Source organism: Nocardia mexicana NBRC 108244 (assembly GCF_001613165.1).
Classification (GTDB): Bacteria; Actinomycetota; Actinomycetes; order Mycobacteriales; family Mycobacteriaceae; genus Nocardia; species Nocardia mexicana.
In genome coordinates this window covers 1-226580 of the sequence record NZ_BDBV01000021.1, presented here as the reverse complement: position 1 = coordinate 226580, position 226580 = coordinate 1, and the positions used below count along the sequence as shown (strand labels likewise).

The 226580-nt window shown below is 66.9% G+C and carries 210 protein-coding genes, 3 tRNA genes, 2 pseudogenes and 1 riboswitch; of the genes and pseudogenes, 105 read left to right on the top strand and 110 right to left on the bottom strand.

The annotated features are described in order from the left end of the window. The 5 genes and pseudogenes from NM1_RS08525 to NM1_RS44780 all read left to right on the top strand — a co-directional run. A partial coding sequence (locus tag NM1_RS08525; RefSeq protein ID WP_157123873.1) for an iron chelate uptake ABC transporter family permease subunit occupies positions 1–173 on the top strand: 173 nt, incomplete at its 5' end. A gap of 64 nt (positions 174–237) precedes the next feature. Next, on the top strand, positions 238–1092 hold the full coding sequence (locus tag NM1_RS08520) for a thioesterase family protein (RefSeq protein ID WP_246010794.1): 855 nt from the start codon (positions 238–240) through the stop codon (positions 1090–1092). Positions 1093–1729: 637 nt separating this feature from the next. Then, complete coding sequence (locus NM1_RS08515) at positions 1730–2611, top strand: hypothetical protein (protein ID WP_068016179.1); 882 nt, start codon at positions 1730–1732, stop codon at positions 2609–2611. A 176-nt stretch (positions 2612–2787) separates the two neighbouring features. Next, positions 2788–3726, top strand: a complete 939-nt coding sequence (locus tag NM1_RS08510; protein ID WP_169814219.1) for a M14 family zinc carboxypeptidase — start codon at positions 2788–2790, stop codon at positions 3724–3726. Positions 3727–3780: 54 nt separating this feature from the next. After that, a pseudogene (locus tag NM1_RS44780) lies at positions 3781–4536 on the top strand (cutinase family protein); the annotation flags it as partial. A gap of 1096 nt (positions 4537–5632) precedes the next feature. Here the strand turns inward: NM1_RS44780 and NM1_RS08500 are convergent. From NM1_RS08500 to NM1_RS08490, 3 genes are all read right to left on the bottom strand, one after another. Next, the gene (locus tag NM1_RS08500) at positions 5633–6388 is read right to left on the bottom strand and encodes a hypothetical protein (RefSeq protein WP_068016170.1); all 756 of its coding nucleotides are present in this window, start codon (positions 6386–6388) and stop codon (positions 5633–5635) included. Positions 6389–6474: 86 nt separating this feature from the next. Continuing rightward, positions 6475–7209, bottom strand: coding sequence for a hypothetical protein (locus NM1_RS08495; protein ID WP_147288835.1), 735 nt, complete (start codon positions 7207–7209; stop codon positions 6475–6477). Positions 7210–7319: 110 nt separating this feature from the next. Then, complete coding sequence (locus NM1_RS08490) at positions 7320–10172, bottom strand: FAD-binding and (Fe-S)-binding domain-containing protein (protein ID WP_373864031.1); 2853 nt, start codon at positions 10170–10172, stop codon at positions 7320–7322. 154 nt (positions 10173–10326) lie between these two features. Between NM1_RS08490 and NM1_RS08485 the strand changes: the two genes are divergently transcribed. Beyond that, entirely contained in the window at positions 10327–10692 is a 366-nt protein-coding gene (locus NM1_RS08485) for a VOC family protein (protein WP_068016161.1), read from the top strand. Positions 10693–10711: 19 nt separating this feature from the next. On the opposite strand, the gene NM1_RS08480 is transcribed toward NM1_RS08485, so the two are convergent. Then, positions 10712–12310, bottom strand: coding sequence for a serine/threonine-protein kinase (locus NM1_RS08480; RefSeq protein ID WP_068016158.1), 1599 nt, complete (start codon positions 12308–12310; stop codon positions 10712–10714). Between the two features lie 110 nt (positions 12311–12420). Between NM1_RS08480 and NM1_RS08475 the strand changes: the two genes are divergently transcribed. The 3 genes from NM1_RS08475 (at position 12421) to NM1_RS08465 (ending at position 19621) form a co-directional block, all read left to right on the top strand. Further along, positions 12421–12954, top strand: a complete 534-nt coding sequence (locus tag NM1_RS08475) for a hypothetical protein (RefSeq protein ID WP_068016155.1) — start codon at positions 12421–12423, stop codon at positions 12952–12954. Next, complete coding sequence (locus tag NM1_RS08470) at positions 12917–18247, top strand: tetratricopeptide repeat protein (protein WP_068016152.1); 5331 nt, start codon at positions 12917–12919, stop codon at positions 18245–18247. The genes NM1_RS08475 and NM1_RS08470 overlap by 38 nt, the downstream gene beginning before the upstream one ends. 396 nt (positions 18248–18643) lie before the next feature. Next, on the top strand, positions 18644–19621 hold the full coding sequence (locus tag NM1_RS08465; RefSeq protein ID WP_068016149.1) for a universal stress protein: 978 nt from the start codon (positions 18644–18646) through the stop codon (positions 19619–19621). Positions 19622–19734: 113 nt separating this feature from the next. On the opposite strand, the gene NM1_RS08460 is transcribed toward NM1_RS08465, so the two are convergent. Then, positions 19735–21015 (bottom strand): erythromycin esterase family protein, encoded by a 1281-nt coding sequence (locus tag NM1_RS08460; protein WP_068016146.1) that lies wholly within the window; start codon positions 21013–21015, stop codon positions 19735–19737. A gap of 90 nt (positions 21016–21105) precedes the next feature. Next, positions 21106–22734 (bottom strand): ABC-F family ATP-binding cassette domain-containing protein, encoded by a 1629-nt coding sequence (locus tag NM1_RS08455; RefSeq protein WP_174556851.1) that lies wholly within the window; start codon positions 22732–22734, stop codon positions 21106–21108. A 313-nt stretch (positions 22735–23047) separates the two neighbouring features. On the opposite strand from NM1_RS08455, the gene NM1_RS08450 reads away from it, so the two are divergent. Together NM1_RS08450 and NM1_RS08445 are read left to right on the top strand one after the other, a co-directional pair. Then, the gene (locus NM1_RS08450) at positions 23048–23713 is read left to right on the top strand and encodes a TetR/AcrR family transcriptional regulator (RefSeq protein WP_068016140.1); all 666 of its coding nucleotides are present in this window, start codon (positions 23048–23050) and stop codon (positions 23711–23713) included. A 249-nt stretch (positions 23714–23962) separates the two neighbouring features. Then, entirely contained in the window at positions 23963–24496 is a 534-nt protein-coding gene (locus NM1_RS08445) for a ribonuclease FAU-1 family protein (protein WP_068016137.1), read from the top strand. An 11-nt stretch (positions 24497–24507) separates the two neighbouring features. Here NM1_RS08445 and NM1_RS08440 read toward each other — a convergent pair whose 3' ends face one another. From NM1_RS08440 to NM1_RS08405, 6 genes are all read right to left on the bottom strand, one after another. Further along, the gene (locus tag NM1_RS08440; protein ID WP_157123871.1) at positions 24508–25623 is read right to left on the bottom strand and encodes a hypothetical protein; all 1116 of its coding nucleotides are present in this window, start codon (positions 25621–25623) and stop codon (positions 24508–24510) included. Then, positions 25620–27854, bottom strand: a complete 2235-nt coding sequence (locus NM1_RS08435) for a hypothetical protein (RefSeq protein ID WP_157123870.1) — start codon at positions 27852–27854, stop codon at positions 25620–25622. The genes NM1_RS08440 and NM1_RS08435 overlap by 4 nt, the downstream gene beginning before the upstream one ends. After that, complete coding sequence (locus NM1_RS08425; protein ID WP_147288838.1) at positions 27851–28576, bottom strand: hypothetical protein; 726 nt, start codon at positions 28574–28576, stop codon at positions 27851–27853. Before NM1_RS08425 ends, NM1_RS08435 begins: the two co-directional genes overlap by 4 nt. 33 nt (positions 28577–28609) lie before the next feature. Next, positions 28610–29308: a Crp/Fnr family transcriptional regulator gene (locus tag NM1_RS08415; protein ID WP_068016118.1), complete on the bottom strand. Its 699-nt coding sequence runs from the start codon at positions 29306–29308 to the stop codon at positions 28610–28612. 350 nt (positions 29309–29658) lie between these two features. Beyond that, positions 29659–30153 (bottom strand): Pycsar system effector family protein, encoded by a 495-nt coding sequence (locus tag NM1_RS08410; protein ID WP_068016116.1) that lies wholly within the window; start codon positions 30151–30153, stop codon positions 29659–29661. A gap of 181 nt (positions 30154–30334) precedes the next feature. Further along, positions 30335–31729, bottom strand: coding sequence for an MATE family efflux transporter (locus NM1_RS08405; RefSeq protein ID WP_169814218.1), 1395 nt, complete (start codon positions 31727–31729; stop codon positions 30335–30337). 225 nt (positions 31730–31954) lie between these two features. Between NM1_RS08405 and NM1_RS08400 the strand changes: the two genes are divergently transcribed. The 3 genes from NM1_RS08400 to NM1_RS08390 all read left to right on the top strand — a co-directional run bounded on the left by NM1_RS08400 (position 31955) and on the right by NM1_RS08390 (position 34005). Next, entirely contained in the window at positions 31955–32422 is a 468-nt protein-coding gene (locus NM1_RS08400) for an NUDIX hydrolase (RefSeq protein WP_068016109.1), read from the top strand. A gap of 446 nt (positions 32423–32868) precedes the next feature. Next, positions 32869–33195 (top strand): hypothetical protein, encoded by a 327-nt coding sequence (locus NM1_RS08395; RefSeq protein WP_147288839.1) that lies wholly within the window; start codon positions 32869–32871, stop codon positions 33193–33195. 273 nt (positions 33196–33468) lie between these two features. Next, positions 33469–34005 (top strand): GNAT family N-acetyltransferase, encoded by a 537-nt coding sequence (locus tag NM1_RS08390; RefSeq protein WP_068016103.1) that lies wholly within the window; start codon positions 33469–33471, stop codon positions 34003–34005. A gap of 135 nt (positions 34006–34140) precedes the next feature. Here the strand turns inward: NM1_RS08390 and NM1_RS08385 are convergent. The 4 genes from NM1_RS08385 to NM1_RS08370 form a co-directional block, all read right to left on the bottom strand. Further along, positions 34141–34212, bottom strand: a tRNA-Val gene (locus NM1_RS08385). 64 nt (positions 34213–34276) lie between these two features. Beyond that, positions 34277–34741, bottom strand: coding sequence for a peroxiredoxin (locus NM1_RS08380; RefSeq protein ID WP_068016100.1), 465 nt, complete (start codon positions 34739–34741; stop codon positions 34277–34279). Between the two features lie 112 nt (positions 34742–34853). After that, positions 34854–35276, bottom strand: a complete 423-nt coding sequence (locus NM1_RS08375; protein WP_084519289.1) for a DUF3052 domain-containing protein — start codon at positions 35274–35276, stop codon at positions 34854–34856. Between the two features lie 194 nt (positions 35277–35470). Further along, positions 35471–35920, bottom strand: a complete 450-nt coding sequence (locus NM1_RS08370) for an Rv2240c family protein (RefSeq protein ID WP_246010795.1) — start codon at positions 35918–35920, stop codon at positions 35471–35473. Between the two features lie 448 nt (positions 35921–36368). Between NM1_RS08370 and aceE the strand changes: the two genes are divergently transcribed. From aceE to dctA, 8 genes are all read left to right on the top strand, one after another. After that, positions 36369–39242: a pyruvate dehydrogenase (acetyl-transferring), homodimeric type gene (aceE, locus tag NM1_RS08365; protein WP_174556853.1), complete on the top strand. Its 2874-nt coding sequence runs from the start codon at positions 36369–36371 to the stop codon at positions 39240–39242. A 196-nt stretch (positions 39243–39438) separates the two neighbouring features. Then, positions 39439–40767: a PucR family transcriptional regulator gene (locus tag NM1_RS08360; RefSeq protein ID WP_068016085.1), complete on the top strand. Its 1329-nt coding sequence runs from the start codon at positions 39439–39441 to the stop codon at positions 40765–40767. A gap of 127 nt (positions 40768–40894) precedes the next feature. After that, positions 40895–41809, top strand: a complete 915-nt coding sequence (locus NM1_RS08355) for an ACP S-malonyltransferase (RefSeq protein WP_084519277.1) — start codon at positions 40895–40897, stop codon at positions 41807–41809. A gap of 131 nt (positions 41810–41940) precedes the next feature. Next, entirely contained in the window at positions 41941–42243 is a 303-nt protein-coding gene (acpM, locus tag NM1_RS08350; protein WP_068016080.1) for a meromycolate extension acyl carrier protein AcpM, read from the top strand. 13 nt (positions 42244–42256) lie between these two features. Beyond that, positions 42257–43507 (top strand): KasA/KasB family beta-ketoacyl-ACP synthase, encoded by a 1251-nt coding sequence (locus NM1_RS08345; protein ID WP_068016076.1) that lies wholly within the window; start codon positions 42257–42259, stop codon positions 43505–43507. 126 nt (positions 43508–43633) lie between these two features. Continuing rightward, a complete protein-coding gene (locus NM1_RS08340; protein ID WP_068016074.1) occupies positions 43634–45064 on the top strand; it encodes an acyl-CoA carboxylase subunit beta in 1431 nt (476 codons plus the stop codon). Between the two features lie 198 nt (positions 45065–45262). Beyond that, positions 45263–45505 carry a hypothetical protein gene (locus NM1_RS08335; RefSeq protein WP_068016071.1) on the top strand — a complete coding sequence of 81 codons (243 nt, stop codon included), beginning with the start codon at positions 45263–45265 and terminating at the stop codon, positions 45503–45505. A 173-nt stretch (positions 45506–45678) separates the two neighbouring features. Then, positions 45679–47031 (top strand): C4-dicarboxylate transporter DctA, encoded by a 1353-nt coding sequence (dctA, locus tag NM1_RS08330; RefSeq protein ID WP_084519276.1) that lies wholly within the window; start codon positions 45679–45681, stop codon positions 47029–47031. A 298-nt stretch (positions 47032–47329) separates the two neighbouring features. Here dctA and NM1_RS08325 read toward each other — a convergent pair whose 3' ends face one another. From NM1_RS08325 to NM1_RS08315, 3 genes are all read right to left on the bottom strand, one after another. Next, positions 47330–48346: a GAF domain-containing protein gene (locus tag NM1_RS08325; protein ID WP_147288840.1), complete on the bottom strand. Its 1017-nt coding sequence runs from the start codon at positions 48344–48346 to the stop codon at positions 47330–47332. A 161-nt stretch (positions 48347–48507) separates the two neighbouring features. Beyond that, on the bottom strand, positions 48508–49041 hold the full coding sequence (locus NM1_RS08320; protein WP_068016066.1) for a DUF3145 domain-containing protein: 534 nt from the start codon (positions 49039–49041) through the stop codon (positions 48508–48510). A gap of 94 nt (positions 49042–49135) precedes the next feature. Further along, the gene (locus tag NM1_RS08315; protein WP_068016064.1) at positions 49136–49969 is read right to left on the bottom strand and encodes a serine hydrolase domain-containing protein; all 834 of its coding nucleotides are present in this window, start codon (positions 49967–49969) and stop codon (positions 49136–49138) included. Positions 49970–50220: 251 nt separating this feature from the next. Between NM1_RS08315 and NM1_RS08310 the strand changes: the two genes are divergently transcribed. Beyond that, complete coding sequence (locus NM1_RS08310; RefSeq protein ID WP_068016252.1) at positions 50221–51411, top strand: serine hydrolase domain-containing protein; 1191 nt, start codon at positions 50221–50223, stop codon at positions 51409–51411. A 112-nt stretch (positions 51412–51523) separates the two neighbouring features. On the opposite strand, the gene NM1_RS08305 is transcribed toward NM1_RS08310, so the two are convergent. Beyond that, positions 51524–52102 carry a DinB family protein gene (locus NM1_RS08305; protein WP_068016061.1) on the bottom strand — a complete coding sequence of 193 codons (579 nt, stop codon included), beginning with the start codon at positions 52100–52102 and terminating at the stop codon, positions 51524–51526. Positions 52103–52283: 181 nt separating this feature from the next. Further along, a complete protein-coding gene (locus tag NM1_RS08300; RefSeq protein ID WP_068016058.1) occupies positions 52284–53339 on the bottom strand; it encodes a phosphotransferase family protein in 1056 nt (351 codons plus the stop codon). A 158-nt stretch (positions 53340–53497) separates the two neighbouring features. Between NM1_RS08300 and pabB the strand changes: the two genes are divergently transcribed. From pabB to NM1_RS08285, 3 genes are all read left to right on the top strand, one after another. After that, complete coding sequence (pabB, locus tag NM1_RS08295) at positions 53498–55696, top strand: aminodeoxychorismate synthase component I (RefSeq protein WP_068016250.1); 2199 nt, start codon at positions 53498–53500, stop codon at positions 55694–55696. Positions 55697–55768: 72 nt separating this feature from the next. Continuing rightward, positions 55769–57415 (top strand): HNH endonuclease, encoded by a 1647-nt coding sequence (locus NM1_RS08290; RefSeq protein WP_068016056.1) that lies wholly within the window; start codon positions 55769–55771, stop codon positions 57413–57415. Positions 57416–57564: 149 nt separating this feature from the next. Further along, complete coding sequence (locus tag NM1_RS08285) at positions 57565–58350, top strand: SDR family oxidoreductase (protein ID WP_068016053.1); 786 nt, start codon at positions 57565–57567, stop codon at positions 58348–58350. A 234-nt stretch (positions 58351–58584) separates the two neighbouring features. On the opposite strand, the gene NM1_RS08280 is transcribed toward NM1_RS08285, so the two are convergent. From NM1_RS08280 to NM1_RS08265, 4 genes are all read right to left on the bottom strand, one after another. Beyond that, entirely contained in the window at positions 58585–59415 is an 831-nt protein-coding gene (locus NM1_RS08280) for an alpha/beta fold hydrolase (protein WP_068016051.1), read from the bottom strand. A 239-nt stretch (positions 59416–59654) separates the two neighbouring features. Beyond that, positions 59655–60689 (bottom strand): NAD-dependent epimerase/dehydratase family protein, encoded by a 1035-nt coding sequence (locus tag NM1_RS08275; protein ID WP_068016048.1) that lies wholly within the window; start codon positions 60687–60689, stop codon positions 59655–59657. A 30-nt stretch (positions 60690–60719) separates the two neighbouring features. Further along, positions 60720–61013, bottom strand: coding sequence for a hypothetical protein (locus NM1_RS08270; RefSeq protein WP_068016046.1), 294 nt, complete (start codon positions 61011–61013; stop codon positions 60720–60722). Further along, the gene (locus NM1_RS08265) at positions 61010–62689 is read right to left on the bottom strand and encodes a fatty acid CoA ligase family protein (protein ID WP_068016043.1); all 1680 of its coding nucleotides are present in this window, start codon (positions 62687–62689) and stop codon (positions 61010–61012) included. Before NM1_RS08265 ends, NM1_RS08270 begins: the two co-directional genes overlap by 4 nt. 487 nt (positions 62690–63176) lie before the next feature. Here NM1_RS08265 and NM1_RS08260 point away from each other — a divergent pair, with 487 nt between their 5' ends. From NM1_RS08260 to NM1_RS08235, 6 genes are all read left to right on the top strand, one after another. Further along, the gene (locus tag NM1_RS08260; protein ID WP_068016040.1) at positions 63177–64223 is read left to right on the top strand and encodes a 3-oxoacyl-ACP synthase III family protein; all 1047 of its coding nucleotides are present in this window, start codon (positions 63177–63179) and stop codon (positions 64221–64223) included. 4 nt (positions 64224–64227) lie between these two features. Continuing rightward, positions 64228–65169, top strand: a complete 942-nt coding sequence (locus NM1_RS08255; RefSeq protein ID WP_068016038.1) for a beta-ketoacyl-[acyl-carrier-protein] synthase family protein — start codon at positions 64228–64230, stop codon at positions 65167–65169. Between the two features lie 196 nt (positions 65170–65365). Then, complete coding sequence (locus NM1_RS08250; protein WP_068016035.1) at positions 65366–67489, top strand: helix-turn-helix transcriptional regulator; 2124 nt, start codon at positions 65366–65368, stop codon at positions 67487–67489. Between the two features lie 120 nt (positions 67490–67609). Next, entirely contained in the window at positions 67610–68041 is a 432-nt protein-coding gene (locus NM1_RS08245) for a VOC family protein (RefSeq protein WP_068016032.1), read from the top strand. 362 nt (positions 68042–68403) lie between these two features. Then, positions 68404–70263: an SIR2 family protein gene (locus tag NM1_RS08240; protein ID WP_169814217.1), complete on the top strand. Its 1860-nt coding sequence runs from the start codon at positions 68404–68406 to the stop codon at positions 70261–70263. Between the two features lie 523 nt (positions 70264–70786). Next, positions 70787–71281, top strand: a complete 495-nt coding sequence (locus NM1_RS08235; RefSeq protein ID WP_068016025.1) for a DUF4231 domain-containing protein — start codon at positions 70787–70789, stop codon at positions 71279–71281. A 271-nt stretch (positions 71282–71552) separates the two neighbouring features. Here the strand turns inward: NM1_RS08235 and NM1_RS42080 are convergent, their stop codons facing one another. The 7 genes from NM1_RS42080 to NM1_RS42065 form a co-directional block, all read right to left on the bottom strand. Then, positions 71553–71735 (bottom strand): hypothetical protein, encoded by a 183-nt coding sequence (locus NM1_RS42080; RefSeq protein WP_147288841.1) that lies wholly within the window; start codon positions 71733–71735, stop codon positions 71553–71555. Between the two features lie 407 nt (positions 71736–72142). Continuing rightward, on the bottom strand, positions 72143–72556 hold the full coding sequence (locus NM1_RS42075) for a hypothetical protein (RefSeq protein WP_147288842.1): 414 nt from the start codon (positions 72554–72556) through the stop codon (positions 72143–72145). Between the two features lie 48 nt (positions 72557–72604). Further along, positions 72605–73027: a DUF3024 domain-containing protein gene (locus NM1_RS44605; RefSeq protein ID WP_084519272.1), complete on the bottom strand. Its 423-nt coding sequence runs from the start codon at positions 73025–73027 to the stop codon at positions 72605–72607. Between the two features lie 74 nt (positions 73028–73101). Next, positions 73102–73515, bottom strand: a complete 414-nt coding sequence (locus NM1_RS44600; protein WP_373864030.1) for a transposase — start codon at positions 73513–73515, stop codon at positions 73102–73104. Then, positions 73449–73889 carry a hypothetical protein gene (locus NM1_RS42070; protein WP_147288843.1) on the bottom strand — a complete coding sequence of 147 codons (441 nt, stop codon included), beginning with the start codon at positions 73887–73889 and terminating at the stop codon, positions 73449–73451. Before NM1_RS42070 ends, NM1_RS44600 begins: the two co-directional genes overlap by 67 nt. Positions 73890–73968: 79 nt before the next feature. Then, entirely contained in the window at positions 73969–74328 is a 360-nt protein-coding gene (locus NM1_RS08225; RefSeq protein ID WP_068016018.1) for a hypothetical protein, read from the bottom strand. A gap of 161 nt (positions 74329–74489) precedes the next feature. Then, on the bottom strand, positions 74490–74987 hold the full coding sequence (locus tag NM1_RS42065; RefSeq protein ID WP_147288844.1) for a hypothetical protein: 498 nt from the start codon (positions 74985–74987) through the stop codon (positions 74490–74492). 381 nt (positions 74988–75368) lie between these two features. On the opposite strand from NM1_RS42065, the gene NM1_RS42060 reads away from it, so the two are divergent. After that, complete coding sequence (locus NM1_RS42060) at positions 75369–75536, top strand: hypothetical protein (RefSeq protein ID WP_157123869.1); 168 nt, start codon at positions 75369–75371, stop codon at positions 75534–75536. 1043 nt (positions 75537–76579) lie between these two features. On the opposite strand, the gene NM1_RS08220 is transcribed toward NM1_RS42060, so the two are convergent. From NM1_RS08220 to NM1_RS08210, 3 genes are all read right to left on the bottom strand, one after another. After that, the gene (locus NM1_RS08220; RefSeq protein ID WP_068016015.1) at positions 76580–77044 is read right to left on the bottom strand and encodes an NUDIX hydrolase; all 465 of its coding nucleotides are present in this window, start codon (positions 77042–77044) and stop codon (positions 76580–76582) included. Then, the gene (locus NM1_RS08215; RefSeq protein ID WP_169814216.1) at positions 77041–78777 is read right to left on the bottom strand and encodes a ribonucleotide reductase barrel domain-containing protein; all 1737 of its coding nucleotides are present in this window, start codon (positions 78775–78777) and stop codon (positions 77041–77043) included. Before NM1_RS08215 ends, NM1_RS08220 begins: the two co-directional genes overlap by 4 nt. Positions 78778–78896: 119 nt before the next feature. After that, positions 78897–79172, bottom strand: a complete 276-nt coding sequence (locus NM1_RS08210) for a hypothetical protein (RefSeq protein WP_068016009.1) — start codon at positions 79170–79172, stop codon at positions 78897–78899. A gap of 383 nt (positions 79173–79555) precedes the next feature. Here NM1_RS08210 and NM1_RS43835 point away from each other — a divergent pair, with 383 nt between their 5' ends. Genes NM1_RS43835 through NM1_RS08195 form a run of 3 tightly spaced genes read left to right on the top strand, consistent with a single transcriptional unit; the run spans position 79556 to position 81110 of the window. Beyond that, positions 79556–79738, top strand: a complete 183-nt coding sequence (locus tag NM1_RS43835; protein WP_246010796.1) for a hypothetical protein — start codon at positions 79556–79558, stop codon at positions 79736–79738. Beyond that, positions 79735–80274 carry a DUF6879 family protein gene (locus NM1_RS08200; protein ID WP_068016003.1) on the top strand — a complete coding sequence of 180 codons (540 nt, stop codon included), beginning with the start codon at positions 79735–79737 and terminating at the stop codon, positions 80272–80274. Before NM1_RS43835 ends, NM1_RS08200 begins: the two co-directional genes overlap by 4 nt. Then, positions 80271–81110, top strand: a complete 840-nt coding sequence (locus NM1_RS08195) for a helix-turn-helix domain-containing protein (protein ID WP_068016000.1) — start codon at positions 80271–80273, stop codon at positions 81108–81110. Before NM1_RS08200 ends, NM1_RS08195 begins: the two co-directional genes overlap by 4 nt. A gap of 36 nt (positions 81111–81146) precedes the next feature. Here the strand turns inward: NM1_RS08195 and NM1_RS08190 are convergent, their stop codons facing one another. Then, on the bottom strand, positions 81147–82385 hold the full coding sequence (locus NM1_RS08190; RefSeq protein ID WP_068015997.1) for a helix-turn-helix domain-containing protein: 1239 nt from the start codon (positions 82383–82385) through the stop codon (positions 81147–81149). Between the two features lie 530 nt (positions 82386–82915). On the opposite strand from NM1_RS08190, the gene NM1_RS42055 reads away from it, so the two are divergent. From NM1_RS42055 to NM1_RS08155, 6 genes are all read left to right on the top strand, one after another. Continuing rightward, the gene (locus NM1_RS42055) at positions 82916–83584 is read left to right on the top strand and encodes a DUF4254 domain-containing protein (RefSeq protein ID WP_147288845.1); all 669 of its coding nucleotides are present in this window, start codon (positions 82916–82918) and stop codon (positions 83582–83584) included. A 6-nt stretch (positions 83585–83590) separates the two neighbouring features. Continuing rightward, positions 83591–83800 carry a hypothetical protein gene (locus NM1_RS08180; RefSeq protein ID WP_068015991.1) on the top strand — a complete coding sequence of 70 codons (210 nt, stop codon included), beginning with the start codon at positions 83591–83593 and terminating at the stop codon, positions 83798–83800. An 85-nt stretch (positions 83801–83885) separates the two neighbouring features. Continuing rightward, positions 83886–84503 carry a hypothetical protein gene (locus tag NM1_RS08175; protein ID WP_068015988.1) on the top strand — a complete coding sequence of 206 codons (618 nt, stop codon included), beginning with the start codon at positions 83886–83888 and terminating at the stop codon, positions 84501–84503. A 922-nt stretch (positions 84504–85425) separates the two neighbouring features. Next, positions 85426–86643, top strand: a complete 1218-nt coding sequence (locus tag NM1_RS40935; RefSeq protein ID WP_084519269.1) for a DUF4062 domain-containing protein — start codon at positions 85426–85428, stop codon at positions 86641–86643. A 66-nt stretch (positions 86644–86709) separates the two neighbouring features. Next, the gene (locus NM1_RS08160; protein WP_068015981.1) at positions 86710–87564 is read left to right on the top strand and encodes an inositol monophosphatase family protein; all 855 of its coding nucleotides are present in this window, start codon (positions 86710–86712) and stop codon (positions 87562–87564) included. A 19-nt stretch (positions 87565–87583) separates the two neighbouring features. After that, positions 87584–88246, top strand: coding sequence for a YdcF family protein (locus NM1_RS08155; protein ID WP_068015976.1), 663 nt, complete (start codon positions 87584–87586; stop codon positions 88244–88246). Between the two features lie 30 nt (positions 88247–88276). Here NM1_RS08155 and NM1_RS40930 read toward each other — a convergent pair whose 3' ends face one another. Beyond that, positions 88277–90928, bottom strand: coding sequence for an NB-ARC domain-containing protein (locus NM1_RS40930; RefSeq protein WP_147288846.1), 2652 nt, complete (start codon positions 90926–90928; stop codon positions 88277–88279). A 94-nt stretch (positions 90929–91022) separates the two neighbouring features. Beyond that, on the bottom strand, positions 91023–91844 hold the full coding sequence (locus tag NM1_RS42050) for a hypothetical protein (protein ID WP_147288847.1): 822 nt from the start codon (positions 91842–91844) through the stop codon (positions 91023–91025). A 271-nt stretch (positions 91845–92115) separates the two neighbouring features. Between NM1_RS42050 and NM1_RS08140 the strand changes: the two genes are divergently transcribed. From NM1_RS08140 to NM1_RS44595, 16 genes and pseudogenes are all read left to right on the top strand, one after another. Then, on the top strand, positions 92116–92337 hold the full coding sequence (locus tag NM1_RS08140; protein WP_068015968.1) for a hypothetical protein: 222 nt from the start codon (positions 92116–92118) through the stop codon (positions 92335–92337). Positions 92338–92428: 91 nt separating this feature from the next. Beyond that, on the top strand, positions 92429–93199 hold the full coding sequence (locus tag NM1_RS08135) for a hypothetical protein (protein ID WP_114699424.1): 771 nt from the start codon (positions 92429–92431) through the stop codon (positions 93197–93199). A gap of 56 nt (positions 93200–93255) precedes the next feature. Further along, positions 93256–93525, top strand: a complete 270-nt coding sequence (locus NM1_RS08130; RefSeq protein WP_068015964.1) for a hypothetical protein — start codon at positions 93256–93258, stop codon at positions 93523–93525. A gap of 101 nt (positions 93526–93626) precedes the next feature. Then, positions 93627–94676, top strand: a complete 1050-nt coding sequence (locus tag NM1_RS08125) for an OmpA family protein (RefSeq protein WP_169814215.1) — start codon at positions 93627–93629, stop codon at positions 94674–94676. A 177-nt stretch (positions 94677–94853) separates the two neighbouring features. Further along, positions 94854–96215 carry a hypothetical protein gene (locus NM1_RS08120; protein WP_068015959.1) on the top strand — a complete coding sequence of 454 codons (1362 nt, stop codon included), beginning with the start codon at positions 94854–94856 and terminating at the stop codon, positions 96213–96215. 143 nt (positions 96216–96358) lie between these two features. Next, positions 96359–96622, top strand: coding sequence for a hypothetical protein (locus NM1_RS42045; protein WP_147288848.1), 264 nt, complete (start codon positions 96359–96361; stop codon positions 96620–96622). Continuing rightward, positions 96619–96816: a hypothetical protein gene (locus tag NM1_RS08115; RefSeq protein ID WP_068016247.1), complete on the top strand. Its 198-nt coding sequence runs from the start codon at positions 96619–96621 to the stop codon at positions 96814–96816. Before NM1_RS42045 ends, NM1_RS08115 begins: the two co-directional genes overlap by 4 nt. Before the next feature lie 211 nt (positions 96817–97027). Next, a complete protein-coding gene (locus tag NM1_RS42040; RefSeq protein ID WP_147288849.1) occupies positions 97028–97300 on the top strand; it encodes a hypothetical protein in 273 nt (90 codons plus the stop codon). Continuing rightward, a complete protein-coding gene (locus tag NM1_RS40925) occupies positions 97290–99557 on the top strand; it encodes a type IV secretory system conjugative DNA transfer family protein (protein WP_174556850.1) in 2268 nt (755 codons plus the stop codon). Before NM1_RS42040 ends, NM1_RS40925 begins: the two co-directional genes overlap by 11 nt. 242 nt (positions 99558–99799) lie before the next feature. Further along, positions 99800–100561: a replication-relaxation family protein gene (locus tag NM1_RS08100; RefSeq protein WP_084519265.1), complete on the top strand. Its 762-nt coding sequence runs from the start codon at positions 99800–99802 to the stop codon at positions 100559–100561. After that, on the top strand, positions 100558–101130 hold the full coding sequence (locus tag NM1_RS08095; protein ID WP_068015950.1) for an MT-A70 family methyltransferase: 573 nt from the start codon (positions 100558–100560) through the stop codon (positions 101128–101130). Before NM1_RS08100 ends, NM1_RS08095 begins: the two co-directional genes overlap by 4 nt. Positions 101131–101264: 134 nt before the next feature. Then, complete coding sequence (locus NM1_RS40920; protein ID WP_084519264.1) at positions 101265–101627, top strand: hypothetical protein; 363 nt, start codon at positions 101265–101267, stop codon at positions 101625–101627. Between the two features lie 297 nt (positions 101628–101924). Then, positions 101925–102371 carry a helix-turn-helix domain-containing protein gene (locus NM1_RS40915; RefSeq protein ID WP_084519263.1) on the top strand — a complete coding sequence of 149 codons (447 nt, stop codon included), beginning with the start codon at positions 101925–101927 and terminating at the stop codon, positions 102369–102371. After that, a complete protein-coding gene (locus tag NM1_RS08090) occupies positions 102337–103044 on the top strand; it encodes an ImmA/IrrE family metallo-endopeptidase (protein ID WP_147288850.1) in 708 nt (235 codons plus the stop codon). Before NM1_RS40915 ends, NM1_RS08090 begins: the two co-directional genes overlap by 35 nt. Continuing rightward, positions 103041–103562 (top strand): recombinase family protein, encoded by a 522-nt coding sequence (locus NM1_RS08085; RefSeq protein ID WP_068015944.1) that lies wholly within the window; start codon positions 103041–103043, stop codon positions 103560–103562. The genes NM1_RS08090 and NM1_RS08085 overlap by 4 nt, the downstream gene beginning before the upstream one ends. Then, a pseudogene (locus NM1_RS44595) lies at positions 103559–104650 on the top strand (recombinase family protein); the annotation flags it as partial. The gene NM1_RS08085 and the pseudogene NM1_RS44595, both read left to right, overlap by 4 nt. A gap of 24 nt (positions 104651–104674) precedes the next feature. Here the strand turns inward: NM1_RS44595 and NM1_RS43825 are convergent. Together NM1_RS43825 and NM1_RS08070 are read right to left on the bottom strand one after the other, a co-directional pair. After that, on the bottom strand, positions 104675–104950 hold the full coding sequence (locus NM1_RS43825; protein ID WP_068015938.1) for a hypothetical protein: 276 nt from the start codon (positions 104948–104950) through the stop codon (positions 104675–104677). 436 nt (positions 104951–105386) lie between these two features. After that, a tRNA-Ile gene (locus NM1_RS08070) sits at positions 105387–105463 on the bottom strand. Between the two features lie 115 nt (positions 105464–105578). Here NM1_RS08070 and NM1_RS08065 point away from each other — a divergent pair. Next, complete coding sequence (locus tag NM1_RS08065; protein ID WP_068015934.1) at positions 105579–106007, top strand: nitroreductase family deazaflavin-dependent oxidoreductase; 429 nt, start codon at positions 105579–105581, stop codon at positions 106005–106007. A 46-nt stretch (positions 106008–106053) separates the two neighbouring features. Here NM1_RS08065 and NM1_RS08060 read toward each other — a convergent pair whose 3' ends face one another. Next, positions 106054–107049 carry a zinc-binding dehydrogenase gene (locus NM1_RS08060; protein WP_068015931.1) on the bottom strand — a complete coding sequence of 332 codons (996 nt, stop codon included), beginning with the start codon at positions 107047–107049 and terminating at the stop codon, positions 106054–106056. Between the two features lie 265 nt (positions 107050–107314). On the opposite strand from NM1_RS08060, the gene NM1_RS08055 reads away from it, so the two are divergent. Beyond that, positions 107315–108337, top strand: coding sequence for a TerC/Alx family metal homeostasis membrane protein (locus NM1_RS08055; RefSeq protein WP_068015930.1), 1023 nt, complete (start codon positions 107315–107317; stop codon positions 108335–108337). 1 nt (position 108338) lies between these two features. Here NM1_RS08055 and NM1_RS42025 read toward each other — a convergent pair whose 3' ends face one another. Next, positions 108339–108500 carry a hypothetical protein gene (locus NM1_RS42025; RefSeq protein WP_157123868.1) on the bottom strand — a complete coding sequence of 54 codons (162 nt, stop codon included), beginning with the start codon at positions 108498–108500 and terminating at the stop codon, positions 108339–108341. Between the two features lie 134 nt (positions 108501–108634). On the opposite strand from NM1_RS42025, the gene NM1_RS08050 reads away from it, so the two are divergent. Further along, on the top strand, positions 108635–109096 hold the full coding sequence (locus NM1_RS08050) for a UCP032817 domain-containing protein (protein ID WP_068015927.1): 462 nt from the start codon (positions 108635–108637) through the stop codon (positions 109094–109096). Between the two features lie 7 nt (positions 109097–109103). Here the strand turns inward: NM1_RS08050 and NM1_RS42960 are convergent, their stop codons facing one another. The 6 genes from NM1_RS42960 to NM1_RS08025 form a co-directional block, all read right to left on the bottom strand. Beyond that, the gene (locus tag NM1_RS42960) at positions 109104–109406 is read right to left on the bottom strand and encodes a hypothetical protein (RefSeq protein ID WP_169814213.1); all 303 of its coding nucleotides are present in this window, start codon (positions 109404–109406) and stop codon (positions 109104–109106) included. A 96-nt stretch (positions 109407–109502) separates the two neighbouring features. Further along, complete coding sequence (locus NM1_RS08045) at positions 109503–111266, bottom strand: SDR family oxidoreductase (protein ID WP_084519286.1); 1764 nt, start codon at positions 111264–111266, stop codon at positions 109503–109505. Positions 111267–111323: 57 nt separating this feature from the next. Then, positions 111324–112433, bottom strand: coding sequence for a PDR/VanB family oxidoreductase (locus NM1_RS08040; protein WP_068015922.1), 1110 nt, complete (start codon positions 112431–112433; stop codon positions 111324–111326). After that, entirely contained in the window at positions 112430–113335 is a 906-nt protein-coding gene (locus NM1_RS08035) for a metal-dependent hydrolase (protein WP_068015920.1), read from the bottom strand. Before NM1_RS08035 ends, NM1_RS08040 begins: the two co-directional genes overlap by 4 nt. 137 nt (positions 113336–113472) lie before the next feature. Beyond that, positions 113473–113913: a hypothetical protein gene (locus NM1_RS08030; RefSeq protein ID WP_147288851.1), complete on the bottom strand. Its 441-nt coding sequence runs from the start codon at positions 113911–113913 to the stop codon at positions 113473–113475. Between the two features lie 402 nt (positions 113914–114315). Then, positions 114316–114636, bottom strand: a complete 321-nt coding sequence (locus NM1_RS08025) for a winged helix-turn-helix transcriptional regulator (protein ID WP_068015912.1) — start codon at positions 114634–114636, stop codon at positions 114316–114318. A gap of 52 nt (positions 114637–114688) precedes the next feature. Here NM1_RS08025 and NM1_RS08020 point away from each other — a divergent pair, with 52 nt between their 5' ends. Continuing rightward, positions 114689–115426, top strand: a complete 738-nt coding sequence (locus NM1_RS08020; protein WP_373864029.1) for an SDR family oxidoreductase — start codon at positions 114689–114691, stop codon at positions 115424–115426. Between the two features lie 7 nt (positions 115427–115433). On the opposite strand, the gene NM1_RS08015 is transcribed toward NM1_RS08020, so the two are convergent. Beyond that, on the bottom strand, positions 115434–116213 hold the full coding sequence (locus NM1_RS08015; RefSeq protein WP_068016240.1) for an enoyl-CoA hydratase-related protein: 780 nt from the start codon (positions 116211–116213) through the stop codon (positions 115434–115436). 186 nt (positions 116214–116399) lie between these two features. On the opposite strand from NM1_RS08015, the gene NM1_RS08010 reads away from it, so the two are divergent. Next, a complete protein-coding gene (locus tag NM1_RS08010) occupies positions 116400–117536 on the top strand; it encodes a cytochrome P450 family protein (RefSeq protein WP_068015884.1) in 1137 nt (378 codons plus the stop codon). Positions 117537–117691: 155 nt separating this feature from the next. Next, positions 117692–118633, top strand: coding sequence for an LLM class flavin-dependent oxidoreductase (locus NM1_RS08005; protein ID WP_211339324.1), 942 nt, complete (start codon positions 117692–117694; stop codon positions 118631–118633). A 98-nt stretch (positions 118634–118731) separates the two neighbouring features. Here NM1_RS08005 and NM1_RS08000 read toward each other — a convergent pair whose 3' ends face one another. Next, complete coding sequence (locus tag NM1_RS08000; RefSeq protein WP_068015883.1) at positions 118732–120273, bottom strand: cytochrome P450; 1542 nt, start codon at positions 120271–120273, stop codon at positions 118732–118734. Between the two features lie 258 nt (positions 120274–120531). Between NM1_RS08000 and NM1_RS07995 the strand changes: the two genes are divergently transcribed. Continuing rightward, complete coding sequence (locus NM1_RS07995; protein WP_068015880.1) at positions 120532–120774, top strand: hypothetical protein; 243 nt, start codon at positions 120532–120534, stop codon at positions 120772–120774. Between the two features lie 4 nt (positions 120775–120778). On the opposite strand, the gene NM1_RS07990 is transcribed toward NM1_RS07995, so the two are convergent. The 4 genes from NM1_RS07990 to NM1_RS07975 form a co-directional block, all read right to left on the bottom strand. Beyond that, positions 120779–122212 (bottom strand): NCS2 family permease, encoded by a 1434-nt coding sequence (locus NM1_RS07990; protein ID WP_068015877.1) that lies wholly within the window; start codon positions 122210–122212, stop codon positions 120779–120781. Between the two features lie 419 nt (positions 122213–122631). Then, positions 122632–123981 (bottom strand): 8-oxoguanine deaminase, encoded by a 1350-nt coding sequence (locus NM1_RS07985; protein WP_068015872.1) that lies wholly within the window; start codon positions 123979–123981, stop codon positions 122632–122634. After that, positions 123978–124229: a 2Fe-2S iron-sulfur cluster-binding protein gene (locus NM1_RS07980; RefSeq protein ID WP_246010797.1), complete on the bottom strand. Its 252-nt coding sequence runs from the start codon at positions 124227–124229 to the stop codon at positions 123978–123980. The genes NM1_RS07985 and NM1_RS07980 overlap by 4 nt, the downstream gene beginning before the upstream one ends. Beyond that, positions 124220–125098 carry an FAD binding domain-containing protein gene (locus tag NM1_RS07975; protein WP_068015869.1) on the bottom strand — a complete coding sequence of 293 codons (879 nt, stop codon included), beginning with the start codon at positions 125096–125098 and terminating at the stop codon, positions 124220–124222. Before NM1_RS07975 ends, NM1_RS07980 begins: the two co-directional genes overlap by 10 nt. A gap of 296 nt (positions 125099–125394) precedes the next feature. Here NM1_RS07975 and NM1_RS07970 point away from each other — a divergent pair, with 296 nt between their 5' ends. Then, on the top strand, positions 125395–126894 hold the full coding sequence (locus NM1_RS07970) for a PucR family transcriptional regulator (RefSeq protein ID WP_068015866.1): 1500 nt from the start codon (positions 125395–125397) through the stop codon (positions 126892–126894). 326 nt (positions 126895–127220) lie between these two features. Further along, positions 127221–129650, top strand: coding sequence for a hypothetical protein (locus NM1_RS07965; RefSeq protein ID WP_147288852.1), 2430 nt, complete (start codon positions 127221–127223; stop codon positions 129648–129650). Between the two features lie 38 nt (positions 129651–129688). Here the strand turns inward: NM1_RS07965 and NM1_RS07960 are convergent, their stop codons facing one another. Further along, positions 129689–129901 (bottom strand): hypothetical protein, encoded by a 213-nt coding sequence (locus NM1_RS07960; RefSeq protein ID WP_068015860.1) that lies wholly within the window; start codon positions 129899–129901, stop codon positions 129689–129691. 371 nt (positions 129902–130272) lie between these two features. Beyond that, positions 130273–131289: an Lrp/AsnC family transcriptional regulator gene (locus NM1_RS42020; protein WP_068015853.1), complete on the bottom strand. Its 1017-nt coding sequence runs from the start codon at positions 131287–131289 to the stop codon at positions 130273–130275. Positions 131290–131392: 103 nt separating this feature from the next. On the opposite strand from NM1_RS42020, the gene NM1_RS07950 reads away from it, so the two are divergent. The 3 genes from NM1_RS07950 to NM1_RS07940 all read left to right on the top strand — a co-directional run bounded on the left by NM1_RS07950 (position 131393) and on the right by NM1_RS07940 (position 135313). Further along, positions 131393–132901 (top strand): MFS transporter, encoded by a 1509-nt coding sequence (locus NM1_RS07950; RefSeq protein WP_068015851.1) that lies wholly within the window; start codon positions 131393–131395, stop codon positions 132899–132901. A gap of 156 nt (positions 132902–133057) precedes the next feature. After that, the gene (locus tag NM1_RS07945) at positions 133058–134242 is read left to right on the top strand and encodes a PucR family transcriptional regulator (RefSeq protein WP_068015849.1); all 1185 of its coding nucleotides are present in this window, start codon (positions 133058–133060) and stop codon (positions 134240–134242) included. A gap of 177 nt (positions 134243–134419) precedes the next feature. Beyond that, positions 134420–135313: an alpha/beta fold hydrolase gene (locus tag NM1_RS07940; protein WP_068015848.1), complete on the top strand. Its 894-nt coding sequence runs from the start codon at positions 134420–134422 to the stop codon at positions 135311–135313. Positions 135314–135460: 147 nt separating this feature from the next. Here the strand turns inward: NM1_RS07940 and NM1_RS07935 are convergent, their stop codons facing one another. Both NM1_RS07935 and NM1_RS07930 read right to left on the bottom strand, forming a co-directional pair. Further along, positions 135461–136228 (bottom strand): SDR family oxidoreductase, encoded by a 768-nt coding sequence (locus NM1_RS07935; protein WP_068015841.1) that lies wholly within the window; start codon positions 136226–136228, stop codon positions 135461–135463. A gap of 236 nt (positions 136229–136464) precedes the next feature. Beyond that, positions 136465–138528: a CocE/NonD family hydrolase gene (locus tag NM1_RS07930; protein ID WP_068015838.1), complete on the bottom strand. Its 2064-nt coding sequence runs from the start codon at positions 138526–138528 to the stop codon at positions 136465–136467. Between the two features lie 158 nt (positions 138529–138686). Between NM1_RS07930 and NM1_RS07925 the strand changes: the two genes are divergently transcribed. Next, positions 138687–139352 (top strand): TetR/AcrR family transcriptional regulator, encoded by a 666-nt coding sequence (locus tag NM1_RS07925; protein WP_068015836.1) that lies wholly within the window; start codon positions 138687–138689, stop codon positions 139350–139352. 16 nt (positions 139353–139368) lie between these two features. Here NM1_RS07925 and NM1_RS07920 read toward each other — a convergent pair whose 3' ends face one another. Continuing rightward, a complete protein-coding gene (locus NM1_RS07920; protein ID WP_068015833.1) occupies positions 139369–140316 on the bottom strand; it encodes an alpha/beta hydrolase in 948 nt (315 codons plus the stop codon). 82 nt (positions 140317–140398) lie between these two features. Next, entirely contained in the window at positions 140399–140887 is a 489-nt protein-coding gene (locus NM1_RS07915; protein WP_068015830.1) for an FBP domain-containing protein, read from the bottom strand. 252 nt (positions 140888–141139) lie between these two features. Here NM1_RS07915 and lpdA point away from each other — a divergent pair, with 252 nt between their 5' ends. The 8 genes from lpdA (at position 141140) to NM1_RS07875 (ending at position 151538) form a co-directional block, all read left to right on the top strand. Further along, positions 141140–142588: a dihydrolipoyl dehydrogenase gene (lpdA, locus tag NM1_RS07910; protein ID WP_068015826.1), complete on the top strand. Its 1449-nt coding sequence runs from the start codon at positions 141140–141142 to the stop codon at positions 142586–142588. A 13-nt stretch (positions 142589–142601) separates the two neighbouring features. After that, positions 142602–143705, top strand: a complete 1104-nt coding sequence (gene pdhA, locus NM1_RS07905; RefSeq protein WP_084519258.1) for a pyruvate dehydrogenase (acetyl-transferring) E1 component subunit alpha — start codon at positions 142602–142604, stop codon at positions 143703–143705. Between the two features lie 23 nt (positions 143706–143728). Further along, positions 143729–144739: an alpha-ketoacid dehydrogenase subunit beta gene (locus NM1_RS07900; protein WP_211339325.1), complete on the top strand. Its 1011-nt coding sequence runs from the start codon at positions 143729–143731 to the stop codon at positions 144737–144739. Next, a complete protein-coding gene (locus tag NM1_RS44430; protein ID WP_281278059.1) occupies positions 144732–146300 on the top strand; it encodes a dihydrolipoamide acetyltransferase family protein in 1569 nt (522 codons plus the stop codon). Before NM1_RS07900 ends, NM1_RS44430 begins: the two co-directional genes overlap by 8 nt. Before the next feature lie 585 nt (positions 146301–146885). Continuing rightward, a riboswitch (FMN riboswitch) is annotated at positions 146886–147014 on the top strand. Positions 147015–147140: 126 nt separating this feature from the next. Beyond that, positions 147141–147659 (top strand): nicotinamide mononucleotide transporter family protein, encoded by a 519-nt coding sequence (locus NM1_RS07890; protein WP_211339326.1) that lies wholly within the window; start codon positions 147141–147143, stop codon positions 147657–147659. A 248-nt stretch (positions 147660–147907) separates the two neighbouring features. Beyond that, on the top strand, positions 147908–149350 hold the full coding sequence (locus NM1_RS07885) for a GntP family permease (RefSeq protein WP_068015818.1): 1443 nt from the start codon (positions 147908–147910) through the stop codon (positions 149348–149350). A gap of 11 nt (positions 149351–149361) precedes the next feature. Further along, entirely contained in the window at positions 149362–150603 is a 1242-nt protein-coding gene (locus NM1_RS07880; RefSeq protein WP_068015811.1) for a CaiB/BaiF CoA transferase family protein, read from the top strand. Further along, positions 150600–151538 (top strand): hydroxymethylglutaryl-CoA lyase, encoded by a 939-nt coding sequence (locus NM1_RS07875; RefSeq protein WP_068015809.1) that lies wholly within the window; start codon positions 150600–150602, stop codon positions 151536–151538. The genes NM1_RS07880 and NM1_RS07875 overlap by 4 nt, the downstream gene beginning before the upstream one ends. 82 nt (positions 151539–151620) lie before the next feature. Here the strand turns inward: NM1_RS07875 and NM1_RS07870 are convergent, their stop codons facing one another. The 3 genes from NM1_RS07870 to car (NM1_RS07860) form a co-directional block, all read right to left on the bottom strand. Then, on the bottom strand, positions 151621–152406 hold the full coding sequence (locus NM1_RS07870; protein ID WP_068015807.1) for an IclR family transcriptional regulator: 786 nt from the start codon (positions 152404–152406) through the stop codon (positions 151621–151623). Positions 152407–152475: 69 nt separating this feature from the next. Beyond that, positions 152476–155970, bottom strand: a complete 3495-nt coding sequence (gene car, locus NM1_RS07865) for a carboxylic acid reductase (RefSeq protein WP_068015804.1) — start codon at positions 155968–155970, stop codon at positions 152476–152478. A gap of 415 nt (positions 155971–156385) precedes the next feature. Continuing rightward, positions 156386–159880, bottom strand: a complete 3495-nt coding sequence (gene car / locus NM1_RS07860; protein ID WP_068016232.1) for a carboxylic acid reductase — start codon at positions 159878–159880, stop codon at positions 156386–156388. 310 nt (positions 159881–160190) lie between these two features. Between car (NM1_RS07860) and NM1_RS07855 the strand changes: the two genes are divergently transcribed. The 5 genes from NM1_RS07855 (at position 160191) to NM1_RS07835 (ending at position 164375) form a co-directional block, all read left to right on the top strand. After that, positions 160191–160751: a DJ-1/PfpI family protein gene (locus NM1_RS07855; protein ID WP_068016229.1), complete on the top strand. Its 561-nt coding sequence runs from the start codon at positions 160191–160193 to the stop codon at positions 160749–160751. Between the two features lie 246 nt (positions 160752–160997). After that, a complete protein-coding gene (locus NM1_RS07850; protein WP_068015801.1) occupies positions 160998–162080 on the top strand; it encodes an S-(hydroxymethyl)mycothiol dehydrogenase in 1083 nt (360 codons plus the stop codon). Then, complete coding sequence (locus NM1_RS07845; protein WP_068015798.1) at positions 162077–162697, top strand: MBL fold metallo-hydrolase; 621 nt, start codon at positions 162077–162079, stop codon at positions 162695–162697. Before NM1_RS07850 ends, NM1_RS07845 begins: the two co-directional genes overlap by 4 nt. Before the next feature lie 264 nt (positions 162698–162961). Next, on the top strand, positions 162962–163816 hold the full coding sequence (locus NM1_RS07840) for a lysophospholipid acyltransferase family protein (RefSeq protein WP_068015795.1): 855 nt from the start codon (positions 162962–162964) through the stop codon (positions 163814–163816). Between the two features lie 160 nt (positions 163817–163976). After that, positions 163977–164375, top strand: coding sequence for a hypothetical protein (locus NM1_RS07835; protein ID WP_068015793.1), 399 nt, complete (start codon positions 163977–163979; stop codon positions 164373–164375). A 23-nt stretch (positions 164376–164398) separates the two neighbouring features. Here the strand turns inward: NM1_RS07835 and NM1_RS07830 are convergent, their stop codons facing one another. From NM1_RS07830 to NM1_RS07820, 3 genes are all read right to left on the bottom strand, one after another. Continuing rightward, positions 164399–165595, bottom strand: a complete 1197-nt coding sequence (locus tag NM1_RS07830) for a hypothetical protein (protein ID WP_147288854.1) — start codon at positions 165593–165595, stop codon at positions 164399–164401. 222 nt (positions 165596–165817) lie between these two features. Further along, positions 165818–166591: a cyclase family protein gene (locus NM1_RS07825; RefSeq protein WP_068016228.1), complete on the bottom strand. Its 774-nt coding sequence runs from the start codon at positions 166589–166591 to the stop codon at positions 165818–165820. Between the two features lie 125 nt (positions 166592–166716). Further along, on the bottom strand, positions 166717–167358 hold the full coding sequence (locus NM1_RS07820) for a TetR/AcrR family transcriptional regulator (RefSeq protein WP_068015786.1): 642 nt from the start codon (positions 167356–167358) through the stop codon (positions 166717–166719). Between the two features lie 123 nt (positions 167359–167481). On the opposite strand from NM1_RS07820, the gene NM1_RS07815 reads away from it, so the two are divergent. Next, positions 167482–168324 (top strand): SDR family NAD(P)-dependent oxidoreductase, encoded by an 843-nt coding sequence (locus NM1_RS07815; protein ID WP_068015784.1) that lies wholly within the window; start codon positions 167482–167484, stop codon positions 168322–168324. A gap of 266 nt (positions 168325–168590) precedes the next feature. Here the strand turns inward: NM1_RS07815 and NM1_RS07810 are convergent, their stop codons facing one another. After that, positions 168591–169136 carry a DUF8020 domain-containing protein gene (locus NM1_RS07810; RefSeq protein WP_068016223.1) on the bottom strand — a complete coding sequence of 182 codons (546 nt, stop codon included), beginning with the start codon at positions 169134–169136 and terminating at the stop codon, positions 168591–168593. Between the two features lie 267 nt (positions 169137–169403). On the opposite strand from NM1_RS07810, the gene NM1_RS07805 reads away from it, so the two are divergent. Together NM1_RS07805 and NM1_RS07800 are read left to right on the top strand one after the other, a co-directional pair. Continuing rightward, on the top strand, positions 169404–169835 hold the full coding sequence (locus NM1_RS07805; RefSeq protein ID WP_068015781.1) for an AbfB domain-containing protein: 432 nt from the start codon (positions 169404–169406) through the stop codon (positions 169833–169835). A 65-nt stretch (positions 169836–169900) separates the two neighbouring features. Next, the gene (locus NM1_RS07800; protein ID WP_068015778.1) at positions 169901–171583 is read left to right on the top strand and encodes an ABC-F family ATP-binding cassette domain-containing protein; all 1683 of its coding nucleotides are present in this window, start codon (positions 169901–169903) and stop codon (positions 171581–171583) included. Positions 171584–171877: 294 nt separating this feature from the next. Here NM1_RS07800 and NM1_RS07795 read toward each other — a convergent pair whose 3' ends face one another. Further along, complete coding sequence (locus NM1_RS07795) at positions 171878–173536, bottom strand: cutinase family protein (RefSeq protein ID WP_068015775.1); 1659 nt, start codon at positions 173534–173536, stop codon at positions 171878–171880. A 190-nt stretch (positions 173537–173726) separates the two neighbouring features. Here NM1_RS07795 and NM1_RS07790 point away from each other — a divergent pair, with 190 nt between their 5' ends. The 3 genes from NM1_RS07790 to NM1_RS42015 all read left to right on the top strand — a co-directional run bounded on the left by NM1_RS07790 (position 173727) and on the right by NM1_RS42015 (position 175896). Further along, the gene (locus NM1_RS07790; RefSeq protein ID WP_068015772.1) at positions 173727–174890 is read left to right on the top strand and encodes a DUF5925 domain-containing protein; all 1164 of its coding nucleotides are present in this window, start codon (positions 173727–173729) and stop codon (positions 174888–174890) included. A gap of 179 nt (positions 174891–175069) precedes the next feature. Next, a complete protein-coding gene (locus tag NM1_RS07785) occupies positions 175070–175462 on the top strand; it encodes a hemophore-related protein (protein ID WP_068015769.1) in 393 nt (130 codons plus the stop codon). 107 nt (positions 175463–175569) lie between these two features. Further along, positions 175570–175896, top strand: coding sequence for a hypothetical protein (locus NM1_RS42015; protein ID WP_147288855.1), 327 nt, complete (start codon positions 175570–175572; stop codon positions 175894–175896). Positions 175897–175968: 72 nt separating this feature from the next. Here NM1_RS42015 and NM1_RS07775 read toward each other — a convergent pair whose 3' ends face one another. From NM1_RS07775 to NM1_RS07765, 3 genes are all read right to left on the bottom strand, one after another. Next, on the bottom strand, positions 175969–177120 hold the full coding sequence (locus tag NM1_RS07775) for a sensor histidine kinase (protein ID WP_255286177.1): 1152 nt from the start codon (positions 177118–177120) through the stop codon (positions 175969–175971). A gap of 62 nt (positions 177121–177182) precedes the next feature. Beyond that, positions 177183–177839, bottom strand: a complete 657-nt coding sequence (locus NM1_RS43525) for a response regulator transcription factor (RefSeq protein ID WP_068016217.1) — start codon at positions 177837–177839, stop codon at positions 177183–177185. Between the two features lie 157 nt (positions 177840–177996). Beyond that, complete coding sequence (locus tag NM1_RS07765) at positions 177997–178335, bottom strand: hypothetical protein (protein WP_068015763.1); 339 nt, start codon at positions 178333–178335, stop codon at positions 177997–177999. A gap of 555 nt (positions 178336–178890) precedes the next feature. On the opposite strand from NM1_RS07765, the gene NM1_RS07760 reads away from it, so the two are divergent. Further along, positions 178891–178963 (top strand) — tRNA-Asn (locus tag NM1_RS07760). 95 nt (positions 178964–179058) lie between these two features. Beyond that, complete coding sequence (locus NM1_RS42010) at positions 179059–179229, top strand: maleylpyruvate isomerase mycothiol-dependent enzyme family protein (RefSeq protein ID WP_157123867.1); 171 nt, start codon at positions 179059–179061, stop codon at positions 179227–179229. 236 nt (positions 179230–179465) lie between these two features. On the opposite strand, the gene NM1_RS07755 is transcribed toward NM1_RS42010, so the two are convergent. From NM1_RS07755 to NM1_RS07725, 7 genes are read right to left on the bottom strand one after another with little or no spacing between them, the layout of a single operon-like run. Further along, positions 179466–181070: a flavin-containing monooxygenase gene (locus NM1_RS07755; RefSeq protein ID WP_068015760.1), complete on the bottom strand. Its 1605-nt coding sequence runs from the start codon at positions 181068–181070 to the stop codon at positions 179466–179468. Further along, positions 181067–181702, bottom strand: a complete 636-nt coding sequence (locus NM1_RS07750; RefSeq protein WP_068015758.1) for an SRPBCC family protein — start codon at positions 181700–181702, stop codon at positions 181067–181069. Before NM1_RS07750 ends, NM1_RS07755 begins: the two co-directional genes overlap by 4 nt. Before the next feature lie 56 nt (positions 181703–181758). Further along, positions 181759–183354, bottom strand: a complete 1596-nt coding sequence (locus NM1_RS07745) for a flavin-containing monooxygenase (RefSeq protein WP_068016215.1) — start codon at positions 183352–183354, stop codon at positions 181759–181761. Positions 183355–183380: 26 nt separating this feature from the next. Next, positions 183381–184463 (bottom strand): alpha/beta hydrolase, encoded by a 1083-nt coding sequence (locus NM1_RS07740; RefSeq protein WP_084519256.1) that lies wholly within the window; start codon positions 184461–184463, stop codon positions 183381–183383. After that, on the bottom strand, positions 184460–186004 hold the full coding sequence (locus NM1_RS07735) for a flavin-containing monooxygenase (RefSeq protein ID WP_068015755.1): 1545 nt from the start codon (positions 186002–186004) through the stop codon (positions 184460–184462). The genes NM1_RS07740 and NM1_RS07735 overlap by 4 nt, the downstream gene beginning before the upstream one ends. A gap of 7 nt (positions 186005–186011) precedes the next feature. Then, positions 186012–186872 carry an SDR family NAD(P)-dependent oxidoreductase gene (locus NM1_RS07730; RefSeq protein ID WP_068015752.1) on the bottom strand — a complete coding sequence of 287 codons (861 nt, stop codon included), beginning with the start codon at positions 186870–186872 and terminating at the stop codon, positions 186012–186014. Further along, on the bottom strand, positions 186869–187726 hold the full coding sequence (locus NM1_RS07725; RefSeq protein ID WP_068016209.1) for an SDR family NAD(P)-dependent oxidoreductase: 858 nt from the start codon (positions 187724–187726) through the stop codon (positions 186869–186871). The genes NM1_RS07730 and NM1_RS07725 overlap by 4 nt, the downstream gene beginning before the upstream one ends. A 219-nt stretch (positions 187727–187945) precedes the next feature. Between NM1_RS07725 and NM1_RS07720 the strand changes: the two genes are divergently transcribed. Both NM1_RS07720 and NM1_RS07715 read left to right on the top strand, forming a co-directional pair. Then, the gene (locus NM1_RS07720) at positions 187946–188617 is read left to right on the top strand and encodes a TetR/AcrR family transcriptional regulator (protein WP_068015749.1); all 672 of its coding nucleotides are present in this window, start codon (positions 187946–187948) and stop codon (positions 188615–188617) included. A 49-nt stretch (positions 188618–188666) separates the two neighbouring features. Next, positions 188667–190061 carry an ABC1 kinase family protein gene (locus NM1_RS07715; protein ID WP_068015738.1) on the top strand — a complete coding sequence of 465 codons (1395 nt, stop codon included), beginning with the start codon at positions 188667–188669 and terminating at the stop codon, positions 190059–190061. A 140-nt stretch (positions 190062–190201) separates the two neighbouring features. On the opposite strand, the gene NM1_RS07710 is transcribed toward NM1_RS07715, so the two are convergent. The 5 genes from NM1_RS07710 to NM1_RS07690 all read right to left on the bottom strand — a co-directional run bounded on the left by NM1_RS07710 (position 190202) and on the right by NM1_RS07690 (position 192924). Continuing rightward, a complete protein-coding gene (locus NM1_RS07710; RefSeq protein ID WP_068015735.1) occupies positions 190202–191128 on the bottom strand; it encodes a LysR family transcriptional regulator in 927 nt (308 codons plus the stop codon). 340 nt (positions 191129–191468) lie between these two features. Next, complete coding sequence (locus NM1_RS07705) at positions 191469–191792, bottom strand: hypothetical protein (RefSeq protein WP_068015732.1); 324 nt, start codon at positions 191790–191792, stop codon at positions 191469–191471. A 12-nt stretch (positions 191793–191804) separates the two neighbouring features. Next, positions 191805–192197, bottom strand: a complete 393-nt coding sequence (locus NM1_RS07700; RefSeq protein ID WP_068015728.1) for a hypothetical protein — start codon at positions 192195–192197, stop codon at positions 191805–191807. Beyond that, positions 192198–192398, bottom strand: a complete 201-nt coding sequence (locus NM1_RS07695; protein ID WP_068015724.1) for a hypothetical protein — start codon at positions 192396–192398, stop codon at positions 192198–192200. It lies immediately after the preceding gene. Between the two features lie 25 nt (positions 192399–192423). Further along, positions 192424–192924, bottom strand: coding sequence for an HAD domain-containing protein (locus NM1_RS07690; RefSeq protein ID WP_068015721.1), 501 nt, complete (start codon positions 192922–192924; stop codon positions 192424–192426). Between the two features lie 183 nt (positions 192925–193107). Here NM1_RS07690 and NM1_RS07685 point away from each other — a divergent pair, with 183 nt between their 5' ends. After that, complete coding sequence (locus tag NM1_RS07685; RefSeq protein ID WP_068015718.1) at positions 193108–194082, top strand: Rieske 2Fe-2S domain-containing protein; 975 nt, start codon at positions 193108–193110, stop codon at positions 194080–194082. A gap of 22 nt (positions 194083–194104) precedes the next feature. After that, positions 194105–195193, top strand: a complete 1089-nt coding sequence (locus tag NM1_RS07680; protein WP_068015715.1) for an NAD(P)H-dependent amine dehydrogenase family protein — start codon at positions 194105–194107, stop codon at positions 195191–195193. Here the strand turns inward: NM1_RS07680 and NM1_RS07675 are convergent, their stop codons facing one another. From NM1_RS07675 to NM1_RS07630, 10 genes are all read right to left on the bottom strand, one after another. Further along, a complete protein-coding gene (locus NM1_RS07675; RefSeq protein WP_068015700.1) occupies positions 195194–195787 on the bottom strand; it encodes a hypothetical protein in 594 nt (197 codons plus the stop codon). Between the two features lie 25 nt (positions 195788–195812). Further along, the gene (locus NM1_RS07670; RefSeq protein WP_246010798.1) at positions 195813–196751 is read right to left on the bottom strand and encodes an MlaD family protein; all 939 of its coding nucleotides are present in this window, start codon (positions 196749–196751) and stop codon (positions 195813–195815) included. 14 nt (positions 196752–196765) lie between these two features. Next, positions 196766–197857, bottom strand: coding sequence for an MlaD family protein (locus NM1_RS07665; protein WP_246010799.1), 1092 nt, complete (start codon positions 197855–197857; stop codon positions 196766–196768). After that, the gene (locus NM1_RS07660) at positions 197854–198951 is read right to left on the bottom strand and encodes an MlaD family protein (protein ID WP_084519254.1); all 1098 of its coding nucleotides are present in this window, start codon (positions 198949–198951) and stop codon (positions 197854–197856) included. Before NM1_RS07660 ends, NM1_RS07665 begins: the two co-directional genes overlap by 4 nt. Beyond that, positions 198945–199985, bottom strand: coding sequence for an MlaD family protein (locus NM1_RS07655; RefSeq protein WP_246010800.1), 1041 nt, complete (start codon positions 199983–199985; stop codon positions 198945–198947). The genes NM1_RS07660 and NM1_RS07655 overlap by 7 nt, the downstream gene beginning before the upstream one ends. Then, positions 199973–200977 carry an MlaD family protein gene (locus NM1_RS07650; protein ID WP_068015693.1) on the bottom strand — a complete coding sequence of 335 codons (1005 nt, stop codon included), beginning with the start codon at positions 200975–200977 and terminating at the stop codon, positions 199973–199975. Before NM1_RS07650 ends, NM1_RS07655 begins: the two co-directional genes overlap by 13 nt. Next, on the bottom strand, positions 200977–202035 hold the full coding sequence (locus tag NM1_RS07645) for an MlaD family protein (protein ID WP_147288856.1): 1059 nt from the start codon (positions 202033–202035) through the stop codon (positions 200977–200979). Before NM1_RS07645 ends, NM1_RS07650 begins: the two co-directional genes overlap by 1 nt. A gap of 4 nt (positions 202036–202039) precedes the next feature. Next, positions 202040–202903: an ABC transporter permease gene (locus NM1_RS07640; protein ID WP_068015682.1), complete on the bottom strand. Its 864-nt coding sequence runs from the start codon at positions 202901–202903 to the stop codon at positions 202040–202042. After that, positions 202903–203805, bottom strand: a complete 903-nt coding sequence (locus NM1_RS07635) for an ABC transporter permease (RefSeq protein WP_084519252.1) — start codon at positions 203803–203805, stop codon at positions 202903–202905. Before NM1_RS07635 ends, NM1_RS07640 begins: the two co-directional genes overlap by 1 nt. A 221-nt stretch (positions 203806–204026) precedes the next feature. Next, positions 204027–204935: an EamA family transporter gene (locus NM1_RS07630; RefSeq protein ID WP_068015679.1), complete on the bottom strand. Its 909-nt coding sequence runs from the start codon at positions 204933–204935 to the stop codon at positions 204027–204029. Between the two features lie 26 nt (positions 204936–204961). On the opposite strand from NM1_RS07630, the gene NM1_RS07625 reads away from it, so the two are divergent. Then, positions 204962–205513, top strand: coding sequence for a CGNR zinc finger domain-containing protein (locus tag NM1_RS07625; RefSeq protein ID WP_068015676.1), 552 nt, complete (start codon positions 204962–204964; stop codon positions 205511–205513). On the opposite strand, the gene NM1_RS07620 is transcribed toward NM1_RS07625, so the two are convergent. Beyond that, positions 205510–206370 (bottom strand): helix-turn-helix transcriptional regulator, encoded by an 861-nt coding sequence (locus tag NM1_RS07620; RefSeq protein ID WP_068015673.1) that lies wholly within the window; start codon positions 206368–206370, stop codon positions 205510–205512. The two genes, NM1_RS07625 and NM1_RS07620, sit on opposite strands and share 4 nt — an antisense overlap. Positions 206371–206471: 101 nt before the next feature. Here NM1_RS07620 and NM1_RS07615 point away from each other — a divergent pair, with 101 nt between their 5' ends. Together NM1_RS07615 and NM1_RS07610 are read left to right on the top strand one after the other, a co-directional pair. Beyond that, positions 206472–206930 (top strand): nuclear transport factor 2 family protein, encoded by a 459-nt coding sequence (locus NM1_RS07615; RefSeq protein WP_068015670.1) that lies wholly within the window; start codon positions 206472–206474, stop codon positions 206928–206930. Then, positions 206927–207829 carry an NAD(P)H-binding protein gene (locus NM1_RS07610; protein WP_068015668.1) on the top strand — a complete coding sequence of 301 codons (903 nt, stop codon included), beginning with the start codon at positions 206927–206929 and terminating at the stop codon, positions 207827–207829. Before NM1_RS07615 ends, NM1_RS07610 begins: the two co-directional genes overlap by 4 nt. 43 nt (positions 207830–207872) lie before the next feature. Here the strand turns inward: NM1_RS07610 and NM1_RS07605 are convergent, their stop codons facing one another. Continuing rightward, positions 207873–208955, bottom strand: coding sequence for an FAD-dependent oxidoreductase (locus tag NM1_RS07605; protein ID WP_068015666.1), 1083 nt, complete (start codon positions 208953–208955; stop codon positions 207873–207875). A 156-nt stretch (positions 208956–209111) separates the two neighbouring features. Between NM1_RS07605 and NM1_RS07600 the strand changes: the two genes are divergently transcribed. After that, positions 209112–209795, top strand: a complete 684-nt coding sequence (locus tag NM1_RS07600; protein WP_068016195.1) for a GAP family protein — start codon at positions 209112–209114, stop codon at positions 209793–209795. Here the strand turns inward: NM1_RS07600 and NM1_RS42005 are convergent, their stop codons facing one another. From NM1_RS42005 to NM1_RS07565, 8 genes are all read right to left on the bottom strand, one after another. Continuing rightward, positions 209796–210164: a hypothetical protein gene (locus tag NM1_RS42005; protein ID WP_147288857.1), complete on the bottom strand. Its 369-nt coding sequence runs from the start codon at positions 210162–210164 to the stop codon at positions 209796–209798. A 97-nt stretch (positions 210165–210261) separates the two neighbouring features. Next, positions 210262–210870: a hypothetical protein gene (locus NM1_RS43520; RefSeq protein WP_211339327.1), complete on the bottom strand. Its 609-nt coding sequence runs from the start codon at positions 210868–210870 to the stop codon at positions 210262–210264. A 15-nt stretch (positions 210871–210885) separates the two neighbouring features. Further along, positions 210886–211245: a hypothetical protein gene (locus NM1_RS43515; protein ID WP_211339328.1), complete on the bottom strand. Its 360-nt coding sequence runs from the start codon at positions 211243–211245 to the stop codon at positions 210886–210888. Positions 211246–211393: 148 nt separating this feature from the next. Further along, positions 211394–212122, bottom strand: coding sequence for a phosphotransferase (locus tag NM1_RS07585; RefSeq protein ID WP_068015664.1), 729 nt, complete (start codon positions 212120–212122; stop codon positions 211394–211396). Positions 212123–212137: 15 nt separating this feature from the next. Continuing rightward, positions 212138–212593 carry an SRPBCC family protein gene (locus NM1_RS07580; RefSeq protein WP_068015661.1) on the bottom strand — a complete coding sequence of 152 codons (456 nt, stop codon included), beginning with the start codon at positions 212591–212593 and terminating at the stop codon, positions 212138–212140. Positions 212594–212647: 54 nt separating this feature from the next. Then, positions 212648–213556: an alpha/beta hydrolase gene (locus tag NM1_RS07575; RefSeq protein ID WP_068016189.1), complete on the bottom strand. Its 909-nt coding sequence runs from the start codon at positions 213554–213556 to the stop codon at positions 212648–212650. Positions 213557–213793: 237 nt separating this feature from the next. Next, the gene (locus NM1_RS07570) at positions 213794–214681 is read right to left on the bottom strand and encodes an RNA polymerase sigma-70 factor (protein ID WP_068015658.1); all 888 of its coding nucleotides are present in this window, start codon (positions 214679–214681) and stop codon (positions 213794–213796) included. Positions 214682–214689: 8 nt separating this feature from the next. Next, a complete protein-coding gene (locus tag NM1_RS07565) occupies positions 214690–215268 on the bottom strand; it encodes a TetR/AcrR family transcriptional regulator (protein WP_068015654.1) in 579 nt (192 codons plus the stop codon). Positions 215269–215302: 34 nt separating this feature from the next. Here NM1_RS07565 and NM1_RS07560 point away from each other — a divergent pair, with 34 nt between their 5' ends. Then, positions 215303–216277 carry a DMT family transporter gene (locus NM1_RS07560; RefSeq protein WP_084519251.1) on the top strand — a complete coding sequence of 325 codons (975 nt, stop codon included), beginning with the start codon at positions 215303–215305 and terminating at the stop codon, positions 216275–216277. Here NM1_RS07560 and NM1_RS07555 read toward each other — a convergent pair. Then, positions 216196–217410, bottom strand: a complete 1215-nt coding sequence (locus NM1_RS07555; RefSeq protein ID WP_068015646.1) for a Cmx/CmrA family chloramphenicol efflux MFS transporter — start codon at positions 217408–217410, stop codon at positions 216196–216198. The two genes, NM1_RS07560 and NM1_RS07555, sit on opposite strands and share 82 nt — an antisense overlap. 333 nt (positions 217411–217743) lie before the next feature. Continuing rightward, positions 217744–219291, bottom strand: coding sequence for an acyl-CoA carboxylase subunit beta (locus NM1_RS07550; RefSeq protein ID WP_068015643.1), 1548 nt, complete (start codon positions 219289–219291; stop codon positions 217744–217746). A 106-nt stretch (positions 219292–219397) separates the two neighbouring features. On the opposite strand from NM1_RS07550, the gene NM1_RS07545 reads away from it, so the two are divergent. Continuing rightward, positions 219398–221089 carry a hypothetical protein gene (locus NM1_RS07545; RefSeq protein WP_147288858.1) on the top strand — a complete coding sequence of 564 codons (1692 nt, stop codon included), beginning with the start codon at positions 219398–219400 and terminating at the stop codon, positions 221087–221089. Positions 221090–221097: 8 nt separating this feature from the next. Here NM1_RS07545 and NM1_RS07540 read toward each other — a convergent pair whose 3' ends face one another. Further along, positions 221098–221682 carry a hypothetical protein gene (locus NM1_RS07540; protein ID WP_068015632.1) on the bottom strand — a complete coding sequence of 195 codons (585 nt, stop codon included), beginning with the start codon at positions 221680–221682 and terminating at the stop codon, positions 221098–221100. Between the two features lie 144 nt (positions 221683–221826). Here NM1_RS07540 and NM1_RS07535 point away from each other — a divergent pair, with 144 nt between their 5' ends. Then, a complete protein-coding gene (locus tag NM1_RS07535; protein WP_068016186.1) occupies positions 221827–223011 on the top strand; it encodes a sensor histidine kinase in 1185 nt (394 codons plus the stop codon). Next, positions 223008–223652, top strand: a complete 645-nt coding sequence (locus NM1_RS07530) for a response regulator (protein ID WP_068015630.1) — start codon at positions 223008–223010, stop codon at positions 223650–223652. Before NM1_RS07535 ends, NM1_RS07530 begins: the two co-directional genes overlap by 4 nt. A gap of 180 nt (positions 223653–223832) precedes the next feature. On the opposite strand, the gene NM1_RS07525 is transcribed toward NM1_RS07530, so the two are convergent. The 3 genes from NM1_RS07525 to NM1_RS07515 all read right to left on the bottom strand — a co-directional run bounded on the left by NM1_RS07525 (position 223833) and on the right by NM1_RS07515 (position 225705). Continuing rightward, positions 223833–224894 carry an ADP-ribosylglycohydrolase family protein gene (locus NM1_RS07525; RefSeq protein WP_068015628.1) on the bottom strand — a complete coding sequence of 354 codons (1062 nt, stop codon included), beginning with the start codon at positions 224892–224894 and terminating at the stop codon, positions 223833–223835. A gap of 67 nt (positions 224895–224961) precedes the next feature. Continuing rightward, positions 224962–225108, bottom strand: a complete 147-nt coding sequence (locus tag NM1_RS07520; protein WP_068015626.1) for a DUF1059 domain-containing protein — start codon at positions 225106–225108, stop codon at positions 224962–224964. Positions 225109–225150: 42 nt separating this feature from the next. Continuing rightward, positions 225151–225705, bottom strand: a complete 555-nt coding sequence (locus tag NM1_RS07515) for a GNAT family N-acetyltransferase (protein WP_246010801.1) — start codon at positions 225703–225705, stop codon at positions 225151–225153. A 60-nt stretch (positions 225706–225765) separates the two neighbouring features. Here NM1_RS07515 and NM1_RS07510 point away from each other — a divergent pair, with 60 nt between their 5' ends. Further along, a complete protein-coding gene (locus tag NM1_RS07510; RefSeq protein WP_068015625.1) occupies positions 225766–226140 on the top strand; it encodes a hypothetical protein in 375 nt (124 codons plus the stop codon). Positions 226141–226145: 5 nt separating this feature from the next. Here NM1_RS07510 and NM1_RS07505 read toward each other — a convergent pair whose 3' ends face one another. Continuing rightward, a complete protein-coding gene (locus NM1_RS07505) occupies positions 226146–226433 on the bottom strand; it encodes a hypothetical protein (RefSeq protein WP_068015624.1) in 288 nt (95 codons plus the stop codon). Positions 226434–226580 lie beyond the last annotated feature (147 nt).

Sequence of the window (226580 nt, the reverse complement as noted above, 5' to 3'; positions counted from 1 at the left end):
GCACGGCCCGGCTCGTCCCGATCGCCGCGCTGCTGGGCGCCACCCTCGTCGTCGCCGCCGACGCCGTCGGCCGCGCGCTGCTCGCCCCGGTCGAAATTCCCGCGGGCATCGTCACCGCCCTGCTCGGCGCCCCCTACCTCGTAATTCTGCTGCGGCACACCGCAACCGACTGATCGAGGCCCACTGCCGGCCCGGCGATTCGACGCTCGAGCGGTAACGGACGGGTAGGTTGGCCCCGTGAGCCGAGCACGGGAGATAGACCGAACCGATCAGGCGCAGCCGGGCGGTCGCCCGGCGATCCAGCCCTATTTCCGATCGGTCGAATCGACCGACGACGGCTTCGAACGCTATTCGGCGACCGAATCGGCGGTGAGCGTATGGGCGCCCACCATGCAGCACGGCGCGCCACCGTCGGCGCTGCTGGCCCGCGCGATCGAACGATGCGATCCGCGCGACGGCGCCCGGGTGGCGCGGCTGACGACGGAGATCCTGGGCCCGATTCCGGTGGCCGAGATCGACGTCCGGGCCTGGATCGAACGTCCCGGCAGGCGCATCGAACTCGTCGCCGCCGAACTGGTGGCCCGGCAGGCCGACGGCACTCGCCGCACGGTCGCCAGCGCCCGCGCCTGGCGCATCACGACCTCGGACACGGCCGCGGTCGCCCAGTCCGCCGAGCCCCCGCTACCGCCAGTGCCCGAGGCAGGCGCGGACTCGGAGATACCGGCGGGCTGGGATGTCGGATACGCCAAGACGATCGACCTCCGAGTCATCGGCGGCGCCGGGCGGCGGGTGTGGGTGCGTCCGCGCACCGTGGTGGTCGACGACGAGCCGATGAGCCCGCTGGTACGCACGCTGTCCGTCGCGGATATCGCCAACGGCGTGGGGGCGCAACTCGATCCGGCGGAATGGTCCTTCCTCAATACCGACCTCACCGTCGACCTTTTCCGCCTCCCGGAAGGCGAATGGATCGGCCTGGACGCGCAAACATCCCTCGGCCCCGACGGAATCGGTCTCTGCTCCACCGTCCTGCACGACGAACGGGGCGCACTGGGCCGTGCACTGCAAACCCTGGAAGTGCGCGCCCGCACCTGACCGCTCTCGGCCTGTCAGCCCAGAAGCCCCAGGGTGATGACTTGGAGAAGGTTTTCCACCACGGCCAATGTGCCGTGGACTACATCGAAGAGACCACTCAACATTCGCTGCTCCCAGTTATGTTCCGCGGGCGGATTCGAATCTTTCAGACGAGCGTGAAATGATCGCGGCGACGGTAGCAAGATCCTGTGACACAAGGCAAATCACACGGTCGCAAACCAAATTGCACCCGCTGCAAGTACTGTGCGGCCGTCGATTCGAACGTGCCTCGAAACAAATAATATTCGAGACCAATCCGGAAAGCCGTTCTGCTTCGAAGTCGAAGTGACGCTCCATGTAGAGCGTGCTGCCGTACGCGGCGTCCATTGTCGACGGAATCCCGCCGTCGACCTCCTGATGAAGTCGCCTGTGCCGCCCGGCATTTCCGAAATATGAAGCACAGGCGTACGGGAAATGGTTGAACGACCGCACAAACCAAACGAACGAAAGGTAAATCGAAATGGGTCTGCTCTCCACTGTCATCGACGGAGTCTCCACCCTGCTGAGCGGCGGAGTCGTCGGTTTGGTCGGCGCACTGGCCGACGTCATCGGCTCGCTGCTCTGAGTCCGGTTCGACTACCAGAGATCTGGAGGAAAAGTGCACTTTTCACGATCCGTACTCGCCGTCGGCGCCGGTATCGCGGCGCTGTCGGCCTCGCTCGCGGTGGCGTCACCCGCGAATGCGGCCGCACCCGTCGATACCGCTGCCGTGCAGCAGGTTTCGGCGGCGAAGCAGCAGGGCCAGGTTCACCAGGGCCGGTTCCTCGCCCAGGTCATCAATGACGACAGCGCCGTCTCGGGGGCCGACACGGCTATCGCCGAGTCGGTGAAGCTCGGCGCGGAGCTGGTCGGCGAGGTCGCCGACGCGATCGCCGGTCACCAGGGCGCAGGCCTCGACGGCTATGTGCGCGACGAGAACTCGGGGAATTCGGGGAACTCGGGTAGCTCCGGAAGCTCCGGCGGACAGGGGGGCGACAGCAAGCGCGGTAAGTACACCCAGGAAGAAGACGGCGGCGAAGAAGAAGAGGGCGGCGGGGGCGACTCTGCCAACGACGTCTACCGCAACGACGACGTCAAGGGCCGCACTGATCGGCACCACCGTATCTTGCCCAACGACATCCAGAACGGCGACGACGCGTCCTACAACGATGTCCATCACGGCGACGACGCCTCCTACAACAACATTCAGGACGAGGAGAGCGACGAGGACAGCGAGAACGGCGACGCGTCCTACAACAACGACGTCCAGCAGAGCGACGACGTCAACGGAGACAGCGCCTACAGCGACGACGCCAACGGCGACAGCGCCTACAGCGACAGCGCCTACAGCGACGACGTCAACGGGGACGAGGTCTACAGCGACAACGCCAACGGCGACGACGTCCAGTACGACGGCGCTGCCAATGCCGACCAGTCGTCGAAGGACGTCTGCGGCTTCATCAGCTCCACCGGCCACAAGATGTTCTTCTCCTGCGGCTGACCTGATCGCCGCACGCTGAATCACCGCGGCGGCGGGCACGGCAGTCGTTTGTCGGACACCGTGCCCGCCGCCGTTTCTCGCCACCCCGTTCCGAAACGGTCCGAAAAGTGGAGTCGATGACCATGTCGTTCAGACGTTTCATCCGTTGCATGGCCTGCGTCCTGCCCTGCGCGGCAATGAGTTTGATCCCCGGAGAGAGCACGGCATCGGCCGACGCCTACGACAGCGCCTACCATTCCTACTCCGACACCGCGGCACGGCTGGTGTCCTACGTCGCCCGCGATCCCGGCCTGGTCCATCTCCGTTCCATCGGCCACAGCGTGCAGGGCCGCCCGCTTCCGGCACTGACGATCGGTGACGCTTCCGGCCCCGCGGCCCGGCTGCTGATCACCTGCGGTCAGCATGGCAGGGAATGGATTTCGATCGCGGTCTGCATGGGGGTGGCGGACCGGTTCATCGACGGATATTCCAGCGACCCCGCGCTCCGCAGGCTGATCGACAAGCATCCGATCGACATCGTCCCGATCGTCAATCCGGACGGCTACGAATACACCCGCACCGACGACCGGATGTGGCGCAAGAACCGTGCCGACGCCCGCGGCCCGCTCCCCTGGTGCAGCGGCGTCGATCTGAACCGCAACTACGACTACCGCTGGGACGGGGCCGGAGCCAGCGACGACCAGTGCGACGAGAACTACGCCGGTCCCGCGGCGTTCTCCGAACCCGAGACCCGCGCGGTCCGTGAGTTCGTCGAACCGCGAAAGTACGCCGCGGCCATAGACTTTCACTCCCACCACCAAACCGTCACCTACTCCGACGGTCCGCAGCCACCGTCCGCGCCGAGTCGACGCCGGTTGGCCGAGGCCGCCGACCGCGTCGGAGACGCGATGTCCGAACCCTATGGCACCCACTGGGAAACCGGCACGACGAGAGAGGTCCTCTACCGGGCGGAGGGCGACATGACGAGCTGGCTGTACGGCGTCCACGGAATCCTCGCCCTCACGGTCGAATTGCGCGATACCGGAAAGTACGGCTTCGAGCTCCCACCCGAGCAGATCCGGCCCTCCATCGAGGAGGCCTGCCACGGCACCGCCGCGCTACTAGCGGACCTGTAGGTCACCGCTCGTCAGCACAGCGAATCGGCCCGTAACCAGTCGAAGGTGGGGAAGATGGCCCGAATTCCGTTCTCCCGGAGAACCGTTCGCATGATCGGCGTGGCCACCGCCGCGCTGGGAACCGCGATGGCGCTCGGCTGGCAGAGCGCCGTGTCCTCCGCCGCACCCGCAACGGCGGACTCCGACTGCCCGGCCCTGTACGCCCTCGGCGTCCAGGGCACCGGGCAGTCCTCACCCGACGCGGCACCGACCGACGACACCGGCATGCTCTCGAACATCTTCGCCCCGATGCTCGCCGCCGAGCCCTACCGCACCGAACGCGCCTACGTGCCCTATGACGCCGGGTTCGGCGGCGCCGTACCCGGCGGAAACGTCAGCTACATGGAATCGGTCCTCGGCGGGCTGGAGCGGCTGCGGTCCATGGCGGAGTCCGTCGCCGACCGCTGCCCGCGCACCCGCCTCGCCCTTGCCGGGTATTCCCAAGGCGCACATATTGTTTCGATCTTCGCCCAGGAGATCGGTGCGGGACGGTCGCCGATCCCCGCCGATCGGGTCGCGGCGGTCGCGCTGATGGGTGATCCCACCCGGCTGCCCGACGCCCCGTTGTTTCCCGGTGTTCCGGACCAGATCTCGCCGGAGCCGCCGCCGGGAACGATCGCGGACGGTCTCGCCCATCTGATCGGAGAGCAGCCACAGACCACGGGGGGCGGCATCGGTCCCGTGCGCGACCTCGCCTCCGATTTCGGCGCGCTCACCGGGCGGGTGGCGTCGTTCTGTATTCCCGGCGACCTCACCTGCGATGCCCCCACCGCGTCGCCGGTCCTGCACATGCTCGTCAATATCGCCGGTCAGGCCCTGCTGCCACCCGACGATCCGATGGCCGCGCTGTCCTCGATCGCCGACGCGCTCGGCCGGACCGTCCGCGAGGCGGCGACCGACGTTGTGCAGCACGACATTCAGGGCCTCTCCCCCGGCACCCTGGCATGGAATCAGGGCAAGACGCTCAGCGAGCGGCTGGCCGAGGCATCCGACCCGCGCGCGCTGCTGGACCCGTACACCGGGCAGCCCTCGCTGATCATCGTCGCCACGATCGCGGTCAACGCCCTCACCAGCATTCTCGGCACCGTGCTCGGATACCGGGACGTCGGCGACATCATGGCCATGGCGGACCGTGATCCGCTCGGCGCACTCGCGCTCCTGGCGCGCAAGGTGTTCACGACCGTGCCGACCCGCACGCCCGCCCCGAAGGTCCGCCAGCTCGTCGGCCAGGCCTTCGACGCCCTCTCCCGCTTGATCACGGACAACACGGAACTCGCGTCCCCCGAGACCTGGGTCAAATATCGCGACACCGTGGTGCAGCACGGTGCCTACGCCGCCGCGGCGATCACCGCGGGCCGGACGCCGACCGGGTTCATCGCCGACTGGTTCATCGCACTCGCCCGCATCCGCCAGGCGCCGGTGGCGAAACTTCCTGTGCCTCCGGACCTCCGCGTCGTCGCACCGGCCCCGCCGCAGGCCCCGCCACCACCCGTGAGTCGGCCACCGCAAGAACCCGCCGCCCCGCGGCCGCTCGCCGATCCGCCGCCCACCACGGGAGCACCCGCGCGCACCGAGGCACCTGCCGTGCCACCCGAACCCGTTGCGGCCCTGGAGGAACGAACTCGCGTGAGCCGCAACCTCACCTGGATGCTGCTGCTGTCCGAGGGCGCATGCCTGCTCTACGGCGGCCGCCGCACCCTACTCCTCGACATCCCCACCACCGAGTACCTGCGCGCAGCGATCCACTACACCGCAAGAGGCACGGCACCCAACTCGGCCGGCATGCGGGTCTTCGACTCGACAACATCCGGTTGATCGACCTCGTACACCACGGACCCAGGATCATGACCGCGATACGGCGGAGGCGCTACGGCCTTCGTAGGCCGTCCAGGGCTCTGCGGGCTTGGTTTTCAGCGATTGTGCCGAGTTCGTCGCGGTTCAGCGGGGGTTCGCCCGCGGCGCGCAGGACGGCGACCTCCACTCGTACCGAGGCGTTGCTGTCCTGCGCGCCCACGATGTAGGTCATGGCGTTGCCGGTGTCCGTGGTCGATGTGTGCCAGTACGCCTGGCTTCCTATTCCTGTGACCTCGCCCGAGGCCCGCCCCGCTCTGGTGGTGGCCGTGTCGGTCTGCCGCCAGCGGTCGTAGGCGTGGGTTCCGGCGGCGCCGGTGATCTCGGCTTGGAGGCCGATGCCGGCTTCGTCGACGGTGGTGTCGCCGGCGACGGTCGACGGGCTGTTGAAGCGGATGGCGCAGTACAGGTTCCCGCCGTCGGAGGTGTTCGGCGGGGACTCCCGATGCACGGGAGCCTCCCTCGGCGTGGACGACCATCTGTGCAGCGGAGTCGGATCGACAAGGTCGCACGCGTTCGCGATCCCGCTCGTCGAATAGTTGCCCGGCGCCGGTGCCGGGCGGGAGGTCGTCGTGGTCGCGGCGGCGGGCGAGGTACCGAATGTGGCCGGGGCAGTGGCGGATTCACCGTCTCCGTTGCTGACGAGGACACCGATCACCACCCCCAGGCCCAGCACCACCACCGACCCGAGCACACCGGCGACGATCAGGCCCGTCCTGCCGCCGGTCGGCCGTGGAGACGGCGGCAGGTACCCGCCCTGGAAATCGGCCATACCTGCAAACCCCTCCGGTTCCGCGACGGGCTCCCCCGTCGACCTCCACTCCGATGCGATCGTATGCCGGTCACCGCCCGCCGTCGCTACTTCGCCCGCAGGCCCTCCAGGATCCTGCGGACCTGGGATCGGGCGATGAAATCGAGTTCGTCCCGCTGTACGACCGGGGAACCCTTCTCGCGAGTGAGGGAGATCTGCACTCGCACAGAGACATTGCCGTCCTGCACGCAGACGGCGTGCGCCATGTTCGCGACGAGATCCCCGGTGATCTCGGAGTACCAGTAGGCCTGGTTGCCGAGTCCGCGGATCTCGCCCGACGCCGACCCGGGTTCGGGAGTGAGGACGTCGGCGTGTTTCCAGTGATCGTAGAAGGGCGGCGCCGCGCCATCGGTGAACTGCGCCTCGGCCCGCATTCCGGCCTTGTTCATCGGAAACTCGCCGCCGGTCGCGCTGGTGTACCCGACATCGCATTTCAGGCCACCGCTCCCGTACACGGACGGACGCGATTCCTCATGCTCGGCAGGGCCTTTCGGCGTGGGCGACCATTTGGTCAGGGGCGTGGGGTCAACAAGGTCGCAGGCATTGGTGACCGCCTTCATCGAATACGCGTCCGCCTCCGGCCGGGCGGTACCAGCGCTACCGGAGGATTCGTCGTCGCGACCGCCGACCACGATGCCGATCACCACCCCCAGCCCCAGCAGCACCACCAGCCCGAGCACACCGGCGATAATCGGTCCCGTCCTGCGGCCGCCCGTCGACGGCGGCGGAAACTGCGGCCCGAACCCCGGCCGCTCACCAGGCCCGCGCTGGGAATCTGTCATCCCCGTAACCCCTTCTCCCCAACGGGCTCCCCCGCCGAACCGTCAACTCCGGTCCGATCGTATTCCCATCGCGTCCTCACACGCGCGGCAACTCACGCGACCACGCGCTCTCAGTCCCGCTCCCCGAGCTTTCCGGCGAGCAGTTCGGCCAGGTGGGCGCCGCGCAGGTGGGCCAGGTGTTCGATCTGGGTGCGGCAGGAGAAGCCGTCGGCGAGGATCACCGTGTCCGAAGCCGCGGCACGCAGCGCGGGCAGCAGCTGGGTTTCCGCGACGGCGACCGACACGTCGTAATGTCCCCGCTCGGCACCGAAATTGCCTGCCAGACCGCAACATCCGCCCACCGCGGTGACCTCCGCGCCCGCACGCTCCAGCAGCCGGCGATCGGTGTCCCAGCCGAGCACCGCATGGTGGTGACAATGCGGCTGGGCCAGCACCCGCACGCCGGACAGATCGGGAAGCCGGTAGTCCTCGTCGCCGGTCAGCAGCTCCGACAGCGTGCGCACCGCCGCCGAAACCGCTTGCGCCTGTTCGGTTCCCACCAACTCGACGAGGTCGGAACGAAGCACCGCGGTGCACGACGGCTCGATCCCCAGCACCGTCATCCCCTGCTCGACATAAGGATGCAGAGCGGCCACCGTCTGTTCCAGCCGCCGGCGCGCGCCGTCGAGCTGGCCGGTGGAAATCCACGTCAGCCCGCAGCAGACGCCGCGCTCCGGTACGTGCACGCGATAGCCCGCCGCACGCAGGACCTCCAGCAGCGCCGTCGCGACCGCCGGAGTGAAGCTGTCGGTGAAGGTGTCGACGAACAGCACGACGTCCTTGGTCCCGGTCCCCGTCTCCCGCTGCGCGGCACGCCACGCCTTGCGGTCGGCGGACGCACCGATCGCCGGGATATCGCGGCGCGCGTCGATGCCCGCCACCCAGGCGACCATCGGATGAGTAGCGCGAATCCTGCTGAGCCGGTTGGCAATGCGAGGCATGCGGCGCGCCAGACGCAACCACAGCGGCAACCGCCCCAGCGAATAGTGCGACCGCGGCCGGACCTTGCCCCGGTACCGCCGATGCAGCACCTCGGCCTTGTAGGTCGCCATATCCACACCGGTCGGGCAATCGGATTTACAGCCCTTGCAACTCAGGCAAAGATCAAGGGCCTCATGCACTTCCGGCGCGGACAGGCCCGCCGCACCGAGATGCCCGGTCACCGCGTCCTGCAGTACCCTCGCGCGCCCCCGCGTCGAATCCTTCTCCGCACCGGTGGCCTGGAACGACGGGCAGATCACCGTGGCCGACGGGTTGGGAGCGACGCACCGGCCCACACCGGTACACCGATGCACCGCCCCGAACAAGCCGTCGGCGTCGTGCGGGTAGCTGAACGCCAGCGGTTGCGGCACCGAAGGCGCCGGCACATAACGGATGTCGGCGGACGCGGGCAACGGGTCGACGATGATGCCCGGGTTCAGCAGATTCCCCGGATCGAAGTGATGCTTGACCCGCCCGAACAGCTCGAGCGCCGCGGGCGAATACATATGCGACAGCAGCGCACTGCGGGCACGGCCGTCGCCGTGCTCCCCCGACATCGAACCACCGTAGGTGCCAACCAGTTTCGCGGCCTCGTCGAGAAAATGCTCGAACCTGTCGCGACCCCGCGCGTCGTCGAGATCGAAATCGATCCGCACATGCACGCACCCGTCACCGAAATGCCCGTACGGCACCCCCGTCAGCCCGTACCCGGTCAGCAGCTCCTCGAACTGTGCCAGATACTCCGCCAGATGCTCCGGCGGCACCGCCGCATCCTCCCAGCCCGCATGTGCCGGACGACCACTCGGCGTCCGCGCCACCAGACCCGAGCCGTCCTCACGGATCTTCCACAACGCCGCGGCCTCCGCCGCCGACCCGACCAGCCGCCAGTCCAGCGCCCCGCTCGCCGAGGCGACCGCGGAGACCATAGCCTCCAGCTCGGCCCGGTTCTCCCCGGCGAACTCGACGAACAACCACCCTGCGCCCCGGGGCATCTCGGGCACCGCCCCCGGCCGCACCGCACGAACGACGTCGGTGATCCGGCTGTCGAGCCCCTCGCAGGCGATGGGAGAGAACGGAAGAATGGCGGGCACGGCCGCCGCGGCGGCGACCATGTTCTCGAAGCCGAGCACCCCCATCACGCGGTACGGCGGATCCGCGACCAGCGTGACGTCCGCCTCGAGCACGACGCCGAGGGTGCCCTCCGACCCGACGAACAGCTTCGTCACATCGAAGCCGTTCTCGGGCAGCAGCGGATCGAGCGCATAGCCGGAAACCTGACGCCCGAACCGCCCGAACTCGGACCTGATCGTGGCCAGCGATCCACCCACCATGGTCCGCAACGACTCCAGCACCGGCGCGGACGCGGCATCGGGACCGGCGAGACTGCCCAGCCGCAGATGCTCCCCCGCCACGGTGACCACATGCAGCCCGCGCACGTTATCGCTGGTCCGCCCGTACCCCAGCGCCCGCGACCCGCACGCGTTGTTGCCGATCATCCCGCCGATCGTGCACCGCGAATGCGACGAGGGATCCGGGCCGAACCGCAAGCCGTGCGGCGCGGCACGGCGCTGCAGGGTGGCGTGCGCGACACCGGGTTGCACACGCGCCGAACGACTTTCGGCATCCACAGCCAGCACCGAATCCAAATACCTGCTGTGATCGACCACGATCCCGGTCCCGATCGCATTACCCGCGATCGACGTCCCCGCCCCCCGACTCGTGATCGGCACCCCGTTCGCCGCACAGGCGGCCACCACCGCCTCGACATCCTCCCCCCGCCGCGGAAACACCACCGCCCCCGGCGACACCCGATAAACCGACGCGTCCGAGGAGTACAGCGACCGGGTCAGCGCACTGTCGTCGACCTCGATCCCGAGATCGCCCAGCGCGGCGACGACCCCGGCCACGGCATCAGCACTCGGGCGGGGGCGAGACACATCCACGGCAACTCCTCACGGTGTCGGTGCGAACCTCGATCAATCCTCCGGGCCCACCCCGACTGTATCGGTCGCCCCCAACCGCCGGCACCGGCATCGAACAGCCGAGAATCGGGTCCAAATAGTACGCTCGTCCTGCAAGAGTCTTCGAGGAGTTCACGTGATTCACCACGTCCAAATCGCCTGCCCGCCCGGCGCCGAGGATCGCATGCGAGCGTTCTACAGCGGGGTTCTCGGCTGGCCGGAACTTCCCAAACCACCCCTGCTTGCTGCCCGCGGCGGCTGTTGGTTCACCGTGCCGGGCGTGGGCGGGCCGGACGGTGAACTCCACATAGGAGTGGAAGATCCCTTCCGTCCTGCCCGGAAGGCCCACCCCGCCTTTGTTGTCGATATCGACACCGTCGAGGCGGCCGTCAGAGCCGCAGGGCACGAGATTCGCTGGGCCGATCCGGCCGAGATTCCCGGCCGCCGCCGCTTCCACACCGCCGACCCGGTTGGCAACCGCCTCGAGTTCCTCGCGGGCTGATGATCGTGGCCTATCACCCCTACAGCGGTACGTCGCTCCAGACGTCGACCAGCTGGTCGCGGGAGTCGGCGTCCATTTCGATGAGGACCACGTAGCGGCCGAACTTCGGTTCGGAGCTGAAGCCGCCCCAGAAGTACTTGGTACCGGGAGCGCCGAAGTCGCTGTCGGGGCTGCAGCGGTACGGGAGGAAGGAGGTGAATCCGCGGCGGGTGATCTTCCCCTCGTTCCAGTTCACGCCGGGCGGGCGCGAGCCGAGGTAGTCCACGGCCGCGGCGGCGTCGCCGAGGTCGTAGATCGATAGCGTGAAATCGGCTGCGGCACAGGTGATACCGCTCTTCTCGGGCCCTTGGCCGGGCCCGGTGGTCGTGCCCGTGCACCCCGCTCCGCGCCAGTCCGCGCGGTTGACCGGGTCGGTGAACACCTTGGGGAATGCCTGGATGATCGCCTGCTCGCCGTCGCTCCAGCCGCCCGGATGCCGTTTCTCGGCTGCGGGGGCGGACTTGCCGCCGGTCCCCGCGTCCGGCCCGGCGCTGTCGGCGACCGACTTGGTATCCGGGCTCCGCATCGCATAGGTCACCCCGGCACCGGCCACGACAACGGCTACGGCCGCCGCCACCGCGAGGGCAGCGCGCCTGCCGCGCCGTTCCGGCTTCATCGGTGCGATCTGCGGCTGCGCCGAGTATGGCGTAAGCGACTGCGCCGGATACGGCATCGGGTACCCCGGCCTCGGCGAGCCATCCGGGTACACAACGGTTTCCGACGACGGCGGCATCGCGGCGGGCCGCCCGGACAGCGCGACCCACACCGCCGCCGCGAATTCACCGCAGCTGCCGAAGCGCTGCCCTCGATCCTTGGCCATGCCCCGCGCGAGAACTGCATCCAGACCGATCGGCAGATCCGGCCGCAGCGGGCTCAGCGGCGGCACCGGGGCGGAAAGATGCTGCGCCACCACCTGTCCCGGATTGTCCGCCGGGAACGGCGCCCGCCCGGTCAGCAGCGAGAACAGCGTGCAGGCCAGCGAATACTGGTCCGCCCGGTGGTCCAGCTGCTCCCCGGAGAGCTGTTCGGGCGCCGCGAATGCCAGTGTCGCGGTGAACGTTCCGGTCGCGGTGATCTTGGTGGCCGCATCCAGCCGGGCGATCCCGAAGTCGGTGAGGACGGCGCGCTCCGCCCGGCCCGCGTCGGCCGCGGCCAGCAGGATGTTCGCCGGTTTGATGTCGCGATGCAGCACCCCGTGCGCGTGCGCGTAGTCCAGCGCGGACGCGGTATCGGCGATGATCCGGGCCGCCCGATCCCCGCTCAGCTGCCGCGGATCCAGCCGCCCCGTGTCACCGCCCTGGATGTACTGCATGGCGACCCACAGGCAGCCGTCGTGCGTACCGCGGTCGTAGATACCGACGATGTTCGGATGTTCCAGTCGCGCAACGACACCGGCTTCCCGTTCGAACCGCTTGCGCAGCTCCGGGTCACCGGACACCGTGCGGTTCAACACCTTCAGCGCGACCGACCTCGGCAGCCGCGGATGCCGAGCCAGGTAGACCGTCCCCATGCCGCCCTGTCCGAGGACCCCGTCGACGATGTAGTCCGCGAACGTCGCACCGATTTCGGGATGAACCACGATCTCCCTCGTACTGCAGCGGAATTGAACCCCGACAGCATAGCGAGAGGATCCAGCGACCCCGGAAGTATCTGCATCCGCGGGTTTTTCGATCGGCTAGCATCGAAGGGATGGATGCACTGTCGCTTGCCGCGCTCGGTTCGGTCGCACTGACCGAGGGAATCAAGTTTCTCTACGACCAGGCGGGCGAGCTTCTCAAGTGGCGTCGTGAGCGGACAGAATCCGCAGGTGGCGAGGACACACCGCCCGTCGTCGCCCAGCCGGAGCAACTGCCCGCTCCGGATTCGGCGCAGGTCGAGCGGTTCGAAACCGAAATGCGTGGACTGCGAACCGATCTGCACGAGTACGTCTCCGGCGTCGATCCGATCGATCCGTCGGACGAGCACCTCCTCCGCCTGGCCGACGCACTGCGCCGGGTCCTCGAATCGGTCTACGGGATCCCGGTGTCGTTCACCGGTGAGTCGTCCGCGGCCCCCGTCGTGCGGGGAAGCATCGATGCCGATCAGGTTGCCGGATACGTGGCCGCGGTCCGTGCCGATCGAGCGGAGGGCAGCATCGAAGGTCACACGCGAGTGCACGAAGTGACCGCGGGAGGGGAAGCCATTGGTGTGGATCTCGGAGGAGACCGCGGACGGGGCCGCTGACCGCCGGACACATCCTTTCGCGGAGCTGATCCGGGACCAGATGGGTCCCGACTTCGTCGTACGAGAATGGTTGCAGGACAAAGTCGACGCGGCGACCGAAGCCCACGGTTATGTACTCGTCACCGGCGAACCGGGCGCGGGTAAGACCAGTCTGCTGGCGGGCATGGCACACCGGCGCCCCGATCTGCTCTGCTATTTCGTCCGCCGTGACAGCCGCGACGCGTTGGTCGGCGGGGATATCCAATCGTTCCTCCTGTCGGTCGGTCATCAGCTCGCCCGGCGGCGGCCCGAGCTGTTTCGCCCTGATCGGCTCGCGATCGTCGTCCGGCAGCACATCGATAAGGTCGCGCAGGGCGGTCGGGCGGTCGGTATCAGGATCGACGACCTGACCACGTCCCCGTTCCATCGCACGGCGGTCCTCGAGCTCGAACAGCGAGTCGCCGAGGTGTCGGGCACCGCGACAGCGATCGAGATCGGATACGCGGGCCTCGAACCTCGGCTGCTGGAACCGGACAATCTGGCGCATCTGGCTCTCCTAGGTCCGGCCGAGTCGCTGCTGGCGGAGGACCCCTCGGCGCGAATCGTCATTCTGCTCGACGCACTCGACGAGTTGACCGGTGAGCACGGGATTTCGAGCCTGCTGCGCTGGCTGGCGGACGGCGCCGAGTTGCCCGCGAACGTGCGCATCGTGATTACCTCGCGACCGCATCCGCAACTGGAAATGCTGCGGTCCGCCCGTGCGGGCCGACTCGCCGAAATAGCGATCGATCCGGATGCCGGACCCGTGCTCGAAGACCTGAGTACCTATGCGCGGCTGACCCTCGGAGCCGAACCCGTTGCGGAAGCCGCCCGTTCGGCGGGCCTGTTCCTGGATCAGTTCCAGCGCGACGTCGTACGAATGGCGGCGGGGAACTTTCTGTACCTTGCGACCTACGCACGGGCGCTGCACGATGCGGTTGCCGAAGGAACCGCAGCAGACGCGGAATTGTTTGCCCTGGACCGGATTCCCTCCGGACTGGAGGGCTTGTACACCTACTTCGTCGACCGAATACAGGCCGCGATATCCCAATTGGGCATGCTCGACGTGGCGGACCCGCTCGGCCCCGGCGATACCCTGACGCCCGCGTGGGAAGGTGTGGGGCAGCCGATCCTCGGAGTCCTCGCCGTCGCCGAGGAGGCGCTGACCGTCGATGAACTCGTTCGGCTCGCCGGGATTCGCGTGTGGCCCCGCTCCGTTCGCAATGTTCTTGCCAGACTGCGCTGGTTGCTCGACCAGCGTGGCGACCGGATCACCTTTTATCACGCGTCGATCGGTGAATTTCTCACCGGCGAGTCACTGCGGCTGGCACGGCCGGATCGGGCGGTGGACGCGCGAGAATGGCACGAGCGGATCGTCCGGCATTACCGTGGCGCCGCCGCATCCTGGGAAGACCTCGAGTGGGAAACCGTCGACCGCTACGGCCTCGCCCACCTGGGGCGCCATCTGCTCGACAGTCGGGAAGTCGTCGCCGACGAGGCAACGGATCTGGTCGGCCCGGGTTTGCGCCGGGCTTGTCGCACAATGTTCGGAAGTGATCGCCGCTTTCTCGTATTGATCGACCTGATCGTCACCCGACTGCTCGAGAATCCCTCGCCGGCAACGCATCTGCCGAAAATCGTGCATCTCGGCGTGGCACGCCGCCAACTGCTGCGGTCGGGACACAGCATCAGCCCGGCCGTAGTCGGATTGATGGCCAGGATGGGGCGTACCGCCGAGGCGGTGGAGCATGTGGCCGCGTTGGCGCCGTCCCTCCACCAGTTCGAGGCGATGCGGGAGATCGTGCGGCACGCACCGGTCGACTCCGTGACCGCCGACCTGCGGGACATGCTGGTGGAATGCGCGCTGACCGTCCCCGACGAGGAGATCCTGCCGCAGCGCGCGGGCAGGTATCCGCCGATGGAGTATCCGGTGCGCTCGGCCGCCCTCGACATCGCCGCGCACGATCTGGCGCGTGCGCTGCGTCTGTGGGAGCGGGTGCCGGAAGAGGAGGCGTCCTTTTCGGGCCGTGATGATTCCGCGGATCCGGTGTATCGCGTCGCGGCGGCAGCGAGCGATATCCCACAGGCACGATCGCTCATCGAGTCCATCCGCTTCGGCCGGGCCCGCGATTACCTGGATCTCGCCGACCGGTCGTCGGCTGAGCAAATTCCGGACCTGCTGCGGGCGGCCGAGCAGACATTGGCCGACACCACACCCGACGATCGGCTGCGCTGCCACGCTCGGCTCGCGCGGGCCTGGGCGACGGTGCCGGAGCCCGACCGGGCCGCAGCTCACCTGGAACGCCTCCGCGCCCACGAAGTCGACGATCCGGTGGCATCGGCACGCGGTCTGACCGATGCCGCAATGGAATTGGTGGAGTACGAGCCGGAAACGGCCCGGGCTCTGCTGGTCCGGCTGTCGAATATCGATATCGATGGCCGCAACGCCCCCGACATGGTGCGCGCCGCACGACTATGGGTGTTACTCGGGTCTCCGGATACAGCTGTGGAACTGCTGGGCCGCTGGTCCCAGTGGGACTTCCGCGGGGCGGTGTCCGCGCTGGCCGAAATCGATCGATCGGCAGCATTCCGAATGATCACCGATAAGCGCAGGAAGATCGAACCGGACCGACCGGAAGTGGGGTTCATCGATCGACGACACGAGGACAGCGTCCTCAGCCAATTGGCTGAGGCACTAGCCGGATTGGACGTGCTGCAGGCGGAGGAAGTCGCCAAGGAGGTTACCAATACCACCTGGTCACCGCTTTCCAGCGACCGGTACACCGAACTCGCATCGGTCGGCCACCGCTGTCTCGATGCCGACGATCCGGAGCGGGCGAGGGCGCTGCTCGACGAATGCCTCAGGTTCGCCGAGCGGGCCCCTGCACTCGTCGATCCCGCGCCGATCGGACCCTTCCGTAAGAGCCGCGCCACCACGCCGAACAGGATGGACGAGATCAACGGCGTGATGTTCGTGGCGGACTGGGCCGGAGAATGGCGGCGGCGGCTCGAGACGCGTTTCTTCTACCGCCCGGAGGATTGGATCCGCGCCGCGACGCCGTGGGCCGGGGCGGTGGCGAGTCCGCACAGTTGGGCGCGTACGGTCCGCATTCTCACCGAATGGGTCGCTCCGCATGATCTGCCCCGCGCGGTCCGGTCCGTCGAGGCGATCGTGGACGGTCCGGAGCGGACAGTGGGCTATGCCGGTCTGTTTCGGAACGCGGCCGGCCTCCGCGAGGACGCGTCCGCCCATCGGCTCTGGACTCGGTTCACTGCCGCTCTCGCCGAAATGGATTGCTACGAGTGGACTTACGAGGCAGCGGCTGAAGACCTCGATCCGACTCCACTGGCCTATCTGCGCCCGGACCACTACGCACGGTTCGAGGCCGCGGTACAGCTCGTGCCCAACAAATTCGACTTCGGTCACCAACTACTGCGGCCGACCCCAGCCCTGCACGAAGCGGCCGTACTGACGTTCTGTCACTTCGGATCCCTCCACTGCCTGCAGAGTGCCATCACAGGGCAGCCGCCGGATCGAATGCTCGAAGGGCTGCATGTGTCGGCGCTGGCCGAGCGTCCGGATCCCGAGCAGCCCAGGGGTCCGCTCTACGACATCACCTATGCGATGGCAGCCGTCTGCGAGAGCATGATCGATGGTCGCACGGGGCGTCGATGGACCTCCCGCCCGCCACAGCAGATCGAAGACCCGCTCTACGCTGCCCTCGCAGATCTGAGGCTGTCTTCCGACCGCCGGTCCGCTCGCCGAGCCTTCGCCGACAGCATGCGGTCACTGATGACTCCGAACCGACTGCCCGCCGTAGCCGGCCTGCTCGCCCACCTCGTGGAGATGCCCGGCGCCGAACGGCTCCTGATCCGTGATTTGAGCACGGAAGTGGTCGCACGGGCCGGAGATCAGTTGCCGGGCAACCGGATCGCCGCCTTGCTTCCGTTCGCGGAATCGGAGCGGCTTGCCGATCTCGCCGAGCCGGTCGAGTTGTCGACGCTAGCCCTCCGGTCCAAGGTCTACTCGGGCCTGCGGGGTCCTTGCGTGGATGCGCTCGCACGACTCTTCCCGGTACTGCTCGCACGAGCGCCCGCCGTGGCATTGCGGCAGCTCTACGATGCTCTTCCCGACGACTGGGCACTCGCGATGGCGCAGCTCGAGTCCGGAGCCAGACCGCTTGTCGACATTCTCGGCCCCGACGCCGTCGCTGTTCTGCATGCCGCGATCCAGCGCGGCGAATCGGTTGTTCGTGGCGCTGGTCAGCCACTCTCGCTGGTGGACGGCGTGGACTTCACCGCTGTGCAAACCCAGGCCACGTTCATCCAACCCGGGGCTTCGGGGCCGAATGCTGAGGATTCCGACCAGGAATCGAATGCCTCCCGGACGAGCCGGACCGACAGCGACGCCGAAGCGGCATACCTGCTGGCCCGGACGGCGCACGAGAACGGCGACCTGGCTGAAGCCGAGCATTGGTACCACGAAGCCGCGACGGCCGGAGACATTCGGGCCTCGAACAACCTGGCCGTGCTGTTGCACGAGCGCGGCGACCGAAGCGGCGCCGAGCACTGGTATCGCCGAGCCGCCGCAGCGGGCGACGATCACGCGATGTACAACCTCGGGCGGCTGCTCGACCAGAACTCGGAACGCGCCGAAGCCGAACGCTGGTTTCAGGCGGCCGCCGAGGCCGGACACATCCCCGCTATGAACAACTTCGGAAGGATTCTGGAAATCCGCGGCGATCTCACCGGCGCCGAAACGTGGTACGACAGGGGTGCTACCGCTGGGGATCCCACAGCCATGAACAATCTGGCGTGGATGCGTGCCGGCCGCGGTGACCTCGAGGCGGCCGAACGGTGGTACACCAGGGCGGCAGACTGCGGCGACACCGTCGCGATGAGCAATCTGGTGCGCATATGCACCGACCGCGGTGATCTCGAAGCGGCCGAACGATGGGCCCGCCGAGCCGCCGCGACAGGCGAGCCCGCCGCCATGACCAACCTGGCGACAGTCCTTACACTGCGCGGCGACTCCGACGGAGCCGAAGAGTGGAACGTCAAGGCGGCCGACGCCGGCGACGCCGGCGCGATGAGCAATCTGGCGCGCAGCTGTCTGCACCGCGGCGACCTCGACGCAGCCGAACAATGGTGCGAAAAAGCAGTGGCAGCGGGCGACACCGAAGCGGCGGATGCCCTCTTGTGGCTGCGGCAGTTCCGCGCCGGCCGATCACACCGGCCCCGACGACGTTCTTGGCGCCGCCGGTCTCGCGAGTGAGGCGACGGCGACGATTCGCGTCGGAGGGATGCGAGGCGTCCGCGCGGGTGTTGTTCTCTGCGTTGGCTACATCGGGCGACGTGCGGATCGATGGAACCAGGGCCGTGGCGTAAATCACGATCTTGGGGGGCTTTAATGCATGGCGGGAGGTTTGCCGCGAGGTTAGCGTGGGTACCGCGAGCGCAAACCTAGATCATCGCCTCCGCTGCACGCAGGGGCATGCGGTCGACGCCAGGCAGGTCGAAACACTCGATTCGGCATGCCGATTCGTCAAACCATCGGATATGCGCGAGCTGCCCAACATCATGCGGTGCGCCGACGGCTTCCCCGGCGGCGTCCTCGCATGGCCCGAAGTAGCACCGTTCGAAGATCGATCCGAAGCGAGGTGGAGTAGTGATGGACCGGCACAACGATCGCCCGATCGTCGTCGGAGTCGACGACAGCCCGTCCGCGATACCCGCCGCGCGCTGGGCCGCGGACCTCGCCGCGCGCGAGCAGGTTTCGCTCCTGCTGGTCAGCACCATTCCGGCCCCCGACTATCCGGTGGCGGCCGGAGGCCGGGCGGAACGAGATCTGCTGCGGACGTTTTCGTCGGTGGCACGGCGGCGGGCCGAGCGGGTAGCCGATATCGTCCAGCGCGATCAGCCGAGCCTGCCGATCCGACAGCTGCCGAGGGTCGGCGACCCGGTCCGCGAACTCGTCGCCACCAGTGCCGATGCCCGCATGGTCGTGGTGGCCGGTCCGGACACCCGTCGACTGCCGACCCTGTTGACCGGATCGATCGCCGAGCGTGTCGCCGAAAAGTCGCACTGCCCCGTCGCCGTGTGGCACGGCCGCCTCGACGATCCCCTGTCGGACCGGCGCCCGGTGCTGGTGGATCTCGGCGCCTCGGCCGGTACGGGCCCGATCGGCAACGCCTTCGAACTGGCCGAACTGCTCGACGTCGACGTGATCGCCATGCGCAGCGCGACACCCCCTCGGCGGGAATCCGCGCGCCTGTCACCGCAGCAGCGCAACGCGGTCCGCACCGAGCAACTCGTCGCGGGATGGCAGCGGCAGTATCCGAATGTGCGCGTCACGAACGTCATCGAGCCGGATACGTCGGCCCGGACGCGGGCCGCACGGGCCGGCAACGCGCAGATGGTGGTGTCGGGAGACCGCGGCGGCAACCGTCTGAGCGGCATGCTGTCACGGTCGGTGAGCCAGAACCTGATGTATCGCGCCCCGTGCCCGATGATCGTCTGCGACAGTCACGAGCTGATCCAGCCACCGAGCGTCCGCCGGGTCGGCGAATCAGCCAGGGACAGTGGCAGATCGGCGAAGCGAGCGCGCCGCACCGACGCCGAGCTGACGACGACGGGCCCGATCGGCTGATCCCCGCGACCGTGGACGGTGGCGAGAGACCGTGAGTGACTCCAGCGCCACGGCACAACCCCTGGATGCGCTAGCTCCGTGCCCTTTCGGGATGCCGGAGGGTGCGAGAGTGCTCACGGCCGCCGGACGTCGTTCGCCACCGTGGAGGTCGCGGTGCTGAGCATGGCGTCGAACGCGTCGAGGACGGGGACGTGCAGGTAGGCGCTCTGTAGCCGGGTTCGGTCGGGACCACCGGTGACCTCGCGGGGTGCACCGCGAAGGTCGACGAGACCGGGGGCGACGTCGGCATCGGTGCATGCGGCCTCGATACTTCCCGGCTCGGGTGGCCGCAGTGGCGTCGGTTCGACGGTGAAGCCGAAGGTCGCGTTTTCGTCCGGCACCATATCCGCGGTGTGTCCCGCGGTGGCGGTGAGGCCGAGGGCGAAGTAGTCGTCGCCCAGGGCGCGGCGCAGGTAGTGCCCCATGGGGAAGCCGGTCAGATGCCCGTCGAAGGAGACCGGCTCCTTCTGGATGTGCGCATTGTGGGCGGCCAGCACGATCCGAGTGCCGGGTTCGGAGCGTTGCAGGCGCCACAGGATCGAGTCGGCCATATAGCTGTCGCGGGCGGAAGTGTCTGCGGCGAGACCGGTTCCGGCGAAGAGGTCCGCCATGGCGCGGAAGCCGTAGTCGGCGGCACCGGCGGCCTCGAGGTGACGGCGGGCGATGTCGTAGGCGCGCCGATCACTACGCGACACGTACAGCGATTCGACGGCGCGGAAGCGAATGAGCAAGCGCGCCAGTATCGCGCTGAGCGCGTCCTGATCGGCGGCCGGGAGGCGGGTCCACCCCGGCGCGGCCGACGCCGCGGAGGCACCGGCGAACGAGGCGGCGATCCCCATCGCCGTCTCGACCGCCGGCAGCGTCTCCGGATCGACCTCGCGCAGGTATTCGGCGACCGGGGTCAGCGCGGGGAGCAGGGAACCGCCGGCGGCCGGAATGTCGATACCGGCGAAGCGCACCGGCGTCGCGGCCGTGGCGTTGTGTCGGCGGATCCAGCGCAGCGGCTCATCGACTCCCACCGGGATCGTCCCGGCCAGGTGGGCCGTCAGCTCGTCCTCGGTGCCCGCGCCCTGCGCCCAGGCGTCGAGGGAGAAGCCCTCGCTGAAGCCGTATTCGAAGGCCAGGACGGTGAAGCCGCAGCGTTCGACCAGGAAGCGCAGGATGCGGCCGCGCATCTGCTGGAACTCGGTGATGAAGTGGGAGCTCTCGCCGATCGCGACGACTCGGGCGTCGCCGATGATCTCGCGCAGGGGCTCCAGGTCGTTGAGCGGTGCGCCGGGGTCGAGGTGGGTCAGCGATACGGCATGACTGCGGAGCCAGTCGGTGAGCGGGTCGGGAGGGGGTGATTCAGGCATACGGTCACTCGATTCTGGGATGGTACCGACGGGCGACGGGGCCGACGGTGTCGTGATAGAAGGCTGTTCAGGCATGCGAAATCTGTTCTGTCAGTGCGTGATCGACGGTTGCAATCGAAATCGGGCCGAGACCGGTACACCCAGGTCGAGCCGGGCGCCACGCCAGCGGTCTCGGAGCCGCCGATCGTGACTGACCACGACCAGAGCACCCCGATAAGCGGCCAGGGCGGTCTCCAACTCCTCGACGAGTCCGGGCGAGAGGTGGTTGGTGGGTTCGTCCAGGAGCAGCAGCTCCGACGGCGTACTGACCAGCCGCGCCAGTTCGAGCCGCTGCCGCTGTCCGGTGGACAGATCCTCCACCCGGGTGCCGAGCTGCGCGCGCGTGAACAGCCCCAGCGACATCAGGCGTTCGATGCCATCGCCGGGACGGCCTCGGGCGAAGGCGGCCGCCAGCGTCTGCCCGGGTACCGCGGGGCGCGGTTCCTGGGCGAGGTAGCCGACCCGGCCGCGCCGCGAAAGCGTGCCGCCGTCGGGCGCGAGCTCGCCCGCCACCACCCGCAGCAGCGTGGACTTGCCCGCACCGTTCGGGCCGGTGATCAGCAACCGCTCCCCCGCAGCCACCCGCACACTCGTGGGCGCGAGCCTGCCCTCGACCGCGATACCGGTGGCCTCGAGGATGACGCCGTGCACACGCCCCGCGGCGGGAACCGTGTTGAAGTGCAACGGTTTCGGTGGTGGTGGCACCGGATCGGCCAGCAGCCGCCGCAATCGTTCCTCGGCATTGCGGACCCGGCCCGCCAGCGACTGCTGCACGCGGCCGCCGGCCCGGTCGTAGGCCATCTTGTTGTTGTCCTTCATCGCACGACCCGGTGCGACTCGCCGGGCCGTGGTCGCGATGGTCTCCCGCAACCGGTCGGTCTCCTCCTGCCAGCGCAGATGGGCCTGGGCCCAGTTCTCCCGCGCGGCCCGGCGTTCGGCGAGGAAGCCACGGTATCCGTTGCCGTGCCGCACCACGCACCGCCGATCCGAGTCCACCTCCAGCAGGGTCGTCGCGACCCGGTCGAGAAAGGTGCGGTCGTGGGAGACCGCGACCGTCGTGCCGCGACGGGTCCGCAGATGATCCTCCAGCCAGGTCAGCGCGTCATCATCGAGGTGATTGGTCGGCTCGTCCAGCAGCAGCACCTCGGGCGCCGCGGCGAGCAGCGCGGCCAGCCGCAGGCGGACCTGCTCGCCGCCGGACAGCCCGCCGACCGCACGCCCGCGCGGAACCACGCCCAGCCCGAGGCCGTGCAGGGCCCGCTCCACCCGCGCGTCGGCATCGTACCCGCCGCGCAGTTCGAAAACCGTTGCCAGCTCGGCATATTCGTCCAGGCCGGACTCGTCGCCGGTGGACATCTCCTGTTCCAGACGACGCATCCGGGCTTCGATCCGGCGCAGCTCGTGCAGCGACCGGTCGATGACCTGCTGGACGCTCAGGTGCGCGGGCAGCCGCTCGTCCTGAGCGAGATACCCGACGCCACCCTCGGCCTGCACGACGATCTCGCCCTCGTCGGGCCGCTCGCGTCCGGCGAACAGGCGCAGCAGCGTGCTCTTGCCGGACCCGTTCTCGCCGATGATCCCGGTGCGCTCACCCGCGCCGAGCGAACAGGTGACCGCGTCGAGAACCGCCCGGCCGTCGAAGGACTTGCTGACCGCGAGCGCGGTGATCTGAGTGGGCACGAACAACCTCCGAAGCATTCGAGGACGACACGGTCAGGGGCGACCGCTGAGCCTGGTGAACACTTCGAATGAGCATTGGCGACCTCACTAGTGCGACGAATGTTGCATTAGGATGATGCCAGATGATGTCCTGCCGATCAACCCGGGAACGACAATGAGCCCCGACGCCGAGAAGACAATGAGTCCTGACATCGAGAGTCCCGACACCCAGAGCCCTGCCGCCGCTAGACCTGACACCAAGAGCCCTGCCGCCACGAGCCCTCACACCAAGAGCCCTACCGCCACAAGTCCTCACACCGAGAGCCCCGCCGCCGTGAGCCCTGACACCGAGAGTTCTGCCGCCACGAGCTCTCCCTCCGAAAACCCCACCCCGCCGCAACCACGCCCGGGGGGCCGGACCGCCCGCATCCGCGACCAAGTCCTCGCCGCGGTCCACGCCGAACTGACCGAAAACGGCTACGACGCACTCACTGTCGACACTGTCGCGGCACGCGCGGGCGTACACCGCACCACCGTCTACCGCCGCTGGCGCGATGTCGGCGGCCTGATCGCCGACGTCTTCGCCGCGGCCCGAGACCTGGACTGGCACCCGGCTGACACCGGCTCCCTCCGCGGCGACCTCGCCCTGCTGAATCAGGAGATCCAGGACTCCTTCTCCGACGAATCATCGATCGCGACGGCGCTGATCGCGGTGTCCTTCCGCTCCGAGGACGCCGCCCAGGCACTGCGCCAACTCTGGGAGGACCGCTACACACAGTCCGAGATCGTCGTGACCCGCGCGATCGAGCGCGGCGAGATCCCACCCGAAACCGACGCGCGCGCAGTACTTATCGCCGCCACGGCACCGCTGTACCACCAACTGGTCCTGTTACGCACACCACCCGACTCCGGCCTCCCAGAGCGCGCGGCGGCCGCGGCGGCGGTGGCAGCAGCGGGTGGGGTGTTCGAATCGGCTGCGGGGGAAGGTAATACGACATAGTCACCTGGACCAGGCACATTCGATTCGAGTGGCCAGCCGAGACACAGCACCGTCCGATCGTGGTGAGAATCCGATGTCGTGGATGCCACAGATCCCCTCAGCCACCGAACGTCTACGCGTGGCACATCGAAGCCACGAGACCGACATCAATCGCTTGGCTCGAGCATTGCGCACCGCCGACGGAACCGTCGCCTCGGCTGCAGGGTAAGCCATCTCGCTACCCCAGTGAGAGCAGCTAACGTGATTCGTATGACTCGCTTCGTTGTGGGTTCGACTGTCCAGCGGCGAGAGGTACTGCACGGCGACGTATGGATGACGATGCCGGTTCAGGTCATCGCGGACGACGAGGTACTGGCCGTGTGGATCGTGGACGGCACGCCTTTCACCTTTCCACCACATCCGTTCGGTCCGCACCCGTGGTCCGACCGTGACCGATGGTCCGGCAGCAGCGTACTGCAGCCGTACCGGCCGACAGACGCATATTCCGTCTGGGCATTCTTCCACCATGGCCGCTTCGACCACTGGTACATCAACTTCGAAAGGCCTTACAGCCGCGGCGAAAACTACTTCGACACCGACGACCACGGTCTCGACATCGTCGTCGGAGACGGAACCTGGACGTGGAAAGACCGTGACGACGTAGCGAACCAGGTTGCCGGCGGCCGCATCACACAGGCAGAAGCCGACAGCGTGTGGCGGGAGGCTGATCGCGTCGCTTCCGCATTGAACCGCGGCGACTGCTGGTGGACTCCACGTTGGCAGGACTGGAAGCCCGAGCAGTAGCCGTCGCAAGGCTACGCGTATTCCTCATCCTCCTCTTCGTCCTCGTCCACTTCTTCGTCCTCATCCGACTCGTCGACCACATCTGCGTCCTCGATCCCGGCCATCGATGACCCGGTCAGTTCCTGGACCGGCTCGGCTTTCGCGGACACCACTGCCGCTGGCCGCTGTTTCCAGTGATCCGCGACGACTTTGGTCGCCCGTGCCATGATGTCGTGCGCGTCCTTCCGATTGACCAGACGCTGCTCCAGCAGTGCGTTCAGCATGTCCCGCGCAGTCTCGAAATCAAGTTGCTTCTGGTTCATCATGATCTGAATGACGTCGTTCACGTCATCCCTATTGGACGCCAAACGCAGCGCCAGCACGCCGAGTTCACCGGCTCGCAGCGTGTCCGCGTAGAAGTCCATCCGTTGCCGCTCCAGGCTGAACCGGTGGCGCTCCTCGAGCTCTGTGATCTCCTGCCCGAACGTAACGCTCTGCATCAGCACCGCATGTTCCGTCTCGTTCTCGTCCCGCTTCAGCTCGGCGTCGTGCATTTGGGCCCGGTGCTCCGCGTCGCGCCGTTCCACGTTTCGGAGATCGAGAGTGCGCTGCATGATGTGGCTTTCGGTTTCCAACTCCGGCGTGAGCCCCACCTGACAGCTCAGCAGGGTTATGCCGCACTGCATATCGACCGAACGACCGGCGAAATAGGCGTTGATGGACTGCTCGGCGGCGGCGAAGCAGTCGAACGCGAATTGTCGGCTCATCGAACGAAGTTGATGCTTGAGGTACGGCAGGTAGATCTGCTGACCATTGCTCACCCCATCTTGCACAGCCTGCACCGGATCGCCTATCCGCCATGACAGGTCGGCGGCGCACAGGAACTTGAAAACACCTTCCGCAGTGGGTAGCTCAAACCTCAGTGCGGCGTGGTGCACCGAAACATCCACCCAGAACACTCCGGTGGGCGGGCTGTGGAACCACTCGGACGCGGTCGGCCTCCGACGCACAAGCATCAGCTGACCACTACTGTCCAGGGACACCACGGCGGTGTGCCCACCCGGCGTCGGACGGGACTTGAGCCAGGATGCGCGTGTCGTGGTCTCCTCGTAGCGGATCAACGGTTTGGGATCCTCTGTTGTTTTCACGGCGATTCGTCCTCGGTGTCCTCAGAATCGAGCATTGTCAGCAGCTCCTTCACCGCATGCTCCGGTCCCTTGCGCTCCGCGGCCCAGTCCCGCAGGTACCGACGCAGGATCTCGGTGTCCTGAATGGCTTGGCCGAGATCGCTCAACAGCCTCCCCAGCGGTCCGCGCAGCTGGCGATCCTTCTCAGAAATCCGGACCCATCGTCGGATCTCCCGGTAGGCGGCGGGCAGGTAGTACGGTGCTTCCATCAGGCGTGCAAAGAGCGTGATGAGGTCGGGGCGGTGGTCAGCCGACTCATCGGCAAGCCAGATCATCACGGGCCAGGGCAGCGCTCCCCGAGGAGTATCGACCTCCAAGTCGAAGCTGAACCACAGCACGCACGAGAAGCCGGAACCTCGTAAGTTGAGCTCTTGCGATTCGGTCCATTGCAGCAACTCCGTAAGCACTCGGCCAGTCAGCTCGGTGACCTTGAAGAGCTGTAACATGCTGTAGCACACCGCATCCTGGATTTCCCACTGACCGCTGCGAGCGGCGCGACGCAGCATCTTGATGGCGCGATCCGGCATGGTCTGTCCGATTGTGCTGCCCAAGGCCGCGGCAGCAGTCACTCGCCGAGCCAACGGCTGATCCTTCCGAGACCAAGCCGTGAGCATCCGGGTGACCATCGGCGCAAGCTCCGGGTGCAGACTGGGGAACTGCAGCGCGCCGATAGCGGCGAGCCGATCGTGCCGGCGGCCACTGTCCGCCCAAGGTTCGATCACCAGCTGTCTCGCATGCTCGAACTCGAAGGTGGCCAGCAGGCCCACCGCGACCCCGACGTGCGTGCATACCCAGAGGTCGGGATCGTTGCCGAGCTCTCGCAACCATTCCCGGACCAGCTCGTGTGCGTCGTGATACTCCTGCCACACATGCTCGAGAATTCGACGGGGATACCGGTCGTCGACGAATCTCGCGGCCTGGACCCGGATCCGGCCGAACTCGGTGTCCTCGGTGGATTGGTACAATTCCGCCTGGACTTTGCGGAGCATCTCCGTGCTCCGCACACCGAACACCGGCCGCGCGGGTGTGTCCTCGTCATCGTCGTCTGATGCTTCTTCCTCGGCAATCCGCAGGGCCAGCATCCGGCTGGCGCGGGACACGATGTGTAGCGGCATCCTGTTGAACACCGCCAGAGCAATGGCGAAAGCTCGCGCCTCCGTGTCCAATTCATCGTCGAACCACTGCCGGAAACGGCTGTCGGCCGACGCTGAATGCCTGTTGACGACGTTGGCGATATCCAGTCGGCCAGCCACCACGTCGGCCAGTTCTGCGGCCAGTAGGGCGAGGTCCCGGGCCGGCAGCCGATCCTGTGCTGCGTAGGCCAGCAGAGGCGCCACCTCGGTGCGCTCGAGCAGCTCCTCGGCCTGCTCGTAGGGCAGGTGCACCAGCAGGTGTCTGCGCACCAGGTCTTTAGCGTCAGCTGGTTCGCCACCCTCGAGCAAAAATGGGTCTGCGTCGGCCGACAGCTCGGCCGTGCCGTCCAGCACGACGATCATTCGGCAGCTGTGTTCGGTCAACGTCCGGCTCAGTTCCTCGAGATGAAACAGATAGAGGGCCCTCGCCTGTTCGAACCCGAGCGACTCGAGCAGATATCCGGTTTTCGGAGTGAACTCGATCTCCAGCGATCGCAGCCGGACGTCCGGATTGAGTTTGTGCACGCCGGCCGCGCACTCCTCTGTCAGCGCACGGAGGGCCGCAGCCGTTCGTCCCCAACCGCGCGGGGCGCGCAGCAGTAGCAGTGGTTGCGCGCCGAGTCGGTGCCGCACCTCCTCGAATCGCGGCGGGGGCACGAAGGTGTTCTCGAGATGTTCGAGCAGTTTGGATGACACGGGTCCACTGGGCACGAGGCCCGAACCGGACGAGCTACGGTGCTGGTCACGGCCTACCAAAGTGCCGACCGACGCATCGCCGAGGATCACGGTATGTGCGCTGACCGACAGCCCTTGGAGGGAGGTGAGCGCATCGGACAAGGCATCGGCGGCCGTACGCGACTGGCGTCGGCGGGCCGGGTCCGCGGCGCGTTCGCGGGGGTCGTTGCTCTCGGTGGTGGGGTCGGCAGTGGGATCAGTAGCAACAGGGTCAGCAGCGGCGGGGTCAGCAGCAACAGGGTCAGCAGCGACGGGCTCGGCAACAACAGGTTCGCGCGAATCCGGGCCGTCCGGTGACGGCTCCTCGGGCTTCGACTCACTCATGCCGACCCGCCGAAATAGTCTCGCCCGACAATCCTGTGGGCTCGTACATCCCTCCCGACGACAATGTTGGCGGTGATGGCGTCGGACCCGATTACTCCCGCTTCAGGTTCGCCCCGATCGGCCCCCGCCGGCGCGGCTGCGCTACTCGGAAGCGGTGGGACCGAATAACCCGGTACGCGAATCCAGCCCGATATATTGCCCTCTTTGGTGCTGATTACCGCGTTTCGATACTCTGCGGAGGTCACCGTCGCGCGATAGTTATGGCGCACCACACCCTGGTACACGACATCCGAGACGACCACGACGCCGTGAGCTCGCGAAGCGTGCTTCAGGGTGTCTTTGACCACCCTTGCGCCGTTCATCCGGAACGTCGTGGTCAGCGCATCGCTCATCCAGCCGTGCTCGTCCATGTGCACGTAGCCCTCGTGGACCGCGATACGCACCCGCAACCAGTCCGGCGGATCGACTGTGTTGTTGTGCATCCGCACCCCGCCGAGAAGCCCCCCGACAAGCTGATCGAGGACATCCAGCACGGAAAGATCACATACGAGCATGACTCCGTCACCCCGATCCTCCTTTGCCACAACGCCTTCCACGCACGTGCTCGCTTCGTCCAATATTCGGTACAGTGTCGAGCGCATCGTTTCGAGCTCGATATTGCCTAGGTCACCTGAATTTTCGACATCCACAACGAGAAAGGACCGGTGCGTGGGCTCGTTCATTGTTCCTCCGTGACGCAGCGCGTTGCATCCTGTCTACAGTGGGCCGTCGGGTGCGTCTGCGTCCAAGTACACACTCGGAAGATGCTCGGCAATTTCCGCCAGTAGGTCGGGCCGCAGGAGTTCCACACGACGCCGCGCGGTCCGCACGGCGCCGAGGTCCCGCAGCCGTTTCAGCGCTTTGGCCACCGCTTCTCGGGATGCCCCGGCCGCATGAGCCAGTTCCACCTGCGACAGTGGCAAGGCGATGACCACCCGGTCAGCATCGGCTTGCCCGTAGCGTCCGGCGTAGTCGAGCAGCAGGCGCGCGATGCGCTCGCCCACCGTGTACGCGCCGTATTCCAGTCGCTGAATGTCGGCTTCTCGCAGACGGCTCACTACTAGCCGCAACATAGCGAATGCGGCCTTACCGTCGTTGATCAGCAACGCGCGGAACGTTTTTCCCGATACAACGATCGCGGTGACGTGCGACAGCGCCGTGACAGTCGCGGACCGCGTCCTGCCGTCGATCGCAGAGAACTCCCCCAGGAGATCTCCGGGCCCCCGGATAGCCAGCAGGACCTGTTTGCCACTCGACGCCGACGAGGTCACCTTCACCCGTCCGGATTCGATGACAACTACATGGTCGGACGGTTCACCCTCGTGCACGACCACAGATCCGGCACACCATTGTCGCCGTGCGCCGCCGGCAAGCAGAACTGTCCGGCTGAGCTGCGATGCCTCGTCGAGCTCCAACGTCTATCCCCCTGCATGCTGCGTTGAGTTATGGCGAACGTTCCCAGTGCCTATGGCAGAAGCGAAGTCGTCGAACTCACCGCCTATGATCGCGACTCACGCCTGGCCGCAGCAACTTTCACACACAGAATAGATAGGCACCCGGACTTCCGCTCTCACTTCCGCCGACGTTGGAAGACTTCCCCCCAATCATGATCGAAGCCGGTTTCAGCCATTTGATCTGTGACCCCTACATCACCCACGACGACAGGCTCCGTCACTTGATCATTGGCATACTCGCCCTCGGATTCCGGTGTGAAGCGGGAAGATACAGCAATTGCACAGCCCTGCCAGAACACCGCAGGAGACGATCACACCACTGTCCTGCCGAGCAACAGCGCGGTGAACCAGACCAGAAACACCACTAAGGTGATCGCGCTCCAGCGCAACGCCAAACCGAACCGCCGGTACTTGTGCTGCGCAATCTCAGCGAGCACAGCGGCCTGCCTCCACGCGTGATCGGCGAGCACCGGCACAGCGGGGCGCGCACTCAACTCGGCAGGGAAGGTCGGGAAACAGAACCAGTTTCCGGCGCCGGCACCTCGTAGACTGGGTCGCAACGTGACGGCGAGGTAGCCCATACACACAATCAGAAGCATCTCGAGCACGGTTGCCATCGAGCTCATCACCACGTTCATCGGTCTGCGACCGGCGGTCACCAACCCCATCAGAGCGAACCCGTTTGCCGTCAGTAACAGCCCGAGCTTGGTGTCGGCCGCAACGATAACGCGGCTGAACTCGGAAATGGTGCGAAGTGCCGAGTCCAGGTCATCGGCAGGGCCAAGCTGTTTCGTGCGAATCATCATGCAACCAGCTGACCACCGCCCGGAAAGGACCTCGATGTACTACGACACACAACAAGCCGGCCGGTTCCGCCGGCTAACACAACGCCCCCCAGCTTCTGGCGGTTGTGTTGCCCCCGTCTCGTCGTACGGGAAGGGCCGGGCGGCCGTCTTGACGATCGAGAGAACCATCGCGCCAGACGAATCACCGAGTGGCGCTGAGGATCTCGCAGCACAGGAGCGCGGTCAACGTGATTCGTCTGCCATTCTTGGCCGCAGTGAGCGTTCTGGTGATCAGAATGTGGGTCCAGAACAGCGACGGCAGGTGTGCCGAAGCCAGGTGGCCGCGGTACGGGCGACCCATCCCGCCACGATGCCCCAGTACACGCCGACGAGCCCCCCAATCGGCGACCGCAGTGAACGCCCAGACGGCAGGCAGGGTGACGGCGGTGACCGAGAACAGCGAGGCATACATGACGCCTTTGGTGTCGCCCGCGGCGCGCAACTCCGCGGCGTAGACGGTGCCGATCGCCATGATCGGGGCGAGCAGCGGCAGTGCCCACGCCACCGAGCGCGCTGCCGCGGTCACTGCCGGATCGCCGCTGAACAGTCCGAACATCAGCGGCGACGCCGCTGCCAGGCACAAGGACATCGTGCACGACGTGACGAGGACGAGTACCGTACCGGCGCGGACAACAGCGCGGTACCCGGTGGGATCGGCGGCGCCGAGGCGTTGGCCGGCCAGCACCGAGATCGCCGTTCCGATGCCGAACACGAACATCCACACCAGCGAGATCGCCGTCCCCATCGCCCGATGCGCGGCCAGGTTCACCGCCCCCGCACCGGCCACCACGGCCGCGACCACCGCGTCGCCGCCATAGCTGACCATCCCGAATACCACGTCCGGCACCGCCAGCCTCCTCCAGGCGCGTAGTCCCTTCCGGTCGGGAGCCAAGAGTGGTCTGCGGATCTCTGCGACCGACCGCGTCGCGGCGATCAGCGTGGCAGTACCAGCGGCTAGCGCGAGCGTCGAACCCAGCGCGGACCCGACCGGCCCGAGGTCCGCCGGGAAGATCAGGATCGCCGACAGAATCAGGTTCACCACAGCCACCTCCACCGCGTTTCGGGCCCCGGCACGGGTGTCCCCAGTCCCGGCGAGCGCACCGCGCAGGTGCGCTGTCACAGCGTTGAACGGCAACCCGCACAACAGAATCCACAGCATGACCGTGGCCTCACCACGGTCGAGACCGGCCGCGGCGGTGTACACGACAACCGCCGGTGCCGCCGCCGCGGCCACCAGCGCAACCGCTGCGCCGATCAACGCGGAACTGAGCAGTCCGGCCCGCAGCAACGCACCGATCGCCTCGGTGTCCCCGGCTCCGTACCAGCGAGCCACAAGGAGTTGGGTGGCTGATCCGAAGGGCACCACCAGCGCGGTGCAGAAAATCCACAGCGGCATCACCAACGCAGCGGCTCCGAGCGCCTCAGTGCCGTAGTGTCCGAGCAGAGCGGTATCGGTCACTCCGAGCACCACCGTCGTGGCCGAGGTCAATACCACCGGCACCGCGAGTTCCGCCACCTGGCGCATCCCACTCGCCAAGCCGATTTCCACTGCCGCGCTGCTGGTTTGACGTACTGGATTATGCGGCCCCATGGACAGACCCTAGTGAGACCCCATCGGCAACTCCCCCACCGGATGCACTCGGCGAATCCGCACACTTCGGGAGGAGTCCGTACCGAACTCGATGATGTGCCCCACAGTGGTGCCCGAACTCGCGACTATGAGCATCGCGGTAGCCCTGAAACCTGAACGAGAGGCCGACGTATGGGCAGGATCGAATACTACTACGACCCACAGGCGCCGAAGCCGAATTCCCTTGTGGTGGCCTGCAATCTGCTGGTGACCGATGAACACGGATCGATCCTCCTGCAGCGCCGCCGCGACACCGGTCAATGGGCGCTGCCCGGCGGCGCGATGGACCTGGGTGAGACACCCGCCGAGTGCGCCATCCGCGAATGCGCCGAGGAGACCGGCATTACGGCCGAGATCACGGGATTCCTTGGGGTGTACAGCAATCCGAACCACATCGTCGTCTACACCGACGGCGAAGTGCGCCAGCAGTACGAGAACACCTATATCGGACGGCCGGTGTCCGGCGAGCCGACGATCAACGACGAGGCCGATGGAGTCACCTTTGTAGCACCGAAAGATCTGGACGACTACGACATTCACGCGAGCATGCGTCAACAGATCGGGGACTTCCTGTCCGGGAACTACCCCTATCTCGGCTGAACTGCCAGCGCCCGCTCGAGGCGGGCCGCAGTCGCCATGATCTCGGGCTCGGCTCGACGCTCACGATAACAGTTCTTCGATCGTGGACCCCATAGGTAACGGACAGACGTAGGCACGGACTACCGGGCGCAGGGGCGAGTGTGATAAGGATTTGTGAACAATCCTAGGTGTCGCCAACAGTGAGAATAGTCGTCCGGATGTGATTGCTTAGAGGGTTCGGGAGCCGCTTCTGATGTTCGGCCGAGTTCGGCGGTGACAGAAGACAATCAGGGCGTTTGTGGTCACGGTGGTGGACATTTACAGGATGCCCGGCCGGACAAAGTTCGAGACGGCAAGTACCCCTTGGCGGTATAAAGGCATTTTCGAAAGTGCCTGCGCCCCAACGCAGCTCATGAAACGGGTTAAGTGCGGTTGACAAGGGCATCGGCAAACATCAGGATGCTGCCGTGCAAAAAGAAAATTTCGTATGGAAACCTTTCGTTTCGAAGATTGTGGCCGTTGCGGCCTTCGCGGCGGCCGGGCTCGGCGTCGCGACCGGCACCGCGTCGGGAAAAGAAGGCGTAGACGATTGCATCTCCTACTCATACGAGGACGGCATCGCACATACCAAGGTCTATTACCACAATCGCTGCAATACGACGCAGCCCGTCACGATCTATCCGGCGGAGAACGGGTGCGGAAACTGGTCGACCAACCTCGCCCCCGACGAGAAGGGTAACCACGAGTCCGAATTCAACTGCGGAGTGTCGGGCGTGAGCAACGTAGCCGGCTGACCGCGCACAATCCATCACCTCGGCCACCCGGGCCGCCTGCGCTTGCCGCAATCGGACTCCGACAGTCCCTCGGAATTCTCCAGCGTTTGGCACGCGACGGTTCGGGCGGCCTCCGCACAGGCTCCGAAACACATTCCACGACAGGACATTTCGCTAGCACGAGACCGGACGTCCGCAGTACGATCCTACGAACCGGAACAAGAGCAGAGCACCGTCAGCCACCTGAATGGAACTCGGTTGCACCGTCCCGCTGTCACGCGTTGAGTCGAGGTCATGACGATGCTGACAGTGCCACTACTGGAGGGCGAGCAAGTTCGGTTGCGTCCCTTCGCCGACACCGACGCGAACAGCGTCGTCGAGGCGGGACTGGACCCGACGATTCCACAGAACACCACCGTGGTCGCACACGGCGACCACAACGATGCCCTCGCCTTCATCCAGCGCCAGCATCAACGAGCAATCACCGGCGAGGGATGGTCGTTCGCAATCACCAACCCGGAAACCGACACCGCCGTGGGGCATATCGGACTGTGGCGACGAAACATCGACCACGGCAGAGCCTCGATCGGATACTGGATCCTCCAATGCCACCGACGCCACGGATACGCCACCCGAGCACTGTGCGCACTCAGCTCATGGGCGGCGACGCACGACGACATCTCACGGCTCGAACTGTTCGTAGAGCCTATGAACGAGGGATCGTGGCGAGCGGCCGAATCAGCCGGATATCAACGAGAAGGCCTGCTGCGGCGATGGCAGAAGGTTGATGGTCAGCCCCGCGACATGTACATCTACGCACGCCTGCCCTGATCCAGCGAGAGCAGCCGGATCCCTCGGCCCGGCTTGTGCTGCCCGTTGGCACACTGTGGGCACACCGGCCCCCGAATCGTTCCCCCAGACAGTCATCCCGATTCGAAAAGGCACCTCTGACCTGCAGAAACAAAGTGGGCGCAGAGGGGTTCGAACCCCCGACCGCTGGTGTGTAAAACCAGTGCTCTACCACTGAGCTATACGCCCGAGCCCACCGCGGAAACCCGGGAGGGCACAGATGCTGCGGCGCCGGGGTGGCGGGCGCAGCGATCTACGAATCTAATGCAGCGAGCGCTTTCTCCCAAGCTGCCTGGTCACGGGGCTCGCCGGGGCCGTTCATTTCCGCGAAGCGGATGATGCCGTCCTTGTCGACGACAAAGGTGCCGCGGTTGGGGAAGCCGGATTTGTCGTTGAAGACGCCGTAGGACTGGGCTACGGCGCCGTGCGGCCAGAAGTCCGACAGCAGGGGGAAGGTGTAGCCCTGCTCCGCCGCCCAGATCTTGTGCGTGGGCGGCGGACCGACCGAGATCGCGAGGATCTCGGCGTTGTCATTCTGGAATTTGGGCAGCTCGTCACGCACCTTGCACAGTTCGCCCTGGCAGATGCCGGTGAACGCCAGCGGATAGAACACGATCAGGACGTTCTTGTGCCCGCGGTAGTCCGCCAGGCACACGTCCTGGTTGTTCTGGTCCTTCAGCGTGAAATCCGGTGCGACCGTGCCCTCTTCGAGCGGCATGCGCTGTCCTCCTGTGATCGATGGCCGCGCGCGAGCACGACTGCCACAGCAGACAGCACAGCTCGCGAGCGGCACGGTCCCACTCGGGTCACAACCCTAGTCGAGCGATCGGTCAGCGCTGTTTCGAGGGCGTCTTGGGCTGCATGAGCTTGGTCCCGGTCCACACCCCCAGGCTGACCGGCGTGGTGGACGTCAGACCCGCGGTCGGCGCCGACTCGGCGATCTCGCTCGGGTCCACGTGGCCGGGCCGGCCCGTCTTGGGGGTGAGCACCCAGATGACACCGTCGTCGGACAGCGGGCCGATCGCATCCATCAGCTCGTCGGCCAGGTCGCCGTCCCCGTCCCGCCACCACAGCACGACGGCGTCGACCACCTCATCGGTGTCCTCATCGACCATCTCGGAGCCGATTACCTCCTCGATGTCCGACCGCAGGCCGTCGTCGGTGTCCTCATCCCAGCCCAGCTCTTGAACCACCATTCCGTGTGAAATGCCAAGCTTCTGAGCGTTGTTCTGCGCGTCCGCCGCGGCGACCACGGTGGTGTCCTCCTCAACTGCCGACAATAGATAGTTGCAAGCGAACATGGTTATCGGCCGCAGCGCAAGCCGATCCGCCCATTTGGTCTCCGAAATGTCGCGTAAACAGGCGCCACCCGGAGGCCCGGAGCTGCGGCGAATCCCGGTCGACGGCATGTCGAAGACCGGACGGGACATCCGGGAGCGCCGCGGCCTCAGCGCGCCGGGCAGGCATCGCGCACCGCGGCGAACGCGTCGTTGACCTTCTTGCTGGCGTCGTTGAGCGGTCCGACGGGCGCGGTGTAGGTCATCTTTCGGGCCTCACCCGCCAGCTCCCGCGCCGCCACCGCGTAGGCGGTGAACTTCTGCGCCAGGTCGGCCGGTAGCGCCGTGCCCGACGACTGCATCCGGGTCTCCACGGAGTGTGCGGCGTCCTCCCAGGTCTGCGCGGAGGTGTCGCGCTTGGCGTCCTGGTCCGGTGCGTTGGCGTCGTGGGCGTCGACGAACTCGTTGTACTTGGTCGTCGCCGCTCCGGCCATATCGCGGAACGGGCTGCAGTTCTCGCTGACGGCCTTCGCCTCCGACGCGGCCTTCTGCGAGGAGGTCGCCGCCGCCGAGGACGACGCCATCTCGGTCCGGAACGCGGATGCGTCCGCCTGATTCACGGTCGCGGTACCGTGGATTGAGCTGGAGCATCCGGCCACCACTAGTCCCGTGCCGACCGCCACGGTCGCGCACGCCAATCCGAACCCACGTGGGTTCAGCAGTTTCATCGTCCTCCCCGCTTCTCGATCCCTCGGCGGTGGTTCATCTGGGGCGTACGCGGTGCCCGGCGGGGCCGGCACAGACATCGCGGTCGCCTGGAGAACGGTACTGGATTTCCGGCTGACATGATGACCTGGGACGCATCATCGACAAGGATGTGAGATGCGCCCCACGTGAGCGAGCGCAGCGAGCGAACCATCAACGCTGCGCGCCTCGCGTGCGGTGTCACCGAGCGCCAGCGAGGTGACACCGAACGCGTGACGGGATAGCCGCCATCCGCGGCTACCCGGGGTTAGAGCCATCCGCTTGTCCACCCCTGTACGAGGAGCTTTGATTTTGACAGATCTGATGCACCCGATGTCATCGAGTTCCAACGCCAACAGCGCCCCCACCGGCGCGGAGTCGGCAAGCACACGACCGGCCGGGGCTCGTGTGCGCGTGATCCGCGAGGGGGTGGCGTCCTACCTACCGGATATCGATCCGGAGGAGACCAGCGAGTGGCTGGAGTCCTTCGACGAGATGCTCGACCGCGAGGGTCCGGGCCGCGCGCGCTACCTGATGCTGCGCCTGCTCGAGCGCGCCGGTGAGCGCCACGTCGCGATCCCGTCGCTGACCTCGACCGACTACGTGAACACGATCCCCACCGAGAACGAGCCCTGGTTCCCCGGCGACGAAGAGGTCGAGCGCCGCTTCCGCGCCTGGATCCGCTGGAACGCCGCGGTCATGGTGCACCGCGCCCAGCGGCCGGGTATCGGTGTGGGCGGCCACATTTCGACCTACGCGTCCTCCGCGGCGATGTACGAGGTCGGCTTCAACCACTTCTTCCGCGGCAAGGACCACTCCGGCGGCGGCGACCAGATCTTCATCCAGGGTCACGCCTCCCCCGGCATCTACGCCCGCGCGTACCTCGAGGGCCGCCTCGGCGAGGATCAGCTCGACGGGTTCCGCCAGGAGTACAGCCACGGCGGCCCGGGGCACGGGCTGTCGTCGTACCCGCACCCGCGCCTGATGCCCGACTTCTGGGAATTCCCCACGGTCTCCATGGGTCTGGGCCCGATGAACGCCATCTACCAGGCCCGGTTCAACCACTACCTGCACGACCGCGGCATCAAGGACACCTCCGATCAGCACGTGTGGGCGTTCCTCGGCGACGGCGAGATGGACGAGCCCGAATCGCGCGGCCTGATCCAGGTGGCGGCCAACGAGGGCCTGGACAACCTGACCTTCGTCATCAACTGCAACCTGCAGCGTCTCGACGGCCCGGTGCGCGGCAACGGCAAGATCATCCAGGAGCTGGAGTCGTTCTTCCGCGGCGCGGGCTGGAACGTCATCAAGGTCATCTGGGGTCGCGAGTGGGACACGCTGCTGAGCGCGGACCGCGACGGCGCCCTGGTGAACCTGATGAACTCCACCCCCGACGGCGATTACCAGACCTACAAGGCCAACGACGGCGCCTACGTCCGCGAGCACTTCTTCGGCCGCGACCCGCGCACCAAGGAACTGGTGAAAGGCCTGTCGGACCAGCAGATCTGGAACCTCAAGCGCGGCGGCCACGACTACCGCAAGATCTACGCGGCCTACGCGGCGGCGCTGGCGCACCAGGGCCAGCCGACGGTGATCCTGGCCAAGACCATCAAGGGCTACGGCCTGGGCAAGCACTTCGAGGCCCGCAACGCCACGCACCAGATGAAGAAGATGACGCTGGACGACCTGAAGGCGTTCCGCGACGTGCAGCGCATCCCGATCACCGACGAGCAGCTCGAGGCCGACCCCTACCTGCCGCCCTACTACCATCCCGGCAAGGAGGATCCGGCCATCCAGTACATGCTGGACCGCCGCCGCACCCTGGGCGGTTTCGTGCCCGAGCGGCGCGCGGCGGCAAAGCCTCTGCAACTGCCCGGCGACGAGGCCTACCGCTCGGTCCGCAAGGGCTCGGGCAAGCAGAACGTCGCGACCACGATGGCGTTCGTGCGGCTGATGAAGGAGCTGTTGCGCGACAAGGAGATCGGTAAGCGGATCGTCCCGATCATCCCCGACGAGGCCCGCACCTTCGGCATGGACTCGTGGTTCCCTTCGTTGAAGATCTACAACCGCAACGGCCAGTTGTACACATCGGTCGACGCGGAATTGATGCTTGCCTACAAAGAAAGTCAAGTGGGGCAGATCCTGCACGAGGGCATCAACGAGGCCGGATCGACCGCCTCGTTCACCGCGGCGGGCACCGCCTACGCCACGCACGGCGAGCCGATGATCCCGCTGTACATCTTCTACTCGATGTTCGGCTTCCAGCGGACGGGCGACGGACTGTGGGCCGCGGCGGATCAGCTGACGCGCGGATTCGTCCTCGGAGCAACCGCTGGGCGAACCACGCTGACCGGTGAGGGCCTGCAGCACAACGACGGTCACTCGCTGCTGCTGGCGTCGACTAATCCGGCTGCGGTCGCCTATGACCCGGCGTTCTCGTTCGAGATCGCCCACATCGTGCGCGACGGCCTGCGTCGGATGTACGGCGGCGGGCAGCCGGAGCCCGGGGCGCTGCCCGGCACCCACCCGCACAAGGACGACGACGCGTTCGGCGGCGAGAACGTCTTCTACTACATCACCATGTACAACGAGCCCTACCCGCAGCCGGCCGAGCCGGACGACCTCGATATCGAGGGCCTGCTGAAGGGCATCTACCTGTACAAGCGCGGCGGCGCGGGCGATGTCCGGGCCCAGATCCTGGTGTCGGGCGTGACCGTGCCCGACGGCCTGCGGGCGCAGGAACTGCTCGCCTCGGAGTGGGGTGTGCAGGCCGATGTGTGGTCGGTGACCTCCTACAGCGAGCTGCGAAAAGAGGCCGTGGCCAAGGAGATCGCCGCGCTGCGCCATACGGGCACCGATCCCGGCGTTCCCTATGTGACGCAGGTGCTGTCGCAGGCGGAGGGCCCGTTCGTCGCCGCCTCGGACTGGATGCGCTCGGTCCAGGACCAGATCCGCAAGTGGGTCCCGGGCGACTACGTCACCCTCGGCACCGACGGCTTCGGCTTCTCCGATACCCGTCCCGCCGCGCGCCGGGTGTTCAACGTCGACGCCCAGTCGATCGTGGTCGCGGCCCTGCAGGCGCTGGCCCGCGCGGGAAAGATCGACGCCGCCAAGGTCACCGAGGCCGCGTCGCGCTACCGCATCGACGACGTGAACGCCGCCGAGGTGTCGACGAGCACCGAGGAACAACTGGCGTGAGCCGCTTCCCGTCGTCCCGGCATCGGTCCCCGGGTCCGGGGCGACGGGCGCTCGCGGACACTCCGGGACGGTGAGCTGTCACGGACGCGCCAGCACAACAGAATCACCAGGTCAGGCCGCGCCGCGAACCCCTCGACGGCACACCGACGGGACCAGGGGATGCGGGGCCGACGCCCCCGCAGGAGAGTATTGAGCAGTGGATCGTAAACCGCCGCGGCCGCGCCGGGTCTCCGACACCTCGTCCGAGCATGAGGTATACCTCCCGACCGGCGCGCTCTCGCCGTACCAGCAGACCCGCGACCCGCTCCCGGACACCCTGCTCAAGCGGGTGAAGCAGTTCTCCGGACGGCTGTCGACCGAGGCGATCGCGTCGATGGAGGACCGGCTGCCGTTCTTCGGCGACCTGGACGCCGCGCAGCGGGCCGGTGTCCAGATGCTGGTGCAGACCGCCGTGGTGAATTTCCTGGAGTGGCTGCAGGATCCGGAGAGCGATATCCGATTCAGCCTCGACGCCTTCCAGGTCATCCCGCAGGATCTCGCCAGGCGGCTGACGCTGCGCCAGACCGTCGACATGGTCCGGGTGGCCATGGAGTTCTTCGAGCAGTGGCTGCCCGCGCTGGCCCGCAACGACCGGCAGCTGGTCGCGCTGACCGAGGCGGTGCTGCGCTACGGCCGCGAGCTCGGTTTCGCGGCCGCCTCGGTGTACGCCAGCGCCGCCGAATCGCGCGGCGCCTGGGACACGAGGCTGGAGGCCCTGGTCGTCGACGCCGTTGTGCGCGGCGACACCGGCCCCGAAATGCTCTCCCGGGCGGCCACATTGAACTGGGACGCCACCGCTCCGGCGACGGTGCTGGTGGGCACGCCACCCAAGGACCAGGTCGCGGTGGTGGGATCGGTGCACACCCTCGCCGCCCGGCACGGCCATGCGGCGTTGGCGGTTGTACAGGGCTCGCGGTTGGTGATGGTGGTCAGCGGGCACCTGGGCGATACCGCCTACCCGTCGCCGCTGCTGGCCGACCTGCTCGCCGAGGCCTTCTCCGACGGTCCGGTGGTGATCGGGCCGACCACCCGCACGCTGTCGGCCGCGCACGTCAGCGCGATCGAGGCGATGGCCGGCATGGAGGCGGTGGTGGGCTGGCGCGGGGCGCCGCGGCCGGTGCACGCGTCCGAACTTCTGCCCGAACGGGCCCTGCTCGGCGATCGAGCTGCGGTCGACGCTCTCAACGAGTATCTTGTGCTACCGTTGGCCGCCGCCGGGTCGGCCTTGGCCGACACCCTGGATGCCTATCTGGATTGCGGTGGAGCCGTCGAGACCTGCGCCCGCCAGCTGTTCGTTCATCCAAATACGGTGCGCTATCGGCTGAAGCGGATCGCCGACATCACGGGCCGGGATCCGATGAATCCCCGTGATGCCTACGTGCTCCGGATTGCCGCCACAGTAGGTCGTCTGACACGAACTCGTAACGAATCGCCAACTTCCGCCCCAGAGGCCTCCCCCGCCACCTTTTACGAAGATGGGATGTAACGGCTCCGGCGAATCGGTCGATCCCGACATCCCACGTGCCGTTTTGTGGGGTCCACACAAAAGCTGCCGACAAGCTTCATTCGCGTCGACATCTCCGCGGAGGGCTCACACGGTGTTTTGTAGAGACGTGATCGCGTTGTACGCCCCTGGACAGGGCTCTCAGACACCCGGCATGCTCGCGCCTTGGCTCGATCTTCCCGGCGCGCGTGACCGTCTCGAACTGTGGTCCAAGGCCTCCGGCCTGGATCTGGTGCAGCTGGGCACCACCGCTACGGCGGACGACATCAAGGACACGGCGGTGACCCAGCCGCTCGTTGTCGCCGCGGCGCTGCTCGCGTTCGCGGAAATCTCGGAGAACACGGTTCCGGCGGACACCATCGTCGCCGGACATTCGGTCGGCGAGTTCGCCGCCGCGGCCGTCGCGGGGGTCATCTCCCCCGACGAGGCCGTGACACTGGCCGCCATCCGCGGTGCGGAGATGGCCAAGGCGTGCGCGCTGGAACCGACCGGCATGTCCGCAGTGCTCGGCGGTGACGAGGCCGCCGTGCTCGACCGCCTCGCCGAACTCGACCTGATTCCGGCCAACCGCAATGCGGCCGGGCAGATCGTGGCGGCGGGCCGGCTGGACGCACTGGCGGAACTGGCGGCGAACCCGCCGGAGAAGGCGCGCATCCGCGCGCTGCCCGTCGCCGGGGCCTTCCATACCGCGTTCATGGCACCGGCCCAGGACGCTGTGACGGAGGCCATTGCGCAGATAACTGTGAGCGAGCCGACCCGGACCCTACTGTCGAACTACGACGGTAAGCCGGTCACCTCGGGCAAAGACGCCATCGAGAAGCTCGCGGCACAGGTGACCCGGCCCGTCCGGTGGGATCTGTGCACCGAAACCGTCCGCGCGGCAGGGGTTTCCGGAGTGGCCGAGCTGCCACCCGCCGGGACCCTGGTCGGCATCGCCAAGCGGGAGCTCAAGGGCACCCCGAATCTGGCGCTGAAGACCCCCGAGGACATCCCCGCGTTGGCCGATCTGCTGGCTAACGGATAGCTTTCCACGCGGCACGCAACGACGCAGGCCGTGACGAGGCGGAAGAAACGATCATTCGCCTCGTTCCGAAGAAGAACACAGACCGAAGAAACACTCGAAACCCTAGAGAGTAACAAGAAGGGAGCCACGAAGTGGCCGCTCTGACCCAGGAACAGATCGTCGAAGAGCTCGGCAAGATCATCGAAGAGGTGACCGGCATCGAGCCCTCCGAGGTGACCATCGAGAAGTCCTTCGTCGACGACCTGGACATCGACTCGCTGTCGATGGTCGAGATCGCCGTGCAGACCGAGGACAAGTACGGCGTGAAGATCCCGGACGAGGATCTGGCGAGCCTGAAGACCGTCGGCGACGCCGTCGGTTACATCCAGAAGCTCGAGGCCGAGAACGCCGAGGCGGCCGAGGAGCTCAAGGCCAAGTTCGGCCAGGGCGAGTAAAGGGCCCGATACCGTGACCACTCCTTCCACCTTGAACGGGAACTTTCCCAACGTCGTCGTAACGAGCCTGGCGGCGACCACGTCGATCGCGGGCGACGTCGATGCGACGTGGAAGGGACTCCTCAACGGCGAGAGCGGTATCGACGTTCTCGAGGATTCCTTCGTCGAGGAATACGACCTTCCGGTCCGCATCGGCGGACATCTGAAGGTGCGTCCGGAGACCCTGCTCAGCCGGGTCGAATGCCGTCGCATGGCGTACGTGGAGCAGCTCGCGACCGTCCTCGGTCGCGAGGTGTGGCGCAACGCCGGATCTCCCGAGGTCGACCCCGAGCGGCTCGGTGTGGCGATCGGCACCGGCCTCGGTGGCGGCGACGCGCTCATCGACTCGGTCGACAAGCTGAAGAACGGCGGCTATCGCAAGATTTCGCCGCTGGCAGTTCAGATGGTCATGCCGAACGGGCCGTCCGCCGTGGTGGGTCTGGAATTGCAGGCCCGGGCGGGAGTGGTCACGCCGGTATCGGCGTGTTCGTCGGGATCGGAGGCCATCGCGAACGCGTGGCGGATGATCGTGATGGGCGACGCCGACATGGTCGTCACCGGTGGCGTCGAGGGTTATATCGACGCCGTGCCGATCGCCGCGTTCTCGATGATGCGCGCGATGAGCACCCGCAACGACGATCCGAAGGGCGCCTCGCGTCCCTTCGACTCCGCTCGCGACGGCTTCGTCTTCGGCGAGGCCGGTGCACTCATGGTCGTCGAGACCGAGGAGCACGCCAAGGCGCGCGGGGCCACCATCCACGCCCGCCTGATGGGCGCGGGTATCACCTCGGACGGCTTCCATCTGGTCGCCCCCGCCCCCGACGGCAAGGGTGCTGCCCGGGCCATGACGCGGGCCATGCAGACCGCCGGTCTGACCAAGCAGGACGTCACGCACGTCAACGCGCACGCGACCGCGACGCCGATCGGTGACACCGCCGAGGCGAACGCGATCAACCTGGCCGTCGGCAGCCACGCCTCGGTCTATGCGCCCAAATCCGCCCTGGGCCATTCGATCGGCGCCGTCGGCGCCCTCGAGTCGGTGCTCACCGTGCTCAGCATCCGCGACGGCATCGTGCCGCCCACGCTGAACCTCGAAAACCAGGACCCGGAGATCGACCTCGATGTCGTGCGCGGCGAGGCCCGCCGCCAGGAGATCGAGTACGCGATCAACAACTCGTTCGGTTTCGGTGGGCACAATGTCGCGCTCGCCTTCGGCCGGTACTGACACTCTCGGACCGGTTCTCTACACAGCGATCCCGGTGGGGCTTTCGGCAATCCGCGAAAGCCCCACCGGGACAACGACTTCTGTAGCCGCGTCAGCGACTCCACACCCCCTCGAGGAGAGAACGCGATGACCACCATGGCCCCCGCCCAGGCGGACGCCACGACCGATCCCCGTGATCCGCTGGGTCGGTTGCAGCGCTTCTTCGATCCAGGAACCGTGCTCCCGCTGCACCCCCGCGACAAGTCCGGTGTGCTGGCCGCCATCGGCGAGGTCGACGGTGTGCGCACCGTCGCGTACTGCTCGGACGCCACCGTGATGGGCGGCGCCATGGGCGTCGAGGGCTGCAGGCACATCGTCGACGCCATCGATACCGCCATCGACTCCAAGATCCCCGTCGTCGGCATCTGGCACTCCGGCGGCGCCCGCCTGGCCGAGGGTGTCGAGGCGCTGCACGCGGTCGGCCTGGTCTTCGAGGCCATGGTTCGCGCGTCGGGCCTGATCCCCCAGATTTCCGTGGTGGTCGGCTTCGCCGCCGGCGGCGCCGCGTACGGTCCCGCCCTCACCGATATCGTCATCATGGCGCCGGAGGGCCGCGTCTTCGTCACCGGCCCCGACGTGGTGCGCTCGGTGACCGGCGAGAACGTCGACATGGCCACCCTGGGCGGCCCGGAGACGCACGGCAAGAAGTCCGGTGTGTGCCACGTCGTCGCGAACGACGAGGACGACGCGATGAACCGCGGCCGCAAGCTGGTGTCGATGTTCGCCGAGCAGGGCGAATTCGACATGCTCGCCGCCGCGCACGGCGATGTCGACCTCAAGGCCATGCTGCCGGAGTCGGCCAAGCGCGCCTACGACGTGAAGCCGGTCATCCACGAGCTGCTCGACAACGTCGACGGCGAATCCTCCTTCGAGGAGCTGCAGGGCGGCTACGCGCGCAGCATCGTCACCGGACTGGGCCGCCTGGCCGGGCGCACGGTCGGCGTGCTGGCGAACAACCCGCTGCGCATGGGCGGCTGCCTCACCTCCGAAAGTGCCGAGAAGGCAGCGCGTTTCGTGCGGCTGTGCAACTCCTTCGGCATTCCGATCGTGGTCGTCACCGACGTGCCCGGCTACCTGCCCGGTGTCGGCATGGAGTGGGAGGGCGTGGTGCGCCGCGGCGCCAAGCTGCTGCACGCCTTCGCCGAGGCCCGGGTTCCGCGCGTCACGCTGGTGACCCGCAAGATCTACGGCGGCGCCTATATCGCCATGAACGCCCGCTCGCTGGGCGCGACCGCGGTGTACGCGTGGCCGGAGGCCGAGGTCGCCGTCATGGGCGCCAAGGCCGCCGTCGGCATCCTGCACAAGAAGGCCATCGCCAAGGCTCCGGAGGAGGAGCGCGAGGCGCTGCTCGAGCGGCTGACCGCCGAGCACGAGGCCATCGCGGGCGGCGTCGGCCGCGCGCTGGCGATCGGCGTCGTCGACGAGGTCATCGACCCCGCCAAGACCCGCTCCACCATCGCCGCGGCGCTCGCCTCGGCACCGGCGCGGGCCAGCCACAACAAGAACATCCCGCTGTAATCTGTCGTGCTGTGGGGGCGGGCGGTCCGATCGGGCAGCCCGCCCCTCTTCATGTCCGACTCCTCTTGTCCTGCTGGCACTTCCGGCCTGTGGACAGATTGCACGCTGTGGACAACTCCCGTTTGCAGGGACCTCGTTGGTCACCTTCGCCGCGTAGGCTGCCTGTCATCGCACGCTACGGCACACGAGGGGGATTTCATGTCATCGCTGGAGCAACAACTCGCCGCCACCCGGGCCGAACTCGCCGCCACGCAGCGGGAACTCACGCAGACCCGGGACGATGTGCAGCGCATCCTCGACGACTACGTGCTCATGCAGTACGAGCAGATCGACATGCGGCACGAGGTCATCGAGCTGCGGTACCTCGTGGACGAGAAGCTGAAGGTGATGGCGGAGGAACTGCGCCTGCTGCGCGACGGGGAGAGCCCGCCCGAGACGTGATGCGCGACGGGCCGACGGGTGATCGCGGTTCCGAGACCGCCCGTCGGCCGTCCCCTGCCACGGCCTTTCCAGCGTACCGGCGAGGCACCGCGGACTTCATATATGAAATAGGTAGCCTGCCGGTAACTTGCGCGATACGCGGGCGGTACAGGTAGCGCATAGTTTTGCCCGCCATGACGGTGGTGACCGATGCTCCCGAGGTCTCGGGGGACGATGAGGACGGTGCGCGACCGCCCCGCTCGCGGTGGTACAGCTCGCTTTTCGTGCAGCTGCTCGTGGCGATCGTGGCCGGGATCGTGGTGGGCTGGCTGTGGCCGGGGGTGGGCGCGGACCTGAAACCGCTCGCCGACGGGTTCATCAAGCTGATCAAGATGGTGATCGCGCCGATCGTGTTCTGCACGGTGGTGCTGGGCATCGCGCACGTCGGCGATATGAGGTCGGTGGGGCGGATCGGGGTCAAGGCGCTGATCTACTTCGAGGCCGTCACCACGTTCGCGCTGCTGTTCGGGCTGCTGGTCGGCAACCTGGTCAAGCCCGGCAGCGGGTTCGACATCGACGCGCAGACGCTGGCCACGGGCGCGGATCAGCTGGCGAAGAAGACCGGTGACGGCGAACTGCCGCATACCGTCGAGTTCCTGCTGAATATCATTCCGGCGTCGGTGATCTCGGCGTTCGCGGAGAATCAGCTGCTGCAGGTGCTGTTCTTCGCGGTGCTGTTCGGGCTCGCGCTGGCGAAGTTCCGGGAGCGGGTCCCGACGATGATTCCGCAGGCCATCGATCAGATCGGGCAGATCTTCTTCGTCATCATCGGGTGGATCATGCGGCTGGCGCCGCTGGGCGCGTTCGGGGCGATGGCCTACATCATCGGGCAGTACGGGCTGTCGTCGCTGGGCAGCTACGGCAAGCTGATCGCGTGCTGCTATCTCGCCGCGGTGCTGTTCCTGCTGGTGCTGGCGGCGATCGTGCGGGTGTTCGCGGGCGTGAATCCGTGGAAGCTGCTGCGCTACATCAAGGACGAGCTGTTCCTGGCGCTGGGCACCGCCTCCACCGAAGTGGTGCTGCCGCGCATCATGACCAAGCTGACCGACGCCGGATGTTCGCGGGCGTGCACGGGCCTGGTGATTCCGACCGGATATTCGTTCAACCTCGACGGCGCCACCCTGTACCTGTCGATCTGCGTACTCTTCCTGGCACAGGCGCTGGGCGTGGACCTCAGTGTGGGAGAACAGATTACGGCGCTGCTGGTGCTCATGCTCACCTCCAAGGGCATGGCGGGCGTGCCGGGTTCGTCCTTCCTGGCGCTGTCGGCCACCATCTCCGCCATCGGCCACGGATCCATACCCGTCGCGGCCGTCGCGGTGCTGCTCGGCGCGGACCGCATCATGGATTCGATGCGGGTATCGGTCAACCTGCTCGGCAATTGCGTCGCGACCCTGGTCGTCGCGAATTGGGAAGGACAGCTGGACAAGTCGCGGATGCACAGGGTGCTGGATGGGGACGTCCCGGCCAAGAGCATGCCGGGATGACAATGGGGGGTGAGCCGACGCCGGGATGACAATGGGGGGGTGAGCCGACGCCGGGATGACAATGGGGGTGAGCCGACGCCGGGATGACAATGGGGGTGAGCCGACGCCGGGGTGACAATGGGGTGAGCCGACGCCGGGATCGTAAGGGGCGGACGACGCCGGGATGAGCCGGTGACAATCGGCCGATATCTTGCAGGCAGCCGGGATCGGCACGCTGCCACTGCATCCTCCTGCGGCACACCACCATTCGGTATTTCCGGCGCGCTTTTGGCCGGAATCGAACAGGAGCGTGCCGAGATTACGGAGCGAACGGCTCGGTCGGGTCGGGGTCGTCGGATGTCCCGGTGATGGTGAGTTCGATGAGCATGAGGGCGGGTGTGCCCGGGGCGGGGAGTACGGTGCAGCGGGCGTCGACGACCGTCCAGCCGCCGCCGATGCGGCGCAGTCGGACCTCGCCGATGCGGGCGTGCATCGCTCCCGCGCGCACCATGTCGCCGACCGTCGAGAAGATGCGGACCACGTCGTCCGGGTGCGGGGTGTCGCGGTCGTCGACCGTGCCCTTCCATTGAATCCCGGGCACCGGGTCGGTGACCCAGCGGATCAACCGGACGTCGCGGACGTCGGCGAGGACGAGGTGGCCCCGCCCGGACCGCTGCTGTCCGAGCGCCGACAGTGTGGCTCCGTCCAGCGAGATCGGTTCGGGCACAAGGTGATCGGTGAGATCGTGCAGCAGCCCCCGCCACTCCTGCCGGTCCGCACCGCTGCGCAGGGCCAGGCGGTAGCGCCGCGGGTGCCCCTCGACGCGAGCGGTGAGATCGCCTGCCCACCGCTGATGTTCGCTCGGATCCAAGGTGCGTAGGAGCAGATCCATCGAGCCGTCGAATCGTTCGACGTACCGAAACGCTTCGGGGACAGTCCAATTCGCGCGGTCCGCCGGAACCGTCCAGCCCGCGGCCTGATCGCCGAGCTGGATCGCTCGCGTATCCGCCGAATATCCGAATGCGGCAACGGAATACGGCGCGGGCAGGGCAGCACCCGCCGGCGTGGTGCGGACCTGCACGGCGTGCGCCCGCGTGTCCGGGCCTACTACCGGCGTAGCGGACACCGTCATCGTCCGGCGGTCGCCCGGCAATCGTGAGGGCACCTCGGCCTCGACCGCCTCCGCGCGCTCGAACGCCGCGACCACGATCCGCAGCGTCTCCGGCGACAGCACGCGCAGCACCGACCGCCACTGCGCCGGCCGGCCGTCGACGGCCAGCGCGGTCCAGGTCTCTCGCTCCCCCAGCGTCTCGATGAGAACCCGCTCCCCGTACACCCCCGCTCCCTCCGCTCCGTGCTGCCACGACTGTGCCACATGACACGACAGCGACTCCGAACCGGTCGGCCCTCGGGCCCCCAGAACCCCCTCCGACCTGCTGCAAGCGAGCCCGAACCGACGTCCGCACCGGACACGGTCGAGCCTGACAGACCGATACTTCAGCCCACGTCGCGGCGCAGCCAGGTCACCTCGGCGCCCTCGCCACCCCAGCGAAAGGGCTCGAGGTCGTCGTCCCACGGGGTACCCAGCGCGCGGTCGATCTCGGCGGTCAGTTCGGCGGGGGTGTGGCGGCCACGTTCGCGCGCGGCCCGCACAATTTCCCGTAGTCGCATTTCCCCCACCATTACGTCGCCGTTGGCACTCGTGGCGCCGCGCCACAACCCCAGACCGGGGGAGAAACTATAGCGTTCACCGTCCACCCCTTCGCTGGGATCCTCGGTGACTTCGAATCGCAACATCGGCCACGCGCGCAATGCCGTGGCAATCCGGGATCCGGTGCCGACCGGGCCGACCCAGTCCGTGGTCGCACGCAGTTGCCCGGGCGCCGCGGGCTGCGATGTCCAGCGCAATTTCGCCGGAGACTTCAGCGTCGAGGAGAGCGACCACTCGATGTGCGGGCACAGCGCGGCAGGCGACGAATGGATGTATACGACACCCGCCGTCACGTCCGCGAACTGATTCGATCCGCGCACCAGTACACCTCCAGCTTCGACGTAGGACGTCTTCCCCAACATCCCGTCGAGCCGGCGTTGCCCGAGTTTACTGGAGTGCCCGAAGTTACGGGTGTTACTTCGCTGCCGTGTCGTGCGATCCGTTGATCTCCGCGATCACCGCATCGCTGAACGTCGGCCATACCGCACGAGCCCAGTCGCCGAAATTCTCGTCGCTCAGCGCCACGCACGCCACTCGGAGCTCCGGATCCACCCACAGGAAGGTGCCCGACTGACCGAAGTGGCCGTAGCTGCGCGGCGAGTTCGCGCCACCCGTCCAATGCGGAATTTTATGGTCCCGGATCTCGAATCCCAGACCCCAATCGTTGGGGCGCTGCGAGCCATAACCGGGCAGCACACCGTTGCGACCGGGAAATTGCACCTCGGTGGCGGCGGCGAGGGTTTGCCCGGAAAGCAGCGACGGGTTCAGCAACTCTCCGGCGAAACGCAGCATGTCGTTCAGCGAGGACCGCGCCCCGTGTCCGGGCGAACCCGTCAGGACCGAGGATTTCATTTCGAGAGGTTCGAATACTGCCTCGTGCAGATAATCGGCGAAGGCGAATCCGGTCTGCTCGGCGACGAACTGTGCCAGCACCTCGAATCCCGAGCTGGAGTAGATGCGCCGCTCCCCCGGCTCGGCCATGATCACGTTGGTGTCGAAGGCCAGACCGGAGGTGTGCGCCAACAGGTGCCGCACCGTGGATCCGGGCGGCCCGGCGGGCTGATCCAGCTCGAACGCGCCCTCCTCCACGGCCACCAGGACGGCATACGCCACAAGCGGTTTCGTCACGGAGGCGAGCGCGAACACCCGTTCGCCGTCGCCCTCGCTCCCCACCACGCCCCGCGCGGCGACAACTCCCGCGGCAGCATGCCGAACCGGCCACTCCCGAATCTGCTCCAGCGCTCGCACGCGACGAGCCTACGACTCGGCGCCCGGCGCACCCAACCGGCCCCACCGTCGAATCGACACCGCCGCACCCCGGTCCCGCGCCCGAGGGACGGGCCCGGACATTGCCGCACTTCCCACCGATTCCCGCATCGGCCGCGGGGCATGCAGGGAGTGCGTGAACACGCACGGGGTGCGGCGGTTCGAGGTGCACCGGGCGAGAGCGGGTGACGGGGGGCGGGGCGCACATTCGCACCGATACGATCGGGGGCATCATGAGTGCAGCACCCACGGTCCATGGCGAGGTGGACGCAGGCTTCGGGCCGGTCGCCGATGCCTTCCGGCGCAACTTCACCCGGCACGGCGAAATCGGGGCGGCGGTCGCGGTGTATGCCGGGGATCGTCCCGTCGTGGATCTGTGGGCCGGGCACCGGGATCGGCGGCGGACCCTGCCGTGGGAGCGGGACACCATCGTGCCGGTGTTCTCCTCGACGAAAGGCATGGCGGCCTTCGTGGTCGCCGCCGCGGTCTCGCGCGGGGTGCTCGACTACGAGCGTCCGGTGGCGCAGTACTGGCCCGAATTCGGCACGCGCGGTAAGGAATCGGTGACCGTGCGGCAGCTGATCGACCATCAGGCCGGGCTACCCGTGCTCGACCGGGTGGTGCGGCTGAGCGATATGGCCGATCCGGACCACCTCTCCGCCATTCTCGCGGCGCAGCAGCCGATGTGGCGGCCCGGAACCCGGCACGGCTACCACCCGCTCACCGCCGGGCTGTACCAGGGCGAGCTGATCCGCCGGGTCGATCCGCGGCACCGCTCGCTCGGCCGGATCTTCGCCGAAGAGTTCGCCGCGCCATTGGGTTTGGACTTCTTCATCGGCCTGCCCGGCGAGGAGCCGATCGACCGCGTCGCCACCCTGTCGGACACCGCGGGCCTGGATATCCTGCGTTACGAGCGAGATGTGCCGCTGCGCATCGGAATTCAGCTGTATGCCAAGCGCGGGCTGACCTACGAGGCACTCAGCAGTCCGCGTGTCGGCGCGCCCGCCAAGGCCGCCCGGCGCGAGTATCTCGGGGTCGAGAGCCCGGGTGGCGGCGGTGTCGGGACCGCGCGATCGCTGGCCCGGGTGTACGGCGCCGCCGCCGCGGGCACCGGCGAGCTGCCCGTCGACGGAGCGGTGCTGGACCGGCTCGCCACCCCCGATACCGCCGACGACGTGCCCGCCGACGATCTCGTCCTGCTCACCCGCAGCCGCTACCACCTCGGATTCCGGAAGTCCTGCGGCGCTTTCCGTTTCGGCTCCGACCGCCGCGCCTACGGCACCACCGGTTACGGCGGTTCGTTCGGATTCGCCGATCCCGCAACCGGTCTCGGCTTCGGCTACGTCATGAACCGCCTCGGTGTCGCCGTCCTCGACGACGCCCGCGCCCGCAACCTCCGCCAAGCCCTGCTGCGCTGCCTCTGATCCCACGGCTCCGCAGCATTCGCCGCACCCCTTGCCCGCTCACGCACCCCCTGCAGGGGCGTGTACGGGGTGCGGGAACACGCAGGGGGTGCGACAAGGATGTCCGGGGCGGTCAGGCGTGGACGTCGTGCAGGTGGTGGACGAGGTCGTGGGCGAAGTAGACCGACATGGAGTCGACGGTGAATTCGGAGCCGTTGCTGCGGCGGGCTGCGCGGGTCCGTTCCGCGGCGGGCACGGATTCGAAAGCGCCGGAGACGTTTTCGGCGGCGGCACGCAGGTCACCGGCGACGACGGCCGGATTCTGCTCACCGTAGCGGGCCGCCTCGGCCGTGGCGTCCTGGTCCCAGTTCGCGAACATCGGCAGGCCGCTGCCGAGGGTGACGGTGGTGTCGTACGCCGGGATCACCGGGCCCGGCGCGGCGTCCGCACCGGCGAGGGTGATGTCGAGGCGGTGCGCGAAGATCCGGCACACGTCGCGCACATGCGCCGCGTATTCCAGTGGCGACCACGTCGAATCGTCCGGGCGCACCGCCGCATCCGGGCGCCCCAACACCGTGGTGAAGCGGGCGGCGGCATCGCGCACCAGCCCCGGGACCTCCTCGAAGGCGGTCGCGGGCCCGTCGAACCCGCACTCCGGGCACGTCTTCTCCAGGACCCAGGTCCAGTCCTTGTCATCGGGAACGATCGGCATGCCGCCCAACCTAATGTGGCTGTAAATCATTCGCCATAAAAATACTGCCAATTGTCGGAGAGAAACGGCCGCGTAGGCAGGTGACCTCGCACGCGGAGGAACCCGGCCTCAGCGGTCACGATTCGGTCCGACGCGGCAATTACCGCCGCGAACCTGCGCTTCGTGTCCGCGCGGGCCGGACTCACTCCATCAGCCCCCGCGCCATATCGAACAGCTCGAGGGTGATGGCGTGCAGGAAGTCGCCGACCTGCTTGGGCGCCTTGCCCGCGAACGCACGGGCGTGTGTGCCCTCCAGGACGATGCCCAGCTTGAAGCAGGCCAGCACCGTGTACCAGGTGACGCTGCTCAGGTCCCGATCGGAGAACTTCCCGTAGTGCGCGACCATCTCCTGCGGCGTCGGCAGGCCGCCGACCTCGCCCAACTTGCCGACCAGCGCGCCCTTCGTGGTGCCCGGCTCGGGGCGGGTCGCGATCTGCCAGCCCAGATCCAGCAGCGGATCGCCGATGGTCGACATCTCCCAGTCGACCATCGCCGCCACCTGCGGGCCGTCGAAGGAGAACATCATGTTCGCCAGGTGGCAGTCGCCGTGCAGGATGCCCGGCCGCCAGTCGGTGGGGCGATTGCGGTCGAGCCAGTCGCCGACCTGCTCGACGCCCGGGATCTCCGGCCCGGGGTAGCCCGCGTTGGCGCCGTAGGATTCGAGTTCGCCCAGCCAGCGCGGCACCTGCCGCTCCAGGAAACCCTCCGGCTTGCCGTAGTCCGCCAGGCCCAGCGCCCGGTAGTCGAGCGAGCCCAGCCGCGCGATGGCCTCCACCGCCGACAGACCCATCTGCCGCCGGATCTCCGAATCGCCCGCGTGCAGGGGCGGCAGCTCGTTCTGCGGATTGAAGCCGGTGATCGGCTCCATCAGGTAGAAGACCGCGCCGAGCACGGACTCGTCGGGACAGGCGGCGATCACCTCGGGTGCGCGCACGCCGGTGCCAGACAGCGCGCCGAGCAGCCGGGCCTCGCGGCGGATCACCTCGTTGCTCTTGGCGCGCAGGTGTTTCGGGCCGCGGCGCAGCACGTAGTCGCGGCCGCCGCGGGTGAATCGCAGCATGATGTTCTGGGTGCCGCCGCCCAGCGGCGCGACCTCCTCGAAGTCGCCCCGGGGTAGGCCCTGCTCATCCATCCACTGCCCGACGATCGCGAAATCGACGACATCACGATCCACTTCGGCTGGTTGCACCACAGACATGTCCCACATTGTGCACCAGTCGCCTCCGACAACTGCGGGCATATGCCATCAATACGGTGTGCGGGTCGTTCGCCCGGACCCGATACGGTGAGATCATGAGCACGACCCGCTCCCCCACCGGCGGGAGCCTGCGCGAGACCGGTGATCGTCCCGGGCCGATCCGCACGCTGCTCGTCGACAACTACGACTCGTTCACCTACAACCTCTTCCAGCTGATCGCCGAGGTGAACGGGACCGAGCCGGTCGTGGTCCGCAACGACGAGGTGAACGTTCCGGCGCTGCGGCATTTCGACAATATCGTCGTCTCCCCCGGCCCCGGACGGCCGGACGTGCCACGGGATTTCGGTATCTCCCGGCAGTTGATCGAGGGGGCGGACCTGCCGCTGCTCGGGGTGTGCCTGGGGCATCAGGGCATCGTGCTGGCCGCGGGCGGGACGATCACCGCCGCGCCCACACCCCGGCACGGCTACCCCGACCGGATCGGCCACGACGGGCGCGACCTGTTCGCCGGGCTGCCCCGGGAGTTCACCGCGGTCCGCTATCACTCGCTGTGCGCGGCCAAGCCGTTGCCCGATGCCTTGGAGATCACCGCGACCGCGCCCGACGGGGTGGTGATGGGGGTGCGGCACCGGGACCGGCCGCAGTGGGGCGTGCAGTTCCATCCGGAGTCGATCTCCAGCGAGCAGGGCGCGGCGATCCTGCGTAATTTCGCGCGTCTGACCAGGGAGTACACAGTCCGCCGCGGGTCCGGGGCGCCCGCTGTCTGCTCCACACCACCGCGTAACCCCCCAACGGCCCGAACCGTCGAAGCACCTCCCGGGTCGAGCATTCGGTCCGACTTCGCCGGTCATGAGCGGCGGGCGGCGGAACACTCTCGGGCGATGCCGCCGGAGCACTCCGATCTCGATCCGATCGAGCTGACCGTGCTGCACGCGGTCGTGGAGCGGGCGGTGGATACCGAGGCCGCGTTTCTGCGGTTGTACGAGGGATCCGAGCACGCGTTCTGGCTGGACAGCGCGCACGTGGAGCCGGGGTTGGACCGATTCTCCTATCTGGGCAATGCGTCGGGACCGCTGGCGGAGGTGGTGCGGTATCGGGTGGGCGACGGGTTCGTCCGCGTCGAATCGCGCAGCGGCAGTGACACTTCCCCGGGAACCGTGCTCGAGTACCTGTCCCGGCAGCTGCGTCGTCGGCGGCTCCGATTACCCGATGTCCCTTTCGATTTCGCCGGTGGGTACGTCGGATATCTGGGCTACGAGGTCAAGGCGGACTGCGGTGCCGCCCCCGGGCACCGGGCGGCCACGCCGGACGCGCAGTGGGTGTTCGCCGACCGCCTCATCGTCGTCGACCACGTCGCAGAACGGACCCATCTCCTCGCCCTCACCGACACGGAAAACCGTGCGGCGGGGCAGGATTGGCTCGATCGCACCCGCAGGCTCGTGGCCACCCTGCCCGACTGGGCGAACCCGGAACCGATGGACCTGCCCGCGGACGAGCAGACCGTGGCCGCCGGACTCACCCGGGGCCGCGACCGCTACCTGGCCGATATCGCCGAGATCGGGGCGCAACTGCGCGCGGGGGAAACCTACGAGGTCAACCTCACCGACAATGTCGTGGTCGGCGACGACGGCGACGGGCTGACGGTGTATCGCACACTGCGCCGGAGCAATCCGGCTCCCTACGCCGCATTCCTGCGGCTCGGCGACGTCGAGATCGCGTGTTCGTCACCGGAGCGATTCCTGAAGGTGAATCGCACCCGGATGGTGGAGAGCAAGCCGATCAAGGGCACCGCGCCCCGCGGCGGCACCCCCGCCGCCGACGAAAACCTGCGCCGCGCACTGGAACTGGATCCCAAGACGCGCGCCGAGAACCTGATGATCGTGGACCTGCTGCGCAACGATCTGGGCCGGGTCTGTGAGATCGGCAGCGTCCATGTACCGAAACTGATGGCCGCCGAGAGCTATACGACGATGCATCAGCTGGTGTCGACGGTGCGCGGACGACTGCGCCCCGAGATCGACGTGATCGACTGCCTGCGTGCGTGTTTCCCCGGCGGCTCGATGACCGGCGCGCCCAAGCTGCGCACCATGGAGATCATCGACTCCCTGGAAACCGAAGCGCGCGGGGTGTATTCGGGCACCATCGGCTTCCTCGGTCTGGGCGGCACCGCCGACCTGAACATCGTCATTCGCACCGCGGTCCGGCACGGCGGCCGCTGGCAGACCGGCGCCGGCGGCGCGATCGTGCTCGACTCCGACGCCGAAGAGGAATACCACGAGATGGTGCTCAAGGCGGCGGCGTCTCTGCGCGCGGTCACCGAGGTCGCCCGGTCGAATTCGGCGGTCGCGCAGGCATAGCAGCGCTCGGGCGGCGTCGACGCCGCAGGTCGAGCGTTCGTGTCGGCGTCGACTGGCATAGTTCCGGTCACCATGAATCGCACCGAAACGGGTCTCACACCGGTACCGAACGCCCTGTTGAGCGTGCTGCTGTCCTGGCGGTCGACGCAGGTGGTGGACGTGCACGCCCTGCTCCTGTCCGAGGACGGCCGGGTCCGGTCGGCCCGGGACGCGGTGTTCTTCAACGCGCCCCGGCATCCGTCGCAGGCGGTGACCCTGGATCAGGAGCCGCTGCCGGGCACGGCGCGGCTGTCGGTCTCGCTGCCGCGGACCGAGCCGGAGATTGCCCGCATCCTGGTGACCGGATCCGTCGAGGACGGCGACCTGGCCCGGATCCCGGGATTGGCGTTGAGCGTCGACGATGCCGAAGGGCTGGTGGCACGCACCGACGTGGCGGGCGCAGCTCCGGTATCCGCGAGCCCCGGGCCGTTCCGGGCGATGGTGTTCGGGGAATTCCGCCGCGGGGACGACCGCTGGTGGTTCCGGCCGGGCGGCACCGCGCGGCCCGGGCTGGCCGAGCTGTTCGCCGATTTCGGCGTGCCGGTCGACGGCGCGGACCGTCGGATTTCCCTGCGCCGCACCACCATCGACGACCGCATCGGCGATATTCCGGCCGCACCACCGGATCCCGACCGCGCGGACTGGCACCCGGACCGCACGGACCCGACGGTGCTGCGCTGGTGGGACGGCATCGCCTGGACCGACACGACCATGCCGGTGGTGCCGCCGGATTCGCGGATCTGCGTCCGGTGCGGCCGCCGCCGCGGCTGGCGGGTGCTGGGCACGCCCACGCCCTGCCGGACCTGTACCGCGGAGATCGAGGAGTACCTGACCGGTTGGCGCGCCCGCGCCTGGCGAGTGCTGACCGGCGACGGCCCACACGGGCACGCCTGGGACGAGCTGTGGACCGCCCTGCGCTTCCGCCGCATCGACGCCGACACCGGCCGTGCCGCACTCCGCTCGCCCGGGCTGGCCTACCTGGAACGGCTGGCCGCCTTCGCCGACGGCGAGATCGGTCCCGACGACCTGGACGACTTCGAAACGACAGCGCAGGCCCTGGCACTCGCCGGCCCGCTGGTCGAGGATCTGCGCCGCCGCCTGCAGCGCGCGCGGACCCTGTCGCGGCTGCGCGCCGGGGATCTGCCGTCCGTACACATCGCCGACCTGCACCTGGATCCCGAGGAACGGGTACACGTGGACATCCCGGCCACCCGCGTGCGCCAACTGGCCCGCGGTCCGAAGGCCACCGCCGGGCGGCTGATCTGCTCGAACAAGAAACTCCGCTTCGTCGGCCCCGAGGCGGGCATCGAATTGCCATGGTCGCGCGTCGTTTCCGTGACCGCCGCCGACGGTGTGGTCGCCGTCGCGGCGACCTCGGCGCGCGGCGGGGCCGAATTCGAAGTCACCGACCCGGATTTCGTCGCCGCCGCATTGGAAGGCGCCCTGCGCGTGGCCAAACGGCTGGCGCTCGCACCCGGCCGACGCGACCGCCGCTCCATCCCGCCGGAGATGAAGGCCGAGGTGTGGCAGCGCGACGGCGGCACCTGCGCCGACTGCGGCGCCACCCACTACCTGGAGTTCGACCACATCATCCCGCTCAGTCGCGGCGGCGCCACCAGCCCCGCCAACCTGCAGATACTCTGCCGCGCCTGCAATCGAGGGAAGGGCGCCCGCATCTGAGCCGGTATCGGCGCGCCGAGCCGGCGAGACTCCGCTCGGTGACGTCGCTCACCGTTCCGGCCGCCGCCGTCACGTAGTTCGGGGCCGCCTCGTCCAGGTGTCGAGGGCCCGTCGGCGAAGTCATGGGCCGAGACGAGAGGAGGCGCATCATGCTGGTCGCGGTGTTGGGAGGTACCGGAATGCTCGGGGCGCCGGTGGTACGGGAGCTACTGGCCCGCGGGCACGACGTCCGGATGCTCAGCCGCAGCGCGCCGGGGCAGGTGCCCGACGGCGCCGAGCACCGGCCGGTGGACGTCACCACCGGCCGCGGACTCGACGCGGCGCTGGCGGGAGTGGATACCGTCGTCGATGCGGTGAGCACACAGCGGCGTGCCAACGAAGTGCTGGTCGAAGGCGTGCAGCGGGTGCTCGACGCCGAGCAACGGGCCGGGGTCGGACATCACGTCGAGATCTCCATCGTCGGCTGCGATCGGGTCGGGACGGCGTATTTCCGGGCCAAGGTCGCGCAGGAGCGCCTCGTCACCGCGGGCCCGGTGCCGTGGACCCTGTTGCGGGCCACGCAATTCCACGAATTCGTCGACGACGCGCTCGCCTCGGCGGCGCGCTACCGGATCGCCCCGCATTCGACGGCGAGGGTGCAGCCGGTGGATGTGGACGCGGTCGCGGTCCGCCTGGCCGATGCGGTCGACGCGGGGCCGTCGGGCCGCCTGCCCGATCTCGGTGGCCCGACCGTGTACACCCTGACCGAGGCGTCGACGCTGCGCCGAACTCGAATCCGGCGGGCGCTGTTGCCCATTCGCGTTCCCACTCTCGGTCGCACCGCCCGCGCGCTGCGCGACGGCGCCCTCTGCGTGGGGCCGGGCGGTGAGACCGCATCGTTCGATTACGCCGCCTGGCTCGAGCGCCGAACGGTCTCGGGGCCGACGGCCGGTTGATCGGCTGCCCGCCGCACGCCGCTGTGCGCCCGAACCGCCGACGCGTGCGCCGTTGCACGTGCCTTCCGTCGCGGGATCTCGATGTCGGCTCCCGGCGCCGAGATCCTGCCTCTCAGCATCGCGCCCGCCATCGAACTCCACTATCGGGATTGACCCCTATTCGCCCCTGAAACTTCGCACACCGGCACGGAGAAGTGAGCCGCCAGGTATTCACACCGCCGTGCCCGGCGGCAGTCAGCTCGCGAGCGCAGGGGTGGATGCGGTTCGGATTGTGGCGGTGACCGTTTCGGGCGATTCCAGCATGACCAGGTGGCCGCCGCCCGGCACGGTCACGGCCTCGACCGGATTGAGGGTGGCGTTGAGGCGGGCCCCGGCGGCCGCCGACAGGATGCGATTCTTCTCGCCCCAGATCGTCGTGATCGGGGGGAACGTCGGCCCGGGACGGAAGCGGTCCAGTTCGGCCAGGCGCGGCAGATCGCGGGCGATGGCGGCGGCGGGCAGCAGGCGGCGCGGCTCGGTCCAGCGTTTCCGCAGGCCGGCGATGGACTCCGAGCCCTCTCGGCGGCCCAGCGGCCCCAACTGCTCGCGCACCAGCCAGGCCGCGGCCAACCCGGGCAGCCGGGTGGCGCCCGCCAGCGTGTCCAGCGGCAGATGCCGCGCGAGGCGGGCGGTCCGGCCGGTGGAGGTGGGGCGCAGCGTGGCGGCCGTCAGCGGGCTGCTGAGCACCAGCGCACGCACCCGCTGCGGGTTGCGGCGGGCGTACAGCAGCGAGAGCGCGCTGCCGAAACAGTGCCCGACCAGCGTGACATCGTGCAGGCCGTGGGCCGCCACGAACTCCGAGACCAGGCGCAGATAGTTGTCGACCGTATATCCGGAATCGGGCAGGCCGGAGTCGCCGTAGCCCATCAGGTCCAGCGCGTAGACACGATGAGTGCGATGCAACGCCCGGAACTGCGGCGCCCAGATGGTGCGGTCACCGCCGATATTGTGCAGGAACAAGATCGGATCACCCGATCCGGCGTGGTCGTACGCGATCGGCACGCCGTGAAAATCGAACACCGGCATCGGGCGCTCTCCTCATTGAGTAGCGATGCTGCTTCTCCGGCCGCGAGGACCGTCGACATCGACATACCCCGAGCACGGTACTGCCACCCATACTAACCGGTACCGTGCGTCACACAAGGAGGGCGTAAGCCCCCGATTCGAGGGGGGCGAGGAAGTTCCGCGGGGTCAGCGCGGTTCCCCGCCAAAAGCATGCGGGGGATGGCGGAGGGGAGATGACCGCGCCTGGGCGGCGGGCAGGTTCATCCGACTACGCCACTCGTCGTATCGCCGCTACGCATCCATTCCTGCAGGCGGCGCATCCCCGTATCCCGGTCGATGACCGGCTCGTAGCCGAAATCCCTTGCGGCCGCACTGGTGTCGTAGGTTCCGGTGCGGGTCATCACCGCCACCGTGTAGCGCGAGAGCGGCGGCGACCAGCGGGCGGCCACGAACGGTATGCGCCGCAGCATTTCGATCACCGCGACGATCAGGTGCACCAGCCGCGGATTCAGCTGCCGCGACGGCGGCCGGTAGCCGAGTTCGGTGGTGACCTGCGCGAGGAATTCCCATACGTTCGTGCGTTCGGCATCGGCGATGAAATACGGCTTGCCGCCTACGTTTTCCGAGGCCGCGGCCTTCACGCACGCGTCGACGATGTTCTCCACATGACAGAGCGAGGCATACACGTCGCGGCCGAACGACAGATCCGGCAGCGACCCCGCCGCGGCGCGGTCGAGCAGCCGAACGATCGGCCCGGACCGGTCACCCGCACCCCAGATCGCCCGCGGCCGCAGCGCGCAGGTGGTGAATCCGGGCGCGTTCGCGGCCAGCACCAGCCGTTCGGCCGCCGCCTTCGTCTCGCAGTAGTGGTTGAGGTAGCGGCGCGGATACGGCACCGACTCGTCGACCTCGATCTGGTCGCCGCCGTCGCGGTCCATCAGCGCGCTCGGGCTGGAGACGAAGACGAACCGCGAGGCCCCGCCGCCGCGCGCCGCGCTCAGCAGCCGCTCGGTCGCGCGAACGTTCTCCGCCCAGAATTGGTCCCGGGTGCCGCGCTCATCGACCCGCGCGGCGCCGTGGAATACGACGTCCACTCCGGACGCCGCCCGATCCAGCGACGCCGCATCCGCCAGGTCCCCGGTAACGATCTCGACCTGGTCCACCGCCTCGCCGAGATCGCGCAGATTGCTGGTGGGCCGCACCAGGATCGCCACCTCGTACTCCCCGTCGCGCACCAGCCTCCGCACCAGCGCACCACCCAGGAATCCGGACGCTCCGGTCACCAATGCCTTCATCGCACCTCCTGAAATCCGTTCGGCTCCGGGTCATCTCGGCGCTGTGGAGCGCGCACCGGACCCCGGCTGAGTCCGCCACCAGGTCAACCCGAAAATCTGCGTCATGGCCACCGTTTCGGCGCGCGGGCGGCTCGCGAGTTCGTCGGCGGCGAGTGCGATCGGGATCTGCGCCGCATGCCCGACGGTGCTCAGCAGCATGTCGGCCCACCACAGCGCACGCAGCGCCCGGCTCGCGGGAGCACGCCCGGTCAGCGCGACCACCAACCCCACCAGCAGATACAGCCATCCGAGAATCGGGACGGCCCGCAGCACAGCAACTTTCATGCCTTCGCTCGCTTCCGCAATTGCCGCCCGGCCCAGACCGCCAGCTTCTCGCGGCCGATCTTCGCGTTGTGCCGGATATCGACCGGGAAACCCGGATGGAAAAGGAACTCGCCGACCGGCGCGGCCACATCGAATTCGGCACGGCGGGAACGCAGTTCGTCCTCGACGCGGTCGCGGTCGGCGCCCGGCTCGAGCTCGACGCACAGCACCGGGCGCTGTGCGCCCCGCTGGCCCACGCCGACCAGCGCCGTGCGCGCCACCCCCGCAACGGTGTTGAACACCTGCTCGATCTGCACGGTGAACAGCGGACCGTCGGCGGTGACCAGGCGCTGACTCTTGCGCCCGCAGAACCAGATCCGATCCTGCTCGTCGATCCAGGCCAGGTCGCCGGTGCGGTGCCAGACCACGTCGCCGTCGACGATCTTGCCTGCCGCGTTGGCCGATTCGGGCCAGAAGTAGCGGGTGCTCACGTTCGGCCCGGACACCACCAGCTCGCCGATGCCGCGGGAGACGGCCAGATCAGGCTCGCGGGCAACGACATCCGACCAGGCGGGCAGCGGGTCGTCGGTGATCGCGACGATGCGGGCCCGCACGTCCAGGGCCGGTCGGCCCACGCAGACCCCGGCGCCGCGATGTGCCCGCTCGACCAGACCGCCGAGCAGTTCCCGTGATTCGACGGTCGACATCGGCAGCGCCTCGGTCGCGCCGTAACCGGCGTAGACGCGCGCCTGCTCCGGCAGTACCCGCCGCAACCCGGCGATGCACCAATCCGGCACCGGCGCACCGCCGGAATAGATGCTCTGCAGGGTCGGCAACTCCACCGCCCCCGCCTCGACATGGCGCAGCAACGGAATCAGCACGGCCGGCGAGGCGAACATGGTGCGTACCCCGAACCGATTCACCGCATCCACCACGTGCGCCGGGTCCGTGGACCCCACCTGCGAGGGAATCAGCGGCGGCAGCACGCAGCGGGACCCGAGCAGCAGCTCGAGGATCCCCGCGACCGGTGCGGTGATCAGGGACGTGCCCGGCGCGATCCGTTCGCGCGCGGCGTCGACCTGGTCGATCATGGCGCTGATGTTCCCGTGGGTGAGCACGACCGCCTTCGCGGGACCGGTGCTGCCGGTCGTGTAGGCGATCAGCAGCGGATCGGTGTCCGGGGCCGGTTCCCGATGCGGCACCGCCGCAGCGGGTTTGCGGCCCCAGTCCGCCAGCGACGGCCCGCACCAGAACCAGCGGTTGCCGACGGTCACCGCGACCCGCACCTTGCGGAAGTAGGCGCGAAAGATTATCCGCACCGCCTGTGCCTCCGGCACGCCCACGAAGGCCTCGGCATCGGCGGCCTGCAGACAGCGCAGCATCTTGCGCAGGCCCATTCCGGGATCGATCACCACCGGCACCGCGCCGATCTTGAACAGTCCGTACAGCACGGCATACAGCTCGGGCCCCGGAGTGACCAGCACGATGGTGCGCGTGCCGTGCCCCACCCCCGCGGCGGCGAACCGCTCGGCGATCACGTCGGACCAGTCGTCGAGCTCGGCGTAGGTCAGCTGCCGATATTCCGGCAGGCCCGCGGCGGTGCGCCCGTCGGGATAGATCACCGCCTCCCGATCCGGGTGTGCGGCAACGACTTCGCGGAACCGGTCCAGTGCCCGCCAATAGATCGCGGTGGTCACTCCGACACCTCGTTCCGGGCGCGTTTCACGCGTGTGGGAATGGTGAATACGTAATGCGGCACGCTGGCCCCCTGAAATTGTCGCGGAATGCGAGAAACGGTACCGGTGAGGCTACCGCACAGCGCATCGGCCCGCTACCGCAGACGGTATCCAAAACCGTTGGGGAACAGTAAATTACGTGTGTCTCCCGGTACCGAAACATGTTCGCCGCAACCCCTATAAACCCCTATTCGTAAACCTTCACTCATAACTCGACAGTCGCAGGTCACCCAGCCTTTCGGGACGGCAGGACGTGAAAACAGGCTGTTACAGGCGTGATTCGAGGCCTCGCCGACCCACCGGCGACCGGCTACCGCCTGGTAGCCTCGGCAACGGCATCGGCGCTACTGGACAACGACGGCGCGGTATCGGAAATTCTCCCCCGCATACCTTCAGCCGCACCAGAATTCGACCGCATTCGCGAAAACAATCCTGAGAGTAGGGGGCCATGCGTACTCGTTTCGAATCGCTGGGCGCATACACACCCAGCACCGTGCGCTCCACCGAAGATGTGATCTCCAGTCTGTCCGTGCCCAGATCGCTGGACCTGGAGCGCATCACCGGCATCAAGAATCGCCACGTACACAATTCCGACCCGGACGACTACGAATCGTCGTTCGCGATGGCATTGCATGCGATCGACGATTGCCTGGAGCACTCCGACTACAGCGCCGACGAGATCGACGTCGTGATCTCGGTGTCGATCACCCGCTTCCGCGAACCCGATATCCATTGCTTCGCACCGGCTTTCGCGCTCATGCTGCGCAACGCGATCGGCGCCACCAAGGCACTGCACTTCGACCTCTCGAACGCCTGCGCCGGCATGATCACCGGCGTGCTGGTGCTCGACCGGATGATCAAGGCCGGTGTCGTGCGCAACGGCCTGGTCGTCAGCGGCGAGCAGATCACCCCCATCGCCGACACCGCCGCCCGCGAGATCAGCCAGCCCTACGATCCCCAGTTCGCCGCGCTGACCGTCGGCGACGCGGCGGTGGCGGTGGTGGTGGACGACCGCGGCGACGACAACGACGAAATCCACTACGTCGAGCTGAATACCGCGGCCTACGGCGCCGAATTCTGCATCGGCATGCCCAGCGACAAGACCACCGGCATCGCCATGTACACCGACAACCGCCAGCTCGCCAGCGAGCACCGCTACCAGCAGGCGCTCGATCGCATGTCGGATTTCATGAAGGAGACCGGGCGGACCTGGGAGAGCGAGAAGTACGACTACTGGATCCATCACCAGTTCAGCGGTCCGGCGATCGAGTACATCAGCCAGCTCGCCGAACAGCACTTCGGAACCCCGATGCCGCAGGCGCTCAACGTGCTGGAGGAGTACGGCAACACCGCCTCCACCTCGCACTTCCTCGTCCTGCACGAACACCTTGCCCAGCAACGGATTCCGCGCGGATCCAAGGTGCTGCTGGTGCCGGAGGCGTCGGGCATCGTGTCCGGTCATCTCGCCGCCACCATCTCCCGCTTGGAGGCCTGAATTCATGAGTACCGCAATTGTTTCCGCGGCCGTATGCACCGACGTCGATACGGGAAGTTACTTCCAGCTGGCCACCCGCGCCGGGCGCGCCTGCATGGAACGGGCAGGCGTCTCCCCCGATCGCATCGGCGTGGTGATCAACGCCGGCGTCTTCCGCGACAGCAATATCTCCGAGCCCGCCGTCGCCGCGCTGATTCAACAGCGGCTGGGGATCGGGCTGGAGTACCGGACCGGGCGGGTTCCCGCCTTCTCGTTCGATCTCCTGCACGGCGCCACCGGCGTCATCCACGCCCTGACGGTCGCGCACTGCTTCCTCGCCCCCGGCGAGCTGGAATACGCGCTGATCGTGGCCGGTGACACCCACCCGTCGACCGAGCGGGTCGTCGAGGGTTTCCCCTACGCCGCGGGCGGGGCCGCCGTACTCCTGCGTTCTTCTTCCGGTGCGGGCGGATTCGGGCAATTGCACGCCACGCAGACGACCGGCGCGGCCGAACCGACCGCTTGGGTGGATTTGGGCGCCGCGGGCACCGCCGGCCGCTCGGCGCTGTCGGTGCGGACCGGCGCGGGCGATCCGCTGGCATACGCCGTCGATGTCGTGCAGGACTGCCTGGCCGCCGAGGGCCTGGACCGCGGCGACTTCGGCACCGGCAGCGTCGTCCTGCTGGCGCCCGCCCCGGAGCCGGGCTTCCGCGAGCAACTGGCGTATCGGCTGGGTGTGCCCTCGATATCGGTGGCCGGAATCGATCCCGCGATCGGCGATCCCTACACCGCGGCGCCGGTGCACGCCTACCTGAACGCCGCGGACGCGGGCCTGCTCGACGCCGCGCGGGCGGTGCTGTTCCTGGCCGCGGACGACAGTTCCGCGGCCTGCCTGGCGTATCGACCGCAACCGCTGGAACCGGCCGGCAGCGCCGTCGCGCTGCATGCCAAACACATTGACGTGTAGCATAATTCACGCGGCAGGCCGCCGCCGGCAGGTAGTAGTGGGAAGCGCCCCGGCGGCCGCCGAGAACCGTGCACCGGCTGAATCCGGATGTCACCGACATCCACCGCCGCAACGATGCCGCTCCCCAGTACCATTGCGCCCACACCGGGCCGCACTCCCTTCAGTCGGGCACTCCGATCGATGAAGGGACTGGAGTATGCAGTGGTCGGTCGCTCGGGACCGCACCCGGACATCGATCGTCGCCGGTACGCGCGAGCAGGTCTCCGCGCGACCACGACGAACGGACGGGGATCAGACACTCACCACGCTGTTGCGCGGCGGCGATCCGGAGCGGCTGCGGGTGGCCTCCGCGATGGCGGTGCTGGGCGGCGTGGCCAGCGTGCCGCTCGCGGCCGCTCTGGTGGATACCGATCAGGAACGAATTCGCCGCGTGGTGGCGGATTTCACCGAGGTGGGATGGGCGGCGCAGGAGCGCTTCGCCCATCCGGCGATCGCGGCGCGCATCCTGCGCGACGTGCCCGTCGAGCAGCGCCGCGAACTACACGGCCGAGCCGCGGAGCTGTTGCACCGCAACGGTTTTCCGTGCTCGGTCGTGGCCGCGCAGCTGGTGGCCGCCGGTGACGCTCGCACCTCGTGGGCCGCGCAGGTGCTGGTGGCCGCCGCCGACCAGGCCTTGGCCGACGACGAGATCGACTGTGCCGCACAGCGGCTCGAGCTGGCCTACCGCGCCAGTCGGCGCGCGGGCGGGCGCGCGGCCATCGCCGCCCGGCTGGTCTCGGTCGAGTGGCGACTCAACCCGTCCACGCGGACACGCAATTTCGGCCGGCTGAAGGCGGCGCTGTATACCGGCCGCGTTCCCTACGCCGAACTACCGACGGCGGTACTGCACATGCTGTGGCACGGCTATGTGCAGCACGCCGACCACGCACTGGCCCGGCTGGAACGCGGTCCGGCGGGGACCCTCACCTTCAGCCCGCGCGTCGACTTCCTGTGTGCCTGGCTGCGATACACCCATCCGATGCATCTGGAGCGGCACCGGCGGCTGTTCGCCGACCGGGCCCGGATCGGGGCGGCCGGCGCCGTGGACCGGGAGTCGCCGTACCGGCAGGCCGCCGACCTGCTCTCCGCTCTGACCGTGCAGCAGCCCCCTGCCGATATCGCGACGGTGGCGCAGCGCATCCTGGCGTGTCACCGGCTCGGGCCGAACACCGTCGAGGCACTGGTGGCCGCCGTCGACTGCCTCATCCACACCGATCGCCTCGATACCGCCGACGCGTGGTGTACCTCGCTGCTGGCCGAGGCAGAAGCCCGGCATGCGCCGACCTGGCGGTCCATCTTCGCCGCCCTGCGCGCCGAAACCCTGCTGCGCCGCGGCAATCTGACCGCAGCCGCCGAAAATGCCACGCTGGCTTTGAATCTCGTGCCCGCCGAGCATCTGGGGGTGTGGGCCGGCCGGCCGATCGCGGTGCTGGTGCGCGCGCTGACCGCACAGGGCAAACACACCGAGGCCGCGGCCCAGCTGCGCCGCCCGGTGCCGCGGTCGCTGTTCGAATCGCGTTTCGCCCTGCCCTATCTGCACGCCTACGGGCACCACTGCCTGGCGGTCGGACAGGCCGAACAGGGCCTGCGGCACTTCCGGCAGTGCGGCGCGCTGATGCGGCAGTGGAATCTGGACTTCGCGTGGCTGGTGCCGTGGCGCAACGATATGGCCGCCGCCCATCTGTGTCTCGGCGACCAGCGCAAGGCGCAGGCGTTCGCCACCATGCACCTCGAGCTCATCGGCGGGCCGGACCGGCACCGCAGCGCCGGTATATCGCTGCGGGTGCTGGCGGCGACGGGCGATGCGCACCGGCGGGTACCGCTGCTGCGCCGCGCCGTCGCGGTGGCCCGGGCGGGCGCCGACGAGCTCGAATTGGCCACGGCCCTCACCGATCTGGGCCGCGCGCACCGCTCGATCGGCGATGCCGACAAGGCCCGGCCGCTGCTGCGCGAGGCGGTCCGGCTGGCCGAATCGTGCGGTTCCGGGGTGCTGGTGCGGCGGTTGCGCGGGGACCGCACCCCGCCCGCACCCGTGGCACCGCCGCCGGTGCGCGTCGCCCCCAGCCGCGTCGACGCGCTGAGCCCGGCCGAGCGGCGGGTGGCCGACCTGGCGGCGCTGGGCAAGCGCAACCGCGAGATCGCCGACACCCTCGACATCACCACCAGCACGGTCGAGCAGCACCTGACCAAGGTGTACCGCAAGCTCTCGGTCGCACGCCGCGGCGAACTGCGGTTCGTGCTGGCGGCCCGGGGACCGGCGGCCGAATCCGCCGCCGGATAACGGCCGCCGATGCCGCCGGGAGTGTGATCCTCGGCGGCAACCGGTCTCGCTCCTTGACCTCGAGCCGACTCGAGGTTTCAGAATGCGGTCGTCAGAGGAATTCGAAGGAGGAGAACGCAAATGCCGAAGCTCGACCGCATCATCGAGTCCGCGCTGTACGTCGAGGACCTCGACCGCGCACGAAAGTTCTACGGCGACGTCCTGCAGCTCGAGCCCATGCTCGACTCCGACGTCCTGTGTGCCTACGACGTAGGCGGCGACAACGTCCTGCTCCTGTTCCAGCGCGGCGGATCGCTGGAGAAGAAGGTGCTGCCCGGCGGCCCCGGCCTGCCGAGCGGCGAAATCCCGCCGCACGACGGCAGCGGCCGCCTACACGTCTGCTTCGCGGTCACCGAGGATCAACTCGCCGAATGGGAAACCCACCTGGGCGAATACGGCATCCCGCTAGAGGGCCGCACCGGCTGGGCCCGCGGCGGCCGCAGCATCTACTTCCGCGACCCCGACGGCCACCTCCTCGAACTCATGACCCCGGGCAACTGGCCTACCTACTGACCGACGACTCACTGAGCGATCACCGCCCGAAGCGCGGACCGAGGACCCCCGCGGGATCATCGGTCCGGCGCTCGGCGCGGTCACGACAACTTCAAGATCCGAATTCGCCGCGAGTCGCGCGAGTACGAGACGGTCGAACCCGAAAACTCTCCTGTTCTTACAGCGCTTCGGTCGCGCCCGCCAGGACAAATTTCTCTGCCCGGCAGATTTCGTTCATATTTTTCATACGGTAGTTCCACCACCGCTCGGACGAGAAGAATGAGAAATCCGTATGCGGGCGGATGCTCGATCAGGTTGATCTTGGTGAGGCCCGTTGGGAGGGGATCCTACCTGCGTACCCCCGTAATGGTTCGCGAGAAGTAATGACCGACGAAGAAATCAAGTTCACTAACAATCTCATATCATTTTCACGCCAGCCTGAGCTGCGGCGGCTGGTCGAAAGGATTCGCGAGCCATCGTGCCGGGTGACACTGATCTGCGGAGCGGGCGTCACCGCCGATGCCGGCCTCCCGACGTGGCACAGCCTGATACGGAACCTGGCAGAGCTGATAAGGCTGAACGAGTCGGAGGGGATTCGTGCGGCCATCCTGGCAGACGAAGCATCGCTCACGCGAAAAGCGGATCTCATCCTGGCGCTGCTGCCGAATTATCACAGCTCCGATGACGCCATAGCCGATGCGCTCTACAGCTCGCGCGAAAAGAACGACTATTTCGGTGGACAACTCGCCACGTCGATTGCGATGCTGTCGAAAGCGCTGGGAAGTCGATGCCGAATCATCACAACCAATTATGACGATCAAATCGAAGAATCATTGCGAGAAATCGGTGAGACACGAACAATAATGGTGAAGGGACTACCCCAGGAGCTTACCGGGATCGATCCGAACGGCAACAAGATCGCAGATCGACGCGAGGTACAGAGGCAGACGGCCGCTTGGCTGGAGAACAATTCCACGACCTGGCTCGATAGCTTGTTCAGCGTATCGGAAAACACCGTGCTACATCTGCACGGGTACATTTCACATAAACAGGAGAGATCCGCGCCGGGGCCCAGCAGGATCGGTCCGATCCTCCTCCGGGAGTCGGATTATCTCGAGTACGGGCAACAGGTCCAGGTATTGATCGAACAAGCCATAAGCACCGACAATTCGATCACGGTGTTCATAGGAACCAGCATGACCGATCCCAGCATCGTCGGCCCCCTCGCCAGCACCGCCGATAATCGCCGCGGCAGGGACATCTTCTGCCTGTTACCGTCCGACGGAACCGAGTCACCGGAGTACGATCAGGGAATTCCGGGACAAACCGCCTTCTCATATCGTCAAGGTCAGAAAACCTACCTCGATGAGCAACTGGGTGTTTCCGCGATCCTGCTCAAGAGTTACGCTCAGGTCTCACAGGTCGTGATGGAACTGTGCGCAGCCATAGACGATAGCGCGGCCTACCTCGCTGATGATCCGGAAAGTTCGATCAGATACGGGTTCAGATTTCGCCGCATACTCGAATCCGTCCATTCGATCGTGGGAACCAGACTCGGATCCATCGCACCGTCCGACGCCGACTCGCGCGCCCTGAGCGATGCCCTGGACGAGACGCTGTGTGCGACGGACGGCCCCTTGAAGTACGTGGGAAGTATCGTGAAGGGATATACCGCCACCGAGCTCGGCACATACAACCTCGATCCGGAACGGATGAAGCAGGAGAGATTCGGCCTGTTCCTCTGGTTGCGCCAGTTCATACCGGATGTCGGATCCACGGCAGAATTTACCATCTTCCTCGTCGGTTCGTCTGCGTACGCACATCGAGACGGCGCCAATTTGAGCGGAAGGGTCGGGTGGGTGCTTCCGAAGTCGATATTTTCGGCGGCACGGTCGGTGTTTCTCGGTCAAACAGTCTTCGACTATCTGGACTTCGAACAGCACGACGACGCGAGACGACCATGGCGGACATTCATTGCCGTCCCACTGGAATGCAGCGAATCGGACCTTGATATCGGAGGAAAATCAGCCTACAGGGTACTGGTGGGAAGTGCTGTTCTCCACAGTACCCTGCGGGTGGTCGACCGCGACGCCCTCCGCAGAGGTGCCGAGGAGACATTCGATCCTCGTGAGATATCGCAACTGTCACTCCTGAAACGCAGCCAGCGTATACGTCTTGCTCAGCTCACCGCCGCGGCCGGAATCAACGCGATACAAATCTTGCAGAGCAGGACCGGCCGGTAGGGTCAGCACCCTCCCGCAGACTGTTTGGTCGACTGATATGTTGCGGGAGGTACCGTGGCGGGCTCGGGAATCAGATTCCCGAGCTCCTCGCGTGAGACGAAAGCGTTGTTGAAGGCGGCTACGATCTTCGTGGCTACGCGGTAGCGCCGCGCCGTTGCTGATTCCTCGCTGCTGGTCATCGCGCTACTTCCCTCTGCATCGTCGAAGGCAGAAGACCCAGGACAGTGGACCCCGATCGCGGGGACGTTCGGCCATGGTGCCACAACACACCCCGCGAAGCATGAATTTGATGATTCGATCTCATAAACAACCAGTAACGATAAACCGGAACGTCCGTCCTACATCTGCGATGATGGCACTATCATCCCGCTCGATCTGCCGTGCCGGGCCCTACTCCGGCGTAATGTTGGAAGATGTCCATATTTTCCGGTCGGATGTCATGTTGCCTGTAACAATCCCCCGAGCCGACCCGATACCGAGGAAACCGTATAGCACTTACCAGTTCTGAATGTGAAGATCATCCGTGTCCGAACCGAATACTCAGGACGAACTCGCCAGGCTGCGTCAATGGCTTGACGAGCAGTTGAACACCCAGTTCAAACGCCACAACGACTGGCGGCAACGCGACAAAGTCAAATCGTTCGCTCTGCATATCGCTACTGCCGTGCTCTCGGCAGTCGTCACGGTCCTCATCGGCCTGCAGGTCTCCGATTGGGCCCGCCCTGTCCTGTCCAACGTGGCCCTCGGCGTCGGCGCGGTCGTCACAGTGCTCGCCGGGACGGAAACCTACTTCAATCACCGGGATCTGTGGATCCTCCGCGTTCAGACGCTAGTCAGGATCGAGGAGCTCAAACGGCAGTTCGACTATCACTCCCTGAAGTCGGTACTCACCGTCGATGAGCTCGACCGGTATGCGGAGCAATTGGATCAGATTCTGAAGCGGGACCACTCGGCATGGATTCAAATGCGCACGGTCAATCACTCCGAGCACGCGCCGCCCGCACCGGCCGAGAATTGACCTCGTATCGCCACAACCCCACGTGACAGCCCGCGCGATCTGCGGGAGTTGGTGGGCCGCGCTCCACTACTCAAAAGACGCCGTACAGGGGCGACTCCTCGCCGAACTGGTCAAATTTGTCCGATCGTTGGCGAAACGCCAGGTCAAACGCTCTGAGCCACGACCCAAGATCCACAAGCTAGAGCAACGGTTGGCACCCGAAGTAGGTGAGGAGCTGGCTACGGCCTACCGAGCTGGCGCATCGACAGCAGACTTACGGCGCCGGTTCGGCCTAAGCCAACCCAGCGTCCTGAAGCTTCTTGCCGGGCATGGGGTGGAAACCCGTCACCAAAGATTCGCCGAGGAGGACGCCCTCAGCGCCGTGGCCCTGTACCAAGAAGGCCAGACCATGATGCAGCTGGCCGAAAAGTTCGGCGTGAACATCAAGACCATCCGGCGAGCACTTGTCAGACACGGCGTCACGATCAGGCCGAAGCGGCACCAGGAGCCGAGAGAGGGAGCCTAAGCCTGGGAGTTGTACGGGTCCGGGTGACGGTCGCTCAACCCCTCCTCCCCATCAATCACCTCATCCAGCCACTCGACAAGGTGCCGCGCCTCCGGCGTGCCCACAAGCCCCTCGCGCAATCTCTCAAAGAAGCCCGAACGCCGGTAGCCTCAACACGGCTCGGATCAATAGGCTCATCGTCCGAGGCGTGGAGCAGCCGGGCGACTATATCCTTCGGACAGTGATTCAGAAAGAAGTCCTTGAGCGCTACTCGCATCTCGGGGCTTAGTGCTGACTTATTGTCAGTATCGTCAATAGCGCCAAACTGTGGCTTTAGGTAGGTACCGAGGAGATCGAACCTATGACTGTTCGTAGCCCTACGACCGCCGTCCATGAGCAGGCTTCAAACCCGTTCCTGTATGCGAGGCTAGCTGCCCAATCCAACCATGGTGCCGGGATAGTTCGTCATCAACAGCCTTGTCGTGAGCTGTTCGTTCTTCGGCCACTGCATCGAGGACTTCATGTATGCCGTCTTCCACAGCGGCTTCTAGGCGGTCAAAGCGCCGGTCCATATCGGCGGCGTCAGCCTTTTTCGCTAGCTCAGCCTCGATTGTGTCCATGCGACCGTTCATAGCGTCGAAGCGGCGATCCATATCGGCGGCATCCGCCTTCTTGGCTAGTTCCGTCTTGATAGTGCTCAATTCACCCTTGACCGTGGCCAACTCACCATGCACCGTAGAGAACCCCTCGTGCATCATCTTTAGTAGCGTATTGTATTGTTCATCATTCATAGTTTAGTTCTTAGTATAATGGAATTGACGTATCTTGACAACGATCTATCAAAAAAAGCACCCGAAAGGATCTCGCTCCACTACCGCCAAGAGAGACACAATAGTGCCAGTTCGTGGAATACCAGAATTATCGTCATAGGTACGTGGATAATATCGCCACCGCCCCGGCCGTCGACTGGGCCAGTAGAGGGACCACGCATCCTCTGCATTTACCGTTGGATCAAAGCGAAGCTGCGCAATACGAGTCGTCGACCAGCTATACGGATTAAGCCGCGGTATGGTCGGGCGACATTCACAGATGGTGACATATCGCCCACGGCGAGATGCAGTAAGCCGCAACTCTTGTTCGTACTGCTCCGGCACCGCCTGAATACACCAGCGCTCAATTGCTTCGAGGTCGGAGGGCGGAATCGGGCCATGTCGCCGAGCACCATGGTAGGGAACTAAGTCAAAATTGAGTGTATGAATCATACGCTTTCTATAATACCTCCAGAACACTTCGATCGACAAGCATTACCGAACCGTCTGTCGAGCGCGTCAACAGCTCACGTTTCGCCTGGCTTTCGTTTTCTCGGCGCCTCAGCAATGACCTGATCGAGCCACCCAACGAGATGGGCGGCATTCGGGTCGTCTTGCAACGCACTGCGCATACGGCCGAAAAAGCCGCTCTTGTAGTAGTAGGGCCACATTTGGTAGACATCACCATAGCGCACCGGAATTTCTGACCAGGGTACGTCGTGCGTTTGTTTGTACCGTATGCCATCAAAGAGACGCCGCTTCCTGGCAAGCTCAGAATCTCGCAGGGGGCGAGCACCACGACGGAGGTTCCGTTTTGGAATCGCTGCCGCCAGCAGCTGCCACTCCTCGTCGCTAAGATCGCTGGCGGCCGGCCCTACGACCGCCGTCCATGAGCAGGCTTCAAACCCGTTCCTGTATGTGAGGCAATCTGCCCAATCCAACCATGATGTCTGGATAGTTCGTCATCAACCGCTTTGTCGTGAGCTGTTCGTTCTTCGGCCACTGCATCGAGGACTTCTTGAAGGCCGTCTTCTACCGCGGTTGCTAGGCGATCCAACGCTGCAGCATCAGCCTTTTTAGCCAGCTCAGCCTCGATTGTGTCCATGCGACTGTTCATGGCCTCAAAGCGGCGATCCATATCGGCAGCATCAGCCTTTTTAGCCAGCTCAGCCTCAATTGCATCCAAGCGCTGATTCACTTCAGCAGCATCAGCCTTCTTGGCTAGTTCCGTCTTGATGGTGGCCAACTCACCATGCACCGTAGAGAACCCCTCGTGCATCATCTTCAATAGTGTATTGTATTGTTCATCATTCATAGTTCAGTTCTTAGTATAAATAAATTCACGCATAATAACAAGCTCGAAAGCCCTGGGAGCAGAGCAAGCCCCGCTATATTCATTCTGCAACCCTCCGCTTCTTAACCGGCACACTCTCCCGTTTTATCCGCTCCAGGATCCTTAGTACCACCTCGGCCGAGCAGTTGTCCGTTTCCGCGTAGGCGATGAGGGCGTCAGTAATGTCAGCTTCAGGCGAGTAGAACCCCACCGTCCAGCCGGTCTGTTCGCTCCGCTGTTCAAATAGCGGGCCATCTTTGTCCGCGATCAGCACCCCATAGTCATAGACCGGCTTGATAGAGATAACGAAGCACCCGCTGCCGATGTCCCTCAGTGCGGGTTCGTATCCATGGTCCGCAAGAAGCTCTAGTACATCCCCATACTGCTGTTCGGCCGTGGTTGCGTAATTTGTAGTTTTCATATTCGGTTCTCCTCTTTACATGACTGTTCTAACTCCCTTCGCGAGGAACATCAATAGATTTAGGGAAGAATAGCAATGTATTATCGTCGTCAACAATAGGGCGAGCCATTGACAAGGGCTCCTCTTGTTCTCTGTAGCCGGTCCCACCACATGGTCCGGGATCAATCCTGCGAACTCACCTTCGCTTCACGCTGCCTCAACTCTTGGTGCCGTTCAACTCGATATCTGGTGAACTGTGGCATCGAAGGCGGATCTTGGTTGCGGTTTTCCGGTCGAAGTGCGAGCTTAGATATCCAATACCGATACTGCCAACCACCGCCGACAATATTGGTGTGCGCAATCTTCTCCAGATCGGCGTAGGTGAATCTCTTTTCGCCAGCAAGATATTCATCGATCAACGACATGTACATGTCACTTCCGACCTGGTGTGTCAACCATAGCCAGCGGGCAAGTAGCAGATCGCGGTTCCTATCGATTAGTTCATCAATTATCTCGTGCTCCACTTTGACATGGTTAGCCCGATCGATCGCCCACCGAAGCACGTCCTGACGGTGGCTTCGCAGCCTGCCTACCCGACGAGACTCTGCAACTGCGAAAGCGAACCCCGCGATACCAACGAGCGTTCCGATGATGCCTGACACGGCAAGAAATATGCTCACGGCGTCTTCCTTCTAGGATGAATCTTTGGTGAGAGGCGACTCGTGCAGCGCGCTGGCGTTTCGAATGGACGCTATGTCCGAGTTCACGGCATCAAGCGATACCAAATCGGTAGCGAGGGGCCTAGGGCCTTTAGACCCCTGACTTCCCAGAATTTGTAACAGCCCGCAACCAGGCCATCCAGAAACCATTCCGCCCCGATTGAAAATCTTACAGTTGCGTTCACTAAGAAACGACAAGCACTGCGGATGACAAGGCCAGCACCTATCCGCGGTCCGGAAAATCGCCAGATTTCCTGGCGACTCACTTAACCTTTGGGCAAACCTCACTGGGATCCACTTGCTCGCTCTACCATGACCATGTCTCCGAACCGAGGTGGTGTCATGACGGACTACACGCAGAAGGCCGCAGAAGCGGTTGCTGGCGAGGTACGCAAGCAGAATGAGGACCTCAAGAAGGGCGAAGAGCAGCGTCAGCGCGTTCTCAAGCAGGAAGCCCAGGATGCCTTGAACGCGCAGCTTCGGCAAGTCAAGGATACGAACCAGAAATAGCGAGATGCTCGTTACCTTCTATGTCGGGGGCGAAGGGCAGCAGTAACACACAGGAGAAACAATGGCATGGGGTATATCAGCTTCGGAATATGACTGCGAACCTGCCGGAACAGATGAGACGAAAACTCGGCACCCGGTAGTTGTTCGACCAACTCAATTAATCCGTTGCTACCCGTCGCGATTATTGCGGTCACGGCTTGAGCGAGGACCGGGGATCGTTCTGAAACGCCTCTGCTTAGTGACGCCTAGAAAGTAAGAAGGTGGTGGCGGACTGCTATGCGCCATGCCCCGTTCGGCTTCGCGAGCCATTATCTCGCCAATCCGTTCCCGCAGTTGTCTGTCCGCATCCTCGGATGTTGCAGCCACCTCGGGGTCTCCTCCCTGGCCTTCAGGTAGATCGCCAGCGGAGCTGCGCCCCCCGGACGACTCGCTGTAGCCGTCATGTTCCATCATCGCCCCGACCCCAACAGAGTAGAACCGCCCCGCAGTAAGCACAAGGTGTCTTTGTACCCTATCTTTCGGGGGTTTATTAACCAGTCAGTAGCAAATCTTGATTGTTCTGTCATTTGTATCAATCTCCGAGGTAATTATAAAGATCAAATAACAGGCGGTCAAGATAATTTCGGCCGTCTACCTGGTGTTTTGCTTCTGACGGGATCGGATCGTTACCTACTGCGCGACATTCGTTCATGAGCTTCTTGGCCTCCTGTATTGTGAACGAAACCTGATTGTAAGGAGTTCAACATGCCCAACATTGTGAATATGGACAGAAACCGAGCAGTAGGTCCTTACCTCAAGGCGGATCCTAACCCATTAGCGCCACAAAGTATTCCCGTACGGAGTAACCGCACGGTGATTGCCCAGTAACGGATTCGTTGTAGGCCAGCTCATGGATGGGCCACAGAGCGACCCACGACGCTTTCTGATGGTGAGGGCGCTGCAGCGACGAGCTGGTTCGTTCTTGCAGCGGCGAGATGCTCCGCAGAGTTAGCGGGCGGCTTGCGACCGCGCGGAACCCTGCTCGGTATGCCCTCATCGCCGCACTACAGCGGCGTCAGCCCCCGGCTCCTTTTCACCACCGCCCCGATCTCCGCCGCCCACCGCACCGCGGCCGGGATGGTGTCGATCTTCGGCTTGAACGCCTCCAGCTGGTCGACGGGCACCCAGGCGTAGTCCGCATACTCATCGTTCAGCTCGATCTCTCCACCCTCGTACTCGGCGTAGAAGTGCGGCAGGATCATGCTGTTGCCGTCCTTCTTCTTGAACAGGACGTTGTACGACACATCTTCGGCAATAGAAATCCTGGCAGCCTTGCCGATCTCCTCTTCCTTCTCACGCCGGATGGCGTCGAGGATGCTGCCGTCGGTAGTTTCCATCTTGCCGCCGATGAGGGAATAGACGCCGTCGTAGTCGGCTTCGCCTTTGCGTCGGGCCAGCAGAACGCTATTCACGGCCGGGTCAATGACGACCAGCTTCTGGCAGTACTGAAAATGAGTGGCGTCGCTCATACTTCTCCTTGGGTGGCTAGTTGGCTTAGTTTCTTGGGTTGCAGCTTACGGCTGCCATCGACATACACGGTGACGCCGCTCATCCCCGCTTTGTATCCCGCACAGTAGACGTCGCGGACTTCGTCAGCCGTGGAGCCCGCAGGGAGGTTGATCGTCTTGGAAATAGCTTCATCGGTGTAGCGCTGCAACGCCGCCGCCATACCAATATGACCCGCCGGACAGATATCCGAGGCAGACGCCAGAACCTCCCTGACCGCTGGCGAATGGGTTGACGGGTCGTCGTAGATCGACTCCTGGTGCTTGTCGTGAACGACAGCTTCCAACGCCGCCAGCACATCATCGTTCGCCGAGAAGGTATCGAAGTGCGGCTCAATGCCCGTCGAGGCGTCAATGACCAGCGCACTCCGGCCGGTGGGAGGCAGGGCAATGGTCGACACGTTGCGTAGCATCCCGGTGGCTGCGATGTGCCGGGACAGCCTGCGCCACTCCCCAGCCGACACCGTGCCAGAGTCCAGGTGGCCGTAGAGCCGCTCAATGTGGCCCGGTGCCTCCCGGTGGCGGTTACCGATGACGGTGGTACACATGGCGCCGAACGGCCCGCGCTGCTCGGCCAGCCGCACCGACTCCTCCTTGGACGCAAAGTTAATGAGTGACAAGGCATCCGCCATCAGCGTGCGGGCCGCTTCTGAATCGTAGGGAAGCCCAACCACACTCAGCGCATCGGCCAGCCCGCAGATCCCAATGCCGATCTTGCGCTTCTGCCCCGAGACGTGCCGGGCCCGCGGGCCGCTGAGCTTCTGTTGGCTGATCTGAAGGCTGTTGTCCAGGGCGCGGGTCAGCAGCTGCGTCGTCTGCGCCAGCCGTGCACTCCGGATCGCCGGCCGCCCCGCGGCGTCGGTGGATACGAACTGCCGTAGGTTGAGGTAGCCAAATTGGCACGTTTCGCCCGCGATGAGCCCAACCTCGGCACATGGGGCAGTCGTGGTGTAGGCCCCCAACCCAGGCAGTGGATTACGCGCGTTCATCCGGTCGAGGAACACGATGCCGGGGTCAGCGCAGGCAGCAGCAGCGCCGCAGAGCGTTTCGAAGAGGTGGCGGGCATCAGCCTGGCGGCCGTCCCAGAGTTCGATCGACCCGCCACGTTCCATCGCTTCCATGAAGCCGCGGTCCAGGTCGACCGAGATATTGAACTTCCAATCTGTTTCGTCCGACGAGGCATCCGCCTTGGCGGTGATGAACTCGTAGACCTTCGGGTGGCGCACGCTCAGAACGGCCATGTTGCCGACTGGCCGATCCTCCTGACCGTTGTTGGCGCTCTCCACCGCGACGCTATTGAGGAAGCGCAGCGTGGCGACCGGATCACTGGTCGCATCGAGATTGAAGCCGGTGCCCATGCCTTGCTCGTGCAGCCGGACTATCTCGTCCTTCAGCCGATGCGAGCTGACCGGATCGAAGTCGATGGTCGGCATGGTGCAGGCGGTGAGTGGCCGGTCATGGTAGCGCCCCGCGTTGGTCATGACCGGTGTACTCATGACGATCTTCCGTCCCGCCAGCGCCGTTTCAAATGCCTCGGCGAACTGCACGCCTGCGCTGTGACCAGAAAAATCAACCTCCTGACGGGCGAGTACCCTCGTCACCCGCTTCACCATCGCTGTGGGTGTTTCATCGACACCAATAATTCTGCCAAGACGTAGGACATGCTCAGCCCGCGCGGACGGGATAAATTGCGGCATAACAAAACTCATTCCTGATGAGACAAGCGAATCTGCGGCTACGCCAGAACAACGCAGCCTGAAGCGGCCCGGGACGAATCGCCCAGGCACCCGCGAATTTGTTGAATAGGTGAGGTATTTCAGTCGCAGGCAGCGCCGGTCGGCATCGTTGCCTGCCAGCGCTGGAGCCCGGTGGCACCGGCGAACTCTTCGACGCTGCTCACCACGCGGTCCTCAACGAGGTCGACGCCGAAGGCATCGGTGGCGACATCGGTAACGGCCGCGATCATCTCCCTGGCGGTTGACGCGATGGCCCGCTTGTCATCGACCGGCGTCCATCGCCCTACGGCCGGCACTTCGATCAGCCACCAGCTGCTGCAGCAATGAACGCGGACGAGATACTGGCTCAGCGACATTCGGTCCCCTCGCTCCCGTTGGTGGGGCAGCTCGGCACCAGGGAGAAACAAACCAATTGCGCTGTCCCGAGCAGGTTTTCCTCTGGTGCCGAGCGCCTGCCATCGACGCTAGAAGCGGAGCTCAGCGCACCGCCAGGCTTTTGCTTGGATTTGCTTCGGGCATGCCTGGACCGTTGACCGACCATCTCGTGACAAGCCACGATGATGGAGTTCGAGCAAATCCACGCACCACAAGACCTAGGACGGTCGTCATGCGTTTACGATGCCTCGGTGTTGGTAGTCAAAACGGCACGTGCCCAACACTTTTCGCCTCCGATCATGGAACGTACGTCATCCAGGGATGGCGGGTCGGCCCGAACGGCTCCGTCATCGAGATACCCCACATGCTGCTGGGCTTCCTCGAACCCGGGACCTGCCTCGGTACCACGCTGACCGATACCGGCCGCGGTACCTTCACGCTCAGCGGTACCCCCGTCACCGATCTGGAAGCACTGCAGCAGATGAACCTGCCCGACCACGAAACCGCCATCGAGGTGGCGATGGGAAAGGAAATCCGGCCCGTATGAAGCTGATCCAGGGCGAGGAATTTGTCGACCTCTTCCGCGGTGGTGAGTGGAAGCGGGCCTTTCACCTGGAAACTCAGGACGAGTATCTCGTGGCCGACGAGCACGAGCCGTTTCGCAAGTTTCTGGCTGGAGAGCCCGACGACTATGAATGGTGCCGTTCCTGGGATGACCTGATCCGCGATGTAACCGGCAGCGGCAAGCAGGTACACCGGGTGCGGCTGGTCAGTATTCCGCATGTCGACTACACCCGGTTCGGCCTGACCATCGCCCCCTTAAACATCGAGGCGGGCGAAGAGATCAAGTGGCTCCCGCGGCCCCTGATCGATCCGGCCGAGCTGACGCAGGATGACTACTGGTTGTTCGATGACGACCTGGTCGTCTTCGTCACCTTCCGGAGTGATGGTGACTTCGGCGGATTCGCCGTTACCGACGATCCAGTGATCGCGGCTCACTGCACCGCCATTCGAGACAAGGTGTGGGGCCTCGGCATCCCGCACGCTGACTACGTGGGAAGCGACTACGCTGCTGCCAAGTGACCAGCTCCAGCGTTCGTGATGCCAGAGAGGCGTTAGGCGGTCGCCTACGTGACATCCGCAAAGACGCGGGCCTCTCTGGCGTCCAGCTGGCCGAGCTGGCGGGGTGGCACTCCTCGAAAGTATCGAAGATCGAGAGCGGCAAGCAGATGCCGGCCGAAGCCGACATTCGCATCTGGTGCCGCCACTGCAAAGCCAAGGGGCAGGTACCCGACCTCATCGCCACGCTGCGCAACGTCGAAGCCGCCTACGTCGAGTGGAAACGAATCGCCGGTATCCGGCGCAAGCAGCAACAACTCCACACCCTGGAAGAGGACACCCGGCTCACTCGCTGGTTCGAGCCGGTCATCATGCCAGGGCTCCTCCAGACCCAGGACTACATGTGGGCCATGCTCAGCAAGGTGTCAGCCTTCTACGGCCACGATGAACCAGTCGATGACGGCATCGCCGCCCGACTGGAACGTCAGCAGGTGCTCCACCACGGTAACCACCGCTTCAATTTCGTTCTGGCCGAACAGGTTTTGTACACCACCGTCGGCTCGGACGACGTCATGATTGGCCAGCTCGACCACCTGCTCAGCACCATGCGGCTGCCGAATGTGGTGGTGAGTGTCATCCCGCAAATGTCGGACTACCAGGTGCCCACCACCAATTTCGCCATCTTCGACCGCAAGGTCGCCTTTGTGGAAACCATCTCGGCGGAGCTGACGATCACCCAGCCGAGGGAACTCACCCTCTACGAGCAGGTGTTCCAAACGCTATTGGACCAAGCCGTCGTCGGTGAAGCGGCTCGAGTATTGATCGGGAAAGCGATGGGCCAGCGACAGCCACGGCCGTAGGGGACCGTGACCGTCGCCCTCGGTAATCTTCGACCGTTAGTGGCTGGCCACCAGCTCCAGAAACTCCCGCACCTCCGGCACCACTGCATGCGGCCGAGCCGTGGTGGCGATGGAATCCAGCTTCCGGCGCAGTCGGGATGAGGCTACCGACTGGATGGCGGCGTAGTTGTCGGTCAGCAGCGCGCATGCGCGAGCCGGATCGCCAGCGTCGAGGTGGTTCTGTGCTCGGTAGAGCTGCCAGGCGGCTTGTTCTCGTGGCCACTCTCCGGCAGTGTCATGGGCCGCTTGAAGATACGCCTCGGCCTGCGCATTCATGCCTGCACCGAGATACGAGATACCCATTAGCGCGTTGAACTCGGCTTCCGGCAGCCACACCCAGTCAGGATCGCGGCCACGGCCAGATTCGTAAGCACGGTGAGCGCGGGCCATTGCTCGTTCCATCGCCGCTCGATCGGTTGGCCCCTGGGCTTGAGCCTCGCGCAGCGCGGCCAGTGCGCGAACCTTCGGCCCGCCTTGCCCTCTCGCTGCAGATTGGGCGGCCTGGGCAAGATTGGCGGCCTTCTGTGGGCGAAGCTGTGAGCCTTCGGTGCCCTGCGGAAGTCCGACGGTGGCGAGGTCCATAATGCTCGCGTTCATCAGGGCGTGCGCAGCGGCGATACCGTCACCGCTCTCGTTAGCGGTCTGCACTGCCTCCGCGTACAAGCTGCGGGCAGCCTGCCGCTTGTTGGCATCGAAGTGTACCCACCCCGCCGCGGTCATCATCTCAGCGGCGGCGCTTGTGAGGGTCTGCGCGGTCGCTTCGGTGTAAGTGCCGCTGTCGAGCAGCTGCTTCACGTAGCGGACTTCGTTGGCGGCGAGGCGACACAACCGGTCGCCACCGACGAGCAGATCGAGTTCGTGGATCTGACCGACGCTAGCGTTGACCTCGGCGACCTCGGTGGCTCCGACGTGGATGCTTCCGGTTGATGATGCTGCGGCAGCTTGCCCTGCGGCTCCGGCCGTCACGGCCGTTCCGGCACCGAGAACGCTGGCCCGTAGGAAATTGCGACGATTCACGTCCGCCTCCTCGTCCGACTCCACCACCAGTATGGCAAGCGGAACGTGAAGTGCCTTGGCGATGCGACGCAGCACCCGCACATCATGGATAGCCGCGGCGTCGTGTTCCAGTTGCGAAATGACCGGTTGGGTGTAGCCGAGGATGACTCCCAATTCGGCCTGCGTCATGCCGAGCGATTTGCGAATCCGGCGAATGACCTCGCCGGTTGTCATGTGCATGCGGTTGTCCCTGCTTCCATATGAACGTGCATCTGCAAGATCGGCCAAACGCTCGGGACACGTTGCCAGGCAGGGGCTTTCGCCCCCGTGAACGCAGTTTATACGGTTTTCCGTATATTTCAGGGGTTTTGGCTATTTTGGCCGGTAGCGGCCCAAATTGGGGCCTTACGGTCGGCGTGTGCCCCGGTACCGGGGGCGCGCCTTAACCCCTCAGAAGGCGTACCGGTTCGGGTGAGACAAGGGTCGGTAGCAGATGGCCCCGGTACCGGAGCACCTCGTGATGTGCCATGTCCCAAGAAACCGGAGACCTTGTCATGCATTCCCTTGCCATTCACCAGCTGGACGCGCTGAATATCCAGCGCACTCACCAGGCGCCGAAAGTACCTTTCACCGTCGCTGAATCTCACACGATCATGCAATTCCACGTTGCGTGCAGGGCGAAGCACTGCCCACGAAAAGCAGCCGCACTGCAAGTGCTGGCCGACACTGGCCGCGTGAAGCCCTCCACCACCAAGCCGCGGTGATCCGGAATGACTACACAGCCCAACCACGGCGCGCCGGAAGATCGGCCGTCCAGCGCAAGCGACACCACGAGTGGTTCAGATGCGGACCCAAATTCTGTTGCGGCAGAACCAATCCCAGAATGGGCGCCGCTGGAACCATTGCCTTCCAGCGAGATGTTCCTGGCGGTCTTCTCCGGCGCCCAACCAGTGACAGCCGGAGACATCCTGCATCCGGCGTACGACTTGGTGGAATGCCAACGGGAGTACCGGCTTGCCCTCGGTGTTATGGCTGGTGCGGAGGCATCGGCGGCAGACCTGAAAGCGGCCGTAGCAATGCTCGTGACCGCGGTGGCGGACATCGAGGTACTGGTCACGATCATCGACGATGCCGTAGCCGAACGGCTGAAACTGCACCGCACCGGGTCCGACAAGGTCGTCCAGGTGATCGAGGCAGACACGGCAGCGCTGTCGGAAAGCGTCCAGCCCGATCGGCTGGCGCCCGTACCCCTGCATACCGAAAGCATCGGTGAGATTGCCGCCCGCATGGCGGATTTGTGGGAGCGGGCCGTCGCCAAGGGCAGCGAACCGACCTGTACACCGCAGCTAGAGACGCAGCAGCTGGTCGAGCTGTGCGCCGGGTACGACTGCCTGGCTGCAGAGATCGAATCCGGCCGCCGCTTGCTTCCCGGGATGTGATCCCCCATGCGGCCCACCAGCCCACCCCGGCGCATCAGCCACATCCACATCGAATCCGGTGCTCTGAAGCTGGACTACCAGGCGTCGGCGGAACAAGCCCAAAACGTTGCCGACGAACTGGCGGGGACGTTCGCCGACATGGAGCTGCGCGTCACGGTGGACGACGAGGTGCATGCCGATCTGCCGCCGCTGCCCTGCAGCGAGTTGTGGGACTGAGGCTGTGTGCCGGGTCCGCGCTGTTCGCTCTAATCCGTTTCCTCCCAACACTTTTCGAGCTGAAGAACTGAAAGGTCCATCACCTATGCCTGACAGCCATCCTGCCCCGCCCACCAACCGACCGGCGTACCACATCTTCTACGGCGCCGATCCGGAGCGGCCCTTTGCCTTCACCGTGCCGCCAGTGGAAGCGACGCCGGATCAGCCGCTGCCGGACAGCGGACCGTTCCTGCGGGTCTGCGCTGGCGTCGAGGAGCCGGGCACGGTCATGCTCCGCACAGCACGGGAGCTGGTAGGCATCTGGCGACATGTCCATGATGAGCGGCCCAAAGACACCGCCAAGATCAATGAGCAGCTCAATTTGTATGTGTGGTTCCTCGACCGCGAGGCAGGCGGGCACACCAAAGACGTTGTGTACCAAGCAGATGCACCGCTGAGTCCATCGACGTACGGCCAGTGGGTGTCGTGGTTGGTATGGAAGTACCTGCTGTATGCCCTGCGGCAGAACGACGCCGAGCATCATGAACGTGATGCCGCCGAACTGGGCTGGTGCATCGAGTCGTTCAACGAGTTGGTAACAGCGGTGCGGGAGGGGCGGCTGCGCCTCCCCGAGGAACAGGGGCCGGAGGGGGATGGGACGGAGTTCCCGCCACGGCGGGTGTGGCCGGACACTGGGGCTCGGTCGAGCGGGACCGACCAATGACCTCCCCAGAACCCACACACTTCCGGAACTTCGTCCAGGCAGACGGCAAACTAGCCGAATTCATGTGCCAAGTGCACCTAATGGATCTCACTATCCCGCGAGCACGGGAACTGCGGTATATCCATCGCTTTCATCATCCAGACGAGTGCATAGTGCACCTGGAGGCGGCGTACCTGCTGCTGCTCCAGGATGACGATGGGTGGGGCAGCTTGTCCGTTCCCGAGGGCGATGGCTGAACCGAAGTGGATTCATCGTCAACGCTCATCTTCATCCTGTGGCCCGCTTCGGTGTTCTTTACGGCCGTGCTGAGCTTTCGGGTTGGGATGTGGTGGAAGGGAATCCAACAGCCGGGGCGGCATGAGTTCGTGCCGGGGCGCACAGCAGGCACGCGGCGTCACAGTGACGGTACGGATCGCTATGTGGAGGTGGCTGAGTACCAAGAGGCTGACCTGGAGGACAGGCTCCGTGCGGTAGACGAGGCGGATACAGCGCCGATGGAGGGACCGCCGGCCGGAGGCCAGGCTGGGAGATGGGACAGCGAGGATGCGGACACGGAGGTTTTGCCAAGGGTGCAGGATATACGGCCACCGATGCGGGCTACGCCGATACGCATACCGCCTTGGATGAGGGAGGGGCGGCATCGTGGTCGGCGGGGGTAGGGGCTGCTCCAATGTTGGTGGCCAGTACCGAAGCGGATAGCTTCGAGAGCGGTAACTCACTACATGCGACGTCGGTTTCCGATGCGCTCAACGAGGCCCGAGCACACATTGCCGGGGGCATCGCTCTGGACACCCGTCCATTTGGGGCAAGCCACTGCGCCCCCCGCGTCGTTCGATTGTCGCGCGTGTTGTTTCTGCTCGCAGTAGGCTGGTCCTAGTCTTGATCTGAGCCAGTGGCTACCATTGCGAGATAGCGGGTAAGAATGGACCGAATCTATACGGCATTTGTGTCTTCGACATACAGGGATCTGATCGAGGAACGCAAGCTACTTCAGCAAAACTGCCTGCACGTGCGAACAATGCCGCTAGGAATGGAGTACTTTCCATCGACGGGCGTCGGGCAATGGGAAGCCATCATTGACTGCATCAAGGCCGCCGATTTTTCAATATTCATACTCGCGGGACGGTACGGGTCGATCGACCCTAGGACCGGAATTTCATGGACGCATAGGGAATATAGAGAATCCAGAAAGCTCGGAAAGCCGAGCATCGTGCTCATGCACCGAAATATCGACTCATTGCCTCGAGGCAAAGTGGAAACAAACTCAGCCAGCCACAAGAAGCTAATGACATTCCGTAAAGAAGTAATGACTGACCATGAATGCAGGACATGGGAGACCGAATCCGAATTGGTGTCCGGACTCCTCGCATCGATTGATCACATGAAAGAGAACCACTCGATCACTGGATGGGTGCACGCCACTCCTGATCCTGTAGTAACTGATGAAAGCACGTTCAACCGGACCGTACTGCTCATGGATACAACGCACAGATATGAGCGCTCCAACACAGCACCAGATCACCTCAACCTGTACTATTCAACCCGCAGAGCGATACGATGCAATCTCCCACAAGGAGTTTCGACGGTACCGCTAGCATGGTCACGGGCGAGCGACAAGCTCATGCCATTCGATCCAGGGAACCCACCAACCCTGCAGCTCGACGCTGGAACTCGCACCGGACCGGGCACTGTCGTTCTGCGACCAGCACGAAAGAACACGGGCGCCACCTATACAGCCGATATCGCCTTCGATCCGCCACTCCGCCAGCACGAGGAAGCCGACTTTTCAGTGACAGGAAATTTTCCAAATTACAGATTTGGATCTGCCAGCAGGCTGCAGCAGGCGACGGAGGGCACGCCACTAGGTACCCGTTCGTTCGATTTCTATTCCTTCCAGATCTCCTATCCGACTCGCGAGTTTCGAGTCACGGTGAATATCCCAACGAACCTCGGCATTACCGCGTTGGGGCCGCGGCACGGTTATCATGGACAAATGGACCTCCCTCAATCAGTTTCACAAGACGACGAGTACAAGATGGAGGAGGTCGATATTGATGGAATACCGCATTATTCCATGCAACTACGAGTAACAGATCCAAATTATCGACGGCGATATCGACTTGCATGGCAGCTACCATAGCAACCAAGCATGACAGCTCCTGCCTCTTGCCAAATTCCATGAATAGATGCCCGAGGAGGACTACCCGTGGACCGCTTTTGGACAGACCTGGCTGATACCATCGTGCCGTCACTGTTGGGCTTAAGAAGTCAGATCAGCTCCTTGTCAATCGACACAAAGCCCGATAGCACATTGCTAACCGAAGCAGATATCGAGGTACAGAACCTCATCGTTCGGCATATTCGTGCGCTGGATCCGAACGCCTACATCATCGCCGAGGAAGATGCGGAGGAAGCGACGCCGCTACTCCGTCCTGGCGAATCAGTCCCGTCGGACGTCTGGATTGTCGATCCAATCGACGGCACCGCCCAGTTCGTGAAACCTGACGAAGTGGACTTCTGTAGCGTTGTTGCGTTGTATCGGGATGGGCAGCCGGTATCAGCGCTGGTGGTGGCACCGGAGTTGGGCCACGGTCGTCAGCCAGTTGTCATGTTCGGCTCAATCGAGGAGGGCCTGCTCACGGTAAATGGCGAGCCCGTGGCACTGGATACACCTCAACCGATCCGCCACGCCGCCTCGACAACCCGCTCGGGCGGTGAGTTGCCCAGTGACATTGAAACTGCTTTGGCCACAAAGGGATTCGCCATCAAGCACCGGACAACCTCACAGACTCTCGATATGGTTAGGACTGTGATCGATCTCGGTGGCGTATCACCCGTGGCCTCGCCCTTTGATCTGTTTCACCGCCGAGAGCAGAAACTTTGGGACGGTGCGGCCGGGATGTGCCTGGCGACGATCGCGGATCTCAGCATCAGCGATGAAGACCGCCACCCGATTCTGCCGCTGGATAGTTCGTTCCTGAGTTCGGCTGAGCCAGTGTTGAAGTCATCGCTCGTCGGGAACCCCGCTGTAATCGGCGAGCTGCTGCCCTACTCGACGTAACGCAATCCGAAAGGTACCTATGAACGACCGCCTTACCGCTGACGACTACCAGCAGTTGGCCACGATCATGGCTGGACCACACGGTGCGCCGGTAACCGCCGGCCGTCCAGCCGATGTGTTGATCGTCTTCTCGTGCGCGAATGCCACTGTCGGCCGCACCGCCGCTCGCCTTCATCAAGACGGCTTGGTCAAGCACGTCATCTTCTCTGGCGGGGTGGGCAAGGATTCGGGTGGGCTGGCGGACCTTGGCATCGCTGAGGCTCAGTTCCTGGCCTCAGTCGCCATCGCCGAAGGGCTTCCGCCCGAAGCAATCACGCTGGAACTCCAAGCCCGCAACGGGCGCGAGAACGCCGCATTCTCACTTCAACTGGCAGCCGATCTGGACCTGCTTACTGCGGATTGCCATATCGCCAGCCTGGCACCGGCCGTTCGCAGTCGGCGCCTGTACGAGGAGCTGCGGTATCAGGCGGGAAGCAGCTACCCGAATGTAAGATCTACTTCCGGCTTCTCAAGCGGCACTGTCGATTACACGGCCGAGCCTGTGCAGGCTGAGCTGATTCGTGAGCTGCGCGGCCTTGCCACGATGCATACGCTCGCTACTCCGCGGATTTACCAGTTGGAGGAGTTCCAGCCCGGTGGGGCATACTTTGATCTCGCAAGTCGCGCAGGTGTTCTCACCTAGTTCCGCATTGAGCTGGGCTGGCTATCGCCTTTATGCAAGGCCAGCCTCAGCCTGGTAGGCAGCGACGACATCTGCTTCCTCCACCTGCTTGTTGTTGGTGAGCAGTTCGTGGGCGCGAGCTAGGTCGGTTCGGACCACATCACGGCTGGTGACACCTTTGAGCAGGACATACTTTCGGACGAGCAGCCGCGCCTCGTGCCGCCAATTGTCGTAGTAGCGAAAGGCTTCTTGCGCCTTGTCGAACCAACTCACCACCGCCTCTGTCTTCTCTTCCATCTTCACTGCCAGTTCGGCCCGCTTTGTCAGTCCGTGGCCAGCTAAGGCACCATGGGTGTAGGGCCGGTCGTCCAGGGGCGGGAGGGCGTAGTCCAGTGCGATTGTGTACCGGGCAAGTGCATCGCCGTAGTGGTTCTTACCCATCAGGGCGTAAACATCGCCAAGGGACAAGCTGAGGCTGGCGATGGGATTCTTCTGACCGGCGAACAGCTCCTCGGCGGCAAGATAGGCGTCCCGGGTCGCTTCCAGGTTATCCATCGTCGGCTCAATCCGACCGAGCTGCAGACGGGTATCGGCGACTTCCCGGATGGCAACCGCTTTCGCACCCGGCAGCGCACCGGGCAGGCCCAGCAGCTGAATGCTCTTGTCGTACTGAGCGATTGCTCTCTCACACCGCTCACGCAATTCCGCCGCCTTTTCAGGTGGCAGGGCCTCGGGAAGCCGCAGCTGGTCCAGGTCGTCGCGTACCTTAATCATGGTGATACGTGCACGGTTACGGAGCAGGAAGCCGTGGAACGGTGGATCATCCTGCTGCTTAAGAGCTTTGAGGCCAGCGGCAGTGACCTGTTCCCAGTCGTCCCACCAGTTGCCGGTTTCCAGCAGGTAGAACAGGCTGCTGGCCAGGCGGGGGCCGAAGGGGGCGGGGGGCTCAAGGGCACAAGCTCGTTTGGTGAGGTCGACAAATGCCAGCCGTTCACCCGCAAACCAAGTGCTTATCTTGGCGTGATCGCTGATCCAGTTATCGGCAGCGCGCCGCCCTTTCCATCTCTCAGCGTCAATGAAGTGGTGGTCAACCATGGGGTTGTTCGGGTTGGCTTTATCGAAGGCGAGATTGACTGCACCATAGTAGCCGGTGAGCAGACGGTCGACGGCTGTGCGGTATTCGTTGGCGTCGGCACACTTCTCAATGCCAAACTGCCGCAAGAGGTCATGCACCTCGAACCGACCCGCAGCATAGTCTATTAGACCTACCGAATCGAAACTGTCGACTATTTCATTAGCATTAGTCTCGTCTTTCTCAGCCACCAGAGTGACCGAGTACCAATCGACACCTTTTCCGAGTCGAGCGCTGAGCATGTGGTACGCCCGTCGACCTTCGTCGGATAACTGATCGTAAGAGGTCGAGAAGATTATCTGTAGGTTCTTGTCCCTGTCTTTCGTTGACATGACTTTGAGCCGAGCTCCCGCTTGCTCCAGCTGCCTTATTAGCTGCGCAGACTGCATTCCGCGTTTCAACCGAGAAGCGAGATTTCGTAGAGCCAGAGGCATGCCAGCCGCATACTCAGCGATTAACCTCAACTGATCGTCCGGCCCACGCCGCTCTGGTGGAACATTCTTCTTCAATACCTCAAGCGACTCGTCATTATTCATCGGTTCCAACCGAATTGGAACAAAGGAATGCTCAAGCGAGGTGAGTGGCGAACGCGTGGTCACGACAGCTACATACTGCTCGGTTGTGGGCAATAGAAGCTCGATATGGCTTTTATCGGCAGCGTCATCCAGAATGACGACGGCATTATGCTCCGCTGCGAGCTTGCGAAACCTGATTGCTGCCGCCACCTCGTTGTCTGGTATCGCGACGGGTTTACCGCCCTCAAGATGCGCACTCAATTGCTCCAGCGCTTGCCGTGGCGTCGTGGGATTAGAAGATTCGTCGGGATTGTTCCCGAACAGTAAAATGGAACATACCGTCGCATTGCGATGCTTACTTACATATTTGCCCCAATAACTGGCAAGAGCTGTTTTCCCAAAGCCAGGCGCACCCGAAATAACGATAGACCGGGGACCATCGTGAAACCGGGCATCGTCCAAGGCCCTATTCAGGAGCCTGACGTACCCGCCACGTACAACGTGTTTTACATCGAGCTCTTCGGGTGCCTGTTTAACTTTCCCCCACATTATGACAAGCTGCGTGGCTAGCTCACCTCGGAGGTTGCCACTCCAATTCCAGATGCGGTCCTCGCTTACCGATTCCTCGGCACGGTTGAAGGCATAGCGCAAGAAGTAACTCTCTTCGCGCCCCTCTATTCCCTCGATATCCAGTTCATCCACTTCGTATGTCAGGTTATACAGGCAGACGGCAAAGCGCTTCCACGTAACCTTGGACATCTTTCCGCTCGGCAGCGTACCGACGGATTCTTTAGGCAGTTCTTCCGAAGCATCCCCCAGGACAGATCTCACCAACTCAACCTTATCCTGACCGGCGTCCTGCCACTCACCAGGCCAGATGTCGGCTGTTGCAGCAGCCAGGTATGGCACAGGCAGGTCGTCGGCCTGCGGCTCGTCTGGCGCGCCCGCGCGCAGCCACGCTTCTACTCGCTTACGACTACGCGTGAGGGTCCTAAGTTCGGCCGTAAGATTGTCTTTGATCTCTTTGCGCTTGTCAGCAGCCCATTCGGCAGGCACGCTCGAATCATATGCCTGCTCAAGATCAATAGGTAGCTTCAAGTTTCAAGCCAAGCGGTTGTTTGTGGCAGTGATTGTAGCGCATTGGTCGCCACTAAGGTCGCTCGAATAATGAGCCCACAACCCACTGTATGTAGGCAACCGGTCTACCTCCATTCATCTCGTCAAGTAAGTCGCGTAGCCAATAGTGCGATTCCCGCTTCAATGCCATAGACCCACTTGAAGACATTGAAGAAATTAGTTTTCGGGCTCGTACCGGATCATTCCGAATGACTTCTCTGACGCCCTGATCGATAGCAAAACATACATGTCCAGCTGCATCACGTAGTTCGCCGCCGTGAAGCTCCCCGGAGGCAGTATCGCGCCGCTTTTTCCGCTCATCGAAATATCTGTCAGATGAGCGAGACCGCCAACTCCACGTCGTTTCGCACAGTGCCATAATCTCTTCATCGCCAAACTGGCTAAGATCGATCCGGCATTCGGATTCTCCCGCATGCTCGATCACACCCTGATCCGGTGCTGGCAAAAGCAGGTGAGCAATTGTCGCAAAACAATGCCCTCGCGGATCGTTCTCGTCATGCCGCAGGAGATTAGGCATGAGCTGGGTAGCCACCCAGCGACGATAAGTCGGCTCAGCCGCCAGAGTGCGAGCTGTCTCACGCGCAAGATACGGGTTCCTTTTGATTAACGGCTGCAAGCCCTGGCCAACCGCTTCGTACAATGAACGAGTCGCCTGCAGATTATGGTATTTATAGGACTCTTGAGTATCTGACCGGTATAACTCATGAGTCAGCGCGCCACCGAGAGCTGCGACTTCCAGAAAAGAAAATGTAGAGAAATCAAAGGCTGGCGGGGCTCGTTCTGGCTGTTCCCGCTCGGGCTGCGGCTGGCTGGTAGGGCTGAATTCTGCGCTCATCTGTTGATCTTGCTATTTAAACATGACATCAATCTAGTTGCAATAGCTAAGCTTTTTGCCTTAGCATGGCATGATAATTCTGTCAAGTAGTTCACTCCCTCGGTTCACTACCACGCCCAGGAAAAGGGTGGCAGTGAACTGAGGGAGTCAGTTTCCGTGGGCGCTAATCATTTTTCGTAGGCTCGCCTTGTTGGAGATAGTTGCAACGCCCCGAGCACCCGGCTCAGATGCAGCCGAAGAGCCAAGGGGCGTCACCGCCAAGGAGCACCCAGTGGCCGAGCTGATCGTCGCCGCAATTGGAGCGGTTGGATTCGTGGCCGGATGGCTTCGGTACATGCCAAGGCTGAAGCAGTACCGGCGCAATCATGTCCGTTTTCGGTTCTCCGCCGAGATCACCGTCCACACAGCCGACGGCACAGAAATCATGCACCTGGTGCTCGGCCGGTCGGATTGCACGGCTCTCCCTGGGGGCGACAACAACACTACCGCCTAGTCATCAGGTGTGGTGCCAACCCAAATCGTTGGCACCACACCACCGTTGGCTCCTTCCTTCTATTTCCTAACCCCAGACCAAGGAACCCCCAATGCTCGACCCTGAAATGCTCGACCTCGGCACACCCACCACCGCCTACCGCCAGCAGATGGACACGGCCAAGCTCGTGCTCCTGGAGCTAGCCAACCGCCGGCAGTCCCTCGTGCCCGGCATGACGGAGTACCTCCAGGACAAAGTGCACGTAGATAGCGGCGATGTCGGCCGCCGTCCGGCCCATGGCTGGTTCTACGCCGATGCCTGGCAGCACGAAGGCCACAACATCGACGAAATCTTCCTCAATGCCGATCTCCGCAACGGCGGAGACAATCGCTTCACCGCCGAAGACTGGTTCATCACGCTCGTCCACGAAGCCGCCCACCTGTGGAACCACATGAACGACGTGCGGGGCACCTCCAACCGGGGCCGCTACCACAATCGGGAGTTCGCCCAGGTCGCCGTAGCACTCGGTCTGCACGTCACCAAGCACTATCTCTACGGCCACCTGACGCCGTGCCTCCAGCCCTCCGCCCAGGTCGACTACGCCGATCTCATTGCCCTCCTGGACAAGTCGCTGGTGATGGTGCGTGAACCGGCCAAGGTCAAGCGAACGCCGAAAGGCAGCCGTGCCGGTACCACCACCGTCGGCACCATAACGCCGACCGACGACACCCAGGCCAAGTACATCTTCGCCTGCTGTGCCTGCCAAACCGCCCGTGGTGGCCCCGTCACCATCCGCATGGCCAAAGGTTCCTGGCGCGAGGACGTGGCCATTACCTGCTCGGCGTGCGGCCAGGCTTTCGGAGTCTCAACCGCCGCTGGTTAATTCGCGAACCCCCGCTCCCCATTTCCTCATCCCCGCAATCCAGAAGGAGGCTCACCATGCCCAAGAAGCAATCCCCGAACCTGCCAGTCAGGCTCACCCTCGACCCGGATCTCCTCCCCACCGTGCCCTCCGGCGACGATCCCCATATCGCCAGTGAGATCGCCAATTTCGTTCTGGAGCTGGTGGACGATGCCAGTGAAGACCTGAAAGATCGCCTGACGTATGCGCGCTACCAGGCCGCTCCGGCGAGTATCAGGCACGCCGATCACTTCCACGCCGTACTGAACCGAGCGGCGCTGGAATGGCTGCGGGAGTGGCCGCAGTGATCACGCGAACCATCAAAAAGGTAGGGCTGCTGGCGGGAGCAGCCGTTGCCCTGGCCACTGTTCCTGCCTGTGGTCCAGATACCGCCTCCACACTCGCCCCAGTGGTTATCGTGGGGCCTGCGACGTCGGCCGAACCGCTCCCCACTATCCCCAAAGCCCTTGAGTCCGAATTGGTTTCCTTCGCCGAACAGGCCAAGCGGGCGGGCGATGCCATGGTGCACATCGTCGGCACCGCGGGCGGGCTGGGTATCGAGCGGGATTTAACACCGCTCCGGGGTAAGGACGTCGAACACGGGTCCGCCCGTGAACGCAAGATCAGAGAAAACATAGCGGCCCTCGGAAACGATCTGGCGAACCTTCGGACCTCAGCACCGGGCCTGGATGTGCTCGGCCCGCTGGATGCCGCCAGCCAGTATCCCGGTGCCCGGATCGTGGCGCTTTCCTCCGGCCTGAGCACCACGGCACCGGTGGATCTGACCCTCGGCTGGAACTTCAATCCAGCCGCCGTAGCGGAATCGGTTCAGCGCCAGGGCCTTTTGCATCTCGCTGGCCACGATGTCACCTTCGCCGGCATCGGCGTGGTTGGTGGCAGCGTGCAGACCCGGCTCCCCGCCGCCCTGCGAAAACAGGTGCAGGACTTGTGGATTGCCATCTGCCAGAAGGCCGGGGCCACCAGTTGCCGCCTGATGGATAGCGAACCGTCGACGGAACCGCCCCGTTCAACGCTGCCCGTGCCGGTGGTGCCAGTGCCCACGGCCCACACAGATAGTGATGGCTGCGCCGTCTGGCAGCGCCTGAGCGACGAGCAGCTGCACTTCGCCGCCAACAGCAGCGAGGTGCCCTCCTCGGCGGATTCGGTGTTGCAGCCGCTGGTCGACTCGGTGAAACGCTGCACGGCGCATCGGGTCGAGGTGGTAGGGCACATTGCGGCCACGACGCCGGGGGGCCGGGACGAGAGCAATCTCTCAGGCCGGCGAGCCGAAGCGGTGGCAGCCCGCCTTGTCGCACTTGGCCTGCCATCGAACCTCCTCGGCACCGTGGCAGGCCGCGGCGCCAGTGAACCGGTCATCCCGAACTACTCCCCCTCGGGCCAGTTTCTCGAGGCAGCCGCCGCCCAGAACCGCCGGGTTGAGGTCGAGCTGCATCGCTAACCCTCGCTCCCCCTAACGGTTCCCAAGGCAAGCCTTCCTCCCGGCAATCACCATCTCCCATCTCATATTCCTATCTCCAAATACCCATCTCCCCAACCCGAAGGAGTATCCATGGCCCTCCGAACACGAAGATCGTCCCCTCGGGCATCGGCACGGCTCCCGAAAGCCTCACCGCCCGTGAGCTATACGCCTCGCCAAGTATCCGACGCTGAAGTACACCGGGCCGTCGCGGGACGGAAAGACCGGCGTCGCGCGGCGAAGATTGTTCGTTGGCTGATCCAGGAACAGGAGCTCATCGGCAACGCCCGCTCCCCAGAACGGCCCACCTACGGTGAGGCGGAACTGCTGAGCCAGGGCATCGCTGCTGCCAAACAGATTCGCAACGACGGTGCCGCCCGGCTCGGTGGGCTTATCCAGCAGGCGCAGCAGCTGCGCGGCGAGATTGCCCTCGCGGAGGGCGACATGGCCCGGCTGTCTGAGCAGCCGGTCAGTGGCACTCATGCCGATCTGCTCACCGCCACCGAAGCGACGAACCGGCACGACACGATCGCTACTCGGGTGCGAAAGGAAGCCGACGCGGGCAGCCTGAAGCATCGGCTCGTGCCGACGTGGCTCCGGCGAGCGATTCTGTGCGTCCCGGTGGTGGACTTGCCCATCCTGACGCTGTTCTCCGGGGACATATTCAATGTGGCCTGGGATCAGGTGGCGGCCGGGCAAAGTCTCCTGCCAGCCATCACCAGCCTCATCTTCGACCTGCTCGGTACCGCCGTTATCGCCCTCGGCCTGCATACGGCCGGATTCGATCTGCGCGGTGCCAAGGACGATCAGGCGGAGCCGCAGGTGCCGAAAGGGCAAGCGGGCGTGGTGCATAAGGTCCTGATCGGCTCGGCAGCGGCCATTTCGGTGGGCGCCAGCGTGGTGATGGGGTATCGGGTGGTGCGAGAATCCTTGGCAGCCGAGGTGGGCATGGCGGGAGCGGTCATCCTGGGCCTGTTCTTCGCCTGCGTGGTGGCCACCTTGAACCTGATGGTGGTCATCACAGTGTTTCGGGATGGCTCGGTGCAGACCGACGAACTGCGGCACCTCAGCAAGCCACTCCGGCGAATCCGGTTGCAGCACTTGGCGTTGCAGCGCCAGCGGGATGAACTGATCGGCCAACTTGATCTGCTTATCGTCGAAGGCCAGCAGGTGAAGCAACAGACCATCCTCCAGCTGGCCGAGCCAGTGGTGGGAGCCGAGCAGCTACGGGCCATCACACGGGGACTCCACCAAGCCTGCGGCTGGGGCGTGGATCTGCTTGCGGCCGACAGTGATTCGTTCGGCGTCTTCGCTCCCGGCATTGACGTAGATACCCGCATCCTGGACGAGTTGCTGCAGCAGCTCGAGGCTACGGCCGTGCCGCGGGAAGCGGTGCTGCCGGATGCCGCCGAGGCCGGCGAGGGCCCGAGAGCGAACAAGCCTCATCCCGTACCCAGCAGTACTGAGCGCGCCCTGGCCAACGGCCAGGTACCGACGACACAGGACGATTCGGCCGCGTAGTCCGGCACAGTCACGCCGCACCGGCCATCACTTCTCTCACCGTAAAGCCGGTCTGCGGCACTGGGGGATTCACCATTACATCATGAAGCCGATGCCGTAGCCGAATAAGTCATCTATCTCATCAAATCCAAAAGGAGGTTTCTATGCCTAGTGAACCGAGCAACCAAAAGCAGCCGCATCCATGGCCCTGGGAGCGTGAAAGCGGCATCCCGAAGGGAGACGATGCCGTCATCACCCGCCATCTAGCGAATTCAGCTGTCAAGAAGCTCACCACCGCGCTGCGTGACATCGTCGTCGCCACCGAAATCCACGAAGACATGACACCCCGCTCTGCCGCCAAAATGTGGGAACTGACCAACATCATGAGCGGAGAACTGGTGGCCTGGGTACGGCGGTGGCCACGATGAGCGGCCATGAACCACAGGGCCTGATCGATCGCCTGATGAGCATCTGCCTGACGCTTCTCGGGGCCGCTATAGCGCTGTACTGCGCCGTGAAGGTCGTGCAGGCCATCTTGCCGTTCCTGGTGTTCGTTATCGGGACCGGCGTGCTGTGTTGGGTCGGGGTTGTTGTATATAAAACATGGCGCGAGCGATGGTAAATCCAGTGCGCTTATTCGCGTATCCACCGGTAGAACAGTGGGGCGCTTCGGGTGTTGTGGAATACACAAACTGGATTGACCAATTGCGAATTCGCAATTCATAGTAGAACGCAGGGGAAGTTGCGTATTCGCAACTAGTGCACACGCCGTAGCGCTGTGCCATTTACATCAAAAGTATCAACTAAGACGCTATACAAGGGAGGGCCTAAGTATGTCAAAACACGGAAGAACTAATTATCGACGGAGCGCACAGGGGCGCGACTCCAAGCCCGGCTACCGCGTCACCGTCGAAAGCATCCGCAAGGAGCAATACGACTTTGAACGAATGGCTAAAGCGGCACTCGGATTTGCGCGGGCCAAAGCGAACGCGGCCGACGCCCGTGCTGAAGTCGCCGAGGCCACCACAATCGCCGTCGTCCCGCCCGACACTCCGCCGCCCACCAGGGACGAAGCGGCATCAACGGAGGGCGCCTATGGTGCGTAACGATCAGCTCGAACTACCGCTTGGCCCGGATTCCGTAGTCTGGCAACAGATTTGGTTTCCTCGGCCGTTTCCCGAAGCCATCGCTCTGGGCGTGCTACGGCAATGGGCCTCGGAAGCCCATGCGCCACAGCTCATCCTGGAAGCCCGCTCATCCACCAAAGGCGTGGACTACCTAATCGGCAGCCAACTCCGCTACGCCAAGACTGTTCAGCGCACCATCGAGCACCTGGTGCCCGGCAGCCAGGTCAGCCAGCAACCAGGCGACCGCGGCCCGGTGTCCATAGCTCGGCGGGTACAGCCATCATCGCGGGTGGGGTATATAGAGCCGGAGGATGCAGTGGCCTCCACGCGATCGATTCTGCTTGCCCTCATGGCGGTATCCGGTTCGGAACAGCTGGTTTTGCAGCTGGAGCTGGGTGCCCGCCGCCGACCACAGGCTCTCCCCGTAGAGCTGCCACATCAGCAGCAATCCGTCCTGTCCAAAGTGCTGGAAGGTATCCAGCCCGAAACCCGCACCGAGGTGAAGCAGGCGCTCGGCAAGAAACTCGGCCAGCATGGCTTTGAGGTCACGGTGCGCATCGGGGCCGATGCCGCTACCAGCGACCGCCGCCGAATCCTGCTGCTGAGCCTCGCCTCAGCACTCGGCACCGTCAACGCGGTCGGCGTTCACCTGGAGCTGCGCGCCGACGATCCCAGACGAATCAACACACCGCGCTCCCGCTCCTCCTGGGCACTGTGGCCGTTGGTGGCACGTGGTCGCCATCTGGCCGCAAGTGAAGCACTATGGCTTACCGCGTGGCCTGTCTCCGACCGCGAGGAAATCTTCCCAGGGCAAGGCTCGCTGCATCCGCGCAAGCTCCGGCCGACGCCTGCGCTGTCGACCGGTGAACGAATCGTGGCGCAGGCCAATGCTCCTGGCGCCGATCGACTCATCGCTTACGACACCACTGATGCGTGCCAACATACTTGGATTATCGGGAGGACCGGTGTGGGCAAGACCGAATTCATCCGGTCCCTCATCCGGCAGGATTGGGAAGCTGGACGACCGGTCGCATGCATTGAGCCAAAAGACTTGGTGGAGAGCGCACTGCGATGTGTGCCAGATAGCCAAAAAGACAACATTGTCGTGCTCGATCCACTGGACGACTTCCCGGTCGGCATCAACGTGCTGGATCGGCTACAAACACCGGATAACCCCAGCGGTACACCGCCGGAGATCGTTGCCGACCAACTTTACCACATCTTCCATACGCTCTACGGCAACGCCTTGGGGTATCGGAGTGGGGATATCTTGCGGGAATCGCTGAAAGCCATTGCGCTCGCCGAGAATCCCAGCCTGATTATGCTTCCCATGATTCTGACCAACCCTACGTTTCGGCGACCACTGGTGAAACGAGCGATTGAACGTGACCCGGTCGCCTCGCGCAATTTCTGGATGGACTGGTTTGAGAAGTTGAGCCCGGAAGGCGTTATGAACCACATTGCGCCGCTCAGCAACAAAGTCCGTCCGTTCTTGGATCGGTACATGAGAGGCGTACTGGCGCAACGACATCCACGCTTTAACATCCGGCAGGTACTAGCGGAAGGCAAATCGCTGATGATACCGCTGCAACCGGGGATACTCGGGCCGGAACGTGCCCAACTCATGGCCGCCGTCCTGATGTCCGAACTTTGGAATGCCATTCAGGAGCGGGCGAACACCCCGGCGCATCAACTGCGTCCGCTGATGGTCTATGTCGATGAAGTGGAAATGTTTCTCAACCTACCTGTTAAATTGGATGATGCGCTCGCCACGGCTCGCAGCCTCAAAGCCGGTTTCCATTTGGCCCATCAATACGGCACACAGCTGCCGCCCACCATGCTCAAAGCCTTCCAAAACAATGCCAGGAACAAAGTATGTTTCAACCTGGGCGTGGACGATGCCAAAGCCATGGCCGCTGGCCAAACAGTACTCACGCCAGAGGATTTCACGTCGCTACCGGCGCATCACGTGCTTGTCCAACTGATGCGACAGAACTCCGTACAACCGTGGACCTCCGGGATCACACTGCCACCGATCGAAGAATCCGGCGACAGCACAAAACTGAGTGACCCTGACGACATCCGCGCCCGCAGTCGGGCACGGTACGGACGGCCACGGGCCGAAGTCGAAGCGGAGTTCATGGAGCTGCTTGAAGCGACGGCCAGAGCCAAGGAGCGCCAGACAGGGCACCCAGGTGTGCATGGTCGGCGGCATCAGCGCCGGAGGCAGCCGTGAGGGGCCGAACCGAGGGACCTGGGGCGGGAGGTCGGGCCGAGGGCCGTGATCATAAAGATGATCATCAATTGTTCACTCGCTCAGTCTCATCATCCCTGGCCAAAGGCCATTCTCTGCTCCACCGGGTACCGAATGATGGTGCCCTCACGGGCACCACACCTCCAGCCAGGCCGCCCGTCCGGCACGCTCTGACTCGCGACCTCGACGCCGTCAGAGTTCAGCTGACAGATCGCGACCTCGCCGTGCTGCAGTCGGTGTGGATGCATCGGGTGCTCACGGCCCGGCAGATTCAAAGGCTGCACTTTGGTGAGCTATCGCCGGTGAGCGGTCTGGCCATCGGGCAGCGGGCGCTCCGCAAGCTACGTGCGCTGCGGGTACTTGGGGTAGCCCATTACCGGCGCGGACGGCACCGGGGGCGGCCGGAACTGGTGTACTACGTCGATGCCGTGGGCGATCGGCTGCTACGGGCCGACAGCGGCCGAAAACAGCGCTACCAGTGGCACGAGCCCACTGCCCGGTATCTAGAGCATCGGCTGGCCGTTGCCGACGTCCATACCGCTCTCGTGGAAACCGACCGCCGCGGTGCGCTCGAACTTGTGCACTGCGAGGTCGAACCAGCTTCCTGGCGACGGTATCTCCGACTGAGCAGTTTGGTGATGCTGAAGCCGGACCTCTCCATCGAAACCACCGCTGAGCCCGGCAGCGCCTACGTGGACGGGTGGTTTGTAGAGGTAGACCTGGGCACCGAGAGCATTCCGACCCTGCTCCGCAAATGCCATGACTACCAAGCATATTGGCGGAGTGGAGCCGAACAGGATGACGACGGCGACGGCTTTCCCCTTGTGGTGTGGAGCCTGGCCCACAAAGACCCAGCTGCCCTCCAGCGCCGCCGCGAGCAGCTGAACACGGCCATCCAGAAAGACCCGCAGCTCGACCCCGAGCTATTCCGAATTGTCCACTCGGACAGCTTTATTCACCTCGTCCAGAAAGGGGGCGGTCTATGACCCCACCCATCACCACTCGTCGCTACCGAACCATCCTCGCCGATCCGCCATGGGACAAGTACCAAGTCGGCAAACTCGGTGCCAACCAACACTATCCGCTGATGTCGCTCGACCGAATCAAAGCGTTGCCGGTGGCGGATCTCGCCGAAGACAATGCGCACCTGTGGCTTTGGTGCACCAATGCCACGCTGCGGGACGGCTACGACGTGATGGAAGCCTGGGCCTTCACGCCGCGCTCCATCTTGACGTGGATCAAGCCCCGCATCCAGCTCGGGCAGTACCTCCGAAATGCCACCGAGCAGTTGCTGTTTGGCACCCGGGGGCGCGCCCCGGTCAACTACCGCTCCCAACCGACGTGGATGTTCGCGCCCTTGCAGGACCACAGTCACAAGCCCGAAGAACAGTTCGCCATTATTGAGAGGGTAAGCAGCGGACCGTATTTGGAGCTGTTCGCACGACGGCCACAGCCGGGCTGGGATGCCTGGGGCAACGAAATCGACTCCGACATCACAATTCCCGGCTACCCGGTGCCCTCGGACCACAAATTCAGAGCAGGCGGGGCAGCATGACGATGGCACGCATCACTGTTCGGGCCGGGCCTTAAGTTCACGGCCTTGGAGTCCCTCCTCGGTAGTCCGCGGCTGGTCATCTGAGCGCCATCCGGCACTCACCAGTCGCGTCCCTACCGAGGAGGTAGACCGCCATGTCCCAACCGGACAACGACTCCATCCGCAAGACCATGGCTATTCGGGTAGACCCCGACATCCATGCGGAACTGAGCTTGATAGCTCAGCTCCGTGGCAACACGCTGGCAGATGAACATTTGCAAGCGGTGCTCAAGCACATTGAGCGCGCCAGGGAAGAAACCGACCTTGCGGAGCGCGCTGAAGAGGCCATAGCCGAGATCGAGCGCGAGGCGGCAATCCGACGTGACGCCATCAACCGGCTGCGCAACCGTCCCGCAGCGACACCTACCCCGGGTGCCGAAGCAGACAGCAGCGCGGAACCGCCGGCTTCTCCCCAGAAGCGAACGCGGCGCAGTAGCGATCCGTCGGACAAGGGCTGATCCCCGATAGCAGTTCGCCGCCTCAATAGGCACGGGCTGCGCTGAGAGGGTTCAGCCGCCGTGGGATATCGGAGCTTCGGCAGGCAGGGCCGTGGTAAGCGGCCACCACCGTTTGCCTGGCCCTCCTGCCGGACTTCGAGCCCACCGAGATCAGGGATACAAATAACCGCCGAAATTAAAAGCCAGAAAAGAAAGTGTTGTAAAAAGGGAGAAAGTAATTGCGAATTCGCAAGAAAGGAGTTATGGTCGGTTTACTAAAGTAGTAAACGAAAAGTTAATAAACGGGAGAACTACGCTATGGCTAGACGATCGGACATTAAACCCAGCAAGCTCGGCATATTCCTTAAAGAGTGGCGAGAAACGCGCGGCATTGGCGGGCAAGCCATTGCCAATCGCGCCGGATTACCGGCGTCGGCCATCACGAGGATCGAGAATGGGGAACACACCAACCCGTCACCGCGCACCTTAGCAGCCATCGCCGCCGCACTCGATATTCCAGTGCTCGACCTCTTGATCGAGGCAGGCGTGGTCCCAAGAGGTGAACTCCCCAACCTGAAAACCTATCTCAAGGCGAAGTACGACCTGACTGAAGGTGCCGCCGAAGAGGTTGAGGGCTTCCTGACGCAAATCGGCATCACTTGCCGCCCCGAACCGAGCGACCCTACAAAAAGCCCAAACAAACGACCCGCATCCCCCAAACGATCATCTCGTGGAGAAGAAAGGAACACCATATCGAGCACCTAACACTAACGAACAGGAGGGAAAAGAAACAATGCAGCTTTTATATAAACTCACCAGGCCCGGTCCCCCTAACCACCGTCGAGGCGTCATCACCTCGCTCCGCGGCTTGGCTCCAAAACGATCTGTCACCTGCGAGGAATCGATCAGGATCACCGAACGGCAAGCCGACCTGATGGTCAAACGGGCCACTCAACTCGGTGGGCCGCTCCTGCCGGTATCCGAAAAGGCGCTGTCGCAGACGGCGCGAATTCGCGTCGAATACACCAACCAGCGGGTCACCGGGTACCACGTATGGGACAAACGCCGCCGCCAATGGCTGATCCAGCTGTCTGCCTCCGCCTCACAAGCCGAGCAGCGCGTCGCCTTGGCCATCGAGTTCAAATCAATCCTCGACACCGGCCGCCTCCGTCACCTTTACACCAGCAGCTACGTCGACATCCTGGAGCAGGCCGACCGGGCTGGAATCCATTTCGCTGCTTGCTTCTTCGTCCCCGTCCACCTCCTGAAACACGCTTGGAGTCAAGGCATCCGCACCGTCACCGGGTTGGCCCGGCTGTTCGACGTCAGCGAGGACATCATCCGGCTGCGGCTGTGGACCACCGGACTGAAACCGAAACGCGCACACCAGAACCCGCTGCCTTGCGGCTACTTCTCTACCGAACGGAGCTTCGCATGAACGAAACTCATCACCTACCAGCGAGCAGTGACCAAGCCGTCCTGTTCATCTCCACCGCGCGGGGGGTGGAACCGCCATCAGCAGCCATCGCCGAGCAGCGTCAGGCTGGCCAGGGGATAGCTGCCGAACATGGGCTGTCTATTGTGCGGGAATTCATCGAGTTCGGCGCACCCGCCACCAGCCCGCATCAGCGGCCCGCCCTCCAGCGCATGCTGAATTACCTTGCGGCGCATCCGACTGTCGGCTTCGCGATTTTGCCGGGCCTGCACCGCTTCGCTCGTACCATCGACCACTTCCGCGACCTGCAGCAGCGATTCCGTAACCTGAGCGTCCGAATCATGCTGCCCAGTGGTGAGTACTCCGAGCCAGGCAGCGATGCGGTTGTCTGCTTAGCCGCCGCCTTTGAGGAGAGTGCGACAACGGACGATCGTCGCGCTGGGCGCGGGCGACGCCATCACAGTGCCCGGCGCATGGCCTCCGCCGCGGCTGCGGCGGGTACTGGGGAGACAGATAGATGACTGTCGATACCAGAGTCGATGTCACCGGGCTCGACCTAGCCGTGTCCTACCTACGAGTATCGAGTAAGAAGCAGATGGACACTGCTCGCGATATCGATCCGGACGGCAATTCCATTGCCACGCAACGGATTCACGTCGACCGCAAGGCAGGTAACCTCGGCGCCCGCATTGCCAAGGAGTTCCTCGACCCGGGCATCTCGGCCAAATCCATCGAAAAGCGCCGTGAGTTCCAAGAGTTGATCGAGTACCTGAAAGAGCACCGGGAGGTCAAGTACGTCATCGTCTACGCCCGCTCGCGCGCCTTCCGCAACTACGTCGATGCTGCCCTCACCAAACGCCTCCTCGACAAGCTGGGGGTAAAACTCGTCTCTTCCCGCGAAGACTTCGGCGACGGCATCTACGCCGAGATGATGGAAGCCGTTACCGACATCTTCAACGACATGCAGAACAAGCTGTCGGGTGAAGACGTACGTATAAAGTTGCAGAACAAGGCAATCAACGGTGGCACCATCGGCCAGGCCCGTATTGGCTATCTGAACACCCGCACCCTCTTCGAGGGCCGCATGGTCAAAACCGTCGAACTCGATGCAAAACGTGCTCCCCTGATCAGGGAAGCGTTCGAACTGTACGCCACTGGCGACTACACCACCGAGCGCCTTGAAGCCGTCATGGCCGACCGGGGCCTCACCACCCGCGCCAGCGCCCAACACCCCGTCGAGAAGCCAATACCCCATAAAACCTGGCAACGGATACTGCGCCACCCGTACTACGCCGGATGGCTCCTGTACAAAGGCAACCTCTACCCAGGTCGGCACGAACCCATCGTCAGCCAAGAACTGTTCGACAAGGTCCAAGACTTGCTGGATCTGAGGAGCGCCAAGGGCAATCGAGAACGCATCCACAGCTACCACCTCAAGGGCATGCTGTTCTGCGCCCGGTGCCGCCAGGCAGGCCGCACCTCACGGTTCGTCTTCACCCGAGTCACCAGCCGCACCGGCAAGAAGTACGACTATTTCATCTGCCGGGCACGTCAGGATGGCCTCTGCGATCTGCCCCATCTGCGCACCGACCTGGTCGAACACGCCATTACCGACCACTACCACACGCTGCAGCTACCACCCGATTTCATCGAAACCATCCGTACGCAGCTGGACACCGCCATCCATGACGAACAAACCAGCGTCCGTGCCCTGCACGCCAGCCTGAAGGACAAGCTCAAGCGCCTCGACGAACAAGAGAGCAACCTCATCGACCTGGCCGCCGATGGCTCGCTCCCGCAGGGCAAGATCCGATCCAAGCTGAACCACATCCAGGTTCAGCGCGCCAAAGCCCAAGCGGGCCTCGTGAATACCACCGAGCAACTTGAGGTCGGCGCCGCCGTCCTGCACGATGCCTTGGAACTCCTCCGTGATCCCGCCGACGCATACGCCAATGCCCCGGATTCAGTACGGCGAACGCTCAACCAAGCCTTCTACGAGCGCTTCTACCTCGATCACCTCGAAGTGGTTGACGACCAGAAGAAGCCCCTGTTTGCCGAACTACATGCCGCCAAGCAGGCTCACCAGCAGCATGCTCCCACCCTGTCCGGCATCATGCTGGCCACCGGCCGGGCCGAACACGCCTCACGTGGGGCCACAGGCGGGCCAAAGCCCGGCATGCGGGACATGGAGGCCACCGTGGCGAAGTGGGGCACACACGGCCCCAGAAACGCCGAAAGCCTCCCATATAGAGAGGCTTCACCTGAAACTACCAACGCCAATACCGACCAACTGCGCCTCTCCGACCTGTTTGTCCCTTCGGTCGGGGGTTTGAGTACGGGCTTGATGGTGGGACGGGTGGGGCTCGAACCCACGACCAGCGGATTATGAGTCCGCGGCTCTAACCGACTGAGCTACCGTCCCCCGACCGCAGCGCACGTGTGCGGGCGTGATGCATGGTACCGGGTCGGGCGTGTCTGCACCTAGTCGGATCGCCGGATAGGGTTGGGCCCGGGGGCGACCGGACGGGAGGATCGGCATGGCGGATCTGTTCACGAACGTGCTGCGCGGGCATCAGTGGCTGTACGAGAAGTCCGGCGGGCTGGTCGGACACCGGTTGCTGTTCGGGAATCCGACGCTGCTGCTGCGGACGGTGGGCCGCAAGACGGGGCAGGCGCGCACCAGTGCGCTGACCTACGCGCAGGACGGCAAGGACTATCTGGTGACCGCGTCCAACGGCGGCTCGCCGCGGCCGCCCGGGTGGCTGGCGAATCTGAAGGCGAAGCCCGACTGCGAAATCCAGGTGGGCCGACAGCGGATCCCCGTGACCGCGCGGGCGACCTACCCGGACGACCCGGACTACGCGCGCCGATGGACGCTGGTCGACAAGGTCAATGCGGGCCGATACACCCAGTACCAGAACAAGACCCGGCGGCCGATCGCCGTAGTGGTATTGAGCCCGCGGTAGGCCGATCCGGCCGGGCGCCCCGTCGTGGCGGCACCCGGCCCAGGCGTCACACAGTCAGGATCGTGCGGCCCACGGCCTGCCGCGCCTCGATGGCGGCATGGGCCTCGGCCGCCCGATCCAGCGGGAAGGTCTGGCCGACAATCACTTCCAGGTCCCCCTCGGCCGCCGCGACCAGTGCACGCGCCCCGAGCGCATCCCAGTCGGTATCGGACCCGGTGATAGCCATCAGGTCGAGCACGGTAATGCCCTGCCCGGCGGCGTATTCGGTGTCCAGCTCCGCGAATCCGCCTGCGGCGTTGCCGTATCCGAGGAACCGTCCCCCGGACGCCGTGGAGCCGAGCGCATTCCGGCCGATCTCCCCGCCCGCACCGTCGAGCACCACGGCCACCCCCGCCCCGCCGGTCAGTTCCAGCACCTGGTCGGCCCATCCGGGCTCCTCGTAGTCCACGACCTCGGCGGCACCCAGTCGGCGCGCCAGGGCGAGTTTGGTGTCCCCGTGCGCCGCACCGATCACCGTCACCCCGGCCGACCGCGCCAACTGGACCAGCAGCGTGCCCACGCCACCACCGGCCGCGGTGATCAGCACCGGCTCCCCCGGCCGCAGGTTCGCGAGTTGCGCCACGGCCATCGCCGTCGTGCCGTCGTGCACCAGCGCGGCCGCGGTCACCGGATCCAGCCCGGCGGGCAGTTCGGCCAGCGTCTGCTCCTTCGCCAGGGCCCGCTCCGCATATCCGCCGATGGGCAGTCCGCCGCCGATCGCACTGGCCGCCGTCGAACTTGCCACCCGTTTGCCGATCCAACCCGGATCGACCCCGTCTCCCACCGCCGACACCACACCGGCGACCGCGCCGCCCGGCACGTACGGCACCTGCAGCGGGAAGAAATCGGTACCCCATCCCGCGCGCAACCGGGCGTCGAGAAACATCACGTCCGCCGCGGCGACGTCGATCACGACCTCGCCGGTCCCGGCCACCGGGTCCGGCGCCTCGCCCGGCACCAGCACATCCGGCCCGCCGAACGACTTCGCTTCCACCACTCGCATCCTCGACCACGTCCTTCGCTTCTCATCGGGTGATGCCCCAAGCCTGATACCTGAAGAATGGTTTAGGTCAAGCGGAGGTCTCCGCGGCATGCCGACAGGGTTGCGGATTGGTGATCGAGCAATAACTTCGCTACCCTGATTGTCGAGGGGAGTACTTCCCAAGCGTCATGCCGGTCAGTACGGATTCCGCCATCGGAATCCCCGGGTGACCACCCGAGTCGGGTGAAGGAGACCTCGGGTGTTCCGCCATGCCCGAGGAGACCATGTGAGCCCCAACCCGACAATTCTCGCAGCCCCCGCCATCGAGTCCATCGGCTCGCCGTGGCTGTGGGCCGCGACCATCGCCGGGGTGCTGGCGCTGCTGGCCCTCGACTTCGTCGTCACCCGCAAGCCACACGAGGTGTCGATGCGGGAGGCGGTCGGGTGGACGATCTTCTACCTGGCGCTACCGGTCCTCTTCGGCCTCGGCGTCTGGGCCGCCTACGGCGGCACGCCCGCCACCGAATTCTTCACGGGATATCTGCTGGAGAAGTCGCTGTCGGTCGACAACCTCTTCGTATTCATGCTGCTCCTGGCGGCCTTCGCGGTGCCGGCGGCGCTGGCGCAGCGGGTACTGCTGTTCGGCATCGTCGGCGCGCTGGTGCTGCGTGGCATCTTCATCGCCCTGGGCGCGGCCGCGCTGGCCTCGCTGGACTGGGCGTTCCTGTTGTTCGGCGCGATCCTGCTGGTCACGGCGGCGAAGCTGCTGAAGGACGCGGTCGGCGGGCACGACCAGGAGGTCGACATCTCGCGCATGCGGTCGGTGCGCCTGATCCGCAAGCTGATGCCGGTCACCGACGACTACCACGGCACCAAGATGACGGTGCGCGAGGCGGGGAAGCGCGCCCTGACGCCGCTGGCGCTGGTGGTGACGGCCGTGATGGCCACCGATGTGGTGTTCGCGGTCGACTCCGTACCCGCGGTGTACGGCGTCACCGGCGACCCCTACCTGGTGTTCGCCACCAACGCCTTCGCGCTGCTGGGCCTGCGCGCGCTGTACTTCGTGCTGCAGGCGGCGCTGTCACGCCTGGTGCACCTGTCCTACGGCCTGGCGGTCATCCTGGCCTTCATCGGCGTCAAGCTGGTGCTGCACTGGGCGCACGAGAGCTGGGACTGGGTTCCTGAGGTCCCGACCCTGGCCTCGCTGGGCGTGATCGTCGTGGTGCTCGCGGTGGTGACGCTCACCAGCCTGCGGGCGACGCGGGGGTCGGGCGAGGACTCCTCCCCCACACCCGCTTCCACGCCGTAGCTCAGTCTCCGGCCCTCGGCCTCCGGCGGCGCCACGGCATCTCGGGGCGCTCCCCGCGCAGGTATGCCAGCAGGCGCGGGATGCCGGCCATCAGCAGCAGCGGCGCACCGGCGACGAGGAATACGACCAGAGAGGCGCCGATCAGCCCGAATCCACTCTCCATACCCCAGCATGCGCCGCAACGGCATACCGGCGCCAGCAGGAAGATCGGGGCCGATCCCGGTTGCCCGGACGTGCCCGATGGCCATACTGGGAACCGTGCTGTTACAACGGTTTCGCCGCGTCGGTCCCGCTCGGATGCACCAGGCAGTCGATGATCTGCAACTGCCGGAGGCGGTGTTCAAGACCTGCCCGTGGCAGCCGCGCGAGCTGGTGGAGACCGGGCTGCGCCAATGGTTGCGGTGCTGCGGTGCGGCCATGCGCGACGACCAGGTGATCGGGATGCCGTCGCACGCGGTCGACGAGGCCTGGCACGGGCTGATCCTGTGCACCAGCCGGTATGCCCGCTTCTGCCGGGCCGCCTACGGCCGCTTCCTGCACCACTTCCCGGAGGGCGACGGCTCCGGCGGCGATTCCGGTGATTCGATGGCCACCCAGCTCGGCCGCACCGTGGTCGCCTGGTCGATGGTCGCCCGGCCCGGCGAGGAGTGCGTGCTGTGGGACCTCGACGCCAGGGTGGGTGTCGACCGGCCGTGGGGAATCCCGCGCGAACGCGTCGATATCATCGAATCGTCCTTGCGCACAGCGACTTCCCGCTGACCCTCGATCAGCAGCCGCCACCGCCGCCACCACCTCCGCAACCACCGCCTCCTCCGCCGCCACCACAGCCGCCGCCACCGCCCCCGCCGGAATCGCCGCCGCCACTACCGGAATCGCACCCACCACCGGAATCGCCGCCGCCGCTGTAGCCACCCGACATATCGCCGCCGTAGTAGCCGACCCCGGTGCTACCGGAATTGCCGTAGCCCCAGCGATTCCGGCGACGCGTAGGTTGGTTGGCCGCCCGCACCATGACCACGACGCACACGCAGAACAGGGCGATGACCACCAGCGTTGTCACAATCTCCATGCCGGGGACCCTAGCGGTCCGACCCTAAAGGCCCCCTTAACATTTGGTTGTAGCGGACGTAGCGCGGTAGGACCTGTCTTAGATCGAAGAATTCGCCTACGTCAGCTTGACGCGGGCGGCGAAGAAGCGAGCCACGGCGGGAGCCAAGCGGTTGAAGTGGTACTGCAGGTGCGCCTCCGGCGTCACCGGGACCACCGCGCGGTCGCGTTCCACCGCGCGCACGATCTGCGTGGCGACCTTCTCCGGGCCGTAGCTGCGCATCCGGTAGAGGTTGTCGTACTTGGCCTGCTTGCGGGCCTCCTCCTCGGCGGACACACCCGAGAACTTGGTCGTGGCCACGATATTGGTGTGCACGATGCCGGGGCAGATGGTGTGCACGGCGATGCCCTTGCCCGCCAGTTCCGCACGCAGGCAGTCGGAGAACATGAACACCGCCGACTTGCTGGTCGAGTACGCGCTGAAGCCGCGCTGCGGCGTGTAGGCGGCCATGCTCGACAGATTGACGATATGCCCGCCCAGCCCGCGCTCGGCCATGGCGGCGCCGAAGGTGCGGCAGCCGTTGATCACGCCGCCCAGATTGACCCGCAGCACCCGGTCGAATTCGCTTGCGCTGGTAGCGAAGAAGTCGCCCGCCTGACCGATTCCCGCGTTGTTCACCAGGACGTCGGGCACCCCGTGCGCGGCCAGCACGGCAGCGGCGTGCTCGGCCACGGCGGTCTCGTCCGAGACGTCGAGCGCGTAGGCGTGCGCGACACCCCCTGCGGCCGTGACGAGTTCGGCGGACTCCTTGGCCGCGTCCAGATTGATATCCGACAGCACCAGCTCGGCGCCGCGGCGCGCGAACTCCAGTGCGGTCTCGCGACCGATCCCGCTCCCGCCGCCGGTGATCACCACCAGCTGGTCCTCGAAGGGCCGCCGCTCCCGGCCCACCTCGGCCCGCCGCAGCGAGCGCGGCGCCGCGCTGCCGCCGATCGAATCGGCGAGTTCGGTAGTGGCCGTCGCCAGCAGCTCCGGGTGCGAGAAGGGCAGCCAGTGGCCGCCGCCGACCTCGCGCCGCCACAGCCGCGCGGTCCACTTCTTCGAGTCGTCGTAGCCCGCCGGGCGCACCGCCACGTCGCGGCGCGCGATGATCAGCTGCACCGGCACCTCGGTGCGGCGCTCGCGGGCGTTGAGCAGGCGCTGCAGGATGTTGGCGCGGTAGATCCGCATCCCGTCGAAGAAATCCTCCCGGAAGGTCGGGCCCAATTTCACGTTCTCCGGGGCGGTTTCGTTCATCAGCCCGACGAAACGCTGCCACACCGTCGCCGCCGACAGCGGCCGCAGCAGCACGCGCGGCACTCCCGGCGTCATGAACAGGAAGGTGTACCCGGACGACAGCAGCTGCGTGAACGGCCCCCAGGCGGCGCCGCGAGACAGCCTGCTGCGCATCCACTTTCCCATGTGATCGAGGTTGGGCCCCGATACCGAGGTGAACGAGGCGATCCGCGCCTCGGCCTGCGGCTCGCACACCGCCTCCCACATCTGCACCGAACCCCAGTCGTGGGCGAGCACATGCACGGGTCTGCCGGGGCTGACCGCCTCGGCGACCGCGAAGAAGTCCGCCGCGAACCGATCCAGGCGATAGTCCTCGGTGCGGCGGGTGCGGGTGGACCGGCCGTGCCCGCGGGTGTCGTAGGCGACGACATGGAACCGCTTCGCGAGCAACGGGATCACCCGATCCCACAGATGGTGGTCGTCGGGCCAGCCGTGCACCAGCACCACGGTGTCGGCACTCGGCTCGCCGTATTCGTAGACGGCGAGCTCGAATTCGCCGCTGCGGACGGTCCGCTCCACGTCCGGGACGGGAATCTGTTCGGTCACGATGTTCTCCTTCGGCACTTCTTCGTGCGGGTAGCGGACTGTCGAGAGCCCGGGGCTCTAGAGGTCCAGCACCAAACGTTCACCGGCGCAGCGGGATACGCAGATCAGCATTTCGCCGTCGGCCCGCTCGTCCGGGGTGAGCACAGCATCCCGATGATCCACTGTCCCAGACAATACCCGGACCTTACAAGTGCGGCAGAACCCCTGCCGACACGAATACGCCACATCGGGACGGACCTTCAGCACTTCCTCCAGCGCCGACCGGTCCGCCGCGACCTCGACCACCTCGCCGGTGCGGGCCAGCTCGACCGCGAAGGGCGTGCCGTCGACCACGGGCGGCGCGGAGAACCGCTCGGAGTGCAGCTCCACACCGGGCAGATCGCGCACGGCGGCGGCGATGGCGCTGGTCATCGGCACCGGGCCGCAGCAGTACACGGCGGTCTCGGGCCCGGGACCCGGGAGCAGGTCCGCGGCCGTGGGCAGTCCGTACTCGTCGTCGGTGCGCACGGTCACCCGGCCGCCGAAGCTCTCGATCTCGTCGAGGAACGGGATGGTGTCGCGGCTGCGCCCGGCGTACACCATCGACCAGTCCACACCGAGCCGGTGCGCCATCCGCACCATCGGCAGGATCGGGGTGATACCGATGCCGCCCGCGACGAAATGCACCCTGGCGGCGTCGGATCCGTGACCGGGCAGCACGAACGGGAAGGCGTTGCGCGGTCCGCGGACGGTCACCCGGCTGCCGGTCGGCAGGGCCTCGTGCACCTCCAGGGAGCCGCCGCCCCCGTCGGGAATGCGGCGCACCGCGATCCGGTAGCTGTGCCGGTCGGCCGGATCTCCGCACAGCGAGTACTGGCGGAGTTTTCCGGAGGGCAGCTCCAGGTCCAGGTGGGCGCCGGGCCGCCAGGGCGGCAGTTCGCGGCCGTCGGGCGCGATGAGCTGCAGGCTGATCACGTCGGTGTCGTGCGCCTCCACGCGGCGCTCCACCACCATGAGCGCCAGCCGCCGGTCGTCCACGTGCCCGGCCGGATCCTTGCGGTTGACCAGCGTCGTCCAGCGCAACCGGGACTCGGCCAGGGTGTGGAACACCCGGATCGCCCGGTCCGGCCGCTGCTTTCCGTACAGGTCGGCCGGCGGCTGCGCCGGCACGGGCCGCCGAGTGGTCACGAGGCCATCGCCCGCGCGGCCGGCGACTTGGCCAGGTACGCCACGGCCTGGGCGGTCGAACCCACCGATTCCGGGGTGTAACCGGGCTGGAACACCGTCAGCGCGCTCCACAGCAGCGAGGGAACGCCCGGCAGCGCGCCGCGCCACATGGAGCCGAAGACCTTCATGACGAGGCGCGGGTAGCGCATATCCGGAAGCGAAGGATCCTGTCGCACAAGGTATTTCGTCCCGCGCAGCACCAGGGAGATGAAGATGGGGAACACCACCAGCATCAGCGCGCAGCGCCGGAGGTAGCCGACATCGAAGTATTCGGCGACCTCGTAGGCGACGAAGCGGTGCTCGACCTCCTCGGCGCCGTGCCAGCGGAACAGGTCGAGGGTGTTCGGGTCGGCGTCGAACTGCTCGAGGTCGGCGTTGAGCACCCAGTCGCCGAGGTAGGCGAAGAAGTGCTCGAGGGTGGCGATGAATCCGAGGCGCTCGACCAGCGCCTGGAACTCCTTGCGCGCGTTCTGGCCCTCGCGCGGGCCGAGCGTCTTGCGGAAGAGGAACTCCATCTGCCGCACATAGGGCTCGACGTCGATCCCGTGCGCCGTCAGCACCTCGTCCAGCACGCCGTTGTGGGTCTCGGCGTGCATGGACTCCTGGCCGATGAATCCGAGCATCTGCTCGCGCAGCTTCTCGTCCTTGACCAGCGGCAGAGCCTCGGAGAACGTCTGGCAGAACATGCGCTCACCCTCGGGGAGCAGCAGGTTCAGCGCGTTGATCAGGTGCGAGGCGATGGGCTCGGCCGCCATCCAGTGCAGCGGGGTGTTCCGCCAATCGAACTGCACGTTCCGGGCCTGCAGAGCCACCTCGCCAGGATCGATCGTCTCGTGGCGCGCCCGAAAGGGAAGTAGCTTCATCGGTACTCCTGGTGTGTTCCGTCCCGGCAGTCGGTGCCGTTGCTTCATGAACGTAGCAACAGTGTACATATAACTGCGACCGAGAGTTACACCTAGTGTTCCGGCTCAGCGCGTGTTCGAACGGCGCATGCTCGAACTCAGCGCTTGGTCATCGGGCGGCTGAGCTTCTCACCATCGGCATCGATGGTCGTCGCCCGGGTGAAGACGTGCCCGGGTTCGACCAGATCGGTCAGGACGATGCGGACAGGCTCGGTGACGAAGTGCCCGGCGGCGCAGTTCGGCTCGCAGGTGTTGAGATGCTGGATGCCGTCGCCCTCGGCCTTGTCCGGCCCCCACGAGGTCCACGCGATCTGCTCGACCCGCAGGCCCAGGTCGGCGCAGGCGAGGATGAGCTTCGACGGGCGCACGGCGGGCTTGTTGAACGAGCAGTCGATCACCTCCGGGGCCGGGTTCGCCGCGGGCGACTGGCCGACCGGCTGCGGACCGCCGGAATCCGACCCGCAACCCGCGATCGCCAGCACCGCCGACACCACCGCCACACCGGCGAGCCGTCCGCGGCCTGCATATCTACCCGTCATCCGCACACCCCGCACATCGTCCAGCCCGTTCACCGTCGCCGACGTTATCCGCCGGTCCGACCGGATGATGACCCATCCGCGCCGGTTTCGCACGCGGCACGCGCAACAGTGCGCGCACCGGGTCGACGACCTGCGCCGATACATCCGGGGCGACACCCGGCACCACATCACCCGCCACCACATCCGAATTTCCGGCGCGCTTTTGGCCGGAATCCATCACGGGCCGGAGTGGATCCCGGCTAAAAGCATGCCGGGAATGAGGAGAGGACTTGCATGCCGGGAATGAGGAGTGGACTTGCATGCCGGGAATGAGGAGAGCGCACCTGCACGCCGGGAATGAGGAGAGCGGACCTGCACGCCGGGAACGAGGAGGACCCGCACGCCGGGAATGAGGTGGGCCGATCAGGCCGGGTCTTCCCGGTTTCGCGACCACTCCCAGATCGGGTGCAGGGCCTCGGCGAGTTCTCGACCGGCCGGAGTCAGTTCGTGGGCCTTGTCGGGGCGTTTCGTCGCCAGGCCCGCGGCCTGCAGGTGCTGTAAGCGCAAGGACAGCATGCTCGAGGAGCAGTTGTCCATGCGGCGGCGCAACTCCAGGAAGCCGAGCGGACCCGGCTCCAGCTCCCACAGCACGCGCAGCATCCAGCGCTGGCCGAGCAGGTCCATCACCGCGTAGGTCGGCGGGTCCGCCGGTCGCGCCGCCCCGGTCCGTCTTGCACTTCTCATTTCGAACTACCATAGTGATTCTGAAATAGAAGCGATCGAGTGGGAGTACATGGTGGGTTCGCAGCGAATCGCGGTGGTGACCGGGGCGTCTCGCGGCATCGGCGCACAGACGGCGCGGGTGCTGGCGGAACGCGGCGACCACGTGGTGCTCAACTACCGCGAGAAGCGCAGGCGCGCAGAGCAACTCGCCGCCGAGATCACCGAATCCGGTGGCAGCGCGTCGATCGCCGGGGCGGACGTATCGGACGAGGCGTCGGCGCGGGCGTTCATCGATCAGGTGGCGGGCGACTTCGGCCGCCTGGATGTGCTGGTGCTCAACGCCTCCGGCGGGCTCGAACACGGAGCCGCACCGGACTATCCGATGGCTATCAACAGGGACGCGCAGGTGCGCCTGGTGCGACTGGCGTTGCCGCACATGCCCGCCGGGGCCCGCATCGTGTTCGTCACCAGCCATCAGGCGCATTTTCACGGCCGCAAGCCGGTGCCCGAGGCCTATGCGCCGATCGCCGCGAGCAAGCGGGCCGGTGAGGACGCCCTGCGCGCCCTGATCCCCGAATTCGATTCGCGCGGTATCGGTTTCACGGTGGTGTCGGGCGATATGATCGACGGCACCATCATCGTCCGGCTGCTGCAGCGCCGAGATCCCGATGCCGTCGCCGCCCGTGCCGAACACGGGCCGCTGCCCACGGTCGAGGAGTTCGCCACCGCGGTCGCCGATGCCACCAGCGCTCCGGCCGACAGCGGGCACACCGTCTACATCGGTGGCGACGACTACCTCACCTCGGCCTAGTACTCGGTCAGTCCGGCCATGCCGGGTGGCGCTTCTCCAGGAATGCGGCCATTCCCTCACGGGCGCCGGGCAATTGGGAGGCCGCGGCCATGACCTCGACGGCTATGGCGTAGGCGTCGGCCTCGGGGCGGTCCAGCTGGGCGTAGAGGGTGCGCTTGCCGAGAGCCTTGCTCGCGCGGCTGCCGCGCGTGGCGCGGCCCAGCAGATCGTCGACCGCGGTGTCCAGATCCGCGTCGGCGACCACGCGGTTGACCAGACCCCACTGCTCGGCGGTCCGGGCGTCGATCGGGTCACCGGTCAGTGCCAGCTCCATCAGGCGTTTCCGGCCGACCGCGCGGGCCACGGGCACCGCCGGCGTGTGGCAGAACCACCCGCCCTTGCCGCCGGGCAGCGCGAAACCCGCCGACTCGGCGGCGACGGCGAGATCGCAGGACGCCACCAGCTGGCAACCGGCGGCCGTCGCCAGTCCGTGCACCCGGGCCACGACGACCTGCGGCACCGCCTCCATGGTCGACATCAGCTCGGTGCACAGCGTCAGCAACTCCCGCACCTCGAGCATGAAGCGCGCCGCCACGTCGGCGAAGTCGTGGCCGGCGCAGAACACCGGCCCGTTGGCACCCAGCACGATCCCGGTGGCGTCGCTGTCCCCGGCTTCCCGGAATGCGGACAGCAACTCGGTCAGGTGCTCGGCCGACAGCGTGTTGCGCCGATCCGGCCGATTCATGGTGATCCGGACGGTGTCGCCGTCCCGCGCGACGAGCAGATGCTGGTAGTCCACAGCTGTCATGGTGTCCACGGTAGCCCCGCGCGGCGACTCGGATACCGGGCCCGCGGCGGCGACGACCTTCGACGCTCCGGAGCAGGTCGGCCTCGACGGTTCCGCCGAACTGGATATCCCGTGTACGGCCGGTGCGACGGATTGGGGTGCCGGGCGAAGGCCGTTATCCTGCACAGGGTGTCGGCGGAGCAACGAATGGCGGCCAATCCGCAGGTGATCGGGACGGCGGCGCACAGCCGGTGGGCCGACCACGCACGCCTGCGCGGAGCGGTACGCAGGGCGACGCTGCCTGGCGGGCAGCAGGTGTGGGTCGTTGCGGGCTATGACGAGGTCGCCGCGCTGCTCGCCGATCCGCGGCTGAGTCTGGACAAGCGGCATTCGGGCGGCGGATACGCGGGATTCGCGCTGCCGCCCGCGCTGGACCGCAACCTGCTGAATATGGATGGCGCCGAACACATTCGGGTGCGGCGCCTGGCCGCGCCGGCATTCTCCCGGCGATCCGCGGAGACGCTGCGCACGCTGGTGTCGCGGATCGCCGAGACCGCGTTCGCCGCGCTGCCCGGCGGCAGCGATCCGGTCGATATCCTCGCGCACCTCTGTGTTCCGGTCCCGGCCGTGATGATCGGCGAACTGCTGGGCGTACCCGAGGCCATGCACGACCGCCTCCGCGCGGCCGCGGACGCCATGGTCACCCTCGACACGGCGTCTCCGGATTCTCTGCGGCGGCTGCAAGCCGCGATCGGATGGATGGTCGCCGCCTTCACCGAACTCGTCCACGCCAAGCGCGAGTCGCCGGGTGACGACCTGCTCAGCGTCTGGATCCGGGCCCGCGACGAGGACGACCGGCTGACCGAGGACGAGCTGGTCTCGCTGGCATTCCTGATGATGCTCGCCGGTCTGGAGAACGCGGTGCACCTGTGCGGCAACATCATTGCCGCCGCCCTCACCTCGACCCCGATTCACGATTGGGCGGCCCAGCGGAAGGTGTTGACGGAGAACGCGAATCCGGCGCCGTTCGCGATCCGGCGTTTCGCGACCGACGAGCTGAGCATCGGCGCGACCACGGTTTCCCGGGGCGAGACCGTCCTGCTGTCGCTGTTCGGCGCCGATTCCGACCCGGCCCGCGGCGCCCGCCCGAGCCTGATGTTCGGCCGGGGCCCGCACTACTGTCTGGGCGCCCAGGTCGGTGCGCTGATCGTGGACGCCGTGGTGCCGCGGTTGTTCACGCGGTACCCGAAGGCCCGGTTGGCGGTCGCGGAAACCGAACTGCGATACCGAGATTCGTGGCGATCACATGGTCTGGCCACGCTGCCGGTGATATTGAACCCCTGAGCACCCGCCATTCGGCACCGCATCCCATTTCCGGCATGCATTTGGCCGGAATCTACCGCTGCCAGCCCAGATCCCGGCCAAAAGCATGCCGGGATGACGAGGGCGATACCCTGCGGGGAATTGTTCGGGGATCGGCGGCCGCGAATGCTGGTGGCGTGAACGATATTCGGTATGGATTACTGCTTCCCGGTGGGCAGGCTCAGCTCGAGGCCGGAGGCTCGGCGCGGGGGCTGCTCGATCTGGTGGTGCGCGCGGAGCGGCTGGGGTTCGATTCGGTGTGGGTGGGCGATTCACTGCTGCGGGCGCGGGTGGAACCGCTGACGATGCTCGCCGCGGCCGCTTCGGTCACCGAACGCATCACCCTGGGGACCGCCGCGCTGATCCCGGCCTACCGCAATCCGGTGCAGGCCGCGCTGACGCTGGCCTCGCTGGATCTGTTGTCGCAGGGGCGGCTGACGCTCGGCGTGGGTGCCGGGTTCCCGGGCATCAGCGAGCCGGAGTTCGAACTGTCCGGGGTGCGGTTCAAGACCCGGTTCTCGCAGCTGGACGACACCGTGCGGCTGTGGCGGCGGCTGTGGTCCGGAAACTCGGATTCGTTCCACGGCAAGGTTTTGCGGTACGAGTGGCTGCCCGAGGTACCGAAGCCGCACCGGCCCGGCGGTCCACCGCTGTGGCTGGCCGGAATCACTCCGGCCGCCCTCGCACGCACCGGGCGGCTGTACGACGGCTGGCTCCCCTACCCGCCCGACGTCGCCGACTACGCGGCCGGGCTGAACACGATCCGTGACGCGGCCACGACGGCCGAGCGTCCCGAGAACTCGGTCACCCCGGCGCTTTTCGCCACCGTGTACATCGACGACGACGCCGAGCGCGGACGGGCCGCGCTGGAAAAATACTGCGAGGCGACGTATGGCATGCCGCTGGAGACCGTGGGAAACATCCAGGTGATGCTGACCGGCACCGCGGAACAGGTTGCCGCACAACTGGACAAGTACGTGTGGGCGGGAGCGCGGCACGTGCTGATTCGCATCGCGGCCGTCGCGCCCGCGGATTTCACAGCGCAGCTCGACCGCGTCACCGCACTGCTCCCTCGGTAACGCAACAACCAGCGACATTTCCGGTGCGCCGGCAATAACAGGGCGCAGTCGCACGCCCGAGACACCGGGGGCAGCGATGGATGGTGGACCGTTTCCGCTCAGGCCGACTGTTCCTTATGCCCGGCCCCGCGCGGCAGCGGGTCCATCAGGACCGGGCCGTCCGGGCCGCCGGTGAAGGAGATCTGCGGGCGAATCGGCTTGTCGTCGTGGGGATTCAGTTCCACCCGCTGTGCCATGGTCGCGAGCACCAGCACGGCCTCCATATTGGCGAAGCCGTAGGCCACGCACATCCGCTTTCCGGCGCCGAACGGCAGCGAGGCGTGCTTCTGGGCGGGCTCGAGGTTCTCGGGCAGGTAGCGCGTCGGGTCGAATTCTCCTGGCCTGTCCCAGATTCGTTCGTTGTGGTGGGCCCCGTGCAGGATGATCGCGATCGTGGTGCCCGCCGCGATCGGGTACCCGCCCAGCTCATCGTCGCCGATCGCCACCCGCGCCAGGCCGATGACCGGCGGATACACCCGCATGGTCTCCGCGACAACGGCTTTCGTCCACACCAGCCGATCGACATCCGCCGCGGTGGGAGCGCGGCCGCCCAGCACGGTGTCGAGTTCGTCGTAGAGCCGCCGCCGGACCTCGGGATTGCGGCCGAGCAGATGCCACGCCCACGCCAGTGCCGTTGCGGTCGTTTCCATTCCGGCGCCGATGAAGGTCATCAGCTCGTCGCGGATCTCCTGATCGGTGTACGCGTAGCCGGTTTCGGGGTCACGCGCATCCATCAGCAACGCCAGCAGGTTGTCCTTGCGGGTGATCCGCCCGCTGCGATGGTCGGCGATCAGCCCGTCGATCACGCGCTCGACGTGCCGCAGATCGCGCATCGCACGCGGCGCGAAGACCCAGCTGATGGCCCGCATCACCCGCATCGGCAGCCGCGGGTTCTCGGCCGACTCCGGATTCGGCCCGTGCCGCAGCACCCATGTCGACGCGGCGTGGATCGGGCGGCTCAGGTTGGTCATGAAGCCGATCCCGAAGTACCGCAGCAGCACCGACAGCCGCACCTGCGTCATCGGGCCGGACAGATCCGTACCGAACATGGTGCGGGCGACGACATCCAATGTCACCCGGTTCATTTCGGCGTTGATATCGATCGGATCCCCGGCGCGGCTCAGTTCGGCGATCCGGTCGACGGCGGCCTCGGCGGCCTCGGCCATGGGGCCCGCGAACTGATCGACATTGCGCTTGCCGAAGACGGGCTGCACCAGCCGCCGGTTGCGCATCCAGCGCTGGTTGTCCAGGTCGGTGACAAGACCGCGGCCGAACGCCACCGCCAGCATGTCGTATTCGGCGCTCTTGGTGTAGTTGTTCTGATTCGACACCAGCACGTGCCGGGCCAGCTCCGGGCTCCGCACGACCACGAACTTCAGGAACGGCATCCGCGCGACCAGCACGTCGTCCTGGCCGGGCAGCTGACTCAAATACTCGACAATGGTGTGGTCACGGACCCGCGGCAGCGTTCGCAACGCCAGCTTCCACGACTGCCACCAGGTCACGTCCGTGCCGTGCCAGCGGATGAATGTCGGCAATCGGCGGGGCGGATGCAATACCGCACTGCCGGTCTCGGTGGTTCTGCGCGCCGCGAACGCCATGGCTCCTATGCCTCCCGAACTGGGTGTTTGCCAGCCGCACCCAGGGTTCAGTGTACAGATGTGCACCGAATTGGCAATGCTTCGCGAGCGGCTGTCTGGTACGGCCGCGACGCCTCGCACGGCCACCGCCGAGAGCCGCAGCCACACCACGGGATTCGGGTAATCGACTACTCGCGAGTACGGCGCCGCGCCGGTTCACAGTGGGAGGGTCACGTCCCGTTGCCGGGTCCGAACTCGGCGCCGCCGAGGAGGCGAGCCATGCCCTATTCCACACAACCTCAGCCCACCACCGTCTCCGAACAACACAGCGAGCTGATCGCGGAGTTCCACGCCCTGATCGCCAGACACCCCGAGGCGGCGGGCAAGTTCGTCCTCGCCCACCTCCCCGAGGGTGCACCGGAACAGGAGCCGAGCGCAGTCCTGGTGCACGGCCCGATCGTCTGGGAGTGCGAGACCACCGACTTCGGATTGGACTGCCGCCCGGTCATTCTGGAGGAATAGCGACTCAGCCGCCGAGCAGTACCTCGATACCGGAGATGGCGAAGTACCCCGCGAACACCACGCTCACCACCCATACGAGCCAATGGATTTCACGGAACTTCCCGCGCGCGGCCTTGATCACGGTATAGGCGATCAGGCCCGCCCCGACCCCGTTGGTGATCGAGTAGGTGAACGGCATCGCGACGATGGTCAGGAAGGCCGGGACCGCGACCTCCAGGTCGGCCCAATCGATCTTGCGGGCCTGCGTCATCATCAGCGCGCCCACCAGTACCAGCGCCGGCGCGGCTGCCTGGATCGGCACCACCCCGGCGATCGGGGTGAAAAATATTGCGAGACAGAACAGTCCGCCGGTCACAACGCTGGTCAGTCCGGTACGGGCGCCCTCACCGACACCCGTCGCCGACTCGACGTACACGGTGCTGCCCGCACCGCCGGAGGCCCCGCCGATGATCTGCGCGACGCCGTCGGTGGTCAGCACCCGGCCCAGTCCGGGCATGGTGCCGTTCTCGTCCAGCAGTTTCGCCTCGTCGCATACCCCGAAGATCGTTCCCATGGCATCGAAGAATCCGGTGAGCACCAGCGTGAACAGGACCACGCTGGCGGTCAGCGCCCCGGCCCGGGCGAACCCGCCGAACAGATCGATGTGCATCATCAGACCGAAATCCGGTGCGGCGAACAACTTGTCGGGCATCTCCGGGACGACCGTGCCCCACGACTTCGGCTCGATATCGCCGACCGCGTTGATGAAGATCGCCAGGCCGGTCGCGATCGCGATGCTGATCAGGATCGCGCCCGGGACCTTGCGGATGTACAGCGCCAGCATCAGCAGCAGACCGACACCGAACACCACCACCGGCCACCCCTGCAGATGACCGTCGGGGCCGAGCCCCACCGGCGGCCCGTCCGGCGAGCCGTGCCCGACCACCCCGGACGACACCAGGCCGATCATCGCGATGAACATGCCGATCCCGACACCGATCGCGTTCTTCAGCGCCAGCGGAATGGCATTGATGATCATCGTCCGCAGGCCGGTCGCGGCCAGGATCACGATGACCACGCCCATCAGCACCACCAGGCCCATGGTCTGCGGCCAGGTCATGTGCGGTGCGGCCTGGAAGGCCACCACCGGCACCACGCCCAGCCCGGCGGCCAGCGCCAGCGGCACGTTGCCGACCAGCCCCATCAGGACCGTGGACAGGCCCGCGGAAAACGCGGTGGCCGTGGTGAGTTGAGCGATGCTGAGATGGGCGCCGTCGATATCGGTGGCGCCACCCAGAATCAGCGGGACCAGCAGGATCACGTAGGCCATCGCGACGAAGGTCGTGATGCCGCCGCGGATTTCGCGAGAGACGGTGGTTTTGCGCTCGCGTATCCGGAACAGCCGATCGAGGGCGGATCTGGGTTCCGCGGGGGTCGTGCGGGTTTCAACTTGGGTCATGGCGTGTGCCCTCCTCGGGCAGTATCTGATTGCGCCGTGTTCGGGGCCCTGCGTGGTTACGCAGGCTGCGGCCTCCGGGCCTGACGACCACGGCGCGCGCCGACCTGCGGTCCGTGCCGTCAACGGACCTGGGGTTCGGTTGTGCGGTTGTGGGGTGAGACTCCGTCATCGGAGGGACGGTGGGTCAAACCTCCTGTTGATCAACAGCTTCGGGGTGGAGAGCGCAGGCTCTCCGGCACCGCGCGGCCGGTACGGCCCGCGCGGATCGGCAATCTCGAGAATCTAGGGTTCGGCACCTTTCCGTCGATGATCTGGATCCGGTCCGGCGCGGTCGTGGACTCCGCGGGTCACTTCGACGAACCCCTCATCGAGTACGTCGACGCGTCCCGCGATCCGTACCGCGCCATCGGCCGTTCGCCTCACCGCCCCTCCCCCGGCAGCAGCCGTCGGCGAGCCTCGGCACCGGCACGCGCGACCGCGTCCTGTGCCACCGTGCGCAGTTCGTCGTTTTCTACAACGGTGCGCCCGCCGACCAGCAGCCGCGCCAGCGGCGGCGGGGGCCCGAACACCAGCGCGCAGACCGGATCGGCGACGGCGGCGCGGAATCCGTCGACCCGCCACACCGCGATATCGGCGATCTTGCCGGGTTCGAGGCTGCCGATCTCGGTGTGGCGCCCCAGGTTCCGGGCGCCGCCGAGCGTGCCCATCTCGAGGGCCTGGCGCGCGGTGAGCGCCGTCGGGCCGTACATCGCGCGCTGAAACAGCATGGCCTGGCGCATTTCACCGGCCATCGAGGTCAATTCGCTGGACGCCGCGCCGTCCACGCCCAGGCCGACCGGCGCACCGGCGGCCAGCAGATCGCGGACCCGGGCGATTCCGGCGCCGAGGCGGCCGTTGGAGCTCGGGCAGTGCGCCGAGCCGCTCCCGGTGTCGGCGAAGCGCCGAATATCGCTGTCGTGCAGGTGCACCGCGTGCGCGAACCACACATCGTCGCCGAGCCAGCCCAGCTTCTCCATGTATTCGACGGGGGTGCACCCCATCTGCTCGCGGCAGTGCTCCTCCTCGTCCAGGGTTTCGGCGAGGTGGGTGTGCAGGCGCACGCCCTTGTCGCGGGCCAGGGCGGCCGATTCGCGCATCAGCGTCTCGCTGACCGAGAACGGCGAGCACGGCGCCACGGCCACGCGCAGCATCGAATCGAACGACGGATCGTGGTACCTGTCGATGGTTTCGGCTGTGCCGGTGAGGATTTCGTCGGTCCTCTCGACCACCTCGTCCGGCGGCAGGCCGCCGTCGGACTGCCCGCGGTCCATCGATCCGCGGCACGGATGGAACCGCAGCCCCACCTCGGCGGCGGCGCGGACCTCGGCCTCGAACAGATCGCCGCGACCCTTCGGGAAGATGTAGTGGTGGTCGGTGGAGGTGGTGGTACCGCTCAACGCCAGCCAGGCCAGGCCCGCGGCGGCCGCACCGTAGGTGACCTCGGCATCGATCCGCGCCCAGGTGCGATACAGCCCGGTCAGCCATTCGAACAGCGTCGAATCCTGCTGCAGGCCCTGGGTGGCCCACTGGTAGAGGTGGTGGTGGGTGTTCACCAGGCCCGGCGTGACCAGACAGCCGGTGCCGTCGATCCGTTCGGCGCCTTCGATTTTCGGCGCCGGGCCCGCGCCGACCCCGGTGATCCGGCCGTTCTCGGCGGTCAGATGCCCGTGGGCGATCTCGTCGCCGACGACCGGTGCGATGTAGGCGTTGTCGATGACCAGCTTCGTCATTGGTCCACCACCCTCGGATCGGCGACCGTCCGCACCGAGCGGCCGTGCGCCTGCCCGGCCGCCACCAGACACGAGGACGCCGAGACGCCGTCCAAATACACTGTGCACGAACCACATTCACCCTGATGGCAGGCGTCCCCGGGGCCCGGCAGCCCCATTCGCTCGCGCAGCAGGTACAGCAGGCTCTCGCCGGCCCACACGCCGTCGACGTGCGCGGCCGCACCGTCGACCTCGAAGCTCACCCGCATGGGGCCACCTTCCGCCGCGCCGCGAACTCGTTCCAGGCCCAGGTCAGGGTGTGGCGCGCCAGCACCGACAGGGCATGGCGGCGGTACTCGGCGGTGCCGCGCACATCCTCGACCGGTTCGGCCGCGGCCGCGACGAGCGCGCCGAAATCGCGCGCCACCGCCTCCGCCAGCGGGACCGGATCGTCCCACGGGAGGGCGTCGGCCAGATACTGCTCGGCCTCGGTCGCGCGCCGCGGAATCGGGCCCGCGGAGCCGATTCCCGTTCCCACCGCGCGGATATCGGTATGCAATGCCAGCGCGAACGCGCACACCGCGATCACCATCGCATCACGGGCGCCTATTTTCGAGAAATACTGCGGGCCGCTCGCCGGCTCCAGCCAGATCGCGCGGATCAATTCGTCCGGCTCCAGCGCGTTCTTCCCGACTCCCACGTAGAAATCGTCGACCAGAATCATCCGGGTGCCGCCGGTCGCCGATTCCACCTCGATCACCGCGCCCGTCGCCAGCAGCGCGGGATGGCAGTCTCCGGCCGGGGACGCGGCGCCGAGGTTGCCACCCACCGAACCGCGATTGCGGATCTGCGGCGACCCGACCGTCCGCGCGGCCTGCGCCAGGGCGGGCGCCTGTCGGCCCAGGTCACGGATGACCTTGACATAGGGCACCCCCGCGCCGACGCGCAGCCTGCCGCCGATCTGCTCGCTGCCCAGCAATTCGCGGCACGGATTCAAATCCAGCAGCGCGGACGCGCGGCCGCTGTCGAAATTCAGCTCGACCATGACATCCGTGCCGCCCTGAATCGGCGTGCACTCCGGATGGGCGGCCTTCAATTCGAGCGCCTCGGCCCAGGTGGCGGGTCGCAGGAATTCCATCGTCACTCCGTCCCGCCTCCCACCGGAGTGCACACGGGCACCTGCTGCGCCATCTGACCTCCATCGGCATGAATCGGTGTGTCACGAGTACACCCGCGCGGGCCCCCTCGCGGCCACGACCGGACCGACGAACTGTGCGCCAGTTCACACGGCGGAGTTTGTGCTTATCTCCAAACCGCATGACGGCGGCGTTTCCCCGGGTGACGGCGGAGTTGCCCGCGTGACCGCGATATTGCCCGCGCGGCCCGGACTCGACTCGCCACGGCCGGGGCCGCGGGCTGTTAGCGTCGGGCATCATGCGTCTTCGTTCCCTGCTCACCATGACGGACCTGGGACTGGAGCTCGTCACCGGGGAAGAGGAGCTCGATCGGTTCGTGCGCTGGGTCGTCACCCAGGACCTGCTCGATCCCAGCCGCTACCTCTCCGGGGGTGAGCTGGTGCTCACCGGCATGCAGTGGCGGACCAGGCCGGAGGACAGCGAGACGTTCGTCGCGTCCCTGGCCCGGGCCAAGGTCGCGGCGCTGGCCACCGGCGACGCCCGCTACGGCGAGCCGCCCGCCGATGTCGTGGAGGCCTGCCGCCGCCATCGGATTCCGCTGTTCCGGGTGCTCGAGCACGTGGCGTTCGAGACGGTCACCGAGCGCATCACGCGCGATCTGTCGACCGGGCGCGCGGCGGATCTGTCGGCGATCCTGGACCGGCACCGGCAACTGGTGTCGGGGACGGGGCTCGGCTCGGTCCTCGAGCTGATCGAACGCGACCTCGGCATGCGCTGCTGGGTGATGTCGTCGACCGGGCGCGTCGTCGCCGGGCCCGCCGAGCCGCCGCCCGCGCAGGCCGTCACCGCTTTCCTCAGCGCCCGGCGGCTGCCGTGCGTGATCGCCTCGGACGGGCGGCCGTACTCCCTGTTCGCCGTCGACGAGCTCGGCACCTCGCGCGCCGCCGACTGGCTGCTGGTCTTCGACGGCGACTGCGCCGACTGGACCGAGGAGCGCCGCGCCCTCACCGGCGAACTGGCCGCGGTCTGCTCGCTGGAGCGTGCCCGGCAGGACGATCGGCAGAGCGCCGAGGGCCGCCTGGCCGAGGAGCTGATTCAGCTGATCGTCTCCGATGCCAAACCGGCGGAGATCATTTCGCGCATGGAGCTCACCGGGCTCGGCTCGGCCGAGGGCTACGTGGCGGTGGCCGCCGCGGCCGAGGACGGGTTGCGGCCCAGGGAGTTACGCGCGCTGCTCCGCGAAATCCTGTACGGGACAGCACCGGCCGCCGGGGTGGTGGACGGGGAGGCGATCGCGCTGATCCCGACCGACCGATCCGTCTTCGACATCATCCAGGCCGCCCTCGACACCCTGGAGCCGGGGCTGGGCGGCATCCGGCTGTCGATCGGCGTCAGCGGGCTGGTCGACAGCGAATCCCTGCGCGGCGCGGTCGACGAGGCGCGGCACGCCCGGCGGGTGGCCGCCGACCGCCACCGCCCCGCCTGCGCGGTCGGCCACGACGAGCTCGCCACCCACATGATGCTGCTGGCCAGCGTGCCCGACGAGGTCCGGCGGATGTTCCGGCTCCGCCTGCTGGACCCCCTGACCACCTACGACCAGAACAACAGCTCCGATCTCGTGCACACGCTGGAGACCTTCCTGCAGACCTCGGGCTCCTGGGCCCGCAGCGCCGAGATACTGCACGTACACGTCAACACCCTGCGCTACCGCATCGCCCGCATCGAGGAACTTACCGGCCGCGACCTCTCCCGCCTCGAGGATCGCGTGGACTTCTTCCTGGCATTGGCCCTGCGCTGAACAACACGGGCCACAGCAAGATTCACGCCGATTTGTGATTCACCACAGCACCGCAACGCAATTTCACAACATCTGCACCGGCCCGGTGAGAACTACGAACACAAGGTGAACACGGCCGGTCGCGATGGCAACGAATTCCCAACGCGCTCCGGTGTTTTCACAGTGCGCTGTTCACTGCACGGACGACGTTCGTTCACGCCCCGCCGTTAACGTTTCAACCGCGTTTCCGGGGACTGTCGAGCAGCCCCGAGGATTTCCACTCCGATGCTCTTACCCCTCGCCGCGCACGTCCATGCGCGGGTACGGAAACGAATCAGGTTGTGGCGGTGTACAACTGGAAACCAGTACAGCTACGGAACTACCGGACCCGGGTGTTCGCGTCCCGCCGACGGCGGTGGGCGGCAGGGCTGCTGATCGGCTTCGTCGTCCTGTTCCTCTGTCCCGGCCTGCTGGGCGCCGCGGCGACCGCCGATACGGCCAGTACCGAAACCGGTTCCCGCACAGCAGGATCCTCGGTGGGCAGCGCGCTGGGCTGGACGCACGTCACCGATTCGTCGGGGGTCGAGGCCTCCCGCTACCTGCTCGCCACCGACCACGGCGGCGTGCTCGAGCCCGGCGACACCGCGATCGCCATGGTGCTGGGCCTGGAGTTCGCGGGCTGGAAAATCATTGTGGTCACCGCGATCTGGCTGATCGGATACGCACTCAGCTTCGAGTGGCTGAACATCGTCGCGAAACCGCTGCTCGGTGTGGCGCACAGCCTGACCGGGCAGATCGCCACCCCGTTGATGCTGATCACCGCCGCGACGATCGGCGCGTTCTTCGTGGCATGGTTCGTCGCCCGCGGCTTCTACAGCAAGGCCACCACGCAGGTGGTGACGATGCTGATCGTGGCCGTGCTGGGTACGGTCATGCTCGCCGAGCCGCTCGCGGAGGTGCTGTCGCCGCACGGCTGGCTCGCCAAGGGCCGCGATCTCGGCATTTCGGTGGCCGCCGGACTGAACGGGAGCGGCGGCGCCGAACCCGCCGGAACGGTGGCGACAATGCAGGCCACACTGACCGACAACTTCGCGCGAAAGCCGTTGCAGGTGTGGAACTTCGGACACGTGATCGACAGTCGGCCCGCCTGCCGCGCCGCCTGGTCGGCGGGGATCGAGGCCGCCAGCGAGCAGCGGGTGAAACGCGGCATCGCCGGGTGCGGCGACGATGTGGCCGAGGAGTCGATGAACAATCCCAATTTCGAGCAGATCGGAACGGGGCTGTTGCTGCTGGTGTCCGCGACGATATTGCTCGCTTTCGGCGCGGTACTGGCCATCAAGGTGATGCGAGCGGCGCTGGACACCGTCTATCACGGGCTGATGTCCGTCTTCGGTTTCGCCGCAGGCGGATTCGTCTACGGACCGACCCAGACCTTTCTGATCCGCAATGTCGTCGACGGTGTGGTCGCCGCGGCGCGCATGACGGCCTTCACCATCTTTCTCGGCGTCTACGTGCTGATCCTGGGCAACCTGTTCCGGCTCGCGGGCGATCAGGTGATGGTGGTGTTCATGATCGGCGCGATCGTGGAGATCGTCGCGATCCTCCAGCTCCGGCGGCTCAGCGCGAGTCTGGACCGGGGCAACGAATGGATGGCCAATAGATTCGCGCTGGCCGCGCAGGGCAACGGCGCCCGGGGCTCGGGCTCGACGAGCGGGACCGCGATCGGGATGGGGGCCGCCGGCGTCGGCCACTCGATGAGCTCGAGCCTGCTGCCCGCGCTCGCCGCCATCAGCACCGTCAACAATTCGCCGGTGACCGAATGGCTGTGGGGCGGAACGCGTTCGCCGCTGCGGCCGAATGCCCGCAGAGAGCGGGACGCGCAGCTGGGCCAGTGGGGCTTCTGGGGCGCACCCGGTGTCGGCGGGCCGAAGGGCACCTACGCCCGGTCGTACATGAAGTGGAATCAGTACGAGCACGGTGCCCGCCAGGCGGCGCGGCAGAACGGCGGCATCAACTCGTTCCGCGGCGCGTCGGCCGCGCTGCAGAGCCTGGAGGATTTCGGCGGCAGCGCCAACGATGCGTGGGCGATGCTCACCTCCATCGGATTCACCGACCGGGAGGTCATGCAGCATTCCGTTCGCTCATGGGAGATCGTGAATTCGAATGCGGACGACGAGACGCTGGCCGACAAGCACCTGGGCCACGTCGTCGCGGCCGCCAAGCGCGCCCAAGAATCGGCCAACAATCTGGTTCGCGGCACGGGCAGCGGCGAGGAGGCCGCGGCGGATCTGGCTACCCTGCAGGCCGCCGCCTTCCGGTTCCAGCGCGCGAACCCCGGCGGAGTGACGCTCGACGGCGGGGCCTACACCGGACGGCAGCAGGCCTTCATCGACGACTACATGGCCGACCCCAAGGCCGCGAAGATCAAGCAGCTGCAGCGACTGGCGGACGGAGACACCGCCGCCGCCACCGGAATGCTGGTCGATGTCGGCGGGCGCGACGGCGCGGGGCGCATGTTGCAGGCGATCGGGAACCGCCACGCCACACAGGTTTTGGGCTCGGTGGACAACCTACTGGCCAATCCCGGTGACTACCAGCTGCTTCGGGATGCCCGCCGGGAGATCGCCGCCGCGGCCACCACGGACCAGTGGGCGTCCGGCGTCTCGCGGACTCCGTGGAACTCGTTGGCGACACCGGGTGCCAATCGTCCGACGGCGGACTGGCGGGCGGCATGGCAGGGGGCGATGAGCAGCCGTGTCGCCCACCTGCTCAGTTGAGCGCGCGAACCCCCGACGGCACCGGCACCCGTCACCGGTCAGCGCCGACGTCGCTGAAGTTCGGCCTCCGGCAACGCGGCGGTGACCGACAGCATCGCCAGTCCGGTATCGCGAATCATGTGGTCGAGGCCCGCCAGGATGTCGCTGAGCGCGGTGCGCGTCTTGTCCAGCTGTATTGTCGAGGTCTCCTCGCCTTCGAATACGGCGCCGATGGTGTCCAGCTGCAATCCGACGTCGAAGAGCTGGCGCACCAGCTGATCCGCTATACCGGCGAAAATCGCTGTATTACAACGACATTCACCGGATCCCCCGATGCATTCCAGCGGTGGTCCAGTGGAGTCTTCGCCCATGCCGCCTCACCTCCTCGCCGAGGTCGGCACGCCCGCGGGGGCACCCGCGCCCGGACGGTCGTCCGTCGGCGATAATCGTGAAACGCCGGGGCCGTCCGTCTCGTCGAGGGCGGAGACCGGGAACCGGCATTCCGATACTCGCCTGGTATATCCCGCTCCCCCGGCGGCTAAACCCGCCATTTCCGGCAATTGCTCCGAACATTCAGCGATGTAAGCACTTTCGTACCAAGCGAGCGGCGAACTCTCGGCAATTGCCGTCCGGAACCCGGATTTCACCGGCGGCGCACGGGCGCCGGATGCGCCAGGCGGCCGTCGACGGTGTGCGCACCGGCCTGTTTGAGCCGGCGCAGCACCGGCGATACCTCGAAGCTGTGTACGCCGTCCAGGGTCGCCATCCGCGTGGTGACATACCGGTACAGGCCGTCGGCATCGGCGCACGACACCACGGCGAACACGTTGAAAGGGCCGGTAACCGCTGCGGCATAACCGGTTTCGGGCTGGTCGGCGATCGCCTGACCGACGGCCTCCAGCCGCGCCGGGGCGACGCCGAGCCAGAGGAAGGCCACCATGCCCGAACCCGTGGCGGCCGGGGCGATGTCGAGATCGAAGTAGAGGATCCCGCCCGCCTGCAGCGCCGCGATGCGCCGGGTCACGCGGCCGATGCTGGTGCCGGTGGCGCGCGCGAGCACCGAGTAGCTGGTGCGCCCGTCTCTGGCCAGCAGATCGAGCAGGGCGAGATCCTCGTCGCGCAAACGCATTTCATCCTCGGATGCGCCGGAGGTGCCCGTCGACGTGCCCGAGTCCTCGATCCGCCGCCCGCGCCAGTCCGTCACGTCCCGGCCGACGAACCGGTGCAGGATCATCGCCGCGGAGATGTCGTGCACCGGCGCGCTGCGCTGCAACCGCTGCACCAGCAGATCGTCCCGGTCCCGGTGGCTGCGCGGATGCAGCGAGAAGACCACCTCCGCCCCCGCCGCGGCAATGCTGATCCACGCCGCGTCGTGCCGTTTCGCCAGCGCCTCGGCGACCTGCTGCGCGCCGTCCGGGCGGCAGCGCACCCGCACGATCCAGTCGTTCTCGCCGAGTGCGTGCGCGTCGACGGCGCCGATCACCCGCACCACGCCGTCGCGCCGCAACCGCCGATAGCGGCGCGCGACGGTCTGCTCGGCCACCCCCAGGTCGGCCGCGACACGGCTGAACGGCCGGCGCGGATCGAGCTGCAGTGCGTGCACGATCTGCGTATCCAGTGAGTCCAGTGGGGACAAGTTTCGCATTTCGACCGCGCTCATGGGAGGAAATGTACGCCGATCGGCCTCTCGAAGGACTTTGCCGCCTCGAGGTTCGGATACTCGACGCCCGTTCGATACCGAATCTCGAGAGAGGACAACGACCTTGCGCAGATGGCTACCGCTGCTGACGGTGTGCCTGGGCACCTTCATGCTGCTCATCGACGTCACGATCGTGAACGTGGCGCTCCCGGACATGCAGCGCGACCTGCACGCCTCGTTCGGCTCCCTGCAGTGGGTGGTCGACGGCTACGCGCTGGCCATGGCGGCGCTGATGCTGGGCGCCGGGTCGATCGCCGACCTGACCGGGCATCGGCGCACCTACGCGGCCGGGCTGGCGCTGTTCGCGGCGTCCTCGCTGGTGTGCGGCATCGCACCGAATCCGGCCGTGCTCATCGCCGCGCGGGTGGCGCAGGGCGTCGGGGCGGCCGCCATGTCCTGCACCTGTTTCGCGCTGCTGAACAAGTCCTACGACGGGCGCGACCGGGCCGCCGCGTACGGGATGTGGGGCGCCGTCGCCGGTGCCTCGTCGGCGGTGGGCCCGATCGTGGGCGGCCTGCTCACCGAGATCGCGTCGTGGCGGTGGATCTTCTTCGTGAATCTGCCCGTCAGCGTGGTCGCGACGGCGCTGTGCGCGTGGGTGCTCACCGTCGACGAGCCACCGCACCGGGGCCGGGTCGATGTGGCGGGCATGACGGCGTTCACCGCGTCCGCCGCGGCGGCCACCTACGCGCTGATCCGCGCCAACGAGCACGGCTGGTCGAACCCCGGGACCTGGTGGATGCTGACGGCCGCGGTGGCGGCACTGGCGGGATTCCTCGTCGTGGAGCGGCGTTCCCGGCACGCGATGTTCGACCTGGCGCTGCTGCGAAACCGCGCGTTCACCGGAGTCCTGATCGCGGGGGCGACGCTGTTCTTCGCCGCCTTCGGGGCGCTGATGTACACCCAGATCTGGATGCAGTCGGTCCTCGGCCTGAGCCCGATCGAGGCCGGTCTGGTCGGACTTCCCCTGTCCGTCATGGCCTTTGCGGTGTCCGGCGGGATCGGGCGCTACCTGCACGGGCCGAATCCGGGCCGGATCATCGGCGGCGGGCTGCTCCTCGTCGCGGTCGGCGGGGTGCTGGGAACCGTTCTGGTGCACGACGATGCGGGATGGGCGGCCCTGGTTCCCGGCTTCCTCGCGATCGGGGCGGGTGTGGGGCTGGCGACCGCGACGCTGGGTTCGGCCGCGACGTCGGCGGTCGGGTGGGAGCGGGCCGGAATGGCAACGGGCGCACTGAATACCGCCCAGCAACTCGGCTTCACGGTCGCCATCGCCACCCTCGGCGGCGCGTTCACGGCCCGGGCCGGGGCGGTGCTCACCGACCGGGGCGTGCCGGATTCGCAGGCCGTCGCGCGCGCCGTCGCGGGCGGGCAGGCGCCCGCGCTGCTGGCGCAGCTCCCACCGGCGCTGCACGATGCGGTCCGAACCGGGGCCGCCGCGGGTGTCCAGGGCACGCTCACAGTCGGTGGACTCGTCGGGTTGTTCGGTGCCGCAGCCGCGTTCGGACTGATGCGGGCGCGGCGGCGGTCCAGCGCCGAGCCCGAGCAGATTCGGGAACGCGCACAGGCCTGAGCCTGCGGTGCCCGGCGATGTGATTTCCGCCGGGCACCGCGACGCTTGTCGCCGGAAATGACCGATGTCGGCGACGGTCTCCAGTGGTTGTCGGCGGTTCCGGCGACCCGGGCCCGCCGGTCGCACGGCCGCACATTCGCGGTAGCGTGAATCGTCATGGCAGCGCCGCATCCACCCCTTTCCACTCCGGGAACCCGGACGCTGGCGGATGCCTGCCGGGCCGATATCACTACGCTGACCAGGCGGTTGATCTCGGCGATCTTCACAGACAACCCCGAATGGACCGATTACACCTCGGTGCCGCGGGCCGATCTGCGCGATGGTTGCCGGCGGTATCTGACCCGGATCCTGGAGTTGCTGGGCGGGGAGGCGAGCGATCCGGAACGCGACGACGTGGCGGCGTCGATCGGCAAGCACCGGGCCGAGCAGGGGGTTCCGCTGGAGGCGATGCTGCGGACCTTCCGGCTGGGCGGCGGGATCGTGTGGGAGGCGCTGCTCGACCAGGCCGACAATGTGGGACCGCAGGAGATCCGGGAGGCCGGGACCGCCATGTGGACGGTCATCGACGGGCTGTCCTCCGCGCTGGTCACCTCCTACCGCAACACCGAACTCGAGCAGGTGCGGCGCGACGAGCGACGACGGCACGCGCTGATCGAGGATCTCCTGGCGGGACGGGCGCACGACGCCGGATTCGCCGCGCGGGCCGCGCGCGAACTCGAGCTGCCGCCGCAGGGCGAGTACCTGGTGGTGGCGGCGCGCGGCGACGGCCGGCCGCTGCGGGCCGGGGCCGAAACGACGTTGTCCGCGTTGGGAATTCGCTCGGTCTGGCACGACCGGGTGGACACCACGATCGGCCTGGTGTCGCTGGAACGCCGCGACAGCGATGTGGTGCTGCACCACCTGCGGCCCCTGGTCCGCGGCCGGGCCGGGGCCTCGCCCGCCGTACCCGGTCTGGCACAGGTGGATTCGGCCCACGCGCTGGCTCTCATCGCCCTGGAGACATTACCCACCGGCACAACGGGTTTGGCGTCGCTGGACGAGCGCTACCCGGAGGCGCTGCTGGCGCGCTCCCCCGACCTCACCGACCTCCTGCTGCGCCACACCCTCGGCCCGGTGCTGGGCCTCCCGGAAAAGGAGCGCGACATCCTGCTGCGCACCCTCTCCGCATGGCTCGCCGAGAACTGCTCGGCCGCCAACGCCGCCCCGCACCTGCACTGCCACCGCAACACCGTCATCAACCGCCTGCAGCGGATTTCGACCCTGCTCGGCCGCCCCCTGGAAGGCCAGCGCTCCTACGTGGAACTCTCCCTCGCCCTCTCCGCCCTCGAATTGAACCGCTGAACAACTCGGGAATCGCCGACGTCATGTGCGCATTTCCCGATCCCCGCGGCGGCGGTGACCGTGCAAGTGTTCTTACGAATGAATGTGCGTGACTTACGTTTTGGTCAGGATGCACGAATATGTGCATACTTCGGAGCGCGTAGTTGCATTCCCATGTTTGCGACAGAAAGGATCTCGATGAGATCGATTCTCCGAAAACGCAATGCCACGGTAGAAGCCCGCGACGGAGCCGAACTGGTGTGCACGATCGCCGGCGAGGGCCCGTCGGTGCTCTTGGTGTCGGGGTCCAATCGCGCCGCCGCCTGGCATCCCGTGACCGTACCGGCACTGGTCGAGGCCGGGTATCAGGTGGTGACCTACGACCATCGGGGCATGCCGCCGTCGGAGGTCACCGATGCGCCGTACACGATCGGCCAGCTCACCGACGACATGTTCGCCGTGGTCGATGCGCTGGGGCTGGAGCCGTGCCACGTGGTCGGTACCTCGATGGGCGGAATGATCGCTCAGACAGCGGTTGTCGCGCGTCCCACGGCATTCCTGTCGGCGACGTTCATCGCCGGCATCGGTGACGTGTCCCAGTTCGGGCAGGCCTTCATGGACACGCTGGTCGAGGTGCACTCCATGGAGCCGGTACCGCCCGCTATGCGGCGGCTGCTCGGCCTGGATCTGGTCCGCCCCGTCGGGGACTGGGAGGCCACCGAACGCGACTATCTCAGCATCGCCGACTCGATGATGGGCGGGCCCCGGCCCTACGACGGCCGCGTGGGACATGCCGCCGCATGCCGCGACTGGGCCCACCGATCGCACACCGCGGAGCTGGAACGCATCCGCCTACCGGCGTTGGTCGTTGCGGGCCAACAGGATTCACTGTTTCCACCCGACGCCCTCCGCGCGGCCGCGGCATCGATGCCCAACGCCGAATTCGCCGAGATACCGGGCGGATCACACGTGGCCTTCGTCGATATGCCCGCGATCGCCGACATACTGATCGACTTCCTACACCGCACCGACAATCACCTGATATCGGCCGGAGTCTCGCAGGAAGCGGACATCGCCGTCGCCGGACGGTGATCCCCGAGGTCGTGCCGCTGCCCGGGCAGAACGGTGTGCCCGGGCGGGTGCGGACCCGACTCCGATCGGCCCCGAACCCCACGGCGGCGACGGCAGCGGGCGCGCCTTCGCTCGATCGGCAGCGCGATCCCGCGGGGCCCACGGGCTTCAGCCCAGGAGCGTGCCGCCGCTGGCGTCGACGAAGGTTCCCGTGATCCACCGGGAATCCGCCGAGGCCATGAACGCGACGACGTCGGCGACGTCGGAGACCTCGCCGACGCGGCCGAAGGCCGACATCTCCGCGAGCGCGGCGACCGTGTGCGGGTCGTCGAAGACGGGGTCGCCGTTGTTCGTAATCCCCAGTGCCACAGTGTTGATGGTGATTCCGCGCGGGGCCAGATGCCGGGCCAGATGCAGGGTCACCTGCTCCAGGGCGCCCTTGCTGATCGCGTAGGAGATCTGCGATGGATGCGACGTGCGCGTGATTCCCGAGGAGATGTTGACGACGCGACCCCCGGACGACATCAACGGCAGGGCGCGCATCGTGAGGAAGAACGGCGCCTTGGCATTCACCGCCATGTGCCGATCGAACAGTTCCGGCGTGACCTCCTCCGGCATCGTGCCCTCGAACCCGGCGTGCGCCGCATTGTTGACCAGGATGTCCAGGGTCGCCGAATCGGTCAGCGCACGCAGTTGCGCCTCGAGCGCGTCGAACAGCTCCGCCACCGCTTCCGGTGCACCGAGTTCCGCGCGCACGAGAAACGCACGGCCACCGGCCTTCTCGATCCGGGCGACGGTCTCCCGCGCGCCCTCCTCGCTCGCCGAATAGTGCACCGCGACCAGCGCCCCGTCGCGTGCGAGCCGCTCGGCGATGCCACGCCCGACACCCCGGCCGGACCCGGTGACCAACGCCGTCTTGCCTTGCAGTGTGCCCATAACCCCTCCTACTACGTATCGTAGTAGAGGCTAGGCCGATGCAGCACCGTCGCCAAGTCCCGCAGCCGGTGCGAAATGCCACAGGTGAATGGTGTTGCGCCGCAGCGAGTCGTCTGCGCAATCCGCGGCGCTCGTCCGGCGGGGAGTTCACGAGCACCACGGTTCACAGCGGCCCACAGACCGGTGCCGGGCGGCCTGCGGGCGCGCTTCGGAACGCGCATCCGCAGGCCCCTCCCTCAGCCCCCGGCGATCGGCTTACTCGAAGGAACATTGACGAAGCTCGGTTCGGCCTCGTCGAGCACCAGATGCTGTGCGGCGAGGCGGCTTTCGACCAGCAGCGGCGGGAGCAGCATGCCGCGCGGGAAGTTGCTGGCGAAGACGTCGATCCGCAGCCGGTGCCCCGGTTGCAGGACCGCATCGGTCGGGTTGACCGCCACATCGAGCGTGGTGGGTTGGCCCGGCACGAGCGGCTGCCGGGAGTCCAGTGTCAGTTGGTAGGTGGTTTCGGTGTAGTCACCCTTGTCGTCCTTCTTGCTCCGGTCCTCGTCCACCGCGCGCAGCGAGGCGGTGAGCTGCCCGCTGGCCAGCACCGTCGACTGCCCGCTGGGCGCAACATCGTTCACCGTGACCGACCAGTAGCCCTCGGTGGTGTCGTACTTGGTGTTCAGGTGCGCCGTGATCGGCCCGGACAGCTGCGTCGGCTCGGCCACCGGCGCACTGGTGAAGGTGAGGCCGCCGAGCTCGTGGATCCGGTCGTCACGGGAGCAGAAATTCAGCACCGACAGCGCGCCGGCCGATTCGACCGCCGAATCCCGGGAACACAGGGCCGTCGCACCGCTCAGCGGCGAAACCGTCAGCTGCGCAACACCTCCGGGCACATCGGGGGTGAGCGAGCCGTCGTAGAGACTGTTGGCGGTGCCGCTGCGCACCGGCGACAGGTACATGCGCTGATAGTTCATGTCCGGCCGGGCGAACGAGGTCGTCGTGGTCCAGCCGCCGCCCTGCTGCCACAGCACCACCGGGCCGTAGTCGTCGATGCCGTTGTCGATCCCCTTGAGCCACTTGTCATACCAGGCCATCTGCAGCACATCCAGCCGCGGCGGACGGCCCGGATTGCCGAATCCCGAACCGGGATTGGCATGGTAGGTATCGCCCATGATGAGCTTCTTCTGCTCCGGCGGCAGCGGAATCCGTTCGAACGAACGAGAACTCGACGGCGCGAAGATGTCGTGCCAGCCGCCGTAGGCGAAGGTCGGCACCCGGATACGCTCGGGATGACTGTCGGCGAACGCCTCCCGCAGCGGACTGCCGGGCTCGAGCTGCCTGCGCAGCGGCTCCGGCAGCGTGTTCACGTCGGGTGTCAGCGCCATCAGCATGTAGTCGAAAAACTCGAAGGGACTGGAGATCCGGTCCAGCAGCCACTGGAAATCGAGGTGGCCCAGCAGCACGCCGATCGGGTCCGGGAAGTTCTGGATCACATCGACCATGGCGATATAGAGCGGCGCGAACAGGCCCAGCCCGCCGCCCGGCGCGGCCACGTCGCCGATCTTGTCGGTGCTGCCCTCGACCGGGAAGATCGCCTTCAGCGCGGGCGGATTCTGCGCCGCGGCCATGTACTGGTTGATCCCGGAGTACGAGATGCCGTTCATGCCGATATTGCCGTCGGACCAGGGCTGTTTCGACGCCCAGTCGATCAGCTCGACGGTGTCCTGCGTTTCGCGGCTCTGGAAGAACTGCCAGGCGCCCTGCGAGTAGCCGGTACCGCGCACATCGGCGACGATCTGCGTGTACCCCTGCTGGACGAGCTTGCGGTCGGCGCCGAAAGACCGTGGCGCACCGCCGCTCAGCGCGCGGGTCAGGTCCGTGATGGAGTCGAACGGCGTACCCGCGAAGTCGAACATGTTGACCAGCTGGATCATCGCGTCCGACAGGGCGGGCACCGACAGCGCGACATCGGCCAGGAATGCGGCGAACTTCGTGTACGGCGTGAGGTTGACGATCGTCGGCAGCGGCGTGTCGACGACTCGGCCCGTAGCGTCCATGGGTCGATAGATGTTGGCCTTCAACACCGTTCCGTCGCTCATCGTGATCGGCACGTCGAATTCGACGTGCACGTCCCCGGGGAATCGGCCCGGATACTTCGGCGGGCCGTCGTGCGCGGCCAGCCACTCCTTGGCGGGCCGCCCGCCATCGGGTGGTAGTTCGGTCGCCGCCGTGGCGGGTGTCAGCCACAGGGTGGTCATGGACAAGGCCATGGCGATCGTTGCGGACCGGATGAGGCCCCGACGTACTGCCCTCATCGACGTGTCCCCCTTTCTCGAGCCCGGAGATGCGAAAGCTACTGCGCCCCGGGCTTATAAACAATGGCGTACCCATGGTGCGGTCGGGGCGACCCGGTTTCCCATGTTTCGATAGTTTGTTACTCAGATCACATTCGGGCGACGCCTATGCTCGGGGAATGGGATTGGAAGCCGGTATCGACCGCGGGCGCCTACCCCGGGGCACCCACGGCCTCGACCCGGCCGACGTGGTCCACTCGCAGCGCATGCGGATGTACTTCGGCGTGCTCGAGGCCGTCGCCGAGCGCGGTTACACGGCCACCACGGTCGCCGATATCGTTGCCCGCGCGAGCGTGTCGCGCCGGACCTTCTATCAGCAGTTCCAGGGCCGCGACGACTGCTTCGCCGCCGCCTTCGCGATGGCGGTGGAGCATGTCGTCGGCCAGCTCGACGCGAGCATCGCGGGCACCCCGCGCACCGAGTGGCGCACGCTGATCCGCACCACGCTCAGCGAGTACCTGCGCGTGCTGGCCGACAACAGCCCGTGCGCCCGCGCGCTGCACATCGAATGCCTGGTCGCCGGGCCGGTGGTGGCGGAGCAGCGACGGCAGATGAAAACGGTGCTGGCGCACCGGATGTCGGCCGCCTTCCACATCGGCCGGGCCGCGGGCGAGATCCCGTCCGACATACCTCCGGAGATTTTCGAGGCGCTCATCGGCGCCGTGGACGACCGCATCCGGGACTGCCTGGACGGACCGGGCCCGGCGGCACTGCCCACGCTGCTTCCGCACCTCTACCAGATCACCCTCGCCCTGTTCGGCGTCCCGGAATGGCCGGGCGAGTGAGGTAGCGCCCGGCCGGTCAGGCGCCGAGGGCCGCCGCCAGATGAGGCCAGGAATCGTGCAGGTCCGCCTCGAACTGGCCCCAGGTGTGGGAGCCCTCCGGACGGTTCACATGGATTGCGGGAACACCGATTTCGGCGAGCCTCCCGGCGAAGGCGGCGGTGCAGGTGCTGGCGATCGCCTCGACCGGCGGGAACGGGATGCCGCCCTGGTCTATCGGGCCCGGCGCGCCGGAGGCCGCCGACAGGTAGACGGTCTTACCGGCGAGTGCGTGCGCCCGCTGGAATGCGTCGTGCGACTGCCAGTGCGCGGCACCGGGGATGCCCCACATATTCGCCGGATTCGCTCCCCCGCGCGCCAATTGGGCGCTCACCAGGGCGATACCGACGGGATCCGAGGCCCAGGGACAGCCGCTGTAGGACGCGACGGCGCGGTAGCGCGCGGGCGCCTGGATGGCGAGGTCGACCGCCGAGCCCCCGCTCATCGACACCCCGGCGATCGCATTGCTCCCGGTGGCGCCCAGGTGCCCGTCGAGGGCCGCGGGGAGTTCCTGGGTGAGAAACGTCTGCCACCGACCCCGGCCGACCACCGGGTCGTCGGCCACCCAGTCGGTGTACATGCTGTACGCGCCCCCGACCGGCATCACGACATTGACGTGCTTGTCCGCGAAGAACTCGCGGACGTCGGTGTCGTCCCACCAGGAGATCCCGTCGAGACCGCCGCCGATGCCGGTGAGCAGGTACAGGGTGGGCGCGGGGCCACCGGCGGCCCGGATCACCCGGTTGCTCACCACCCGGTTCATCGAGGGCGAATACACGTCCACCCGCGAGACCGAGCCGCCCAGGGACTCCTCGCCGACGACGTGCGCCGGATCCGCCGCGGCGGGCTGCACCGACAGGACCATCACCGCGGCAGCGGTCACCAGAACACTCAGGAGCGCGGCCGAACATCTTGAAGCCCTCACCATTCCGTTGTACGCCCGAAGATCACTTCCCCGCCGGGAATCGTGAAAGTCGCTGGGGCCCTGCGGCTACGGCCCGATCGATCGATCAGTCGTCAAGCCTGGTCAGGAAGGCCGTGATATTCGTGCGCACGCGTTCGGCCTTCTCCGCGGGGCTGAGGTCCTCGCGGTACCGCGCTCCCAGCGCCGGGCGCTTCTTGTTGCGGGCGTAGAGCGAGCAGGCCAGGTCGGTGCACATGTACGTGCCGACCGTATTGCCCAGCCGCCCGGACTCGCCGGTCTTGCGCGCGGCAAGCAGCGAGACGCCGTGCGCGGTGTGCGTCGTGAGGCAGATGGTGCACATCTGCGTCCGGCCCGAGCCGCCGGTCTCGTAGCGCAGGGCCACGCCGACGAGCCGATCCTCCTGCGGGACAACCAGATAGCAGCGGCCGGCCGCCGACGGATCGTTCCAGCCCAGGAAGTCCAGGTCACCCCAGGGGCGATCGCGCAGATCACGCGGGACGTGCAGACGCTTGGCCTCGCCCTTCGAACAGTTGACGAACGATGCCCGGATTTCCTGCTCGGTGAGCGGGTTCATGATGGATACCCTTCTTCCGCCATCGAGGCGAATCGTCGAAACCTATGATGCTTAGGTTTCTACCTAAACTTGATAGCCTCACGCAAACCATTATTCGAAGACTCGGAGACTGGGCGCAGAGCCCATTTACGGGCCGCGATTCCTGGGCTTTCGGGTCATTGTTTGTGCACTCTGTGGCGACAAGACTCGTCGGGGATGACTCACGCCACAACCGGGGCGGAGTCGTAATCGTCGACACGAGGAGCACCACGAGTGCCGGAATTCGATCTATTGGTCGTGGGCGGCGGCCCGGGTGGGTACGTCGCCGCCATCCGCGCGGCGCAGCGCGGACTGTCCGTGGGACTGGTCGAGAAGGAGCGGCCGGGCGGGGTCTGCCTGAACTGGGGCTGCATCCCGACCAAGGCCATGCTCCGCTCCGCCGAGGTCTTCCAGACCGTCTCCGCCGCAGCCGATTTCGGCGTCTTCGCCGACAATGTGCGGTTCGACTTCGCCGCCGTGCGGCAGCGCAAGGACGGCATCGTCAAGGAGTTGACCGACGGCGTCGCGGGCCTGCTGAAGGCCAACGGGGTCACCATCATCGAGGGGCACGCCCGCTTCACCGGCCCCACCACCGTCGAGGTGCACGAGGTGGGCGCCTCGCCGATCTTCCCCGGCGGCCCGCGCTACGCCGCCGCGCCCACCACCCCGGTCCGGCAGATCGGCGCGCGGGACGTGATCGTGGCGACCGGCTCGGTGCCCGCGCGGCTGCCGATCCCGGGCGCCGATCTCCCCGGCGTGATCACCTCCGACGGCGCCTTCGGGCTGACCGAGGTGCCGCGGCGGCTGGTGGTCGTCGGCGGCAGTGCGGTCGGGGCCGAATGGGCGAGCCTGTTCGCCACCTTCGGCAGCGAGGTGACGATCGTCGAGCTGCAGGATCGCCTGGTTCCCTTGGAGGACAAGGATATCGGCGTGGCGCTGGGCCGATCGTTCGGCAAGCGTGGCATCAGCGTGCTCACCGGGTCGACGGTCGAGTCGATCGCACAGGGGGACGCCCTGCGGGTCACCGTCGGCGGCCCGCAGGCGCGCGAACTCGACGCCGATGTCGTGCTGGTCGGCGTGGGGCGCCGCCCCAACACCGCCGACCTCGGCCTCGACGTGGCCGGAATCACCACGGATGCACGGGGATTCATCGAGGTCGACGATCAGTTGCGCACCGGCGTCGAGCATGTCTACGCCATCGGTGACGTCACCGGCCGGGCGCTGCTCGCGCATGTCGCCTCGCATCAGGGCCTGACCGCCGCCGACGTGATCGCCGGGCATCCGGCCCACATCGACTACACGGTAATCCCCGCCGCCACCTTCACCCATCCGGAGATCGCGAGCGTCGGCCTCACCGAGGAGCGGGCGCGCGCCGCCGGGCACGAGGTGATCACCGCGAAGTTCCCGTTCGCCGCGCTCGGTCGGCCGAAGACCTTCGGCGATACCGAGGGCTTCATGAAGATCGTTGCCGGGCAACGGCATCAGGAAGTGCTCGGCGTGCACATCATCGGGCCGTCGGCCAGCGATCTGATCACCGAAGGCGCCCTGGCGATTTCGCTGGAGGCGACGCTCGACGAGCTCGCCGACACCATCCACGCCCACCCCACCCTCGGCGAGATCGGCATGGAGGCGGCCCTGACCGGGCTCGGCCTGCCGGTACACATCGCGCCGCGCAAGCGTTGAGGAGGTCCCACCCGTGACCACGACCACTGCCCCGCGCAAGACCACCCGCAAGTCGCCCGCCAAGCCCAAGGCGAACGCCAAGGCGGACAAGCGCTTTGCCACCGACGATCCGGAGACGCTGCGCGGCCTGTACCGGGACATGCTGTTCGTGCGGCGCTTCGAGGAGCGCACCGCGCAGAGCTACCAGCAGGCCAAGATCGGCGGCTACTGCCACCTCAACCTGGGTGAGGAGGCGACGGTGGTGGGCATGGCGGCCGCCATGCGTCCCACCGACTACCTGTTCACCAACTACCGCGAGCACGGCTACGCCATCGCCAAGGGCATCGAGCCCGGCCGGGTGATGGCCGAGCTGTACGGGCGCTCCACCGGCACCTCCAAGGGCTGGGGCGGTTCGATGCACATGTACGACACCGCGACCCGGTTGCTGGGCGGCTATGCCATTGTGGGCGGCCAGGTTCCGCTCGCCGTCGGCGCCGCGCTCGCCGTCGACTACCGCGGCGGCGACGACGTCGTGGTGTGCCAGATGGGCGACGGCACCACGAATATCGGCGCCTTCCACGAATCGCTGAACATCGCCGCACTGTGGCGGCTGCCGATCGTGTTCCTGGTGATCAATAACCAGACCGGCATGGGCACCACGGTCGAGCGGTCGTCGGCCGAGCCCGACCTGTACAAGCGGGCCGAGTCCTATCGGATGCGGGGCGAACGCGTCGACGGCACCGATGTGCTGGCCGTGCGCGATATCGCGGCCGAACTGCTGGAAGGCGCACGGCGCGAGGGCAAACCGGCGCTGCTGGAGGCGGTCAGCTACCGGCTCAAGGGGCACTCGGTGGTCGATCCGGCGAAATACCGTTCCGCCGAGGACGTTTCGACCGCACGCGAGAACGATCCGATCGCGAGTTTCCAGGCCGAGCTGATCGCGGCCGGGGTGCTGTCGGAGCAGGATCCGGCCGCCTTCGAGGCCGAGGTGCGCGAGGGCGTCGAGGCAGCTGTCGCGTTCGCCGACGCCAGCCCGCACCCGGAGCCGTCGAGCCTGTTCGACTACACCTACGCCACACCGGTTCCGGGTGACTCCCGCCGCCTGCCCGCCGATCCGCTGTTCCCCGCGGACGCCTGAAAGAGGACTTCACCGTGCCTGTCATGACCTATCGCGAAGCGCTGCGCGACACCCTGCGCCGGGAGATGCAGCGCGACGACGACATCCTCCTCATCGGGGAGGAGATCGGCATCTTCGAGGGCTCGTACAAGATCACCGCCGGGCTGCTCGCCGAATTCGGGGAGAAGCGGGTGCGCGACACCCCGATCGCCGAGGAGGGTTTCGTCGGCGCCGCCATCGGCGCGGCCATGCTCGGGCTGCGCCCGGTCGTGGAGATCATGACGATCAACTTCTCGCTGCTGGCCCTCGATCAGATCGTCAACCACGCCGCCAAGATCTACGGCATGTTCGGCGGCCAGACCAGCGTCCCGATGGTCATCCGGACGCCGGGCGGCGGCGGCCAGCAGCTGGGTGCGACGCATTCACAGAACATCGAGCTGTACTACGCGTTCGTCCCCGGGCTGAAGGTGGTCGCGCCGAGCACCCCCGCCGACGCGCGGGCGCTGCTGCGGGCCGCGATCGCGGACAACGATCCCGTGCTGTTCCTGGAGAACCTGTCGCTCTACAACACCAAGGGCGAAGTGCCCGAGGAGATCCCCGACGTGCAGATCGGGAAGGCCGCGGTGACCCGGGAGGGCGCCGACATCACGCTCATCGGCTACTCGCGGATGGCGACGGTGGCCACGCAGGTCGCCGAACGCCTTGCCGAGGAAGGGATCTCGGCGGAGGTGATCGACCTGCGCAGTCTGCGGCCGCTGGACCGCGACACCCTCGTCGCATCGGTGCGCAAGACCGGCTGCGCCGTGATCGGCGAGGACGACTGGCTCACCTACGGCATCGGCGCGGAGGTGGCCGCATCCATCTCCGACGGCGCCTTCGACTACCTCGACGCGCCCGTGCGGCGGGTGGCCATGGCCGAGGTGCCGCTGCCCTACGCGAAGCCGCTGGAGCGGCTCGCGCTGCCGTCGGCCGACTCGCTGTACACCGCCGCGGTGGAAACCCTTGCGGCCGTGGGCCGCCGGACGCCGAACCCGAAGGACGCCTCCCTTGCCTGAAATCACCATGCCCCGCCTGTCCGACACCATGGAGGACGGCGTCATCGCCTCCTGGCTCAAGCAGGTGGGCGATCCGGTCGCCCGCGGCGAGGTGCTCGCCGAGATCGAAACCGACAAGGCCCTCATGGAATTGGAGGCCTACGACGACGGCGTGCTCGAACAGATCCTCGCCGACGCGGGCGCCCGCGTGCCGATCGGCGAGCCGATCGCGATCGTCGGCGACGGGAGCGGTGCGGCAGCCACCGCCGGAGCACCGGCCGGAAGCTCTGGTGCACAGTCAGGTTCGGCCGCGGCCGGTAGCACCGGGGCGGCGGGCTCGGCCGCGGCCTCCGGTAGCGATGGCGCACAAGCGGATCCGGCTGCGGCCTCCGGCGGCGGCGTGGCGGATGCCCCGGTCTCCGGAAACAGTGGCGCACAGGCGGCGTCGACCAACCCCGCCGCGGACGGCGGAGCGCAGGGCAACCCGGCGGCCGGTACCGGGCAGGGTGGTTCGGCGACGAGCGCTGGAAGCTCCGGCCTACAGGGCAGCTCGATGCCAGGCGAGGGCCGCCCGGATACGACCACCACCGCCTCCGGACGGCCGAAATCGTCGCCGCTGGCCCGCAAGATCGCCCGGGAACTCGGCGTCGACCTCGCGGCCGTCACCGGCACCGGGCCCGGTGGGCGGATCACCCGGCAGGATGTCGAATCCGCCCATCGCACTGGCGGGTTCGCGGCGGCCGGATCCGGCGCGGCACTCGACCCCGGCACCTCGGGCGACGGGCATGACGGGATCGGCGCGGGCGCATCCACCGGCTCGGCAGTCACCAGCCCGTCGGCACCCGCCGAGGGCATCAGCGCATCCGCACCGGGCGCGCCCCTCCCCTCCGGCGATTACGAGGACGTGCCGCTGAGCAGGATTCAGCAGGTGTCGGCGACCCGGCTCGCGCAGAGCATGCAGCAGGCGCCGCACATCTACCTGACCAGCGCGATCGACGTCACCGACCTGCTGGCCTTCCGCGCGGACCTCAACGAGACACTGGAGGCGGCCGGGAAGGGTAAGGTCAGCGTCAACGATCTGCTGGTCAAGGCGGTGGCGTCGACGCTGCGCGCGGACCCGGCGGTGAACGTGTCCTTCGCCGGAGACAAGCTGTTGCGGCACAACGGGATCCATCTCGGCATCGCCGTCGCCACGCCCGCCGGGCTGCTGGTGCCGGTGGTCCGCGATGCCGATCGCAAGAGCGTCTCCGAGATCGGCGCGGAGGCGCGGGAGCTGGCCGGACGAGCGCGCGACCGCAAGCTGCGCGCCGACGAGATGTCCGGCGGCACCTTCACGATCTCGAATCTGGGCATGTTCGGCGTGGAGCAGTTCACAGCCGTCATCAACCCGCCCGAATCCGCGATCCTCGCGGTCGGCGCCGCCCAGGACGAGTTGCGCCTGAACGGCACCGAGGTGGTCGCGCGCAAGATCCTGCGCATCACCATGTCCGCCGACCACCGCGCCATCGACGGCGCCATAGCCGCCAAGTTCCTCCAGCACCTGAAGGACCTCCTGGAGCACCCCTTGCGCATCATCGCGTAACCCGACCGAACCAACCACGCACGCCCTGCGTGTTCCCGCACCACCTACAAGGCCCTGAAAGGGGTGCGGGAACACGTAAGGGGTGCGGCGGGGTTGGTGCGTACCCCGAAGGCCACCGGCATCCCGTCATCCCGGCACCAGTGCCCGCTCAGCGGAAGCCGGGATTCCCGCCGGGGCACCACAAGTGCACGCGAGCCCCCGCACCTTCGCCGGGGCGACGGGACCCGCCGGGTGGTGGGCACGGTTACCGGCCGTCCCATCACCCGGCACCCATACCAGCTCCGGCGGACGCAGGGACTCCGTCCGGAGCGCGACTTCACGAGATCTCTGCGCCGGGCCCACACAAGCCATCCCGGTTCCGGAGTGAGCAATGCGCGGTCGCCACGCGTCACCACCCCTTCCCTCCCGGCCTGTGCGGTCACAATTCGGTCCGGCGCGGCAACAATTGCCGTCTCGAGCACGACAGTGACCGAGCAGGCCGGTTGATCTTGTTGCCGCGCATGCTCCCGGCGAGGTCCACGTCACACCCCCGTCGGCACTGCGCACAGGAATACCGCACTGCATGGATGTGGTTGGCCGAAGTGAACGCGCGCTCCGGGGTCGGTGGAAATCCGAACCGGCGGTGACAGTCCGCGAGCCGGTCGCAGCCAGCGGCCGGTTGATCCGGTGCAATTCCGGGACCGACGGTGAGAGTCCGGATGGGAGGCAGTGCGCGGGTCCGCTCCTCCTGAGCGGTCCTCGGCCGTCCGGCATTTCCGGGCCGCCCTCGAACCCCCGGAGCTTCGGCATCGAGGAGGTTCGGGAGATGCACACCGGTGACGACTCGGCGGGAGCTGCCGCGTGAACGCGGGATTCCAGCTCTTCGGCGAGCACATTCTCTGGACCGATCTGACCGGCAATATCCTGTCGCTGGCCGTGGTGTGGCTGGCCATGCGCAAGACCATGTGGACCTGGCCCGTGCAGCTGGCCGGGGCGCTACTGCTGCTGGCCGCCTCGATCGACGCGCACGTCCCCGGTAATGCGCTCAAGCAGATACTGTTCTGCGCTCTCGCCGTCTACGGCTGGCTGTCCTGGACCTGCGGCACCCGCGACGACCACGGCCTGCTCGTGCGACCGGCGACCGCCCGCGAGCGCATCGTCCTGCTCGCCGTGCTGGTGCTGGGCACCGTGCTGGTGGCCGAGCTGTTCATCCACCTGACCTGGCTGCACGTCGCGTGGTCGCCGTGGGCGAACGCGTACATCTTCGTCGGCAGCGCCATCGCCACGTTCGCGCAGAGCCGCGCCCTGGTCGACTTCTGGATCATCTGGATGCTGGTCGACCTCGTCGGTGTCCCGCTGGCATTCCAGTCCGGGCTGTAAGTCTCCGGGGCCGTCTACGGTGTCTTCTTCCTGCTGGTGCTGGTCGGCTTCAACCGGTGGCGGCGAGAGTACCGAGCCCGGCAGGCGCAGCCCGCGGCCGTGAGCGGCTGACGCAACCCGCGACAGTTGCTTATATCGTGAATCTCTGCTCATAATGTGGGCCTACTGTGGCCCGCATCACGGCACACTTCGTGCTCCACACGGCGGGAAACAAGCACTCGCCGAGTGCGGCTCGATGGGATTTACGCATGTCAGACGCTGCAACGATGATCAATACGGGAGTCGCGATCCTCGCGGTCGTCCTGCTGATCGTCCGATTCAAGTTCAACCCGGCGGTCTCGCTGGTCATCGGCTCCGCCTACCTGGGCCTCACCGCCGGGCTGGGCACCGAGAAGACCATCGAGACCATCACCGGGGGTTTCGGCGACATCATGGCCGAGGTCGGACTGCTGATCGCGTTCGGCGTGCTGATGGGTGCCATGCTGCAGGAAACGGGCGCGATCCAGCGCCTGGTCGGGGCATTGCTGAAGGTTTTCGGGCCCAACCGAATGCCGTATGCGATGTCGCTGACGGTCGCCACCCTGCTGCAGTCGATCTTCCTCGACGTGCTGCTGGTGATCTCGGCGCCGCTCGCGCGCAGCCTCGCCGCCAAGATCGGCAAGAAGGGCACGGCGCGGATGGCCACGGCCCTGGCGATCGGCGGCGAATGCGGCATCGTGCTCACCGTGCCGGGCGTCGGCGCGCTGGCGCTGGCCGGTCTGCTCGGCGTGCCGCTGGGCAAGATGCTGCTGTTCGGCGTGCTCCTGGTGATCCCCACGGTCGCCATCGCGGTGGCGATCATGTGCTTCCTGTTCGACCGCGGCTGGTGGAGCGAGGAACGTGACGAACAGCCGTTCCTCGGCGAGGAGCCGGGTCCCGGCGACAGCGGCTTCGCCGCATCGGATTCCAGCGGTACCGGCCCCGGAATCACTGCCGAGGCCGGGAGCGGCAGCGAGACCGGATCCGGTAGCGCCCTGGGCACCAAAGCAACCGCGACCACCCGCTCCGAAACACCGCTGATGGTATTGCTGGCACCCCTGCTCACCGCCCTGGTCCTGATCGCCCTCGGCGCCATCCTGGACGTCGCCGACGTACACAACCCGGTGGTCGAGTTCCTGGCCTCGCCGGTGATCGCGCTGCTGATCGGTCTGGTCGGGACCAGCGTCGTCGGCCGCTACGCCGTCGGGGCCGAACGGATGCAGCGGTCGGTCGCCACCGGATTCAAGGAGAGCGGCCAGATCCTGATCCTGACCGGGGTCGGCGGCTCGCTGGCGGCCACCATCGCCGCGACCGGCCTCGGCAAGATTCTCGGCGAATACTTCACGGCGAACACCGCCGCGCCGCTGCTGATGGTGTGGCTGATCGCGGCGATCCTGCACGTCGCCGTCGGATCCGTGACCATCTCGGCGATCACGGCGGCCGGAATCCTCGGCCCGGTCGCGCCCGCGCTCGGCATCGATCCGGTGCTGATCGCGCTGGCCGCGGGTGCCGGATCGCTGTTCGCGGTGCACGTCACGAGCAACACCTTCTGGCTGCTGCAGTCGCTGCTGGGCCAGACCACGCGCGGCACGCTGAAGACCTGTTCGGTGGGCGTCTCGGTCGCGTCGGTGGTGGCAATCCTGCTCATCCTGCCGCTGAGCGCGCTGCTGTGATCGGAGAAGCTATGCCAGACAACGATGTTCGCCCGCTCGCCGGTGTCCGCGTGCTCGAGCTCGGCAACTACATCGCCGCCCCGACCGCCGGCCGCATGCTGGCGGACTTCGGCGCCGAGGTGATCAAGGTCGAGCGCCCGGTCACCGGCGACGAGCTGCGCCGGTGGCGGCTGTACAGCGGCGACACCTCGATGCTGTACCGCACCATCAATCGCAACAAGAAGTCGATCGTGCTCGACCTCAAGACGGAGGCGGGCCGGACGCTCGTGCTCGATCTCGTCCGCGAATGCGATGTGCTGCTGGAGAACTTCCGCCCGGGCACGCTGGAGAAGTGGGGCCTCGGGCCGGAGGTGCTGGACGAGGCCAGGCCGGGCCTGGTGATCACCCGCATCTCCGCATACGGCCAGACCGGCCCGCTGGCCGAGCGGCCCGGATTCGCCGCCGTGGCCGAGGCGGTGGGCGGGCTGCGCGAACTCGTCGGCGATCCGGATCGGCCGCCGGTGCGCACCGGTGTCTCGATCGGCGATTCGATCGCGGGAATCTACGCCGCCTTCGGCACCGTGATGGCGCTGTTCCAGCGTGCCGGTGCGAAGACCTCGATTCCGTTGGGCGAGCGCATCGTCGACGTCGCCCTGAACGAGTCGGTCCTGTCGGTCATGGAATCGCTGGTCCCCGACTACCTAGCCTACGGCATCCGGCGCGAACGGGTCGGCGGCCGGATGGAGGGCATCGCCCCCAGCAACGCCTACCCGTGCGGCGACGGCGCCAGCATCATCATCGCGGGCAACGGCGACGCGATATTCCAGCGCTACATGGAGGTGATCGGGCGGCCGGACCTGGCCGACGACCCCGAACTGTCCGACAACGCCGCCCGCTGGCGCCGCCGCGAGGAGCTCGACGCGGCGATCGCCGAGTGGACGGTCCGGCACACGCGCGACGAGGCGCTGAAGATTCTCGACGCCGCGGGCGTGCCGTCGGGTCCGATCTACACCGTCGCCGATATCGTCGACGACCCGCAGTACCGGGCGCGCAACATGATTCAGCAGTTCGCCGTGGATACCGGGGCGGCCGAACCCGCCACCGTCGGCTTTCCGGGTATCGTCCCGGTCATCGGCGGCGCATCGCTGCCGATCCGCACGGTCGGACCGGATCTGGGCGAGCACACCCGCGACGTACTCGCCTCGGTGCTGCGGCTGACCGACGGCGAAATCGACACCATCACAGGCACTTCCGGCACAGGAGGCACGCAATGACGTTCGCCTACACACCCGCGGCCGAACTGCGCGACGTCACGCTGCGCGACGGGCTGCAGCTCACCGGCAAGCTGCTGCCGACCGAACGCAAGGTCGAGACCGCGCGCACGCTGCTCGGGCTCGGCGTTCCGGCGCTGGAGATCGGCTCGATGGCGCGCCCGGATCTCGTACCGCCACTGGCGAATACGCTCGAGGTCATCGCCGAGCTGACCCCGGACGAGCTGGCCCGGTGCTGGGTGTGGGTGGCGACGCCGCGCCACGTCGAGAAGGCCGCCGCGGCGGGTGCGCGCAACTTCCAATACTGTTTCTCCGCTTCGGATTCGCACAACAGGGCCAATATCGGCCGCAGCACCGAGGACAGCGTCGCCGCCATGCCCGCGGCGGTCCGGCTGGCCCAGGAGGCGAGCGGGTCCATTCAGCTGTGCATCGCCACGTCGTTCACCTGTCCGTTCGAGGGCGCCGTCGATCCCGAGCGGGTGATCGCCATCGCCAACGACGCCCGCACGGCGGGCGCGGGCGATATCGTTCTCGCCGATACGCTCGGTCAAGCGGTACCGGTGCAGGTGCGCGAGCTGGTCACCGCCGTGCGCACCCGGACTCCGCAGCGGCGCATCGTCTTTCACGGCCACGACACCTGGGGTCTCGGCGTCGCCAACACCCTCGCGGCGATCGACGCGGGCGCCACGATGGTGGACGGCGCGCTGGGCGGCCTCGGCGGCTGCCCCTTCGCCCCCGGCGCCAGCGGCAATACCGCCACCGAGGATCTGCTGTTCGCCACGCGCCCCGACTGGTTCGATCCCGCGACCCTCGCCGAGCTGGTCGACCACACCGACGCGCTGCTCGCCGAGCTGGGCGAGCCCAACCGGTCGAAAGCCGCGCAGGGAGCACGTTCGAAGGCCGCGGCGTTCGAGTGGGTGGTGGGCGCACAGTCGTAGTAGCGGTCACCGCCCGGACTTCTGGCCTTGTGCTCGGCCGAACCACAGCGGCGCCGAGGCAGATCAGCAGCGTATGCCCTGCTCACGCGGGCAGGCGGCCCCCGATGGTGCGGGTGATCTGTTCGGCGTAGCCGACGAGCAGGTCGACCCAGGCCTCGCACTGCGCCTGCGGCATGCGGATGGTCGGGCCGCTGATCGTCACGGCCGCGACGACATCGCCGGAGGCGTCGAAGACCGGCGCGGACAGCCCGGACGCCGAATCCTCGCGCTCCCCCGCCGTGATCGCGTAGCCGTCGGCCTTGGCCTGGGCGATGAGCGAGCGCAACTCCTCCGGGCTGGTCACGGTCCCCTCGGTGAGCGGCTCCAGCGGCGCCGACAGCACCGACTCGGCGAGCTCCGGATTCCAGGCCAGCAGGATGCGCCCGGCGGACCCGGCGTACAGCGGAATTATCTTGCCCACGTACATGTCCCGGCGCAGCGCGTGCCGGGTCTCGGCGATCGCGACGCACACCCGGAACCCGTGTTCGGCCCGGAACAGGCAGGCCGTCTCACCGGTCTTGTCCCGGATCTCGCGCAGTACGGGGTTGGCAATCGACAGCAGATCCAGGCCCTTCACCGCCGTCGCCGCCCAGTAGCTCATGCGCAGCCCGATCCGGATCTGGTCGCCCACGCGGTCCAGCAGGCCCTGCGCGACCATGTTCGTGACCAGCCGCTGCACCGTGGACGTCGGGAACCCGGTGGCCTGCTGGATCTCGCCGAGGGTCATCGACGGCCGCGCCAGCGAGAACGCGTCGAGGATCTCGGTGATCTTGACCAGCACCAGCAAAGGCTGATTCTTCGAGGCCGCACCGCCGTCATCACTCGACATACCGCCGAATCTACGCCGCGGCGGTACTCGTGGCCCGATGCCCACCGTGAGTCGCCGGATGGGGAGCGCTCAGACCAGGCGGTGCAGTTCCAGGTCTCTCGCGTACTTCTCGATCAGCTGCCGGTCGATGTGCGGTATGTCGCCGCCGAGCACCTCCTGCACCGCGGCGCGGAACTTCTTCGCGGGCAGGGCGGCCCCGCGCATGGGCGGGGCGGGCCGCCGGAAGGCGTGCAGGAGCGGCAGCAGGGTCTGCTGGCGCTGGTGTTCGGGGAGTGCGCGCAGCGCGGTCTCGAAGCGCGACAACCATTCCGCGTAGTCGTCGATGCGCTCGATCGGATGCCCGGCGGCCACCAGCCAGTCCACGAACTCGTCCAGCGACAGGCCGTCGTCGTGCGGATTGAGCACATCGAAGGTCTCGAAGCCCGAGGTGATGCGGGCACCCAGGGCGGTGATCGCCGCCGCGGTGAAGTCCGCGGGCAGCCCGTCGTAGTGCGAGCGCTGCCGATTGCCCTCGACATCGATCTCGTAGAACGACTTCGGCGCCACGCCCGTCGCCAGCACGCTCAGCAGCAGCCGAGTGAACATGTCCGGCAGGTTCAGTTGGCCCGAGTAGCGGCTGTGCGCCAGGATCATGTCCGACCGGAACACCGCCACCGGCAGCCCGCACAGGTCGTGCGCCTCCCGCAGCAGCACCTCACCTGCCCACTTGCTGTTGCCGTACCCGTTGGCATACCCGTCATCGACCGATCGCCGCGGGCTGATGTCCCGAATGTCGCCGTCCTCGGCGAAGATTCGCGGATCGACCCGGTCCGCCACCGCCACCGTCGACAGGTAAGTGATCGGCTTGCGCCGCGTCGTCAGGGCGAGCCGGATCACCTCGGCGGTGCCGACCACGTTCGGGCCGAACAACTGGTCGTAGGGCAGCACGTGGTTCACCAGCGCGGCCGGATGCACGATCAGATCCACGGTGTCGGCGAGGCGCCGCCACTGCTCCTCTCCCACACCGAAATTCGGCTCACCGATATCACCCGCCAGCACCTCCAGCGTGCCCTCGGCCAGCTCTCGGTAGCGCCGCAGCAGCTCCGGATCGCCGCTGTCGAAGGCCGCGTCCAGCCGCGACCGGGCGTGTTCCGCGTCGCCGCCGCGCACCAGGCAGATCACGATGCCGCCCGAATCCGCCAGGCGCTCCAGCCATTCCAGGCACAGGAAGCGGCCCAGGTAACCGTTGGCGCCGGTCAGCAGCACCGTGCGCGTCGGCTCGGTGGCGTGCGGCAGCGCGGGCGCCGCGGCCAGGATGCCGACGTCGAGGAAGCGGTCCAGGGTGAGGTCGGCGGCCTCGACCCGGGCACCCTCGCCGTGTACCGCGACGGCGGTGGGCCGGCGGCCCGCGGAATCGCGTTCGGCGGCAATGTAGTCGGCCAGTCGCGCCAGGTCGGTGGCCGGACCGACGATGACACCGACCGGCACCTCGACGGCGAAGATCTCCTGCAGCAGGGTCGACAGGGACAGCGCCGAGAGCGAATCGCCACCCAGATCGGTGAAATGCGCATCCGGCCGCAGCGCGGCACCGGAGCATCCGAGCAGGGCCTGCGCCGCCCGGCTCACCGTATCCAGCACCGGCCGCTCGGCCGACCCGTGGCGCAGCGCGGCCAGTTGCTCCGCCTGCTCCCGGGCGAGCTCGGCGTACAGGCGCTCGAGCCGCTCGCCGTAGCGCTCTTTCAGCTTGGGGCGCAACAGCTTTCCGATACCCGACAGCAGGCCGTTGTGCATCGTGAACGGTTCGGTCTCGACGAGGAAATCGCGCGGGATCTCGTAGGTCTCGAATTCTGCGTCCCGCGCGATCTGCTGCAGCGAATCGCTCAGGGCCGTCTTCAAGTCGTCCCGCGGCAGGTCGAGTGCCTCGGCGGTCGGCACGATCACCGCGAGCAGATAGGCGCGCTCGCCGCTGCCGTGGACGAAGATCTGCTCGACCAGCGGACTGGTCGAATACGCGGCTTCCAGCCTCGATACCGCCACGAACTCGCCCTGCGACAGCTTCAGCACGTTGTTGCGGCGGTCGACGAATTCGATCCGGTCGGGACCGGTCTCGGCGACGATATCGCCGGTGCGGTAGAAGCCGTCCGCATCGAACATCTCGGCGGTGATCTCGGGCCGCTTGTAGTAGCCGGGGAACATCGTCACCGTCTTCAGCAGCAGTTCACCGCGCGGATACGGCCGGTCGGTGCCGAAATAGCCGAGCTCGGGAACGTCTACCAGCCGGTATTCCAGCACCGGCGGGCGCCGGATCTGATTGTCCATCACGACGCCGCCTCCGGCCTCGGTCGAGCCGTAGCCATCGTGCAACTCCACCCCGAGCAGCGACTCCATGAAGGTCTTCAGCTCCGCCGAGAGCGGCGCGCTGGCGCACAGCGCCGTCAGGTAGCGGCCGCCGAAAACCTGTTGCCGCAGTTCGGTTCCCGCCGCCTGCTCCGCCGCGGCGCGGTCCTCCCCCGCCGTCACCCGCCGATCGACCTCGCCGTGATAGCGCTGAAACGCCATCTCGCACACACGCGGGACGAACAGCAGCTCGGTGGGGCGGATCAGGGCGAGGTCGTCGAACAGGGCGGACATATCGCTGCTGGTGGCGAAGTACGCGGTGCCGCCGCGGGTCAGCGTCCCGCCCAGCAGCAGCCGACCGGCGACGTGGCTGAGCGGCATGTAGTTGTAGGTGATCCCCGGCACCGGAATCTCGTTCGAGTACAGCCACATTGCCGCCGCCAGGCGGTCGGTGTACATGGCGCCCTTCGGTGTGCCGGTGCTGCCGGAGGTGTAGATCAGCAGCGCCAGCGGGTCGTCGCCGTCCGCCGGGACGGCCAGGGGCGCCGGGGGCATTGCATTTCCTCGCTCGAGCAGCCCGTCGAGCGATTCGGGCAGCACCGGGCTGCCCGCCTCGGCCAGCCTCCGCTGCGCGGATTCCATTGCCTCCCGGTGATAGTCGTCGCCGGGGTGATAGTCGAACACGATCAGCTGCTGGGGCGCGGTGCCGGTCACGATCGCCGTCACGGCGTGCTCCAGCGTCTCGATGCCGGTGGCCAGTACGCGCGGCGCGGTCTCGGCCATGACGGATTTCCATTGCGAGACAGGGGCACTGGACTGCAGCGGCACCGAGACCGCACCGAGGTGCACGCACGCCAGATCGACCACGGCATAGTCCGCGCTGGTGAAGCCGATCGTGCAGACGAAATCCCCGGCGCGCACCGGCCGCTCCGAATCGTGATGCCATGCGGACGCCACGGCCCGGATACGAGACCACAGCTCGCGGTAGGTGAGGGTGTCGAAGGAGGGCAGCGGGCGACGCGCCCGCCTGCCGGTCTCGTCGGTGACCAGTTCGTGAGCGCGGCGCCCCAGCGCGGGCCGGTCGGCGTAACCGGTCATGACCGTTTCCACGATCTGCGCCAGGTGCAGCCCGGGCCGCCGCAGCGCCTCCCGCACGGACTCCGACGCCAGCGTGGCACGCACCTGCTCATCGGCCAGAATCCCCGCGATCCGACGTTCACGCTCCGTCCGCCCCGAATCGCTGGTCATGACCGTCCTCCCTCGCCCTTTCGACTGCACTCCGAGTACTTCACGCAGTCGCCAAGCCAGTATCACCGTTAACTTAACCTGACACTAGACCACCGGGCCCAAGCACGAATGTCAAGACATGAGGAGGGATCCCGGCCAAAGGCATGCCGGGAAATAAATGGCGGCGCCGCCCCTCATCCTCGGCGCACGCCACATCCCTTCCCCGGCACACGCCACACCCTCCGGCACACGCCACACCCCATACCCCGACACACGCCACACCCTCCGGCACACGCCACACCTCATACCCCGGCACGCTTTTCGCCGGGGACGGTGGTCCCGCCCCGGGATCGCCGGGGCGGGCCGACCGCACTGTGGGCAGCCCACTGCCCGCAGTTACCCCCGAACGTCGTTGTGCGGGGGCAAGTTCGTGTGCCTACAGCAGGTTTCGCAGGCGGAGGTCGTCGGCGTATTTCTCGATCAGTTCGGGGCCGAGGTGCGGGATGTCCGCGGCCGCACCGACCTTCGCGTGCTGCACCGCGGCCTGGAACTTCTTGGCCGGGAGTGCGGCGCCGAGCATCGGGGCGCCGGGACGGCCGTAGGCGTGCAGCAGCGGCAGCACCGAATGGCGGCGCTGGTGCTCGGGCAGGGCGCGCAGCGCAGTCTCGAAGCGCGACAACCATTCCGCGTAGTCGTCGATGCGCTCGATCGGATGCCCGGCGGCCACCAGCCAGTCCACGAACTCGTCCAGCGACAGGCCGTCGTCGTGCGGATTGAGCACGTCGAACGTCTCGTAGCCCGTGCCCGCCTGCGCGCCGAGGGTGGTGATGGCCTCGGCGGTGAAGTCCGCGGGCAGACCGTCGTAGTGCGAGCGCTGCCGATTGCCCTCGGCGTCGGTCTCGTAGAACGACTTCGGCGCCACGCCCGTCGCCAGCACGCTGAGCAGCAGCCGGGTGAACATGTCGGGCAGATTGAACTGTCCCGCATAGCGGCTGTGCGCGAGGATCATGTCCGACCGGAACACCGCCACCGGCAGCCCGCACCAGTCGTATGCCTCGCGCAGCAGCACCTCACCGGCCCACTTGCTGTTGCCGTACCCGTTGGCGTACCCGTCGCCCAGCGCCCGCACGGCGCTGATCTCCCGAATGTCCCCGTCCTCGGTGAACACCTCCGGATCCACCTGATCGGCCACCCCCACCGTCGACAGGTAGGTCACCGGCTTCAGCCGCGCGGTCAGGGCCAGCCGGATCACCTCGGCGGTGCCGACCACGTTAGGGCCGAACAACTGGTCGTAGGGCAGCACGTGGTTCACCAGTGCGGCCGGATGCACGATCAGGTCGACCGACTCCGTCAGGCGCCGCCAAACATCCTCGCCCACACCGAAATTCGGCTCGCCGATATCACCGGACAGTACTTCAAGCGTGCCCTCGGCCAGCTCTCGGTAGCGCCGCAGCAGCTCCGGATCGCCGCTGTCGAACACCTCGTCCAGCCGCTCGCGCGCCGCGGCCGCATCGTTGCCGCGGACCACGCAGATCAATGTCCCGCCCGAATCGTGCAGGCGCTCCAGCCATTCCAGGCACAGGAACCGGCCGAGATAGCCGTTGGCACCGGTCAGCAGCACCGTGCGCGGCGGGTGCGGCGCGCGGGGCAGATCCGCCGCGGCCGCCAGCGTGACCGCATCGATGAACTTGTCCAATGTCAGGTCCGCGGCCCGGATTTCGCCGTCGCCGCCGTGCACGGACGCGGCCGTGGGCCGCTGTCCGCCGGACCGCTGCTCGGATTCGATGTACTCGGCCAGCCGCCGCAGATCGGTGGCCGGGCTGTGGATCACGCCTACCGGCACCTCGACGCCGAAGATCTCCTGCAGCAGGGTCGACAGCGACAGCGCCGACAGCGAATCACCGCCCAGGTCTGCGAAGTGGGCGTCCGGCCGCAGCTCGGTCGTCGCGCAGCCGAGCAGGGCCCGCGCCGCCCGGCCCACCGTCTCCAGCACCGGCAGGTCCACCGCGGCGCCGCGCAGCGCGTGCAGTTCGTCCTGCTGTTCGCGGTCGAGTTCGTCGTAGCGCTGCTCGAGTTGCGCGCCGTAGCGGTCCTTCAGCTTGGGCCGCAGCAGTTTTCCGATTCCCGACAGCAGTCCGTTGTCCATGCTGAACGGCTCGGTCTCCAGCAGGAAATCGCGCGGGATCTCGTAGGAATTCAGTTGCGCGTCCCGAGCGACCTGCTGCAGCGACTCCCCTATGGCCTCCTTCAGGTCGGCGACGTCCGGATGCGCGGCCACGGCGTCGGCGGTCGGCACGATCACCGCCAGCAGGTAGGCGCGCTCGCTGGAGCCGTAGGCGTAGATCTGGCGGATCAGCGGGCTCGAGGTGTAGACGGCCTCCAGCTTCGACACCGCCACGAACTCGCCCTGCGACAACTTGAGCACATTGTTGCGGCGATCGACGTAGATCAGCCGGTCCGGCTCGATCTCGGCCATGACGTCGCCGGTCCGGTAGAAGCCGTCGGCGTCGAAGATCTCCGCATTCAGCTCCGGCCGCTTGTAGTAGCCGGGCACCAGCGTCTCCGCCTTGATCACCAATTCACCACGCGGATAAGGCTTGTCGGTGCCGAAGTACCCCAGTTCGGGGACGTCCACCAGCTTGTAGTCGATGACCGGCGGGCGCTGCAGCTGATTGTTGAGCAGCACGCCGCCGCCGGTCTCCGTGGCGCCGTAGCCGTCGAGGATCGTCAGCTCGAGCACCGACTCCATGAAGGTGCGCATCTCGGCCGACAGCGGCGCGCTGCCGCACAGCGCGATGAGGAAGCGGCCGCCCAGGAAGTGTTCGCGCAGTTCGGCTTTCACCTCACGCTCGGCCGTCGCAGGATCGGTCCCCGCCGCGACCGTACGGTCCACCTCGCTGCGGAAACGCTGGAAAACCATGTCGCACACGCGCGGAACGAAGAACAGTAGCGTCGGGCGCGCCAGCGCGATGTCCTCGAACAGCGTCGACATATCGCTGCGCGCGGCGAAGTACACGGTGCCGCCGGAGGCCAGGCAGGTCGTCAGCGAGGCCCGGCCGGCGATGTGGCTCATCGGCATGTAACTGAGGCCGATGGCAGGCATCGGCCCGGTGCGCCACATCCGCGCGACCAGCCGCTCGGGATAGATGGCGCCCTTGGGAGTACCGGTACTTCCGGAGGTGTAGATGAGCAGCGACACATCGTCCTCGCCGCCGCCGGTGTGCAGCGGCGCCGCCGGGAGCTCGCGCCCGGCGGCGAATACCGCGTCGAGGGTCTCGACGCGAACCGTGCTGTCCGCCAACCGATCACGAGCGGACTCGAGCGCGGCGCGGTGGCCGTCGTCCTCGGCGTAGTAGTCGAATACGATCAGCGAGCGCACCGAGTCGGCGGCAAGCGCCAAATCGACTGCGGCATCGAGCTGTTCGACATCGGCGGCGAGCACGCGCGGCTCGGTCTCCATGACGATCGGCGTCAGTTGCGCCAGCGACGCACCGGCCTGCAGCGGCACGGAGACGGCGCCCAGGCAGGTGCAGGCCAGATCCACGGTCGTGTAATCGATGCTGGTGAAACCGAGAATCGCGACGAAATCGCCTGCCCGCGTGGGTTGTTCGGAATCATGGTGCCACGCGGCGGTGAGCGCGCGCACCCGCTGCCACAGCTCACCGTAGGTGACGGTGTCGAACCGGGGCAGCAACCGGCTGTACCTGAGACCGGTGTCGTCGGCGACGAACTCGACCGCGCGCCCGCCGAGCGCGGGACGATCGGCGTAGCCCTCCATGATCGTCGCCACCACCTGCGCCAACGGCATATCCGGCCGCTGCACGGCCTCGCCCACCGCATCGCTCGGGAGTGCGGCGCGAATCTGTGCGTCGTGCTCGATCAGGTCGGTAGCCCGACGTACCAGTTCCGCATCCGCTTCCTCGACCTCCATCCCCAAGATGTCCATCCCCGACCTCTCCGAATAGTCCGACAGAAACCCGACAGTCGATGCATGCGGGACTCCGCGTCCCGCCCTCAGAAATAGTTGCTTGCACTAAGCATCTCTACGGTCGTCCCGCTCCCGCCACAGTGTCAAGCAGGTCACGCCGCGCCGCGCCATCCATCGAGCTAGAGACGATTGAGGCGTACGTCACGCTGGGCCTTTTGTGCAGTTTGCCCGGCTCGCACACGGTATCGGAGGTGCGCCGGAAAGGCTCGAACCCACCGCCGATTTCGCTACGATCGATCCGGAGGTGAGCGCCATGACGAAGGTGCTTGTGATCACCGGGGACGCCGCCGAGGATCTCGAGGTCATGTATCCGTATCAACGCCTGCTGGAGGAGGGCTACGAGGTCGATATCGCCGCTCCGTCCCGCAAGCAGTTGCAGTTCGTCGTGCACGATTTCGCGCCGGGCTTCGACACCTACACCGAGAAGCCCGGCCGAACCTGGCCCGCCGACCTGGCATTCGCCGAGGTCGATCCGGAACGCTATGCGGCACTGGTGATTCCGGGCGGCCGCGCACCGGAATACCTGCGCGGCAACAAGGACTGCCAGCTCCTGGCCCAGCACTTCGTCGACGCGGGCAAGCCCATCGCCGCGCTGTGCCACGGCCCGCTGATCCTCGCCGCGATCGGCGCCCTGCGCGACCGCAGCTGCAGCGCCTACCCGCAACTCGAACCCGATATCGCCGCGGCGGGCGGCCGGTGGGTGGACAGCCCGGACCATGTCGACGGCCGGATCGTCACCGGCCGCGCCTGGCCCGACCACCCGCAGTGGATGCGGGCATTCCTCGAGGTGCTGCGCGCCGCGGCGCCCGCCTAGCGGAGCGCGAACAACAGCGGCGCACGCCGCGGGGTCGGCAGCCGCGTCCGGACGGCGGCAGGACAGGCAGCACATCTGTTTGGACGCCGATGTCGTCGGAAACCCGGCGGTGCGCTGGGCCTTGTCGCATCCCGGCACGAGAGTGCGACAGCCGCGGTTACGATCCCGTGTGGTGGGTTCGCACGTGGCGAGCCGGGCGATCCCCGGGGCGCGGTGCGACGACGGTGTCAGCGTTAGGAGAGTGCCATGTCCCAGAAGGTCCGCGGAGTCGTCGCCCGCAGCGAGGGTGCGCCGGTCGAGATCGTCGACATCGTCATTCCCGACCCGGGTCCGCACGACGTGGTGGTGCGGGTGCTGGCGTGCGGGGTCTGCCACACCGACCTGACCTATCGCGAGGGCGGCATCAACGACGAGTTCCCGTTCCTGCTCGGCCACGAGGCCGCGGGCGTCGTGGAGACCGTCGGCGACGCGGTCACCCACGTGCAGTCCGGCGATCATGTGCTGCTGAACTGGCGCGCCGTCTGCGGCGCCTGCCGGGCCTGCAAGCGCGGAAAGCCGTGGTACTGCTTCAGCACCCACAATGCGAGCCGCCCGATGACGCTGGCCGACGGCACCGTCCTGACCCCCGCGCTCGGCATCGGCGCCTTCGCCGACAAGACGCTGGTGCACGAGGGCCAGTGCACCGTCATCGATCCGGAGACCGACCCGGCGGTGGCCGGGCTGCTCGGCTGCGGTGTGATGGCGGGGCTCGGCGCCGCCATCAACACCGGCAACGTGCGCTACGGCGATTCGGTGGCGGTGCTCGGCTGCGGCGGCGTCGGTGACGCGGCCATCGCCGGGGCGCGCCTGGCGGGGGCCACCACGATCATCGCCGTCGACCGGGATCCGCGAAAACTGCAGTGGGCCACCGAACTCGGCGCCACCCACACGCTCGAATCCGGCGACGATATCGTCGAGCGCATCCAGGAACTGACCGACGGCTTCGGCGCCGACGTGGTGATCGACGCGGTCGGCCGCCCGGAGACCTGGAAGCAGGCCTTCTACGCGCGCGACCTGGCCGGGACCGTGGTGCTCGTCGGCGTCCCCACCCCCGACATGCGCCTCGAGATGCCGCTGATCGACTTCTTCTCCCACGGCGGCTCGCTGAAGTCCTCGTGGTACGGCGACTGCCTGCCCGAGCGCGACTTCCCGATGCTGCTGGACCTCTACCGCCAGGGCCGCCTGCCGCTGGAACGCTTTGTCAGCGAACGCATTCTGCTCGACGGGGTGGAGCAGTCCTTCACCACCATGCACAACGGCGACGTGCTGCGCTCGGTGGTGGTGCTGTGAACATCCAGCGCGTCGTCACCTCCGGGAAGTTCGAATTGGACGGCGGGAGCTGGGATGTCGACAACAACGTCTGGGTGGTCGGCACCGACGACGAGGCGGTGATCATCGACGCCGCCCACGATCCCGCGCCGATACTCGACGCCGTCGCCGGGCGGACCGTCACCGCGGTCGTCTGCACGCACGCCCACAACGACCACATCAACGTCGCCCCGGAGGTGGCGGCGGCGGTCGGGGCGCCGATCTGGCTGCACCCCGCCGACAACGTGCTCTGGCGCGCCGTGCATCCGACCGTCGACTACCGTCCGCTAGTCCACGATCAGCGAATCCCGGTCGGCGACACCGAGATCCGGGTGCTGCACACGCCCGGGCACGCACCGGGCTGCTGCTGCCTGTATCTGCCGGCCGAGGATGTGGTCTTCACCGGCGACACCCTCTTCTCGGGCGGCCCGGGCGCCACGGGGCGCTCCTATTCGCACTTCCCCACCATCATCGAGTCCATCCGCACCCGCCTCCTCACACTCCCCGCGGCCACGGTCGTGCACACCGGCCACGGCGACTCCACCACCATCGGCGGCGAGGCCCCCCACCTGACGGAGTGGATCAAGCGCGGCCACTGACGGTTACGGCCGATGTTGGGTTTCGCACATTCATCACCAAGCATTTGCTTGTTTTGATACCGTCGGCAGTGCAGGAGGACGGTGATCGGCATCGGTCGGGCAGACGATGCGTATGCACCGTGCCGGTTCGCGCACGCGCGGCCAACAGGGAATATCAACGGGGATGTGACCAAGGGGCAATTCGGTTCCGCTCGCCACCATTTCGGTGCCGGGCCGGTCGTCGTGTGCCGCCGTCCACCGGCGACACGACAGACAGGATGGCACATGAGCAACCCCCGGCAGATCCCGGACCCGAACCACCCGCTGCTCCCCCTGGCGCGGGCCTACGTCAACTACTTCACGCCGACGGTCACCGGCGTCGAACATCTCCCGACCTCCGGCCCGGCGCTGGTCATCGGCAACCACTCGTCGATCTACTGGGCGCCCGAGGTGTGGATCACCTTCATGGCGATGATGGACCACAGACCGGACGAGCCCACCTACGGCGTCGCGCACGAAATCCTTTTGCGCGCACCATTTCTCGGTGACAGCCTGCGCGACTTCGGTGTGCTCCCCGCATCCCGGGAGGCGGCCACCGCCGGACTGAAGGACGGCGGCGCGGTGATGGTGTACCCGGGCGGCGACTGGGAGGCCTGCCGCCCGTGGTCCGACCGCGGCAAGATCGACTTCGCCGGTCGCAAGGGATTCGTCAGGCTCGCACTGGAACTCGGGATCCCGGTCATTCCCGCGGTCGCCAACGGCGGGCACGATTCCATCTTCATCGTCAGCCGCGGCGAGCGCACCGCCCGGCTGCTGCAGTTGAACAAGTTGCTGCGCGCCAAGGTCTTTCCCTACACGGTGGGTGTGCCGTTCGGGGTGGCTCCGATCCTGCCGCAGATCCCGCTGCCCGCCACGGTGCAGGTCAGCTTCCTGCCGCCGCTGGACTGGTCGACGGAGCCGGGCGATCCGGATAATCCCGATGTGGTCGACGCCTGCTACCGAGATACCGTCGACACCATGCAGACCGAGCTGGACCGGCTGCGGGCCGAGACCCCCAATCCCGTGGCGACCGGGGTCAAGAAGCATCTGGCGGGCCTGCCGGGGCCACTGTCGGGCCTGGCCGACCTCGTTCCGGTCTGACCCCTACCCGGCGCGGTGATCTTGTGAACTGTTCCGCACCAAGGGATTACGCACCGCGAAACGCTGCGGCACACGGATACGTCGTGGTTCACTACAGGAAACGGACAGGCCACGCCGCACTCGGCTGCCTCCGTCGCGGCGTGACAGGAGGGAGCATCCCTTGCTGGATCGTTACGGCTGGCAGCTCGGGATCGGCGATCCCGTCACCGTGCACGCGCCGTGCGGCAACCCGCGCTGCGTCCACGGCGCGCACGGCACGGTGGTGGATTTCGGCTCCGAGCACCTGATCGTGCGCCTGGCCACCGCACCGCTCGGCCACGCCGACGAGACGACGGTCTCCATTCGCCCCCAGCACGTCGAATACGGCTACGCCGGTCTCGGCCCGGATCCGGGACCCCCTGCGCGGGAGGGTGTTTCGGTGACGATGCCGGGCCTGGCCGATGCCTGCGTCCAGGAGGCGGTCGCCGCCGGAATCGCCGACAGCGTCATCACCGCCGAGCAGGGGGCGAAACTCGTTGCCGCCTGGCGCAATCGGGCCGCCGACGAGAGCAGGCCCTGATTCGGCGGCGATGCCGCACCCGATCACGTCAGCAGGAAGGCCAGCACCGGCAACACCACCGCCGAGTAGGTGCCGATGACGGCGGCGGCTATCCGTCGCCGCGACAACTGCGGCAGGTGCGTCGCGATCCCCTCGTACGTGCCGACCGCGACGAAGAGCATGCCCCAGGCGACCATCGCGCGGCTGCCGATTCGCCCCAGGTGGTCGGCGAGCAACATGGCCATCAGCGAGATGGTCAGCCCGGCCGAACCGCTCGCGGCCCAGATGGTGGCGCCGGCGCGGCCACGCCCCAGCGCCGCCGCACGCCGCCATCCCGCCGCCGGCTGCCGCGTCTCGGTGCGGCGGTGCCGGAATATCCGGCCGATCGGCTCGAATATCGTTGTGGTGCTGTCGTCTTCGCCCATCTGCGCCCGGGCGCGAACCATCGCCTCCAGAGCCTGGGCGGTCGCTGACGAGGTGACGTATCCCTCCGCCGAGGTGCGGAATCCGCCGTACTGCGAATGCAGCGGTTCCATCTCCTGCAGGTCGAGCATGCCCGCCAGGGCCTGCAACACCACCGGGTCGCGCACCGACTGCGGATCGGCGGCGGTCAGCGCGCCCAGCGTCGCGTGCAGCGTGAGATGCCGCCAGGTATCGGCCGCGCCCCCGCGCCGGAACGACTCCTCCTCGATGCGCATCCCGCCGCGCCGCAGCGCGGTGAGCAACCGGCAGACAGCCAACTCGCGCGCGTGCACGAAGCGGTCCCCGCCGATGGCGGCCACCTCTGTTCGTGCCAGTGTCGCTGCCACACAGCCGGATTCGTACACCGGCTGTGCGCGCGAGGAGGGCCGGTCGAGTATGGAGGAGACCAGGCGCCCGGCGCCCCAGAGCACGGCGTCGGCCACCGCCGGATCCGACGGCGCCGAGGTCCCCAGCGCCGCAATCGCATTGGCGGTCGCGGTGATCGACACCGGCCCGGCCCGGCCCGTCATCGGCCAGCCGCCGGTATCGGCGTCCTGCGCCTCGAGCAGCGCACGCCGGAAGATGACCACATCGGGATCGTCCGCCGCGACGCCCAGGCACCGCAGTGCCCGCAGCCGCCACGCCGCCTCGACGGGAGCCTGTGGCTCCGAATCCTCACCGCCGGTGCCGATTCGGCGAATCAGTAGCGCAACCTCTTTCGCCCGCGGTATCTCCCGGCCCGCCAGCGCGAGCGCGCACACCGCTTCCCCCGTACTCATCGGGTTGGGCGGCACATCCGATATCCATCCCCATCCCGCACCGTCGCGCCCATCCGGCCGCTGATGCCGGTAAAGCCATTCCACCGCCGCACCGATCCGGCCATCCAAATCCGTTGCCCGCGCACCTCGCATCGCCATCACTTCCCGATTGCTATTGTCCACGGCGATACCCGCTGGGATATGCATGCATACCGGTGAGTCCGGATAGTTACGGGATATCCGCTATTCGTCCATGATGGCGACGGCGCGCGTCCACCCGGCGGATGCGGCATGCACTTTCACCGGGAAACAGCTGATCTGGAATCCGCTGTCGGGCAGCGATTCCAAGTTGTGCAGCTTCTCTATATGGCAGTAGCCGATTTCGCGGCCCGCGCGGTGGCCCTCCCAGATGATCGACGGGTCGTGCTCGCGGGCAAACCGGCGGGCGGTGTGCACGAAGGGCGCGTCCCAACTCCACGCATCGGTGCCGGTGAGCCGCACGCCGCGCTCGAGCAGATACAGCGTGGCCTCGCGGCCCATGCCGCATCCGCGCGAGACGTAGTCGTCCTCGCCGTAGCGCCGACCGGCCGCCGTATTGACCACGACGATTTCCAGCGGCCGCAATTCGTGGCCGATGCGGTCCAGTTCGGCCTCCACCTCGGCAGCGGTGACGACGTGGCCGTCCGGCAGGTGACGGAAGTCGAGTTTCACCGCCGGTTGCAGGCACCACTCCAGGGGCACCTCGTCGATCGTGATGGCCCGGACCCCGCCGTCCATGGTCGCCGAATAGTGGTACGGCGCATCCAGATGCGTGCCGCTGTGGGTGGTCATCCGCACCCATTCGACCGCCCATCCCTCGCGATCGGGCAGATCGTCGACACTCGCCCCGGGGAAAAAGGACACGACGTCCGCGGCGGTGTCGGCATGGGTGTAGTAGTCGATCTCCGGCAGCAGCCCGGGCGGATCCGACGCGATACCGGCCTGCAGCGGCACGGAGATATCGATGAGCCTGCGCACGATCCGACCTCCCGTCTCCGGACGTCCCGCCATGATGGCATACGCACCGGCATCGGCGACCGGTCAGCCGTCCCGCATCGTCTCGAGGGCACCGCGAGCGGCGGACAGATATCGAGGCCGTCCGCTCAACGGGCGTATGCCGCAAGGAATGTCGTGACCGCCGCGTCGGTGATCGTGCGCAATTCCGATTCCGGCACCGCGCGGGTGCCGAACCGGGACCGTGCGTCCGCGGGACCGCTGAGCAGGGCGGCGAATTGCGCGGCCGCCATGTCCGGATCGTCGAGGCGCAGCGCACCGGCCAGCGCGAGCCGGGCCAGCCGGTCCGCCAGCGCCCGGACGACCCTGGTCGAGACGGCGTCGACAACGTCCAGCAGGTCCGGGAATTGCGCGGCCTCGGCGCAGATCAGTCGCCGCAGCGCGCGGGAATCCTCGGCGCAGTAGCAGGCGGCCAGGTGCACTCCGACGTCGCGCAGTGCCGCGGCCACGTCGCCTCCGGCCGGCTCGAGCCGTTCCACCGCGGCGAGGTTCGCGGCGAGCGCACTGTCCGACAGCGCGCGCACCGCCTCACGGAACAGCGTGTCCTTATCGCCGAAGTGGTTGTAGACGGTGGCCTTGGCGACCTTGGCCTCGGCCGCGATCTCGTCGACCCGCGCCTGCGCGTATCCGACCCGGGCGAAGACGGCGAACGCCGCCGCCAGCACGGCCTGTTGTTTGTCGATGCGCCCCCGGGCCGGTCGGGTCGGGGAGGTGCCGGTCGCCGCGCTCATCTGCCCATCATAGGCAATTTGGACTCCCGAGTCTGGTCTCCCGCCCTCGTCCGTACTAGACTCACGAGTCTAAATAAATAATCCGACAGGTATGCCTGCCGGGTCGAGAACGAGGAGACACTTGTGAAGACCGTGGTCATTTCCGGTGGAACCGACGGCATGGGAAAGGCGCTCGCGCTGACCTACCTGCGCCGCGGGGACCGGGTTGTCGCCATCGGCAGCAGTCCGGAGAAGGGGCGGGCGCTCGTCGACGCCGCCCGCGAATTCGGCGCCGACCCTCGCCTCGAATTTCTCCGAGCCGATCTGAGCCTGGTCGCCGAGAACCGGCGGGTGCTCGATCGGATCGCCGCGACTTACCCGGTCGTCGACATTCTGGTGCTGGCCGCGCGGTATTACCGATCCCGCCGATTCGTCACCGCGGAGGGCTTCGAAGCCAACTTCGCGCTGTTCTACCTGAGCCGGTACCTGCTCGGGCACGGCCTCGCCGACCGTCTGGAGCGGGCGGACGCACCCGTGCTGCTCGATCTGGCCGGTCCCGGCGGCGACCTGTCCCGAATCCGCTGGGACGACCTGCAATTCGCCCGCGAGTACCGGCCCGACGACGTCATGCATCAGTGCGGGAAGCTCAGCGATCTGCTCGGTGTCTCGTTCACCAGGCGCCATCCGGACAGCCGGATCGCCTACGTCCTACTGCATCCGGGACTGACCGCGTCGGGCTTCACCGGCGACTACGACGCCGCCGACGCGGAAGTCGTTGCCGGGATGCGGGAGCGGGCTCAGCCGATGGATGCCGCGCTCCCCCGGTTGCTGCGCCACCTCGACCATCCTCCCGCGGCTCCGCTGTCCGCGTTCATGCAGGACAACGCGGTCGACGTGCACGGTGCGCCGTTCGATCCGGGCGCCGCGGACCGGTTGGCGGCGATCACTGCCGAGCTGCTGCGCGGAGATGCGGTGCACAGCGCCTGATTTCGGGACCGCTGCCCCGGGCCCATTCGGGATTGTCGGCGGCGGCCCGAGCTGTCTACGGTGCCGACCGCCGATGCCGCGAGCCAAGCCGTCGACCGGCATCCGGCCGACGGCACCAAGATATCGCCTCGCCACTACCGGACGAGGCTCGAGATCGCTCCGGGCGCGATCGCCGATACCGCACCCGCCGAAAGATCCGGTTGCCGAATGCAATCGGCTACCGGATCCGCTCGGCGGGCGGCATCACGGCGCGGGCCGGGAGCGAATCACGGTGTGGAGAAACCGATCAGCGCGCCGATGCCCGCGCCCACCGGAACCGTGATCAGGGCACCGACTCCGCCGAGGAAGAACCCGATCACCGCGCCGATGCCCGCGCCGACGAGGGCGCCGACGACCGCGTTGTGCTGCTTGCGCGCAAGGGTTTCCGCCTCGTCGATATGCTGCGCCACCTGCGGGGCGGCGGCCTGCGGCGACAGCGTCAGGGTGCGGCCGGCGGCATCGATTCGCGGTGTGAGACCGACGGTTCCGCCCGCGGCCTGCACCGTCAGCGGCAGCGTCACGACCTGGTTGCCCACGGCGTCGGTGAGGGTCACCGACTGCCCGTCGGGGGTGAGCGCGAAACCTCCGGCGTCCACGGTGGTGGTCACCCCGCTGTCGCCCGGGGCCGCCGCGGTGACGTAGCCGATGCCGTGCTCGACACCGCTGATGCCCACTTCGGCCGCCGGTGCGGGCTCGGCCTGCACCGCACCGGCCGTAACCCCTGTGACTCCGATCGCGAGCAGCGCGGTGGCGGCGATTCGATTGGCTCTCATGATCTTCCCCACTTCCATCGGCCGGGCGCGGCCGATAATCCCCTCATGGCCGGATCTCGGCCGCCCCCATTCTCCCGCGAAAAACCGTGGGCAGCGGTCGGTTTCCGAAACTTGTGATCGATCGGCATACCTGCCGGTCCGGCGCGCGCCGCGCGGGATTTTCGAGTACCCGGCTACTCGTGGCAGGTCACAGCCGCGCGAGGACACTGAATCGGCGGGTATGGCTGGTGCCGTCTCGACGGCCCGCACTCACCAGAAGGTCCTGTCATGGCTATTCGTTTACAGTCGTTCAACTTTCCCGAGTTCTTCGTCCGGCATCAAAACTTCGAGGGCGAGCTGATGAAGCTGAACACGCCCGGCTTCGAGGACGATTTCGCCTGGAACGAGGAGTTCGCCGGGACGGATGGGGACGGCTTCACCCTGGTCCGCTTCCGCTCGAAGAACTTTCCCGACCGGGTGCTGCGGCACAAGGACTTCCGGATGGTGCTCGAACCCGACAACCAGTCGAACCAGTTCCGCCAGGACTCGACGTTCCGTCGCAAGCGCGGCCTGACGGGCGACTCCGAGGCGGGCTGGCGCTCGTACGAGGCGATCAACTTCCCGGGCCACTTCATCCGGCATCGCGACTTCCATCTGTTCATGGACAGCAAGCAACCCAAACTGTCGGCGGATGCCACGTTCAAGCGTGTCACCCTGTAGTCCCGCGGGGCTCCGCCGGAAACTCGGTTGCGATGTTTCCGGCGGATGGGGTTGTCTGACGTCCCGTGGCCCACATCGACATCGCTGATCTGGATTACTTCCTCCCCGACGGGCGGCAGTTGCTCGACGGCGTGGGTTTCCGGATCGGCGAGGGCGTGAAGGCCGCGCTGATCGGGCCGAACGGCACCGGCAAGACCACGCTGCTCGGGATCGTCGCCGGTGATCTCGCCGCCGACGGCGGCGCGGTGACGCGGTCGGGCTCGCTGGGAGTGATGCGGCAGTTCATCGGCAGCATCGATGACGATTCGACGGTCCGCGACCTGCTGCTGTCGGTCGCCCCCGACGCCGTCCGGACCGCCGCGCAGGCGCTCGAGGCCACCGAGAACGCGCTGATCGAACGCGACGACGAACCGACCCAGCTGGCCTATGCGCACGCCCTGGCCGACTGGGCCGACGTCGGCGGGTACGAGATCGAGGCGGGCTGGGACAGCGTCACCACCGCGGCCCTCGGCATCCCCTTCGACCGGGCCAAGTGGCGTTCGGTGCGGGCGCTCAGCGGCGGCGAGCAGAAGCGCCTGGTCCTGGAGGCGTTGTTCGCGGGGCCGGACGAACTGCTGCTGCTCGACGAACCGGACAACTACCTGGACGTGCCCGGCAAGCAGTGGCTGGAACGCACGCTCGCCGGATCGGACAAGTCCGTGCTGTTCGTCAGCCACGACCGGGAACTGATCGCGAACGCGGCCACCCGGATCGTCACGCTCGAACCGGGCGTCAACGGTGCGAGCGCATGGATCCACGGCGGCGGTTTCGCGAGCTACCACCAGGCCCGCGAGGATCGCAATTCCCGTCTGGCGGAGCTGCGCCGGCGCTGGGACGAAGACCACGTCAAGCTGCGTGCGCTGGTGCTGCGCCTGCGGGAGAAGGCGAAGTTCAACGACGGGATGGCGGCCCGCTACCACGCCGCGCAGACCAGGCTGGCCAAGTTCGAGGCGGCCGGTCCGCCGCAGGAGGTTCCGCTGCGCCAGCACGTCTCCGTGCGGATTCGCGGCGGGCGGACCGGCAAGCGGGCGCTGGTGTGCACGCGGCTCGAGCTCACCGGCCTGATGCGGCCGTTCGACGCCGAGATCTGGTATGGCGACCGCGTTGCGGTGTTGGGGGCCAACGGATCCGGCAAATCGCACTTTCTGCGGCTGCTGGCGGCGGGTGGCACGGATCCCGACACCGGTCACCTCCCGGGCGACGGCCTGGGACTCGCGCCGGTGCCGCATACCGGCGTCGCCGCGCTCGGCGCCCGGGTGCGTCCGGGGTACTTCGCGCAAACCCATGCCCGGCCGGACCTTTCGGGCCGCACGCTGCTCGAGATCCTGCATCTCGGCACCGAGCGCCGCGACGGCATGGGCCGGGAGGACGCGAGCCGGGTGCTGGACCGGTACGGGCTGGCCCGCGCCGCGGAGCAGCGCTACGACGATCTGTCCGGCGGGCAGCAGGCCCGGCTGCAGGTGCTGCTGCTCGAATTGTCCGGTGTCACCATGCTTTTGCTGGACGAGCCGACCGACAACCTGGACCTGCATTCCGCCGAGGCACTGGAGCAGGGCATCGCCGAATTCGAGGGCAGCGTCCTCACGGTGACCCATGATCGGTGGTTCGCCCGCGGCTTCGATCGCTTCCTGGTGTTCGGGTCGGACGGTGTGGTGTACGAGAGCGACGCCCCGGTGTGGGACGAATCCCGCGTCGTGCGCTCACGCTGACCCCTTTCCCTGCCCGGCCCACCGGTCTTCCGGCACGATCTTCCCCCGCGTGCGCCGGGAACACCTTTCCCTGTCTACGCCACGCACATCTTTCCCTGCCTGCGCCACGCACATCTTTCCCTGCCTGCGCCACGCACATCTTTCCCTGTCTACGCCACGCACACCTTTCCCCTGTCTACGCCACGCACATCTTTTCCCTGCCTGCGCCACGCACATACCAACTCCCCGCCCTCACGGCCCCTAGGCCGTGAGGGCGGGGATCTCGGCTGATCGGAGCGCGCCCGGCCCGATGCCCTACTTCGACGCCGTCGTGCTCGGCGCTGGGGTGGTTCCCGTGGCGGATTCCGTTGTCGCGGTGGACGATTGCGTGGTCGTCGCGGGCGCGGCAACCTGCGTGCGGTCCGGCGGGGTGGTCACCGTCGGCGGCGTCGTCGTGCTCGGTGCCGAACTCGTCGGCGCGGTGGTCGACGTTGCGCTGCCGGTCTGCGAGGCACTCGTGCTCGACGAGGTCGTGGGCTTGGCCGAAGTACTCGTCGTCGCGGTGGATTTCGCCGCCGTCGACGTCTCCGCGGCCTTGTACGCGGCGGCGAGATCCGCGGCCTCCGGCTTGGCGGTGGTGTCGACGGGCTCGCCCGCCTGCGCCTGCTTCGCCAGGTGGGTGAGCCAGGCGGCCGCATACTCGGCCGAGGTCAGCGGCTTGCCACCGGCGGGATCGGCGTCCTTCCAGTAGTCGAAATGGTGGCCGCTGTGGTTCGGGCCGAGGGTGAGCTGATACGGGTCGCTCATGATCACCGGAATGGTGTTCTGGTTCGTCACGATCAGCCCGATGATCTCGTTGAACACCTTCTGCGGCAGGTACGCCAGCGGCGACATATCGCCCGCCGCAATCGAATCCGCCTTCGCCGGTGTCTTCGGCGCCTGTCCCGGCTTGTAGGCCGGATCCGACACCCGCAGCAGGACCTCGAGGAAGGTCTCGTTGCTCTGCATCCAATTGGGTTGCGACTGAATGTCCGCGAACGCCGCCAGGGCGATCCGGCCGAGCACGACGGCGACGTCCTGTCCGGTCGCCGGAGTCAGCCCCTCGCGTTCGAGGGCGTCGACGTTCAGCTGGCGACCGACGTTGACCGCCAGCTGCAGCAGCGAGATGTTCTGCGGCGCGGCGCAGGTGAGGTCGCCGTCGGAGCAGAACGACGCGATCTTGCCGTTCAGCGCGCCGAAGTCACCGCTGGTACCCGGCAGCGCACCCTGCCCCGACACCGGTTTCACGCCGTTCTGATAGCGCTGATCGAAACCGTCCGGATTGGCGAACGGATCCTTCGCACCGGGGAACGGGCCGTCGCCCGCGCTGCGCCCGGCATCGGCGAGAATGACGACGCCGACGACATCGGCCGGATCGACGATTCCGTATTTCCCGTCGGCGCCCGCCTCTTGGTGTCCGACATTCATCGCGACCCGGCGGACGACGTCCGCGCCCTCGCTGTAGCCGACGATCGAGAACTTGGTGTCGGGGCACGCCTGCGTGATCTCCCGCATCACCCGCTCGGTATTCGCGACACCCGTGGTGACCGCGTCTTCGTAGGTCGCCATATTCGCGGGATACGCGATGTACACCGCGGCGTACGAACCCGGATCCACGGCACCGGCCGGCGCGTTCACGACCGGGTCCACCCATTCGCTGCTGTGGTCTCCCGACAGCGCGGCGGGCAACTCGTTGCCGTTGGCGTCTACCAGCAGTTTCGTGGTCCCCGCGACCGGAGTGTCGCCGCGACCGGCGACCGAGATGGTCACCATGTCGTGGCATTCCGTGACCGACGAGGTGAGCTGCGTATCCCTGGTTTGCGGCGTCGACGTCAGCGCAAAAGACGCCGCGACGATCGCCGCTACTCCCAGCGCCGCGGGTGCGGCGACGGCGGAAGCTATGCGATGGCGCGCAAGGAACTCGCGAAGAGCCATGTCCTTATCCCCATTCCGGTTCTGACAAATGGACGGACAAGCCCCCCGACGGGCATGTGTCACGGGGAACGTCGCCGCCGGGGCGGCGAGCGTTACTGGTCGGTCGGTTGCGCGGGGAAGATCACATCGAACTTTCGCGAAGATCGAAAATAGGTGGACCGATACCCGAATTACCCGGATCATCGTCGAAATGACTTCTACCCCACAGGAACGCCTCAGGCTGATCGGTCGCGAGGAGCCCGCGGCCGCCACGGCCGCGGCGCCCTCGTGGGTGATGAACATCGACGACTCCGATTCGGCCCGCGACATCATCGACGCGCTCGGCGTCGCCGCCTATCTCAGCGGCGAACAGCCGCACGCCGTCTCGGTCGACATCGAACACCTGAAGCCGGACGCGCCGCTGCGGCCCGACGACGCGCGGGTGCTGCGCACCAGCGACGAGGATGGGACCCGCGCCACGCTGTCGGTCGGCGACGGCTGGACGCTGCGCGTGGTGCGCCGCACCAACGGCACCGCCGTGCTGAACGTCAGCGCGGTCACCGAGGAGCTGGCCCGCGAGGTCGTCGAGGTATGCACGAAGGATGCCACCGTCGAACCGGAATCCGACGCGAGCCAGGTCTCGATGGGCTTCTGGCACATCGGATCTCACGGTCCGCAGCGGCGCGAGCGCACCATCACCGCCGCCGCCTGGGCCGAGATCGACGGGAACTACGGCGCCCAGGTCGGCGCGGCGATGCGGCAGCTGATGGCCATGCGGCCCGACGAGGTGCGCGGGCGGCTGCTGTTGCTGCACGGCCCGCCGGGCACCGGCAAGACGTCGGCGCTGCGTGCGCTGTCGCGCGAATGGGCGGACTGGTGCCAGGTGGACTGCGTGCTCGACCCCGAGGTGCTCTTCGCCAACCCCGGCTACCTGATGGAAGTGGCCATCGGCGTGGACACCTACGACGAGAGCAAGCGCCGCTGGCGGCTGCTGGTGCTCGAGGACTGCGACGAGCTAATTCGCGGATCGGCGAAAGAGTCGACCGGCCAAGGGCTTTCGCGACTGCTCAATCTCACCGACGGCATGCTCGGGCAGGGCCGCGACGTGCTGGTGGCGATCACCACCAACGAGAACCTGTCCCGGCTGCACCCGGCGGTGGTCCGGCCCGGCCGCTGCTTGGCGCAGCTGGAGGTCGGCCGGTTGTCGAACGCCGAGGCGGCCGCATGGCTCGAGCGCGAACTCGGCGACCGGCCGCGGCCCGCTGTCGGACCCGACGGCATGACGCTGGCGGAACTGATCGCGGCGCGTGACGAGCACTCCCGCATCCAGGCGCTGCCGCCGGGGCCTCCGCAGGGCAGCGGGGGCTACCTGTAGTGGAAGGGTGCCGTGATCCGATGGGTCACGGCACCCTTCGCCCCGCTCCCAACCGGGTGCCGGGATGGTCGATTCCCTTGTCGCACAGCGCCCTAACGCCCGGCAAACGGTCCCGCTGGTGGACTGGGCGCCGAGCCACCCGTTCGCAGGTGGCCGGACCATCCGAGGAAGGGACGAATATGTCGGTAACCAAGTTCGCGCAGGTGGCGACGTTAGTGGCGGTAGCGTTCGCAGGAGTGGCGGTGGCGTCGGGCACGGCGTCGGCGCAGCCGGGTGAGCGGCATCCGCTGGCCGACTCCACCTGCTCCGCCGCGCAGGTGGAGGCGGCGATGCGCGACCACGCCCCCGGGTTCGCCACCTACCTGGACGAGCACCCCGACCACCGCGCGAAGTTCCAGCACATGCTCTCCATACCGCCCGAGCAGCGCAAGGTCATCATCCGGGAGCGCGGCCAGGGCGGACCGGAGTTGCACGAGGGCCCGGGCCGGGTCATCTTCCGCGACGACGATCCGCGATTCGCCGACATGCCGCGGCAGATGCGCGTGGTCGCCGATACGTGCCACGGCTACTGACCTGGCCGAACCGAGGTCGTGCCCGCGGGAGGCGTTCCGCGGGCACGACTTTCGGGCGCCGCGGCAGCTACCCGGTAGACCACGCACGCCGAGGAGTCTCGGCCGCATTGACGGTGTTCGGAATGCTGGGCACGGCCATCGGATGGTGTTGTCTCGCCGCCGTTCCGGAGGTCGATGCGATGTCGCCGAAGGCTGCCGTATGGCAGGGCGGGTCGTACAGCTCGCCGGAATCACGAGTGGTAGCGGCGGCCTCGACAACGACCCCCACGACCGTGATCGTCGCGGCATTGATCGCCGGTGCGGCCGTGATCGCCGCGGCCTTCTTCCGGCCCGGCACCTCCGACGACGCCGACGGCGCGGTCAGTGTTGCTGTGCGAGAACGTCGTTCGGCAACGCGCCGGATTCGGCTGCCGCGCTGGGCAGATCGACGGTGACCCGCAGGCCGCCCCGGTCCGCGCCGCTATCTTCTTCGCTCCCCGCAGGGGTCGGGACCACGCCCGCGAACCTCATCGATGCTGCGCGAGAGCACCGGTGGACGGCGCGTCGGATTCGGCTGTGGCAGTAGGTAATACGACGGTTACCCGCAAGCCACCGCCCGGCCGAGCCTCGGCGGTCACCTCCCCGCCGTGGGCGTGCGCCACCGAGCGCACGATCGACAACCCCAGCCCGGCGCCGCGCGATATCGAGGCATCGGCGCGGCGGGTGGTGGTCGTGAGGCGGCGGAACGGCTCGAACAGCCCGTCGATGTCGTACTCGGGCACCTCCGGACCGGTGTTCTCGACCACGACCCGGCAGCGGTCGTCGGCGGCCTCGGTGCGGACGGCGACCCAGCCGCCCTCGTGGTTGTAGCGGACGGCATTGTCGATCAGGTTGTGCACCAACCGTTCCAGCAGCACCGGATCGCCCACGACAGGCGCCGGCCTCAGGTCGGTGCGCACGTCCACCCCGGCCACCTCCGCCGTCGGCAGGGACGCGCCGTGGACGTGCCGAACGATCTCGGCCAGGTCGGCGCGCCGCTGCTCGGTCAGCCGCTGCTCGCTGCTCGCCAGCACCAGCAGTCCGTCGATGAGGCGTTCGTGCCGCCCGTTCACCTCCAGCAGCGTGGCGCCCAGCTGCCGCATCGATTCCGGTGCGTCGGGCCGATCCAGCGCGACCTCGAGCAGGGTCCGGTTGATCGTCAGGGGGGTGCGGAGTTCGTGCGAGGCGTTGGCGACGAAGCGGCGCTGGCTGTCGAAGGCGCGGTCCAGGCGCTCCAGCATCGCATCGAAAGTGTCTGCGAGATCGGTGATTTCGTCGCGCGGTCCGTCGAGCGCGATGCGTTCGTGCAGGCTGTCGTCGGCCACCCGCCGCACGGTCGACGTGATCTGCTGCAGCGGGGCCAGCGCCCGGCCGGCCAGCAGCCACCCGAATCCGGTCGCCACCACGCCGACGGCGGCGAGCGCGCCCAGCGACCAGGCCAGCATCGCGTGCAGGGTGGCGCGCCGGTCGGCCTCGGCTTGGGCGGCGACCGCGGAGGCCAGCTGGTCCGCCGCACCCATCCGGACGCGGAACTGCGGCTCGTCGAGATATTCGCGCACGATGAACTGCGCGCCCGGCCGACGCCCGAGCCACTGCTCCAGGGAGAAGTACATGACCCCGATCAGCACCGCGCCCGCCAGGAAGAAGGCGCCCGCGTACAGCAGGGTGAGCCGCAGCCGGACCGTCGGGCGCAGCAGCCGCGTCAGCGCAGGCGATACCCCACGCCCGGCTCGGTCGCGATCAGCTCCGGATCGCCCAGCTTCCGGCGCAGCATCATGATCGTGTACCGGACCACCCCGGTGAACGGATCGATGTTCTCGTCCCATGCCTTCTCCAGCAGCTGCTCGGCCGACACCACTCCCCCGTCCGCCCGCAACAACTCTGCCAGAACGGCGAATTCCTTGCGCGACAACATCACCGGCGCATCCTCGCGGGTTACCGCGCGCCGGTGCAGATCCATTCGGACGCCGGATCGCTCCAGGATCGGCGGCGTCGCCGGTCGCGCCCGCCGCCCGAGCGCCTGGATCCGCGCCACCAGTTCGGCGAATGCGAACGGCTTGGTCAGATAGTCGTCGGCGCCCAGCCCGAGGCCCGCCACACGGTCGGGCACCGCGGTCGCCGCTGTCAGCATCAGAATTCGCGTCTCACCGCCGGTGTGCACGACCTCGGTGCACACCTCGTCCCCGCCCAGTACCGGGAGATCCCTGTCCAGGACCACCACGTCGTAATCGTTGACCCCCACACGTTCCAGCGCCGCGCCCCCGTCGTAGACGACGTCCACCGCCATCGCATAGCGCCGCAGTCCCGCGCCGATCGCATCGGCCAGCAACCGCTCGTCCTCGACCACCAGAACCCGCACCCCGCCCATCCTGCCCGGCGAGGCTGTTAGGTCCCTGTGAGGAAACCGGCAATATCCCGCTCGCGGCCCATGCCTACGAGCGGCTCTGTCTCATCCCGCGAGAGTCCGTAGGTCCGGCGACGCCGCCGCCGGACCGCCCTCCCGCCGTCGACTCGGATTACTGCTGGCCGCACGACGTGGCGTGGGACCGGCACACGAACCAATCGCTCTCACCGTGCGTACGGCCGTTGCGCTCGGACGCGTTGTTGCCGCGCGAGCGCTCACCACCCCAGCGGAGCTGGTTGTCGCGGCCGCGGTTGTAGCCCGAATTGCTGGTCCGTCCGCTGTTACCGCGATCGGACGACGACGAGTCGTGGCTGGCGCCGCGGCTGCCGCTGTTCCCCGGCGCGGCGTCGGCGACGCCGGGCGTCGCCACGACCGGAACGATCGCGATCGCACCGGCGGCGAGCAGCCCGGTAAGGATCCGGCGGGTGTTCGAATGTGCATTGTCGGCCATTGTTCTTCCGTCCTTCGCGCCACCTCTGACTGGAAGCGGCTCAACCCGTTCTATGTACCGTTATTTAACGGCACGTTCAGTGTGGCACACAAGTGGACGTTGGTGGTATTCCCACCAGAAGTAAGTTTCGGTCGTCGGTGATCATCGACACGCGGGGGCGGGAGCCGCCCGCACGACCCCCGAGCCGCCTACGCCCGCATCGCGGAATCCCCTTGAGCTGCAACGAGTATCAATCCGGAACTCTCCATGTTCAGGCATCCACCAGCGCCGACGCCAGATGTCGATACCGCAGCCGTCGACCAGCCGAACGCCTCCACCTCAGCAACACGAGCGCCAACCCCGCCGCCACAGCCACCACCCGCTGACAATCCTTGTCACGACACGCAATGTGCCGCCATACAGCGGCAAGTTGTTGCAGCCTCACCCCATGGACCACAGCCGCCACCCCCACTACCCTCGAAGCTATATCCGCTGGTAGACCCCCGATTTGGGTGCCCGACCATGGATACGCTAAAGTTTTTCCTCGGCCGCCCCGAAGGGCAGCCCACCAGATAGTCCCCTATAGCTCAATTGGCAGAGCAGCCGACTGTTAATCGGCAGGTTACTGGTTCGAGTCCAGTTGGGGGAGCAAGAATAAGCCTCTGACCAGGGAGTCTGGTCAGGGGCTTCATTCGTTTGGTCCACGGATTGGACCCTGATCCAAGAAAACCCCAAAGATTGGATATGACCATCCCGGCCCTGCTCGCCGCGTTCGATTCCACAATCGGCGGTGGTGTGGGTTCCCGGATAGCACCGCTAATCGTCTTGGCGGACACATTGATTCATCACCAGGACATCCGCCGACCGCTCGGGCTCGCGCGCTCGATCCCGTCCGAGCACCTGGCGACGATCTGAACCATCCCGAACCCTTCTGCGGCCTGCTCGACACCTACGCGGATTGCGTTTCGCCGCCACGGATGTCGATTGGCAACGCGATGAGGGTCCTACCGTGCGAGGTCCCGGTGAGGCGATCATCCTGGCCGTGGCGGGGCGCTCGGCGGCTCTCGCCAACCTCGAAGGCTCCGGTGTGGATCTCCTGCGTGGCCGCCCTGCGGCCTGACCCAGAAAGGCGGACTGGCGTAATTGTCGGACTAGGACAGACTCGCCTCAGCGGCGACCGGCTGCGCTGTGGCGTTCACCGCGACCCGATAGTGATAGTCGTCGCGATCGAAGCGCGTGGCCTGGCGGTTCGCTTTACGGAAAGTCCACGGGCGGATGTACGGAGATTCGTTCTGGGAGTTGACGAAATAGCTGTTCGACCCGCTGCAACGGGTGACGAGGTAGTAGCTGAGATTCCGGCCGCTGGTCAACATGTCTTGATGAAAGCGTTCCTGTGCTTCGGCGCGCGCTTCGACAATATTGGCTCCACGCCGTCTGGTTTCGTCGATGACCGTGACGATGTGGGCCACTGCGGTTTCGAGGACGGCGAAGAACGAGGCTCCTCCGGTCCACGAATACGGGCCGACCATGATGAATCGGTTGGGGAGTCCGGCGACCGAGGTGCTCATGTACGCCTTCAGTGTTTCCTTGTTGAAGAATTCGCCGAGGTCGAACCCGTCGCGACCGGTGACGACTCCAGGACGATAGCTCTCCGGGTCCGAGAACACCTCGTAGCCCGTTGCGAGAATGAGCACATCGATGGCGCGGTCGGTGCCGTCGGTTGTCCGGATGCCCTCGGGCGTGATCTCCGCGATCGGAGTGGTGATGAGATCGACGTTCGCGCGGTTGAGGTTGGTGAGATAGCGGCCCGCCAAACCACCTCGAACGCAGACGACTCCGAAATCGACTCGGAGCTTGTCGCGGGTCTTCTTGTCGCGGACGTTGGCGAACAGCCAGGCGTTGTAGGCGCGATGGCCGACGAAATCGATGACGGCAGCCCCCTTGCGCCACAGGGTCTCCGGCGCGTGTACCGCGAAACCGATCGCGATGTCGGCGATCGCGTACACGATCCGCAACGCAGCCGGCACCACACCCGGTGTCGCAAGTAGCTGCTGTCCCCACCGCGGCATCGGAAAGTCGGGTTTGGGCAAATAGATCTGGGGTGTGCGCTGGTAGAGGTCGAGATGTCGAACCTGTGGGGACAGTTGCGGCGCGATCTGCATCGTGCTCGCGCCGACGCCGATCATGGCGACCCGCTTGTCGGTGAAGTCGTACTCGTGATCCCAATGCGCGGTGTGCATGACCTTGCCCTGAAATGAGTCCAGGCCGGGGATGTCGGGCTTGTCCTTGGCGTTGATGTAGATCCCGACCGCGCTGATCACAAACCGTGCGGTGAGCACCTCACCGTTCGCGAGATGCACGCGCCACAGATGAACGTCGTCGTCCCATGCCTCCTTGACGACCTCGACGTTGAAGCGCATCTTCGCCGGAAGGCCATGGTCGGCGGCTACTTCCTGGATGTAGGCGAGGATTTGATCTCGTTTGGCGAAGAAGCGATCCCAGTCGGGCTTCGGGGCGAAGGAGAACTGGTAGGCCATCGACGGCAGGTCGCAGCCGGCGTCCGGGTAGTCGTGCGAGTACCAGACACCGCCGGCGCCGGCATTGCGGTCGACGATCAGAAAGTCCTCGACGCCCCGCTCCTGCAGCTTGATTCCCGCGCAGATGCCTCCGATCCCGGCTCCGATAATGAGGACTTCGTGTTGCGGCTGTTCCAGCGGGCCGATGCGTCGGGCACCCGTACCATTGTTGCTGATCATCTGGTGCCTTCCTCGGCTCGCTGTTTGCCCGGCTCGGCCGCGGCGATTCCCTTGGTATTCATCGACCGCAGTGGCGGTTTGGTGGTGCGCACGATCTCGTCGACGCGGCGCTGAAACAGTGGCCCGATCCCGAAGAGCCGGTAGGCGGCCTTCCATACCGGCGGGAACCAGGTGGAGAAGCGCAGCGGCAGCCGCGGAGTGACCGCGATCGTCCACACGACCTTGGTCCGGCCGTCACCGAGATCGGCGAAGGTCTTGTCCTCGCCGTATTGGCGCACCAGCAGGTACTGCATCCAATTCCCGCTCACCACACCGAAGGTGATGCGCTGATTCGGTTCGTACCGCCAGAACTTCTCCCGCTCGACCCACAGGACGCGGAACACCCCGAACGGCGAACCCATTTCACGCACCATCCCTACGCCACGCGCGGGCGAGTCGTACTTCACCCCGGTGCCGGGGAAAGGCAGCCATTTCCAGGCATGTTCGTCGTCGATCGCGGTCCACACCGCGTGTACCGGCGCATCGAAGGTCTTCTCGATGGTGAACACCAGTGCTGCGGTGTCGAACAGGGTGTCGTCGATCGCCGATCGTGATGCGCTGTGTTGCGTGTGCAGGAACGAAGTAATACTCATTGTTCATCCAATCCCATTGGGAATCATGGCTATTCGGCGAATCTCCGAGGCAAGGCTCATGGCTGGAGCCAGTTCGCCTCGGGGACCGTCAGTGCCGGTGCGGGGGCGCGATCCTGCGTCGGCCGGGGCTCGGAAGCGATTGACCGGGTCGTGGTGTACCGGTAGTGGTCCAGGGGAAAATGCCGGTTGCTCCAATACATTCCGGCCTGCGTGGTGGCACGGAATGCCGGGCCGTCGCCCTGGTAGTTGATGTAGTACGTGCGCGATTCGGCGCAGCCCTGCTTGAACAGGTAGGTGTTCTTGTTCCGGGCGTACATGCGCGCGAAGTATGCGTCGTGCGGTTCCCGGCGAATCTCGGTGCGGGTCGCTCCACGTCGCAGGGTTTCCTTGATCGCCCGGGCACTGTGCGCGGCGGTCGCCTCGATGAGCGGGATGACCGAGCCGGGCGCGTAGCCGTAGGGACCGAAGATATGGAACATATTGGGGAACGCCGGAACCGAAACACCCTCGTATGCCTGGTACTTGTTCTGGTCCCAGAACTCACCCAATTCGATTCCGCCGCAACCGTATACGGGATAGGGAGGGGTGGCGCCCTTGTCCATGACCTGAAATCCGGTGGCGGTGACCACCATGTCGAATTCGCGCAGGGCACCGTCCGCGGTGGCGATGCCGTCCGCGGTGAACTTCTCGATGGGATCGGTCACGAGCTCGACGTGCGGCTGGGTGTAGGTCCGGAAGTAGGTGTTCGATATCGAGGGCCGCTTACAGCCGAGCCGGTAGGTCGGGGTGAGAGCGCGGCGCAGTTCCGGGTCACGGATCTGGGTGAACAGGTATGCCTCGAGTGCCGCTTCCCCCGTGCCGAGTACCGCCGAGGTCAGGCGCGGATAGTCCGAGAGGGCCAGGCCCAGGCCGAGGAAGGCGTTGACCGCGACATTGCCGACGAACCGCACGGCCTGCTGGATGGGCGGAAAGTCCAGTGCCCGATTGCTCAGCGTGCCCATGGCGAAATCTGGTTTGGGCGCTACCCAGATAGCGGTGCGCTGAAAGACCGTCAGCTGGGCGACCTTCGCGGCCAATTGTGGAATCACCTGCAGCGCGGTGGCTCCGGTGCCGATGACGGCCACGCGTTTACCGCTGTAGTCATAGGAGTGATCCCAGCGCGCGGTATGCATGAGCCGGCCGGAGTAGCCGTCGATACCCGCGATCGCCGGGGGCTTCGGCTGTTCCAGGGCCCCGACCGCGCTCACCAGGAAGCGCGCGGTGATCTCGTCACCGTCTGTGGTGCGCACCCGCCACAGATCCGCGGATTCGTCGAACCGGGCCTCGGCGGCGCCGCAGCCCAATCGCAGCTTGCCGCGCAGGCCCTGCTGATCCACCACTTCCTCTGCATAGCGCTGAATCTCGTGGCCCGGTGCGAAGAATCGTGACCAGCGCGAACGCTGCTGGAAGGAGAAATTGTAGATCGGCGAAGGTACATCCACGGCCACGCCGGGATAGGTATTGACATTCCAGGTGCCGCCGACCCTGTGCCACTTGTCGATGATCAGGAAGTTCTCGATCCCCGCCCGGCGCAAGGCCGTGCCGGTGCCTATACCGCCGAACCCCGCCCCGATGACGAGGACTTCGTACGACGGTGTGCTGTGTGAGCTCATGGGTACCTGCCCTTGGTCGTGCGGGTTCATGCCGCAGTGGTCCGATCCGCGTGTTCGGCTGCCCGGGCGGCCAGTACGCGGCGGATGAAGCTGCCGATCTCGGCGACGGCTGCCCGCGCGTCGGGCAGCAGATCCGCGCCTGCCTGGAAGACGTGGATGGCGTTGTTCCAGATCTGCAGGGTGTGCGGCACACCGGCCTCGGCACAGCGCCGCGCGAGCTCCTCCGAATCCGGGAGCAGCACTTCGATATCGCTCACCTGAAGCAGCACCGGTGGCAAGCCGGTGAAGTCGTGGTTCACCGGCGACCACGCCGGATCGAGCACGCCATCCCGGGCGAAACCGATCATGGCGGGAATCGACAGCGCCCGGGCCGACAGCATCGAATCGCTGCGATCATTGGGATGGGCATTGCGCACGGCCGGATCCAGATCGGCGAACGGCGCCATCGCCACCACGGCGGCGGGCAGCGCCAGCTCGCGCGCACGCGCGGCCAGCACCGCCATGAAGGCCAGACCGCCGCCCGCCGAATCACCCGCGAAGACAATGCTTTCCGCCGCGCGGCCGCGCTCGAGCAGATACCGGTACGCGGTGAGCGCGTCGTCGACCGAATCGGTGATGTGCCCAATCGGCAGCTGCCGGTAGTCCACATTCAAGACCGGTAGCCCCGCGGTGTGTCCGATGCGCGCGGCGTGCCTGCGGTGACTGTGCAGGCCACCGGCCACGAAACCGCCGCCGTGAAAGTACAGAATCACGCCGTGTTCGGTCTCGTCCGGACCGGGATCGTCCCGGTGCCAGAGCCATTCGGCCCGGAAGTCCGCGAAGCGCACCATTTCCCGGCGGGTGCCGCGCGCCGGTCGCAACGGAGCGGCCAGCACGTCGACCTTGTTGGCGATGCGGAAGGCCCGGTCACCGCGCAGTGGCGCGCTCTCGCCGAGCACACAGACGGCGTGCAGCGCGGGCCGCAGAATCCGGCGCAGCACCGCGTTCGCCAGTCGCAGCCGCACACTCGCACGGCTGGCGAACTCGATATCGACCTGCCCTGGCACCGCCTGGAACGGGAGAGCCGCTGGGCCGCCGGGTAGGCCGACGGTCTCCGGGAGCCCCGTCATGCCCGCACCGTCGCCTGCATACGGTTCCCGTACTCGTAGTCCTCGAGCGGGAATCGGCGATTGCCCCGGCGCGCTTCGAAGAAGCCGGAGGGGCGCACATAGGTGCTGTCGCCCTGCGAGTTCCGGTAGTAGGTCGGGACATGGCCGTTGAGGTCGGCCAGGTAGTAGCGCAGCGACTCACCCCGCTGATGCACCTGACGGTGGTAGGCATCGGCGGCGTCCTTGCGGACCTCGCACCAGGTCGCCGCACGCCGGCGGGTCTCGCCGATGGCGCGCACCGCGTGATCGGCGGTCATCTCCACGAAGGCATGCCAGCCCGACCCGGTCCAGGAGTATGGCCCGACCAGGGTCCAGCGATTGGGCAGGCCGGGCACCGAAACACTCTGATAGGCCTGCAAACCCTCTTCGTTGTAGAACTTGGCGAGGTCGAATCCATTGCGGCCCAGCACCGTTCCCGGCCGGTAGGTCTCCGGGTCGGAGAACACCTCGTAGCCGGTCGCCAGAATGAGCGCGTCGAATTTGTGCAGGTGCTGGTCATCGGTGCGCACGCCGGTCGGGGTGATCTTCTCGATCGGCGTGGTCACCAGCTCGACATTGTCGCGGTTGTAGGCGCGCAGATAGCTGTTCGACAGGGTCGGGCGTTTGGCCAGCACGCCGAAGTTCGGGGTCAGGCCCGCGCGCGTCGCTGGATCGGTGACGACCCGCGACAGATAGCGCCGGTACAGCGACTGACAGGCGGAATCGAAGCGGTCCATCACCGGGTGTACAACCTTGCCGGGCGCGCCGACAATGGCCCGCAACACGAGATCGATGACCACCAGGGCGGTGCCGTGCAGCAGCGGCTGGACACCCGGCACCGACAGCACGCGTTGCATCGCGCCCGGCACCCGGAAGTCGGGCTTGGGCAGCGACCACACCGGCGTGCGCTGGAAGACGGCCAACTGCTCGACCAGCGGGGCGATCGTCGGAATGATCTGCACCGCACTGGCTCCGGTGCCGATGATGCCCACCCGCTTGCCGGTGAGGTCGTACTCGTCGTCCCAGCTGCTCGGGCGCAGTACCTTACCTTTGAATGTGCGCGCACCGGGAATGCCGACATCGGCCTTGGGACGCACGAACGCACCCACCGCGCTGATGACGAAGCGAGCCGTCACCACCGACCCGCCCACCAGGTGCAGCTTCCAGTACCCGGCGTCCTCGTCCCATTCCTCGCGCTCGACCTCCACGCCGAACCGCACCCGCTGGTGCACACCGAACCTGTGCGCGACCTCCACGTGGTACCGCTCGACCTCCGGGCCGAGCGGGAACATCCGGCTCCAGTCGGCCTTACGCGCGAAGGAGTACTGGTACGCCAGCGCCGGAATGTCCACGCCCAGACCGGGATAGTGGTTCTCGTGCCAGCTGCCGCCGACCTCGTCGGCACGTTCGAGTACGACGAAGTCATCGATTCCGGCCCGGCGCAGCTTCACGGCGGCGGCGATACAGCCCGGACCGGCACCGATGACAGCAACTTCGTACTCGGGCTCGTCAGGGTTGTTCATAGGTGTCTCACTTCGTGATTCGGTTCAGCAGCGGCTGAATACGTGGCAACACGCGGTCGGCGAGGTCGAAGGACCCGACACTCCCGACCGCGCGGAGCAGGCCGGGCGAGAGCCGGAACAGTGCGTAGCCGAGCCAGGCTTCGGGATTTACCGGCACGACCGCGGGATTGCGGCGAATCGCGCGTTCGACCACCCGCGCGACCTTGTCCGGACCGGCGAACGCCATGGATTGCACCTGGCCGAGCTGGGCCCGCCAGGCGGCTTGCTCCGCGGCGTCGAGCCCGGCTCGCTCGCCGTGCGCGAGTAGATCGGTCCGGATGGCGCCGGGGCAGATGGCGGTGACGCCGATTCCCTTGGGGCGCAACTCGACCCGGAGCGTCTGGCTGGCCATGAGCACCGCGGCCTTGGCTGCGGCATAGGCGGGAATGTATCGAGCCGGGAAGAAGGCCGCGCCGGAGGACAGATTGACGATGTGGCCGTGAATCCCGGCGTCGATCATCTGCTGGCCGAATACCTTGGCGCCGTAAACGACACTCATCAGATCGATGTCGACGGTGCGTTGCCATTGCGCCGCACCGGTTTCGACGAAGCCGCCGGTATCCATGATTCCGGCGTTGTTCACCAGCACATGCGCCGGGCCGAACTCCCCGCGCACCCATTCCGCGCACTTGTCCCACTGCGCTTCACTGGCCACATCCAGGCGGTACGCGTGCGCATGCCCACCGGCGGCGGTGATCTCCTCGGCCGTCCCCTGCGCGGCCTCCTCGTCGATATCGGCCACTACGACCCGATATCCGGTCTCGGCGAGGAGCCTGGAGATCTCCCGGCCGATACCGGCACCGCCGCCGGTCACGATCGCTGTTCTCATCGCTGACCACCCAGCACTCGACCCGACAACTGAACGACCTTCTCCGCCAACGGCATCTGCGCCAGCCCGGTGATCCCGCGCATCACCCCCGGTGCGAGCCGGGACAGGTACCAGCCGGCCCACGCCTCGATACCCACCGGCACGGTCGCGAGATTCCAACGAATCGCGCGCTCGATCGCGACCGCCACTCGATCCGGGGGCCGGCCGAAGACCTGTTGCCCCCGAGCGAGTTTCGCGGCCCACTCGGCTTCGGACGATGCGTCCAGGCCCGCGCGGGTGCCATTGGCCGACAGCTCGGTATTGATCAGTCCCGGGCAGACCGCACTCACCCGAATGCCCTGACCGGCGAATTCGGCGCGCAGCGCCTGGGTGCCCATCCAGGCGCCGGCCTTGGCGGTCACGTACGAGGGGCCCAGCGGTGTGGGCAGGAACGCACCGACCGAACAGACATTGACGATCGCGCCGCGCTTGCCCGCATCGACCATGCGCTGCACGAAAACTCGCGATCCGAACAGCGGGCCCATCATGTTGATGGCGATCATGCGCCGCCAGTCCGCGCCACTCTGTTCCAGGAATCCCCCGGCGATCAAGATTCCCGCATTATTGACCACCACGTCCGGCACGTCGTGATCGCGCACGATCGCCGCGGCGAACTCCTCCCACCCGGCGGCATCGGCCACATCGAGGTGGCGGAACTCGGCCCGGCCCCCGGCAGCGCGCACCCGCGCCACAGTGTCGTTGCCACCGCGCGCGTCGATATCGGCCACGATCACGGTCGCGCCCTTGGCCGCGAAGCGTAGCGCGCTCGCCTGGCCGATCCCGCTGCCCGCGCCGGTCACCACCGCCACTGTCATGAGCGACGCCGCCATCGCGGAATTACGGGCAGATTCGAATACGTCATGGATCGACTCCCTTGTCGTGACCGCCTGTTCAGTGAGAATGGCACGCTGATCTGTGCTCAATTAGCAGACAGTCATGTCATTAAAATAAGCTGTCTCAGACAGAAGCGCAAGGGGTGGCCCGAGAACGGCCGGTAGGCGGCGACGGCCGCCAGGGCGCATACGATGAGCTCGATGACCGAGCCAGCCAAGCGCACCCGAGGCCCCGGCCGCCCGCGCGACGAACAGAACACCGAGCGCCGCCGCCGCGAACTCATCGAGGCGGCGTACACGGTGTTCACCACCAAGGGCTACGCCGCCGCTACGGCCGCGGATATCGCCGCCGAGGTGGGAGTCGGTTACGGCACCTTCTACCGCTACTTCGACAGCAAACGCGCGATCCTGGACGATGTCGTGGACTACGGAATCGACCGGCTGCTCACCGAAATCGCCGGCGGCGTCTTCGAACCCGCCTCCCTCGAACACGAATTCACCTTCGAAGAACTCATCGAGATCTGGTCCGGCGCGGTCGAGCGCATGTGCCACATCGCCGAGTCCGATCCGGCGCTGATGAACGCGATGCTGTTCGAATTGCCCGGCATCGACGAGGAACTCACCAGCCGCATCCTCGGACTCGGCGGCATCCTGTCCGCTACCGTCGGACGCTTCCTGTCCCGTGCGGTCGATTCCGGAGCGCTGCGCGCCGATGTGAATACCGAGGATGTGGGCTGGATGCTGCTGGCGGTGACCATTCCTCCGGTCGTGCGCGCACTACAGGGTCGCGGCGCGGCCGATCGGCGGCGCTATATCGACACCGCGATCGCGGTCGTGAGCCCCGGCCTGCGCGCCCTCGATTCACGTGATTAGCTGACAAAACCGTCTGGTAATCTCGGATGATCGCTGCAGAGAGGCCGCCATGGCGAAGGACGTAGCCGTATCCCGCGCCAAGCGCGGCGCACAACTGGGCAAACTCATTGCCGGCCAAGCGGTTCGAGGTGCGGGGCTCACACTGGCAGTGGTTCGCGACACCGACGAGGAGCACCTCGCGCGGACCGAACGCGCCCTCGCCTCGGCGGCGGAAGACATCGTGACCGTGCTCGGCAGTATGAAGGGCCTGGCGATGAAGGCCGGGCAGTTGCTGTCGATGTTCGACGTGCTCGGGGTGTTCGCGGACGAGCGCCTTCCTCCGGGCCAGCGCGAGCGCTTCCAGCACAAACTGGCCGAACTCTACGATCAGTCCGCGCAGGTGCCGTTCGCGCAGATGCGCGCGGTGATCGAACGCGATTACGACCGGTCCCTCGATGAGGTGTTCGCCGAATTCGACGAGACACCACTCGGCGCGGCGTCCATAGGCCAGGTCTACCGCGCCCGCCTGCATGATGGCCGCGCCGTCGCGGTCAAGGTGCAGTACCCCGGAATCGATGTCGCGATCCGCGCCGATATCAAGAACCTCGCCCTGGTCATGCGACTGCTGCGCGGGGTCGCCCCGGCTCTTGCCGACAACGCGATTCTGCGCGAACTCACCGCTCATTTCGCCGAGGAGATCGACTACCGCACCGAGGCCGCGAACCACGCGTTGATGGTCGAGATGTTCGACGACCACCCGTTCATCCGTATCCCCGCTGTCGAGACCGAGCTGTGCACGGCCCGAGTGCTCGTCACTGAACTGGTTGCCGGACTTCGCTTCCCGGAGATCGCGGCGCTGCCCGATGCCGAGCGCGATCGCGTCGGCGAAATTCTGATGCGCTTCTATCTGGGAACCATGCTTCGGGAACGGTGCTTCACCGGCGATCCCCATCCCGGCAACATCCTGCTCGCGGACGACGGAAAGGTCGTCTTCCTCGACTTCGGATTGATCAAGCGTATGGACGAGGCCGCCGTGGCGTTCGAACTCGACGCCGTGCGCGCGGCAGCGGAATACCGTGCCGCCGACCTGCGGGCGTTCTTCGTGGATTACGGCCTACTGGAACAGGATTCACCGGCCACTGCGGAGCAGTGCCTGCGTCTGATCCACGAGGTCTCGGGCTGGCTGCTCGTGGACGCCGAGATCCGGGTCGCGGAGGACGCCGCAGCGAACGCCGTGCTCGCCTTCGTCGATCCGCGCCGCGGCTATTTCGAGAGCTGGCGCAGCGAATACGCACCCGCCGAACATGCTTTCGCCCGCCGCGTGGAGTACGGCACCCTCGCCCTGCTCGGGAAGCTCCGAGCCGGCGGCAACTGGCATCGTATCGGGCGGGAATGGACCTACGGCGAACCACCGCGCACCGAACTGGGTGTGCTGGAACAGGATTGGCTGACCCGGCGGCGGTGAACACCGAGATCCGATGACTCGACAACGGCCGCGACTTTCCTGTGCATACCGGGAATCTATTTGCGGAACACGCGCGTGCTGGATGAGTAAGGGAATCCATCGACACCGATCGACACCTGCTCCGTGGATGTGGCGGGGATTCACGGGCCGACCACCATGATGTCGGACCGTTCCTCGCACGCCGCACGGATCGTTGCCAATCCCACTGCTATCAGGGGATGTTCGGCGCTGCCGCGCCGGACACAGGTGAGATGGCGACGGATCGGAATCGGATCACCGTGCAGCGGAATGCGCTTCACCCCGAACTCGGGTGGCAGGTAGGCCAGCCGCGATATCAGGCTGACACCGAAGCCGTGCTCGACCATGGCGGCGACGCCGAGGAAATCCACTGCGCGGCAGGTAATTCGGGGGGTGAATCCGGCGGCGGCGCACGCGGAGGCGATCACCAGGTCGTGGGTGATCCGCTCCAGCCCGCTGATCCAGTCGTCGGCGGCGGCCTCCGCCAGGGCGACGCTCGACCGTCCGGCCAGCGGATGATCCGCGGACACGAGTAGATCCTGCGGTTCATCGAGTAATGGATGCTGCTCGAAGCGTGGGTCGCCGGGCGCCGGGCCGCCCGCGGCGGGCAACACCACCGCGATATCGCTGTCACCGGCCAGCACGAGGTCGAAGCAGTGGCGGCTCTCGTCCTGCATGAGTTCCACCGACAATCGTGGATGCGACTCGCGGAGTCGCGATGCGGCCGGTGCGACGAGGGCGACCAGCACGGTCGGCATGGCGCAGATCCGGAGCACCCCGGCGAGTCCCGCACGATGCGTCGCCAACTCGGCGCGCGCCCGCTCGGCCTCGGCGGCCATGGCGTCGGCATGCCGGAGCAAGGCGTAGCCCGCCGCCGTCAATCGCACCCGCCTGCCGATCTGCTCGAGCAGCGGGACGTCGAGATCGCGCGCGAGCTGCCGCAGTTGCTGCGAGACCGTGGACGGTGTGAGGTGCAGCGCCGCGGCGGTCGCAGTGACCGTGCCGCGCTCGCGCAGTACCCGCAGGGTCTGCAACCGTGGATCGATCATGTGGACATTCAATACGATTCGGTTCGGAAATATTCGATAGACTGCAACGTTTCTGGTGTAGAGGATCGAAGTATGTCCATCCACGGCGACTCTCGACACGCAGTCTGCCCGTCCTGCGGCTGGCCACTCGAACAACCACCGGAAACGCTTTCCCGCCACCGGACTTCGGAGGGGACCGTCGCCTACACCCGCTGTGCCTGCGGCCGGACATGTGTGTGGCTGGAGCAGGTCTCCGCGGCACAACTGCTGGGCGGAGCATGGGCGGCAGCCGATCTAGGCATACCGTAGTAGAGATTCCAATGTGCTTGCCGCCGCGCATATTTCGTATGCCCGACGCGCCCTACTCGGACAATGCGTTGGTGGCCTTGCCGATTCGGGTGAGGCTGTCCGCGTAGCGTTCGTCGACGGCCTTCTTCGCGGTGACCGTCTCGACGATCTTCTGGCCGACGCTGTCGAGTTCCTGCAGGGCAGACAGGATGTCGTTCTTGCGGACGTAAGCGAAGTCGACCAGCGCCTGCCCGGTCTTCCACCCCTCGTTGGCCGCGGCGGCCGGAGCGATCTCGTCGAACTGCGCTTCCAATCGTGTTCTGGCTTCGTTGCTGTCGGCCGAGATCGCCGTACCGGCCTGCTTCGCGCCCTCGGGATCTATACAGATCTCACCCATGGTTGCCGCCTTTCAGATCCGCGAAGGACACGGATGGTAACGGGGAGAACTCGGTTCGTTCGATCCCGGCGATATCGTTCCGGCGGTGACGAGGGCGGCATACAGACCGACACCGACCAACGCGACCGCCGCAATGGTGATCGACAGAGGCTTGAGCCTCGACGAGCCCTTCGCCAGAGCAACCACCAACCAGACCAGAGACACCGTCGACACGATCAGCAGGACAGCGCCCACATAGTTGAGCGCTGTCGCCGCGCCCGGAACCTCGACCGACTTCTTACACCCCGTGGACAGCAACTCGTTTCGCCTGTCGTCGAGCTGCCCGTCGGCCACCAGAAGCGCGACGAACGCTCCCGCCAGCGACACGATCGCCGCAGCACCGGCAACGAGGGTCGATCGGTTCATCTACCAGGTCTCCTTAGGGCGAATGATGCGGATGTTCTGTGTGCCACCGTCCTGGTCGGCGAAGCCCAGACGATCGGTCAGGCTCAGATCCCTGTCGTTGGTGGTGTGCTGGGTGTACAGGACATCGCCGTTCGGCAGCACGGCGGTGACCACGGCCGCGTGATGCGCCTTCCCCAGCTTCGCGCCCGAGACACCTCCCACCGCAATGGCCCGTCCGTTGACCGAATCAAGGTCCCTGCAGCCAGTGAGTCAGGGCGGTGAAGTCGGCGTCGCGCAGGCCGGAGGCGCCGTCGACATGATGGAGCAGGGCCCGGCCGCGATGGTTCTCGCGTACCCAGGTCCGGTCCTGCTGCCGGAGCTCGTCATCGATCCAGATGAACCGGCGTCCGGCGGCCAGACTGACCAAAGTCCTTGTCTTCCAGTGTAGTTCGTCGGCGTAGTAGTCACTGCCGGGATATTCGGGCAGTGCTACCACCGGCAGCTGCGGCAGACCGAGAATCGGGCCGATGATGCGGTTGGCGTCATCGCCCCACCCGGTGGCCCACATCAATTCACAGCCCAGCGCCAGCAGCCGGTCACCCAGGCTCCGGGTCAATCCGGCCAAGGCCGGATTCGACGGCTGCTGCCATCCGGCCCAGTCCACATCGCTTCCTGCAGCAGCGTCGTGGGGCAGGAGCGTCCCATCGACGTCGAGGAACAGCAGCGGTCGATTCGAGTCACCGGTCACGGAAACAATTCTGCGGCTGAAGCGACACGAGGGCTCGCCCACTCAGGAACTCGAGACACTCCCTACCGCGCCACATTTTGCCGATTGGACAGTGTGCCGGACAGGTGTCTTGTACAGTGTCCACGAGCCCGCGCTGTAGTGGCGCGGGTATCTCGGTCCGTACCTGATGAGGGGGCTGGCGCCATGGCGAAGACGCCGCTGTCGATGACTCCGACGGGGTGGTTTCAGGTCGCGTGGTCGGCCGAGGTGGGGGTGGGGGACGTCCGCCGGATGAAGTACTTCGGGCGGGAGATGGTGGCGTGGCGGTCCGCGGGCGGGCAGGTTGCGGTCATGGATGCCTACTGCGAGCATCTGGGCGCGCATCTGGGTTTCGGTGGGCGCGTCGACGGTGATCGCATCGTGTGCCCGTTCCACGGCTGGGAGTGGGACCGGGAGGGCCGAAACGTCTGCGTCCCATACGAAAAGCATCCGAACAGGGGCAGGCGCATTCGGAGCTACCCGGTGGTGGAGCGCAACGAATCGATCTGGATCTGGCACGACATCGACGGGCGCCCACCGTATTTCGAGGTCCCCGACGTATTCACCGGATTCTCCGACGGCTCGAGCGCCGCAGACTACTATCCGGCCTTCCCGCATTCCACGCTGTATCGGCAGCAGCTGGAACTGCATCCGCAGTACATCATGGAGAACGGGGTCGACTTCGCCCACTTCAAGTACGTCCACAAGGTGCCGATCGTCCCGACGTTCACCCGCCAGGACTTCGACGAGCCGGTGTCCTACGTCGATTTCACGATCGCGTTCGACGAGACCGCGGCCGAGGAGATCAACAGCGGTGTGCGGGCCATCAACGCCGGGCTCGGGGCGGCGGTCACCAAGAGCTGGGGCATGATCGACAATCGCACGCTGTCCGCGGTCACCCCCGTCGACGACATGACGTCCGATGTCCGGTTCTCGGTATGGATCGGGCGCGGTGACGAACACCCGAACGCGGCGGCGAAGGCGCAACGCCTCGCTCAGGGCGTCATCGAGCAGTTCGAGGCGGATATCCACATCTGGGCCCATCAGCGCTACTCCGATCCACCGGGCCTGTCGCAGAAGGAATTTCAGGGGTTCAAGGCACTGCGGCGGTGGGCGCAGCAGTTCTACCCGGCGCTGTGAATTACGAAAGGCTGTGTCTGTCATGAGTTCTCGCCAGCGGATCCGCGTCTTCCAGGTGGCCACCGGAAATGTGGGCACCGAAATGATCAAGCGGATCGGCAATCACCCCGACCTCGAGCTGATCGGATTGCACTGCTACACAGCGGAAAAGATCGGCCGCGACGCGGGCGAGATCGCCGGGCTGGCGCCCATCGGGGTGACGGCCACCGGTTCGATCGAAGAAATCATCGCCGCCGAGCCGGATGTCGTGACGTTCCACGGCGTCTTCCCCGACGAAGCCCTCTACGAGCGTGTGCTCGAGGCGGGCATCAATATCGTCACCACCGCCGACTGGATCACCGGCCATCACCGCGACCGCAACCACCCGCATCCCTCCGGCAAGAAGGTCACCGAGGTCCTCGAGGCCGCCTGCCGGCGCGGCGGCGCGACCTTCTACGGCACCGGCATGAATCCTGGGCTCTGCCAGATCCTCGGCGTGGTCCACTCCTGCGATGTCGCCGATATCGAGAACATCACCGTCACCGAATCCGTCGATGTGTCCTGTCATCATTCCGTCGACACCTGGAAAGAGGTGGGCTACGGCCGCCCCGCCGACGATCCCACCATCCCCGCGTCCCTGGAGAAGTACACCCGGGTATTCGCCGACTCCATATACCTGATGGCCGACTGCTTCGACCTCGAACTCGACGACGTGACCTTCACCTACGAACTCGGTGCCTGCACCGAGGACGTCGACCTCGGCTGGTATTTCCTGCCCCAAGGCTCCCTCGGTGCGAACTACATCAAGTACCAGGGCATCGTGGACGGCACACCCCGAATCGAGACGCATCTCGAATGGCAGATGACACCCCGTACCGACCCGAAATGGGACGTGAAGGGCTGCTACATCACGCAGATCACCGGCGACCCGAGCATCTACAGCAAGCATATGGTCTTCCCCAAAGCCGGTGTCGACCTGTCGAATCCGGAATCGTTCGCCTCCATCGGCATGACCGTCACCGGCTTACCCGCGCTCAACTCGCTGCGCTCGGTGGTCGCCGCACCTCCCGGCATCCTCACCAGCGCCGATCTCCCTCTCCGCGGATTCGCCGGGCGTTTCGCGCGGTCATGACTATTTGGTCGGCAGCGCGCCCTCCATCCCACCCACATCGGTGATCTTCCAGTCCGAATTGCGGTCGATGGTCAGGGCATAGGTCACGGTGGTCTGCGCCCCGTCGGGGGTCTGCGCACTGGTGGAATTCACCGTGAGATAGGCGTTCACCTTGTAGACGCCGCCGGATTCGGATATCACCGTCGCGGACAGCGGTGTCGCCTTCGATGTCCATTGCAGCGGCAGCAGAATCTGTTCCAGCTGCGGGGCGGTGGCATCGAATTTCGCGGCGAGCTGCGGAGTGGTGCCCTCCTTGAGCCGGGCGAGCCATCCCTTCACGTCGTGGAAATCGATCGTCGAGGCGCCGACGGCATAATTCGATGCCAGGGTCTCGGCGTGCTTGTCTCCGGCAGCGACGGCGTCACGGTCGCTCAGGGTCGATCGCGCCGACCAATACAGCCAGCCGAAAGTCACTGTCGCCGTGAGCAGTACGGCGATCGCGAGCGCGGTCAGGACGGTCGACAGCCGGAACGACAGGGTGATCGGCTTGCCCCGCGAGGCAGCCTCGGCTGTATCGGTGCGGGCTTCCTTCTCGTCGTCGATTGCCGTGGTCATTGTGGTCCTCCTACCGGGCTGTCCGCTATTTGGTGGTGATGCGGAAGTGCACGGCGCCGTCGGGGTCGACGCCGTGCAGCGATTGGTCGATCAGGGCACTGATATCCAGTCGGGGCGCCCGGTTCAGCGCATCGGTGACGACAGGCTGCAAAACCGGTGCGAGGGGCGAGATCCCGGGCCCGATCTTGTTCTCGAGACCGGTCACCGCGCTCAGGAACGGGGCGACACCGTCGCCGGTGTAGTAGTCCCCCACCGGGCGGCTCTCGACCAGGACGGAGGCCGACTGGACGATATCGCTGAGCGCCTGGCCGAACTTGCCGAATTCCGGGCCGCCGCTCGCCAGCGAGGGCCCCATCCAGTCGATATTGCCGCCCATCGCCTGCATATCGCCGAAGAATTGGCGGATGGTTCCGGTCCGGCTGAGGAGGGTGGCGGCCAGCAGCGTGGTCGACCGCTGCAGGGTCTGCACGGCCGCGTCCGTCCCGGCCAGTGCGCGGTCGAAGGTGGCAACCAGGTTCTGCATCGCCTCGGGATGGAGCTGATTCAGCAATTCGACCAGCCGCGACGACAGTTCCGTGATCGTCATCGGCATCCGGATCCGGTCGGTGGGAACGGTCTGGCCGTCCCGAAGATACGGTCCCGCAGCGCTTTCCGGCCGGAACTGGATGTAGGGCTCACCGAGCGCCGACAGCTGTTCGATGCGCACCGCGCTGGCCACCGGGATCCGGTATCGGTCGTCGATCCGCAGCCGCACCTCGACGCCGGATGCCCGTTTGCGCACCTCCTCGGCGCGTCCGACCTGGATGCCGTCGAGCAGCACCGGCGAATGGGGTCCGAGCCCGCCCGAATTGTCCAGCAGCAGTATCGCGGTGGCGTAGGACCGGCGTGGATCGAGGTGGAGCACACCGACCGCCATATAGCCGATGCCGAGGAGCAGCACCGCCGCGATGGCGGAAAGTGACACTGCCGCACGAAGATTCACCGAACTGCTCCGATCATCCGCAGGGTGTCGATCACGCGGCCGGTCTGCTCGTCCGGCGACAGCGGCGTGGGTGCGGAGGAGCGCACACCGACCAGGTTGACCTTGGGGCCCCGCTCGGCGAACGGAATGAGCTTGTCCCGGATGAGATCCACGAGCTTGTTCAGATTGGACGGCGAGCCGGTGTCGAGCGGGCGACTGCCGAACAGCATCGGCACATAGGCGCGGACGGATCCGTCGAGCGATGCCAGCACCGGCCCCAGCCACTGGACCGCCGGTGCGAGCGGCCCGAGCGCCGTCAGCACGAAGATGACGCCGATCGTGGTCTCGATGGAATCGGTCGTGTGCTGCACGCCCTCCGCGGTGAGAAGCTGATCGAAAGCCGGTGCGTTCCTCAGCAGTCCGTCGTCGACCGTGGACCGCAACCCGGCGACCAGATTGTGGATCGAGTTCTGGTTGTCGGCCAGATCGGAGAAGTCGGCCCCGAGGGTGCCGGCTATGCGCGCGGTGTCGCGCGGATCCTGCGGGAGCACCCCGTTCATCTTGCGGACGATCGCCTGGATATCGGTGAGGGCGCCGCTGCCGACGAATACGGACAGCCGCGCCAGGATGTCCTCGATCGGCGATGACTGGCTGGTGTCCGACAGCGGGATGGTCGCACCCGGCCGCAGCTCCCCCGAGGCCGCCGAACCCGGTGCGGTGAGGGCGATGTGGACGTCGCCGAGCGGGGTTTCCTGCCGCAGTTCGGCGTGCGTGCCGACCGGCAGCCGCGCCGAGGTCAGGATCTCGACGTCCGCGATGACGTACCCCGGCCGCCCCGGTCGATCCCGCTCCGCCACAACGGGATCGACGGGAGTCACCCGCGTCAGCTGACCCACGCGCACGCCGTCGGCGATCACCTTGGCACCGCGTGGGAGGTTGAGCACGTTCGCGAACTCGATGCGCAGGTGATAGGTCTCACCGGCGACTCCCGTTCCGGGAACAGTGATGTCGGCGGGCTGAAAACTGCAGGATGCGGAGGACACGGCGAGAAGGACGGCGAGCAGCGCGGGGATACCGATCCGCCGGGACATCACGATCAGCCGCCTCATCGCGCGCTCACCGCCGCCAGCAGGAGGGGCACGGTGGGCACTGTCACCGCACCGCCCTCGGCTTCCGCGCACCGCTGCCCCGTGATCGCCTGCACGGCGGTGCAGATCTGCGACGTATCCTGCTGCGGCAGTGCCAGTTTCGGTGGTGCATAACCGATCCGCAATTGCCCGGAGGCCGGATCGACGGCCCCGGCGAATCCGCTCGCGAGGGCGGGGGTCATCCGGATGATCTCGGAGAGCGAGCCCACTCCGGCCGAGATCAGCCGCGGCAGATCGGGTATCGCGTCGAGCGCGCGCACGCCGGGCGTGGCGAACATCGTGATCGCGTCGTTCATCTGCGGCAGAACCTCGACGAGCGCGTCGATGATCTGCACGATCGGCGCGATGGCCACCGTGTTGATGTCACCGAAGGTCTGCGTGAGTCCGCTGACCGACTCCTGCACCGCGGGCCAGGAGCCGCGAGTCTTGTGCGCGAGTTCGCTGAGCGCATCGATCAACTCGCCGATGCGGCCGATCGCCGCGTCCGGCGCCGCGAGCGCCTTGGCCAGCTGGTTGATCGTGGCGTTGAGCTGATCGCCCGAACCGGCCGTGGCCCGCTCCAGCGCGTCGAGCCCATTGCCCAGCGCGGGCTCGCCCGAGCCGTTGAGCTGATCGGCCAGTGCGGCGAGCGCGGCGAAGGTCTCCGAAAGACTCTTGGGTGTCAGGGTTTTCGTGATACACCGGCTCGGATCCCACCCCGGGTCGGAGGGTTCGGCGCCGATGAGCGCCAGTCTCCGGTCGGCGATCAGGGTGTCGCTCACCGTGACGGCCCCGACGTCCGGCGGGAGTGTGCGGTCCGCCGGAACGGTGAAACGGACGCGGGCCGATCCACCACCCGGTTCGATCGCGCTCACCCGGCCGACCGGCACCCCCATGATGGTGACCGCGCTCCCGTCGTACAGGCCGATGGCGTCCGGCAGGTCGGCGCAGTAAGTACGCAGGGGCGGACCGGATTTCGTCAGTTTCAGGCCGATCGCGGCGGCCAGTACCAGCACGACGACCACCGCCGCGGACATCAGCCCGCGCGAACCCAGCACGCGTGTCCACATCAGCATCCGCCTCCGGGGATAGGAACACACACGCCCGGCAACTGGATCGTCGCGGCGGACTGGTCGACGGCCACACCGCCTCCGGTAGGCAGGTACGGAAGCAGTCGCTGCTCCATGCCGCGCACAGAATCCAACAGTGCGCCAAGGCGATCGACGAGTTCCCGGAGCTTGGGCATCGCGTCGGCGAGCGGTTGTGCGCGCTGCTTCAGGGATTCGTCCCACACCCGGCCCAGCGGTGCGAAGTCGTGCAGCACCGCGGCGAGATCCTCCAGGGCCTGTTGTACCCGGACCTTGTTGTTCTGCACCAGCGTTTCGAGGGTCCCGAATGTACTCAGCAACCGCCCCAGCACTTCGGAGTTCGCGTTCAGTGCCGTCAGGTATTCGCTTGCGACGGACAGGGTTTGCGAGATGTCGGCGTTCTGCCTGTCCATGATCGCGACCAGGTCGCCGAACGCCCGCACCGCGGCCCGCACGGCCTCCGGGCTCTTGTCGACCGAGGCGGCGAGCGCCGCGAAGTCCTGCCGGAACACCTGCCCGTCGAGCTGCCGGACCGGTTCCACGGCATCCTGGAATGTCTGAATCAAGCTGTAGGGGACGGTGACTCGGTCCCGCGGTATCACCGCGGAACCCAGTGGCTTCGCCCCGGCGGGCTGAACGGCCAGATAGTAGCCGCCGACGACGGTCAGCATCCGAATGTCGAGCGTCGTCGCATCCCCGACGAACACGTCGTCGGACACAGTGAATTCCATCCGCACCCGATCGGGCCGCAGTGTCAGCGATTTCACCTTGCCCACGGGTATTCCCGCGACGCGGACGTCGTCGCCGGGCCGGATTGCCCCGGCCTCCGACAGCTCGGCGGCATAGGTCTTCTCAGGGGTGGTTCCGGTGATGTACACGATGCCGATCGCCGCCGTGAGAATCACGGCGCCGCAGATTCCGGCCAGCCCCCAGCGCAACTCGTTCCCGCGGCGCTCGCCGTCCGTTCTCGTCGCGGTTCGGCGGAGGCGAAATCTGGTTCTCCACAGCGTTATCGGCGGCACAGCGTGATCCTTTGTCCGGCGATGAGCACCTGCACGGCGGGCGGCGCGACCGCCGCGCCGTGGGTGCATGTCATCTGGGCTTCCGGGCCGGTCGGCGGCAGGGCCGCGGTGAAGGTCTGGATCAGACCGGGCAGGCGGCCGAATGCGTCCACCGCCTCCTGCGGATCGGGAAATGCATTGTGCAGCACCGTATCCAGATCCCGGTTGCGGTCGCCGGTCACCCCGAGGACGGTCAACATACTTCGCAGCGGTTGCAGGACCGGCGGGATCGCATTCGCGAAATCGATGAGCCCGGGCAGCTTGTCGGTGATGGCGATGAACAGATTCGTCAGATTGGTCAGCAGCTTGACCGTGTTGCCGGACTTCCCGCCGAGGTGGTCGGAGATCTGCGCGAGATTGCCGACCAGTGTCGACAGCACCGCCTGCTTATCGGAGGCGTAGCGGCTCAGCTGCTCGATGGCGCCCAGCGCGGGCCCGAGACCCGTTCCGTCGCCCTGGATCACGGCGAGCATGCTGGTGCCGAACCGGTTGAGATCGTCCGGCGACAGTTCCGCCAGCACCGGCTGCAATCCCTTGAACAGGGTCGTGATGTCGAAGGCCGGAACGGTTTCCGACGGGCCGAACACCGCCTTCGGGTCCCGGCGGGCCCCGGGGTTCGCGGGCTGTTCGATGTCCAGATAGCGGAACCCGGACAGATTCTGGTATCGGATCGCGGGTTTGCTGTCGGTGAAGAGCGGGTGCTCGCGGGTCACCGTGAAGCGCACCCGCGCCTGCGTTCCGGACAGCCCGACCTCCCGGACCTTGCCGACCTGAACACCGAAGAGGCGCACGTCGTCTCCGCTACGCAGGCCGTTCGCGTCGGTGAATATCGCTGTGTAGGTGTCGGTTTCGCCGCGGACCGGCCGCTGCACCACGCGGAACACCCCGATCAGCGCCACGACCAGCACCACCACGACCACCGACACTCGCAGCAGCAGGGCACGGGTCGACATCAGCGCCCTCCCGGAACAGCTTGCGGCGCAAGCACGGACGACAACGGCGTCGCCAACCCGGGCACCACATCCAGATCGGTCCGCGCATCCAGCACTGGGCCGTCGGGGGTGTCGCGAAAGGACCTGGCGAGCCTGTCGAGCAGTTCGCTCAGCTGCTCCTCGGAGCGGCCGGGCGTACTGACCGACGACGACAGCTGGTCCAGGATCGCCGCCGCGATGGGAATGAAGCCACCGAAATGCTGCTCCCCCGCACCGGCCGCCGCGGTGGCCGCGGGTAGCAGGTCGTCCTGCATCTTCCCGAACATCTCGCGGTACCGCGCAATGTGTTCCGGCGATTTGAGATATTCGTTCGTGTAGGCCGCGTGCAGAACGGTCAGCCCGCCGGTGACCATCGGCGCCACTCCCCCCAGCGCCGAACCGTATCGGTCGAACAGTACCGATGGAGGCAGCTGCTGGGTTTCGGCGAAGGCCCGCGCCGTCGCCCCGATCGCCTGCAGCAGCGGGGTGAAGGCGCTGAGGTCGTGTGACACCTCGGCCAGGACCTCAGCGAGTTTCGGCGTCAGGACCTTCTCGGTGAGTTCGCCCGTCGAATTCAGCAGGGTCGACAGCGTGGCATCGCGCACCCGATCGGACTCGGCACCGGTCAGATCGACCGTCTCCCCGTCCGCCAGCACCGCACCGCCCGGCCGCGAATGCAGTTGCAGCGCACTGATTCCGAAGAGGTTCCCCGGCGCGTAGTCGATCGTCAGCGCATTCGTGAGCCCGAACAGCTGCGAACCGGCCAGCGTCAGCTCGAGGCGCTGGCGGCCCGGACCCATCGTGTCGATCGCGCCGACCGACCCGACCCGCACGCCGTCGAGCCGGACGTCGGTGCCGGGCTCGATGCCCGCACCGACGTGACCGGTCGTCAGCGCCACGCGAATCTCGTCCGCGGGTGGCGTATCCGGCACCGCCCGCCAGATCACGGCGGCGAGCACGGCGACCACGAGGGCCCCGGTGCCGAGCACGAGGGCGCGGCGCGGTCCGACTTCGGTTCCCGGCAGGGCATAGGCAGGCATGGCATCACCCGGTGAATGTGATGGGAGACTGGAATCCCCACAGCACGATGGTTGCGAACATGTCGAGCGCGATGATCGAGACCAGGCTGGCCCGGACGGCGCGACCGGATGCGGTGCCGACCCCCTCGGGGCCGCCGGTGGCGAAATAGCCCTGATAGCAATGGATCAGGACCACCGCGATGGCGAACACCATCACCTTGACGGTCGCCGCGATCACGTCCCAGCCCAGCACGAACTGATCGAAGTAGTGCTCGTAGGTGCCGGACGGCGTGCCGTGGACGGTGGTGACGATCAGCTGGCAGGAGAGGTAGCTCAGTATCAGCGCCACCACGAAAGCCGGTGCGACCGCGATGATTCCGGCGATGACGCGCGTCGTGACGACGAACGGCACCGAGCGGACACCGAGCGACTCGAGCGCGTCGATCTCCTCGGAGATCCGCATGGACCCGATCTCGGCGGTCATGCGGCATCCGGCCTGCGCCGCGAACCCGACGCCCGCCGCGATCGGCGCGAGCTCACGGGTGACGCCGAATGCGGAGATCAGCCCGCTGAGCTGACCGAGCGACAGCAGATCGAGCGCGCTGAACGCCTCGATCCCGATCGACGCGCCCATGGCCGCGCCCAGCAGCAGCATCAGCGGCACCACCCCGCCGCCGACGATCACCGAACCGCGACCCCAGGTCATATCGGTGACCACCATGAGCGTCTGGCGCCGGTAGTGCACGAGCGTGTACGGCAGCGCCGACAGCACCTGCCAGCAGAACCCGATCACGAATCCGATCGATTCGACCGGCCGCAGCGGGTGCACCCGGTGCCGCACCCGATTCACCCAGCGCACTCCGGCGGGCAGGTACGGGGTCGCGGTCATCACGCCATCCTCACCGGGAAGAACATGGTCACCACCTGCGTGATCGCGGTATTGAGCAGGGCGACCGCGGCGATGGAGAGCACGACGGCGGCGTTGACACCGTCGGCGACGCCGCGCGGTCCGCCCCGGGCCTCCAGCCCGCGCTGGCAGGCGATGACCACGACCAGGAAGCCGAAGATCAGCGCCTTGACCAGGGAAACCCAGATGTCCAGCGGTGTGGTGAACGACCCGAAGGACGACCAGTAACTGCCCGGCGTCACATCCAGCGCGGCCACGGCGACGGCGAATCCGGAGGCGATGCCCACCACCACGATCAGGATGTTCAGCAGCGGGGCCACCAGCATCATCGCCGCGATCCGCGGGACGACCAGGCGCTGCACCGGATCCACGCCCATGACGCGCATGGCGTCGACCTCCTCCCGCACGGTCCGCGCGCCCAGATCGGCGGCGATGGCGGCGGCACCCGCGCCGCCGAGCATCATCGCGCTCGCCATCGGCGCCCCCTGCTTGATCACCCCCAGCCCACCGGCCGCGCCGATCATCGAATCGGCGCCGAGCTGGGACACGATATTGCCGACCTGGGCGGACACGATGACCCCGAACGGGATGGCCATCAGCACGCTGGGTATCGCGGTGACCTTGATGAGAAACCAAGCCTGCGTGAGGGTTTCATGCACCTGGAACCGCAGGCGCACCGCATCCACCGTGCCGATGCGGACGGCGCCGATTCCGATCTGCAGTGCCCGGCCGAGGGTGGCGAGCCCGGACAGCACGGTCTCGGAGAAGTTGCGGCGCAGTACATTTCGGGCGGATACGGGCTGGACGATCGCCTCGAACTCGATGAGCTGCTGCGGATTTCCGCTCGACTCCGCGACGACCGGTCCGCCGGAAGTGGATCGCATCACTCTGTGGACCTCCCGCTACCCGGTCCTGCCGTCCGAGCCGAACATCTCGCCACCCGCAAGTCCGAACACTTGTAAATACATTCGCCTAGACATGTGTCTGGAGACGGTAGCACCTCGCCAGCGTGACGGCAATCACATGCCCGGGCCTACGGCCCCGACCGCATGGCGCCTCAGCGCACTGTCGGACCGAGGTCGCGATGAACGACCCCCGTGCGGGACTAACGGCTTCCGGGTGCGGGCTCGGCGACGTCCTCGATTTCGACAGGTCGCCGCCGCCGCGGGACACGTGATTGGGCGAGTACGACGGCCGCGACCAGCACCGCCGCACCGGGCACCTGCAGTGGAGCCAGCGACTGACCGAGGAACACGTAGCCGAGCACGACCGCACACAGCGGCGACGCCAAAGACAGCAGCGAGACCACCAAGGCGGGCAGCCGCGAAATGCCGCGGAACCACAGCGCGTAGGCGACCATGGCGCCGATGACGCTGAGATAGAGGAAGCCACCGATATTGGCCCAGGTCAGACGGTCCGGCAGCGCCTCACCCAAAAGGGCGATCGGCAGCAGCACCAGACCGCCGACGGTGAGCTGCCAGCCGGTGAAGGTCAACAGCGTGACATCCGACGGGCGCCCCCACCGCTTGGTCAGCACGATTCCCACCGCCATGCTCACGGCACCCAGCACACCGGCCACGACGCCGACTCCGTCCAGCCGCACGCCCGGCCCGAGCACGAGGAACGCGACCCCCACCATGCCGAGCACGCACGAGACGACGTGCGCGGTCCGGATCCGCTCCCCGAGCAGCACGGCGCCCAGCAGCAGCACGATCACCGGCTGCACGGACATGACCAGCGCGGCCATCCCGCCCGGCAGGTGATAGGCGGCGACGAACAGCAGGTAGAAGAACGCGCCGATATTGAGCACGCCGAGAACGATTGCGCGCCACCACCAAACACCTTGCGGCAGAACGCGGCCGAGCGCCAGCAGCACGAGCCCGGCGGGCAGGGCGCGGACGGTGGCGGCCAGCAGCGGCCGGTCGGGCGGCAGGAACTCGGTCGTGACCAGATACGTGGACCCCCACACGGCCGGGGCCAGCGCGGTCGACGCGACTCGCTCTATGTTAGGCATGCCTAAGACTGTGCTGTAATGGCCTTGTGCACGAGAACCATTACTACGGCGATGTGCTCCGCTTTGTGACCGACCTCACCAACCGCCCGCCGACCGAGCAGCGCGAGCTGACCGAGCTGTGGCGCGCCGCCGGTCTCGGCGCCGAAGCCGGGACGGCGCAAGACCTGGTCGAGATCCGGGAATTCCTCGCGCGCTGGACCGAGGTGGTCGACGCGGACACCGAGGCGACTCGGGTGCGACTGCTCAATGCGTTGCTGGCCGAGACGGCCGCCTATCCGCGGATCACCGATCACGCCGGGACCGGCTGGCACCTGCACTATCGCGACGACGACGTGCCGCTGGCCGCGATGATTCGCACGGTCACGGTGGTGGCCGCCGCCAAACATCTCACCCGGTTCGGCATGCACCGGCTCGGCCGCTGCGCGCTGCGGGAGTGCCGCCGCGCGTTCGTGGACATGAGCCGGGGCGGACGACAGCGCTACTGCACGCGAACATGCGCGAACCGGGATGCGGTGCGGCGGCATCGCGCCGGAACCGGCTGGGAAGAAGCGGCCCGCTCGAATCGGCCGATGCTCTAAAAGGTCTGTGCACCTGCACTTTTCGCCACGCCACCTGCTCGATGCATGGCCTCGAGTTCGCGCAGGGACTTGGCCGCCGGACTTCCAGGATCGGCGGTGTAGATCACGATTCGCTGGTCGTGGCCGGGCACGGACAGGGTTTGGGAGTCGAGTTCGATCTCGCCCACCTCGGGGTGGACGAAGCGCTTCCAGACCGTCGGCTCGGGGGCCACTTCGTGTGCGGCCCAACCGGTCTGGAAGTCCTCGTCGCGGGTGGACAGCCAGGCGATCAGCTCCGGGATACGCCGGTCGTCCGGGTACCGCAGCGCTGCCGCCCGCAGTTCGGCGACGGCCTGGCGGGCGAACTGCGCCTCGCCGTCGAGACCACCGCACGACACCTGTGCGAGACGGGTGCCGAATGCCAGCCGCAGCAGGTTGCGTTCACTGGCGAAATCGCCGATCAGACTGGCGGCCAGCGTATTCCACGCCAGGACGTCGTATCGGGCGTTCAGGACATAGGCGGGGATCTCGGTGAACCGCTCGAGCATCCGGAGCACTCCGGGGGGCACCTCGTCGTCCGGCACACCGGGCCGACCGAGCTCGTGACCGGCGAGATGGGTGAGGTAGCGCTGCTCGTCCGGGCCGAGTCGCAGTGCCTCCGCGAGCGCGGCGATCACCTGGGGCGAGGGGCGGGGCGCTCGGGCCTGCTCCAGCCGCTCGTAATAGTTGGCGGAGATATCGGCCAGCCAGGCCACTTCCTCGCGGCGCAGGCCCGGCGTCCGCCTCCGCCGCCTCGGGTCCGGGGACAATCCGGCCTCGTCGGGGCGCAGATGCTCACGCTTGCGTCGCAGGAAATCGGCGAATGCGTGCTTGTCCACACGATCGAGCTTGCCGGATGCGCTCGTCGCGAGCCACGGACAGATGGTCCGGGTCTCGGTCGGCCGTTTCTCGCTGCGGGCGCGGCGACGAATCTGGGTTCATGACACCGAACCGCTCCGAACGGAGCCCGCGCGAACTGTTCGAACACGGCCTCGACCTGCTACTGGCCAAGGATATGCGGGGCTTCGTCGACCTCTTCGCCGTCGATGCCGAGTTCGAGCTGCCGTTCGCCACCGCCGGGACGCCCGGGCGTCTGCACGGCCGCGACCAGCTGCGCGACTATCTCGCCGACTATCCCGAGCGACTGGATATCCACGGATTCCCGTCGGTCGTCGTGCACGAGACCGCCGACCCGACGACGATCGTCGTCGAATTCACGGCCCGGGGAACGACCGTTCGCACGGGGGCGGGATACGAGCTCTCCTACATCGCCGTGATTCGCGCACGCGGCGGCGAGATCGCCGGCTGGCGCGACTATTGGAGTCCGGTCGCGGGCGCGGTCGCCACCGGAACACTGCCCGAACTGCTGGCCGCGCTGCACCCGGACAGTGCGGCATGACCGCGATCGCACGCCACCGCGCGAGCGGACAGGCCGGGCCGGTCCTCGTCACGGGTGCGACCGGCAATACGGGTCGCCCGGTCCTCGCGGGCCTGCGCGCCGCGGGTGCCGTGGTGCGCACCGCCACGCGGAGCGGCGAATTCACCGGGGAGCACGTACGTTTCGACTGGTTCGATCCCGGGACCCATGCCCCGGCGCTCGACGGAATCGAGCGGGTCTACCTGGTCGCTCCCGTGGGTGTGCCCGACCCGTCGGAACAGATCGAGAGTTTCCTGCGCACCGCCTGCGACGTCGGCGTGCGGCGAGTGGTATTCCTCAGCTCCGACGTAATCCCGCCCGGCGCACCGGGATTGGATCGCGCACGTCGCGCGATCCGGCAGATGCCGGAATGGGCGGTCCTGCGACCGTCCTGGTTCATGCAGAACTTCGTCGTGCCCACCCACCCGATGGCCATCGGGCTGCGCACCCGCGGGGAGCTGGTGAGCGCGACCGACGGCCGCGGCATCGCCTTCGTCGACGCCGCCGACATCGCCGCCGTAGCCGTACGAGCACTACTCGCCGACCCGCCCCCGAACCGCGAATACGTAATCACGGGCCCCGAGGCTCTCTCCTACGACGACGCTGCCCACCTGCTCACCGAATCCCTGGCCCCACCAACCCCTTTCAGACACGTCCGACTGAGCCCGACCGAACTGGCCGACCATCTCGCCGCCCAGGGGGTACCACCGGAAATGGCCGCCGTGCTGGCGGAGGCCGAACAGCGCATTGCCGCCGGAGCAGAGGACCGAGTGACCGCCACGGTCGCCGAAATCACCGGCCGCGCACCACGTTCCCTCCGCGAGTTCATCACGACGCACCGCGACATCGCAGAGCCGCTCGCCCCGACCGGTGCCGGGTAGACAGCCGGCCGGGCGCCTCGGCGCCGAGATCAACACCCCGCACTCACTCCGTGCCGTCGGGTTCCTCATCGTCATCGGAGCGCTCGGTTGGTTGGGGCATTGCTGTGGCGTAGATGCGGGCCTGCTTCTCGCGTTCGGCGGTGAGTTCGATGCGGCGCGCGGCCATGGCTTCGGCCGGTGACGTGCCCGTGGTGAGTGCCGTGGTCAGGGCCAGGGCGTCTTCGATGGCCTCGCGGGCACCGCGGGCGGCAGCCGGGCTGACGGCGTGGTCGGCATCCCCGCACAGGAGGACTCGCCCGGCGGGCCGGCGGGCATTGTGCAGGGGCACATTGCGGCAGTTGGCGACGTGCACGGTGTCGGTGGCCTCGAGAAGGGCGCCGATGAGGCCGGCGGCGCTCGGGTCGGCGGCATGGATCGTGTCGGCCCAGGCATCGACGGGATGGGCGCCGATATCGTCCACGGAGATCGGGTCACGGGTCACGCGGGTGAACCAGTACGCAGTGTTGTCGGTGCGCAGGTGCCCGAAACTGGCCACCGGCAACGGGCCGTCGCCGAGGGTTCCGTGAAAGTGCATGACCGTGGGGTCGTCGTTCAGCGGCACCGGACGGGTGGTCGTGCCGTAGATGACAACCTGACCCGCGTAGGCGGCGGTGCGGGCAGGCTCGAGGCGGGCGCGGGCCAGGGAGTCGATGCCGTCGGCCGCGATGATCAGTTCGTCGGCGGCAAGTACACCGTCTGTGCCCCACAGGGTTCCGGTGTCGGTGTCGATATCGGTGGCGGTGTGACCGTAGCGAATGTCCGTGCCCGCACTGGCCGCGAACTCGGTGAGTACCCGCATGAGATCGCCGCGCGGGTAGAGGCGATGTCCGCGGCTGGGGGCGGCATTGCGGCCCGCGGGCAGGTAGTGGAAGCCGAACCCGCCGGGCATGGGATGCGATACCGCTTCGAGCGGCTCTGTCGGCACACCGAGTTCGGTGAGGGCCTGCTGAGCGTAGCCGTCGAGCACCATGAACGCGCCGGCGCCGGGTGCCGGTTGGCGCTCGTAGACGGTGACCGGATGCTCGCGGTGCGCGAGGGCACCGCCGAGCACGGTTCCGGCGATGCCGCCGCCGAGGATGGTGACCATGGGAGTCTCCTAGCGTTGGTGGACGAGTCGGTAACTGCGGGCGGAGTCGTAGATTCGATCGAGAGGCGGTGGCATGACTCGATCATGAACTACCACGGTCATCGGCGACAGGCTGTCGTCGGCCGTGCGCGTTTCCTGCCGTATGTTCGGTGTTTGATGGTGATCTTGCTGCTGGCGCTCGCGGGCTTCGCGTTCCTGGATTCGCTCGACGCTCTGCTCGTCGGCGTGACCACCGCGGTGATCTACGACAGCCGGCTGAGCCGCCGCTCCCCCGTGCCGGGTGTGCTGAGTTTCCTCGCCGGGGTGTTCGCGGTCACCACGACCTTCGGCATCTGCACGGTGCTGGGACTGAATTTCGTCACGGATCTGGTCGACTTCCACGTCACACCGGCACTCCGCTACTGGGCCGAACTCGTCGTCGGCGTCGTCCTGCTCGTCCTCGGCAGCATCCGGCCGTCGGTGCGCGAGACGGCGGTTCCGGCGTGGGCATGGCGAGCGCGGCAGCGTCCGCTGCTGCTCGGATCGGCCGGTGTGGCAATAGGTTTGGGGCAGGCGCCGACCGCCGTGCCCTACCTGGCGGGGCTGGCGATGCTGTCGGCGCGGGATCCGATGCCACCGCTGTGGCCACTGATCATCGTCGCCTACTGCGTGATCGCCCTGCTCCCACCGGGATTGCTCCTGTTCGCGGCCACACGCCGCTCACCGCGGGCGCAGCGCATCTACCGCAGGTTCGTGCGAACACTCAGACGCTTCGGGCCGCCGACGGTCCGAATCCTGCTCTGGGTGCTGGGAATCGCATTGATCATCAACGCCCTGCGGAACTATTCCGACCTCTGGTGATCAGGCGGGGATCTGGGCGCCGAGGGCGCCTCCCACCGTGGCTCCCGCGGCGCCGCCGAGGACGCCGCCCGTGACGCCGCCGACCACGACGCCCACGGCCGCGCCGACGGGGCAGACGGGTGCGGTGGCCATGCAGGCGAAGGCACCGCCCGCTACCGCACCGACACCGGCCCCGACCACCGTGCCGACGACCCCGCCGACGACCTGGCCCGGCAGGGCTTGCGTCTGACCGGCGGCCACGGGCTCGACGACCGGCTGCACGGCGAGGGGCTGGGGCGCAGGCGTTTCGGCCTGGGCCAGGCCCGCGCCGGCGCCGGCGCCGACGAGCGCGGTGGCGATGGCGGCGGTGGCTGCGAATTTGCGAATCATGGTGTTCTCCCCGGATATTTCGGAACCCGTCACGACTGTACTGAGGATGGGATTGTGAGATAGGCGAATTCGGGATCCGTGGCCGATCATCGACGGTCTACACCCAGGGGGCCACCGGATACCAGGGCAGGATGTCGCGCATGGCCAGCAGGCGGACGTCCCAGTAGAGGAAGCTGAAGACGCCGACGGTGAGGAGTGCGGTGGCGCTGAGGATGCTGACGCGGCGCGGGTCGGCCTGGAACCAGCGCTGCAGGCGGCCACCGGCGAGGACGGTGAGGATCAGCAGGACGGCGAGGACGAGGATATTGCCGATCGACTGCAGGACGAAGGCCGCCGCGGAGTAGAGAATATTGCCCTCCTCGGCGGCGTCGCGGAACAGCTTGCGGAACAGCGGGAACGGGCGTCCGATGAGGAAGGCACCGATCAGCCCGCCGAAGAAGATCAGGGGCGCGTTCGGGAAGCGGGCGGCGATGCGGGCGAACGGGTCGCGCACCAGACCGAGCACGGCGAGTCCGAGGTAGGTCATGATCAGCCCGATCACGCCGAACACCACCATCGACTGGACCAGGCGCGCGGCGATGTGGCCGGGTTGGCTCGGCGCGGTGTCGAATTGGGGCATATCGGTGCCGAAGATGCCGACCACGACGCCGTAGGCGGCGGAGATCGCGACCATCCCGGCCGCCATCCACAGCAGCGGCCGCAGCACCGCCCGTACCCGGTTCTACCAGCCGCCCGCGCTGCCCGCCAGCGGTGCCACCGCGCCGAACACGGCGATATTGCAGGCGGTGAACGTGCCCGCGAGGCCGGAGACGAAGGCGAAGACGACGCCCGCGCCGATGCCGGTGATCGCGGTCTCCTTGGCATTGTGGCCGAGCAGCCCGTCGGCCACGGTGTCGCCGATCGTGCTGTCCACGAACGACGCCGACCACACGACGGTCAGCAGGAATCCGGCGAGCACGCCGAGCACCAGCACCAGGCCCCGCCGTCGCGGCACGTAGCCGTTGACGAAGATGCTGGTTGCCGAAGAGTGCCCGACCACCGTGGAACCTGTTGCAGTGGAAGATGATTCGATCTGCGTCATCGGGCACTCCTAACGGCCGCTACCGAACGGGCGTCCTAATTGTCCGGTATCAGTGTCCGCCGGTCCCGATAATCTGCCGACATTGTTCCGCTCCCGGAGCTCGTAGGGGTCCCCGCGGTGAAGTTTCACGGCCTTGACCCGCGGTCGCTCAGCTCAGCCGGAACTCCAACTCGCGCCGGTGCTCTCGCACCCACTCGTACGCGGCACCGACCGAACGCGCGACGCCCGAATCCCGCAGCGCGATCATCGCCGCATCGCCTGCGGCGGCACGGGATTCGATCCCGCCGCGGCACCGCTGCTGCCACCACAGCACCGTCTCGACGACGGCGCCGCGGCCGTCCAGCCCGTACGCATCGCACAGCAGCCGCATCCGGTCGGCGGTCTCGGCGATATCGGATACCCCGGGCCCGAGATCCAGGTACTGCCAGCACATGTGCGCGACATCGTGGATCCGGTCGCCGGGTGCGGCGAGGTCCCAGTCGATCATCGCGACCGGCCTCGGCCCGGTGGCGCCGAAGTGGTACACCGTGTTCTTCGGCGACAAGTCGTTGTGGCACACCACTTCCCGGTCACCTGACAGGGGCGTTCCGGCCGTCAGATCATGAAATTCACGGACAAGTTCCGCGACCTGAACCAGGCACTCGGGCTCACCCGCCGACGCGGCTCGCGGGGCAACGTCCCCGTCCACGTAGGTCAGGACCTCTCGCCCTCGCGGGTCGATGCCGAGGAACCGAGGCGCGCCCGTCCACCCGCGCTCCTCGAGAAACCGCAGCAGCCGATGGACGAATTCGGCGGACTCACCGGGCTCGCGTCGCACGGTATCGCCCACTCGGACAACCCGATTGACGAATCCCCCGGGCAATGGAATCTCGGCCACGGGTTCCGGTGTGTATCAGGACGTTTCCACGACCTGCTGCATTCGCTGCAGCGTTTTCAGCATGTCGTTGCGGTTGCGGCGGCCGCGGGCCCAGCCCAGCACCGCCCAGTACACGCGGAGCAGGAAGCCGGAGAGCTCGAAGGACTCGGTGACCTCCGTGCCACCGTCGTTGGGGCGCAACCGATATCCCCACCGGTTGATTCCCTTGCCGCCCGGGCCCAGGACGGTGAACGCGAACTCCTTGCCCGGATCGCACGCGACCACCTTGCACACGGTCCAGTACACCGGCCCGACCTCGTTGCGGCGCACATGCCCGCGGAACTTCGCCCCGACCGCGGGCCCGGTCGCCGTGCCCAGCCACTCCGCTTCGAAGGTCTCCGGGCTGAACTCGCCGATCCGGGTGATATCGCTGACGAGCTCCCACACCTTCTCCGGTGGCGCCGCCATCTGAACCGTTACCGAGTCACGCATGCCCCGGACACTACCGGGAACTAACCGGCACGACGGTGCTGGACCTCGACCCGGTCAGCGGGCGCCGAGCGTATCGAGAATCATCGGACGCGCCGTCGCCAGCGCCTGCTGCCAGTACGGCCAGGTGTGGGTCCCGTTGACGATATCGACCTGTGCGGCAATGCCCAACGCCGACACCCGGTCCCGGAACATCTGCGCGGCCACCATCGTCAATGCGTCCAGGCCCATCGCGTTCACCGTATTGCCGACCCCGTTCGGCAGGTCGAGCGGGCCGGGCAGGCCGTTGCCCGCCGAGACGTACATCGGCAACCCGCGCAGCAGTTCGGCCTGCTCGGTGGCGTCGTTGCGGCGCCACGCGGGATCGCTTGCGGGACCCCACATGTCGTCGACGTTGAAGTTGCCCTCGTCCCACATGGCCGCCCGCATCGCCTCGTTCCACAGCGGGAAGGTCGGGTGCACGAATCCGGAGAAGGATCCGGCGAACTTGAACTGGTCGCGGTGGTGGGCGGCCAGGGTCAGGGCGGCATTGCCGCCCATGGAGGCGCCGACGACGGCATTGTTGGTGCGGGAGACGCCGTATCGCGCGAGGAAGGCGGGCAACTCGGCGGTGAGGAACGTCTCCCACCTGTAGGTCGTCGCCTGGCGGTTGGTGCTGCTCGGCCGATACCAGTCCGTGTAGAAGCTCGAGCGGCCACCGACCGGGAACACCAATGTCACATTGTCGCCCGCAAATTGGCGCAGCGCGTCGGTATCGGTCGTCCATTGGCTGTGATCGGCCGGGGCGCGCAGACCGTCGAGCACATACAGCGCCGCACTCCCGCCCCGCGCCGCCCACTGCACCTGGATCTTGATCGGCCCCATGCCGGACGGCACGGACAGTTCCTGGAATCCGCCCGCCGGTGCCCGCTGTACCGGCGCGGTGACCGGCACCGCGGTGGCCGCCGCCGCACCGATCCACGACATCAGCAGGACCGTCGCCACGACGGCACCGGACCTCCTCAGCCCTTCGCGCAGTCCCACAGATCGCGCCACCCCGTATACCTCCTCGCTGCTGCCCCGGCAAGATACCGAAGACCCGAATTCGGTTGCTGCTCAGAATAAATTGCCGGACGGGCCCGGCCAGTGCCGGGAAGACCTCCACAGAATTCTCGCGCAGACCCGGTGGGCCGCCGCGAACGCTGTGACAGGTAACGGTTTCCGTCAGGTCCGATCCAGGACACGTACCAGTTCGGTGGCGCGCAGCTTGTCGGGGTTGCGGACCGCGTACAGCGCGGCGATCCGGTCGCCGGACAGCTCGATCATCAAGACCGAATCCAGCGTCCCCTCGGCACCGGACCGGAACAGGATCGCGGGCAGCGCGTTGAAGCTGCCGAACTCGACGTCCATATCCCTCATGCTGTTGCGGGCCAGCCCGATCAGGTAGGTGGCGACGGGCGCGGCGCCGGTGATCGGGCGGCGCGCGGCGGTGACCAGCCCGCCGCCGTCGGAGATCTGGACGACGTCCGGGGCGAGCACGTCCATCAGGGTCTGCACGTCACCGGTGCGGGCCGCCAGCAGGAACCGGCCGATCACCTCGGCGCTGTCCTCCGGTTCGGGCCGGAACCGCTTGCGGCGGGCCAGTACGTGTGCGCGGGCACGGTGCGCGATCTGGCGGACGGCGGCATCGGATTTGCCGATCATGTCGGCGATTTCGACGAGGCTGTGGCCGAACACCTCGGACAGCACGAAGACGGCCCGCTCGGTCGGGCCGAGCGTTTCCAGCACCAGCAGCATGGCCATCGATACCGACTCCGCCAGCAGGACATCGTGACTGGCGTCGGGCTCGGTGCGAATCGGCTCGGGCAGCCAGCTGCCCACGTAGTCCTCGCGGCGCCGGCGCACGGACCGCAGCTGGTTGAGCGCCTGTCTCGTGACGATCTGCGTCAGATAGGCGCGCGGATGCGATATCTCGTCCGGATCGGTGTCGCGCCAGCGAAGGTAGCTGTCCTGCAGCACATCCTCGGCGTCGGCCGCGCTGCCGAGAATCTCGTACGCGATCGTGAACAGCAGCGGCCGAAACCGGTCGAACGCATTCGGCTCGTGGCTCATCCGCCTGCTCACCCTCGCCGATCGAGCAGTGACAGTGCGACATCGCGGGCATGGGTGATCGGATTCGGGGTGATCTGCATGCCGTAGCAGACCAGCGCGCCCTCGTGCAGCAGCGAGATGGTGTCGGCGACGGTCCCCGGATGCGGGGTGCCCGCCTGCTCGGCGAGGGTGTGGAACATCTCTCGCATCCATCGTTTCTGCTCGATGGTCACCGCGTAGCCGGGGTGGTCGGGGGGTAGTTCGGCGTGCGCCCGGATCATGCTGCAGCCCTTGGCGCTGTGCGCGCGCATCCACTCGTCGGAGGCGTCGAACACCGCTTTCAGCTGCGCGCGGGGGTCGTCCGGCACCGCGGCGAGGCGCTGCCGGAGCTGGTCACGCCAGTCCGCGTCGCGGGCGCGCAGATACTCGACGACCAGGCGTTCCTTCGAGCCGAACCGGTCGTAGAGCGTCCGCTTCGTGACGCCCGATTCGGCGGCTATCCGGTCGACGCCGACCGCGGTGATCCCGCTGTCGTAGAACAGCCGCGACGCGGTGCCGAGGATCTGCCGGGCCTTCGGCGTCCAGTCGATGGGGGCCTCCACGTCCATGCGAACCACTATACAGACCTGTATAGTCGAGGCGATGGGTATACAGATCGGTAAAGTAAGTCCCGGACAGGTCCGGGTCGCGATGCTGTCGGCGCTGTTCGTGGCCTGCTGGAGTTCCGGATTCATCGGGGCGAAGCTGGGTGCTGCGGATGCACCGATCACCACGGTGCTGATGTGGAGGTTCGTTCCCTTGGCGGCGGTCCTGGTGCCCCTGGCGCACCGGTTCCACCGCGACCGCCGCATTCCCGGACTCGGTCATCGAATCCTGCTGCGGCACATCGTCATCGGCGTGCTGTCGCAGACCGGATACCTGACGACGGTGTACTGGGCGATCGCCCGCGGGGTGAATACCGGCACCACGGCGTTGATCGATGGCCTGCAGCCGCTGGCCGCGGCGGCGCTGGTGGGGCCGCTGCTGGGCGTGGCGGTGACCGGGCGGCAATGGGCCGGACTGGGTTTGGGAGTCTGCGGCGTCGTCCTGGTCACCGCCTCCGACGCGGCGAACGCCTCGGGCGTGCCCTGGTGGGCGTATCTGATCCCGTTGATCGGCATGCTGAGCCTGATCGCGGCCACCCTGGTGGAGCGGCGCACCCCGGACCGGATCCCGCCGCCGACCAGCCTCACGATCCAATGCTGCACCAGCGCAGCGATATTCACCGGTGCCGCACTGCTGACCGGAACGGCCACACCACCGGCGGCCGGGACATTCTGGCTGGCGCTGGCCTGGCTGATCCTGCTGTCGACCCTCGGCGGCTACGGGCTGTACTGGTACCTCGTCGCGAAACTCGGTGTCACGCAGGTGAATGCGCTCATGTTCCTGATGGCCCCGGTCACCGCGGTGTGGGGCGCGCTGCTGTTCGGCGAATCCTTCACGGGTGTCACCGCCGCGGGACTGGCCATCGGCATCGCGGCGGTGATCACCGTCAACTATTCGGGGTCGAAATCCCCTGCGGCAGAACGCTCCGCCGCGACCGGCACCGGCTCGGTCGAGGTCGCGGCCTGCCGGTAGCCGAGGACGACGACCGCCGCCGCGACCGCCGCGAAAGCGGTGCTGGACCACAGTGCCGTCGTGGAATTGCCGGTGCCGTCGACGACCAGCCCCGCCGCGACGGGGCCGAGGACGGCACCGATGTTGAAGGTGGTGGTCGCCAAGGCGCCCGCGACGCGCGGCGCGGTGGGTGCCGCGGTCCGAACGATCGTCGCGATGAGGGTCGACCCGACGCCGAAGGCGACCGCGCCCGACACCGTCGCCATGATCGCCACACCGGCCAGAGTGTGCGCAGCCAACGCGGTGATCAGCCAAACCCCCACGAGCACAACCGTTCCGGCGGTCACGATCCGGACTCCGTGGCGGTCGCTGTGGCGGCCGCTGAGCGTCACCCCGAGGAACGAGCCGACGCCGAAGCAGGCCAGCACCACGGGAACCCAGCGCTCGGCCCCCGCGGTGACACCGCCCGTGATCGTGCCGAGATAGGTGAACCCCGCGAACGTCGCCGCATTGACCAGCACGCCCGCCGCAACGGCGATCCGGACCGGCCGCCGGGCCACGACCGCCCACTCGCTGCGCAGCGAATGTTCCTGTGCCCCTGGCTGATCACCCGTGCGTGGAATCATCGCCCACACCGGGACCAGCGCGGCCGCACTGACGACGGCCACCGCCCAGAACGCCGACCGCCATCCCCATGCCTGGCCCATCACCGTTCCGGCGGGCACACCGGCGATACAGGCGACGGTCACCCCCGACACCACCACGGCGGTGGCGCGGCCGACCGCGGCCGGGCCCACGAGCCGCGGCAGCGCCGCCAGCGCGACGGCCAGGAAACCCGCATTCGCCACCGCGGCGACCACGCGGGTCACCAGCAGCACCGTGAACTCGGAAGTGACGGCACCGACGACATGGGCGACACAGAACACCGCCAAAAACCCTGCCGCCGAATGCCTTATCGGCAACCGCCCCGCCAGCACCACAATCGCCGGCGCCCCCAGCACCATCCCCGCCGCGAACAGCGACGTGAGCAACCCCGCGCTCCCGAGGGAAACGCCCGTATCGGCGGCGATCTGCGCCATCAACCCCGACACCATGAACTCTGACGTGCCCTGCGCGAATACCGCAACAGCCAGCACGAACACCACAATGGGCATAGAAAATCTCCGGATGTGAGGGCGCCGACACGGCGCCCGAACGGAATGCACACCGGGCACACCACGCCCCGGCAGCAAGAATTCGACATCGTCCGGCGTTACGAAATACGCCCCGGCCGTTCACAACCGGAGAACACGCACCCACAACGCCGCCCGGCCCGAAACCGAGCGGCTACAGTCTGGACGACTCCGGAGAATTCACCCCCGCACCATAACAGCCACCCACCCAGCCAGCCAACGAGTTACCCACCACAACGCCGCCCACGCGGTCGATACCGGCGCCACGGACTGATTCGCTTGGCGCACACCGACTTTCGGTGGGGTGTGAGGTTCCTACAGGGGCATGAGGTGGTGTTTGCGGGGGTCGTGGCGGGCGGTTTTGTCGCGGAGGAGGTGGAGGGCCTTGCGGATTTCCAGGCGGGTGTCGGCGGGTTGGATGACCGCGTCGATGTAGCCGCGTTCGGCGGCGACCCAGGGGGTGGCGACGGTGGCGTTGTAGAAGTCGATCATCTGCTGGCGCAGGGCGGGGCGGTCCTCGTCGGGGACGGCCGCGAGCTGGCGGCGCTGGGTGAGGCTGACGGCCGCCTCGCCGCCCATGACCGCGATGCGGGCGGTGGGCCAGGCGAGGTTGACGTCGCCGCCGAGTTGCTTGCAGCCCATCACCGCGTAACCGCCGCCGTAGGCCTTGCGCACCACGACGGTGACGATCGGGACGGTCGCCTCGACCACCGCGTAGAAGAACCGGCCGCCGCGCTTGATGACGCCGATCTTCTCCTCCTCGACGCCGGGCAGCACGCCCGGGGTGTCGACGACGAAGATCAGGGGAATCCCGAACCCGTCGCAGAGGCGGATGAAATGCGCGGCCTTGTCCGAGGCCCGGGCGTCGATGGCCCCGCTGGACACCAACGGCTGATTGGCGACGACGCCGACGCTGCGCCCGTCCACCCGCGCGAATCCGGTGATCATATTGCGCGCGGCGCCGTCGCCGACCTCGTGGAACTCACCGTCGTCGAAGATGCGCACCAGGACGTCGTACATGTCGTATCCGGCGCGGTCGGAGTCGGGGATGATCGAGTCGAGTTCCCGGTCGGTATCGGTGATCTCGGGTTCGAGCCCGGGATTGACCACGGGCACCTGCTCGAAGCAGTTCGACGGCAGATAGCTCAAATACGCACGCGCCCAGTCGAATGCGGCCCGCTCGTCCGCCGCGACATGGTGGATATTGCCGTTCTGGGCCTGGTTGTAGGCCCCGCCCAGCTCGTCGAGGGTGACCTCCTCGCCGGTGGTCTCGCGGATGATCTCGGGTCCGGTGACGAACATGTGCGCCGACTCGGTGGCGATCAGCACATCGGTGTTGATCGGTGAATACACCGCTCCCGCAGCGCATTTGCCGAGCATCACCGAGACCTGCGGCACCACGCCGGACAACCGCAGCTGCCGTCGGCTCATGGCCGCGTACCAGGCGAGCGAGGTCACCGCGTCCTGCACCCGGGCGCCGCCGGAGTCGTTGATCGCGATGAACGGGCAGCCGACGTCGGCGGCGAAATCCATCGCCCGGGCGACCTTCCGCCCGAACATCTCCCCCACCGAACCGCCGAACACCGTCTGGTCGTGCGCGATCACCACCACCGGCCGCCCGTCGACGGTCCCGCGCCCGGTGACCACGCCGTCGCCGTACAGTGCGTCGGTGGCGCCGGGCTGCTTCACCAGCGCGCCGATCTCGAGGAAACTCCCCGCGTCGAGCAGCATGTCGATACGTTCGCGGGGACTGGGAATACCCTTCGCGGCGCGCTTGGCGACACCTGCCGCCCCGGCCGGTTCCCGCGCCGACGCGAGATGCTCGCGCAGCAGCTTCAGCTTCGCCGCGGTCGTCGTCTCCAAAGGGTCGATCCTCCTCGTTGCTGCGGGATTGCCGATTACGCTTCCAATCGACACTAGTAGGAATAGACGAGTACACAACGATGTGCACTGCAATAGACTCGCGAGCGTGTCGTCTACAGCAATGCAGCGCGGCGAGGCGCCGACATATCAGCAGCGCAGCGGGCGTGCGCTCGAGGAACGCACGCAGGCGATGATCGTCGCGGCCGCGGAACAGGTCATGACCGCGAGAATCGCCGAGCCCGGCCCGGACGGTTCGATCGCCCACCTCACCACCGCCGACGTGTGCGCGGCGGCGCGCGGATACGTCCGGCGCGACGGCACCGAGGGGCCGATCCCGAAGGCCACGATGTGGAAGCACTTCAAGACGATCGGCGCGCTCGCCGCCGCCGTGGTCGAGACGATGACCGCCGGGAACCGGCCCGTCCCCGACGAGATCATCGAACTGGCGGCCACCGGCACCCGGCCGGGCGCCCGCCGCGAGACCGACGACGCGGCGCGCTGGGAGGCGCGGTTCTCCAGCAGGCACTACAGCGTCACGCAGCTGGAGGAACAGTTCGACGCCGCCGCCACCCGCGACGACCGGCCCGACATGCTGTACTGGGCCGCCGAACTCGCCGCGCGCCATCTGCGCAGCCACCGGCGCGGCGACCGGGCGCACGTGCGCAGCGCCCGCGACTGGGCGCGCCGCGGGCTGCGCCTGGTCGATATCGCGTCCCGCCTGGACTGCATGATCGGCATCCGGTGCGCCCAGGCCGCCGCCGCGGCGGAGACCGTGCTGTCGCGCAGGCCCGATTACGAGCCGACCGGTCTGAGCCGGATCCGGTCGATCAAGGAGACCGAGATGTCGTTCGCCGCGGCGCTCGGCTGGGACCTGCACCGGGAGCTGGCGCGATTCCACGCCGACCATGCCCGCGGGCTCGTCGAGGCGGACCCGGAGCGCGAGATGCAGGCGATGCTGACCGTCGCGACGACGCTGCCCGCGCTGTGCGGACCCGATTCCGCGCCGACGCGAGAACCCCGCGACGGCGTGCGCGCCGAGGAACTCGCCGACATCATCGCGGGGCTGTGCCGAATCCGGCTGGCCTACGCCGACCACCCCGACCACCGGGACCTGTTCGCCGACCTCTTCGGCGATCGCGTGCCCGAGCTGACGCGGGCCCTGCTGGCATGTTTCCCGGCGACCAACGACGAGCGCCGCCGCCACGAGGGCAATGTCCGGGCGCTGCTACGCCTCGACGACCTCGCGCGGCACCTCGACCGCATCGATCCGGCCGCCGAACCCGAGACCTTCGTGTCCTATATCGCGGACTACGAGCAGGCCTCCGGCGATCTGCTGCGGACCACCGAATTCGGTAGCGTCCGTGACATTCTCGTCGCCCGCTACCTCACCGCCAAGGCGCGCACCCTCGCGCTGCACGAGGAGTGGCGAACCAGTCCGAGCCCAGCACAGGCAGGCGGTTCGCTCGTGCGCCCGAACCCGGCCGTGCTGACCCAGGCCGCCATCCAGTTCTACGACCACGCCGCCAAGGTCACCAGCAGGCGCGGCTCCGCCGGTGTGCTCCGGGACCGGGCGGCACGCGCCCGCGCGGAACTCGAACAGTCGAAACCGCTGGGAGACAACGGAAGCCCCGACGACGCGGAGGTGGCGGACGGCGCCTTCGAGACCATTCTCGAGGCGATCAACGATCTCGTGCTGATCACCATCAGCCGCCGAAACCGGTTCAGCGACACCGAGATCCGGCGGCTGCTCGATATGATCGACCCGATGTACTACTACATCACCTCCGGCCGGAACTGATCGGTGTGTCACGACTGCCCGCTGCTCGCGCGGCGCGGCGTGAACGTCGCCCACAGCGGTCCCACGGCGAGCCAGATCAGCAGCACCGTGGTCAACCTGCCCATCCACGTCCACAGCTGCTCGGTGCGGCCGGGCGAGCCGACCACGAACACCAACAGCAGCATGACCGTGCAGGCGATGGCCCAGGCGAGCAGGCACTTCCCCCACTCCCGCCACTCGTAGGGAACCCGCCCGGGATCGCCGGACGGCGGCGGCTTCACCGGTGGCGGTCCCCCGGCGAACCGGTGGTTGACCCGCTGGTCGACCCAGCGAATCGTGCTGTGCCCGAACGCAATACTGAAGCCCAGGTAGGCGGCGCCGAGCCCGTGCGCGGCGGTGGCGGTGCTGCCCCGGCCGAGGTCGAACACCGTCACGATAAGCAGCGCGAGGTCCAGCAGCGGCGTGCTGATCAGCAGCACGTTGCTGACGCGGCGCAGGCGCAGCAGATAGCGGGCGGCCAGCCCGGCCGCCAGCAGCACCCAGAACCCCACCTCGCAGGCCGCGATCATCGCCGCGAGCGGGTTGGTCCGAATCTGGTCGAGTATCCCCTCCATACCGTCGAGCCTGGCGCCGACGGCCCCCGCCGTGCGTCGGCGATCGGGGGCACACCGCGTCATCACTTCGTCGGATGCCCGCCCCGGACCGCTCCACCTTTCGTCCGAGGTCCGCGCGGCGCCGGATGTGTTGAGATGGAAGGTATGAGGGTGCCCAGGTTCGGCGACTGGCCCGCCTGGCGACGCGACGGGCTGATGGCGCTGGCCTGTTTCGGGGTCGGCAGCCTGCTGCTGGCGCTGCAGCTCCCGCTGACCGTGCGGTTCGGCACCAGCTGGTCCGTGCCCGGCTGGGCGCATCTCGTGCCGCTGGCCGGGGTCTGCTGCGCCCAGCTGCTGCGGACTCGCGCGCCGATCGCGGGTCTGCTCGCCGGGCTGGCGATCACCGCGGCCGCGGCACCGATGGGGTGGAGCCTGGGCGTGCTGTACGTGCTCTGCGACCTGCTCTACAGCGCGACCCTGAACAGCTCGCTGCGGGCGAATCGGATCATTATCGGCGGGGCCGGTTCGGTGGTGGTCGCGGCCGGTCTCGGCGCGGGCCTGGCCACCGGTGACTGGCGGAAGGGGCTGCTGACCGTCTTGGGAATCGGTGTGTTTCCGCTGATTCCGGTGTGGTGGGCGAACGAGGTGCGGGCGCACCGCACCATCGCCGACTCCGAACGTGCCCGCGCCGATCAGGTCGCGCGGATCGCCGAGCTGGACCGCCGGGCCGCGGTCACCGCCGAGCGTTCCCGGATGGCGCGCGACCTGCACGACGTCGTGGCCGGGCATCTGTCCGCGATCGCGATCCAATCCGAGGCCGCGCTGTCCATGGTGGACGGCGACCCGCGCATGATGCGGACCGTGCTGGCCTCCGTGCGGGAGAACAGCGTCGCCTCGCTCACCGAGATGCGGGCGATGATCGGGCTGCTGCAGTCGGACGGGACGAGCGAGCCCCGCACGGCTCCCGCCCGGCTGTCGGATCTGGAACCGCTGCTGGATTCGGCGCGCGCGGCCGGGCTGACCGTGCGCGCGAATCTCGATATCGCGCCGAATCTACCTGCGGCGCTGGATCTTTCCGCCTATCGAATCGTGCAGGAGGCACTCACCAATGCGGTCAAACACGCCCCGGGCAGCCGGGCCGAGGTCAGCGTGAGCCGAACCGACGGGAGGCTGGTGATCGACGTGACGTCCGACCGCGCCGAGGCCGCGACCGCTGCCGAGGGCGGCGGCACAGGCCTGACCAGCATGCGGGAACGCGCGCATGCGGTCGGCGGCGTGCTGACCGCCGGGCCTTGCGACGGGGGCTGGCGGGTCCGTGCGGAGCTGCCGGTGCCGGAGGCGGCCGGATGACCATTCGCGTACTGCTCGCCGACGATCACGCGGCGGTCCGGGTCGGGCTGGCGATGATCCTCGGCGCGGCCGAGGGTATCGAGGTCGTGGCCGAGGCCGAGGACGGCGATTCGGCGGTGCGCAAGGCCACGGCGCTGCGCCCGGATGTCGTGCTCATGGACGTGCGGATGCCGGGCCGCGACGGCATCAACGCCACCCGGCACCTGGTCGAACAGGGCATCGCCCAGGTGCTCATGCTCACGACGTTCGACCTGGACGAATACGTGTACGGGGCGCTGCGCGCCGGGGCGGCCGGATTCCTGCTCAAGTCGGTCGAGGCGCCGCGGCTGGTCGAAGCCGTCCGGCTGGTCGCCGCCGGGGACGGCGTGCTCGAGCCGAGCGTCACCCGCCGCGTGATCACCGCCTTCGCCGACGCACCGCGCCCGTCCACCCCGCCCGCCGGCCTCGCGGACCTGACCGACCGCGAACGCGACGTCCTGACCTGCCTCGGCGAGGGCCTGTCCAACCAGCAGATAGCCCGCCGCCTCTCGATCAGCGAGGCAACGGTGAAAACCCACGTCTCCCGAGTCCTCGCCAAACTGGACCTACGCTCCCGAGTCCAAGCCGCCATGCTAGCCCGCGACGCGGGCCTGACCACGTAATACGTTGCAGGTCCCTGTGGATTCCGGCCAAGAGCATGCCGGAAATACTGAGGGGCAACGCGTCCGACCTCACCCGGCATGCTTTCTCACATCCCCGGCATGCTCTCCCACATCTCCGGCATGCTCTCCCACATCCCCGGCATGCTCAACCCCATATCCCCGGCATGCTTTTCGCCGGGGCTAGTCGATCGGGTACCTGGACCCCAGAGCGGAGCGGTCACCCGACGCGAAGGTGGTGACGAGGTCGTCGGCTACCTGGATGAGGGTGTCGCGGCCCTCGACCGCGACGGCCCAGTCGCGGGGTAGGGCGGCGACGCCGTACATGGCGCCGAGGAGGTTGCCCGCTACCGCGCCGGTGGAGTCCGAATCGCCGGAGTGGTTGACCGACAACAGGAGTGCGGCACGCACGTCGCCGGTCCGGACCGCGTGCAGGGCGCAGTACACCGCGACGGCCAGGCATTCCTCGGCGATCCAACCCGCGCCGACCTGCTCGACCCGCTCGGGCGCGACCTCCTGTTCCGACAGCTCGACCGCCCGGCTCAACGCGGCCACGGCTTCACCCGCCGCGGGGAACACCGCGAGCTGAGACATGGTCTGCCGCACCGCATCCGGCAGTTCGACACCGTTCACCACGCGGTCGACCAGCGCCGCGAACGCCCCCGCCGCGAAGTATCCCGTCGGATGCCCGTGGGTCAGTTGCGCGGCCCGCGCGGCCACGGAGAAGGCGTGATCGGGCCCCATCCCGATCAATCCGAACGGCGCGGACCGCATCACGGTGCCGCAGCCCTTCGATCCCGGATTCACCGGCCCCTCCTGCCCGAGCGGGCTCGGCGCCAGGAATTCCCGCGCCTGCCGCCGCAGGCCCGACATGCACGCATTTCCGGGTGCGCGGACGGCGTGCAGAAACCGCAGGCCGATCAGCCAACCGCCGGGCTCGGGGCCCTCTTGGTCCTGGGTGTAGAGCCAGCGCAGGTAGGCGCGTTGCAGGGCCGGGATCGGATCCGCACCCGGCGCGGCCCGCAGCAGCCCTTCGGCCGTGAACAGCGTCATCTGAGTGTCGTCGGTGATCTGTTGCGGCGCAGACGGATCGGACTGCGGGAGGAATCCCGTCACCCCGTCGGCGCCGTACCGCTCCCGGATCTTCGGCAGCTGCACGAACTCGATCGGCCACCCGAGCGCGTCACCGATGGCCCCGCCCAGCAGCGAGCCCCGAACACGGTCGAACACCGTCGCGTAATCCATCACAAGACAGCAACCCTAGGTGACCGCGCGGAACGGCTGCGCCGGAGCGCAACCCCGACCGCCCCGATCAGTAGGCGATGAACAGGATCTCGTCGCGGGAGTACTCGTGCCCCGGATGGTTCGCGGCCAGGTGGGCCTGCGTCTTCTCCACCAGATCGTCCTCGTCGGTCCCGACGATGGCTTCTCCGCAGGGGCAGTTCAGGTTTCGCTTCATCAGCTTGTCCTTCCTTCTTCTTCGCGAGTCTAGAGGGGCGGGCTAGGGCGTGCGCCCGAGGACCTCGTAGATGATCTCCAGACCGTCCTCCTCGTCCCACTGGCGCCCGATCTCGACCAGGCCGTACCGCGAGGCCAGCCGATAGGAAGCGGTATTGCGAGGGCTGATCGATGCCCGGACCGTCCGTATCTGCGGATCCTCCCCCGCGCGCCGCAACAGCGCCTCCAGGGCCGCGCGCGCATAGCCGCGACGCCGGTGTGCCGGATCGATGGCATAGCCGACCTCCACCGTCCCCGTGCTGTCCGGCGGTGCGTGATAACCGGCCATCCCCACGGTGAGCTGCCGCGGCACGTCGACGACGGCGCCGGTGACCCAGGCCGCGCAGGCCGGATCCTCCCGCGCCTGCCTACCGCGCCACGCCCACACCCGATGCCAGACCGGATCCGTGAAGTACGCGGTCAGCGGCACCGGGCTGAGCGCATTCGCCGCCGCCAGATCGCCCGCGGTGAGCGCGTCGAAGATCGGACCGCTCAGCGGGACGATCCGGACGACCGGATTACGGCCGACCTCGCCGGGCACGGCCTGCTGCAATGACACGCATCCAACCTCTCACACCCGCGGGCGGATATCTTCGGTGCGACGGAAGGAGATTCGGACGTGCAGGATGGCGACCCGCTGATCGTCGTGGACGCGGCCAATGTCGTCGGTTCGCGCCCCGACGGCTGGTGGCGCGATCGCGCGGGCGCGGCGCGGCGACTGCTCCTGCGGCTGAGCACGGCCGAACATCTCGGGGACATCGTCGTCGTCCTCGAGGGTGCGGCGAAGGCCGCCGCCCCGTCCGGCGGCGAATTCGACACCCTGCGCGTGGTGTCGGCGGAGGGGTCCGGGGACGACGCCATAGTCGCCGAGGTGGCCGCCGCCGGGCCGCCGGTCACCGTCGTGACCGCGGATCGCGGGCTGCGCGCCCGGGTCGAGGCGCTCGGCGCGCAGACGGTCGGACCGCGCTGGCTGCTGGACCGCCTCGAGCCCTGACCCGATCACGCGGAGGCGGTGGGCTCCCAGTCGTTCGGGTGCCCGTGCACCGCGGGGTCGTAGAGCACGACGAACCGGAACTGCTGCGGCGCGGACAGCGGGAAGGGGCCCACGCTCAGTTCCTCGGAGGTATATCGGTCGCTGCTCATCGTGCGGACCCACTTCGGGGTCCGGTCCTGCTGGTCGAGCCACTTCTGGAAGACCGAGCGCGACGGCTTGGCGGCCATGATCACCGACATCAGCGGTAGCGCCTCGAGCTCCTCGACGGTCGAGACGAATCGTAGGCCGCTCACCCGTCGTGCCCCTCCCGGCCGAGCTTCGGATTCCGTTCGGCCGTATCCCTCGTTCGCTCGCGTTCCCTCATGCGATTGATCTTCCCATCCACCCCCACCTGCGGTGGCGCGCTTCTCGCGGATTACCGGACGGGGGGATTGTCCGCG

What these genes read in the sequence shown, in the direction of transcription:
- NM1_RS08510 (WP_169814219.1), top strand. Translation starts at nt 2,788, where the DNA reads ATGAGTTTGATCCCCGGAGAGAGCACGGCATCGGCCGACGCCTACGAC.
- NM1_RS08500 (WP_068016170.1), bottom strand. Translation starts at nt 6,388, where the DNA reads ATGGCCGATTTCCAGGGCGGGTACCTGCCGCCGTCTCCACGGCCGACC.
- NM1_RS08495 (WP_147288835.1), bottom strand. Translation starts at nt 7,209, where the DNA reads ATGACAGATTCCCAGCGCGGGCCTGGTGAGCGGCCGGGGTTCGGGCCG.
- NM1_RS08475 (WP_068016155.1), top strand. Translation starts at nt 12,421, where the DNA reads ATGGATGCACTGTCGCTTGCCGCGCTCGGTTCGGTCGCACTGACCGAG.
- NM1_RS08465 (WP_068016149.1), top strand. Translation starts at nt 18,644, where the DNA reads ATGGACCGGCACAACGATCGCCCGATCGTCGTCGGAGTCGACGACAGC.
- NM1_RS08460 (WP_068016146.1), bottom strand. Translation starts at nt 21,015, where the DNA reads ATGCCTGAATCACCCCCTCCCGACCCGCTCACCGACTGGCTCCGCAGT.
- NM1_RS08445 (WP_068016137.1), top strand. Translation starts at nt 23,963, where the DNA reads ATGACTCGCTTCGTTGTGGGTTCGACTGTCCAGCGGCGAGAGGTACTG.
- NM1_RS08435 (WP_157123870.1), bottom strand. Translation starts at nt 27,854, where the DNA reads ATGAGTGAGTCGAAGCCCGAGGAGCCGTCACCGGACGGCCCGGATTCG.
- NM1_RS08425 (WP_147288838.1), bottom strand. Translation starts at nt 28,576, where the DNA reads ATGAACGAGCCCACGCACCGGTCCTTTCTCGTTGTGGATGTCGAAAAT.
- NM1_RS08410 (WP_068016116.1), bottom strand. Translation starts at nt 30,153, where the DNA reads ATGATGATTCGCACGAAACAGCTTGGCCCTGCCGATGACCTGGACTCG.
- NM1_RS08400 (WP_068016109.1), top strand. Translation starts at nt 31,955, where the DNA reads ATGGGCAGGATCGAATACTACTACGACCCACAGGCGCCGAAGCCGAAT.
- NM1_RS08390 (WP_068016103.1), top strand. Translation starts at nt 33,469, where the DNA reads ATGACGATGCTGACAGTGCCACTACTGGAGGGCGAGCAAGTTCGGTTG.
- NM1_RS08380 (WP_068016100.1), bottom strand. Translation starts at nt 34,741, where the DNA reads ATGCCGCTCGAAGAGGGCACGGTCGCACCGGATTTCACGCTGAAGGAC.
- aceE (WP_174556853.1), top strand. Translation starts at nt 36,369, where the DNA reads ATGCACCCGATGTCATCGAGTTCCAACGCCAACAGCGCCCCCACCGGC.
- NM1_RS08340 (WP_068016074.1), top strand. Translation starts at nt 43,634, where the DNA reads ATGACCACCATGGCCCCCGCCCAGGCGGACGCCACGACCGATCCCCGT.
- NM1_RS08335 (WP_068016071.1), top strand. Translation starts at nt 45,263, where the DNA reads ATGTCATCGCTGGAGCAACAACTCGCCGCCACCCGGGCCGAACTCGCC.
- dctA (WP_084519276.1), top strand. Translation starts at nt 45,679, where the DNA reads ATGACGGTGGTGACCGATGCTCCCGAGGTCTCGGGGGACGATGAGGAC.
- NM1_RS08310 (WP_068016252.1), top strand. Translation starts at nt 50,221, where the DNA reads ATGAGTGCAGCACCCACGGTCCATGGCGAGGTGGACGCAGGCTTCGGG.
- NM1_RS08305 (WP_068016061.1), bottom strand. Translation starts at nt 52,102, where the DNA reads ATGCCGATCGTTCCCGATGACAAGGACTGGACCTGGGTCCTGGAGAAG.
- NM1_RS08300 (WP_068016058.1), bottom strand. Translation starts at nt 53,339, where the DNA reads ATGTCTGTGGTGCAACCAGCCGAAGTGGATCGTGATGTCGTCGATTTC.
- NM1_RS08290 (WP_068016056.1), top strand. Translation starts at nt 55,769, where the DNA reads ATGAATCGCACCGAAACGGGTCTCACACCGGTACCGAACGCCCTGTTG.
- NM1_RS08285 (WP_068016053.1), top strand. Translation starts at nt 57,565, where the DNA reads ATGCTGGTCGCGGTGTTGGGAGGTACCGGAATGCTCGGGGCGCCGGTG.
- NM1_RS08280 (WP_068016051.1), bottom strand. Translation starts at nt 59,415, where the DNA reads ATGCCGGTGTTCGATTTTCACGGCGTGCCGATCGCGTACGACCACGCC.
- NM1_RS08275 (WP_068016048.1), bottom strand. Translation starts at nt 60,689, where the DNA reads ATGAAGGCATTGGTGACCGGAGCGTCCGGATTCCTGGGTGGTGCGCTG.
- NM1_RS08270 (WP_068016046.1), bottom strand. Translation starts at nt 61,013, where the DNA reads ATGAAAGTTGCTGTGCTGCGGGCCGTCCCGATTCTCGGATGGCTGTAT.
- NM1_RS08260 (WP_068016040.1), top strand. Translation starts at nt 63,177, where the DNA reads ATGCGTACTCGTTTCGAATCGCTGGGCGCATACACACCCAGCACCGTG.
- NM1_RS08255 (WP_068016038.1), top strand. Translation starts at nt 64,228, where the DNA reads ATGAGTACCGCAATTGTTTCCGCGGCCGTATGCACCGACGTCGATACG.
- NM1_RS08250 (WP_068016035.1), top strand. Translation starts at nt 65,366, where the DNA reads ATGCAGTGGTCGGTCGCTCGGGACCGCACCCGGACATCGATCGTCGCC.
- NM1_RS08245 (WP_068016032.1), top strand. Translation starts at nt 67,610, where the DNA reads ATGCCGAAGCTCGACCGCATCATCGAGTCCGCGCTGTACGTCGAGGAC.
- NM1_RS08240 (WP_169814217.1), top strand. Translation starts at nt 68,404, where the DNA reads ATGACCGACGAAGAAATCAAGTTCACTAACAATCTCATATCATTTTCA.
- NM1_RS42075 (WP_147288842.1), bottom strand. Translation starts at nt 72,556, where the DNA reads ATGAATGATGAACAATACAATACGCTACTAAAGATGATGCACGAGGGG.
- NM1_RS44605 (WP_084519272.1), bottom strand. Translation starts at nt 73,027, where the DNA reads ATGATTCATACACTCAATTTTGACTTAGTTCCCTACCATGGTGCTCGG.
- NM1_RS42070 (WP_147288843.1), bottom strand. Translation starts at nt 73,889, where the DNA reads ATGAATGATGAACAATACAATACACTATTGAAGATGATGCACGAGGGG.
- NM1_RS08225 (WP_068016018.1), bottom strand. Translation starts at nt 74,328, where the DNA reads ATGAAAACTACAAATTACGCAACCACGGCCGAACAGCAGTATGGGGAT.
- NM1_RS42060 (WP_157123869.1), top strand. Translation starts at nt 75,369, where the DNA reads ATGACGGACTACACGCAGAAGGCCGCAGAAGCGGTTGCTGGCGAGGTA.
- NM1_RS08220 (WP_068016015.1), bottom strand. Translation starts at nt 77,044, where the DNA reads ATGAGCGACGCCACTCATTTTCAGTACTGCCAGAAGCTGGTCGTCATT.
- NM1_RS08215 (WP_169814216.1), bottom strand. Translation starts at nt 78,777, where the DNA reads ATGCCGCAATTTATCCCGTCCGCGCGGGCTGAGCATGTCCTACGTCTT.
- NM1_RS08210 (WP_068016009.1), bottom strand. Translation starts at nt 79,172, where the DNA reads ATGTCGCTGAGCCAGTATCTCGTCCGCGTTCATTGCTGCAGCAGCTGG.
- NM1_RS43835 (WP_246010796.1), top strand. Translation starts at nt 79,556, where the DNA reads ATGCTGCTGGGCTTCCTCGAACCCGGGACCTGCCTCGGTACCACGCTG.
- NM1_RS08200 (WP_068016003.1), top strand. Translation starts at nt 79,735, where the DNA reads ATGAAGCTGATCCAGGGCGAGGAATTTGTCGACCTCTTCCGCGGTGGT.
- NM1_RS08190 (WP_068015997.1), bottom strand. Translation starts at nt 82,385, where the DNA reads ATGCACATGACAACCGGCGAGGTCATTCGCCGGATTCGCAAATCGCTC.
- NM1_RS42055 (WP_147288845.1), top strand. Translation starts at nt 82,916, where the DNA reads ATGACTACACAGCCCAACCACGGCGCGCCGGAAGATCGGCCGTCCAGC.
- NM1_RS08180 (WP_068015991.1), top strand. Translation starts at nt 83,591, where the DNA reads ATGCGGCCCACCAGCCCACCCCGGCGCATCAGCCACATCCACATCGAA.
- NM1_RS08175 (WP_068015988.1), top strand. Translation starts at nt 83,886, where the DNA reads ATGCCTGACAGCCATCCTGCCCCGCCCACCAACCGACCGGCGTACCAC.
- NM1_RS40935 (WP_084519269.1), top strand. Translation starts at nt 85,426, where the DNA reads ATGGACCGAATCTATACGGCATTTGTGTCTTCGACATACAGGGATCTG.
- NM1_RS08155 (WP_068015976.1), top strand. Translation starts at nt 87,584, where the DNA reads ATGAACGACCGCCTTACCGCTGACGACTACCAGCAGTTGGCCACGATC.
- NM1_RS42050 (WP_147288847.1), bottom strand. Translation starts at nt 91,844, where the DNA reads ATGAGCGCAGAATTCAGCCCTACCAGCCAGCCGCAGCCCGAGCGGGAA.
- NM1_RS08135 (WP_114699424.1), top strand. Translation starts at nt 92,429, where the DNA reads ATGCTCGACCCTGAAATGCTCGACCTCGGCACACCCACCACCGCCTAC.
- NM1_RS08130 (WP_068015964.1), top strand. Translation starts at nt 93,256, where the DNA reads ATGCCCAAGAAGCAATCCCCGAACCTGCCAGTCAGGCTCACCCTCGAC.
- NM1_RS42045 (WP_147288848.1), top strand. Translation starts at nt 96,359, where the DNA reads ATGCCTAGTGAACCGAGCAACCAAAAGCAGCCGCATCCATGGCCCTGG.
- NM1_RS08115 (WP_068016247.1), top strand. Translation starts at nt 96,619, where the DNA reads ATGAGCGGCCATGAACCACAGGGCCTGATCGATCGCCTGATGAGCATC.
- NM1_RS42040 (WP_147288849.1), top strand. Translation starts at nt 97,028, where the DNA reads ATGTCAAAACACGGAAGAACTAATTATCGACGGAGCGCACAGGGGCGC.
- NM1_RS40925 (WP_174556850.1), top strand. Translation starts at nt 97,290, where the DNA reads ATGGTGCGTAACGATCAGCTCGAACTACCGCTTGGCCCGGATTCCGTA.
- NM1_RS08095 (WP_068015950.1), top strand. Translation starts at nt 100,558, where the DNA reads ATGACCCCACCCATCACCACTCGTCGCTACCGAACCATCCTCGCCGAT.
- NM1_RS40920 (WP_084519264.1), top strand. Translation starts at nt 101,265, where the DNA reads ATGTCCCAACCGGACAACGACTCCATCCGCAAGACCATGGCTATTCGG.
- NM1_RS40915 (WP_084519263.1), top strand. Translation starts at nt 101,925, where the DNA reads ATGGCTAGACGATCGGACATTAAACCCAGCAAGCTCGGCATATTCCTT.
- NM1_RS08085 (WP_068015944.1), top strand. Translation starts at nt 103,041, where the DNA reads ATGAACGAAACTCATCACCTACCAGCGAGCAGTGACCAAGCCGTCCTG.
- NM1_RS08065 (WP_068015934.1), top strand. Translation starts at nt 105,579, where the DNA reads ATGGCGGATCTGTTCACGAACGTGCTGCGCGGGCATCAGTGGCTGTAC.
- NM1_RS08060 (WP_068015931.1), bottom strand. Translation starts at nt 107,049, where the DNA reads ATGCGAGTGGTGGAAGCGAAGTCGTTCGGCGGGCCGGATGTGCTGGTG.
- NM1_RS42025 (WP_157123868.1), bottom strand. Translation starts at nt 108,500, where the DNA reads ATGGAGAGTGGATTCGGGCTGATCGGCGCCTCTCTGGTCGTATTCCTC.
- NM1_RS08050 (WP_068015927.1), top strand. Translation starts at nt 108,635, where the DNA reads ATGCACCAGGCAGTCGATGATCTGCAACTGCCGGAGGCGGTGTTCAAG.
- NM1_RS42960 (WP_169814213.1), bottom strand. Translation starts at nt 109,406, where the DNA reads ATGGAGATTGTGACAACGCTGGTGGTCATCGCCCTGTTCTGCGTGTGC.
- NM1_RS08035 (WP_068015920.1), bottom strand. Translation starts at nt 113,335, where the DNA reads ATGAAGCTACTTCCCTTTCGGGCGCGCCACGAGACGATCGATCCTGGC.
- NM1_RS08030 (WP_147288851.1), bottom strand. Translation starts at nt 113,913, where the DNA reads ATGACGGGTAGATATGCAGGCCGCGGACGGCTCGCCGGTGTGGCGGTG.
- NM1_RS08025 (WP_068015912.1), bottom strand. Translation starts at nt 114,636, where the DNA reads ATGAGAAGTGCAAGACGGACCGGGGCGGCGCGACCGGCGGACCCGCCG.
- NM1_RS08015 (WP_068016240.1), bottom strand. Translation starts at nt 116,213, where the DNA reads ATGACAGCTGTGGACTACCAGCATCTGCTCGTCGCGCGGGACGGCGAC.
- NM1_RS08010 (WP_068015884.1), top strand. Translation starts at nt 116,400, where the DNA reads ATGGCGGCCAATCCGCAGGTGATCGGGACGGCGGCGCACAGCCGGTGG.
- NM1_RS08000 (WP_068015883.1), bottom strand. Translation starts at nt 120,273, where the DNA reads ATGGCGTTCGCGGCGCGCAGAACCACCGAGACCGGCAGTGCGGTATTG.
- NM1_RS07995 (WP_068015880.1), top strand. Translation starts at nt 120,532, where the DNA reads ATGCCCTATTCCACACAACCTCAGCCCACCACCGTCTCCGAACAACAC.
- NM1_RS07990 (WP_068015877.1), bottom strand. Translation starts at nt 122,212, where the DNA reads ATGACCCAAGTTGAAACCCGCACGACCCCCGCGGAACCCAGATCCGCC.
- NM1_RS07985 (WP_068015872.1), bottom strand. Translation starts at nt 123,981, where the DNA reads ATGACGAAGCTGGTCATCGACAACGCCTACATCGCACCGGTCGTCGGC.
- NM1_RS07980 (WP_246010797.1), bottom strand. Translation starts at nt 124,229, where the DNA reads ATGCGGGTGAGCTTCGAGGTCGACGGTGCGGCCGCGCACGTCGACGGC.
- NM1_RS07975 (WP_068015869.1), bottom strand. Translation starts at nt 125,098, where the DNA reads ATGGAATTCCTGCGACCCGCCACCTGGGCCGAGGCGCTCGAATTGAAG.
- NM1_RS07970 (WP_068015866.1), top strand. Translation starts at nt 125,395, where the DNA reads ATGCGTCTTCGTTCCCTGCTCACCATGACGGACCTGGGACTGGAGCTC.
- NM1_RS42020 (WP_068015853.1), bottom strand. Translation starts at nt 131,289, where the DNA reads ATGAGCGCGGTCGAAATGCGAAACTTGTCCCCACTGGACTCACTGGAT.
- NM1_RS07945 (WP_068015849.1), top strand. Translation starts at nt 133,058, where the DNA reads ATGGCAGCGCCGCATCCACCCCTTTCCACTCCGGGAACCCGGACGCTG.
- NM1_RS07940 (WP_068015848.1), top strand. Translation starts at nt 134,420, where the DNA reads ATGAGATCGATTCTCCGAAAACGCAATGCCACGGTAGAAGCCCGCGAC.
- NM1_RS07935 (WP_068015841.1), bottom strand. Translation starts at nt 136,228, where the DNA reads ATGGGCACACTGCAAGGCAAGACGGCGTTGGTCACCGGGTCCGGCCGG.
- NM1_RS07930 (WP_068015838.1), bottom strand. Translation starts at nt 138,528, where the DNA reads ATGAGGGCAGTACGTCGGGGCCTCATCCGGTCCGCAACGATCGCCATG.
- NM1_RS07925 (WP_068015836.1), top strand. Translation starts at nt 138,687, where the DNA reads ATGGGATTGGAAGCCGGTATCGACCGCGGGCGCCTACCCCGGGGCACC.
- NM1_RS07920 (WP_068015833.1), bottom strand. Translation starts at nt 140,316, where the DNA reads ATGGTGAGGGCTTCAAGATGTTCGGCCGCGCTCCTGAGTGTTCTGGTG.
- NM1_RS07915 (WP_068015830.1), bottom strand. Translation starts at nt 140,887, where the DNA reads ATGAACCCGCTCACCGAGCAGGAAATCCGGGCATCGTTCGTCAACTGT.
- NM1_RS07900 (WP_211339325.1), top strand. Translation starts at nt 143,729, where the DNA reads ATGACCTATCGCGAAGCGCTGCGCGACACCCTGCGCCGGGAGATGCAG.
- NM1_RS07885 (WP_068015818.1), top strand. Translation starts at nt 147,908, where the DNA reads ATGTCAGACGCTGCAACGATGATCAATACGGGAGTCGCGATCCTCGCG.
- NM1_RS07880 (WP_068015811.1), top strand. Translation starts at nt 149,362, where the DNA reads ATGCCAGACAACGATGTTCGCCCGCTCGCCGGTGTCCGCGTGCTCGAG.
- NM1_RS07875 (WP_068015809.1), top strand. Translation starts at nt 150,600, where the DNA reads ATGACGTTCGCCTACACACCCGCGGCCGAACTGCGCGACGTCACGCTG.
- NM1_RS07870 (WP_068015807.1), bottom strand. Translation starts at nt 152,406, where the DNA reads ATGTCGAGTGATGACGGCGGTGCGGCCTCGAAGAATCAGCCTTTGCTG.
- car (WP_068015804.1), bottom strand. Translation starts at nt 155,970, where the DNA reads ATGACCAGCGATTCGGGGCGGACGGAGCGTGAACGTCGGATCGCGGGG.
- car (WP_068016232.1), bottom strand. Translation starts at nt 159,880, where the DNA reads ATGGAGGTCGAGGAAGCGGATGCGGAACTGGTACGTCGGGCTACCGAC.
- NM1_RS07855 (WP_068016229.1), top strand. Translation starts at nt 160,191, where the DNA reads ATGACGAAGGTGCTTGTGATCACCGGGGACGCCGCCGAGGATCTCGAG.
- NM1_RS07850 (WP_068015801.1), top strand. Translation starts at nt 160,998, where the DNA reads ATGTCCCAGAAGGTCCGCGGAGTCGTCGCCCGCAGCGAGGGTGCGCCG.
- NM1_RS07840 (WP_068015795.1), top strand. Translation starts at nt 162,962, where the DNA reads ATGAGCAACCCCCGGCAGATCCCGGACCCGAACCACCCGCTGCTCCCC.
- NM1_RS07830 (WP_147288854.1), bottom strand. Translation starts at nt 165,595, where the DNA reads ATGAGTACGGGGGAAGCGGTGTGCGCGCTCGCGCTGGCGGGCCGGGAG.
- NM1_RS07820 (WP_068015786.1), bottom strand. Translation starts at nt 167,358, where the DNA reads ATGAGCGCGGCGACCGGCACCTCCCCGACCCGACCGGCCCGGGGGCGC.
- NM1_RS07810 (WP_068016223.1), bottom strand. Translation starts at nt 169,136, where the DNA reads ATGAGAGCCAATCGAATCGCCGCCACCGCGCTGCTCGCGATCGGAGTC.
- NM1_RS07805 (WP_068015781.1), top strand. Translation starts at nt 169,404, where the DNA reads ATGGCTATTCGTTTACAGTCGTTCAACTTTCCCGAGTTCTTCGTCCGG.
- NM1_RS07795 (WP_068015775.1), bottom strand. Translation starts at nt 173,536, where the DNA reads ATGGCTCTTCGCGAGTTCCTTGCGCGCCATCGCATAGCTTCCGCCGTC.
- NM1_RS07790 (WP_068015772.1), top strand. Translation starts at nt 173,727, where the DNA reads ATGACTTCTACCCCACAGGAACGCCTCAGGCTGATCGGTCGCGAGGAG.
- NM1_RS07785 (WP_068015769.1), top strand. Translation starts at nt 175,070, where the DNA reads ATGTCGGTAACCAAGTTCGCGCAGGTGGCGACGTTAGTGGCGGTAGCG.
- NM1_RS07765 (WP_068015763.1), bottom strand. Translation starts at nt 178,335, where the DNA reads ATGGCCGACAATGCACATTCGAACACCCGCCGGATCCTTACCGGGCTG.
- NM1_RS42010 (WP_157123867.1), top strand. Translation starts at nt 179,059, where the DNA reads ATGACCATCCCGGCCCTGCTCGCCGCGTTCGATTCCACAATCGGCGGT.
- NM1_RS07755 (WP_068015760.1), bottom strand. Translation starts at nt 181,070, where the DNA reads ATGATCAGCAACAATGGTACGGGTGCCCGACGCATCGGCCCGCTGGAA.
- NM1_RS07750 (WP_068015758.1), bottom strand. Translation starts at nt 181,702, where the DNA reads ATGAGTATTACTTCGTTCCTGCACACGCAACACAGCGCATCACGATCG.
- NM1_RS07745 (WP_068016215.1), bottom strand. Translation starts at nt 183,354, where the DNA reads ATGAGCTCACACAGCACACCGTCGTACGAAGTCCTCGTCATCGGGGCG.
- NM1_RS07740 (WP_084519256.1), bottom strand. Translation starts at nt 184,463, where the DNA reads ATGACGGGGCTCCCGGAGACCGTCGGCCTACCCGGCGGCCCAGCGGCT.
- NM1_RS07735 (WP_068015755.1), bottom strand. Translation starts at nt 186,004, where the DNA reads ATGAACAACCCTGACGAGCCCGAGTACGAAGTTGCTGTCATCGGTGCC.
- NM1_RS07730 (WP_068015752.1), bottom strand. Translation starts at nt 186,872, where the DNA reads ATGAGAACAGCGATCGTGACCGGCGGCGGTGCCGGTATCGGCCGGGAG.
- NM1_RS07725 (WP_068016209.1), bottom strand. Translation starts at nt 187,726, where the DNA reads ATGACAGTGGCGGTGGTGACCGGCGCGGGCAGCGGGATCGGCCAGGCG.
- NM1_RS07720 (WP_068015749.1), top strand. Translation starts at nt 187,946, where the DNA reads ATGACCGAGCCAGCCAAGCGCACCCGAGGCCCCGGCCGCCCGCGCGAC.
- NM1_RS07715 (WP_068015738.1), top strand. Translation starts at nt 188,667, where the DNA reads ATGGCGAAGGACGTAGCCGTATCCCGCGCCAAGCGCGGCGCACAACTG.
- NM1_RS07710 (WP_068015735.1), bottom strand. Translation starts at nt 191,128, where the DNA reads ATGATCGATCCACGGTTGCAGACCCTGCGGGTACTGCGCGAGCGCGGC.
- NM1_RS07705 (WP_068015732.1), bottom strand. Translation starts at nt 191,792, where the DNA reads ATGGGTGAGATCTGTATAGATCCCGAGGGCGCGAAGCAGGCCGGTACG.
- NM1_RS07700 (WP_068015728.1), bottom strand. Translation starts at nt 192,197, where the DNA reads ATGAACCGATCGACCCTCGTTGCCGGTGCTGCGGCGATCGTGTCGCTG.
- NM1_RS07685 (WP_068015718.1), top strand. Translation starts at nt 193,108, where the DNA reads ATGGCGAAGACGCCGCTGTCGATGACTCCGACGGGGTGGTTTCAGGTC.
- NM1_RS07680 (WP_068015715.1), top strand. Translation starts at nt 194,105, where the DNA reads ATGAGTTCTCGCCAGCGGATCCGCGTCTTCCAGGTGGCCACCGGAAAT.
- NM1_RS07675 (WP_068015700.1), bottom strand. Translation starts at nt 195,787, where the DNA reads ATGACCACGGCAATCGACGACGAGAAGGAAGCCCGCACCGATACAGCC.
- NM1_RS07665 (WP_246010799.1), bottom strand. Translation starts at nt 197,857, where the DNA reads ATGAGGCGGCTGATCGTGATGTCCCGGCGGATCGGTATCCCCGCGCTG.
- NM1_RS07660 (WP_084519254.1), bottom strand. Translation starts at nt 198,951, where the DNA reads ATGCTGATGTGGACACGCGTGCTGGGTTCGCGCGGGCTGATGTCCGCG.
- NM1_RS07650 (WP_068015693.1), bottom strand. Translation starts at nt 200,977, where the DNA reads ATGTCGACCCGTGCCCTGCTGCTGCGAGTGTCGGTGGTCGTGGTGGTG.
- NM1_RS07645 (WP_147288856.1), bottom strand. Translation starts at nt 202,035, where the DNA reads ATGCCTGCCTATGCCCTGCCGGGAACCGAAGTCGGACCGCGCCGCGCC.
- NM1_RS07640 (WP_068015682.1), bottom strand. Translation starts at nt 202,903, where the DNA reads ATGACCGCGACCCCGTACCTGCCCGCCGGAGTGCGCTGGGTGAATCGG.
- NM1_RS07635 (WP_084519252.1), bottom strand. Translation starts at nt 203,805, where the DNA reads ATGCGATCCACTTCCGGCGGACCGGTCGTCGCGGAGTCGAGCGGAAAT.
- NM1_RS07630 (WP_068015679.1), bottom strand. Translation starts at nt 204,935, where the DNA reads ATGCCTAACATAGAGCGAGTCGCGTCGACCGCGCTGGCCCCGGCCGTG.
- NM1_RS07615 (WP_068015670.1), top strand. Translation starts at nt 206,472, where the DNA reads ATGACACCGAACCGCTCCGAACGGAGCCCGCGCGAACTGTTCGAACAC.
- NM1_RS07610 (WP_068015668.1), top strand. Translation starts at nt 206,927, where the DNA reads ATGACCGCGATCGCACGCCACCGCGCGAGCGGACAGGCCGGGCCGGTC.
- NM1_RS07605 (WP_068015666.1), bottom strand. Translation starts at nt 208,955, where the DNA reads ATGGTCACCATCCTCGGCGGCGGCATCGCCGGAACCGTGCTCGGCGGT.
- NM1_RS07600 (WP_068016195.1), top strand. Translation starts at nt 209,112, where the DNA reads ATGGTGATCTTGCTGCTGGCGCTCGCGGGCTTCGCGTTCCTGGATTCG.
- NM1_RS42005 (WP_147288857.1), bottom strand. Translation starts at nt 210,164, where the DNA reads ATGATTCGCAAATTCGCAGCCACCGCCGCCATCGCCACCGCGCTCGTC.
- NM1_RS43515 (WP_211339328.1), bottom strand. Translation starts at nt 211,245, where the DNA reads ATGACGCAGATCGAATCATCTTCCACTGCAACAGGTTCCACGGTGGTC.
- NM1_RS07580 (WP_068015661.1), bottom strand. Translation starts at nt 212,593, where the DNA reads ATGCGTGACTCGGTAACGGTTCAGATGGCGGCGCCACCGGAGAAGGTG.
- NM1_RS07575 (WP_068016189.1), bottom strand. Translation starts at nt 213,556, where the DNA reads ATGTCGTGGATCGGTGCGGCGGCGGCCACCGCGGTGCCGGTCACCGCG.
- NM1_RS07570 (WP_068015658.1), bottom strand. Translation starts at nt 214,681, where the DNA reads ATGAGCCACGAGCCGAATGCGTTCGACCGGTTTCGGCCGCTGCTGTTC.
- NM1_RS07565 (WP_068015654.1), bottom strand. Translation starts at nt 215,268, where the DNA reads ATGGACGTGGAGGCCCCCATCGACTGGACGCCGAAGGCCCGGCAGATC.
- NM1_RS07560 (WP_084519251.1), top strand. Translation starts at nt 215,303, where the DNA reads ATGGGTATACAGATCGGTAAAGTAAGTCCCGGACAGGTCCGGGTCGCG.
- NM1_RS07555 (WP_068015646.1), bottom strand. Translation starts at nt 217,410, where the DNA reads ATGCCCATTGTGGTGTTCGTGCTGGCTGTTGCGGTATTCGCGCAGGGC.
- NM1_RS07540 (WP_068015632.1), bottom strand. Translation starts at nt 221,682, where the DNA reads ATGGAGGGGATACTCGACCAGATTCGGACCAACCCGCTCGCGGCGATG.
- NM1_RS07535 (WP_068016186.1), top strand. Translation starts at nt 221,827, where the DNA reads ATGAGGGTGCCCAGGTTCGGCGACTGGCCCGCCTGGCGACGCGACGGG.
- NM1_RS07530 (WP_068015630.1), top strand. Translation starts at nt 223,008, where the DNA reads ATGACCATTCGCGTACTGCTCGCCGACGATCACGCGGCGGTCCGGGTC.
- NM1_RS07525 (WP_068015628.1), bottom strand. Translation starts at nt 224,894, where the DNA reads ATGGATTACGCGACGGTGTTCGACCGTGTTCGGGGCTCGCTGCTGGGC.
- NM1_RS07520 (WP_068015626.1), bottom strand. Translation starts at nt 225,108, where the DNA reads ATGAAGCGAAACCTGAACTGCCCCTGCGGAGAAGCCATCGTCGGGACC.